Genomic DNA, 225835 nt, shown 5'->3' with positions numbered 1-225835 from the left:
ACCTCCACGGACGCACCGGATCTACCTCACCCGCCCCGGCATCACGCCTGACCAGCGCAAACCCAGCCACCACACTCGGTTTCGAGAAGCCCTCTCAGCCACGCAGACGACTAGGCCCCAAAGGGGCGCGGGGAACTGCGCGAAAAGCCCCCACCACCCCGCACCCGCCAAGATTCCTCAGCCACGCAGACGAGTAGGCGAACGGCCCCACGACCCCGCACCCGCCAGGCTTCTTCAGCCACGCAGACGACTAGGCCCCAAAGGGGCGCGGGGAACTGCGCGAAAAGCCCCCACCACCCCGCACCCGCCAAGCCACCTCAGCCACGCAGACGAGTAGGCGATCGGCCCCACGACCCCGCACCCGCCAAGATTCCTCAGCCACGCAGACGAGTGGGCGAACGGCCCCACCACCCCGCACCCGCCAAGCCTCCTCAGCCACGCAGACGAATAGGCGCCCCGCTACCGATCCCTACCGCACGCATACGCCAACGCCGAAATCAACTCCTCCGCATCCGGCAACCACCGATTCGCCACAGTAGGCCGGCAGGCCCACTGCACGGCCCCCAGCGACCCGAACCGCGTAGGCGGCGCAGCCACATACGCCCCTTCGCCCAGCACGACGAGATCCAGGGACTCCACCGACCACCCCACCCCGCGGACCAGTTCCGGCAGCTTCAGGGCCGCGCCCGGCAGGACGAAGAAGTTCATCCGCCGGTCCGGGGTGAGCGTCACCGGCCCGAGCGCCAGCCCCATCCGTTCCATCCGGGCCAGCGCCAGGAACCCGGCCGACTCCGGGACGGACAGCGCGTCGAAGGTACGGCCGGTCGGCAGCAGGATCGAAGCCCTCGGCTGCTTCTGCCACATCCGGCGGACGACGGACGCGCTCCCGGTCGCCTGCGCCTCCCAGTCCGCGCGCCCCGGGTGTGCGCCGGGGGCGGCGCACACGGGGTTGCCGCAGGAGCAGCGCTGTTCCCAGCCGGCGGCCTCAAGCCAGGTGCCGGGGACCACGTCCCAGTGCCGCTCCTCGGCGTAGCGAATGGCGGTTTCCAGCAGCGATGCCCCGCGCTGCGTCGGAATCTTGGCGGCTTCGGCGCCAGCGATCGTCTCTTCCACGCCCCACTCAACTCCCGCGCCCACCTCGGGTTACGGCCAGTGCGATGACAGGACCGCGCGCGGGGGAGGAGCATCGATTCCTCAACTGGGGCGCATGGGTGCATCTGTGGGGGCGCGCGGGAGGAAGCAGGGCGTGACCGGGGTAGCCACCCCTGGGGCCGGTACCAGCCTTTACTCCGGCAATCCGTGCATGTCCCGCATTTTCGGTATGAGGCGGGGCATCGATCTTCACAGCTGGATCTTTCGCTCCAGGGGTTCGCAGGGGGTATGCCATGGCCGCAAGGCCTCTCGTCGCGCGGCAGCCGAACGAACGGTTGCAGGCGCTCATCCAGGAGGCGGGGTGCTCGAACGCCGGGCTGGCCCGCCGGGTCAACATGTGCGGCGCCGAGCACGGCCTCGACCTGCGCTACGACAAGACGTCCGTGGCCCGTTGGCTGCGCGGACAGCAGCCGCGCGGACGTGCTCCGGCGATCATCGCGGAGGCGCTGGGCCGCAAGCTGGGCCGTACGGTCACCATCGACGAGATCGGGATGGCCAACGGCAAGAACCTGGCCTCTGGCGTCGGTCTCCAGTTCTCGCCGACGGTGCTGGGGGCGATCGAGCAGGTCTGTGAGCTGTGGCGCAGCGACGTGGGCCGCAGGGACTTCTTGTCCGGTTCGTCGGTGGCCGCGTCCGCGCTGGTCGAGCCGAGCCGCGACTGGCTGATCTCGGCGCCGGACGCGCAGGTGGCGCGCCAGGCGGGGGCGCGCGTGGGGCAGTCGGACGTGGCGGCCGTGCGTGCGATGACCCAGGCGCTCGTGGAGCTCGACCACCAGTACGGCAGCGGGCATGTGCGCCCGGTGGTCGTGCACTACCTCAACAGTGTCGTCTCCGGGCTGCTCGCCGGCTCCTACCGGGAGGCGGTCGGCCGTGATCTGTTCGCCGCGGTGGCCCGACTGACCGAACTGGCCGGATACATGGCCATCGACACCGGCCAACCCGGGCTGGCCCAGCGGTACTACATCCAGTCGCTGCGGCTGGCGCAGGCGGCGGGCGACCGCGGATACGGCGGCTATGTGCTCGCCGCGTCCATGAGTCATCTGGCCGCGCAGCTCGGAAACCCGCGTGAGATCGCGCAGTTGGCGCGGGCGGCCCAGGAGGGGGCGCGGGGCCGCGTCACCCCGCGCGTCGAGGCGATGTTCCATGCGGCCGAGGCGCGCGGGCACGCGCTGCTGGGCGACGTACGGGCGGCGCAGACGGCGTCCGGGCGGGCGATCGCGGCCATGGAGTCGGCCGACGCGGAATCCGGGGACGACCCGGCGTGGATCGGGCACTTCGACGAGGCCTATCTGTCGGACGAGTTGGCGCATTGCCACCGTGACCTCGTGCAGGCCGAGGAGGCCGCGCGGTACGCGGAGCAGTCGCTGGCCGGGCACCCCGCGGGGCGGGCCCGCAGGCGGGCCATCGGCTATGTGCTGCTCGCCACGGCACGGGTGCAGCAGCGGGAGATCGAACAGGCCTGCCACACCGGGCTGAAGGCGGTCGAACTCCTGGAGACGCTCCGGTCCAACCGCGGCGCCGAGTATCTGGAGGACTTCCAGCAGCGTCTTGAGCCGTTCCGGGACGAGCCGGTGGTACGGGAGTTCGGGGCGCGGCTTGACGTCCAGCAGGCCGCGTGAGGCGGTCACCCGCCGTGGCATGAACGACGGCCCGTCGGGTGCCTGAACGTCCGGGAAACGAAGCGTTGACGCGCGGACGTGCCCATAAGCAGCGCGCCGCGAGGTGGTTTTGTTACAGGCGTCACAGGGCAGAAGGTCTTGCCCTGAGCTGCGTGGCACCCGACTCGGGAGACCCGGTAGCGTGAGCCGACGATTCCGAAGGTCCCCCATTCGTAGGAGTCCCGGTGACGCAGAGTGGACAGGGCGAGCCCGCGCGCGAAGGCATCGTGCTGCCCTCCGACGGCGGCGAGCCCCTGCTGCCGGGCATGACGGGCGGATCCGCCCCGCAGCCGGCCGCGAACCAGCCGGCCGCCCCGGTCGGCGGCCCCCCGGCCGGCCGCCCCCCGGTCGGCGGCCAGTCGGCCGCCGCGCCGGCCGGCGGCCAGTCGTGGGACCGGCCCTGGGGTCCCGACCAGCAGCAGACCGCCGCTCCCCAGCCCGGCCAGGGCTGGGCTCCGGCCGGCACGCAGGAATGGGCTGCTCCCGGCGGGCAATCCGCCCCGTGGGCGCCCCAGGAGCCGCCCGCCCCGGGCGCCGGCCCGCTTCCTCCCGAGGGCGCCCCGGCACCGTCGTACGGCGGCCGGTCCCCGCAGGAACCGGCGTACGGCTCCGGCGCGCACGGCGCGCAGCACCAGGCGTACGGCCCCGGCGGCGACGCGACGCAGCAGCCGTACGCGGGCGGTGGCGCCCAGCAGCAGCCGTACGGGGCCCCGCTTCCCTCGGCCGCCGGGGACCACGCGACGCAGTACTTCCCGCCGGCCGCCGCCCCGGCACCCGCGGACGAGGGCGCCACCCAGTTCCTGCCGCCCGTCGCCGCCGGCGGCCCCGGCCCCGCCCCGGCACCCGTGGACGAGGGCGCCACCCAGTACATACCGCCGGTGGCGCCGGGCGCCCTGCCGCCCGAGACGTCGGGCGAGGAGACCCGATTCCTCGGGCGGGCCGACCAGCCGCAGTCCGCGGCCCCCAACCCCGACGCGGAGGCCACGCAGTACATCGCCCCAGTGGCCGCCCCGTACGGCGGCGCTCCGGGCGGGGACCGGCAGCCGCCCGCCGAGTTCGACAACCTCTTCCGCGGCGCCGCGGCCGGTCCGGGACCGGCCCCGGCCACCCAGCAGATGCCGTCCCTCCAGCAGCCGCAGGATCCGTACGCCGGGCAGCCGCAGCCCGCCCACGCCCCGCAGGGCCCGGGCGGCGGACGGCGCGGCGGGCAGGACGGCGGCGGGCGCGCGGGGCGCGGCGGCCGGTCCCGCTCGCGGGTGCCGCTCATCGCCGCCGCCGGCATCGGCATCATCGTCCTCGGGGTCGGCGCGGGCGCGCTGCTCAGCGGCGGGGGCGACGACGACCAGGGCGACCGCAACAAGACCGTCGCCGCCTCGGCCCCCGCCGAGGAGGAGTCGCCGTCGCCGTCCGCCGACCCCGCCGAGCAGCAGGCCGTCGCCTTGGACAAGCTGCTCGCCGACAGCGGCAGCAGCCGCGCCTCGGTGATCAAGGCGGTGTCCGATGTGAAGGCGTGCCAGAACCTGGGCCGGGCCGCCGGGGACCTGCGGGACGCGGCCAAGCAGCGCTCCGAGCTGGTCACCCGCCTGTCGCAACTGGCCGTGGACAAGCTGCCGAACCACGCCGAGCTGACCACCGCGCTCACCAAGGCGTGGCATGCCTCGGCGTCGGCCGACAACCACTACGCGGCCTGGGCGGACCAGACCGCCGGGAAGCACGGCTGCAAGAAGGGGCAGGCCCGCATCACCGGCCAGACCCAGGCGGGCAACCGGGACAGCGGCACCGCGAGCGCGGAGAAGGCCAAGGCGGCACCGCTGTGGAACACGATCGCGAAGACGTACGGCCTCACCCAGCGCCAGCCGACCCAGCTGTGAGCCGGGGCGGCGGGCGCGGCCGGGTCAGCTGAGGTTGGCGTTCAGCAGCGTCTTGGTGACGTCCACGACGCCCCCGTCCTTGGCCGCCGCCAGTTGGCCCCCGCGCACGACCTGGAGGGTCACCTGCGCGTTGACCAGACGGGACAGTCCGACGGAGGCGAGCTTGCCCTGGCCCTGCTGGGGCCAGCTGAGGGTGGGGGTGAGTCCGCCCGTGGCGATCTCGAACCCGGAGTTCAGGGTCCGGCGCACGCTGTCGGCGCTCACCTCGCCGTCGCCGATCTTCTCCAGGACGGCCCGCAGCACGGTGTAGGCGATCCACGTGGTCTGCACCCCGGCGTCCGCGGGGTCGATCCGGTTGTCGCCGAAGGCCTCCTTGTTGATCACTTTCTTCATGGGGTCCCAGCGCTTGTCGGAGGCCACCGGGTACCAGCCCGTGATGTACGAGCCCTCGTACGGCCCGCTCGCACCGCCCGTCGCGTTGATCACGCTCTGGTCGACGCTGCCGAGCACGGTGGCCGTCCGCACCTCCGGGTAGTCCCCGCGGGCGCGCCGGAAGGAGTCCATGAAGGTGTCCGTGCGGCCGCCGATCGCGGGCACCACGCACCCCTTCTGTGACGGGTCCGCGGTCGCCGCCTTGAGCGCCTGCTCGGACTGGCCGCCGTACTCGGTGGCGTCCTCGGGCGCGAGCTGGTCCTTCGCCGCGTCGTGACCGCCCGAGGCCAGTCCGGAGTCGATCAGTTCGGGCAGCTGGTCGCCGGCGATGCTGTCGGGGCGGATCAGGGCGACGGGGCCGCAGCTGTCGGCGAGCGCCCTGCCGAGGCCGGCCATCAGGGTGGGCTGGCCGCCGTTGACCGGGTAGGACAGGGCGCTGGTGAACTCCTCGTTCGTCACGCCGTAGCCGCCCAGATACGGGATGCCCGCGCCCTCCAGCGGCGCGAAGTAGGAGTCGCCGAACTGGCTGTAGGAGCCGACGACCGCGATCACGTTCTCGTCCACCGCCCGCCGGGCGCACTTCGCCGCGCCCACCGCATTGTTGTGGTCGTTGCAGGTCAGGACCTTGAGCTTACGGCCGCCTATGCCGCCCTGGGAGTTGATCCAGCGGGCGTAGGCCGCGGCCACGGCGGGCATGCCGGCCTTGTTGGTGGCGCTGGTGTCCTGCGGCGCCCAGGTCATCACCTTGATCGAGTCGTCCTCTGAGCCGCCCGCGGTACCCGGGATGACCCCGCATCCGGCGACGAGCGAGACACCGGCCACGAGCGCGCCCGCGGACAGCGCGGCGGCTTTGACGGGCCGGGAGAGGGCGGGGAGAAGGGTCTTGCGGATGCGTCGCCTGCCGGTCATGTCCACGCACGATTCCGCCACATCGCTAACCGGCGAGTGTCCTTGGGTCAACCAAAGGTGACATAGAGGTGAATTACGGGGGTCGGTCAGGCGCCGCCGTCGGGGAACGTACGATCGGTGACCGTGCAAGGTTCGGAGAACTCTTCCCGTCGCGGCCGTCGCTCCTCCACCATGGGCGGCATGCCACTGAACGACATGCCGTGGTGGCGCTGGCGCAGCAATGTGCGCTCCGCGCTGCACATGCTCTCCGATCCGGTGTTCCAGCGGGACGTCTGGCTGGCCGGCGTCGACGGGTACGGGGACGTGACCGATGCCGTGTACCGGCTGGTGGAGGACACCTGGCTGGACAGCTGGTCCGCCGAGAAGTACGTCGGCACGATCTTCCGGGACTCGCAGGAGGCGGCGCTCGTCGACACCGCCGTGCTGCGGGTGCTGCGGATCATGCACCAGGTCGGCCCGGACGCGCCGGTCGCCGCGTACCTCGAACACCAGGGCTGGCCGGAGGCGGTGCGGGCGGCGCGGGACGCGCACGTCCGGATGTCCATGAGCGACGGCGACGACCCCGAGGTGCCGCCGCGCAGCCTTGAGGTGCTGCGCATCATGACACGGTCCGCGTAGCGGGCCGTGCCTTCCGTGCCGGGGTGGATGTGGGACCCTGTGCTGCATGAACGAGCAGTCCACCCGGGCCGCGGCCCCGTCCGACCAGTACGTCCTGACTCTCTCGTGCCCGGACAAGAAGGGCATCGTGCACGCCGTGTCGAGCTATCTGTTCATGACCGGGTGCAACATCGAGGACAGTCAGCAGTTCGGCGACCACGACACGGGACTGTTCTTCATGCGGGTCCACTTCTCGGCGGAGGCCCCGGTCACCGTGGACAAGCTGCGGGCGAGCTTCGCGGCGATCGGTGACTCGTTCCAGATGGACTGGCAGATCAACCGGGCCGACGAGAAGATGCGCATCGTCCTGATGGTCAGCAGGTTCGGCCACTGCCTCAACGACCTGCTGTTCCGGGCCCGGATCGGCGCGCTGCCGGTGGAGATCGCGGCTGTGGTCTCCAACCACACTGAGTTCACCGAGCTGGTGGAGTCGTATCACATCCCCTTCCACCACATCCCGGTGACCAAGGACACCAAGGAGCAGGCCGAGGAGCGGCTGCTGGAGATCGTCCGCGAGCAGCGGGTCGAGCTGGTCGTCCTGGCCCGCTACATGCAGGTCCTCTCGGACGACCTGTGCAAGCGGCTCAGCGGCCGGATCATCAACATCCACCACTCCTTCCTGCCGAGCTTCAAGGGCGCGAAGCCGTACCACCAGGCGCACGCCCGCGGTGTGAAGCTGATCGGTGCCACGGCCCACTATGTGACGGCCGACCTCGACGAGGGCCCGATCATCGAGCAGGAGGTCGAGCGGGTGGGGCACGACGTCACCCCGGACCAGCTGGTGGCGATCGGCCGGGACGTGGAGTGCCAAGCGCTGGCGCGGGCCGTGAAGTGGCATGCGGAGCGGCGGATTCTGCTTAACGGGCGTCGTACGGTGGTCTTCGCCTAGTAGTTCGGGGCGTCAGGTTGTTGGCGGGTGCGGGGTGGTGGGGGGTTGCTCGCGCAGTTCCCCGCGCCCCTGGCGGGGCTGCATGCGGCTCTAGCCTGCTCTAGTAGTTCGGGAGCCGGTGCCGGTCGAGGGGGCTGAGCTGGTCCGGGCTCAGGGGCGCGGGGAACTGCGCGAACGGCCCCCACGAGCCGCAGCCGCCGACGAACCGCAACCCGCTCCTACGGCCCGCTACATGCGGCTCAAGCCCGCCGTGGCGAACAGGACGTCGCGGATCGCCTCGCGGTCACCGGTCTGGCCGGCCGCGGCCTCCTGCGGTGGCACATGGCCCGCGGCCAGCCGGCAGAACTCCACGCCGTCCAGGGCGACATGGGCCACCTCCAACTCGGCGGAGCCCGCCGCGCCCGGCGAGTCGAGCGGGATCAGCCACTCGCCGCCGCCCGCACCCTCGATCTCCAGCCGGAGGCTGCGGCCCGGGCGGCCGGCCGCGACCAGGTGCGGGGTGCCGCTCATGGCGGCCAGCCCCGCCTGCCGCCGGGCCGCCAGCGCCCCGGGCAGCATCCGGGCGGCCAGGTCGATCATGCGGTGCAGATGGCGCGGCGCGGGCGGTTCGTACGGGTAGTCCACCGCTTCCGCGATGTCCTCCGCGTGCACCCAGCACTCGAAGGCCCGGTCCAGCATGGCGTCACGCAGCGGCAGGGTGAAGTCGCCGTAGGAGATGGGCAGTTTCCCGGCGCCGCCACCGGTGAAGGACACCGTCCGCACCAGGTTGTGGCTCTGCGCCCGCCAGGGCGCCCGCACGGTACGGGTCGGCGGGAAGTGCGAGGCCCGCCAGTACGCCTCGGTGCGCGCGGCCGGACCCGTCACGCCCTGCTCGGCCACGGGGTCCTCCAGGCCGAGCGCCACCGCGACCAGACCGTCCACCGACAGCAGATGCGCGATCACCCCGGCGACGGTGGTACGGCGGCTCGTCGCCGCGTCGCCCTCGAACCACCGCAGCCGCACCGGCGCATGCCATTCGGCGGCCCCGATGTCCTGGAGCAGCGCGTCGAGCCGGGCGGTCTCGGCGTCGTACGGCGTCGCCCACTCGGGCAGCGGGATGCGCGGCGGACGCCGGTCCAGGCAGTTCGTGAGGACCCGGGTGCGCAGCGCCGGATCCAGGTCGAGGCTCTCGGGCCGGTGCAGCAGGCCGACCGCCTCGCGCAGCCGACGCGCCTCGTCGGCGCAGGTGCCGCACTCGCCCAGGTGCTCCTCGACGGCGGCGGTCTCGGCGGCCGAGCAGGCGGCCAGCGCCCACGCGCCGAGCAGTGATCTCAGCACGCCGTGCGGCAGCGTCGGAGCGGGCGGCGCCGCGTCCGGCTCGGGCAGCGGCCGCCCGCCGTCCTCGACGGAGGCACGGGGCATCGGGATGCGCGGCGGGCGCTCCGGTTCGGGACCGTCACCGGGCCGCGGGCCGTCGGGGCCGCCCGCCCCCGGCGGACGTTCGGCACCGCTGCCGGCACCCGGCTCCTCGTGGTCGTCATGCGCATCGAACCGCTCCGCTCCGCTCACCGCGCGCCCCCGTCTTCCGGGGGCGTCCCGGCGTCGTGGGCGGTGGACAGCAGTTGCAGGCCGAGGCGGAGCCGGCGGCGGGCCTCGTCCTCCGTGACGCCGAGATCGGCGGCGGTCTGCCGGTAGTCGCGGCGCTGGACGTAGGCCAGGTCCAGGGCGGCGCGCAGCGGTGCGGGCATGGAGTGGACGATGTAGTCGGCGCGGGCGGCGATCGAGGCGTGGCGCACCTTGCGCTCCAGTTCCTCGGCGCGGGACTCGGCGTCGGCGCCCTGGGTGAGCGCGGCGGTCTCGGTGGCGCGCAGCCGCTGCACGGCGAGCCGGTGGGTCAGCGCGGCCATCCAGGAGCGCAGTGGGCCCTGCCGGGGGTCGTAGGCGTCGGGGTGTTCCCAGACGTGGGCGAAGACCTCGCGGGTCATGCCGTCGGCGGCCTCATCGTCGCCGAGTACGCGATGGGCGAGGCCGTGCACCAGTGAGGCGAAGCGGTCGTACAGTTCGCCGAGGGCCGCGGCCTCGCCGCGCGCGAGCCGCTGCTGCATCGTGCGGTCCCAGCGGGGCGGTGCGCCCTTCTTCGCCATGCGGCCCCCTCCCCTTGCCCCTGTCCAGCGCCTACCCACCGTCTCCTCGAATGTAATCGGCAGGTCCGACGGAGCATGCGCCTTTGCGGCATTGCACGCCCCCGGCGGACCGCAGGTGGTAAAGGACCTTCGCGGACGCGCGTCCACGTCCGATCGAACAGGATCGAAGACGACTGGAACAAGCCTCTTCTTCCGGTTTTTCGTTTCTGCTGGTGTGTTTCAGGGAACGGCCGCTGGGCAGCCGCGCTGCAAGGAAGCGTAGGAGGAACTTCCGTTTCCGGGCGGTTCCGTGTGGTTCCGGATGGTTCCGGGAGGTCCCGGCGAGCGAAAGGCGTGGTGGTGGCGTTCACAGTGACCGAGGACGAGCGCGGCGGCTGGGCCGTGCTGCGGGTGTCGGGCGAACTGGACCTGGTGACCTCGCCGGTGCTGCGCCAGCGGGTGCACGACGCGGTGGCCGAGGGGCACCGTCTGCTCGTGCTGGACCTCTCCGAGGTCTTCTTCTGCGACTCCAGCGGGGTCGGCGTGCTGATAGCCACCCGGCGCCTCATCCGCTCCTGCCGCGGCCGGCTGCGGCTCATCCTGCCCGCCCGGGGCGCCGACGACGGCTCGCACGTCAACCGGGTCCTCGGCGCCCTCGGAGTGCGCCGCCTCTTCGACATCCACCCCACCCTCAAGACAGCCACAGAAGAAGAACCCAACCCCCTCACGGCCTAACCCCGACACAACCCCACACGCCCCCCTCGCCCACCTCGCCATAAGCCTGCAGCGCCCCGTCCCGGTGTGAGGTCGTAGCCACCGGGGCGGTGTGGTGCCGTTGCCTCTGCCGCCTGCGGCAGGTCGCCGGGTGTTTGGGGGTGACACTGTTGTTGCAGAATTCCCCCGGTCTTGGCACAAGCGTCGGCTTACCGCTCCGCGGTCGGCGTCGGCGTCGTACGCTCCGTGCGAGATGCATCCCACGTGACGTAAGGCGGCCCGAGAAGACATGGTCAGCACCGAGTACGAGCGCCGGATCGCAGCCCGGTTCGCCACCTTCGACCAGGACGGCAACGGCTGGATCGACCGGGAGGACTTCAGCGCGGCGGCCAAGGCGCTGCTCGCCGAGTTCGGCACGGCGGCCCGCTCCGACAAGGGGCAGGCGCTGTACGCGGGCGCCGAGGCGTTCTGGCAGGGCATGGCGGGGATAGCGGACCGGGACGGCGACCAGCGCATCACCCGGGAGGAGTTCGTGACCGGCGCGGTCAAGCGCCTGCGGGACAACCCCGAGCGGTTCGCCGAGATCGCCCGCCCCTTCCTGCACGCGGCCCTGGCCGTCGCGGACACCGACGGAGACGGAGCGGCCACGGTCGACGACACCGCGCGCGTGCTACGGATCCTCGGCGTCCCGAAGGGCATCGCAGGGCCGGTGGCCGCGGCGCTGGACACCGACGGCGACGGCCGGGTGGCGGAGGCGGAGATCGTCCCCGCGTTCGCCCGCTACTTCACGGTGCCGGAGTGACGCTCACCGCCCGCCGCCCGAGAAGCGCTCCCGCAGCTCGTACTTGAGTACCTTCCGCAGCGTCTCGCCCCGCGGAAGGGCGTCCACCACCTCCAGCCGCTCCGGCAGCTTGTGCACCGACAGCCCTTCCGCGCGCAGGTACGCCGTCACCGCCTCCAGGGTCAACTCCCCGTCCCCAGGCGGTGGTACGGCCCGCTCGACCACCGCGCACACCCGCTCCCCGCGCTCCGCGTCCGGCAGCCCGATCACCGCCACGTCCCCGACGGCCGGATGCCCGTGCAGCAGGTCCTCGATCTCCTTGGCCGAGATGTTCTCGCCCTTGCGGATGATCACGTCCTTGCGCCGGCCGGTGAGCACCAGGTGCCCGCCGTCGGTGAGGTACCCGAGGTCGCCGGTGCGCAGGAACCCGTCCTCGTCGAACGCCTCCGCGGTCTGCGCCGGGTCCAGATAGCCCCGGCACACGGCCTCCCCGCGCAGCCGCACCTCCCCGTCGACGATCCGTATCTCCATCCCCTCCGGCGGTCGCCCCTCCGTCGTCGCCAGGTTCTCGGCCGTGTCCTGCGGATCCCCCATGGTGATCATCGGCACCTCGGTCATGCCGTAGCCGTGGGTGAGCTGCACGCCCATCTCACGGACCACGGCGTGGTACACCTCCGGCGGCTTCGGCGCCCCGCCGCCGGCGAGCAGCCGCAGCGTCGGGATGATCTTCTCGCCGGGCCGTTTGCGCTGTTCGGCGAGGAACATGGAGTAGAAGGCCGTGGAGCCGCCCGCCACCGTCACCCGGTGCCTGCGGTACCCGGCGAGCGCCGTCGGCAGCGCGAACTGCTCGAACAGCACCGCCGGGAAGCCGTACAGCAGCAGCATCACCGTGTAGTCCGGGCCGGCGATGTGCGCGTACGGGAAGGCCATCGAGCCCACGTCGTCCGGTCGCAGGCGTAGCGCGTGGGCGAGGCAGGAGCCGCCCGCGATCAGCGAGCGGTCCGTGTGCAGCACGCCCTTCGGGGCGGAGGTGGTCCCCGAGGTCCAGTAGATCCAGCGCACCGAGGCGCCCTCGGCGGGCGGGGGCGGCAGCCGCCCGGGATCGCCGTCGGGCAGTGTGTCGTACGCTTCGAAGATCCCCTTCGCGCCCAGCCGCCGCGCCATCGCCGTGTGGTCGTACCCGCGCCAGGTGCCCGGTACGGCGAAGAACTCGGCCCTGGACTCGCGCAGCGCGAAGCCGACCTCCCGGTCCCGGTAGAACGGGATGACCGGCGACTGCACGGCGCCGAGCCGGGCCAGCGCGAAGGACAGCAGGGCCGTCTCGATGCGGGTGGGCAGCTGCCAGGCGACGACCGTGCCGGGCCGTACGCCCATGCCGTGCAGGCCCGCCGCCACCCGCTCGGCGCCCGCGCGCAGACCGTCGAAGGTCAGCGTCCGGTCGTCCTGGAGGAACACCGGGCGGGCGGGGGTGAGCGCGGCGCGGCGGGCGAGGAGCTGCCAGAGCGTGCGGGACGTGCTCAGTTCGTGTGCGGCGGTGTCCATCCCCGCCCCCCTTCGGCTGACGGAGCGTCAGATAGTGCGGAGAGCGTAGGGCCGTGCGCCTTGTCGGTCCAGGGGTGCGGGACTAGTCTCCTGCCCGGAGGACTTCTGACGGTCCATCAGATTCGTGCGGCCGTCAGCACCACGTCAGGCGGAGGGGACCCATGCCCGAACTGCCCCGCATCATCAGCGTCGACGACCATGTGATCGAGCCCGCCCACCTCTTCGAGACCTGGCTGCCGGCGAAGTACCGGGACCGCGGGCCCAAGCCGCTCACCGCCGGGATCGGCGAACTGGCCTACATCGGCGGCAAGTACCGCATCACCATGGACCCGGACGGCCAGCCCACCGACTGGTGGATCTACGAGGACCTGAAGTTCCCCTACAAGCGCAACATCGCCGCCGTCGGCTTCGACCGCGACGAGATGACCCTGGAGGGGATCACCCGGGAGCAGATGCGGCCCGGCTGCTGGGACCCCGTCGAGCGGCTCAAGGACATGGACCTCAACCACGTCGAGGCCAGCCTCTGCTTCCCGACCTTCCCGCGCTTTTGCGGGCAGACCTTCGCCGAGGCCCACGACAAGGAGGTCGCGCTCGCCTGCGTGCGCGCCTACAACGACTGGATGGTGGAGGAGTGGTGCGCGGGCAGCGGCGGCCGGCTCATCCCGCTGTGCCTGATCCCGCTGTGGGACGTGGACCTCGCGGTCGCGGAGATCCGGCGCAACGCCGAGCGCGGGGTGCGGGCGGTGACCTTCTCCGAGATCCCCACCCACCTCGGGCTGCCCTCCATCCACTCCGGCCACTGGGACCCGTTCTTCGCCGCCTGCCAGGAGACCGGGACCGTCGTCAACATGCACATCGGCTCCTCCTCGCAGATGCCGGCCGCCTCGCCGGACGCGCCGCCCGCCGTCCAGGCCTCGCTCAGCTTCAACAACGCGATGGCCTCGATGATGGACTTCCTGTTCAGCGGCGTGCTGGTGAAGTTCCCGCGGCTCAGACTGGCCTATTCCGAGGGCCAGATGGGCTGGGTCCCGTACGCCCTGGAACGCGCCGACGACGTCTGGGAGGAGCACCGCGCCTGGGGCGGCGTCCGCGACCTGATCCCGGAACCGCCGTCGACGTACTACTACCGGCAGATCTTCTGCTGCTTCTTCCGCGACAAGCACGGGGTCGCGTCCCTGGACGCCGTGGGCCGCGACAACGCCACCTTCGAGACCGACTACCCGCACGTCGACTCGACCTTCCCGCACACCAAGGAGGTCGCCCTCGACCATGTGAAGGGCCTCGACGAGGAGACCGTGTACAAGCTGATGCGGGGCAACGCCATCCGCATGCTCGGCCTCGACCTGGACCGCTAGTGGACCTGTCGTACACGCCGGAGGAGGAGGACTTCCGGGCGCGGCTGCGTCAGTGGCTGGCCAAGGCGCTGCCCACCCTGCCGGCCAGGCCGTCCCCGGAGGACTGGCCCGCGCGCCGCGCCTACGACCTCGGCTGGCAGCGGATGCTGTACGACGCCGGGTACGCCGATGTGCACTGGGACGCACCGCCGACGCAGCTGCTGATCTTCCTGGAGGAGACGGAGCGGGCGGGCGCGCCCTATGTGGGGGCGGGCTTCGTCGGGCTGCTGCACGCCGGCCCGACGATCGCCGCGGAGGGGACGGCCGCGCAGCGGGCGCGCTGGCTGCCGCCGATCCTGCGCGGCGAGGAGGTGTGGTGCCAGGGCTTCAGCGAACCGGACGCCGGATCCGACCTCGCCGCGCTGCGCACGCGCGCGTGGCGGGACGGCGACCACTACGTGGTGAGCGGGTCCAAGGTCTGGACGTCGCACGCCGAGGTCGCCGACTGGTGCGAGCTGCTGGTCCGCACCGACCCCGACGCGCCGCGGCACCGGGGCATCACCTGGCTGGCGATGCCCATGGACGCCCCGGGCGTCACCGTACGGCCGCTGCGCACGCTCGCCGGGTCGGCGGAGTTCGCCGAGGTCTTCCTCGACGAGGTGCGGGTGCCGGTGGCCAACCGGGTCGGCGCGGAGAACGACGGCTGGCGCGTGACCATGGTGACGCTCTCCTTCGAGCGGGGCACGGCCTTCGCCGGTGAGGTGGTCGCCTGCCGCCGGGTGCTGGGCGAACTCGCCCGCGAGGCCCGCGCCAACGGCCGCTGGGACGATGCGGCGCTGCGCCGCAGGCTCGGCGTGCTCAACGCGGAGTTCCGGGCCCTGTGGCGGCTGACGCAGTGGAACGTGAGCGAGGCCGAACGGGTCGGCGGGGTGCCAGGGGTCGGCGGTTCGGTCTTCAAACTGAGGTATTCGCACGCCCGTCAGGAGCTGTACGACGCGGCGGCCGACGTCCTCGGCGCGGACTGCCTCGACCTGGACCGGCCGTGGGTCCTCGACCGGCTGTCCTCCCTGTCGTACACCATCGCCGCCGGTACGTCGCAGATCCAGCGGAACATCGTGGCCGAGCGGATCCTCGGCCTGCCGAAGGGGCGGTGAGCGGCCGATGCGCTTTCAACTCACCGGGGAGCAACGCGCGTTGCGGGACGGTGTGCGGCAGCTGCTGGCCCGTCGGCGGGACGCGTGGCAGTTGCGGGCCGCGCTCGGCCCGCCCCGCTTGGACCGGGCGCTGTGGCGGGAGCTGGGCGCGGCGGGCCTGTTCGCGCTGCGGCTGCCCGAGGCGGACGGCGGGGCGGGGGCCGGGCTGCCGGAGGCGGTGCTGGCCTTCGAGGAGGCCGGCCGGGCGCTGCTGCCCGGCCCGCTGGTGGCCACGCATCTCGCGGCCGGCACCGTGCCGGGGGCGGCCACCGGGGAGGCGGTGGTGACGGCCGTGGACGGGGGCCTCGTGGAGTGGCTGACGGCGGCCGACGTGGTGCGCGGGGACGCCTCGGCGGCGGTCCCGGTGCGGTCGGTGGACCCGCTGACCCCGCTGCACCGGGTGCCTTCGGCCGGGGCGGCCGGCGGGGCGGGAGCGATCGGTGAGGTCCGGGCGGTCGCTGGGGCCGTGGCGGTTGGTAAGGCCGGAGCGGTCGGCGGTGCCGGGTTGGTCGGCGCGGCGGCTGGCCCCGTCACGCCGGGCCCCGTCGCGCCTGACCCTGTGGTGCCTGGCTCCGTCGCGCCGGACCCCGTGGCGGTCCTGCTCACCGCGGCCGAACAACTCGGCACGGCCACGCGCGTGTGCGAACTGGCCGTGCAACACGCCCGGACACGTGAGCAGTTCGGACAGCCCGTCGGGGCGTTCCAGGCGGTCAAACACCTGTGCGCGGACATGCTGGTGCGGGCCGAGACGGCGCGCGCAGCGGTGTACGCGGCGGCCGTCACCGGCGACCCGGTGGACATCGCGGCGGCCCGGCTGCTCGCCGACGAGGCGGCCGTGCGCGGCGCCCGGGACTGCCTCCAGGTGCACGGCGGCATGGGCTTCACCTGGGAGTCCGAGGTTCATCTCCAGCTGAAACGGGCATGGCTGCGGGCCCGGCGCGGCGGGGGCGGCACCGACGGAGCGGAACTGCTCGCCGCCGATCTGGCCGGCTGACGGCCGGGGAGAACCCGCCGGGCTGCCGGGTGCCGCGCACCCCTCGCCGATGTCACGGAACGTGGCATTCCCGGATCACGGAGCGTTGATATCGGCTTGTGTCCTCCGCGTGACTCGTCACGGCCCGGAGTCGGCCGTCCCCTCCGGTACCTTGTGTGGGATGCGAGCGGTTCCGAGCACGAGCCATGCCGGTGTTGCCCCTGGGGTGGCTCCGCATCCGGCGGTGCGCGCTGCTGCTCGCGGGGCGATCAGGGCTTTCGTCCCCGCCCGTGCGGCCCCCCGCCGCGAGCGTCGCACAGTATGCCGCACGCGTACTCCTTCGCGCTGGAATATGCCCGAAGCGCTTGTTGGGGTGACTGTACGTCAACCATGCTGTCTCGTAAGGGAGTCACGTTCCGTGACCCTTGCTGTGGTCGTTGTCCTGCCCATGCAGAAAATGGCTACGATCGTGGCCTTCGTCGTGGTGCTCGTCGCGGCCCTCGTCGTGGCGTGCGCGTGGCGTCGGGTCATGTGTCCGCCGGTTCGGATGGTGTGAGCGGTGCAGGTGCTTCAAGTGCAGCTGGAGATCCGACCCGACCCCGCAGAGGTGGGGCGGGCCCGCAGATGGGCCCGTTCGCGGCTCGCCGGGTCCGGGATAGCGGCCGACGAGCAGTTGGCCGAGATCCTGATCCTGCTCGTGTCCGAGCTGGTGACCAACGCCGTGGTGCACACCGGCTGTCCCGCCGTCCTCAGGCTCTCGCTGCCCGGTACGGCGGCGGAGCCGGCCACGGTGCGCCTGGAGGTGGCCGACACCAGCGCTCGGGCGCCGGTGCCGCGGTGCGCCGGCGGCGAGGCGACCGGTGGCCGGGGCCTCGCGCTCGTCGACGGCCTCGCCGACCGCTGGGGCTGGAACCCGGAGGGCGGGGGCAAGCGCATCTGGTGCGAACTCGACCGGTGCGACCGGCCCCAGGGGAGCGCGGCGGCGGCGTACGGGGGCAGCGGGTCCGCGTACGAGGGGCTGGCGTTCGAGGCGGTGTAGCCCGGGAACATGGCGATGCGCCGGTCCGTGCATCCGTGCGCACCCGTATGAAGAAGGCATAACCAATAAATCCTCGTACGGGTGTTGACGCCTCGTGACCGTCTGATCACGCTTGTGGTCTGCGATTCGCCGCGAGGGGACGGCAAGGGCTTGGTGACGGAAGCCCTCGTCGAGTGTGGGTCGGGCCGGAGCCCCGGAAGAAGCCTCAGAGGATGGCCACCGGGGCGACCGGCGTACCCGTGGCGCCTGCGAACGGTTCGGGCATCGCCGACAGCAGGAAGGCGTACCGGCCCGCTTCTCCACAGGCTGTGGACAACTCTTCGAGATTCCAGTTCTGCCCCTGGAGCATCCCCATCTCCACCAGGTCGAGGGCGTGCACGGGCAGCCACAGCCCGTCGATCTCGGGCGGGAAGACCTCGAAGGTGAGCGTGTCGTTCGCGACGGCCGCGACATCGCGCGCGTGGAACCACTCCGGGGTGCGCACCGAAAGACCCGGCGAGGGATGGGCGTAACCGTGCTTGTCGCCCGCCAGATACGCCCGTATCTGCCCCGTCCGCACCAGCACCACGTCACCGGCCCGCACCCGGGTACCGGCCAGTTCCTCGGCCGCGTCGAGATCCTCCGGGGTGACCGCGTGCCCGCCCTCCAGCCGGTCCACGCCACGCGCGCGTGCCACGTCCAGCAGCACGCCGCGCGAGACCAGATGCCGGACCTTGTCGATGCCGCCGAACTCCGCGCCGCCGTGCGCCGACACCGTGTGGGCGGGCCGTCCGTTGTAGAGCTTCCCGGAGTGCGAGACATGGGGCAGCGCGTCCCAGTGCGTGCCGGCCTGCAGGCCCATCGTCACGGCGTCGTCGCTGCATGCGACCGTCCCCGGCCCGAAGACCTCCTGGTTGATCTGCACCATCGCGTGCAGCGGATTGACCCGGCCGGGGATCATCCCGGTCTGCACGCCGTCCTGGCACAGCGGCAGTGCGAGCGGGACGCGGCGCCCGGAGCGGACGGTGGCCGCGGCCTGCCGGACCACCTCGTCGGTGATCAGGTTCAGGGTGCCGATCTCGTCGTCCGCCCCCCAACGGCCCCAGTTGTTCACGCGCTTGGCGATGGCGTGGAACTCGTCGGGCAAGGACATCGTGGCCTCCCGGGGCTTGTCTCCGGCTGTCTGAAGCGCCATAGAATCTAACGGTCCGTCAGAAACCGCGGGAAGGGGCCGGGCGTGGGGAACTTCTTGGCAGGCAAGGCCGTCGCCGTGACGGGCGCCGGGCGGGGCATCGGCCGCGCGGTCGCCCTCGCGGCGGCGGCCGAGGGAGCGCGGGTCGTCGTCAACGACTACGGTGTGGCGACCGACGGCAGCGCGCCGAGCAGCGAGGTCGCCGACACCGTCGTCAAGGAGATCGAGACGGCGGGCGGCGAGGCGGTCGCGGTCGCCGACGACGTCTCCACGATGGCCGGCGGCCGGCGGGTCGTCGAGACGGCCCTGTCGGCGTACGGGCGCCTCGACGGGGTCGTCTGCGTCGCCGGGATCCTGCGGGAACGGATGCTGTTCAACATGTCCGAGCAGGAGTGGGACCCGGTGCTCGCCACCCACCTCAAGGGCACGTTCACCGTGTTCCGCGCCGCCGCCGCGGTCATGCGCGAACAGCGGTCCGGCACGCTGATCGGCTTCACCAGCGGCAACCACCAGGGCTCGGTGTCCCAGGCCAACTACAGCGCCGCGAAGGGCGGGATCATCTCCCTGGTCCGCAGCGCGGCGCTCGGCCTGCACCGGTACGGGGTGACCGCGAACGCCGTGGCACCCGTGGCCCGCACCCGGATGTCGGCCGGGGTGCCGATGGAGCTGACGGAGATCGGCGAACCGGAGGATGTCGCCGCGCTCGTGGTCTACCTGCTCTCCGACCGCGCCCGCGAACTGCCCATCACCGGCCAGGTGTACACGATCGCCGGTCCCAAGATCGCCGTCTGGGCCCAGCCCCGCGAACTGCGAGCCGCCTACACGGAAGGCACCTGGACCCCGGAACGCATCGCCGACTTCCTACCCGGCACGGTGGGCGTCGACCCGATGCCCTTGCTGACCCAACTCACAGCCATGGCAAAGGCTGCCCGCTCAAACTCCCGCCCAAACGCATGACCCCCGACAGGGGCGCGGAAAACTGCGCGACAAGCCACGACGCACCAGCAGACCGAACGCACGAGCCCACGGTCCAGCAGCGCCCCGACAGGGGCGCGGGGAACTGCGCGACCAGCCACAACGCACCCGCAGACGGCAGACGACGCCCGCCCCCACGGCGCGACCACGCCCCAGCCCAACGCACCCGCAGACGACGCCCGCCCCCACGGCGCGACCACGCCCCAGCCCAACGCACCCGCAGACAGCAGACGACGCCCGCCCCCACGGCGCGACCACGCCCCAGCCAACGCACCCGCGCAGGGAGACGCAGCATGGAGTTCGGCTTCACGCCAGAGGACCACGCATTCCGCTCCGAGGCCCGCGCCTGGCTCGCCGCGCACGCCGGCGCCACCCAGGACCGCCGCTCCTGGGAACGCACGCTCGGCAAGGCCGGCTGGATAGGTCTGGGCTGGCCGGAGCCGGGCTACGGCAACCGCACCGCCGGACTGACCCAGCAGGTCGCCTGGGCCGAGGAGTACGCCCGCTCGGGCGCACCCGCACGCTCCGGGCACATCGGCGAGAACCTGCTCGCACCCACCCTCATCGCCCACGGCACCGCTGAGCAGAAGGCCCGCTTCCTGCCGCCCGTCGCGGCCGGCGAGGAGCTGTGGTGCCAGGGCTACAGCGAACCCGGCGCGGGTTCCGACCTGGCCGGCGTACGCACCACCGCCGTACGCGAGCCGCACGGCTACCGCGTCAGCGGCCAGAAGATCTGGACGTCCCTCGCTCACGAGGCCGACTGGTGCTTCGTGCTGGCCCGTACCGACCCGGACTCCCGCCGGCACCACGGGCTCAGTTTTCTGCTCGTGCCCATGGACCAGCCGGGCCGGATCGAGGTCCGCCCGATCCGGCAGCTGACGGGCACGAGCGACTTCAACGAGGTCTTCTTCGACGGGGCGTACGCGCGCGTGGAGCACGTCGTCGGCGGTGAGGGCGCGGGCTGGCGGGTGGCGATGAGCCTGCTCGGTTTTGAACGCGGGGTGTCGACGCTCGCCCAGCAGATCGGCTTCGCGCGGGAACTGGAGCAGGTCGTCCGCACGGCGGTGCGGACCGGCGCGGCAGCGGACCCGGTCCTGCGCGCCGGCCTCGTCCGGCTGTGGGCCGAGCTGCGCACCATGCGCTGGAACGCCCTGCGCACCCTGGGCGGCGCGGACGACCCGGGCGCGCCCAGCGTGGCCAAGCTGCTGTGGGCGGGCTGGCACCAGCGGCTGGGCGAGCTGGCGGTGCGGGTGCGGGGCGCGGCGGCCGCCGCCGGCCCGGCGGACTGGTCCCCGCAGCAGCCGTACGCACTGGACCCGGCGCAGCACCTGTTCCTGTTCTCCCGGGCCGACACCATCTACGGCGGCTCCGACCAGGTTCAGCGCACCATCATCGCCGAGCGTGTGCTCGGTCTGCCGAGGGAGCCGAAGGGAGCCGTGTGATGCGCGGTGTGGTGTTCGACGGTGAGCGGGTACGGGTCGTCGACGATCTTCGGGTGCGGGATCCGGGCCCCGGCGAGGTGCTGGTCGCGGTCGCCGCGGCCGGGCTGTGCCACAGCGATCTGTCGGTGGTGGACGGCACCATACCTTTCCCGGTTCCGGTGGTGCTGGGCCATGAGGGTGCGGGGGTGGTGGAAGCGGTCGGTGTGGGCGTAACACATGTGGCGCCCGGCGACCATGTCGCGTTGTCCACGCTCGCGAACTGCGGTACGTGCGCGGACTGCGACCGCGGCCGGCCGACCATGTGCCGCCGGGCCATCGGCCGCCCGGGCCGGCCGTTCACCCGCGGCGGGGAGCCGCTGTTCCAGTTCGCGTCCAACTCGGCCTTCGCGGAACGCACGGTCGTCAAGGCGGTGCAGGCGGTCCGCATCCCGAAGGACGTCCCGCTGCCGTGCGCCGCGCTGATCGGCTGCGGGGTGCTGACCGGCGTGGGCGCCGTGCTCAACCGGGCCCGGGTGGAGCGCGGGGACAGCGTGCTGGTGATCGGCGCGGGCGGGATCGGTCTGAACGTCATCCAGGGCGCCCGGATCGCGGGCGCCCTGCGGATCGTGGCGGTGGACGCCAACCCGGCGAAGGAGGCGCCGGCCCGGCGGTTCGGCGCGACCGACTTCCTGACCTCAGCGGACGCGGTGCGGAACGTCCTGCCGAACGGCGCGGACCACGCCTTCGAGTGCGTCGGCCGCACCGATCTGATCCGCCGGGCGGTCGACCTGCTGGACCGGCACGGGCAGGCGGTCCTGCTCGGGGTGCCGCCGGCCACGGCCGAGGCGTCCTTCCTGGTCTCCGCCATGTACCTGGACAAGTCGATCCTCGGCTGCCGCTACGGCTCCGCCCGCCCCCAGCGTGACATCGCCCTGTACGCCGAGCTGTACCGCCAAGGACAACTGCTGCTGGACGAGTTGGTGACCGGGACCTACCCGGTCGAGGACTTCGACAAGGCCCGGGCGGACGCGGCGGCGGGACGGCTGGCCCGCGCGGTGCTGACGTTCTGACCGTCCGCGCGGAAGGTGCGCCGGTACGCGGTGGGTGTGACGCCGAGCGCCGTCTGCAGATGCTGGCGCATCGACTGGGCCGTACCGAAGCCCGCGTCCCGGGCCACCTGGTCGACGGAGAGGTCGGTGGACTCCAGCAGGTGCCGGGCGCGTTCGATGCGCTGCTGGGTGAGCCACTGGCCGGGGCTGACGCCGACCTCCTCGCGGAAGCGGCGGGTGAAGGTGCGTACCGACATGGCCTCCTGCTCGGCCAGGTCGCGCAGCTGGATCGGTTCGTCGAGGCGGCCAAGCGCCCAGGCGCGGGCGGCGGTCGTGGTGGCCAGCTGCGGGTCCGGCACCGGCCGGTGGATGTACTGCGCCTGGCCGCCGTCGCGGTGCGGCGGTACGACCATGCGGCGGGCCACGTCGTTGGCGACGGCGGTGCCGTGGTCGCGGCGCACGAGGTGCAGGCACAGGTCGATCCCGGCGGCGACGCCCGCCGAGGTCAGCACGTCGCCGTCGTCGATGAACAGCACGTCGGCGTCCACTTTGATCTTCGGGAACATCCGCTGGAACCGTTCCGCGTCGGCCCAGTGGGTGGTCGCCGGGCGGCCGTCGAGGCGCCCGGCGGCGGCGAGGACGTACACGCCGGTGCAGATGGAGGCGAGCCGGGTGCCGGGGCGGACACGGGCGAGCGCGGCGGCCAGCTCCTCGCCGAGCACGCCCCGCTCGTAGACGGGGCCCAGCTCGTACGAGGCCGGGACGACGACGGTGTCGGCGGTGGCCAGGGCCTCCGGACCGTGCGCCACATGGACGGCGAAGTCGGCGTCGGTCTCCACCGGTCCCGGCGGCCGGACCGAGCAGGTGACGACCTCGTACAGGTGCCGCCCGCGGGCGTCCCTGGGGCGGCCGAAGACCCGGTGCGGGATGCCCAGTTCGAAGGGGAGCAGGCCGTCCAGCGCGAGGACGACGACGCGGTGCGGGCGGAAGTACGGCTCTGCGGTCATGGCCCGATCCTAACGAACGCTGTCCTCCGGGCCACTCGCCGGAGGCGTTGCGGCACCGGAAGCTCTATGACGTGACTCAGACAAGCGATGCCGCAGCGGCCGTCCGGCGGCCGGACGAGTCCCGATCGGCGCGTCCGTGGCGGGGCCGCGGCACACCGGTGCACCGCGCGTGGTTCGTGGCCGCCGTCACGTTCGTCACGATCATCGGCGCGGCGGCCTTCCGCTCGCTGCCCGGCCTGCTCATCGACCCGCTGCACCAGGAGTACGGCTGGTCGCGCGGCACGATCGGCGCGGCGGTCTCCATCAATCTCGCGCTGTACGGGCTGACCGCGCCGTTCGCCGCCGCGCTGATGGACCGCTTCGGCATCCGCAAGGTGGTCGCCGTCGCGCTGACCGTGATCGCGCTGGGCTCGGGCCTGACCGTGTGGATGACGGCGGCCTGGCAACTGCTGCTGTGCTGGGGCCTGCTGGTCGGGCTCGGCTCCGGCTCCATGGCCCTCGCCTTCGCCGCGACCGTCACCAACCGCTGGTTCACCGAGCGCCGCGGACTGGTCACCGGCATCCTCACCGCCGCCTCCGCCTCCGGGCAGCTGATCTTCCTGCCGGTGCTGTCCTGGACCGTCGAGACGTACGACTGGCGTCCGGCCGCCGTGACGGTCGCCCTTGCCGCCCTCGCGGTCGTCCCGTTCGTATGGCTGCTGCTGCGCGACCACCCGGCCGACGTGGGCCTCAAGCCGTACGGCGCACCGGAGTTCGTGCCCAAGCCGGCCCCCGTCACCGGCGCCGCCCGGCGCACCCTCGCCGTGCTGGCCTCCGCCGCCCGCACCGGGCCCTTCTGGCTGCTCGCCGGCACCTTCGCGATCTGCGGCGCCTCCACCAACGGCCTGATCCAGACCCACTTCGTGCCCGCCGCCCACGACCACGGCATGCCCATCACGACGGCGGCGTCGCTGCTCGCGGTCATCGGCGTGTTCGACGTGGTCGGCACGATCGCCTCCGGCTGGTTCACCGACCGCTTCGAGCCGCGCCGCCTGCTCGCCGTGTACTACGCCCTGCGCGGGATCTCCCTGCTCTTCCTGCCCATGCTGCTCGGGCCGAGCATCCACCCGCCGATGATCTTCTTCATCGTCTTCTACGGCCTCGACTGGGTCGCCACCGTGCCGCCCACCCTCGCCCTGTGCCGCGAGCAGTACGGCGCGGACAGCGCCATCGTCTTCGGCTGGGTACTCGCCTCCCACCAGGTCGGCGCGGCCCTCGTCGCCTACCTGGGCGGCGTCTCACGCGATGTCTTCGGCTCCTACGACATGGTCTGGTACGCCTCCGGCACCCTGTGCGCGGCAGCGGCCCTCATGGCCCTGATCATCCGCCGCCACCCACCGACCCCGGCAACGGTCCAGCCCGCCTGGACCGGCGACCCGTCCGGGACAGCCCGCCTGGACCGGCGACTCGGCTAGAGGAAGCGGCCCCGGTGGAACAGCAGGGGTGGGGTGTCCTGGGCGGGGGTGCCCAGGGTGGTCACCCGGCCCACCACGATCAGGTGGTCGCCGCCCGTGTGCACCGCGTGGATCGTGCAGTCGATCCATGCGGCGGCGCCGGTCAGCCGGGGGGAGCCGGTGACCGGTGCCGCGTCGTGGGGGACGTCCGTGAACTTGTCCGCGCCGCTCACCGCGAAGGCGCGGCACAGGTCGCCCTGGTCGGCGGCGAGGACGTTGACGCAGAAGACGCCCGCGCGGGCGATGCGCGGCCAGGTCGTCGACGTACGGCCCACCATGAAGGCGACCAGCGGGGGATCGAGGGAGAGGGAGGAGAAGGACTGGCAGGCGAAGCCGGCCGGGGCGGTCTCGCCCTCGGCGGCCGGTGCAGTGATCACCGTCACGCCGGTCGCGAAGTGCCCGAGCACCCGGCGGAACTCCGTCCGGTCCACCGGCGCCCGCTCGTCCTCGCGGACGCACCGTAGATCGGGGCGCGGCAGCGGCTCGACGGGGCCGGCGGAGCCCGGCACGGACCTGAGGTAACGGACGGCGACGGCCGCCATCCCTGCGTGTCCCATCACACCACCATTGAAGCTGACGCATCGTCAGATAGGAACCCCGGCGGCGGAAAGGTGCGGTTCTGGAAGCCGGCCGTGGGGTTCAGGCGTCGTGACGGTCAGCGGCCCTTGAAGACGGGGTCCCGGCGCTCGCCGAAGGCCGTCAGGCCCTCCTGGGCGTCGTGTGTGGGCATGTTGATTTCCTGGGCCGTCGCCTCGGCGGTGAACGCGGTGGCTCGGTCGGCGTCGAGGGAGGCGTTGACGAGCTGCTTGGTGAGCGCGAGCGCCCGGGTCGGCCCGGCGGCCAGCCGCTCCGCCCACAGACCCGCCGTCTTCGCCAACTCCCCATCCGGCACGACCCGGTTGACGAGCCCCAGCCGCTCCGCGTCCGCCGCGCGCAGGGCGTCGCCGAAGAACATCAGCTCCTTGGCGCGCTGCGGCCCGACCAACCGGGGCAGGAGATAGGCGCCGCCGCCGTCCGGTACCAGGCCGCGGCGCACGAACACCTCGATGAAGCGGGCCGATTCGGCGGCCAGGACCAGATCGCAGGCGAGCGCGAGATGCGCGCCGAGGCCGGCCGCCGTGCCGTTCACCGCGGCCAGCACCGGCTTCTCACAGTCCAGCACGGCCGCGATCAGCTGCTGCGCCCCGAGCCGCAGCATGCGCGCCACGTCACCGGCGACCCGCTCGCCCGCCGTAGCACCGCCCCGCAGGTCCGCCCCCGCGCAGAAGCCGCGCCCGGTCCCGGTGAGCAGCACGGCCCGTACGTCCGGGTCGGCGGACGCCTCCGCCAGCAGCGCGATGACGCGCTCGCGCAGTTCGGGGGTGAGGGCGTTCAGCGCCTCGGGCCGGTCGAGCGTGATGCGCGAGACGCGGTCGCGCACCTCGTGCCGTATCCCCATGCCCATCCCCATCCCCATGCTCGTCCCCGTCACCGCGCCACCGGACGCCCCCGCCTGCGCCTCCCCGGTCACCGGCACACCGCCAGCGCGTCCAGGGCCACCGCGCCCTGCCCCTGGGGCAGCACCATCAGCGGGTTGATGTCCAGCTCGGCCAGTTCGCCGCCGAGTTCCAGGGCCATGCGCTGCACCCGCAGGACGACCTCGACGAGCGCGTCGAGATCGGCCGGCGGCCGCCCCCGCACCCCGTCGAGCAGGGCCCGCCCGCGCAGGTCGCCGAGCATGTCCCGGGCCTGCTCCTCGCCGAACGGCGGCACCCGCACGGCCGTGTCCCGCAACACCTCGACCAGCACCCCGCCGAGCCCCACGGTCACGGTCGGCCCGAACAGGTCGTCGTGGGTGACGCCGACGACCATCTCCACGCCCCGCTCGACCATCTGGCACACCAGGACGCCGTCCAGCGAGACGCCCTCGTACCGCGCGGTGTCGGTCAACTCGCGGTAGGCGTCCCGCACCTGGCTCGCCGACGTCAGCCCGATCCGCACCAGGCCCAGCTCGGTCTTGTGGGCGACCCGCGTCCCGGACGCCTTCATCACCACCGGATAGCCGACCTGCCCGGCCGCCCGCACGGCGCCCGCCGCACTGCTCACCAGCTGCTCGCGCGGCACCCGGATGCCGTAGGCGCGCAGCAGTTGCTTCGCCGCGTGCTCGCTCAGCTGCTGCCCCGGCCGCAGCAGTGCCCGCGCCTTGCGGAAGGAGGGCGAGGGGGAGCGCGGCGCCTCGTCGAAGGGGGAGCGGTAGGCGCGTACGAAGCGGTGGTGGTCGAGGTAGGCGCGGACCGCGGTGAGGCAGTTGCCGACCGTGCGGAAGGTGGCCACCCGGGAGGAGCCGAGCAGGACCTCGCGGTAGGCGGGCTCGGTGCCCACCGGCGACCCCCACACCACGCACACCAGCTTGTCGGTGGTCTCCGCCGCGTCCACCAGGTCCCGTACGAGCCGGTCGCTCAGCGGCGGGAACGGCCCGGTGACCGGGCAGATGAGCACCCCCACCTCGGGGTCGGCGAGGATCGCGTCGATGATCTTCCGGCCGCGCTCGTCGCCGACGGGATGGCCGCCGTTGTCGACCGGGTTGGCCACGCTCAGGTACTCCGGTATCCACCGGTGCAGCTCCGCCTGCCGGCCGGCGGACAGCTCCGGCAGGCGGAGTCCCGCCCCGGCCGCCAGGTCGGCGACGTGCGCGCCCGTGCCGCCGGAGATCGAGTAGACGACGACCCCGTCGGCGCGCGGGGCCCGGGCCCGGGCCAACAGGGCGGCGGTGTCCTGGAGTTCGTCGAGGCCGTCGACCCGGATCACCCCGTACTGCCGCATGGCCGCGTCGACCACGTCGTCCGCTCCGGTCAGCTTGCCGGTGTGGGAGGCGGCGGTGCGGGCCCCTGCCTGCGTGCGACCCACTTTGACCGCGACCACCGGCACCCGGCGCCGGGCGGCCCGGTCCGCGGCCAGCAGGAAGGAACGGCCGTCCTTGAGGCCCTCCACGTAGCAGGCGATGGCGCCGACCTCGGGGCGCCCGGCGAAGTAGGAGATGAAGTCGGCGGTCTCCAGGTCGGCCTCGTTGCCGGTGGGCGCCCAGTGGGAGAGCCGGACGCCCAGTTCCTGGAGGGCGAAGACCGGGCGCCCCTGGTGCCCGGACTGGGTGATGAGCGCGATCGCGGGCCCCTGGAGGTCGTCCCGGAACCGTTCGAAGGCGTTGAGGTTGGTGTTCGGCCCGAGCAGCCGTAGCCCGGAGTCCCGGACGGCGGCGGCGAGTTCGACCTGGGCCGCGGCGCCCGCCGCGCCGGTCTCCGCGAACCCGGAGGCGAAGGCGACCGCGAACCGTGCCTTGGCGTCGGCGAGTTCCGTGATCAGCGGCAGGGGGTCGGCGACCAGCAGCACCGCGAGGTCGACGGGTTCGGGAAGGTCGGCGACGGAGGCGGCGCAGGGGATGCCGAAGACGGCCGGCCGGGTCGGATGCACCGGGTGCACCCGGGCGCCCACCCGTTCCGCCCAGGACAGGAGCTGCCGGGTGATGCCGGTGTTCGGCCGGCCCTCCGTGTCCGAGGCGCCGACCACGGCGACGGACCGGGGCCGGAAGAAACGGTCCAGGTCCGGTACGTCCGCGTTCAGCGGCCGGCCGCTGACGTCGAGGTCGTCCGCGTCGGCCGCCCGGCCGTGGACGGCGGCCCCGGGCCGCTGTTCGCCGCAGGCGATGATCCGGGCCCGGCGGGAGTCGGTGGTGAGGGTGCCGTGGGTCGATCCAAGCATCGTTCCGCCCGCTCCTGTGTGACAGCACAATTAACTGACGCAGTGTCAGATTACTGAACTGACGCGACGTCAGGAACGCCTGTGCAGGCAAAGTCCCCGCCCAAAGTGACCTGGCTGCCGCCGGCTCAACACTCCCAGCGCCGAGTGTGAAGCTGTCCGTGCCCCGCCTCACGCTGCCCGTACCGACCGCGTCACCCGCGCCGTGCCGCGTGCCGCAGGCTCTCCGTCCACCGCCTCAATGGGCCCGTGCCGCTTGTGTCGTGATCGTCTTCGCTATCTTCTCGGCGTCGAGGGCCATTTCGCGGAGCATGCCGCTGATGGGGTTGGTGAAGCCGGTGAAGTACAGGCCGGGGGCGTTTTTCGGGGTGTGGCCGCCGTGTACGACCGGTCTGCCGCGCGCGTCGAGTACGTCGAGATGGCCGACCAGGCCCTCCAGGGCGCGCGCGTACCCGGTGGCGGTGATCACGGCGTCGGGTGACAGCCGGCCGCCGTCGGCGAGGGCCACCTTCCCGTCCTCGAACCCCTCGACGGCGGCCACGATCTCGACCCGGCCGGACCGTACGGCGTCGACGAGGCCCACGTCCTGCACCGGGATCGCCCCCGCGGTGACCCGGCTGTACAGCCCGGTCTCCGGTCGCGGCAGTCCGTACGCGGACAGGTCGGGCACGCTCATCCGGGCCACCGGCCGGGCCAGCCGGTCGACGAGCGCGACGGGCAGGCGCCGTACCAGTACGGCCGAGTACTGGGCGGGCCACCCCGCGGTGGACCGCCGCATGATGTGCGGAGCGGTGCGCACGGACAGCCGCACCCGCGAGGCGCCCCCCTCCACCAGGTCCACGGCGATCTCCGCGCCGGTGTTGCCCACCCCGACGACGAGCACGTCACGCCCGGCGTACGGCTGGGCGTTGCGGTACTCGCCGGCGTGCAGGAACGTGCCGGGGTACGCGTCGCGCCCCGGCCAGTCGGGCACGCGCGGGGTGTGGTTGTACCCGGTGGCGACGACCACCGCGCTGCCGGTCAGCTCCCGGCCGCCGGAGGCGCGCAGCAGCCAGCCCGTCCCGTCGGCCGTCCGCTCGATGCGGGACACCTCGACCCCGGTGACGATCTCCAGTGCGTGGAACTCGGCGTACTTCTCCAGGTACCGCACCATGTCGTCGCGTGCCACCCAGCGGCCGAACCGGCGCGGGATCGGCAGTCCGGGCAGCGCCGACAGGCGGCGGGTGGTGTGCAGTCGGAGCCGGTCGTAGTGGCGCCGCCAGGACGCCCCGACCCGGTCGGCCTTCTCCAGGACGACGGCCCGTACGCCCCGGGCCCGCAGCGCGTGCGCGGCGGCCAGGCCGCCGGGTCCGGCGCCGATCACATAGACGGGGCGGTCGGCGGGTGTGGTGGGGTGCGGCGCGGAGGCGCGGGAGACGGCCATGAGCGCGAGCGTAACCACGCACCTCGTTGATGGGTCTCGGTCAAGACCGGAATTGGTACCGGATTGATCACGCCTGTGGGGGGAGTGGACGGGGTGTGTGACGTGGGGCACTCGGATGTCGGCGAATCCCGTTGCCCGCCCGAGCGGTTGCGCCCGGGTCGCGGCCAAGTCCCGTTGCGGTCCGGGTCGGTTGCGGGCCGGGCCGGTTGTGACGCCGGCCTTGCGTGAGCGCTGGGCGTCCGCTGAACTAGCTGAATCCACTGAACTGACATACCGTCAGATTCGAAGCGGCGGGCGGGGAGGGTCCATGGACACGATCTGGCTCAGCGGTGCCGAGTGGCTGGCGGTGCTGCGCGTCGGGCTCGGGCTGTGGTGGCTGGAGAGCTGGCGGCACAAGGACAGGAAGGCCTGGCTCCGGCGCGGCACGGGCATCACGTGGGCCGCGGACATCGCGGCGAAGCACCGCTGGACCCTGGTCCGCTCCGGCTTCGACACCGTGGTGAAACCCCGGCCGAGGACGATGGCGTACGTCGTCCTGTACGCGGAACTCGCCCTCGGCGTCGGCCTGGTACTGGGCTTTCTGACCCCGCTCGCGCTGGCCGGCGGGGCGCTGCTGAACCTCGTCTACTTCGTCCTCATGATCCACGACTGGGCCGAGCAGGGGCAGAACTCGATGATGGCGCTCATCTCGGTCGTCGGGCTGTTCGGCATGGCGTGGCAGACGTGGTCCCTCGACGCCGCGCTCGGGTGGTTCTGATGCATGCGGAGGGCTTCGACCGGCCGGAGATCGATGCCTTCACCCGGCCGTACTGGGACGCGGCGGCCGACGGCCGGCTCCTGCTGCGCCGCTGCCGGGCCTGCGGCCGGGCGCACCACTACCCGCGGGAGTTCTGCCCGCACTGCTGGAGCGAGGACGTCGGCTGGGAGCGGGCGAGCGGTCGGGCGACGCTCTACACCTGGTCCGTGGTGCACCGCAACGACCTGCCGCCCTTCGGCGAGCGCACGCCGTACGTCGCCGCCGTCGTGGACCTCGCGGAGGGGCCGCGGATGATGACGGAGGTGGTGGACTGCGACGCGGCAGCCCTCCGTGCGGGCGCGGATCTGACGGTGACGTTCCGCGTCGGCGTGCCCGTGTTCCGCCCCACGTAGCCCCTCCGGGGGTGCCGCGGTGTGGTGTCGTCGGTCCTGTGCTGCGCCGTTGTGGCTGGTCGCGCAGTTCCCCGCGCCCCTTTCGGGGCGCTGCCGTGGACGTTGGCTAGGTGGTGGGGGCGGGTTTCAATTGGTGTCATGGCTCCGACGTACGAACAGCACTCAGCCCCCGTCCGCACTCCCGACCCGCTCCCCGTCCCGCCCGACCCGGAGCCGCACGGCCACGGTCTGCGGCTGCGTCTGTGGGACGCGGGGTCGGAGGCCGATGTGGTGGCGTGGCACCGCGGCCGGTCCGATCCCGACTTCCGGCGCTGGAACACCCCGCTGCGCATCGCCGCCGACCTCGACGGCGCACGCGCATCGCTGCGCGCACAGATGCAGAGCGCGGCGGACGGCTCCTGCGTGCCCTTCCTCGTCATGGACGCGGCCACGGGCGCGACGCTCGGCCACGTCGCCGTCAACGCGATCGACCACGCCCTGCGCCTGGCCCGCGTCGGCTACTGGGTGCTGCCCGAGGCGCGCGGACAGCGGGTCGCCACCCGGGCGCTCGCCGTCGCCGCCCGCTGGGCGTTCACGGAACTGGGGATGCACCGCCTGGAACTCGGCCATGCGCTCGGCCACGACGCGTCGTGCCGGATCGCGCAGAACTGCGGCTTCCCGTACGAGGGGACGCTGCGGGACGCGATGTTCGCGGCGGAACGGCACGACGCGTTCCGGGACGTGCACCTGCACGCCCGGCTCGCCACGGACCCGGAGCCCGACCTCGACCCGCCCCGGACCGGGACGGGGGCCGCCGCGCCGCGGACGCCGGGCGCGTCGGCATGATGAGGCATGCCCTGTGACCGCACCTGGTACCTGACCGAAGACCTCGACGACTTCCTCGGCCGGGCCGGGGACTTTCTGCGTTCCCGCCCGACCCTGCACACGGTGCCCCTGACGGTGGCCGACACCCTGCGCACCCGCGGACCGCACGTCTACGGCGCGCGGAACCCGCTGTACGGCGTGCTCGGCGACGAGACCGGCGGGGTGCGGGCGGCCCTGCTGCACACGCCTCCGCACCCGGTGAACCTGACACCGCTCGCCTCCGTGGAGGCCGAGGAACTGGCGGCCCGCCTGCTCGCGCGCGGACATGCCGTACCGGGCGTGTCGGCCGAGCAGGGCACGGCCGCCGCGTTCGCGGCGGCCTGGCACCGCACCGCGGGCGGCCCGAGCGACGGCCTCCGCCAGCGGCAACGGCTGTACCGGCTCGGCGAGTTGACGGCACCCGAGCCGGCACCGCACGGCCGGGCGAGGGTCGCCGGGCCGCCGGACCGGGAGCTGGTGCGGCGCTGGTACGAGGAGTTCACCGCGGCGGTCGGCGGGCCCGCCTCCGCGGCCTTCGCCGCCGACTGGGCCGACAGCCGCATCGCCCACGGCGGCGTCACCGTCTGGGAGATCCCCGACGGCACCCCCGTCGCCATGGCCGCCGTCACCCCGAAGATCGCGGGCCAGATCCGGGTGACCACCGTGTACACCCCGGCCGACCTGCGCGGACGCGGCTACGCGGGGGCGGTCACCGCGACGGTGAGCCAAGCGGCACGGCAGACGGGCGCCCAGGAGGTCCTGCTGTTCACGGACCTCGCCAACCCGACGAGCAACGGCCTGTACCAGAGGATCGGATACCGGCCCGTCGCCGACTTCGCGGTGTACGGGTTCGCCACGGGCGAGTAGCCGGGCGCGGGCCTACGGCCACAGCAGTTCCCGTGCCCAGCGCCCTTCCCGGTGCGTGTACGCGAGGCGTACGTGGCGGCGGTTCGCGTCCCCCTGGAAGAACTCGACCTCCGCCGGGCAAAGCCGGTACAGCGTCCAGGTCGGTACCGGCGCCGTCGGATCCTCCCGGGCCCGCCGCCAGGCGGCCTCCGACGCGCGCCGCAGTTCCTCCGTCGACGGCAGCACCTCGCTCTGGCGGCCGGTGAGCGCCGCGGCCAGCGCCCCCGTCGAACGCGCATGCAGGTCCGCCTGGCCCTGTTCCGGCGGGGCCGGTGCGACCGACCCCCGCACCCGGACCTGACGGCCCAGTACCGGCCAGTAGAAGGCGAGGGCCGCGTACGGCCGTTCGGCCAGCTGGCGGCCCTTGCGGCTGCCGGCGTGCGTGGCGAACGACCAGCCCGCCGGGTCAGCGCCGTGCAGCATCACGATCCGCACGTCCGGCCTGCCGTCCGCGTCCGCCGTCGCCAGCGACATCGTGTGCGGCTCGGGTTGACCCGCCGCGACCGCCTCCGCGAACCACGTGGTGAACAGGGGCAGGGGGGTGTCGGGGGCGGCGGCCGGGTCGAAGGGCGGCAGCTCCGTGACCGCCGGGTCCCACACCCGCAGCGACCGCAACAGCTCGTGAAGATCGGTTCCCATGGGCCCGAGTATGACCCGGCCGTCCCTCCGGTGACGGATCCTCATCTCGGTGAGCCAGGATGCCTGGCCGCTGGACATGGGCCCGGCGAAGACCGACGCCGTACCGGACGACAGCGACCGAGAGGTACGGGCCGGATGAACGGCGTGCCGGCCGCGCGCTGGCGATGTCGCCGAGCACTCCGCGCAGATCGGTGCCGCATCTTGACGGCTCGGCGGTGCACCGTACAACGACGCGGCACCGGAATGGCACGCGCTCGTTTCCGGACGCGTCAGAGGCCTTGTCGCGCAGTGGGTCGAGCGGGACGGCTCATTGTTCGGGCCGCTTCCGAACGCGCCAGGACCGGCCGAATCGCGGATGTTTGAAAGCATCTGCCGTAACAACTCCGGCCATTCGCCCGTCCGGCGTACTGTGGCGCTGGAGGTAGGTGACAGATGACGACTGAGCTTGCGGACAACGTACGGAAGTACCGGCGTCGCACCGGTCTGAGCCAGGAAGAACTAGCCCACGCGGCAGGCGTATCGCCAGGAACCGTGCGGAAGGTCGAGCAGGGCGGTACGGTCCGCATGGAGACGCTGCACGGCCTCGCCCGCGCGCTGAACGTGACCACGGCCGCGCTCATGGCCTCGGACGCCCCGGAACCGTTGGGGCAGGCCGAGGAGTCGAACCGCGTCAACCTGATTCCGCTTCGGGCCGCGCTGACCCCAGCGGTAGGACTCGCCGACCCGGTAGCGGAGACGGCCGAGGAGGAGCCCAACCTACGGGTGTTCCGCCGGACGGTTCGGGACGCGCGGGTCCTCTACTTCTCGGACAGCTACAAGAGCGTTGCTTCGCAGTTGCCGGGACTGTTGCGTGATGCCGGGCAGGCGGTCGCCTACTACGACAGCGGAGAAGAGCACCGGCAGGCCCTGCTGGCCCGAGCTGAGGCCCAGCGCTTGGCAGGCACCTACCTGACGCAGGTGCGGCAGTATGACATCGCTTATACCGCCCTCACAGCAGCGGTGACGGACGCCAAGAACGCTGGGGACATGCTCGCCGCCGCTTCCGGAGTCGGCGGTATGTGCTGGCTGTTGGTGCGGCAGAGCCGGTTCGAGGAAGCTGAACGTATCGCCGCTTCGAGCATGGACGTGGTGGAGCCGGAGATCACCAAGGCCGAGCCCGACCACTACGCGGTATGGGGCGGACTCGCGATGGAAGCCGCCGCGGCAGCCGCCCGCAACAACCGCCCCGAGGAAGCCAAGGAGTACCGCAAGGCCGCGCGCGTGGCGGCAACAGCAGTCGGTACGGCGCACCGTAACGTCTCCCGGCACTGGTCCGTCTTCGGACCGGTTACCGCAGCTGTGAAGGCACTTGAAGACTCCATGCTGATCGGTGACGCCCGTACGGTTGTGCGTAAGGCGGGGGAGGAAGAGGCCCTGTCTCCGAAGGCGTGGAAACGCCTGGGCAGGCCCAGCACCAACGACGGCAACCGATTCACCCTCGACCTGGCGCGCGCATACATGCGCACGGGTGACCTGTCGGCAGCGATGGAAGAGCTGTCGCAGGTCCGAGAAACGGCCCCGGAGTGGCTGAGGCATCAGAGCATGGCCGCCGAGACCATGGAAGAGATCTTGGGGAAGCGGAAGCGCACTCTGACCGCCGAGATGCGCGACATGGCCGCCTACCTCGGCGTTGTCGGCTAGATACCACGCAGCATGGTGATTCGGTGACCGTGCGTCATGAACTACCACGTGTACGTCATGGCGTGACGCTACGTCATACAACTACGGTCGCCGTACCCGGTCCACCGACCCAGGGCCGGGGATGCAGTGATCACGCAGAGGTGCGCCGTGGACCGTGTTCGGCACCGGGAGTTGTACGAGTCGGCATCGGGTGCGTGGAGGCGAGTGCCGATGCCTGAGTTTCCGAGCCTGGGCGCACTGGCCACGACATCAGGCGTGACCGTGCAGGCGCTGGAGCTGCGATTACCTGGCGAGCTGAGCGGTCTGCGGACGCGACGGCCATCCAGGCGCCCGTGCCCGGTGGGGGCCGGGCAGCACGACCCCGTTCGGCGCTCCGCCTGACGGGATTCGTATGAGTCAAGGGAGCAGTCGACGATGACGGAACCGATCGTGTGGAACGGAGACGACGGGGGCAGCGACGAGGACGACCTCCCCGGCCAGCCCTGGACGCCGCCCCCGCCGCCGCCCCCGGACGGCGGCAGCCCTGAAGGTGACGGGAAGCACCGCAAGTGACGCTCACCCCTGAGCAGGAAGGCCGCGCCGGTGACGAGCTGGCGCGGAGCCTCCGCGACATCGGAGCCCTGACGCCCGAATGGGCCCGGACGTTCAGGGCCGTACCGCGAACGCTGTTCCTGCCGGATCTCGTCTGGCCCTACGACATGGCTACCGGCCGTAGCGTCTCCGTCCACCGTGGCGACGCCCCCGAAGCGTGGGAGCGGGCCGTGTACGCGGACGTCCCGATCGTCACCCAGTGGGACGACGGACAGCACACCGGAACCGAGCCCGGTACCGTCGCGACCAGTTCCGCAAGCATGCCGTATGTCGTGGCCTCGATGCTCCGCGACCTGGATGTGCGCGAGGGCATGCGGGTGCTCGAAGTCGGCACCGGTACCGGCTGGAACGCCGCGCTCCTCGCCCACCGTCTGGGCAGCTCCAACGTGGTCAGCGTCGAGATCGACAGCGCCGTCGCGGAGCAGGCCCGCGCCGCCTTGAAGCGCACCGGGCTCAGTCCCGAAGTGGTCCAGGGAGACGGCCGCGACGGCTGGCCGGACGGGGCACCGTATGACCGCGTGATCGTCACGGCCGGTGTGCGGGCGGTCGCGCCGCAGTGGTTGGAGCAGACCCGGAGCGGCGGGGTCATCCTCGCCCCCTGGGGCACTCACTACAGCGACCAGGACGCGCTGGTCCGGCTGACCGTGGACGAGGACGGCCGGGCTTCGGGGCCGTTCCTGCGCATGGTCGAGTTCATGAAGCTACGGGCCCAGCGTCTCGACTGGGACCGCTTCCGCGCGTACGTCCCTGCCTTCCCCGGCGACGCCGACGTGTCCCGTACCCGACTCACGATGGCGGACCTGGGGGGCCGATACAAGCCCGCCCGGTTCGTCGTGGGGCTCTGTGTTCCCGACTGCGCCCACGTCGTCAACGAGAGCGATGAGGGGGCCGGGAAGGCGTGGTTCTTCGACTTGGCGAGCCGGTCATGGGCCGTCGCCGAGTTCCGCAGCGGCGAGCCGGACGCCACCGTCCACCAGTCCGGCCCCCGTCGCCTGTGGGACGAGGTGGAACGAGCGCTGACGTGGTGGACCGAGCAGGGCAGGCCGGCCCTTGACCGGTTCGGCCTCACGGTCGGCCCGGACGGGACCACCCGCGCCTGGCTTGAGCGCCCGGCGGACGTTCTGACGTTCACCTGATCCCGAGAACGGCCCCGGCACCGCGTCGTTCCCTCGTGGCCAACGGCCGGCGCCACTCATACGACGGTCGCCTGCCTGGGTGCGCCAGGGCATCCCGTCATGCCGACAGCGCGGGCACAGACAGCTCCAGCACCTGTGCCCGTTCTGCCGGTGTGGGATCAACTCACTTGAGACCCCGCAAAAAGACACCCCAAGCCTCCGGCGCGACGGCGAACCGCCCCGCGTCGGGGTTCTTGGAGTCACGGACGGCAACGAGCGCCTTGAGGTCGGCGACCTCGACGCAGTCGCCACCGTTGCTGCCGCTGTACGACGACTTGCGCCAAGCAGCCGTGCCGAGCGCGGCGCAGTCGCCGCCGTTGCTGCTGCTGTAGCTGGACTTGCGCCACGTCACGGTGCTGAGTTGCTGGCCGTTCTCCATAGCGTTCCTCCAACACGAGGGGTCGCTCTAGGTCACTTCAGGTCACGCAGAAACGCGGTCCATGCCTCCGATGCGACGGCGAACCTCCCGGCCTCGGGGTTCTTCGAGTCACGGACGGCAACGAGCGCCTTGAGGTCGGCGACCTCGACGCAGTCGCCACCGTTGCTGCTGCTGTAGCTGGACTTACGCCACGTCGCGCCTTTCAGCTGTCGGCTAGTCTCCATAGCAGTCCTCCATCACGTGGGCGATCAGGTCTGCCGAGTCTCGCACCGAGAGCGCGGCAGCCTGCAAATGATCGTAGTAGAGCCAACCGTCGCTGACACCATCCGGATTGGCCGTCATGTGCCCCTGGATGAAGTCCTCCGTGTAGACGATGTCCGGGTGGTCGTTGAAGCGCAAGAGGTTGAAGGCGCCTGGCAGTCCCGGGTGTTCACCGGCTGAGTATGGCAACACCTGAACCTTGACCCGGCGTTGAGTGCCGACGCTCAACAGGTGCGTGAGTTGTTCCCGCATCACCTCCCGTCCACCCATCGGCCGGTACAGCACTGCCTCGTCCAGTACCACCCACAGCAACGGTGGCTGCTCCTTCTGTAGGAGACGCTGCCGCTCCAGTCGAGCGGCGACCAACTCGTCGAGGTGCCCTGGCTCGGGTGCTCCTAGTACTGCACGGGCGTACTTCTCGGTCTGCAGCAGCCCGTATACGACCTGCGCCTGAAACGTGGAGATGTTCGTCGCCTCGGACTCCATCGCCGCGTACGGCTGAAACCACGTAGGCAACTGGCTCCGCAAGACCAGCCCCACCAACCGCGTGAAGCACCCGTCGGTCATGAGGGCCGCGTCGACCCGTTCGGCGAACTCTCTCGTCGGAACCTTGAGCGTGGTCTCGATCTGGCCGATCAGTGAACCCGTGCAGAAGACGATCCCGCCGAGTTCCTTCTGCGTCAGCCCCGCTTCTTCCCGTTTTCGGCGCAGTTCGTAGCCGAAGTAGTCCAACGGCGATGCGCTCGGGTCGAGTTCGCGGGTGCACCATGTAGCGGAGCGTAACCGAACCATTCCGTTCAGGTGGGGTAAATCACAAAACCGACCGACGCTTGCGACCGTACGTCTGCGGGCCGACATGGACGCGCTGCCCGTACAGGAGGAGACCGGACTCCCGTACGCATCCCAGTCGGACGGCGTCCCGGCAGGGCCTGGCCGTCGCCGAGGTGGTGACCTAGGTCGGGTCCGCACTGAACGGGCGGCGCCTGGTCGTCCTCGACCTCGCCGACGCCACCGACGACCTTGTCGATGTGATCGTCCTGCCCTGACCGCCGCGGGGCCGGGGGAACAGGGCTCAGCGGCCCAGCACCACCGTCCCCGACGAGCAGAACCACCCGCCGGTCCCGGACGCCAGCCCGAGCCGGGGCAACCGGCCGGCCGGGGAGCGCACCTGCCGCTCCCCGGCCTCGCCGCGCAGCTGTCGTACCGCCTCCACCAGCAGGAACAGCCCGCGCATGCCCGGATGCTGGGCCGACAGACCGCCGCCGTCCGTGTTCACCGGCAGCTGCCCGCCCCGCACCAGCAGCCGTCCCTGCTCCACGAACGCCCCGCCCTCCCCCTTCCCGCAGAACCCCAGGTCCTCCAGCGTCACCAGCGTCATATAGGTGAACGCGTCGTAGATCTCCGCGAAGTCGATCTCCTCGGGGCGCACGCCCGCCCGTTCGAAGGCGAGGCGTCCGCTCACCGCCGCCGGCGACACCGTGAAGTCCGGCCACTCGGACAGGGCGGCGTGCGAGACGTGCTCGCCGGTGCCGAGTACCCAGACGGGGGCCGTGCGGCAGTCCCGCGCCACCTCCTCGGACGCGAGGAGCACGGCCGCGCCCCCGTCGGAGCGGATGCAGCAGTGCAGCCGGGTGAACGGGTCGGCGATCATCGGTCCTGACAGGACGTCGTCGACCGTGATCGGGTCGCGGAACATCGCCTGCGGGTTCAGGGCCGCGTTCGCTCGCGCCTGCACCGCAACCTGGGCCAACTGCTCGACGGTCGTACCGTGTTCGATCATATGGCGGCGGGCGGCCATCGCGTACTTGGCGATCAGGGTGTGACCGTAGGGCACCTCGAACTGGAGCGGGCCGCCGCGGCCGAAGGACAGGTTGCCCGTGCGCCGCCCCGCCCTGACGTCCGCGCGGGCCGTCGAGCCGTAGACCAGCAGCACGGCCCGCGCGTGGCCCGCCGCTATCGCGTCGGCCGCGTGCGCGGCCATGACCTCCCAGGTCGAGCCGCCGACCGAGGTGGAGTCGACCCAGGTGGGGCGCAGGCCGAGATACTCCGCGACCTCCGCCGGTGCCAGCGTGCCCAGTCCCGCCGACGCGAAGCCGTCCACGACGCCGCGGTCGAGGCCGGCGTCCGCCAGCGCGCGGCGGGCGGCCTGCGCGTGCAGGGCGTAAGGGGTCGCGTCGTCCACCCGGCCGCAGTCCGAGAGCGCCGCCCCGACCACCGCCGTCCGCGTCCCGCCGCCCGATGACCTGCCGTCCGATGCCATGGCTCTGCCCTCCGGATGAACTGACGGTACATCAGATATGGGGCGGCGTGCGGCAGGTGTCGAGACCCTGGGCATCCGCCCCCGCGCCGCCTAATATGACGGCTCGTCAGATCCGGGGGAAGATGCTGAGGGAAGAGCTGAGGGAAGAGCCATGGACGCAACGCTCACCGCCGAACAGGACGAGATGCGGCGCACCCTGCGCGCCCTGCTCCGCGACCGCTGCGGCCCACACGACCTGCGCGCCGCCCTCGACACCCCGGCGGGACACGACGCCGCCCTGTGGCGCGCCTTCGCCGACCGGCTCGGCCTGCCCGGACTCGCCCTCCCCGAGGCGCACGGCGGTGTCGGCTGCACGGCCACCGAACTCGCCCTCGCCTGCGAGGAGACGGGCCGGGCCCTCGCCCCCTCGCCGCTCCTCGCCACCACCGTGCTGGTCGCACCGCTCGTCCTCGCCCTCGGCACCGACGCCCAGCGCGCCCGCCTGCTGCCCCGCCTCGCCTCCGGGGCGCTGACCGCCGCCCTCGCCGTACCCGGCACCGCGCTCGCCACCGCGCTCGCCCTGACCGGCGACAACGGCGGCGACTGGGCGGGTGGGGGCCGTGCGGGCGGCGTGCAGGCCCGGCGGACGGACGGCGGCTGGCGGCTGTACGGGGAGGTCCGGCAGGTGCTGGACGGCCACAGCGCCGGGCTGCTGCTGGTCGCCGCCCACACCGGGGGGTTCGCCCGCTCGCGGACCCGGCTCTATCTGGTGGCGGGGGACGCGGCCCGGATGACCCGCGGGCGGCAGACGGCGCTCGACGCCACCCGGCCGCAGGGATGGGTGCAACTACGGGACACGGCGGCCGAATTGCTCGGCGAAGGCGGCCAAGGCGAGGACGAGGGGGATGTGCTCGGTGCGCTCGGCGCGGCCGGGGACTCGGCCGCCGCCGTGCTGGCCGCCGAGGCCGTCGGGGCCGCCGACCGGGCGCTGGAGCGGACGGTCGACCACGTCCGGCAACGCGAGCAGTTCGGGCGGCCGATCGGCTCCTTCCAGGCCGTGAAACACCGGCTGGCCGACGTGTACGTGCAGGTCCAGGCGGCCCGCTCGGCGGCCTACTACGCGGCCTGGGCGACCGTCCACGGGGAGCGGGCGGGCGGGCTCGCGCTCGCGCAGGCGCTGGAGGCGCTGCGGTCGGCCGCGGGCGAGGCGATCCAGTTGCACGGCGGGATCGGGTTCACCTGGGAACACGAGGCCCATCTGTACTTCAAGCGGGCGGCGGGCGACGAACTGCTCCTCGGCCCTGCGCACCGCCTGCGCGGCCGGGCGGCCGACGGGGCGGGGCTGTTCTCGCGGACGGGATGACGGTCGGCTCCGCCTGGTGCAGCGGGGGTCTGCGGTGACCCGCGGGTCGGCTGGAGCGGCGTGCGGTGTGCTGCGCCGTCGTTCGTCTGCGGCGCCGTTGTGGCTGAGCGCGCAGTTCCCCGCGCCCCTTCGGGGCGCTGGCCATGCGTCGTCGCTGAAAGCTCCCGCGGGGAGGGCTTGGCGGGCCGTCGTTCGTCTGCGGCGCGGCCCGTCCGACGAGCAGGTTGAGTACCGCCTTACCGGCGGTCATGACTGCGGGAAGTCCACCACGGTCGATGCGGCCCCCGTAGCCCGCCATCGAGGCCAAGCGCGCCTTCTTCCGGGCCTGCGGGCTCATCCGCAGTAAGGGCTCCGGTCTGCAAGATGAGATGACACAGCGGGCTCGGCATGGGCGTCGCCGGGCCGACGCTGGAGAGGCCCCGACGCCGTACGCCGCGAAGCCGGAATCTTCGTATTCCAGCCGCGCTACAGCGGAGATCTCGCATCCCGCTCAGTCTCCGGAGGCCGCTCCGGAGACGCCAACGGTGTAGAAGACGGATCGGCGAGACTTTCCCGGATGACGAGTCGACTGGTCCGCAAGGCACCGTCGATCTGGGCCCGGATCTCTGGAGGGAGGACGCCAGATTGCAGAGCACAGACGCTCAGCAGGCCCAGGCAGCCTTTCGCCTCCGCTTCAGTAGCCAGCTCTCTGGACAGTGAGTGCGACAGGGCATCACGGGCGGCGTATCCGTCATTCGACTCAAGCGCTCGGCGGTGCAGGTCAGCGACCACTCGTCGTGCGGCCGGATCTTCGGGTGAGTCGATCAGGTCCAGTACGACGAGACCGAGCCGGGCGCGGAACGCTGCCAGGCCATCCAGAGCCGGGTAGTCGAGATACGCCGTGACGAGGTCCTGAAGGGGACGCTGCCACGGTCGCCCAGCGATGCGGTGACACAGCACGGTCAGGCTTCCCGCAACTATGGCTTCCTCCGGCTCTCCCGGCTTTGTCCCCATCAGCACATGATCGGCGTGGGTGGCGTCACCGTTTGCGAGAGCAGCGAGGACGGCGACTTGGCGGCCGTCAAGCATTCGTTGGGCGAGGCCACGGTGTTGCTGAATGTGATTGAGGGCATCGTCCCAGCGGCCGGCGCTCGTGAGCGCGCGTGTTCCGTCGGCGAGGAGGACCGCCCACAGCCAGGTGCGCACCTTCTTGTGGTCGGCTTCCGTCGCCACGAGGTTCGCGGGGATGGAAATACTCTCGATCCGCGCGGGCTTGTCGTGGGTGATGCTGTCGAACAGGGTCAGGAGGAGTTGGCGCCCCGTTTCCGGATGCCCGGCACGGAGCTGGAGGCGTGCCAGGTTGACAGCCGGTTCGAGTGCGCGCACGGCCGCCTCGGGGGACAAGGGCGTGGCGCACAGGTAGGCGGCAGCGTGTTGTGTGCACATGATGCGGGCGACATCGGGGAGTCCAGTGTCCGAGGCGATCAGCGCGGCCTGATTGAAGACCATGGAGGCCACGCTTAGGTCATTCTGCTTCTGAGCGGTGTCGGCGAGGTCGGCCAACGCCTGGACTCGCTGAGGCAGGGGGAGGCAGGCAGGGCGGGGACGAGCGACGAGCGGGAACCGCTGCGCGACGCTGTCACGGAGTTTCCACACGGTCCGCATTGCTCCTCTCTGTGGCGGGGTCCGGGCCGAAGACCACGATCCTCGCGGCTGCCGCGAGGGTGGCCTGTGCGCCGTAGGGAAGGCCGAGTCGGTTCCAGGCGAAGACCACATGATGAGCAAGGACATCCCTTAGCCCGCGGTGGAGCTGGCCGTTCTCGTTGAGACGGGCCAGGTCGCGCCCTGCATCGGTGTAGGCCGAAACCCATCCGGTGGCCGCTGCCAAAGGACCGCCGGGCTCCATCGCGTACTTGGGGTCCACGGAGAGCAAGCGGCGAACGGCGGTGTGCAACTTGTCGTTGCTGTTCTGCTCGGAGCCAGGTGGCAGAGCGCGGTGAGCGGCGACGCGTGCCCAGACGTCGCCCTGCTCGCACCAATCCAGCCCGGCGGCGCGCATCATGAGGCTGAACAGCATCAGGGAGGTTTCGCGTCTGTGCCGGGCGGCGTCACCGCGGAGGAAGTCCAGAAGGTTGCGGCTGTCGCGGTGGAAGAAGCGGTGTGCGGAGTCCATGGACTGAGCGCCGCCGAAGGCGTGCACCTCGGGCTCGTAGATGATCTCCGTCCACCCTGTGAGCCGGGCAGCTGAGATCAGCTCATCGAGACGCTGGTCTACGGGGTTCTCCGCGCCGGTGACAGGTATGTAGCGAATGCGCCAGCAGGGAATCTTGCGGATGATGAACCACGTGGTGATGGCGCCGACGGCCTCTGCGGTACGGAGAAGTGGGGCAAGCTCGGTAACGGCGGTGGTCTCGGCGTGCTCCCAGTCCGGGAACGCCACGTTGACCTGGCGCCAGGCAGGTTGGGTCATGAAGCGGTCCTCCGTGGTGTTCAGGCCAAGGCGAGGAAGGTGTCCCAGTGCGGGCGGGCGCGTGGTTCGAGCCGAGGGTGTGCAGGGCGAGTGCCGCGCCAGCGGTTCCGTCGAGGAGTTCCGGGTCGTGACCGTCTTGTTCGAGTGCCGTGATCAGCCGCTCGGCGAGGTGCGGTAGCTCTGCGGCGATCTCGGGGTTGTCGGTCTCGGCTGCCATTCGCCACGCCGCGTGCAGAAGTCCGGCCATGCCGTGGCACAGCCCGATCTCGGGGAGCAAAGCGTTCTGGTGCCGGTCGCGCAGGGCGTCGAGGATCGCGTTCTCTGCCAGCCGCACGCGGGTCGGGTCTCCGAGGGCGAGACCAGCCAGCTGCTGGGCCCGGGCGGTGCCACTGGCTCCGTAGCACCAGGAGGGCCGGGGGCGGAGTTCGGCGTGAACGTGTTGGTCGGCCGCTTGCTCCGCGGTGATCTGGCCCGGCCACCAGGGCTGGGTGTCGTTGCCCTGTCGCCAGCGGTCGGTCCATGCACAGATGCGTTCGATGGCATCGGCAAGGCCGGGCAGGGTCACCCTGTAGATCAAGGCCTGCGAGAGTACGGACAAGACAGCGCCGATGCCGTGGGCAAGCCCGAAGTTGCCATGTCCGCCGGGATAGTCAGGGTGGAGCGACCCGGTGGGGGCGACGTTCATCCACCAGGGAGGCAGTCCGGCCGGGTCGGGCAGGGGTTCGGTCAGCCGCACGAAGTAGGCCAGGATCTCGCGGGTGATCTCGTGGTGAGGGTGGCGGCTGAGGTGGTAGGCCCCGAGACCGGAGAGGCCCTGGATGAGGTCGAACTCCTCCATCGGTGGGCGCTCAGCACGGTCGATGCGCTGGTGGGCGGTGGCGAGCCGGGTTCTGGTGACAGCGAGGGTGGCCGCGTCCAGACGCTCCAGGAGCCGCAAGTATCGGGTTGAAGCGCTCGCCGCGCGGTGCGTGATGAACGCGATTGCGGGAGCACCGAAGTACAGGTTCGCGTTGGCCGCAGCGCTGATGTCGCCGTCCACAGCCGCAGCCAGCCATGCGTGCGCGATCTCCCAGGAACCGCGGCCGGCACGAGCCCGCTCGATGTGCAGAAGGGTGATGCCTGAAGCGCCTCCAGCGAGCGACTGGGGCCAGGCCCGGCCACCGCCGGGTCGGCCGTTCGGCCACGCGGTGGCCGGGTCAGCCAAGGCAGCGGCCACCTTGTCGGCGGCCGACAGCACGGCGGGAGCAGGGGCTGTCGTGGTCACGGTGTTCTCCTTGCTCGTACCGTCCAACTCAGGGCTGCGGCCCTGGCCAGGTGCAGGTGCGCGCGCTCCTCCGGAAGGCCGGGGCCCTGCCTCCGGACGTGGTGCAGGTGCAGAAGGTCGGGCAGCAGATCGCAGGGGTTCGTGTCCGTCTCCGCGAGTGCGCGGGCGTAGTTGGTCAGCGCCGTCCACCGCGCGGCCCACGCCGTGACGATTCGTTGGTCCAAACCGGCGGGGTGCGTGTGGACGAGGTCGACGGCCTGTCGGTAGACCGCGCGGGGAGGGGAGGTCGAGTTGGTTCGGGTGTGCTCGATGAACCAGTGCATCGCCGCGGCGCGGTCGCCCAGCAGGCCGGCGGCGATGTCCACCATGCTGGCAGCGGTCACCGCACGGGCGTCCGGCGTGTTCATCGCTCCTGCGGCGGCGAGTTGGGCCAGCGTGGCGGTGGAGTCGGCGGCGAAGTACGCCTCTGCCGCATCGATCGCTGCGAGGCCGCCGAACCGCGCGGTCTCTGGATGGTAGGTCTCCACGCTGGCGTGGGTGATCAGCCCACGGCGGCGAAGCTGCTCGGTCCACTCGCCGATGCGCTCGAAGGTCACACCGAGGGTTCTCGGTGCGCAGGTCAGGCGAAGGCGAAGGTGGTCGTCGGGGTCGGGATAGCGGACGAACCAGCAACGGGAGTCGCCCAGGTCGCTGAGCAGGGGCGGCAGGTGGCGGGTCAGGAGGGGGTCTTGCCGGTCTCGGCGTCCGTGGAGCTGGAGATAGAGACGGTTACCACTGCCGGGTAGGTGCCCGTGCTCGCGGGCCACGACATGCGGTGTTGTCGTACGCACGGGTGCGCGGTTCTGCTCTGTCATCAGGGGAATCACGACTTCGTGGGCACGGTCGCCGATCCATCCCAGCGCCTTGGGCCCTGGGGCAGGGTTCAGGGTCGCCCTGCCGTTGCGGTCGAGGTGGGAACGGAGCAGGGCCCGGTGGGAGGGCTCGGCCAAGTCCAGAGCAATGCGCTGGTCGGCCTCGCTCAGGTACACGTGCCGGGCAAGGTGCACGTCGCTGCACCACCGGGTCAGGACTTCGTCCCACTCCGGCCACGATGCCGACGCGTCGGGCAGGTCGTCCCGGTCGAGGAGCCAGCGAGCCGGGGACAGGATCGTGCGGCCATAGCGCAGCGCGGGCAGGAACGGAAGGTTCGAGGCAGCCGTGCCCCACAGGAACCCGGTGCAGGGCACGGCGAGCGCGACCGGTGCCTCGGCCAGAAACCGCGTGAGCGGATGGGAGTGCAGCCCGAGGTTCACGGCGTTGAGCAGCAGCGTGTGCACCGGGCGGCGACGAGAGAGCGAGACGAGGTGGAGCTGTTCGGCGTCGGCGGTGACGGCCAGGTCCGTCACCGGCATCAAGCGGGTATCCGGGCTCTGGTACTCGCCCAGTGAGATCACCAGATCGGTCGCCTGCGCGGCGCGTGCGACGTTTTCTGCACGGATGGATAGAGGGGTAGCACTGATCTGGGCCACGAGCGCGTTGCGGTGCACTCCCGGAAGCCCGGAGTACACGCCGGTCATGCGACGCCGGTCATCGTCGGACAGCAGGTCGAGAAAGCGGCCGGTGGTGGACCCGGCCGAACGCGCCACGCCGACGACATGCAGGGTGAACTCGCCTCGCTGGAGCGCGGCGGCGTCAACGGCCTCGATGCGTACGGTCACCTCGGTGCTGGGCTGGACCGGGTGGCCGGTTTCGGTGGTGGCCAGGTCTTCCAGCGTGGCGTCGTCGAGCACGACCTCAGTACGGCCTTGGACTGCGGCGGCGTGGGCGAGCTTGATGAGGCGGCTGTCCCGATCGGGCAGGGGGGAGAGCGCCGGCGCGGTGGTGGCGCCGAGGTAGCCGGGCGGGTACCCCAGCGCGTCAATGGTGTCCAGGACGGGGACGATCGCCCGGGGCCCGTACCGGTCGAGGAACCGGGCGTGCCATTCGGTCCAGCCGGTCAGTGCGGAGCGGGGCGCGAGTCGGGTGAGGGCTCTCGCTGCCGTGGCCGTCTCGTGGGCCACCACGTCCGGGATGGTCAGGTCCCAGTCCAGGCGAAGGTCGATCACGGGCCGGCGAGTATCGTCCAGCTCGCTCTTCTCGGCAGCGGACAGGTGATGTGCGTGGTCGTTGAGGCCAGTGAGCGGGTCGGACGTCGTCATCGCGGGGCGCAGACTGGTGAGCAGAACCCGTTGCTGGACCAAGCCCGCGAGGAGCGTGTCTATCGCCGCGGGCGGGGCGTCGGGGAAGTCGACGGCGAGCTTCGCCGCGAGGTCACTCCACGGGATCGGGCTCCGTGCGCCGTTCAGGGCTCCGCGCACGGGCGCCGTCATGCGTATCCGTACGTGCTCGGGGCCGACATCGCGTTTCCCGCTGGGCCGATGCTCGATCACCACGTGATCGTCGTGTTCGACGGCGAGGTTGGAAGTGAGTAATTTCAGGTGGGGTTGTAGTGCGGGGTGATGCTCGAAACGGTCGGCCAGGATCGCGGCGTGTGCGGCGTCTGCTCTGGTCGTGGGGCGGTGCGCGCGGCCGATGCGCACCACGGGCGTGGCCCCTGTTCGCGCGGCTGCAACCCCGGCGAACAGACCGAACGGCGTGGCTCGTCTCCGGGCGCGCAGCAGGTAGCGCAGAACGGCGAGTACGGTACGGCGCACGGTGGCATCCGGCAGCGGGCGGCCGGCGCAGACCTGTTCGACTCGGCCCGCAAGGTCGGGACTGGCAGCCATGATGGCAGCGGCGAACTCGGAGCTGGACCAGATCTGTTGTAGCCACGTTCGCCACGATGCTGCGTTCGCCGCGGCGCTCACGAGGTCGGGCCAGTCGATCTGCTGGTCAGGGTGGCCCGCAGCGCCCCGGATCAGCGCTGCATCGGCATGGCGGTACATGTGCCTCTCCTGTGGCCGTACCGTGTCCGGTCGCGCCCTGGGCCGGGCGCGACCGGACACCGCGAACAAAGCGGTCGATCCCGCTACGGGCAGCTCACGCACGCCGTGGCGCACGTGGAGTTGCAGCCGTCGCTCGTCAGGCGGATCAGCTGGTCTGCTGCGGGGCCGCCTTCGACGATGGTGATGTCGAGGTCCCAGTCCGCCGACTCACCGGACGGCGTCAGGGCGGCGTCCTGCTGCACGGGCGTCGGCGGACTTTCCATCTGGACGGTCATGTATGCCTCCTTGGGGCAGGTGAGGGATGGTGCAAGGTCCCGGAGCCCGAGGGCCCCGGCGTCTTAGGTCCAGGTCGCCGTGACGATGCCGTGGCGGCGCAGCACGGCGTCCTCCGGCAAGGGGGTGGGGGCGGGGCCCGGCAGGTAGCGGAACGTCGCGGCTCCCCGTCGGCGGTGGTTCTGCGCCCAGCGGCGGAGCAGGTCCGCGTACTGGTCGGCGAGTGCTTCGGCCTGCGAGCCGTGGGCGATCACGCCGCTCTCGAAGCCGCCGGTGTCGGCGTTCTCGCGGCGTGTGCGGTAGGCGATGCTGTCCCGGCTCACCAGGGCGGGCACACCCTTGAGGGCAGATGCTTCAACAAGCCCGCTGTCAACGACGACCTGAGCGGCGTGGAGACGGGCCGGGCTCTGGAGCTTGAGCGTGAGGAAGAGATCCAGCTCGTCGGGCAGGTCGTACGCAGCACCAGACCAACGCTCCAGCCGGGGCACGCCGAGGGCCGCGTTGAGCGCTTGGGGCTCCAGGGACACTCGTACGTCGTCGGTCTGCAGAGCGACGCCCTCTCGCAGCATCACCTTGCGCTCGTCGGCCGCACCCTCGCCCTGCATGGAAACAAAGCGCGCCAAGCCGTAGGAGCGGCTGATCAGGCCGTCTTCGTCGCGGTCGAAGGCGATGCTGCGGGTCGTGCCGCACACAGTCAGTGGGACGACGAGCCGGCCCTTCTCCGTGAGTCCACTGATCCACGACGGAGGGATGTCCCATGCCGCCACGGTCACGATGATCCGGTCATACGGAGCGCCGTCGGGTACGCCGTGCTCACCGTCGTCGAGGACCGTCTTCACCTGGGAGTACCCGGCGTAGTCGAGGCACTGGCGGGCTCGGTCGATGACGTCGCGGTCGATGTCGACGGTGGTGACCTCGCCCTCGCTGCCCACCAGCTCCTGAAGATAGGCGGCGTTGACCCCGCCGGACCCGATCTCCAGGACCTTCATACCGGGCTCGACTTCGGCCTGCTCCAGCATGACGGCCTGGAGATGGGCCGCGGACATGACGCTGATGTCCATACCGTGCTTGTCCTTCTTGACCGGCACGGTGCGGTGCAGGCTGTACGCCAGCTCCGGGGACGCATCCGGCGCAAACTTGTGCCGGGGAACAGAGGCGAAGGCGGCGGCGACGGGCTCGGTCTTGACCCCGCTCTCGTCGCGGAGCGCGCGGACCATCTCCGCTCGTAGCGCGTCCGGATCGCGAACAGTCGAGTCATCAATAGCAGTCATCCGATTACCTACTTCTGTTGGGAGGGTTGGTGCTTGCGACGGCCCAACTCGGCTTGCAGTCGGCGAAGACGCTAGCCAGGACGCCACCTCAGTGAGGCGACTACGCGCCGTCGTGGGTGGCAGCGCTCGGAGTCCGGCTGATGGGCCGGCCCGGCACAGCAGCTGGGCGGCGATGGCCGCATCCACGGCGACCATTACGACCTCCTGGCAGGAGCGTTGAAGATGCACCAGGTCATCTCGCCGTCGTCGCTCACGCCCCAGTCGCGCGCCAGGACGGCGACGAGGAACAGCCCGCGGCCGGACGTGTCGTCGGGCTGAGCGTTGGTGAGCGCCGGCTCGGGGTTGCCGTCGGAGACCTCTACCCGCACATCGTCGTCGGCGTAGAGGATCTTGAGGCCGGCGTCTCCTCGGCCGTACCGGATCGCGTTGGTGACGAGTTCGGAGACGGCGAGCACCACGTTCTCCACGGTCGGCTCGGATACGTGCCACAGGCGAAGGTGCGCTGCCGTGATTCGGCGCATGCGGCCGACTTGCGCCTTGTCCGGCGTGAAGGCCACCGCGAAGCCCCGGCTGGTCTGCTGCCTCAAGTCTGAAGCGACCGTGACGACGGTTCCGGCGGGGGTCATCGGCAGTCTCCCAGGTGGCGTACGCGAGGGGGGCACTTGTGCGGGTTACTGGCGTCTGCGTGGGCAGGTTGAGCCGTAGCGGCGCCGTGTGAAGGCCGCCCGCGGGATGAGGGGGACCGGCCGACACGCGAAGCGCGCTTGCTCAACTGCTCTCGGTGGCGAACAAGTTGGAGTATGGCCGCCGGATCGCTCCCCATGTAACGCTCACAACGGAAGTGTCCGCATGGACCTTTCGGGCTCCGGTCAGTGCGTAACCCGGAACCCGTTCCGCCGTGTAACGTCCCTTGCGGTCGCGAAGCGCCAGCAAGGACATTGGCCGCACTCGTCCAAGGGGAGCGCCAGCATGACGAACGAGTCGATACCGGCCGAGCAGAATGGCGAGGTCGAGGGAGGGCCGACAGCACGGCGGCGTCAACTGGGCTTTCGCCTTCTCGCACTCAGAAAGGAGTGCGGGCTGTCAGCCGAAGCTGCTGGACAACGGGCCGGTGTGTCGAAGGCAACGGTCAGCCGCTACGAGCAGGCCAAAGGGAACGTTCGCTGGAACCAGGTCAAGCAGCTCTGCGAGGTCTATGCAGCCTCCGCGGAGGAGACGGCCGAGCTGATCGACCTGGCGAAGAACAGCAAGGTCACGGAGGGATGGTGGGTTCCGTACGCCGGAAAGATCTCGGACCCGATGCGGATGCTGCTCCCGCTTGAGAATGAGGCGCAGTCCATCTGGCACGTCTCTATGGGCGTCGTTCCGGGGCTCTTGCAGACCAGGCGATACGCCACGGCGATCAAGGCAACGCCGGGGAACGCCCTGGAGCCTGAGAGGGTGACCGAGTTCCTGGATATGAGGATGCAGCGACAGCAGATCCTCGAACGCGAGTCTCCTCCGGCGTACCACGTCGTTCTGGACGAGAGTGTGCTTCGGCGCAAGGTCGGCGGTCCCGACGTCATGGCAGAGCAGCTTGATTTGCTACTGGACCGTCGTCAGGAGCAGAACATCACCATTCAGGTACTGCCGTTCGCGGCCGGTGCCTACAGCGCTGCGCTGACCAGTTTCATCGTCTACGGCGGACCGGACCCCTCACTGGACGTCATCTTCATAGAGAACGCGGTGGGTTCCTTGTTCCTGGAGGCAGAGGACGCGCGCGAGGCGTACGGGCACGCTCGCGCCTTCCTGCGCGACGAAGCGCTGGACCCTGATTCCTCGGCGGAGTTGATCGCCGAGGCCCGAAAGAGGCACCTGCAAGATCAGAAGTAGCGAGGAAATCATCCGTGGCCGAACAGACCCAGGAACCGCAGTGGTTCAAGAGCAGTTACAGCGGCACTCCCGACAATGAATGCGTAGAGGTAGCCGAGATGCCCGAGGGACCGTGGGTCCGAGATTCCAAGAGGCCCGACGGCCCGCACGCAGTTTTCTCGCGCGCCGCGTGGGCCACCTTCACCGAGAACATCCGCTCCCCGAAGGCACCCACGCGCGATTGACGTAGCGATCATGTTGCACGGCCCGGCCCGTCATGGACGCCGGGCCGTCGTGTCAGGTCCCGAGAGGCCGTTCGGTCAGCTCTCCCGCGACCACGTGGAAACCGGTGGCGTCGGGCGGACCAGCCTCGGGAAAGTCTGTGCAGCAGATTCTCGATGCGGACAATCGGAAGACGCGAGTGTTGTCCGCATAAGGGTGCCGAAGGGGAAGACATGCCACAGAAGCCCAAGCCCCTGGACGAGACGAAGTCGATGCGCGCCTGGTGGGGCAAGGAACTCCGCAACTGGCGGGAAGCGCGAGGTATGTCGAGCCGTGAGTTAGGCGCGAGGGTGCACCTCAGCGCCACATCGATCGAACGCATCGAGAAGGACGAGCGCCCGTGCAACGCCAACCTGGTCAACCAGCTCGACGATGCTGTGCAGGCCGGCGGAGCACTGCGACGGCTCTGGCGCCTCGTCGAAGAGGAAGCGGACAAGCGGACCGCTGATGCGGACAAGACCCCTGGCGGACCGACTCTTGACGGCATCGGGACACCGGCCACGGGCATGCTTGGACTTATCCCGCCCGTGATTTCGGATCGGAGTCTGTCACCAGTGGAGCGCCGTGCCTTCTTCACCCTCGGCGGCATAGCCGCCCTTGCCCCCGGAGCGTTCATCGACCTACTCCCTGGATCGGGACCAACCGCGCTCCCCAAGATCGTTCGCCCCGAGGACATCGAGCAAGTCGGGACGGCCGCCGACACTCTGGCCGGATGGGACAACCTCTACGGCGGTGGGGGGATCGCGCGCAGTTCCTCTGCCGGGCTGTTCATCTGGGCCAAGGGGCTGCTTGCCACGAAGTACCCCCCGCAGTTGGAGTCAGACCTATATACCGCCGTCGGGCGCCTTTCCATGGTGATGGGAGCGAGCGCATTCGACGCGTACGAGCACCATGACGCCACCGAGCTGTTGAGGTTCGGGTGCAGAGCAGGCGAACAACTGGCACCTGCGGGCCGCGGTCCTCAACTGGCGAGCCCGGCATGAGATCTGGTGCGAAAGGCCCGATGAGGGCCTGACCCACGCGGAGAACGGCCTTGTGCGAGCGGACCGTCTTACGCATCGGGAGCAGGCCATGCTTCACAACGCCAGGGCCCGGGCCTGGGCGAAGATGCAGAGGCCGAAGGAGGCGCTGGCTGCCATCAGGCAGTCGGACGCGGTCTTCGACCGTGCTCGCGATGGGGAGGACGTCCCGTGGATGGCCTATTACGACGAGGCTCAGCACCATGGGGATACCGGACATGCGGCGTTCGACGTCGCGCTCATGCCAGGGCAGTCCCCCTCCTTGGCCATTTCTCGTCTGAAGACCGCGATCGAAGGCCACACGGACGACTACGTACGCTCGCGTGCGCTATCGGGCACCAAGCTGGCGACGCTGACCATGGCCACCGGGGACCCGCAACAAGCGGTGGTCATCGCCAACCGCGCCCTGGACGAGGTAGGGAGGCTCCGTTCCAAACGAGCCGCAACAGACATGGAGGATTTGTCCAAAGCGTCCGCGCGGTATGCCCGGAGACCGGAGGTAGCTGAGCTGAGGGGCCGGATCACCACTACGGTCCTCGCATGACCACGACGCGCGCCGAGGAGTCCTTCGCCGTCCTTCAGGAAGTGACAGCCGCTGCCGGGCTGTCGGCCGAGGGGGCTGAACCCATCCGGCTCGCCGAGAACGACTTGTGGCGGCTTCCAGCCGGAGTCGTCGTGCGCATCGCACGAGCGGGGCAAGACGAAGCGGCAGCCCGAGAAGTGGCCGTGGCGCGCTGGCTGGCTGAGAACAACGTCCCGGCCGTGCGCCCGATACAGCGGGATCAACCTGTGCATGTCGGCGGCCGAGCCGCCACCTTCTGGGAGATCCTGCTTCCCCACCGGCACGGCACCGAAGCTGACCTTGCACCGCTTCTGCGCCAGATGCATCGACTGCCCAAGCCGACTTTCCCCATTGGTCGGCTACAGCCGTTCGTTCGTATTGCCGAACGCCTCGCTGCCGCGCGCTCAGCGAACGATGATGACCGGAAGTGGCTCCTCGATCGGCTCGACGAACTCAAACAACAGTGGGGCAACCTTCCAGCCGGGCTTCCGCACTGCGTGATCCACGGCGACGCCTGGGGCGGCAACTGCGCTGTGACCGCCGAAGGGGCGCTGCTCTTGGATTTCGAGCGCACTTCAATCGGACCACCCGAGTGGGATCTGACCTCCACCGCGGTCGCCTTCGACACCTTCGGCACACTGTCCGCAGCCGAGTACGCGGCCTACTGCGAGCAGTACGGCCACGACGTCAGGGAGTGGGCGGGGTACGCGACGCTCCGCGGCATCCGGGAATTACGCCTCGTGACATTCGCTCTTCAGATCGCGGACCACAATGACGGCGCCCTTGAGCAGGCCCGCTATCGCATCGAGTGCGTGCGTGGCCTACGCGGGCCACGGCCTTGGCGATGGGAAGCTGTGGGGTGAGCCGGTCCCCTGCGCCCTCAGGGAACGCGACGAGCCGTGCTCAGGGCCGTCGCCGATGTCGTCGTAACCGTGCTCGGTGGTACGGGACCGCTCGCTGGCCGCGCAGGGGCGTGCACAGCACGGCGGGCGGCGGCCCACCCTGTGGACCGCCGCCCGCAATGCAAGACAGGACTTGGGGTGCCCGGGATAAAGGAACCGTTGGAAAGTTTGGCTATTTCGTCGGTTTTCTGCCGGTTACGCCCAGGTGAACCAACAGCGCGACATTCGGCTTGAGTTCGGCCTGCTTCACGCCCCAGGACTGGAAGCCCTTCTGGTGCGAGGCCACCGCGGCGAGCATCGCGACCAGCGAACCCGCGACGGCCGCGGGATTGACGTCCTTGTCGACCCGGCCCTTCGCCTGGAGTTCGGCGATGGACTCGGAGAGGGAGTTGTTCACCGAGTTCAGGATCTTCATACGGATCTTGTAGAACCGTTTGTCCCCCTCGGCGGCGCCGAGGTCCACGACCCGCAGGATCGCGTCGTTCTTGCGCCAGAAATCCAGGAACCCTTCCACGAGTTCCTGCGCGGTCTGCCAGCCGGCCTTGCCGGTCCAGGTCCGTCCCGCCAGCAGTTCGGTCAAACCGGCACCCTCGGCGGCCATTTGCTCGGCGATCTCCAGGACGGCACCTTCGACGTCCGGGAAGTACTGGTAGAAGGTCGCGGGCGAAGTCCCTGCCTTCCGGGCGACATCGATGACCTTGACGTCCCGGTAGGGGGAGGAGCTGAGCATCTCGCTGAGGCAGTCGAGCAGCTTCTGCCGGGTCGCCTGCCCACGCCGGCCGGCCACGCGGCCGTCGACGGTACGCACTTGTCCTGTCATGCCGTCAGCTTACCGAGGGGTGATGAGAGCGCGATTCGGCCGACTGCAAATGGGGTGCACAGGGGTACGAAGGATGGTGTGCCTGGTCTGCGGGGTGCGCGCGACCCGGTTACTTTGGCGACATGGCCGAAAACAGGGCATCGGTGTACGGAGAGGGCGTCCCGTGCTGGGTGGACGCGCAGCTTCCCGACGTGGCGGCGGGCCGGCGGTTCTACGGTGAGCTGTTCGGATGGACCTTCGACGAGGAGGTGCCCGCGTCCGCGTCCGCCGTGTGGGCGCGCAAGGACGGCTCACCTGTGGCGGGGCTCACATACAAGACGGACGGCCGGATGCCCACCGTCTGGACGGTGTACTTCGCGACACCCGACGCCCGGGCGCTGTGCGGGCGCATCAGCGCGGCCGGCGGGCAGATCGTCACGGCCCCGGTAGCCGTCGACGGCCTGGGTACGGCCGCCCTGGCCGCCGACCCGGAGGGCGCCGTCTTCGGCCTGTGGCAGGCCGGCGGCCACCCGGGGTTCGGGCGCCGGCACGAGGTCGGCACCTTCGGCTGGGCCGAGCTGTACTCCCGGGACACCGAGGCCGCCAACGCCTTCTACGGGGGTCTCTTCCACGACGCCCTGTTCGGCGCCGACGCCGAGCCGGACTTCGGCCGCGCCCCCGTCTCGGACGTCTTCCCGGCCGAGATGCCGCCGCACTTCCTCGTCCATTTCCTGGTCGCCGACTGCGAGCGGGCGCTGGGCACGGTACAACGGCTGGGTGGGCGGGTGCAGGCGCCGGTCTTCGACGCGTCGTATGGACGTGTGGCCGTTGTCACGGACAATCAGGGGGCGTCCTTCGCGCTGCTGGAGCGCTGATGCGTCAGCGCTGCCACGGCACCGGCATATCGGTGGAATGTCTTACTTGTCATGAGACACCCCCAATGTCGCCGGGTTCGCAACCTGTGCCCGCGACAGGAAGAATCGGGGTGCGTGCCGCCACGGCGGTGCGGTGGTGAGACGCTGCACTGGGTCGCGTACATATGGAGGTGGCGCGGCTCGTACGGGGAGGTGGCAGGCAAGTGGTGGATCAGCTGACGCAGCACGACCCACGGCGGATCGGGCCGTTCGAGGTGCTGGGGCGGCTGGGTGCCGGCGGCATGGGGCTGGTCTACCTCGCGCGCTCGGCGTCCGGGCGCCGCGTGGCGATCAAGACGGTCCGCACGGAACTCGCCGAGGACCAGCTCTTCCGGGTCCGTTTCACCCGAGAGGTGGAGGCGGCGCGGGCGGTCTCCGGCTTCTACACCGCCGCGGTCGTCGACGCCGACCCGCGGGCCGCGGTGCCGTGGCTGGCCACGGCGTACGTCCCCGCGCCGTCCCTCGAAGAGATAGTGAACGAGTGCGGGCCGCTGCCGGCCCAGGCGGTGCGCTGGCTCGCCGCGGGCGTCGCCGAGGCGCTGCAGTCCATCCACGGCGCCGGGCTCGTCCACCGCGACCTCAAGCCCTCCAACGTGCTCGTCGTCGAGGACGGCCCCCGCGTCATCGACTTCGGCATCGCCTCCGGTGTTTCGAACACCCGTCTGACCATGACGAACGTCGCCGTCGGCACGCCCGCCTACATGTCACCCGAGCAGGCCAAGGACTCCCGCAGCGTCACGGGCGCCAGCGATGTCTTCTCCCTCGGTTCGATGCTCGTCTTCGCCGCCACCGGGCACCCGCCCTTCCACGGCGCCAACCCCGTCGAGACCGTCTTCATGCTGCTGCGCGAGGGCCCCGACCTGGAGGGACTTCCGGACGAACTGCGCCCGCTGATCGAGGCCTGCATGCAGATGGAGGCCACCGGCCGCCCCAACCCGGCCGACCTCCAGGCCCAGCTCGCCCCGCACCTGTTCGGCTCGGGCTCCGACGACAGCGGTACCGCCTCGGCCTGGCTGCCCGAGAAGGCCGTCGCCCTCATCGAGACCCGCCGCGGCGGGCGCCCCGCGGTCCAGCCCCCGCCCATCGGCCCGCGCAGCGGCGGCCGGCCCGCCGTACCCACGGTGCCGCCCCCGCCCGCGCACGACCCGGTGATCCCCGCGCCCCCCGCCCCGGTCCCGGTCGGCGCCCCCGACGCCGGGCCGGTACGGCTGGCCGGCGCCCAGGTGCCCATCGGGCCCGGCCCGCGCGTCGCCGACGCCCGCGCCGCCGCGGTCAAGGCGCCGCCGCCGGAGGCCGGACTGGTCGCCAACTGGTCCCGGCCCCGCCCCGGGGTCAACGGCGCCGACCCCGCCGTACCGGCGGCCCCGCCCGCGCCCCCGGAGACCGCGGCGGGCTGGCGCCCCTGGCGTTTCCGCATGTCCAACGACGTCTGGGGCACCCCGTCCGTGGCCGGCGACCTCGTCTACGTCACCTCCTTCGAGGTGCACGCACTCGACGTGGCCACCGGCCGGCGCCGCTTCAAGACCCGGGACGTGGCCTGGTCGATGGCGGTCGCGGACGGCCGTATCCACGCCTCCGACGGCCCCACCCTGTTCGCCCTGGACGCCCGCGAGGGCACCGACCTGTGGCGGCTGTCCACGGACGCCTGGGTGTACTCCCTGAAGGCCGACCGGGGCACCGTCGTCACCGGCACCCGCGGCGGCGGCGCCCAGGGCTGGGAGGCGGCCGGCGGGCAGAAGCTGTGGGAGATCGCCGGCTGCCAGACCGACTTCGAGTCCCCCGAGTCCGGGCCCGCCGTCCACGACGGGACCGTGTTCGTCTGGCAGGACGCCCGGCTGCGCGCCCTGGAGGCGCGCACCGGCGAGGAGCGCTGGGCGTACCCGATCGGCGACGCCGCCTCCTGCGGCATGGTGCCGGTGCGGCTGACCCACGCCCCCGACGGCTGTGTGTACGTCTCCGCGGGCTCCCGTGTCCTCGCCATCGACGTGGCGAGCGGCATGGTGCGCTGGCACTTCGAGGCCCCTGCGGTCTTTCTGTGCCCGCCGGCCTTCGTGCCCGGCCCCGCCGTCGCCGGCGGCGGCATCTACCTGGCCGACTACCTGGGCACGGTCTACGCCCTCGACGCCGCCGACGGCCGCGACCGCTGGCGCATCGCCACGGAGGCCCGGTCCTCGATCGAGCCGGTGCTGGTCGCCGCGGGCCACGTCCATGTCGGCAGCGGCAAGGGTCTGTACACCCTGGACGCCGTCACCGGCACCCCCAAATGGCGCTTCCAGGCGGGCGGCGACATCGTCGGCTCCCCGGCGGTCGCCGAGGGCCGGATCCACTTCGGCTCCACCGACCACCTGCTGTACACGCTCAAGGCCGACGACGGCCGGCTGCGCTGGAAGCTGGCCACCGGCGGGGAGATCACCGGGTCCCCGGTGGTGACGGACGGGGTGGTGTACGCGTGCAGCAAGGACCGCTGCGTGTACGCGCTGGACGCGGAGAAGGGCACGGGCACTGCGCGTTGAGCGTTCAGCGGGGTTAGGTGGCTGTTCGGCCGCGGCTGCGCTGTGGCTGGTCGCGCAGTTCCCCGCGCCCCTTACGGGGCGCGCCCCTTCGGGGCATGGGTTGGCTGCTCCACGGTCGCCGTTTGGTGACATGGTCGTGACAGGGCGTCGTTAGGGTGGCGGCATGCAGTCACGGGGGCGCACACTCACGTTCGCAGCGGTATCGGTGCTGGTCATCCTTTCGCTGACCGGATTCTCCACGGGACGTCACGGCCGCGGTCACCACGACAGCGACAGCGACGGCGGGGGCGGTTGCAGCAGTTCCAGCCAGGACCACGACACGTCGTCGTCCTCGTCCGGCGGCTCCGGCTCGTACCGGGACACCTACGACGACGATGACACCTACGACAGCGACGACACCTACGGCAGCGACGACACCTACGGCAGCGGCGGCACCGGCACGGGTACGACCGCGCCGGCGTCGGCGGACGCGACGGTGAGGCTGCTGAGCTGCGCGTCGAAGAAGGCGCCGTACGCGACCGTGGAGGTCGAGAACCCCCATGGCACACCCGGGACGTTCGCCGTCACCGTCGCCTTCGAGGACGCGCGCGGCAAACGGATCGCCTCCGAGGTCGAGGAGGTCGACGTGTCCGCGCACGACACGGCCACGGTGAACGTGTACGTCGCCGGCTCCGCCCTCGCGGCCCGGGTCGGCCACTGCGACCCGGACCCGACCGCCCCGGCCGTGTGACCCGGCCGCCCGCCGCGGGGCCGTGTCTCACCGGGTACGGAACTCCCCGGAGCGGCGGGCGGCGAACAGCTCCGCCTGGCGGTGCGCGGGCAGGTTGCCGAGCGAGACGAGGTGCGGGGCCTGGGCGAACCCCTGGGCCAGCGCACCCTCCCGGGCGGCCCACAGTGCCCGCACCGTCCCCTGCACCGCCTCGGCCGGATACCCGGCCATGACCGCGGCGCAGGCCCGCGCGGCGGCCAACGCCCCGCCGGGCTCGGTGAGTTCGGAGACCAGGCCGATCTCGTGGGCCCGCCGCGCGGAGATCCGCTCGGCGCCGCCCATGAGCATCATCCGGGCAACCTCCCCGAACGGCATCCGCTGGGCCATCAGCACCGACTCATAGGCGCTGACCATGCCGTAGGCGGTGTGCGGGTCGAAGAAAACGGCGCTCGGGTCGGCGATGACGAAGTCGGCCTCCCCGAGCAGGTAGAACGCGCCCCCGCAGGCCATCCCGCGCACCGCCGCGACGACCGGCTTCCACAGGTCGTTCGTCTTCGGGCCGATCCCGAGCAGCGGATCGTCCTGCATGTACGGCGACGAGGGCTGCGGCACCACGGCGTCCCGGTCGATCCCGGTGCTGAAGGCCCGCTCACCGGCCCCGGTCAGGACGAGTGCCCGTACGGTGTCGTCGAACCGCAACGCCCGCCAGGCAGCGGCGAGTTCGCCGGCCATGGCGAGGTCGATGGCGTTCAGCCGGGCCGGCCGGTCCAGGGTGACGACGGCGACGCCGGTGTCCGGGTCGGCGCTGACGCGGACCGCGGTCATGGGCGCTCCAGGGTCCACTGGGGCAGACAGGTGCCGTCGTCCAGGGTGCTGAAGACCACCTGCACCCGGGCCCCGATCCGGATCCGCTTTGCCGGTACGGAGTCGAGCGGCGCCCCCGGCCCGGCGACCAGGTTCCCGACGAGCCGGATGCGGGGCGCGTCGTCGAGTTCGACCACGATCACGTTGTACGGCGCCTGCGCGGCATAGTCGGGCAGCAGCGGCGGATGGGGCAGCACGTACGACCACACGCGCCCGCGCCCCGAGGCCGCCCGCCACTCGTGGGCGAAGGACTGGCAGTGCGGGCAGCAGGGGCGGGGCGGGAACCGGGGTTCGCCGCAGTCGGCGCAGGTCTGGACGCGGAGTTCGCCCCGGGCGGCGTACTCCCAGAAGGGGGCGCCGTCGGCGTCGGTGACGGGGGTCAGCACAGCGGTGTCAACTCCTGTTCGTCAGAAGGAGGGCGGAGGTGGGCACGCCCTCGCCGGCCGTGACCAGGCAGGCGGCGGCCCCCGGGACCTGGGCGGTGCTGGTCCCGCGCAGTTGTCTGACGCCTTCGGTGATCAGGTTGAAGCCGTGCACGTACGCCTCCGACAGCCCGCCGCCCCCGGTGTTGACGGGCAGCCGCCCGCCGGTCTCCAGCGCACCGCCCTCGGTGAACGCGCCGCCCTCGCCCCGCCCGCAGAAGCCGTACCCCTCAAGGGAGAGCGGGATGAGCGCGGTGAACGCGTCGTAGATCTGGGCGACGTCGATGTCGTCCGGGGTGAGGTCGGCGTGCTTCCACAGGTGCCGGGCGGCGGTCCAGGCCGGGCCGGTGAGGGGGTCGTCGGTCCAGTAGTTGACCATGCCGTGGTGCTGGGCGGGCAGACCCTGGGCGGCGGAGTGGACGTAGACGGGGGCGCGCCGGCAGTCCCGGGCGCGGTCCCGGGAGACGACGATGCAGGCCAGCGCCCCGTCGGTCTCCAGGCAGTTGTCGAAGAGGCAGAGCGGTTCGCTGATCCACCGGGAGGTCATGTACATCTCGCGGGTCAGCGGCCGTTCGTACATCACGGCCGCCGGATTCTGGTTGGCGCGGTTGCGGCAGGCGAGGGCGACGTTGAAGAGGTGGTCGCGGGTCGCGCCGTACTCGTGCATGTAGCGGCGGGCGAGCAGGGCGATCTCGTCCACCGGGCGCAGCAGCCCGTAGGGGCGGGTCCACTGGGCGGGCGTGGGGAGTTGGGCCGTGGTGTCGGTCCAGGGGCGGGGGCCGCTGCCGCGTTTGCGGGACCGCCAGGCGACCCCGACCGTGGCCTGTCCGGCGGCGATGGCGGCGGCGAGATGGGCGACGGTGGCGCAGGAACCGCCGCCGCCGTACCCGGCCTTGCTGAAGAAGGTGAGGTCGCCGAGCCCGACGGCCTTGGCCAGTTCCACCTCGTCGGTCTCCTCCATGGTGTAGGAGGCGAGGGCGTCGACCTCGCCGGGGGCGATCCCGGCGTCGTCGAGGGCGGCGAGTACGGCCCGGCAGGCGAGGGTCTTCTCGTCCTCCGAAAGATGCCTGGCGAACGGCGTCTGCCCGATGCCGACGATCGCGGTGGCGTCCTTCAGACCGTTTCCCGTCATGGTGCCCGCCCCTTCGCCCGGTGGCCGCCCGGCCGCCCGAGGGCCGGCCCGGCGCTGTGCTGACAGTCCGTCAGGCTACCGCTAATCTGACGGACAGTCAGCTATGCGTCGGGAGGCTCGGGGAGGCCGGTTGTGGGCGGTGACATGCAGTGGGGCAGCATTCCGGACCTGGTGCGAGCGGCGGCCGAGCGGTACGCGGACACCGAGGCCGTGGTCGACGGCCGCAGCCGCGTCTCGTACGCGGAACTCGGCGCCCGCGTCGACCGTGCGGCGGCGGCCTGCGTCGCCGCCGGCACCGGCATCGGCGACCGGGTGGCGATCTGGGCGCCCAACTCCCTCGACTGGATCGTGGCGGCGCTCGGCGCGGTGTCCGCCGGTGCGGTCCTCGTCCCGCTCAACACGCGCTTCAAGGGCGCCGAGGCGGCGGACGTGCTGCGCCGCAGCGGGGCCCGGCTGCTGTTCGTGACCGGCACCTTCCTCGGCACCTCGTACGTGGCGTCGCTGCGCCGGGCGGCGGCCGCAGGCGAGGGGACGGCGGGGCCGCTGCCCGGACTGCCCGAGCTGGAACAGGTGGTGGTCCTCGCCGACGACGCCCCGGCCGACTTCCGCACCTGGCGGGACTTCCTGGCGAGCGGCGAGGGCGTGGGCCGGGCCGAACTGACCGCGCGTGCCGGGCGCCTGGACGGCGGGTCCCTGTCCGACATCGTCTTCACCTCGGGAACCACGGGCCGCCCCAAGGGCGCGATGATCACCCACGCGCAGACACTGCGCGCCTACGACATCTGGGCCGACCTGGCCGGCCTGCGCGCCCGCGACCGCTACCTCATCGTCAACCCCTTCTTCCACACCTTCGGCTACAAGGCGGGCGTGATCGCCTGTCTCACGCGGGGCGCGACGATGATCCCGCAGCCCGTGTTCGATGTGGAGACGGCGCTGGCGAACATCGCCGCGGAACGGGTCACCGTCCTGCCCGGCCCGCCGACCCTCCTGCAGTCGCTGCTCGACCACCCGGCCCGGACCGGCCACGACCTGTCGGCGCTGCGTCTCGTGGTGACGGGCGCGGCGGTCGTCCCGCTGCGACTGGTGGAGCGGCTGCGCGGCGAACTCGGCGTGGAGACGGTGCTGACAGCGTACGGGCTGTCGGAGGCGAGCGGCATGGCGACGATGTGCCGGCGCGGCGACGCGCCGACGGTGATCGCGTCGACGTCGGGCCGGGCGATCCCCGGTACCCGGGTCCGGGTCGTGGACCCGGCGGGCACGCCGGTGCCCACCGGCACCCCCGGCGAGGTGCTGGTCCAGGGCTTCCACGTGATGCGCGGCTACTACCGGGACGCGGCGGCGACGGCCGAGGCGATGACGTCGGACGGCTGGCTGCGCACCGGCGACGTGGGCGTCCTCGACGCCGCCGGCAATCTGCGCATCACCGACCGGCTGAAGGACATGTTCATCGTCGGCGGCTTCAACGCCTACCCGGCCGAGATCGAGCAACTCCTCGCCCTGCACCCGGACGTGGCCGACGCGGCGGTGATCGGCGTCCCCGACCCGCGGCTCGGCGAGGTCGGCAAGGCATTCGTGGTCCGCCGCCCGGGCGCCCATCTCACCGCCGACGACCTGATCGCCTGGTCCCGCCGGGAAATGGCCAACTACAAGGTCCCGAGAACGGTCCAGTTCCTGGGAGCCCTGCCACGCAACGCGAGCGGCAAGCTGCTGAAGGCCGAACTCCGCGGACGCTGAGGGCCCGCACGGCCGCCCGCCGCCGGACACGCCTCGCCCGCCCGCCCCCGGACACGCCTCGGCCGCGGCGGCTCCCCCTCCGCGCCGCCGCGGCCGGTCCCCGTCAGAGGAAGGTCTACTTGTCGTCCAGGTCCAGCGCGGGCGGCGCCGGCATGGCGTTGTTCAGCGTGCTGATCGTCTCGTCCTTGACGGGCTCGCTGGGCATGGCGTTGTTGAGTGTGGTGATCGTCTCGTCGTCGGCGGGCGGCGTGGGCATCGCGTTGTTCTTCTTCGAGACGGTCGCGTCCTGCTTCTGGTCGCTCATGGGCCTGAATCCCTCTGTTCGGTGACGAGTGAGGAACGCCCGTCCGGAAGCTCCCCCGAGGGCTGCCGGACGGGCGCTCGGAGCCGCAGATTAACCGGTCGGGCTCCAGGTCAGACCATCTGCCCCCCGACGCGACGGTCTGACAGGAACGAGGATGCCGGGTGGCGATAAACGAACGCTGAACGCCGCTACCCGCCGGGGAAAGCACCTCGGTTCACGCCGCGGAGGCGGGTGCGAGGAGCGGGCGCACGGTGTCGGCCTCCGGTGCGCCGCACTGTTCGTAGAGGTTGAGCGCCTCACGCCAACAGGCCCTGGCCCGGTCCACCTGCCCCAGCTCGCCCAGTGCCTGTCCCAGGAGTGTCAGGACGTTGCCGCGCATCCGGTCGCCGCCGATGCAGCCCAGAGCGAGTGCCTGTTCGGCGTGCTGGGCCGCCTGCGCGAGGCGGCGCCTGGCGAGATGCACCTGTGCGATACGGAAGTTGGTCACGCCCTCCCACAGCCGCTGCCGGTGGTCGTTGAAGATGCGCAGGGCCTCCGCGAACTCGTCGAGCGCCTCGGTATGACGACCGGCCTGGTTCAGGGCGAACCCGAGCGCGAAACGACTGTTGGCGAGGCGCACCGACCGGCCGATCTCACTGTGTGCCGCGAGCCCGCGCCGCGCGATCTCCACCGCCTCGGCGGTATCGCCCATCCCCAGGTAGGCACGGGACAGGTTGCCCAGGACGGTGGCTTCGAACGGCCGGTTCCCCGCCGCCCGCAGACCTTCGAGCGCCTGGTCGAAGAAGACCTTGCCCTCGGCGAACCGGCTTTGGTGCAGACAGATGAGCCCCCGGTTGTTGGCCACCCAGCTGACGGCCGTCGCGTCCTGCACGGCCTCGGCGAGTTCCATGGCGACGCGGGCTTCGTCCTCCGACTGCTCGATACGGCCGGAGACCAGGAGCACATCGCTGAGCACCGTACGGGCCCTGCCCTCGGCCCGTTCGTCGCCCATGGACCGGGTGGCCTCACAGGTGGCCCGCGCCGTCATCTCGTACTGGTACGAGCTGGCCCCCGACTCGGTCAGGTCCTTGGCCACCCACAGCAGATCGACCGCCCGGCGCAGCCTCCCGGTTCCCGCCGCCTGCCGTACGCAGGCCAGCAGCGGCCCCGCCTCCGTGTACAACCAGTCGAGGGCCGCCGCCCCGTCGGCGAAGCTCAGCCCGGGATAGCGCGTGGATTCCAGGTCGTCGACCAGGCGGTCCCGGGGCTGCTCGATGGCGTACACCTGCGCGGTCGACGCCAGGTAGAAGTCCAGCAGCCGGGACATCGCCTCGTCCCGCTCGCTCGGTGGGTGTTCGTCGCGTTCCGCACAGGCGCGGGCGTACAGGCGGACCAGGTCGTGGAAGCGGTAGCGGCCGGGGGCCGCGGACTCCAGGAGGGACGTGTCCACCAGGGACTCCAGCAGGTCCTCGGTGTCGTCCTGGGGCAGGTCCAGCACGGCCGCCGCCGCCGCGAGCGAGATGTCCGGGCCGTCCGCGAGGCCCAGCAGGCGGAACGCCCGTGCCTGGGCCGGTTCCAGCTGGCCGTAGCCGAGTTCGAACGTCGCCTTCACCGCGAGGTCGCCGGCCTGGAGTTCGTCGAGCCGGCGGCGTTCGTCCGCCAGTTTCGCCGCGAGGACGGACACCGTCCAGGTGCGCCGGGAGGCCAGCCGGGACGCGGCGATACGGATCGCCAGGGGCAGGAAGCCGCAGGCCGCCACGACGTCCAGCGCGGCCTTGCGCTCGGCGGCGACCCGCTCCGCCCCGACGATCTTCGTGAACAGGGCCAGCGCCTCGTCCGGGGACATCACGTCCAGGTCGACCAGATGCGCACCGGCCAGGTCCACCATCCGCACACGGGAGGTGACCAGCGCGGCGCAGCCCTCCGTGCCGGGCAGCAGCGGCCGTACCTGGGCCGCGTCACGGGCGTTGTCCAGGAGCACCAGGACCCGTCGGCCGTCCAGCAGCGACCGGTACAGCGCGGCCCGGTCCGCCAGCGAGTCGGGGATGGCCGTGTCCGGCGTGCCGAGCGCCCTGAGGAACGAGCCGAGGACGGTCTCCGGCTCGGCGGCCCGCGGCCCGGCGCCCTGGAGGTCGACGTACAGCTGCCCGTCGGGGAAGGCGGCCCTGGCCCGGTGGGCCACGTGCACGGCCAGGGTGGTCTTGCCGACGCCGCCGATCCCGGCGAGCGCGGAGACGGCCATCACCCGGCCCTCGGCCTCGAAGGCGGAGGAGAGGATCTGGCTCAGTTCGGTGACGAAGGCGGCACGGCCGGTGAAGTCGGGCACGGTGGCCGGGAGTTGGGCGGGACGCAGGGCGACCGGCGCGGGCTCGGCCAGGGGCGCCGAGGGTTCGGCGAGGGCCGGGTCCGCCTGGAGGATGCGCTGCTGGAGGTCGCGCAGGCCGGGGCGCGGGTCGACGCCGAGTTCCTCGGCGAGCAGCCGCCGGGTGTCGGCGTACACGGCAAGGGCCTCCGCCTGCCGGCCGCTGCGGTAGAGGGCCAGCATCAGCAGTTCGCGCAGGCGTTCACGCAGCGGGTGCGCCGCCGTGAGCGCCGTCAGTTCCGACACCGCCTCCGCGTGGCAGCCCTGTTCCAGGTCCATGTCGAGGCGGGATTCGAGGAGTTGCAGCCGCCACTCCTCCAGCCGTACCCGCTGCGCGTCGGCGTACGGGCCGGGCACGCCCGCCAGTGGCTCGCCGTCCCACCGGGCGAGCGCCCGGTTCAGCACATCCCGGGCGTGGCACAGGTCGCCGGAGGCGCGGGCCTTGTCCGCCTCGGCCGCGAGGTCCTGGGCCACCGCCAGGTCCAGGGCGCCCTCGCCGAGGCCGCGCACCGCGTAGCCGCCCGACTCGCTGACCAGGACGCCGGGGCCGAGCGCCTTGCGCAGGCGCGAGGCGTACGTCCGTACGGCGGCGAGGGCCTGAAGGGGCGGCTCGGTGCCCCAGATCGCGTCGATCAGTTCCGGTGCGGTCGCCGTCCTGCCGCCGCGCAGCAGCAGGGCGGCGAGCAGGGCGCGCTGCTGCGGGGAGCCGGTGGCGAGCGGCTCCCCGTCGTGCCAGGCGCGCACCGGACCGAGCACGCTGAAGCGCAGCGCCGCCGGCTCCTGGGCCGAGGAGCCGGGATGCCGCTGCTCCGGTACTCGCGGTCCACCGTCCATGCGTTCGTCCCCCTAGGCATCCCGAACAACTACGTCAGTTTGCCTTGTACAGGGCGGATGCGTCAGCCGTGGGAGACGGCGATCACAGGTGGGCGCGCGGGAGTCCACAACCTCCTCACGTCCTCTTCGCACGGTTCCGCTCTCCTCGCGGGCCCGGCCTCATTCACCCGGAGCTGACGGTTCGTCAGATCGGCGCTACGGTGAGCGCCATGGAGACCCGACCCGCAGCCCCCTTCCCGGAGATCATCTCCGTCGACGACCACACCGTTGAGCCGGCGAACGTCTGGCAGGACCGGCTCCCCAGGAAGTACCGCGACACCGGCCCCCGGATCGTGCGCGCGCCGCTGAAGGAGATGTCGTTCCTCGGCGGCCGGTTCAAGCCCGTCATGGGTGCGCCGGGCGACGACGGCCCGGTGGGCGACTGGTGGGTGTACGAGGACCTGCACCGGCCGCTGACCCGCCTGGACACCGCGGTCGGCTACAGCAGGGACGACATCAGGCTGGAGGTGATCACATACGAGCAGATGCGCGCCGGGTCGTACGACGTGCCGCGGCGGCTCGACGACATGGACGTCAACCATGTGCAGTCCGCGCTCTGCTTCCCCACCTTCCCCCGCTTCTGCGGCCAGACCTTCACCGAGGCCGCCGACCGCGACCTCGCGCTGCTGTGCGTGCGCGCCTACAACGACTGGATGGTGGAGGAGTGGTGCGGGCCCGCCGCCCGGGGGCGGCTGGTCCCGCTCACCCTCATCCCGCTGTGGGACGCCCGCCTGGCCGCCGAGGAGGTCCGACGCAACGCGGCCCGCGGCGTGCGGGCCGTCGCCTTCTCGGAGATACCCCCGCACCTGGGGCTGCCGTCGGTGCACGCCGATGCCTGGGACCCGTTCCTGGCCGCCTGCGACGAGACCGGCACGGTGGTGGCCATGCACATCGGCTCCAGCAGCCGTATGCCGTCCACGTCCGCCGACGCCCCGCCCGCCGTGGGCTCCGCGATCACCTTCGCCAACTGCTGCTTCTCGATGGTGGACTGGCTGATGAGCGGCAAGTTCGAGCGGTTCCCGAACCTGAGGGTGATGTACGCGGAGGGGCAGATCGGCTGGATCCCGTACATCCTGGAGCGCGCCGACGTGGTGTGGCAGGAGAACCGCGGCTGGGGCGGGGTCGCGGAGAAGGTCCACCGGCCGCCGTCCGAGCTGTTCGCCGGGCACGTCTACGGCTGCTTCTTCGACGACGCGTTCGGGCTGCGCAACCTGGACGCGATCGGCGTCGGCAACGTCCTGTACGAGACGGACTACCCGCACTCCGACTCCACCTGGCCGAAGTCCCGCGAGGTCGGCGAGGCCCAGATGGGCCATCTGGCGGCCGATGTCGTCGAGCGGATCGTGCGGGGCAACGCCATCGAACTGCTGGGGCTGACCGCGGACGGCCGCTGGGCGGGCCCGCGATGAGCGTCGCGTACGGCATCCAGTTGCCCGTCCAGTCGCAGAGCACCCTGTACGCGGAGCGCTGGGAGGCCGGCGCGGGCCCCGGCGACCTGGTCGAGATCGCCCGCGCCGCGGACCGCGCAGGATTCGCCTACATCGCCTGCTGCGACCATGTCGCCATACCGCGCCGGCTGGCCCCGGCGATGGGCACCGTCTGGTACGACCCGGTGGCCACGCTCGCCCACCTGGCCGCCGTCACCACCCGCACCCGGCTGCTCAGCCATGTGGCGATCGTGGGTCTGCGCCACCCCCTGCTGACCGCGAAGCAGTATGCGACCCTCGACCACCTCTCCGGCGGGCGGCTGATCCTCGGCGTCGGCGCCGGGCATGTGGCGGAGGAGTTCGCGGTGCTGGGGGCGGACTTCCGGCGCCGCGGGGCCGTGCTGGACGAGTGCGTGGACGCCCTGCGGGCCGCGCTCGGCCCGCAGGAGTTCCCCGTGCACCACGGCAAGGTGTACGACTTCGAGGGGCTGGGGCAGCGGCCCCGGCCCGCCCAGGAGCGGGTGCCCGTGTGGATCGGCGGGTCCTCGCCGGCCGCCCTGCGCCGGGCCGCCCTCAAGGGCGACGGCTGGCTGCCGCAGGGCGATCCGCGTGACCGGCTGCCCGGCCTGATCGCCGGGCTGCGGCGGACCCGCGCCGAGGCGGGCATCGAGGCGCCCCTGACCGTGGGCGCCCTCACCGAGCCGCTGTACGTCGGCCGGCCCGCCTGGGACGTCGGCCGCCGGACCCTCAGCGGCCCCCCGGACGCCCTCGCCGAGTCGCTGCGGGCCTACCGGGCGATGGGCGTGGACCAGATCCAGGTGCGGTTCCGCTGCCGCGGCCGCACCGAACTGACCGATCAGATGGCCGCGTTCGGCGCCGACGTGGCCCCCGACCTCTAGGAGTGGGCATGGGCAGACTGGACGGACGCGTCGTGCTCGTCACCGGCGCGGCACGCGGGCAGGGCGAGCAGGAGGCCCGGCTCTTCAGGGCGGAGGGGGCCCAGGTCGTCGTCGCCGACGTCCTCGACGACCAGGGACGGGCGCTGGCCGAGGAGCTGGGCGCGCTGTACGTGCACCTCGACGTGGGGGAGGAGGAGGGCTGGCGGGCCGCGGTGGCCGCCGCCAAGGAGGCGTACGGGCATATCGACGGGCTGGTCAACAACGCCGGCATCCTGCGCTTCAACGCCCTGGTGGACACGCCGCTGGAGGAGTTCATGCAGGTGGTCCGGGTCAACCAGGTCGGCTGCTTCCTCGGCATCAGGACGGTCGCGCCCGTGATGGAGGACGGGGGCACCATCGTGAACACCGCGTCCTACACGGCGGTGACCGGGATGGCGGCGGTGGGCACGTACGCCGCCACCAAGCACGCGATCCTCGGGCTCACCCGGGTGGCCGCGCTGGAGCTGGCGCACCGGCGGATCCGGGTCAACGCCGTGTGCCCCGGGGCGATCGACACGGCGATGTCCAACCCGGCGCAGCTGGATCCGGCGGCCGACGCGGAGGAGACGAGCCGGGCGCTGGACGAGCTGTACCGCAAGCTGGTGCCGCTGGGGCGGATCGGGCGGCCGCAGGAGGTGGCCCGGCTGGCGCTGTTCCTCAGCTGCGCCGACTCCTCCTATGTCACCGGGCAGCCGTTCGTGATCGACGGCGGGTGGCTCGCGGGAGTCTCGGTCATCTAACTGGATCTGACGGGCCGTCAGCTCTTGACGGTCCATGCGCCCGGTGCCACAGTCGGGCGACAAGCCTGATCTGACGCAGCGTCAGATAAGCGGGACGACAGGGGACGGTGAACCTCCTTGGAATTCGGGCTCTTTGTACAGGGATACGTGGGCAAACGCGCCGAGACCGATCCGCTCGCCGAGCACAAGGCGCTGATGGAGGAGACCGAGTACGTCATCCAGGCGGACCAGTCCGGCTTCAAGTACGCCTGGGCGTCCGAACACCACTTCCTGGAGGAGTACTCGCACCTTTCCGCCAGCGACGTCTTCCTCGGCTACCTCGCCCACGCCACCGAACGCATCCACCTCGGCTCGGGCATCTTCAACCCGCTCGCCCAGGTCAACCACCCGGTCAAGGTGGCCGAGAAGGTCGCCATGCTCGACCACCTCACCGGCAACCGCTTCGAGTTCGGCAGCGGCCGGGGCGCCGGCAGCCACGAGATCCTCGGCTTCCTGCCCGGCATCACCGACATGAACCACACCAAGGAGATCTGGGAGGAGACCATCGCCGAGTTCCCGAAGATGTGGCTCCAGGACGAGTACGAGGGCTTCCAGGGCAAGCACTGGTCGCTGCCGCCCAGGAAGGTGCTCCCCAAGCCGTACGGGACGTCACACCCGGCGATGTGGTACGCGGCCGGGTCCCCGCCCTCGTACGCCATGGCCGCGAAGAAGGGCCTCGGCGTCCTCGGCTTCAGCGTGCAGAAGGTCTCCGACATGGAGTGGGTGCTGGAGCAGTACAAGACGGCGATCGTGAACGCCGAACCGGTCGGCGACTTCGTCAACGACAACGTGATGGTGACGACGACCGCGATCTGCGCGCCCACCCACGCGGAGGCGATCGAGATCGCCGTGAACGGGGGGCTGCACTATCTGCCCTCGCTGGTCTTCCGCTACCACGACACGTTCCCGCGGCCCGACGGCTTCCCGGTGTGGCCCGAGACGCTGCCCGAGTACACCGCCGAGTTCATCGAAATCCTCATCCAGGAGGAACTGCTCATCTGCGGTGATCCGGACGAGGTGCGCACCCAGTGCAAGCGGTGGGAGCAGGCGGGGGCCGACCAGTTGAGCTTCGGGCTGCCGGTTGGAGTGCCGAAGGAGCAGACGCTGCAGACGATCCGGCTGATCGGTGAGCATGTGATTCCGCGGATCGACACGGATCCTGTGCATCGGACCTCCCGGTTCCGGGCGGCGGGGTGAGCGTCGTCGCGGGGTGCGGTGACTTGGCGGTTTCGGCTGCCACGTGAGCGTCGTCGCGGGGTGCGGGTTGTGGGTGGTTGCTCGCGCCGTTCCCCGCGCCCCTTGCGGGGCGCGCTTATCGGGCCGTGGTTCGAGGAGGTGAGCCCTGTGTGTCGGACGTCGCGGTTCCGGGCGGCGTGATCGCTGCCGCGGGGTGCGGGTGCGTGTGGCTGGTCGCGCAGTTCCCCGCGCCCCTTCGGGGCGCGCCGGTGCGCCGGGAAAGAAGGAGGGAGCCCCATGCTTGATCATCTCGTGAAAGGTGCGACCGTCGTCGACGGGACCGGGGCGGCTGTGTACAGCGCCGACGTCGGGATACGGGACGGGCGTATCGCCGTCGTCGGTGCCGTCGGTGCCGTCAGGGAGGAGGCCCGCAGCAGTGAGGACGCCGCCGGGCTCGTTCTCGCGCCCGGGTTCGTCGACCCGCACACGCACTACGACGCCCAGCTCTTCTGGGACCCGTACGCGACGCCCTCGCTGAACCACGGGGTGACCACGGTGGCCGCCGGCAACTGCGGTTTCACGCTGGCCCCGCTGAACCCGGACCGGCCCGACGACGCCGACTACACCCGCCGCATGCTGGCCAGGGTCGAAGGCATGTCCCTGGTGGCCCTGGAGGAGGGCGCGCCCTGGAGCTGGCACACCTTCGGCGACTACCTGGACGCCCTGGAGGGCCGCATCGCGGTCAACGCGGGCTTCATGGCCGGCCACTGCGCGCTGCGCCGCCATGTGATGGGCCCGGACGCGGTGGGCGGACAGCCGACCGACGACCAACTCGCCCGCATGGTCCGCCTGTTCCACGAGGCCATGGACGCGGGCGCCTGGGGCTTGTCCACCACCCAGTCCGGCACCCACTCCGACGGCGACGGACAACCGGTGGCGTCCCGGCACGCCAGGCCCGCCGAACTGCTGGCCCTGGCCCGCGCCGTCGGCGAGCACGAGGGCACCCAGATCGAGGCGATCGTCGCCGGCTGCCTCGACCGGTTCAGCGACCCGGAGATCGACCTGCTGGTGGAGCTGAGCGCGACCGCCGGACGACCCCTGAACTGGAACGTCCTGACCGTGGACGCCGCCGTGCCCGACCGGGTGCCGCGCCAGCTCTCGGCGAGCGAACGGGCCCGTGAGGCGGGCGGCCGGGTGTTGGCGCTGACCATGCCGATCCTCACGCCGATGAACATGTCCCTGGGCAGCTTCTGCGCCCTGAACCTGATCCCCGGCTGGGGCGAGATCCTGGGCCTGCCGGTGCCCGAACGCATCGCCCGGCTGCGCGACCCGGCCGTGCGGGCCGGCATGCTGCGGCGCGCGGAGTCCAAGGAGGCGGGCGTCTTCCGGCGGCTGACGGACTTCGGGCGGTACGTCATCGGCGACACCTACAGCGCACGCAACCGCGGGCTGACCGGCCGGGTGGTCCGGGACCTGGCCCGGGAGCGCGGGCAGGAGCCGTTCGAGTGCCTGGTGGAGATCTGCGCGGCCGACGATCTGCGCACGGTCCTGTGGCCCATGCCCACCGACAACGACCCGGCCTCCTGGGCGCTGCGGGCGGACACCTGGCGGCATCCGGACGTGCTGCTCGGCGGCTCGGACGCGGGCGCCCACCTGGACCGCATGTGCGGTGCCCCGTACACTACCCGCTTCCTCGGCGACTGCCTGCGCGGACGCCGGCTGGTCGGTCTTGAGGCGGCCGTGAAGATGCTGACGGACGTCCCGGCGCGGCTGTTCGGGCTGCGCGAGCGCGGGCGGATACGCGAGGGCTGGCATGCCGACCTGGTCCTGTTCGACCCGGAGCGGATCGACGCGGGCCAGGCCACCTTGGTGCATGACCTGCCGGGTGACAGCCCACGGCTGGACTCCCGGGCGATCGGCGTCCGGGCGGTGTGGGTGGGCGGCGTCGAGGTGATCCGCGACGACGTGGTGAGCGGCGCCGTGCCCGGCCGGGTGCTGCGCTCGGGCCGGGACACCGAGACGGTGGCCACCAAGTGAGCGGCCCGCCCGAGCGGCAGCGGCTGTTCGTCGGCGGCGACTGGGTGGAACCGGCCGCCGGCCACTACCCGGTACTCGACCCGGCGACGGAACGGACCGTGGGCCTCGCCCCGGAGGCGACGCCGGACCAGGCGCTCGCGGCCTGCGCCGCGGCCCGCGAGGCGTTCGGCCCGTGGTCGCGGACGCCGCCGCAGGAACGGGCGGCCGTGCTCGCGCGGGCCGCCGACATCATCCGGGGCCGGCTGGTCCCGTACGCCGACCTGGCCCGCGCGGAGACCGGCGCGACGACCGCCACGGCACGCGGGATGCAGGTGGCGGTGGCGGCGGCCCGGTTCCGCCGCTACGCCCGCCTGGAAGAGACCGAGTGGGCGATTACGCCGCAGATCAGCGAGGCGGGCCCGATGGCGCCGGCCGGCGTGCTCGGCGCGCTCGCGGTGCGCCAGCCGGTCGGCGTCGTCGCCTGCGTCACCTCCTACAACAACCCGTGGGCGAACCCGGCGGGGAAAGTCGCCCCGGCGCTCGCGATGGGCAATACGGTGGTGGTGAAACCGGCCCCGCAGGACCCGCTGTCCGTGTACCGGATGGCGGGCGCGCTGGCGGAGGCGGGCGCGCCGCCCGGCGTGGTGAACGTCGTCTCGGGGCGTTCGGCGGCGGTGGGCGAGGCCGTCGTGGAGTCGCCCGACGTCGACATGGTGAGCTTCACCGGGTCCACGGCCGTCGGGCAGCGGATCGCCGAGGCGTGCGGGCGCGCGATGAAACGGCAGCTGATGGAGCTGGGCGGCAAGGGCGCGGCCCTCGTCTTCGACGACGCGGACCTCGCCTCGGCGGTCGCCGGGATCGGCACCACGTTCTCCTTCTACAGCGGGCAGATCTGCACCGCGCCGACCCGGGTGCTGGCGCAGCGCGGGGTGTACGAGCGGCTGGTCGCCGGGCTCGCGGCGTACGCGGCCCGGCTGAAGGTGGGGGACCCCGGGGAGCCGGACACGGTGGTGGGGCCGGTGATCTCGGCCGCGCACCGGGACCGGGTGGAGTCGTACGTCGAACTGGCCCGCAAGGAGGGCGCGACGGTGGTGGCGGGCGGCGAACGGCCGCCCCTGGAACGCGGGTTCTATGTGGCGCCCACGCTGCTGGCCGACTGCACGAACGCCATGCGGGCGGCCCGGGAGGAGATCTTCGGCCCGGTGGTGGCGGTGATCCCGTTCGACGACGAGGAAGAAGGCGTCCGCCTCGCCAACGACAGCGACTACGGCCTCATCGACTATGTGTGGTCCGGGGACGTGGCGCGGGCGTTCCGGGTGGCCCGGCGGCTGCGGGCCGGCGGGGTCGGCATCAACACCGTCGGCCGCAACATGGAGGCGCCGTTCGGCGGGTTCAAGAAGAGCGGGGTGGGCCGGGACGTCGGCTCCTACGCCCTGCACGCCTACAGCGAGGTCCAGTCCCTGGTGTGGCCGGGCTGAACGGTCAGGCCGAGCGCCGGGGCTGGGCGGTCGGGCTGGGCGGTCGGGCTGAGCAGTCGGGCTGAGCAGTCGGGCCGAGCGGCGGGGCTGGGCGGTCGGGCTGGGTGGCCGGGTGGCTGGGCTGGGCGGGCCGGGTGGCCGGGTGGCTGGGCTGGGCGGCGGGGCTGAGCAGTCGGGCTGGGCGGTCGGGTTGCCGGGCCGAGTGGCTGGGCGGCGGGGCTGGGCGGCCGGGCTGAGCGCCGGGGCTGGGCGGTCGGGTTGCCGGGCCGAGTGGCCGGGTGGCCGGGGGCGTCTCGGTCAGTTCGTCAGGTCCACCCGCACCGTCAACAGGTCCGTGCCGAACGCCCGCACCGCTGCGCTGTTCAGCCGGGGCAGGCCGCGCAGGCGGGCCACGGCGTCGTCGTCCGGGAGGAGGTGCGCGGTGCCGGTGTGCCAGCGGCCCCTGATGCGGACCCGCACCCGGGGATCGGCCTGGATGTTCCGTACATAGTGGGACTTCAGGCCGAACTCCGAGACCAGCCAGAACGAGTCGCCGACGCGCCGCCCGCCCACCGGGGTGCGCCGGGGCAGTCCGGAGGTGCGGCCCGTCGTCTCCAGCACGGTCTGCAACGGAAGCCGCCGCGAGAGCGGATTGGCCAGATGACGCTGCAACCGGGTCACGATGCGGTGCTTCGTCTCGGAGTGTGCGGACATCCGGGTCTCCTGGGGTCGGCGGGACGGGTTACACCTCGGACGGTACGCCCTCGCGCGCCCGTGCGAAGGTACGTCCATGAGCATCGAGGCCGAGATCATCCGTACCCGTCGGCTGGAGCTGCGTCCGCTGCGCGTCGAGGACGCCGAGGAGATGGCCGCCGTGCTGTCCGATCCCGCCCTGCACACCTTCATCGGCGGCACCCCGGCCGGCCCGCAGGACCTGCGCTCGCGCTACCGGCGGTTGACGGCGGGCTCCCCCGACCCCGCCGTCACCTGGCTGAACTGGGTGGTCCTGCTGCGCGCCGAGGACCGGCTCACCGGCACCGTCCAGGCGACGATCGCCACCGCCGACGGGGGACCGGTCGCCGAGGTGGCCTGGGTGGTGGGCACGCCGTGGCAGGGGCGGGGCATCGCCACCGAGGCGGCCAGGGGACTCGTCGGCTGGCTCGGCCTGCGGCCGGTGCGCAGGATCGTCGCGCATGTGCACCCCGTGCACCACGCGTCCGCCGCCGTCGCCGCCGCTGCCGGTCTGGAGCCGACCGACGAGCGGCAGGACGGCGAGGTGCGCTGGGCCCGCGGCGTCAGCGGTGGCCCAGGAAGATCGGGTTGGTGAAGCTCGCCGGCGCGCCGGGTACCGGGCCCGCCGCCGCCTCGTGGCGCAGCTCCGCCCGCACATACGCCGCGTACGACGGGGTCGTCCGCCACTCGACGCTCCCCGAACCGCTCACCGGCAGCGGGTCACTGGTCAGCAGGACGCCTTCGTCCGTCACAAAGCGGACCGTGCAGCGCGGGGCGCCCGAGACCTCCAGGCGGACCGTGACCGGCGTGTCCGCGTCGACGTCGAGGCGTTCGCCGATGCCCGCCTGCCTGCCCCGTTCGCCCGTGGCCGTGAATGCCATCGTGACGTTCTTCGACTCGGCGACGTAGCAGCGGCCCGCGCGGATGCCGTCCAGGACGGCCGGGCGGGTCAGGTCGTCGGCGAGGACGACCGTCTGCGGCAGACCGACCACGTCCGGGGCGCGGTGCGCGTCGCTGTTGCCCATCGCCGGCAGCCACCGCCGGTTCTCCCGCACCGACGCCACCAACTGCGCGTCCCATGCGGCCAGGGCGACCTCGTCGTCGGGCGTGTAGGGGCCGTTCCACACCTCCACCGCGTCGGCCTCGCCGAAGCCGAACTTCCAGCCGCAGCCGATGCAGGTGGCGTGCGGGTGGGCGGGCACGACCAGGCCGCCGGACGCGCGGATCTGCCGGGCGAACCGGCCGAAGCGGTTGTCCCCGGCCCGGTAACGCCAGTCGACGAAGGTGCCGGGATCGGTGCCGAGGGCCACCAGATGGCCGTTGCGCGTCGTGACCTCCTCGCCCAGCATGATCAGCAGGTCGTCGCCGGCCTGCTTCGCCCAGTGCCGGTGCGCCGAGTGCGTGTTGTGTTCCGAGGTGTTGATGAAATCCAGGCCCGCGGCCCGGGCCAGCGCGGCGATCTCGGCCGGGGTGCGGCGGCCGTCGGAGTGCCAGGAGTGCAGATGGCAGTCGCCGCGGTACCAGGCACGGCCGCGCCCCGTCGCCCGCTCCGGCGGATACACCGGCCGCGCGGTCCGGCCCGGCTCGCCGTAGGTCAGCGTGATGGTGAGTTCGTACGCCAGGCCCTGCGGCGCGACCGTGTACGGGCCGAGCGCGATGTGCCAGGTGCCCGCGCCCACCGGGCCCGGGAGATAGCCCGGGGTCGCGTCGTCGGCGCGGACGAAGAACTCCGTGCGGGCACCGCCCGACCAGCCCCTGAAGCCCCGGCCGCCCAGTTCGGTGCCGTGCTGGTCGAAGAGGCCGAGGTCGAGCGCGTTGCCCTGTGCGCCGGCCGGCACGGGCGGTCTCTCATAGGTGGCGGAGACCTTGATCTCCCGTACTCCGGCGGGGACTTCGACGGGTACGTAGACGAAGTCGGGGGAGCCGGGCGGCAGGGTGCCGCGCACGGTCCTGGTCTCTTCCTGCTGTCCGTCGGCCGCGGCGAAGCTCACGCTTCCCAACGTAGGCGCCGCCGCCGCTCCGGTCACGCACAGGGCCCGCCACCCCGGACCGGGTCCGCCGCAGTGGTGGTCCCTCACCCCCGGCCGACCGGTGGAATGCCGACCAGTCGGTATGGACACCTGGCGGGCGGGCGGGTACAGATGGGGGATGCGCATCGCCGTCACGATCTTCCTCACCGACGAGACCATCGCGCCCGTCCGGCTCGCCCGGGAACTGGAGCAGCGCGGCTTCGCCGGGCTGTACCTGCCCGAGCACACCCACATCCCGGTCGAGCGGACCACCCCGTACCCCGCCGGCGGTGAACTGCCGCGCGAGTACGGCCGTACCCTCGACCCCTTCGTCGCGCTCGGGCAGGCCGCGGCGGTGACCGGGCGGCTGGGCCTCGGTACCGGCGTCACCCTCGTCGCCCAGCACGACCCGATCGCCCTCGCCAAGCAGATCGCGACCCTGGACCATCTCTCCGGCGGGCGCCTCACCCTCGGCGTCGGCTTCGGCTGGAACGTGGAGGAGGGCGCCGACCACGGCGTGCGGTGGCCCACCCGACGGGAGCTGACGCGCGACCGGATGCGGCTCATGCAGGCCCTGTGGTCCGACGAACCCACCGCCTATGAAGGGGAGTTCGGCGGCGTCCGGGCCAGCCACGCGCACCCCAAGCCCCACCAGCGGCCGCGCGGCCCGGTGACCGGCCCGCGCACCCTGGTCGGCGGGGCCGCCGGACCCAAGCTGTTCGCACACATCGCGGAGTACGCCGACGGCTGGCTGCCGATCGGCGGGCGCGGACTGGCCGAGTCGCTGCCCGTGCTGCGCTCGGTGTGGGCCGACGCGGGACGCGACCCGGCCGCCCTCCAGGTGGTGCCGTACGCCGTCCTGCCCACGCCCGGCAAGCTGGCCCACTACGCGGAACTCGGTATCGAGGAGATCGTGGTGCAACTCCCGTCCGCGGACGAGCCGGAGGTGCTGCGGGCGCTCGACGCGTACGGCGCGCTGGTGGCGGCCCCGCACCACTGACCCCGTACGTGTCTCTTCTCTGCCGAGGGCTTGGCACACCCCTCTATCGCGATATAACGTTAGTCTTCAGCTGTGTAGCCGCCCGCATCGGCGAAGCCCTGCGAAGCCCTTCAAGGACCTTCAACAAGACCCGGGGGAAGCATGTCGGCAGAGACCTCGCCCGAACTACGGGCCTCGCATGCGGACCGGGACCGGGCGGTCGACGTGCTGCGCATCGCGGCGGGCGACGGCCGGCTGACCGCGGCCGAACTGGACGAGCGCCTGGAGGCAGCCCTGTCGGCGCGCACGGTCAGCGAACTGACCGTCCTCACCGCCGACCTGCCGCCCGTGTCGTCCGCCGGTGGCGCGGTGGTGGAGGGGGTCAAGGACGTACTCCGGATCGAACAGAGGTTCAGTACGGTCAAACGGTCAGGGCGCTGGGTGCTGCCGCGACGGCTGGAGCTTGCGGCGGAGTGGTGCGAGATGACGCTCGACTTCACCGAGGCGGTGATCACGCAGGACACCCTGCGGATCGACTTGGACATGTGCGGCAAGACGCTGACGCTGATCACCGGGCCGGGCATCGTGGTCGATGCCGACGCCCTGACCCTGGAGTTCAGCAAGCTCAAGGTCCGCCGCCCCCCGGCCCCCGATACCCCGGTCACCCTACGAGTGGAACTGACCGGCAAAAAGACCTACGGCCGCATCATCGCCCGCCCCCCAAGAACAACCGCCCGCCTCCGAAAACCCCGCCCCACAACCACACCCTGACCGCGACCTCCCCGACGGCAGCCGCTGCACAGGCCCGTCATACCGTCACGTTCCCCAAGTGCCACCCACCGGCTTCCCTCCTCGACCAGCATCGCGGCCCTCGCAGCTAGCGTTACCCGTCAACCGCCCTGGACTCCCGAGGTAGCGTCCGCTTGCTTCTCCGCGTCGGAGAACAGGAGGGTCGGCTCGGCAAGGATGTCGCGGCCGGCCTCGCTCTTGTAGATCTCGTCGACGCTGCCGAACCGGGCCTCCGAGTAGTCCAGTTCCAGAAGCGCGGCGGCCTGCCGGACCGATGCCTCGTCGGGCCCCTCGATCTCCAGGAACGTGGGAAGGTCGGGCCAGGTGTCGAAGTCGAAGACGACCTCTCCCAGGCGCCATTCCTCACGGTAGTTCTCCTGGTACCGGACCTCGGTGAGGCCGACGCGGCGCAGGATGTCGGCCATGGCGTGCAGGTCGGCGACCTCGGTCTCGATCTCCTTGGTGCCGTCGATCGTCGTGGCGTCGGTGACCTGTTTGAGCGTGAGGGTCGAACGGGCGCCCTCATCGCGCAGACGGAGCCACGCCCCGCCGTCGAGAGAATCGTTCTCGAAGATCTTGCGGGTGAGGAGGGTGCGGGGGAGTGCCTGGACGGCGCCGAGGGAGGTCAGCTTGGCCTGGAGGTCGGCGGTGTCCACTGTCAGGAACTTCGCCTCGTACTCGTGCTTCATAGGTCCTTCTCTCAGAAACGGTCCGTGAGGGTGTGCGAACGGGCCGCCAGGAGCAGGCCCATGCGATGGGTGTGGTCGTGTGGTCGGCCGACGTGGGCCCGTTCGGCGAACTCGTTCGTGCGCAGGGTGAGCAGGACGTTCCAGTCTCCGAGGAAGCGACGGTGCAGGCGCTCGGGAGACGTGTAATGCTCCACCGAGTGGTGGCGCTTTTCGATGGGCATCATGAACTCCGCGCCGAACACACCGCCGGGGCGGACCAGGCGCTGCATGCGGTCGACGAATTCGGCGAGCGGGTGGTGGTGGTTGGCACTGTAGTGCCACGAGCAACTTGTCCAGACCGCGTCGCATTGCATGTCCAGAGGTTCGCCCTCAAGGAAGTCACCTTCGATCACCTCAACGCGGGCATGCAGTCCTTCGAGTTTCAGCCGGTCTATCAGGCCCATCGCGTGTGCGTCACTGTCACCCGGGAGACGGACCTCGCCTCCGTGCAGGGCGAGCGCGTCGCGTTCGATGGCAACCACGCGGTAGCCAGCGGTAGCCAGAGGCAGGACGAACTTGCCGTCGCTCGCGCCGATGACCGCGACGGTGGCGTCAGGGGCGACGCGTTCCCGCAGTGCGGCGAGGTACTGCGGGAAGAAGGTGAGGGTGTGCTCCCACAGGCTCTGCGTCTGCATGGGGTCGCGCTCCTTGTGTATCGGTGGCGGTGATCACGCGGAGGACTTCTTCAGGGCTGAGCCCTGTGGTGTCTATGCGGTGCGTCGGGAATGATGCGTAGGCGTCCGTCACTTGGTCTGTGACGGTTTCGAGCAGCGAGTCCCACCGCGATGTCGGCTTGTTCCGGGCGGTGATGCGGCGTCGGCGTTCGTTGTCGGCGCAGACGAGTTGGTAGGTGACAGGCGTGGGCAGCCAGTCCGGCAAAGTGACGCCGAGCTGGGCGCCCAGAGCGCGGTGGCTGGCAAGGCACCGGGCGAAGTAGCTCTCCACGACGACCGGGACACCGCCTTCGAGGTGGCGTTGGATCTGTTCGGCCGCCGTGAACAGCGCGGCGAGGTAGAGGCACATACGCGCATCGGCATTGGTCCGCTTGTCCACCTCCTGCCTGAGAGGCTGGTACAGGGCCGGCACGGTGGGGACGAGGACGGCCTGGCGGACAGCGGCCAGCATCGGTGCGATGGTCGACTTGCCGGTGCCCCGTAACCCTTCCAGGCTCTCGAAGCGCGGGAGGTCAGACACGTGCATACACCACATCTGGCACCGAAACGGTGAGTTCGTCCGTGGCCGAGGGCCGGTGGACGATGCAACCTGAGGTCTTCTCGTACCAGAACGCGTGGGAGTCCTTGCCCACGGCCTTGCAGGACATGGTCAGCGCCCCACGCGGGTCTGCCTCGATCCGGTCGATCTCGTGAGGCCCGCCAGAGGGCGCGCAGACCTCCGGGGTGCCGTGCTCGGAGAGGTCCTCATCGACGATCACCTCAAGAGGCAGTTTCACCGAATGGAGCTCTTCGCGGAGCCGGCCATAGGCGGCCAGGTCGGTGACCAGCAGCTCGGGGTGGTCGGCTGCGTTGCCGACGGGCCGCAGGTGGTGCAGCTTCAGCTGCTTGACCCCGAGTTGCGCCAGGATGCGGGCGAGGGAGACTACCTCGCCGATGTTTCGTGAGGTCACGGTCATGGTCGCGCCTGCCGCGACACCGAGGTCCTGCGCCAAGCTGAGCGCGTTGAGGGCACTCTGGTAGCTGCCGAGCCTTCGGATGCCGTCGTTGGTCGAGCCGACACCTTCCAGAGAGACCCTGAGCAGGTCCAGGTGCGGAGCGATCTCGGCCAGGCGGCGTTCGATCCGGTATCCGTTGGTGCAGATTTCGACGCGCTGACCCAGTTCCTCCTTGGCGTGACGGACGACCTGCGGGAGTTCCCGGTGGACGAACGGCTCCCCGCCGAGCAGGGTGACGGCCTGCGTGGCGTACTGGTCTCGCATCAGGGCGAGAAGGCTGATGGCCTCGTCGGCGGTGAAGGCATCCGCGTACTGGAGCCGTTCGCCGTGGAAACAGTGCAAGCACGCGAAATTGCAGCGGTACAGCAGCTGCAGGTACAGCATCCGGATCTTCCTGATCCCGGTGACTTCGCCGATCACATGGGCTCCTTCGACTGACTGTCTGAGGGAACCCCGATGGTGGCCGTCTGTCCGGGGACCTCGTCACCGCGTTCGGGGACGGTCCGAGGACGTCCTGGGACGTCTCCCGTGACCTGCGAACGACTCCAGGACACTGAGAACGCGCTTCGTGTCCGACAGGTCGGGCAGGATCTCGGGGGCGCCGGCGGCCGCCAGTTCCCCAGGACTGTGGATGCCGGATGCGACCGCGATGATGCCGGCACCCGTGGCCAGGGCGGCTTCCACGTCACGGGGGGTGTCCCCCACCAGGACGGCAGGCACGTCGGCCGCAACGCCACGGAGCCGCTGTATACGCTCGCGGGCGACCGCGACAAGCTCGGGACGCAGCTCGGCGTCCGCTCCGTAGGCGCCCACCGACAGATCCAACAGAGAGTCGAGACCGAAAGCAGACAGCTTCACACGAGCATTGGCGGCGATGTTGCCGGTCAGGACAGAGGAAACCCAACCTCTCATCACGGAAGCAGCCTTCAGCACCTCGTGGACCCCAGGCAACGCCGTGCCGCGCAAGCGCAGCTCGTCCAGGCGCTCACGCCCCGCTCGGGCGAGGGCGGTCTCGATATCGGACCATTCGGGCACGAGCAGCCCGTCGCGCAGGAACATGTCTCGCATGATCAGTCGATCCGTACGCCCCTCCGTATGTGCCGGCGCCGTCGGCTCGCGTTGCGACAGCGCCGTGAAGGCATCGGCGTAGATCTCCTTGCTCACCCCAGCGTTCTCGATGAGGGTGTGGTCGATGTCCCACAGGACGATGAGCTCCATGGCGCCAGCGTAGGCAGTCGGCAGCTCTGCTCTTCCGCCACGACGTCCCGTAACCTCCTTGCGTGACCGCGCGGCGCAACGCTTCCATGGCTGCTGTGAACGACCGACTGCATTCTGTGCTGGCGCAGCGCGGCGTCTCGCCCGAATCGCTCGCGGAAGTCTGCGAGGTGGATCCCAAAACAGTGAGCCGGTGGCTGGGCGGGCGGGTTCCCCACGCACGGCATCGCTTCCGGGTCGCGCGCCACCTGCGCGTGGAAGAGACATTCCTCTGGCCGGCGCCGCCTCGACGATCCGGCCGGTCGCGTGACGGGCTGGGAACCGAACTGGCCGGCACCTACCAGAACCGGGCCAGCGTGCCACGGGATGTCTGGCTCTCGCTGCTTCGAGAGGCACAGCGCGAGATCGGCGTCCTTGTCTTCTCCGGCACGTTCTTCGCCCAGTCCAACCCGCATGTCGCCAAGATGCTCTCCGAACGCGCCGCCGAGGGCGTCCGGGTGCGCCTCTGCTTCGGCGACCCGGACGGTCAGGCAGTGGCCATCCGAGGTCGCGAGGAGGGAATCGGCGACACCCTGGCCGCCAAGATCCGGGCATCGATGACGTACTACCGCCTGCTGCTGGGCGAGGCCGGGTGCGCGGTTCGGCTCCACGACACCACGCTCTACACGTCCATGTTCCGCTACGACGACAACTTATTGGTCAATCCGCACATCTGGGGACAACCGGCCAGTGCCAACCCCCTGCTCCACCTCAAGAGAACAGATGGAACTGGGTGGTTCGACAACTACGCTCAGAGCTTCGACTCCGTCTGGGCCGCCGCGCGACCCTGGACACCCGATCAGGAGAGGACCGCCGACCGTGGGCAGGACTGAGTACTACAACGACCCGGCCGCCCCGAAGGCGAACACCCTCATCCCGGCCAGCAACCTGCTCGTCGTCGACGAGACCGGCGCAATTCTCCTCCAGCGCCGTCGTGACACCGGCCAGTGGGCGCTCCCCGGCGGGGCCCAGGACATCGGCGAGACCGCGGCCGAGTGCGCGGTACGCGAGTGCCTGGAGGAGACCGGCATCATCGCGGAGATCACCGGCTTCCTCGGCGTCTACACCAACCCGAACCACATCGTCGCCTACACCGACGGCGAGATCCGCCAGCAGTACGAGAACACCTACATCGGCCGACCCGTCGGCGGAGCACCCACGATCAACGACGAGGCCGACGGAGTCCGCTTCGTCCAGCCGACCGACCTGGACCAGTACGACATCCACCAGAGCATGCGCCAGCAGATCGGCGACTACCTCGCCGGCACCTACCCCTACCTCGGCTGAGCCACCAGGGCAGCCTCAATCCTCTCGACCGAGGAGAAGATCTCCGGCGCCGCCCGTCGGATGAACCGCCCGACCACACTGTCCGGGCCGTAGCGACCGACGACTTCCGCGATGCGCTCCCGTGCGGTGGTCCGGTTGCCGTCGGGCGTCGTTGTCACGTCGCAGTACACGAGTGCGTCCACCAGCAACGGATCTTCCAGCAGCGGGAACTCCGTTACCAGCTCCTCACCCAGCTCGCGCTCCTCGGCTTCCAGCAGCGCGAAGGTGTGGTTGGCGACCAGGCGGGTCAGCCGTTCGTCCGCAGCGTGCTCGTCCCTGAGGAAGCGGGCGCCGTCGAGGGGGTGGAAACCGGTCATCGCCAAGCGGGGCGCGTAGCCGACGTCGTGCAGGACGGCAGCGGAGATCAGCAGGTCGGCGTCCTCGCGCAGAAGCCGCCCAATCTCGGCCGCCCGGGCGGCGACTCCCTGGCTGTGCGCCCATCGCCGAGGAAGCGCGTCAGCGAGCTCGGCCTGTGCGATGGACTGTGCCCAGTGGTACATCGCCTGGTTCATGGACGGCTTCATGCCCTTCCGGAGCATCTATCAGTCCTCGTACCGTGCGCCTTGTGTGCAGTGCTTGACGACGTTCTTGCCGAGCAGGCCTGTGCGGTGGTGCTGTCTCTGAAACAGGCAAGGACGCCGACGAGGTCGGCGCGTGGGCGCGGACCGTCCGATCGTCGTCGCTCGACGGGCGGCGGGGCGCGGGGATCTGCGCGGGCGGCCACGACGGGCCCGCGCCCGGCAACGGCACCGCACCTGCCGAGCTGTCCCCCGTCTCCGCTGAACCGACAGTGGCGGGGACCGCCCCGAAGGGGCGCGGGGAACTGCGCGACCAGCCACGACGGTGCCGCCCCCGGCAATGGTCCCGGACCTGCCGAGCTGTCCCCCGCCCCCCGTTGGACCGCCAGTGGCTCGGCCGACCTAAGGGACGCGGGGAACTGCGCGATCGGCCACGACGGCGCCGCACCCGGCAACGGCCCCGGACCTGCCGAGCTGTCTCCCGTGCCCCCTGTTGGACCGCCAGTGGCGTGGGCGCGGGGAACTGCGCGATCGGCCACGACGGCGCCGCACCCGGCAACGGCCCCGGACCTGCCGAGCTGTCTCCCGTGCCCCCTGTTGGACCGACAGTGGCTCGGCCGACCTAAGGGGCGCGGGGAACTTCGCGACCCGCCACCACGGTGCCGCGCCCGGCAATGGCACCGCACCCCCGACCCCGCTGAACCGGCGGCGCTCGAACGTATGCTCAAGGAATGACGACTTCCGCGACCTCCGGAACCGGCCCGACCGAGAACTCCATGCGTCGCGCCCTCAAACGCGCCCGGGACGGCGTCGCCCTCGACGTCTCCGAGGCGGCGGTGCTGCTCCAGGCGCGCGGTGAGGCCCTTGACGACCTCGCCGCGTCCGCCGCCCGGGTGCGGGACGCGGGCCTGGAGGCGGCGGGCAGGCCCGGCGTCATCACGTACTCGAAGAGCGTCTTCATCCCCCTCACCCGGCTGTGCCGGGACAAGTGCCACTACTGCACCTTCGTCACCGTCCCCGGCAAGCTGCGCCGCGCCGGGCACGGGATGTTCATGTCCCCGGACGAGGTCCTGGACATCGCCCGCAAGGGCGCGGCGCTCGGCTGCAAGGAAGCCCTGATCACCCTCGGCGACAAGCCCGAGGACCGCTGGCCCGAGGCGCGTGAATGGCTGGACGCGCACGGCTACGACGACACCATCGCCTACGTCCGTGCCGTCTCCATCCGCATCCTGGAGGAGACGGGTCTGCTTCCGCACCTCAACCCGGGCGTCATGACCTGGACGGACTTCCAGCGCCTCAAGCCGGTCGCCCCCTCCATGGGCATGATGCTGGAGACCACCGCGACCCGTCTGTGGTCGGAGCCGGGCGGCCCGCACCACGGCTCCCCGGACAAGGAACCGGCCGTACGGCTGCGGGTCCTTCAGGACGCGGGCCGCTCCTCCGTCCCGTTCACCTCCGGGCTGCTGATCGGTATCGGCGAGACCTACGAGGAGCGCGCGGAGTCCCTTTTCGCGCTGCGCAAGGTGGCACGCGCCTACCACGGCATCCAGGAGCTGATCATCCAGAACTTCCGCGCCAAGCCGGACACGGCGATGCGCGGCATGCCGGACGCGGAACTGGACGAGCTGGTCGCCGCCGTGGCGGTCGCCCGGCACATCATGGGTCCGAGCGCCTGTCTGCAGGCCCCGCCGAACCTGGTCGACGCCGAGTACGAGCGGCTGATCGGCGCGGGCATCGACGACTGGGGCGGCGTCTCCCCGCTCACCATCGACCACGTCAACCCGGAACGCCCCTGGCCGCAGATCGAGGAGCTGACCGCGAAGTCCGCGGCGGCCGGCTTCGAACTGCAAGAACGCCTGTGTGTCTACCCGGAGTTCGTGCGGCGCGGCGAGCCCTGGCTGGACCCGCGGCTGCGTCCGCACGTGGCCGCGCTGGCCGACCCGGAGACCGGCCTGGCGCGTCCGGACGCCCGGCCTGCGGGGCTGCCCTGGCAGGAGCCGGAGGAGGCGTTCGCCGCCACCGGCCGTACCGATCTGCACCGCACCATCGACACCGAGGGCCGCACCGCCGACCGGCGCGACGACTTCGACGAGGTGTACGGCGACTGGTCCGCCCTGCGGGAGGCGGCGGCCCCCGGGATGGCACCGGAGCGGATCGACACGGATGTGCGCGCGGCCCTGGCGACCGCGGCCGACGACCCGACCCGGCTGACCGACTTGGAGGCGCTGGCCCTGCTGCACGCCGACGGCGAGGCGCTGGACGCGCTCACCCGGATCGCCGACGAGGTGCGCCGCGCGGCGGTCGGCGACGATGTCACCTACATCGTCACCCGCAACATCAACTTCACCAACGTCTGCTACACCGGCTGCCGCTTCTGCGCGTTCGCGCAACGCCGCACGGACGCCGACGCGTACACCCTCTCCCTGGAGCAGGTCGCGGACCGCGCCCAGCAGGCGTGGGACGTCGGCGCGGTGGAGGTGTGCATGCAGGGCGGCATCCACCCGGACCTGCCCGGTACCGCGTACTTCGACATCGCGAGGGCGGTCAAGGAACGCGTCCCGGGGATGCATGTGCACGCCTTCTCACCGATGGAGGTGGTCAACGGCGCCACCCGCACCGGCCTGTCGATCCGCGAGTGGCTGACGGCGGCGAAGGAGGCCGGGCTCGACTCCGTCCCGGGTACGGCGGCGGAGATCCTGGACGACGAGGTGCGCTGGGTGCTCACCAAGGGCAAGCTGCCCACGGCGACCTGGATCGAGGTGATCACGACCGCGCACGAGCTGGGCATCCGGTCGAGTTCGACGATGATGTACGGCCATGTGGACCAGCCCCGCCACTGGCTCGGCCATCTGCGTACGCTCGCCCGTATCCAGCGCGAGACGGGCGGTTTCACGGAGTTCGTGACGCTGCCGTTCATCCACACCAACGCGCCGGTGTATCTGGCGGGCATCGCCCGGCCGGGCCCGACGCTGCGGGACAACCGGGCGGTGACCGCGATGGCCCGGCTGCTGCTGCACCCGTACATCCCGAACATCCAGACCAGCTGGGTGAAGCTGGGCACCGAGGGTGCGGCGGAGATGCTGCGCTCCGGCGCGAACGACCTGGGCGGCACGCTCATGGAGGAGACGATCTCCCGTATGGCGGGCTCCTCGTACGGCTCGTACAAGTCGGTGCGCGACCTGGTCGCGGTGGCCGAGGCGGCGGGCCGCCCGGCCCGGCCCCGTACGACGTTGTACGGGGAGGTGCCCGAGGAGCGGCAGCGGGCGGCGGCGGCCTCGGACGGGCATCTTCCGGAGCTGCTGCCGGTGCTGGACTGACACCCTCGGGAGGCCGCCGGACGGCACGGTCACAGTACGATGATCCGACCCCCGTTCGACGGGGACCCGTAGCGGAGGAGATGCGTGCCCGTGCCAGCCCGACTGCCCTCGTGGGCCTGGGTCACCGGTCTGACGGTGGGGGCGACCGTGGCCGTCGTCGTCCTCGCCGTCCAGGCCGACAAGGGGCCGCACCCCACGGCCGCGGCGGCCCGGCCCAGCGCATCGGCGTCCGCGAGCGCGCACCCGGCACCCGAGCCGACCCGGACTGCGGCCCCCGCGGTGCCGGACGGCTCCGGCACCGGCCGCCGCATCGTCTACTCGCTCGGCCAGAAGCGGGTCTGGCTGGTCGACGCGGCGGAGAAGGCGACCAGGACCTTCACCGTGTGGCCGGGGACGGTCGGCCCCGATCCCGGCACCTACACGATCTCCAACACCCGCCCGGCCACGACCGGTTCGGACGGCGTACCGATCGAGCACGTCCTCTACTTCGCCGGCAAGTCGGGTCTGTCGATCGCCTTCTCCAACGCGGTCGACGGCTCGTCCCCGCCGCCCGCCGCGGGCCAGCAGACCAGCGGCATCCGGATGCCCAAGGCGGACGGCGCCGCCCTGTGGACGTTCGGCACGGAGCCGGACACCAAGGTGACGGTGGTCAGCTAGCCGACGGCCGCTGCGGCAACTGGACGATCAGCAGGACGACGCCGCTGAGCAGGAACGCCCGGGTCGCCGCCGCCAGTCCGTTCCACGTCTTCGACTGCCACATGGCGAACCACTCGCCGCCGATCGCGATGAACCCGGCGCCGAAGAGCAGCATCACCATCAGCAGCCCGTACGTGGACAACCGCCGGGCCCGCCCGTGGTCGCGGCGCACCCACAGCCACGTCCCGGCGACGAGGACGAGGGCCGCGACCCACTCCCAGACGATGATCGCGACGTAGGCGGCGTCCTGGAGCGCGGTGCTCGTGACGGCCCGGCCCATCAGGTCCTCGTCCCGGAACGTCGTGTCCATGGCCAGAACATGCCGTACGAACTGCTGATTGGTGCCGAAGTCCGTGACGTTCCCGATGGCGACGAGCGTCATATAGAGGGCGACGGTCGCGGTGAGCACTCCTGCGGCCAGGGCGAGCCCACGGGGTTCGGTGGCGGCACCGGCGTCGGCGGTGCGCGTGGTGGAGGTGGTGACCATGACCGGTTCCTTCCCTGCCGACTCCACCGCGTCCCGTACGCATTGAGCCAGAGTGACTCCTCGCCGGCCTCGTTTCCCAGGCGTTCACGAAGCTCTCATGCGTCAAGGCTTGGTGACGGCTTTACCCGCGACCTACCTTCACGGGGCACAGTCGGTCCGACACAAGCGAGGCCTGAATGCTCCTCCGGCATGCAATCGCCGCCCTGGCAGTGGTGCCCGCGCTCGCTGTCCCGGCGACCGCCCAGGCGGCCACCGCTCAGCAGGGTGCCCAGCACGTTCTTCCCCAGAAGACCCACTTCGATCTGCAGGCCCACCGCGGCGGCATCGGCATGACCACCGAGGAGTCCCTGGAGGGCTTCGGCAAGGCCCTGCGCCTCGGGGTGAGCACCCTGGAGCTGGACACGCACGTCACCAAGGACCAGAAGGTCGTGGTCAACCACGACCGGCAGATCAGCGCCCAGAAGTGCAAGGACACCGGCCCGGTGACGCCGGGCGACCCGATGTACCCGTACGTCGGCAAGTACATCAAGGACCTGACGCTGGCCCAGATCAAGACGATGGACTGCGGCTACCAGCAACTGCCCGGCTTCCCCGAGCAGGAGCAGATCAAGGGCTTTCGCATGGTGGAGCTGAAGGACGTCCTCAACCTGGTCAAGCGCTACAGGGCCAAGCAGGTCAAGCTCAACATCGAGACCAAGGTCGAGGCGGGCGCGCCCGAGCAGACGGCGCCGCGCGAGCTGTTCGTACGGCGCGTCTACGAGGAGATCCACCGCTCGGGCATCGAGAGGCAGGTCACCATCCAGTCCTTCGACTGGGGGGCCCTGAAGGCGATGCACAGGCTCGCGCCGTCCTACCCGCTGGTGGCGCTGACCAACTACGACTTCCTCCAGGTCGGCAAGCCCGGCGCGTCCCCGTGGCTCGGTGGCATCGACGCCGACGACTACGACGGCGACTTCGTCAAGGCGGCCGCCGCCGTCCCGGGCGTCAAGGCGCTCTCGCCCGTCTACGGCATGCCGCAGAACGGAACCGTCGCGGACCCGGACTTCAGGTTCTACGTCACCGAGAAGATGGTCGAGGACGCCCACGAGCGCGGCCTGAAGGTCATCCCGTGGACCTGTGACGACAACCCCACCATCGAGGCGCTGATGGACATGGGGATCGACGGCATCATCACCGACTACCCCGACCACGTCCGGGACATCATGGCCGAGCGCGGCATGCGCCTGCCCAAGGCCTACCCCGCGCCCCGCGGCCACTGACGGCGCCCCCTTCCGCGCCGGTGGTGTCGGCGGCCCCGCCGACACCACCGCCCCGCCGGGACTTGCACGCCACCGACACCGACACCGCGATCGGCCACCGTCTCGCCCAGCGCCCCGAGTTGTCGCTCTCCGTCATTTCTGTCACATCCCGCATACTGATCCGCCTCATGAACGGACCGTTCCCGGTCGAATACAGTGCTGTGCTGTCGTGCGTACGGACACTGCCCGGAGGAGGTCTTGGTGGGTGCGACAGCCGGTGCGGTCTGGGGCCGTGCCGAACAGCAGGACTTCCGCAGCCGGGTGCGGGGCACGCTCCTCGGGGCGGCCGTCGGCGACGCGCTGGGGGGCCCGGCGGACGGGCTCACGCTGGAGGAGATCCGCTCCTCGTTCGGCGCCGAGGGCTTGGTGGACCTGGCCGTCGGCTTCGGCAGACGCGGCGCGGTCACCCACCACACCCAGCTGACCCTGTTCACCGTGGACGGGCTGATCCGCGCCCAGGTCCGCCGCGACACCGGCGCCTGGCATCCGCCGACCGATCTGCACCGGGCGTATCTGCGCTGGGCGGCCACCCAGCGGGACTGGGGCCCGGACGAGCGCCGTGCGGAGGACGGCTGGCTGGCCCGGGAGGAGTGGCTGTACGCCCGGCGGGACCCGTCGCGGGCGCTGCTGATCGGCTTCGGCGACGCGCACATGGGCACGCTGGACAAGCCCAAGAACCCGGGTGAGCTGGGCCCGGAGGCGGTGGCCAGGTCGGCGCCGTTCGGGCTGCTGGTCGGCTGGGAGCCGCAACTGGTGGTGCAGCTGGCCGTGGAGTGTGCGGCGCAGACCCACGGGCATCCCACGGCGTATCTGGCGGCGGGCGCGTACGCGGTGATCGTGCACGCGCTGGCCCGCGGCGAGAGCCTGGACGGCGCCGTCCAGCGGGCGCTGGCCCTGCTCGCCGCCCGGCCCGGCCATCAGCCGGTCTCGGACGCCCTCCAGCACGCGCTCGGCGCGGTGCGGCAGGGCATGCCCAGCCCGGCGCGGGTGGAGGAGCTGGCGGGCGACGGCACGGCGGACGGGCTGCTGGCCGCCGCCGTGTACTGCGCGCTGGTGGGCGAGGACGTACGGCACGGGCTGTGCCTGGCCGTCAACCAGGCGGGGCCCTCCGGCGCGGCGGGCGCGCTCACCGGCGGACTGCTCGGCGCCCTGCACGGCGAAACGGCCCTCCCGCCGGCCTGGCTGGCCGAACTGGAGGGCCGCCCCACGATCCTGGAACTGGCCGACGACTTCGCGATGGAGATGACCCAGGGGCCCGCGCTGCACGGGCCCGCCGGGTCCTCGCCGGGGTGGCTGGTCCGGTATCCGAGGGCCTGACCGTCACTCCTTCGCGGGCGTGCCCACCACGTTGTCGCCCGCCTGCGCGGGGGCGGGCACGGCGCGGGCCGCGCTGTCGTCGTCCGTGTTGATCCGCTCGATGATCGCGAGCCGTTCCGGGGTGTCCTCCGGCTTGAGGTAGCCGATGAGGATGTACAGCACCAGGGAGACGGCCAGCGGCACGGACACCTGGTACTGGAGCGGGACGCCGCCGTCGACGTTCCAGTTGATCGGGTAGTTGACCAGCCAGAAGGCCAGCAGTCCTGCAGCCCAGCTGACGAGCGCGGCCGTCGGACCTGACCTGCGGAACGTGCGCAGCAGCCCCAGCATCATCGGGATGGCGATCGGTCCCATCAGACCGGCGACCCACTTGATGACGACGGTGATGATGTCCTTGAACGTGGGCGAGTTGACCTGCGTGGCCACCGCCATGGACAGACCGAGGAAGACGACGGTGGTGATGCGCGCCGCGATCAGGCCCGACCGCTCGCCCCAGTCCCGCGCCCGGGCGGACAGCACCGGTGCCACGTCCCGGGTGAACACGGCGGCGATGGCGTTGGCGTCGGAGGAGCACATGGCCATGGTGTGGGAGAAGAAGCCGACGATGACAAGACCCAGCATGCCGTGCGGCAGGAGCTGTTCGGTCATCAGGGCGTAGGAGTCGGAGCCGTCCGGCTTCTGCGCCTGGACCAGCAGCGGCGACATCCACATCGGGAAGAACAGGACGACCGGCCACACCAGCCAGAGCACCGCGGACAGCCGGGCCGAACGCGACGCCTCGTGCGGGCCTGCGGTCGCCATGTAGCGCTGGGCCTGGTTCAGCATGCCGCCGTTGTACTCGAAGAGCTTGATGAACAGGAAGGCGAGCAGGAAGACGGTGCCGTAGGGGCCGACCAGCGGCTTGCCGTGGCCGTGCAGCGCGGGCTCGTCCCAGGCGCCGAGGAACCCGATGTTCCTGTCGTCGAGTTCGACCACCACCGCGACGAACATGGCGAGACCGGCCAGCAACTGGATGACGAACTGGCCGAGTTCGGTCAGTGCGTCCGCCCACAGGCCGCCGATGGTGCAGTAGATCGCCGTGATCACACCGGTGATGAGGATGCCCTGGTTGAGGGAGACGCCGGTGAAGACGGACAGCAGTGTGGCGATGGCGGCCCACTTGGCGCCCACGTCCACGATCTTCAGCAGCATGCCGGACCAGGCGAGGGCCTGCTGGGTGGGGAGGTTGTAGCGGTTCTTCAGGTATTCCAGCGGCGAGGCCACATGCAGCCGTGAGCGCAGCCGGTTGATCCGCGGCGCGAACAGCTTCGAGCCGATGGCGATGCCCAGCGCGATGGGGAAGGACCAGGTGACGAAGGAGGTGACGCCGTAGGTGTAGGCGATTCCGGCGTACCCGGTGAACATGACCGCGCTGTAGCCGGACATGTGGTGCGAGATGCCGGAGAGCCACCAGGGCATCTTGCCGCCCGCCGTGAAGAAGTCGCTCACGTCGTCCACGCGCTTGTGCGACCACACGCCGATCGCGACCATCACGCCGAAGTAGGCGATGAGCACGGCCCAGTCGAGACCGTTCATGTGCCCCCCTTCCAGGGTCCGCCTTGTGGACTCCGCTCAGCCGGCCGGCACTTCGCATGAACGGAGCGGGGACGGGGAAGGCCGCGAAGTGCCCGCTCATCGTGGGCGAGTTGAAGAGGGCACGACAAGCTGATGGAGGGTCAAGTGCAGGTAAAAAGGTTCGTCTTACTGACCTTGATTCACATACTTGAACGCCCTCGCGAGGTCGGCGAAAGGGCTCAGCGCATCAGCTCACCGGCGTTGACCAGCAGGGACTGCCCCGTGATGGCACGCGCCCGGTCCGAGGCCAGGAACACCGCCGCGTCCGCCACGTCCCCGTCCGTCGCCAGCTCGGGGAGCGCCATCCGCTCCGTCAGCCGGCCCAGCACCTCCGCCTCCGGTACCTGCTCGGTCTGCGCGGTGAACCGCACGTAGGCCTGCACCGGCGGGCCCCACATCCAGCCCGGCAGCACGGTGTTCACCCGGATCCGGTACGGCCCGAGCTCGCGCGCCAGCGAATACATCGCGCTGGTCAACGCCCCCTTCGAAGCGGCGTACGCGGCCTGCTTCACCTGTGAGGGCGCCGCCAGGGCCGACTGGGTCCCGACGAACACCACCGAACCGCCGCCCGCCTTCAGCGAGGGCAGGCAGGCCCGGGTCATCCGCAGCGTGCCCAGCAGGTTCACGTCGAGCACCGACCGCCAGGTCGCGAGGTCCGCGTCCTCCAGCCCGCCGAAGTAGGAGTCCCACGCGGCCACATGCACCACGGCGTCGATCCGTCCGAACCGCTCCCGCGCCAGCCCCGCCAGCGCCGCGCACTGCTCCTCGTCGGTGATGTCGGCCGCCCGGTACGCCGTGTGCGCGCCCGCCGGATCGATCTCCGCCGCGCTCTTGGCGAGGTTCGCCTCGGTGCGCGCCCCGAGCACCGCGTTGCCCCCGTCCCGTACGACGGCCGCGGCGACCTGGTGGCCGAGCCCGGCTCCCACCCCCGACACGACGACGGTCTTGCCCGCGAGCAGTGACATGGTGGACCTCCTGGCTGTCCCGGCCCTGGCGCTTTATCTGACGGAGCGTCAGAGTATGGGCGTCCGCAGAAGTTAGGAAGAGCACGGACCACGGAGGGGAACGGCATGAGTGAGGAAACCCGCAGCGAGCTGTACGCCGAACTGGCCGCCGTCGGCCCCTACGGGGTCCGCCCCGGGCACGCCCTGATCACCATGGTCGAGCCGCACCCCGGCCACGAGTACGCGTACAACAGGTGGTACGAGGACGACCACTACTACGCCGGGGCGATGGCCATGCCCTGGATGTACGCGGGCCGCCGCTGGGTGGCCACCCGGGACCTGCAACTCCTGCGCTACCCCGAGAAATCGGCCGTGGCCCGGCCGGTCACCGCCGGCTGCTACCTCTCCACGTACTGGATCACCGACGGCCGCTACGACGACCACATGCGCTGGACGGTCGCCATCAACCGGCGCCTGAACCGCGACGCCCGCGTCTACCAGGACCGCACCCATGTCTTCACGGCCTTCCAGGACCACGAGGCGACCGTCTACCGGGACGGCGCCGCCGGCCCCCGCGACCAGCACGCCCTCGACCACCCCTATGCCGGCCTGGTGCTGGAGGTCGTCGACGCCGAACCGGCCGGCGGCCGCGCCGCCCTGCTGGAGTGGCTGCGCGCCCGTCACCTGCCGAGGCGGCTGGCGGGCTCCCCGGCCGCCCTGGTGACCGTGTTCCGGCCGACGCCGCTGCCCGGCGACCGCATGACCTATGTGAAACAGGTCGAGGGCACCGACACCCGCCTCACCCTGCTCTGGTTCCTGGAGAGCGACCCGCGTCAGTGCTGGGAACGGCACTTCACCGGACTCGACGAACAGGTACGGGAGTCGGGCCTCGGCCGGGTGGAGCTGGTGGCGCCGTTCATCCCGACGATCCCCGGCACGGACCGCTACGTGGCCGAACTGCGGGCCACCGGACCGTCCGACGCCTGACCGGCGCGGTCACTGCTTCAGCTCGTCCGGGCACGGCGTGCCCCGCGGCAGCTGGTACGGCGCCGCCAGACGGTATGTCCCGGCCCGCGGAGCCAGCAGCATCGTCCACTTGTCGCCCTTGGCGTCCTCCGCCGTCTCCATCAGACAGCCGTTGACGTTCTCGTACGTCTTCGGCACCCCGTCCGCGCGATGCTTGGAGGACTGCGTCTCCTGCGGCGGCTTCAGGCTCTTGCCGTCGGCGTCCACGATGCTCAGCCACGGCGAGTACGGGATGCGGATCAGGACCCGGCCCGCCCTGCGCACCTCGATGGTCAGCTCGCCCTGCTCCGCCCGGTCGACGACCGCGTTCGGCTCGGCGAGCGGCGCCGGGTCCGTCACCCGGAACAACTGCCAGTTGGCGTCGCCCCAAACCTGCTTCAGATACGGCAGCCCGCGCTGGACCAGCTCCCGCTCCCGCTCGCCGCCGTCACCGTCCGGCTCGTCCTTGGGCAGCACCACGAAGTGGACGGCCCAGCGCTGCAACCACTCGTGGTAGTTCGCCGAGTTGAGCGTGTCGTCGTAGAAGAGGGGGTTGCGCTCCATGTCGGCCTGCCGGTTCCAGCCGCGCGCCAGATTGACGTACGGGGCGAGCGCGGACGCCTCCCGATGAGAGCGCGCCGGGACCACCTCGACCCGCCCCTTCTCGGCGCCCACCTGCTGCAACTCATTGACCAGCGGGGCCAGCTCACGCGCCCAGGAGGCCGTCGGCGTCGTGTGCACGATGTCGTCGACCGACTTGAAGCCGATCCAGCCGGCGAACCCCAGGAACGACAGCACGATCGCGTACCACTTGCGCGACCGCGGCACCGCGAAGGGCAGCGCCGCGACCAGCGCCACCCCCGCGAACAGCATCGCCAGCCGGGAGATGTTCGACCCGATCTGCGAACTGACCAACCAGACCAGCAGCACCGCGAGGCTGTACACCGCGGCCGTCAGCCGGACCGTCGTCCACTGCTTCGGCACCAGGAACAGACAGAGCAGGCCGTACACCAGCGGCAGCACCGTCGAGCCGAAACCCATCGGCTGGGTGCCCGAGAACGGGAACAGCCAGGCCGCGACGGCGACGACCGCGGCCGGCGCGAGCCCCAGCGCCCAGGCGCCCGGGCGGCGCTTCTGCAGGAACAACGCCACCGCGACCAGGCCCACGAACAGGCCCGCGACCGGCGAGGCCATGGTGGCCAGCGCGGCCAGCGGCGCCGTGACCAGGGCCTTCGCCCACCGCTTGTGGCGCCAGCGGTAGGGCCAGCAGAAGACGGCCGCGACCGCGCCCAGCGCGAACAGCGTGCCGAGACCGAAGGTCACCCGGCCCGACAACGCGTTGCACAGCAGCGCGAAGACCCCGGCCAGCGCCGCCCACAGCGGATTGCGCACCGACCGGCTGCGGATCAGGATCATGGTCAGCAGCCCCGCCGACACCGTCCCGGCGACCATCATGGTCGTACGGACACCGAGGACCGACATCAGATACGGCGACACCACGCTGTACGACACCGGGTGCATCCCGCCGTACCAGGCGAGGTTGTACGCCGAGTCGGGGTGCCGGCCGACGAACTCGGCCCACGCGTCCTGGGCCGCGAGGTCCCCGCCGCTGTTGGCGAACGTGAAGAACCAGATGATGTGCAGCACACCGGCGAGCGCGGTGACGGAGAGGGCCGGGTGCCGCAACAGCCGCTGCCGCAGGGGTTCGGCGACGCCGAGCAGCCCGGCCCGGCGGAGCGCACCGCCGTCCGCGTAGCCGACCGGGTGGTCGTCCGTACCGCCGTCCGTACCGCCGTCCGCGTGGTCGGCGTGGTCGGCGGGGCTGTCCGTGTGGTCGGCGTGGTCGGCGTGGCCGTCAAGGTCGGTCGTGGGCAGGCGTATTCGCGGGCCGGATCCCGGGCCCGGATCGGCGTCGTCGGCGCGTGTCGGCTCCGCAGTGGCCACCTGAAGGCACTCCCCGTGTCCCGTCTTTTGTTCTCGGCCGGGTTCCCCGGTGTTTCCGGCCGCTTACCGGCCAGTTCGCGGCCCTGTCCCTTGACCGGCGACCTGTGCCCGATTCGTGACGCTAGCACGCACCCCGTCGACGGGCCCCCGGGTGGGGGCCGTCGACGGGGTGCGGGGACGGACCGGGTGCGGCGGATCAGCCGAGCCGGGTCAGCTTGTCCGTGAAACCGGGTTCCGCGAGGTCCTTCTGCAAGGCGACCGGCACCTTGACCGCGCCGTTCGAACCGTCGCCCACGGTGAGGGTGCCCACCTTCGTGCCCGCCTTCGCGGAATGCGGCACATCGTCGGCGGCGAACGACAGCCCGACCTTCAGGCCCGCCCAGCCGACCGCCGTGACGTCCTTGGTGATCACGACCGGCGTACGGCCGCCGAGCCCGTCGTCGACGTACCCGACGACATCGCCCTTCTTCAGGATCGTCGCCGGCTTCAGCGCGCCCTGCGCGGCCCGGATCAGCTTGTCGCCCGCGTCGAGGGCGCCGCTGATGATCGTGTTGTCCGCACCGCCGGGGCCCTGGCCGACCACGGCGCCGACGATGGTCCGCGTCTCCCCGCCGACCTCCCGGGTCGCCGCGAAGACCAGATTGCCGCCGGCCGCGGTGGTGGTGCCGGTCTTGATGCCGATGACGTCGTTGTAGCCGACCAGGCGGTTCCAGTTGCTGTGCTTGGTGCCCTTGTAGTCGGTGTACTCCATCATCCGGGCGACCTCACGGAAGGAGGCGTTCTGCATCGCGGCCTTCGCCAGCTTCACCTGGTCCACGGCCGTGCTGACCGTCGTCTTCTCCAGGCCCGACGGGTCCGTGTACGTCGTGTGGGTCATCCCCAGGTCCTTGGCGGCGGCGTTCATCTTCGCCACGAACGCCTTCTCCGAACCGGCGTCCCAGCGGGCGAGCAGCCGCGCCACATTGTTCGCGGACGCGATCAGCACCCCTTCGAGCGCCTCCCGTTCGGTGATGGTGTCGCCCGCGCGGACCTCCACGGTGGACTCGCCGTCCGCGGTCGCCTGGTCCTGGGCCGTCTGGTCCACGGGGATCTTCGGGCCCTCGCCGCCCTTGAGCGGATGGTCGCGCAGGATCAGGTACGCGGTCATGACCTTGGCGACACTGGCGATCGGCACGGGCTTCTGCTCGCCGGACGAGCCGAACGAGCCGATGCCCTGCACTTCGAGCGCGCCCTGACCGCCGGACGGCCACGGGATCGACGCCTTGCCGCCGTCGAAGGTGTAGCTCTCCTCGGCGGTCAGGTCGAGGCTCGGCGTGGGCAGCGGGCGCAGCGCCTGCACGACCGCAAAGACGACGGCCAGCAGGACGACCAGCGGGGTCCAGATCTTGACCCGGCGCACGATCGTACGGACCGGGGTCTGCGGGGGCGGCGGCGTGTTCGTCAGCTCGGCCAGCAGGTCCAGCGGCGGCTTGGGCGGGAGCGGCTGCTGAGTGGTGCGCTCGGGGCCGAGCCGGGGGACGCGGGCGGTGGCGTCGGCGGGGGCCGCCGGTGGCCTGCGGGTGGCCGGGTCGTCGAGCGGCTTGAGCGCGACGAACCTGCTGGTCCGCTCGGCGTCGGTCTCGGACGTGCCGGGCTTCCCGGCGCCGCCCAGCTTGAGCATGGTCGTCGGCTGGTCGACCGGCGCGTCCGCGGGCACCCGCACGGCCTTGAAAACAGCGGTCGGCTGGTCCACCCCCTGCGCCCCGGCTCCGTGGCCGCCACCGGCATCGTCACTCCGGCGCCCACCCGGTCCTCCGGCGTCCCGAGAACCACCGACGCCCGCATCACCCTCGGCGTCCGCGTCGGCTTGGGCACCGGCACCCGAGGCAGACCCATGACCGGCCTCGGCGTCGGTCTTCGCCCCGTCACCTGCCGAGTCCGAGGCGGCGTCTGCGGCCACGGCATCGTGGGCCCGCGCGGCGGAGTCGGCACCCGCCTTGGCGCCGGACGCCCGAGGAGCATCAACGCCCGTGGCGTCCTCGGTCCCTGCCTCGGTTTCGTCGTCCGTCCGGGTGCCGGAAACCGAGTGGGTGGCTATGACGGCGGCCTCGGCCTCCGCCGTAGCGGCGCCACCTGCCTCCGCACCCGTCCCCACACCGCCCCCCGCCTCGCGACCCGCCCCGGCCTTGGGGCCCGCGTCCGTCTGGGGGTCTGCCGCCGTCTTGGGGCCTGCGTCCGCGTCGTGGCCTGCCCCGGCTTTGGGGCCCGCGTCCGTCTGGGGGTCTGCCGCTGTAGTGGGGTCTGCCGCCGTCTTGGGGTCCGTGTCCGCGTCGTGGCCTGCCCCGGCTTTGGGGTTTGCGTCCGTCTGGGGGTCTGCCGCTGTAGTGGGGTCTGCCCCCGTCTTGGGGCCCGCGTCCGCGTCGTGGCCCGCTCCGGCTTTGGGGTTTGCGTCCGTCTGGGAGCCTGCCGCCGTAGTGGAGCCTGCCGCCGTCTTGGGGCCCGAGTCCGCCTCGCGGCTGGCGCCCGCCTTGGGGTCCGTGTCCGCCTCGCGGCTCGCGTCCGCCTTGGGGTCCGCCGCCTTGGAGCCCGTGTCCCCGGCGGGGGCCGTGTTCGTGTCGGCGGCTGCGTCCGTCTGCTGGGCAGCCGCCGCTTCGGGGGCCGTCTCGGGATCCGGGGTGTGGACGGCGTCCTCGGGGCCGGTTCCGGAAGCGGAGGGCGCCTTGGAGCCGGCGGAGCCCTCCGGTCGAGGCTCAGCGGCCCCGGGAAGCGGCTTGGAGGGCGCTCCAGCGGTCTCCGCGCCGTCGGAGTCCCCGGAGTCGCCCGAGCGCACCCACGCCGCCACAGCAGCCGCCAGGCGCGCTCCCGTCCCGTCGGTCTCCGGGCCGACGCCGTCCTGCACCGAGGCCTGCGTCCCGCCCGTGTCCCCGGCCTCCGCCGCACGGTTGGCGCGCGCAGCGGCCTCGGCCGTGTTCCCGGCCCCCGCCCGGCTCTTGGTCTCGGCCGTGTTCCCGGCCCCAACTCGCCCCTTGGTCCCGTCCGTCTCCGCGCTCCCAGTCTGGGCCCCCGCCCGGCGGCTCTCGGTCTCGCCCGTGTCCCCGGCCTCCGCCGCACGGTTGGCGCGCGCAGCGGCCTCGGCCTTGGTCCCGTCCGTCTCCGCGCTCCCAGTCCGGGCCCCCGCCCGGCGGCTCTCGGCTTCGTCCGTGTTCCCGGCCCCCGCCCGGCTCTTGGTCTCGGCCGTGTTCCCGGCCCCGGCCCGGCTCTTGGTCTCGGCCGTGTTCCCGGCCCCGGCCCGGCTCTCGGTCCCGGCCGTCTCCACGCTCCTGCTCCCGGCCCCGGCTCGGCCCTCGGTCCCGGCCGTCTCCGCGCTCCCACTGCGGGCCCCGGTCCGGTGGCTCTCGGTCCCGTCCGTGTTTCCGGTTCCCGGCCGGGGGCCGGCGTGGGTCGGCTTCCCGGTCTCCGTCGTGTGGTCGGCGTCGGTCGACGCCTCCCGTGTCGAGAGCACCTTGGTCGCCGTGTCCGCGCCGCCCCCGTGGGACTCGGACGCGCGGGCCACCGCGAGCCGCGGATCCCGCGTGTCGGGAACCGCACCCGCGCTCCCCGACGTCGGTTCTCCCGACGACTCGCGCTGCTTCGACCTGTCGGGGGACTCGCCCGCCACCGATGCCTCCTCCATGCGCCGCACGTCCTGGGTGCGGCCGCCGAACCGACCGTTGTTGACCGCTGGCCCCGCCCGGACCGCGTCTCCCACCGCTGTCCGAACCATGTACCAGTGTCCTGTGTATGGGCCAAACCCATGGGGTAGACGAGAACGACATACCTACCGGTTCCCTCACGAACCGGTCACGCACCCTCGACAGACCAATGTGAGAGGGGTCACCCTGTCATTCATCCACGCGGGGAGGCATGGATGGGCAGGAGCCGCAGAACACTTCCGGAGGAGCTTCTGCTGCTGGCATTGGACCCGACCACGGGTACCACTGCGCAGCCGCAGTCGCTCGACCTCGGTCTGGCCGGAGCACAGCTAGTGGAGCTGGCGCTGGCCGGACGGATAGCCCCAGACGGGGATCGTATCGCCGTGGTGGTGCCACGGCCGACAGGAGATCCGACTCTGGACAGTGCGTTGGAGTTGCTGCGCAGGCGCGGCGCTCCGGTGCGTGCCGTCCACTGGATCGGCGGGCCGCGTCTAGGGCTTCGCCAGACCTACCTCTCGCATCTGGAGCGGTGCGGCATGGTCGCCGCCGTGCCGGGCCAGATGTGCGGGGTGCTGCCGACCACTCGCTATCAGGCGACGGACACCGCCATCAGCCGGGAGATCCGTGCGCGGTTGGACTCCGCGATCCGCACCGGCGTACCGCCGGACCCGCGGACCGCGGCGCTCGCCGCCCTGGCGCACGCGGTCGGCCTCGGCAAGCACCTGTATCCGGGCAACGAGGGACGCTCGTCCCGCTCCCGGCTGCGGGACCTGATCAGGCACGACCCGATGGGCGGCCTCGTGGCGCACGCCGTGATGGACGTCCAGAACGGTGCGGTGGCCCAGCCGCGCCGCGGCCCCGCCGCGGCCGGTCGGCAGCAGGCCGGGCCCGGTGCCCGGCCCGCGGTGGAACCCGCGCGCGGGGTTCCGATGCAGCCGCGCCACGGTTCGATGGCGCGCGCCGTGGTCCACTGAGCCGCAGTTTCCACGGCACCGCGCGCCACCCGGCCGCACGGAGCACCACCGTATGCCGCACCGTCAGTCCCCAGACCCGGTTCGGGAGCCGCTGGTCCGAGCGGGACGGTGAGACCCCGGTCTCGCCGTCCCGCTCGGCCGTCTGTGCCTGAACTGACGCGTACGCGCCGCATATCCACCGTTTGCCAGCGGTAATAAGCACCTTGGTGGCAGTCTGCTCAACAGCAGATACGCAAAGTGCCAGGTACAGGCAGTCAGCCGGAGGTGCACGTCCCGTGGCGTCCAATGTCAATCCCACCGTCAGACGACGCCGGTTGGGCCAGGAGTTGCGCAGGCTCCGCGAGCTCAAGGGCATGACGGCGGAGGAGGTGGCGGAGCGACTGCTGGTGTCGCAGTCGAAGATCAGCCGCTTGGAGAACGGGCGGCGCAGCATCAGCCAGCGGGACGTCCGTGACCTGTGCGGGGTGTACGAGGTCGAGGACCAGCGGATCGTCGACTCGCTGATGGAGATGGCCCGGGACTCGCGACAGCAGGGCTGGTGGCACGCGTTCGGGGACATCCCGTACAGCGTCTACATCGGTCTGGAGACCGACGCGGAGTCGCTGCGGGTGTACGAACCCCAGCTCGTCACGGGCCTGTTGCAGACCCGCGCGTACGCGGAGGCCCTGGTGCAGGGGGCGTTGCCGGAGACGTCGACCGAGGACATCGACAAGCGGGTCCAGGTGCGGATGCGGCGACAGGAACGTATCAGCGCCGAACACAACCCGCTGCGGCTGTGGGTGGTGCTGGACGAGGCCGCGCTGCGCCGGCTCGTCGGCAGCGAACTGGTGATGCGCGAGCAGCTGGAGCATCTGATCGAGATGTCCCATCTGCCCCATGTCACCGTGCAGGTGCTGCCGTTCGAGTGCGGGGCGCATCCCGGGCTCAACGGGCAGTACGCGATCCTGGAGTTCGCGGACGCGGCCGACTCCAGCGTGGTGTACCTGGAGGGGGTCACCAGCGACCTGTACCTGGAGAAGGCGCACGACGTTCAGAAGTACGCGGTGATGTACGAACATCTGCGGGCACAGTCCCTGAATGTGGAGCAATCCCGGCAATTCATCGCGGAGGCGGCGAAGAGTTACGCCCGTTGAGCCTCCCGCCGAGCGGGGCGCCGCATCGTACAGGGGCCCATCGCTGCGGCGGAAGACTCCACTGGAATATGCCATCCAGTCGAGTGAAGGACTCCTCCGCGAGGGGAGGGTGGCGAGTAGCGTCGATCACGCCAATCGGAAGACCGTTGGCGCGAATCGCACGACAGAAACTCGCAACAGGAGTGGACATGGCACTGCTTCAGGGCGCCACGGCGACGTGGACGAAGTCCTCCTATTCCGCAGGGAACGGGGCGTGCGTCGAGGTCAAGTCGCCCGCACCCGAGGGACTCGCCGTACGCGACTCCAAGATTTCCGAAGGACCGGTCCTGGCCTTCCCCGCCGACGCGTGGAACGCCTTCGTGGCGTCGGTCAAGGCGTAGGCAGACCTTTCTGGCCCCGCCGGATTCCGCCGACGACCGCACCATCCACAACCGCACCATCCACAACTGCACCCTTTACAACTGCACAAGCTCGACCCAGAGCCCTCTCGACCAGTTCGCCGTCCTTGCCGAGGGGGCTCGCCCCTTTTCCGGGTCATCCGGTCCGCGCACGGCGCCGACCGCCCGGCGTCACCGGTGTCACCGGTGTCAGCGCACCGGGAACGCCACGTCGCACACCGCGTCCCCGGGTCCCGCCGCGTCCCAGTCCGCGAAGTACACCTCACGGCACGGCCCCGCCGGCTCCAGCCGCCGCGCCGTCAGCCACTCCTCCACCGCCTCGAAGGCGGCGAGGATCTGCGGGTGGGCCACCTGTGCCTTGGTGATCCGGGTGAACGCCAGCCGGGCCGCGGGCTCCACCCGCACCCGTGTCTCCCAGGACCGCCCGCGTCGCGCGGCCCACTCCCGCGCCGCGGCCTCGTCGGCCACCGGCACGCAGGACTCCGCGGGTCCGTCGCTCTCCGTGGACACCTCCGCGTGGTACACGACGAACGGCGGCCCGACGACGCCCCCGCACTCCCGTGCCGCCGCCTCCAGCCGCCCCAGCGACGCCCCGATCCACGCGGGCAACTCGTCCGCCAGCGTGTGCCGGGTCTCGGTGAGCACCACCTGTTCGGGCACCTCCACCGTCCCGACCTCGAACGTCCGGTACATCTCGGAACTCCTCCCCGACAGCCGTCCACGGAGGTACTCGGCGAGCGTCCGCTGCCCGGCCAACCGCGACTCGACGTCCGCCCAGTACGCGGCGAGCCGGTCGGCGGCCTCGGCCCCGTCCGCCTCGACCACCTCGGCGACCCGCGCGAGCGGCATGTCCAACTGCCGCAACATGGCCACGAGACGGGCCCGTTCGACCTGGTCGGCGCGGTAGTAGCGGTAGCCGCTCGCCTCGTCGACGTACGCCGGGGACAGCAGCCCCAGACGGTCGTACAGCCGCAGGGCCTTGGCCGACAGCCGGGACCTGGCGGCGAACACGCCGATGGTGAGCAGCCCTTCGTCCACCACAGCAGCCTCTCCTTCGGCCCGGCTCACCCGTCCTCCGTCACCGGGCGGTCCTTCCGCCCGGTGACAAGGACGCTCAGCCCTGCCCCAGGGGCAAGGTCAACCGCGTGGGCCGCCGCTCAGCCGAACTGGCCCTCGATGGCCGCCACGACCTCCGCCGACTCCGGCTCGGTCTGCGGCGCGAACCGGGCGACGACCGTGCCGTCCCGCCCGATCAGGAACTTCTCGAAGTTCCAGCGGATGTCGCCGCTGTGCCCCTCGGCGTCGGCGAAGCCGGCAAGACGCTCGTACAGCGCGTGCCGTTCCGCCCCGTTCACCTCCACCTTCTCGGTCAGCGGGAAGGTCACGCCGTACGTCGCGGAGCAGAACTCGGCGATCTCCTCGGCGCTGCCGGGCTCCTGCCCGAGGAACTGGTTGCAGGGCACGCCGAGCACGGTGAAGCCCCGCGCCGCGTACCGCTCCTGGAGCCGTTCGAGCCCCGAGTACTGCGGGGTCAGGCCGCACTTGGAGGCCACGTTCACGATGAGCACGGCCTTGCCCGCGTACTGCGGCAGATCCGCGGGGCCGCCCTGGAGGGCATCGATCTCGACGTCGAGCACGGAGCCGTTCTGGTCGGTAGTCGTCATGACGCGATGCTATGCGGAGCCGCGGACCCGGGGGAGCGGCCGGCCACGATGTCGCCGCAGTCGACCGACGGCGCGTCACGGCCCTGCGGCCTCGACGAGCACCTGGCCGACCGCGGTCCGCGAGTACAGCACCGACCGGCCCGCCCGCCGCCGCTCGACCAGTCCCGCCTCCAGCAGCACCTTCAGATGCCGCCCGACCGACCCGAGCCCCTGCCCGGTCACCGCCATCACCTGCGTCGTGCTCATCGGGGAGCCGAGCAGCACCAGCACCTCGGCCCGAGCCGCCCCGAGCAGCGCGCCCAGGCTCGCGGGCACCGCACGGTCCCGTACGTCCGTCAGCACCCCGGCGCAGGGGTAGATCACGGCGTACCGGTCCCGCTCCGCCCAGGACACCCAGCCCGTCTGCACGGTTACCGGCACGAAGACCAACTCCGCGCCGGAGATCTGCCGGGGCGGGTACTCGTGCCGGTTCACCTGGAGCCGGTTCTCGCCGAGCCAGCGCGTGCGCCCTGGCGCGAGCGCGTCCAGCGCCGCCGCCCAGCCGCCCCGGCTCACCTGCGCGGTCCGCGCGACCACATCCGCCTCCAGGACGCGCCGACGCCGGTCCCAGTACGGCCGTACGGTCCTTGTCCAGACGTACTCCAGGAGCGTGGCCGCCCGCTCGGGCAGGTCGTCGCGGTGCAGTGCGGCGGGGACCGGGCCGGCCAGGGACACCCGCAGATCGGCCCGCGCCGCCTCGGGGCGGGCCGCCCGCACCCGCGCCACGCCCTCCGCGAAGGTCTCGCCGTCGCGCGGCGGGGGAGTGAGGAAGTCGGCGTTCCAGCCCTCGACCTCCCGGTCGCCCGGCCGCGCCGGCTCCGGCCGCAGGGACCGCTGCCGGCCGAGGCCGGCCCGCACCAGCAGCGCGGTGACCGGGTCGGCCGCGAGCCGCGCCCGGTACGCGGGCAGATGCGTGCGCAGCCACTCCGCCTCGCCGGGATGCGTCCCCCTTCCCGCGTGCAGCAGTTTCAGGGCGGCGAAGGTCTCGGCGAGCGGGGAGAGCACGAACCGGCTGCCGGCGAGCGTGTCGGCGTTGATCTGCCACCAGCCCACGGCGGTCTCCTCCCGTACGACGTTTCGCGCCAGTGCGAAACAATAACGGCCGCCGCCGACCGCCCCGAGACTCCGCCCATGCCCCACACCAACCCACCCCCAAGCGCCGACTCCGCCGCCCACCCGACCCCGGCCCCTGCGCCTTTCGACGATGCGGCAGCCGACCGCCCACCCGCCGCAAGCACCGGCTCCGCCGTCCACCCGTCTCCGGAGCCTCCACCCGGGGGTCGGCCGGTCCAGGAGCGCCCGTCGCCCGACCGCGCACCCGCCGCAAGCACCGGCTCCGCCGTCCACCCGTCTCCGGAGCCTCCACCCGGGGGCCAGCCGATCCAGGAGCGCCCGTCCCCTGACCGCGCATCCGCGGCAGGCGCTGGCTCCGCCGTCCCCCCGTTTCCGGAGCCTCCACCCGGGGGTCGGTCGGTCCAGGAGCGCCCGTCGCCCGACCGCGCACCCGCCGCAAGCACCGGCTCCGCCGTCCACCCGTCTCCGGAGCCTCCACCCGGGGGTCGGTCGGCCCGGGAGGGTGTGTCCACCGGCCGTCCCTCGTGTGACCGGGCGCCTGTGGAGCGTTCGCTCGGGGGCCGGCCGGGGTACCGGAGCCTCTTCCGTACCCCGGAGTTCGCCCCGCTCTTTGTCGCCACCGCCGCGCACACCGCCGCCCAGACCGTCAGCGGTCTCGCCCTCGGGACGCTCGTGTACCGGGCGACCAACTCGCCGCTGCTGTCCGCCCTGAGCATGTTCGGCCCGTCGCTCGCCCAGGTGCTGGGCGCCACCCTCCTCCTGTCCGGCTCCGACCGGCTGCGCGCACGGGCCGCGCTGACGGGCATCTCCCTGTCCTTCGCGGCCGGCACGGCGGTCCTCGCACTGCCCGGCCTGCCGATCGCCGCGCTCTTCGGCGTCGTCCTCGCCCTCGGCCTCGTCGCCTCCCTCGGCGGCGGCGTGCGCTGGGGACTGCTGAACGAGATCCTGACCAAGGACGGCTATCTGCTGGGGCGTTCGGTGTTCAACATGATGTCCGGCATCATGCAGATCACCGGGTACGCGGCGGGCGGCGTCCTGGTCGCCGTCCTCTCCCCGCGCGCCTCGCTGCTGCTGGCGACCGTCCTCTATCTGACGGCGGCCCTCGTCCTGCGCCTGGGTCTGACCGCGCGCCCGCCCCGCGCGGCCGGCCGCCCCTCGGTCACGGCGACCTGGCGCACCAACGCCGTCCTGTGGTCGGCCCGCCCGCGCCGCCTGACCTACCTGGGCCTGTGGATCCCCAACGGTCTGATCGTCGGCTGCGAGTCCCTCTACGTGTCGTACGCCCCGGACGCCGCGGGCACCCTGTTCGCCTGCGCGGCGCTGGGCATGCTCGCCGGTGATGTGACCGTCGGCCGGCTGCTGCCGGGGCCGGTCAGGACCCGGCTTGCGACACCGCTGCTCGTGCTGCTTGCCGCGCCGTACGCGGTGTTCGCGCTGCGCCCCGCGGTCCCGCTCGCCGCGGTCTGTGTCACCCTCGCCTCCGTCGGCTTCGGCGCGAGCCTGGTCCAGCAGGAGCGGCTGATGGCCCTGACCCCGGACGAACTCAGCGGCCACGCCCTGGGGTTGCACTCGGCGGGCATGCTGACGATGCAGGGCGTGGGCGCCGCGCTGGCCGGCTCGGTGGCCCAACTGACCTCGCCGGCCACCGGGATGACGGCGATGGCGGTGGCTTCGCTCGCGGTCACACTGGCCCTGGCCACGGCCGGGCGCCGCGCCGCCGGAGCCCACGGCGGCCGGGCGTCCCGTACCGCCGCCGACTGACCTTCACCGTCGCGACCGCCACGCACGTGCACGCCCGGACCCCAGGACGCAGCAGAATCAGCCCGGTTCCCCCGATCTGGCGAAACGTTTCTGCATGCCCGCGCACGCCCCGGACCCGACGGCGATCATGGCTCGGGCCGGGCACAGTCCGGCCGTACGGAGCGGGCGCAGGCGCTGCGCCCCGCTCCCCGACGCACCCTTAAAGAGAGGTCACGAGTCATGCGCGCAGAGGCCACCCAGCGAGTCGCCCTCGTCTTCTCCCTGCTGGACGCGAACGGCAACGGAGTCCTGGAGGCCGAGGACTTCACGCTCATGGGCGACCGGGTCGTCGCCGCGGCACCCCGTTCCGGCCAGGCGGCCAAGGACGCCATGCGGGCGGCCTTCGAACGGTACTGGACCACGCTGCTCACCGAGCTGGACGCCAACGGAGACGGCCTGATCAGCTTCGAGGAATACACCGCCTGTGTGCTCTCGCCCGAGCGCTTCGACGCCACGGTCACCGGGTTCGCCCAGGCCCTCGCCGCCCTCGGCGACCCGGACGACGACGGGCTGATCGAACGCCCGGACTTCATGGCCCTGATGACGGCGATCGGCTTCGAACGCGGCAACATCAAGGCCCTCTTCGACGCCTTCGGCCCCACGGCCGGCGACCGGATCCCCGTGCCGACCTGGGTCGAGGGCATCAGGGACTACTACGCCCCGGACAAGGCGGGCATCCCCGGTGACCACTTGGTCGCCGGGGTGGGGGCGGGCACCGGGTCCGCGGCCTGACGCGGCGGCCGGGGTTCGTCATGAGCAGCGCGGAACACATCGTCGGCCTGGCCGTCGGCCGGGGCACGGGCGCGGAGATCGCGGCGGTCTTCGAACGGGTCCTGGACGGGTTCGCCCGGGTCTACGGCAGCGACATCGCGGTGGTGCGCTCGCCGCGCACCTACCACTCGTACCTCTCCCTGCGGGCCCAGTCCGCCGCACGGGACGCCGACGGCATCGAAAAGACCCGCCGGCTGACCCAGGAGGACGCCGACCACTACGAACAGTTCGTCCGCGCACGGGCCGCGGCGGGCAACCGGGTGATCTTCCGTACGGCGATCAACGCCCAGACCCTGTACCTGGTGCGGCAGCGGCTCCGGGCCGTGAAGGTGGACACGCTCGACGCGGGCGGGGCCAGGATGCTGCTGGTCCGGGACCAGGCGCAGGGCTTCTACACCGGTGACAACGAGCACCGGCCCGGACACATCCGGCGGGTCACGGAGTTCAGCCGGGAGATCACCGGCAAGGTCCTGGAGTACGCGCTGCGCCGGGCCTGGCGTGAATGGCCGCACGAAGGGCCGGACCGGATCGTGATGGCGTACAAGTTCCATCTGCTGGACGGTGCGCTGGACGACTGGGCGGCCGAGTTCGCCGACCGCCACGGCGTCGACGTACGGGTCTTCCAGCCGGACACGGTCAACCGGAACCTGATCGCGCACGGCCCGGCCGACCGCACGGTGCTGGTCGCGGGCAACGAGTGGGCCGACATCATGCACGTCGTCCTGCTCGACCGGTTCGGCGCCGGACGCCAGGAGGATCACTGCACCCGCAATGTGCATCTCCACCCCGATGCGCACGGGCTGGTCGAGTACCAGACGGTGCACGGTTCGGCGGACGACCTGGAGGGACGCGACCTGGTCAACCCGGTGGCCACCGTCCGGGCCGCCGCCGCGATCGCCGAGCGGCACGCGCACTGCCCCGGCGCCGGGGCCGCGGCGGAGCGGGCCCTCGCCCGCGTCCGCCGGGACGGCATCCTCACCCCCGACCTCGGCGGGCACCACGGCACGACGGACGTGGTGAACGCCTTCCTCGACGCGCTGGAGTCGGGCGCGCAGGCGAGGGCGGGACAGCCCGTCACCGCCTCACGGCCCACCGGATCATGACGCCGGCGGCGCACCGGGGCACGGCGCTGGTCGTCGTCGACGTGCAGAACGACTTCTGCACCGGCCCGCTCGCGGCCTCCCGTTACCCCGGTGACCCGGCGGCACTGCGGAGTGTCGTCGCCCACACCGTGCGCGCGGTCGCGGCGGCCCGGGACCACGGCACCGAGGTGGTGTTCGTCCGCTTCACCGGTGACCCGGACCACCAGGGAGCCGCCTGGCGGCGCCGGGACGAGCGGCGCGGACGGCCGCCCAAGTGCCTGGAGGGCAGTTGGGGCGCCGAGTTCGCCGCGCCGCTCGAACCGGCGCCCGGCGAGCGGGTGTTCACCAAACGGGCCTGCTTCGACGCCTTCCTCTGCGCCGGCTTCGAGGAACACCTCGCGGGCCGTGGCACCGGACACCTGGCCTTCGCCGGGCTGTTCACCGACGTCTGCGTGGACAGCACGGCCCGTACCGCGTTCCAGAAGGGCTTCCACATCACGGTCCTCGGCGACTGCACCACCGCCCTGCACACCCCCGACGAGCAGATCCTGGGCTTCATGCGGCGCCTCTACGGCGCCCGCATCACCCCGTACGAGCACACCGCCGTATGGACCCGGCACCCCGAAGAGGAGGAGGCATGTCCACAACCGTCCACGAATCCAACGGCGTTGAGCAAGGCGTCGGCCTGACCGCGCTGCTGGTGGCCGCCGCCCGGGCCATCGAGACACACCGGCCCGACGCGCTGGCCCGGGACGAGTACGCCGAGCACTTCGTCCGCGCCGCCCCGGCCTGCGCGGACTGGCCGGTGCGCCCCGACGAAGTACCGGACGGTGACGCCGACCCCCTGTGGGGCAGGCTCGGCCGCTACTTCGGCCTGCGGACCAGGGTGTTCGACGACCATCTCCAGGACCGCGCCGAGACGGGCACCCGCCAGTTTGTCCTGCTCGGCGCCGGCCTCGACACGCGTGCGTACCGGCTGCCGTGGCCGAGCGGCAGCACCGTCTTCGAGATCGACCAGGAGCCCGTACTCGCCTTCAAACAGCACACCCTGGGCTCCCTGGAGGCCGCACCCCGCGCCCGGCGCGTGACGATCGCCGCGGACCTACGACGGGACGAGTGGCCGCACGCCTTGCTCGAAGCGGGCTTCGACCCCGCCCGCCCGACGGCCTGGCTGGCCGAGGGCCTGCTCCTCTACCTCCCGGCGGCCGCCGAACGCCGGCTGATCGCGGCCGTCACCACCCTCAGCGCCCCCGGAAGCTCCCTCGTCTACGAGGTGAAAGAGGGCATCGAGTCGGCCGCGGTCCGCAACTCCGCCACGTACACGGCGGCCCGCGAACGCATCGGCGTCGACCTCCTCGCCCTGTTCGACCCGGACCCCCGCCCGGACTCGGCGACCACCCTCACCCAGCACGGCTGGCACACCACAACCCACACCCCCTTCGACCACACCCACCGCTTCGCCACCAACCTCCACCCAGAACCCCACGACGCCCTGTCCACCAACCGCTGGATCACCACCACCCACCAACCACCCCCGGACACGGCGACGTCCGGCCAGTGAACCGGCCCCCGGTCTCCGTCCGCGCCGGCTCCTCGATGTCCGGCGCGGCCCGCACGACCTGTGCGGTGTCGTGGGTGGCGGTCCACAACACCACATCGGCACCGACGCCCTCGGCGCGCCAGGCACAGCGGAGCACGGCGGCGTGCTGACAGAGTCCGCCGAAGCGTCCATCGCCAGTATTTGGCAGCCGGTCCACTCACGGACCCGCAGGGGGTGCTGCCTGGTGCCGGTAGTCACTGGGAGAGACGCCGTAAGCACGCCGGAAGGCGCGGGTGAAGTCGGCGGCGCGGGGGAAGCCCGAGCGGGCGGCGATGGCGTGTATGGGGGTGACACGCAACGTGGGGTCGGCGAGGGCGCGGCGTGCCAGGATCGTGTCCTCGCCGTGGCTGGTGGTCGCCCGTACGAGGTGGGGCGGTGAGGTGTCGTGGAGAACCAGGCTCGGGGTCGGACTGCTGGATCAGCTTCCGCGTTCGCCGCAGTGTCATCGGTGAGTGTTCCATCGTCCACAGCTGTACGGCTCCCAGCGCCAGGATGCCGTGGAAGATCTTCCGGGCGAGGGCGTGGCGGCCCTCCTGGAGGTTGGCCTGCGCCTTGATCTGGCGGCGGTGACCGGGTTCATCGGCAGACGAAGGATTGCAGGGACTGGCGGAACGTCAAGGATGGGGCCACCGCACCACCCCGAGGCTTCACCTCACTCCCGGAGTCCCGCGGTGGCCACCAGCGCTGAAGGGAAGCTCAGCGACTGTCCAGTTGGTTACAGTCCGACCGGGTTGACGTAGGTGGCCGGGTGGGTGGCGCCGTCCTGCTTGAGGATCTGGCCGCCGAACGGCCACTTCAGGGTGAAGTGCTTCGTCTCGTTCGGCGGGGTGACCAGGAACTTCGCCGGAACGAACTTCTCCTTCTGCGGCGTGGACCTGGCCACCGGGAGCAGGGTGATGCTGAAGTCCACCGTGTCCCCCTGCTCCAGGGTCATCTTCACGGGCTTCTTGGAGGAGCGCGCCAGCGACCAGGTGCCGTCGGTCTTCTGAGCACCGACCATGTCGACGCCGGCGAAGCCGGACAGGGTGCAGGTGCGCTTGCTCTGGTTGGTGAACCAGATGTACGCCTGGGTCTGCTTGGTGGTCTGCCCCATCTCCGGCTTCGCGTCATCCCCCGTGGCGAAGCCGGCCTTCAGGTCGGCGGTGTGGCAGCGGGTCGGCTCGGCCTTGGCGGCGGCCGAGGCCGGGACGGCGGTAGCGGCAGTGCCGGCGACGACGGCGGCCGCAAGGGCCACGGCGGTCAGCTTGCTGTTCATGAAGTTCGGGTTCCCCTCGCATACGAATCGGCGCGCGAGGTCAGTGCGCGCCTACGCACCTGAAGATGTGCAATGCCCGCAAAAGGTTCGGTGCGCCGGGGAACCTTTTCCGACAGCCGGGCTCCCGACCGTGGCCGCGTACGAGAACTCATGCGGTGCAGGCCGTTGCAGCGTCGCGGGGAGGACACCGCAGCGGCCCGCGACCCCGCTCAGCGTCCCGGTCCGGCGAAGCGGGACCGATGGCAGCGTGCGACGTTCGTACGGTGTGTGAGTCCGGAGTGCCGTTGTCCGTGCGGGTCCCACGCAGTGCCCGGCACCCCGGGACGGCCGTGTGCGTGTCCATCCGGGCGCGGGCCTGCCGACACGACAGCCGGACCAGACCAGTGTCCGGGCAGGCGTCGCACGGGCTCACGACCTTCCCCGGCCCTGGACGGCGACCGTCTCGTACCGCATCCGTCTTCGAGCGGGCGGGGCCTCCGAGCCAGGCCGGGGCGTCCGCTTCACCCAGGCCGACACCGCAGAGCCGTCGTACCCGCCTCGGCACACCGGCCCAGCCACGACAGCACCGCCGCCCGGCGGGCGTTCCATGCGCTGACCGCCGATTCGCCCACGAGTCAGGGAAGACGTCGGCCGCCGTTCGGACGGTCAACGCCCTTCCCAGCGGGCAACCGCACGACTGCGGGCCCCAGAGGCGTTCGAGGCGGATCCCGGCGCCTGGCGGAGCCGGCTCCTCAGGGTCCTGGCGGGACCCGGGCGGAGACGGACGAGCAGATCCGCGCGGCGGCAAGCACAGCACTGCCCGGCGGCAAGCACAGCACTGCGCGGCGACCCGCACACCACTGCGCGGCGGCAAGCACAGCACCGCGCGGCGGCAAGCACAGCACTGCCCGGCGGCCTGCACAGCACCGCGAGGCGGCAAGCACAGCACTGCCCGGCGGCCTGCACAGCACCGCGAGGCGGCAAGCACACCACTGCGCGGCGGCCCGCACAGCACTGCCCGGCGGCGACCACAGCACCGCGCGGCGGCCCGCACAGCACTGCCCGGCGGCGACCACAGCACCGCGCGGCGGCGACCACAGCACCGTGCGGCGGCCCGCACAGCACTGCCCGGCGGCGACCACAGCACCGCGCGGCGGCAAGCACACCACTGCGCGGCGGCCTGCACAGCACCGCGCGGCGGCAAGCACAGCACCGCGCGGCGGCAACCACAGCACTGCCCGGCGGCCTGCACAGCACTGCGCGGCGACCCGCACACCACTGCGCGGCGGCAAGCACAGCACCGCGCGGCGGCAAGCACACCACTGCGCGGCGGCCTGCACAGCACCGCGCGGCGGCAAGCACACCACTGCGCGGCGGCCTGCACAGCACCGCGCGGCGGCAAGCACACCACTGCGCGGCGACCCGCACAGCACTGCCCGGCGGCGACCACAGCACCGCGAGGCGGCAAGCACAGCACTGCCCCGCGGCCGGCCAGCGCAGCGCTACGCGCCGACCGGAACCTACGGCATCACCTCGACCACCCGCCCGCTCCGGAAGAAGCGACAGGGCGACGTCCTCGGCCGCGACCTACCCCGCGACCTACCCGAGGACGGACGCCGAGGCGCCCCGTCCGGCCGCCGCCCGGAATCCCCCCGGCCCGAACCCGCGCGCGGCCGACCGGCGGGACCGCCGGGACGCCCCGTTGGGGAGAATGGGGGCGGTTCGGCAACGGCGAGGTGGGAGACGGGTATGGCGGGCGACGGCGGTCCGGTGACACTGCGGGGGATCGCGGAACGGCTCGGACTGCACGTCTCGACGGTTTCCCGGGTCCTCAACGGCCCCTCCGGGGAGCAGGGCCGCGCGGCGTCCGGCGAGACGGCGCGACGGATCCGGGAGCTGGCCGACGAACTCGGCTACCGGCCCAACCCGCACGCCACCAGCCTGCGCACCCGGCGCAGCAACCTGGTCGGGGTGCTCTTCCCGCGGCTGTCGGAGATCGTGGTGGCCACCATCTACGAGGGTGTGGAGGAGGAGGCGACCCTGCGGGGGCTCTCCACCTTCGTCACCAACACCCACGACGATCCCGCGATCCAGCGCGAGCGGATCGGAATGGTCCTGGGCCGCCGGGTGGACGGCCTCATCATCGGCGACGCGCACCTGGACGGGGCCGCGCTGGCCGACCCGGCCCTGGACGGCACGCCCTTCGTGCTCGTCAACCGCCGCACCGACACCGGCCACCCGGCGGTCACCTGCGACGACCAGCTGGGCGGGCGCCGCGTGGCCGAGCATTTCCTGGCCCTGGGCCACCACCGGGTGGCCGTCGTCGCCGGTGAACCCTTCGCCAGCACTGGCACCGACCGCACCACCGGCTTCACCGACCGCTACCGCGAGGCCGGTCTGCCGCTGTCCGCCCACTGGGTGCGGCACTGCCGTTTCGACACGGCCGGCGGACACCGCGCCGCCGTCGAGTTGCTGAGCGGGTCCGACCGGCCGACGGCGATCTTCGCGGTGAACGACCTCGCGGCGATCGGCACCATGGGCGCCGCCCGCGACCTGGGCCTGCGCCTGGGCGAAGACCTCGCGCTGGCCGGGTTCAACGACACTCCGCTCGCCGCCGAACTGCCCGTACCGCTCACCAGCGTCCGCTCTCCCATGGCCGAGCAGGGCAGACGCGCCGTACGGCTGCTGCTGCGCCGTATCGCGGGCGAGCCCGTCGCCTCTGAGGTGCTCAGGCCCGAGCTGGTGGTGCGGGCCTCGTCGGGCCCGCCGATCGGGCCGAGTCTGCGGTGAGCGCGAGAGCGTAGAGCCGCCCGATCACCCGTCAGTTCCGTTCTGTACGAGGTCAGCGGGCGCCGCTGCCCAAACGATTGGCGCAAACGATTGGGTAGAGCATACTGAGCACAGGACACACGTCCGGCTACGGCAATGGGGGTGGGCTTGGTGGGGTGGTTCGGCAAGCTGCGCGGGGCGGCATCAGGTCCTCGCGCGGATTGGGCCGCAGCGCTGCGGGAGGACAGCAGGGAAGCAGAGTTGACGGGGCGTCAGGGCAATGCGGGGGAGGCCGCCGAACGCTACGCGGATCTGGTCGCGCTAGCGGAACGCTTCCTGGGACCGCAAGATGCCAACACACTTGCGCTCCGGCATCAACTGGCCCACTGGACAGGCGAGTCCGGACAACCGGAAGCCGCAGTGCACCTGTTCGGCCGGCTGATGGCCGACCGGGAGCGGATCCAGGGACCACGCCATCGGGACACCGAACTGGCCCGGCATCAACTGGCCCACTGGCACGGCCGGTCGGGCCGGCCCGAGGAAGCCGTCCGCCGATACGAAGCCATGCGCCGGTCCGCCGAGGCGGAGAACCGCACCGAGACGGCGCTCACCCTGCTGTGCGAGGTGGGCTACTGGCAGCAGAAGAGCGGCGACAACGCGGCGGCGCTGCGCGCGTTCTCCCAGATGTTGCAGACCGCCCAACAGGAACTCGGCCCCGGCCACCAGCTCGTCAAGATCGCCCGCCAGCGCTACGCCGAGGTCGCCGGCGGCCTCCCGTTCGGCAACGAGGGCGGCCAGGACGGGCTGCAGGACCTCCTCGCGACGGCCGCCGCGGTCGAAGCCGAAGGAGACTTCCAGCGCGCGGGCCGGATGTACGGGCAGATAGCCGCGCGCTCCGAGGAACTCTACGGCGCGGACAGCTCCCAAACTCTCTCCGCGCGCGTCCAGCAGGCGAAGGCGGCGGTGGCGGCGGAGGACTACGCGACGGCCGTCGACTCCTTCGCAAAAGTGCTCGCCTGCATGGAACTACGGGGCCAGGGGCCGGGCTCGCCGGAATACGACATCCTCCGCGCACAGCGTGACGAACTCGCCCGGATGGCCCGCCGCCCGGCGCTCCGCATCCATGAACAGACCGCGACGCTGTTGGGGGAGACCGTGCAGGCCGCGCCGGAGACGGCATGCGCCGTGCTGGCACGCGAGGCCGGCCCGTCCGGAGCGCCCCGCCTCGCGGTTGTGAACAACGGCGCGGACGACGTGACTTGGCGGGTATGGAACGCGGAGCAGTGGGCGGCCGTGCTGCGGGGCCTTGCCCGGCAGGGGTATGAGGCGACCGCCCTCTGCTTCGCCCGCGGCGACCTGCGGCCGACCCCCGAAGAGGCCTCCGTGTGCGAGCGGTTGGGGCTGCCCGGCGTCTACGTCTCCCGCCTGAGCGACGAGAACGTACAGATCGAGGCGTACGTCTTCCAGAAGGGCGAACCGGTGACGGCACGGGTCGCCGTGGTGAAGGACGAGCAGCCCGCGACCGGTGAACAGGACGCGCGGAAGCGGAGGTCCGCGGGCGCAGCTGATGGCAGGATCGCGGTGCACCCGCAGGCTGCGGCCATCGGGAGCTGGCGGGAGATGGAGCGGGCACGGCCCACCGCCGGGGTGAACCAGCCACCCGCCTTCGGCACGTACGAGGTGCTGGAGTGCGTCGGTGAGGGCGGCTTCGGACGTGTCTACCTGTGCCAGGATCCCGACGGGCTGATGGTCGCGGTCAAGACGCTGCACGCACACCTCGCGGCGGCTCCCCCGATCAAGCAGGGCTTCGCCCACGAGGTGCGGGCGGCCCAGCGGGTCGACGGGCGGTTCACCGTGCCGGTGATCGTCGCGGACACCGACGGTGCGACGCCGTGGATGGCGGTGCCGTACGTGGCCGCCCCCTCCTTGCAGGAACTCGTCGAGCGCTGCGGACGGCTGGAAGCCGACCTGGTACGCACGCTGGGGGCGGGCATCGCCGTCGCCCTGAGCGCCATCCACGCCGAGGGCATCGTGCACCTCGACCTCAAGCCGGCCAACGTCCTGCTGACCGAGGACGGCCCGCGTGTCATCGACTTCGGCATCGCCCAGATCGAACAGCTCACCGAGCCGCGGCGCGGCTTCGCCGGCACCTATGCGTACGCCTCCCCCGAGCAACTGCGCGAGCAGCCCACGTTCACACCGGCCAGCGATGTGTTCTCCCTCGGTACCGTCCTCGCCCGCCTCGCGCTGGGGCGCAGCCCCTGGGGCCAGGACACACCGTCGGTGGTCGCCGCCATCCGGGCCGGTAGACCCGATCTCGCCGGGCTGCCCCGAGACCTCGTGAAGGTGATCCGGTCCTGCCTGCGCCCCGATCCGGAGCGGCGGCCGACGGCCGGTGAGGTGGCCGAGGCACTGGTTCCCGGAGCCGGTGAGGGCGGCATCGAACCGCCGCCGCTGTCGGAGCAGGCGCGGACCCTCGTCGCACAGCACGCCACCGTGCCCGCCACCCGCCACTACCAGACGCTCGCCTACACCCGAGCCCATGCCTCGGAAGACACCACATGGGCCGCACCGCAGCCCTCCGACACCGTCGGCACCACGCACCCCACTGCCGGCCCGGGGACGCTTGACGGGGCGTCCGAACGCACACGCACTACCGAGACCGCAGCCACCACGCAGGCGCGCGACGGTGCCGCTTCCGGCACGGGGTCGCTGGGCGGGGCGTCCGAGCGCACTGCCGAGGCCGCAGCCACCACGCACGGGCACGATGATGCCGCTTCCGGCACGGGGTCGTTGGACGGGGCGGCCGAGGAACTGGGGGCCCGAGTCCTTCGCTGGGAGCGCGGACAGGAGGGGATGTCCATGGCGGAGACGCGCCGCGGCTGCGGCACCTTCCTCAGCGAGGCTCAAGCGCGGCTGGGCGCACGCCACCCACTGACCCTGCGTCTGCGGGTCTCACACGCCATGCTCGGCTGCGACCAGCCCGGCGGAGTACGCAACGCCGAACAGGTGCTGAACGACGCCGCCGTCCACCTCGGCGAAACCCACCCCACCGTACGGGACGCCCGCACGTTGCTGGCGGTACTGAAGTCATCAGGGGTGGGCTGACTCCCGCGCTTCCGGTGGGGCTGTGGTCGGTGTGGAGACCCCCACGGCGGATCTCCGGGCGGGGGAGGCCCCGCAACTGCCAGCAGGCGTTGCGGCGGCGGCACGGCCTCTCCTTCTCTGCTCCGTCGGCCGGTTGGCTGCGCCCTGGAGTACCTTCTCCCTCTGGCAGGCATCCGCCCCACTTGCAGTCGATAAAGACCTTTTTATCCTCATTGGCTGGCTTCAGCCGAATCAGTTGACCCGCCCTATGTGGTAAAAAGCTCCGCTAGCATGATCGTCCAAAATGTTGACGCTCATGGGCGCTCAGCCGGGTGGGGATCGAGGTCAATATGTACTTCTCGATAGATTCAGTTGTCGATCGACTTGTCAGAAAGGGATTTTTGTTCGACCGTGCAGCTGTCGAACTGGACAAAACCATCCAGGGTGCGGATGATGACGAGTTCTCTTCGCTACTGGTGAGGGCCGGGTGCATCCCGGAACGATACAGCCACGACTCTACCGAGGAAAAGCTCTATGCCAAGGCAATGGATTCGATCGTTGCCGAGTCCCTTCGTCGGCTTGGGTATGAAGCCGAAGTGTCGCAAGAAAGGTCCAACTCGGCGGACGTAGTGGCAGAGGGGGGATCACCCGCGCACTCTCTAGTGGCGGATGCCAAGGCGTTCAGGCTTTCTCGTACAGCACTCAATCCTAAGGATTACAAGATTGAGGCGCTAAGCAAGTGGCGGAAGGGTGCTGATTATGCAATTTTGGTCGCCCCTATTGCCGGCTACCCAGAAGGAGAAAGTCGCCTCTACGTGGAGGCTGACCGGTATCAAGTGACGCTGCTCTCATACTCGCATCTCGCCCTGATGATTGACTCAGGGTCAGGGCCGTCTCGGCTTGAGAGTATTTGGATGCGTAGCGTCGACCATAAATCAGTCACCCTTAGTGCTCCGCAATATTGGAGCTCACTGGACAGCGCCTTGCGTCAGGCTCTGTCGTGGGATCAGGTGAACTGGTCGGAGGCAAGGAGAAAATACTTCGAAAGCCTTCTGCTCAATGCAGAGGGAGAACTCGCCTATTTCGACCAGGTGAAAAATGACATCGCGGCCATGGATCGCGAAGAGCTGGTCGATATTGCAGTAGGTGCACTCAAAATTGACAGTAAAATGCGGACCATTCGAGCGCGGGTTGCTAAAACCAGGTCTCTTATGAACGAGATGGAAGATCGAGAGCAGTAGCTGGCTGATGCGTTGCCTCCTTCGGTGCAGCACGACCGAAGGAGGCAACGTGGATCAACGTGATGAGAAGCTGAATTCCGGGATGCTCTCATAAATTCGATCGGCAACTTCGCGGCACGCGGAGTTTACCGTGTCTTGCTGGCTCAGCATCTCGTCCGTGAACTGAGTGAGCCGGGCTTCGACCGCGGAGACGAAAGCCAGAGTTGCTGCCACGTCATCTGGCCAGTTGCGCGCAGCCGCACGATCCAGAGCTTCTTTGATCAGCGCGTCAGTACTGGCTGCATCTTGTACCAGTCCCATTGCGCTTGCCGCTTCACGAGGTCTGGCAACCAAAACGAGAGAGGTGTTGATCGCGGCCGACTTCATCGAACGGGGTCGGTGTGTCCGCTCGATTGTCATGGGCCACAATTGGGTGATCTTTAGCCCGGCCTGCACATAAGCCGCGATGAGTGATGACCAACCGCTGATGGAACTGTGAGCGTAGCAAACGGTAATCACGCCGTCTCGCTTGATAACCCGCCGTGCCTCTCGCAGGACTTGCGTCATCCCTGTACTGAAGTATGTCCAGGCTTCGGTGGGACTTCCCTGGCGCCGAGGAGCTGCGGTCAGCTCCCTGGTTGAGTCAGTTCTGGGCTCGCTGAAAATCTCAGGGAAGCTGCCGATCAGCGCCATCCTTTTGAAGGCATAGATGCAGTCGGCAAGGATGCTGTAGTAGAGATTGTCGTAGTACGGCGGGTCCGTGACGATAGCATCGAAGAAGGCGTCTGGGTAGGCCATTGAGCGGGAGTCGCCGCGGGTGATCCTTTCCTCTTGATCCGCCGGCGTGGGGATTTGTTCTACGCCGGCAGCGATTCGCTCAAGTTTTCCGTAGAGATTCGCTGGCCCGCGCAAGAGTGGGTCAATCTCAACGAAGTCCCATAGCATGGGCATCCCTGGACCGGAGAGGCCGCGTCCCACCTGCTCATTTTGTGAAATCCACATACATAGCCGAGAATTCCAGTCAGCGAGCTGATCGATGAGACCGGAAAGGAAAGCGGCGATCGCTTTTGATTGGGATTCGCCATATTTCTCTTCCCAGGTCTTCTGTCGCTCATTTAGAATCCTGCATAGGCGGGTGGTGACGGCAAGTTGCCGCTCCGTGAATAGGGAAGTGATAGTGTCGTGGCCGTACACGGTGGGATTCGTGATGCCCGACCAGGCCGGAATTTCGACGTCAGGAAGCTGAAGGCCGAGTGCAGCACAGTCTTCTTTGATCATCCGCTCTGCAGCGGTATCAGTAATATAATTTTGCGGCTTCGTCGCGGGAAGGAAGTGCTTTCGCTTATCGAGCTTTGCGATTGCCGTGAGTTTGTCGGCCGAAGCCGTTCGGATCAGCTCGGCCGTTTGCTGTCTGTCGTATTCCTGTCCGCAAAACAGGCAACGTAGAGAGTTTCGCCCGCTCCAGGCCGAGTGGTCGGTTACTGCCTCGGAGGTCGCTTCAACGACGTGGACATCGAATGATTTAGTCTCAAAGTCTGGCTGTTGTACGATGGCGCGTTGCCTACCTGCTTTTTTAGAAAGCCAGGGCCGTTTTTGGAGAGGCATTTCGTTACCGCAGCCAGTGCACGTAGCGGAACGGCTCCAGAAGTAGCAGATAATGTTCTCAGCGTCGCGGGCAGGATAAAGCTCACCGGTCTCAGATTTCAGTTGGTCCAAGACATTCCTTCCCTCCAGCATCAGTAGATGTCGGAGCTGTCGGCCAGCGGACCTGCTGAAATCGAGGAGTGCCTTCGCCGTGAAATAAGCGAGCTGGTTGTTCTCCATCCCGTACATCTTGACGCCCAGGCGTGTGCCTGCAAGCGGGAACGTGGCGCCACCCACGAACGGGTCAAGAACCTTTGATTCTTCTGCTGTTTGATCCGGGTCCAGGGAAGCGGAGATCAGGTCTGCTGCCGTAGAGAACGGGCGGCGAGCCCACCAGGTGAAGACAGTGTGGGGAGAAGAGGCGCGTTGGTACCTTTCGGAGGTGCCCGCTTCGGAGATCGATGCGACATCGAGATACTGTTCAATCGGACGCTTCTGGATCTCCGACACTAACTCTCCTTAGAAGATTTTAATCAATGTAGTGTCCCATATTCCCGTGTGCTCTGACGGAGCCCGACGGCATCGTGGTCCACACGACCATACTGAAGTCGCAGTGTTAGCGGGGCCGGTGGTGGCGTCCCCGCGGGGAGAGCACGCCGGCGAGGGCGCGGAGCGGCTTTGGGCTGGAGCTGCCATGGGGCGAGTGATCACGGCTCCATGGTGGCTGCCTGAAGTCCAAGGCCGTGAAGTTACGGGCTGATGGGTCCTGTCAACAGGATGTCGATGCTGATGGTGGCCTGGTAGTCGTGGCGGTCGACGCGCAAGCCTTCGTAGGCGTAGCGGAACAGGGGCGTTTGACTGCACATGGGCTGATGCGTAGTCAGCAGGCCGGCATGAGGTTGTCCAGGACTGCCCGGCCGATGGCGCCGACGAGGTCGATGGTGGTGTCGGCGATGGCGATCCGCTGGGTTCGCGTTCATCGACCAGCACGACGCCGACGGGGTGGGCACGTACGTGTGCGTGGCCCTGGGCGGCATCATGCCGGTGTTCTCGAACGTGGCACCGCCACGGCTGCACCCGGGCCAGCTGCTGTACCTGATGGACACCGACGTGTTCGAGGTCGGACAGCAGGCGGGTACCAAGCGGCAGGTCCGGAGCAGATCCGGCCATCGTCGTCCGACCAGGTGCCGTTCCCGTCATCGCCGCAGACAGGCTCGTTCACCGACTTCACAGCCGCGCAATGGCCACCGATCACCGTCACTGTGCCCCCATCGGGCATGCTGAAGATCACCATCGGTGCCGCGTGCCTGAACACGAACACGTCTACGTCCACGGCCTGGTGCCGGTGGCGTTCCACGGGCGCGCTGACAGAGACCTCCACGGCCGCGAACTCCGTCTCCACGATCGGCAGCCGCGTCTACGCCAGCCGCACCATTCTCCGCAGGGATCTCACCCCCGGCGCGGCCGTGACGCTCACGCCGCAGTACAACATCAGCTCATACGGCGCCGGGGCCACGTCCGTCAGCGCCGGACAGCTGATCGTCGAGCCGAACGCATGACCGCCGACCTGTATACGGCGGACCTGTCCGCGCAGGCAGAGCACACCTACACGTACCTGTTCTGCGACCTGCGCACAGACACGCTCCTCGCTGAACTGCCGCTCGCATCGGTCTCGTACTCGTTCGAGCTGAACGGCATCGGCCGGCGACCTGGTCACCCGCGTCCGGAACATCGACAAGCGGACGGCCGAGCTGGCCGCCGCCCTCAAGAAGGGAGCCTGACCATGAAGGACACCTCCAAGCGCACCGCGCGTACCGTCTTGCAGACCACCGTGGGTGTCGCCGTGGCGCTGCCCGGGATCGTCGACGCCTCCGGTATCCCGGCCTCCCTGCCGTGGGTGGCGGGCGCCCTGGCGGTCGCCGGCGGTCTCGCCCGGGTGATGGCGCTGCCGTCTGTGCAGCTGCTGCTGCCGTCGTGGCTGCGCACCGACGAGGCGGTACCGAAGGGGGAGGGATGACCGTTCCGGCCGCCGATGTGGCGGTCGAACTGGAGCGGCTGCGCGGCACGGTCACGACTGGGTTCGCGGAGGTCAAGGGTTCGCTGGCGGTGCTGGTCGAGCGGACGGCCCGCACGGATGAGGCGGTGAAGCAGCTGCGCGCGGACACGGACGAGGCGGTCAAGCAGCTCCGCGAGGAGACCGAGACCGCGCTGAAGAAGCGGGACGAGGTCGCCGGTGCCCTGCGCGCTGACATCGAGGCGTTGAAGCAGGGGCGTTGGCCACTCGGCCAGATCGGCGCCCTGGTCGGGGTGGCTGGTGTGGCGACTGGCGCCGCCGCCCTGTTCCTCCGCTGACACCCTGTACACACCATCGCGGCCCCGCTCCTGCTTCAGCAGGGGCGGGGCCGCTTTCGTGCGTTCAGGGGCGGTCATGCCTCCGGCGGGCGGTCGTAGGCGGCGAGCGTCGCCTTCGCCGTTGACGCGTCCTGGAAGACCAGTTCCCACGGTCCGGTGTTCACGTCGAACTCCTTGCCGAAGCCCACCCACTTACCGGTCATCCGACGCCCGGTCGGCTCGACGAGCAGTTGGATCGCGCCGTGGTAGCGGGCGCCGCGGTAATAGCCCTCGCTCGCGGTCTGCTCGGTCCACGTGCCGGTGGCCACGTGCCCGTCGATCTCCAGGTCCATCGTCAGCGGCGAGTTGGGGTTCGTTGAGCCGTTCGGCAGGGAGCGGGCGGTGAGCCGACTGCCGTGTTGCAGGAGCACGACGTAGTGCAAGCCGGTGAACGCGGCGTCCCGGCCGGAGCTGAAGTATTCGTACCGCGACAGCCACACCCCGGAGTAGTTGCGGTGGGCGGCCTGGGGTTCGGGTTGCGGTGTCGTGCTCACCGTGGGGGCGACGGTCCCCGGGGCGGGCTCCATATCGTGGCCCCCGTGGCCGTCCTCGGAGATGCGGGCCATGGGCACGGGGATGGTGAAGCCCAGTGCCTCTATGGGCAGGCCAGTGACGGCCTCCAGGGCGCGGGCGTAGATGGGGCGGGGCGACGTGGTGATGCCGGATTCCCAGCGCTGTACGAGGCGCTTGTTGGCATCGTTGGGCTGTCCGGCGCGGGTGCCGGCGTCGCGGATGGCTCGGGCGAAGTCGTCCTGTGACATGAGCAGGCCCATGCGGGCTGCTCGCAGTGCGCTGTTCGGTGTGGCCATAGGGTTCACGGTAGACCTCTCACGCTCCGAATGACACCGAAATGACACCCCGGGTGTCGTCGGTTTGACGCCTGCACTGACGCCGCGCAACTCACTGTGACCGGAGCACCTTAAATCCGTGACCGACACAGGCAGCGAGACCACGCCCCCCGGCATCACCGTCAGCGTCTACCGGATCAATCCCGAGACGCTGCAGCGCACGCCCGTGCACACGCGGACCCTCGCGCCCCTCGACGCGCCCGTCTTCAACCTGGAGTTCCCGCCGTGCGAGTGCCCGCGCTGCCGCACCGCAGGAGCGTCACGGTGAGCCCGATGTGGGACGACCGCGAGGAACGCGACTCCGGTACCTGCTGCGCCTGCGGCATGCACACCGACGACGGCATAGTCCGCTGGCTGCCCCGCAGCAGCGGTCCCGACGTCCGCCTGATCGTTCACGCCAGGAGCGAGGACTGCACGCCCCGCGAATCCACCCCGCCTCTCAGGCTGGCCCGCCACCACGCCAGCCCTTGAAGACCCCTCCCGCCACGGCGCGGGAGGCCCGGCGCTCTCGATCGAGGGCGCTCGTCCACAACTGGAGGACAACGTGACCGTAGCGTTAGAACGTCCCGCCGCGACCCGCACCCGGGACCCGCAGGAACTCCTCAACGCGGTCGCCCCGCACATCGCCGAGTTGACCGTCAACATCTTCGACAGCGGCATGAGCATCTGGGACCGCGAGGTCGCACTGCTCCTGCGCGACCACACCATGGTCCGCGACATGGCCGAACGGATCCTCGGCAACGCCGTCATGTACGTCATGGGCTCCATCGAGAACCCTGACGTGCACCTCGGCGTCGGCAAGCTCGTCGACATCGGCGTCCACCAGCTCATCCTCGACACACCCGTCTGGTGGGGCATCTGCCGCCTGTACAACGGCGGCCGGTTCAAGCACCACGCCCCGTTCATCGAGCGCCGCAGCGACGGCCTGTGCCTGCGCACCGGCGACTTCCTGAAGAGCCAGGGCTGGGCGATCGACGAGGAACTGTGGGCCATCGACGGCGCGGACTGCTCCCCGTGCGACGACAAGGTCCACGACAGCCACTGACCCCGTTACAGTCGCCCCCGCCCTCACAGCTCCCCGAGGGCAGGGGTTCCCGCATCCTGACGACCGAAGGAACACGCTGTGCCCGTACCGCACGACATCGCCGCCGAGACCGAACTGTGGGACGCCTACGCCGAGTCGGCGTTCAAGGACGACGCCGAGCCGTCGTTCTGCTGGACCCAGTACGCCGGCCACGGCCCCGGCCCGGAACTCCTGGGCGCCCCGGAGTCCGTGCTGGAAGTCGGCTGCGGCACCGGGCGTGCCCTCGCCCACCTCGCGCAGCAGGGCGTGAAGGCGACCGGCGTGGACCTGGCGCCGCGCATGGTGCAGCGCGCGGGCGAGAAGTGGGCGCCGCTCGGTGTGCGGATCGAGCAGGGGGAGATCCTGAACTGGCTCGCCACCCACGAGGGCTGCTACGACGCGGTGTACTCCATCTTCGGTGCGGCCTGGTTCACCGACCCGTCCCGTCTGTTTCCCCTCGTCCGCGAGCACCTGGCGCCGGGGGGCGTCTTCGTCTTCTCCCAGCCGCCGGCGATCCCGGGCGCCTACGGCCCCCAGGGCATGTACAAGGGCGGCTTCGCCGGGAAGGCGATGTTCACGTACCGGTACAGCTACCGGCCCGCCATGTGGGAACGGCTTCTACTCAGGGCCGGATTCGCCACCGCCGAGGCCACCGAGGTGGATGCCCCGAAACCCGGGCACATCGGCACCCTCATCGTCCGGGCCCGCGCCTGACCCCTCGACGGCCCCGGCCGGACGCCGATCCGGCCGGGGCCGGAGAACGATGAGCGACACCACCACGCCGGTGGAGGAGTAGAGCCTCCGGCGTCGGCGAGGGCGAACCGCCGGCGCTGGAGATGAACGGGCCGCCCCCGTCCCCCGCGGGGGCGGTCCCATGCCTTCTCGACGTGCCGGGTGTGTGAGCTGTGCTCGGCCGCATGCGGATGATGGCCGGCGTACCTGTGTCCGCCGGCGGTCATCCTCTGCTCTGACTCGGTCAGAGCAAGCCGCCTCACCCCCTGGCCGGGGTGGGGCGGTCTACGTTTGTACGGGCGACCCCCGGCCGCGTACGTCGGCGGGGGTCGTCGCCTGCGGGCCGGGCCTCCCCGCCCAGGATCCGCAGGAGGCGACGAGCCTGTGTCTGGCGCGCACGAGGGGAGTCGCGCCGTCCTCGTCTGGCTTGGCAGCGTAGAACGCCGCTCGTTGTGATCAAGTCCTCCGGAACGGGTGGCGATCAAACCATGTTCGCCGGGGATGTGGACTCCATGTGGACTCTGATCATGAAGCGGGCCCCCTGTTCGAATAGAACAGAGGGCCCGCTACGCAGGCTGTGCCCCCGGCAGGATTCGAACCTGCGACACCCGCTTTAGGAGTTCGATCAGGTGGCAGCGAGCCCCTGGGAGGGCAGGAAGCTCGATGCCGTGCACGAACGCCAAAGTCTGCGGCTGTCCGGCCTCGTTGATGTCAGCCGTGGATGTCAGTGGGGGTAGTGGAGCCCAGCTGAGCCGACCTGGTGATCAGTCGCTTGCGGCTCTGGCTGGCCGTGCCGCCTTCACCGCAATTCCCCGCTGCTGATTGACCGAGAGGCACCGGCGATGCGCCCCGTTCAGGTGACGTGCGCTCCCTCTGTGCGCTGGGTGCGACCTTGCGTGATTCGCCAGGGGGACAGCACGGTTTGGGCGGACGCTGCTCGGCGCTGTGCTCAAGCACCACCAGGGAGGGGCGGTACGTCGTGGGTTCAGCCAGTCGATGGGCAAGTGAGACGTTCGGAGAATCCGCCGGTGAGCTGGTGGACATCATCCCTGCCTGCCTCGTCCGGGCTCACGAGCGGGCCCGCACCGGACATGAAGGCGTCCATACCCAGACGCTCGAAGCCTATGGCCACGGCCTTTACGCCGTGCAGTACGAAGAACTGGCCGCCGGCCTCGCTGGTCTCGGGGACGCAGTGCGCCTTCAGGGACGAACGATGATGCTCATCCAAGGGTGCCTGATCTACCCCCTCCGCTACGCGAAGAAGGACGTGCCTGTTACGGCTGCACGCCTCCGGCGGGCCACAGGCTTTCGAGCAGACTTGATCCGCCGCCACGGCCCGCCGCCCATGCAGGAGCCGTTTGACCTGGACTGGGGAGACCTCGACGACTCCGAAGTACATCCCGACCTGGAGCTGCTTCCCGAAGACGTGCGACTCGTCCTCGTCGCCTACGCCTGCTCTATGGGGGACGGCGTCATGCGCATCGAATGGGGCTCCGCAGAGTTGCGCCGAGAAGACCGGTACTTGGTCTGGCACCGGCACGAGCCACTGCTTCCAAAGGCGTGAGGGCGAAACCTCAGCTTGGGAAGCTCGGGTTTCTTGGGGGTGGTCGGTGGGCTGACCTGCGGCGGGACGGTGCTGGGGTCGTGGTCGCATCCGTGACCGGTCCCCGCTGTTCCCCGTGGTTCCCCGCAGGATCTGGCACGCGAATGGCACGGTCTGCTCGTTGGAGAATCCGGGGCGGAAGTTTGGTCTCGGAGGTCTGAGCCTCAGCCGACGAAAGTCAGCCACGATGGCGGGTGCGCCGACCGATCAGGCGCGCGTGTGCCTCGCTGTACCTCAACTGGCATCAGCCACGCTATCTGGCTTGTCACCGATCGCCGCAAGCGGTGATGGTCAGTCCGTGACGGCGGTGCGGACGTTAGATGCTGTCATTGCCGAGGGCGCGGCGAGCGCGGGCTATGAATTCTTCTCTCCTTCGTTTTGCATTGTTGAAGACTTGCTGAACCCGTGCAGAAGCAAGCTGCTCAATGGACGTAGATGTGGCAGCAGCCCTCAGCATCATGTCTTCGGCCCCCAGCGTGGTGAGCACTTCTTCGAGGGACGTTCTGTACTCTTCGGCTGCGTGAGCAGCGCTTATTTCCCCTTCGAGTTGAACGACCGTTACATTTTTCTTTACAGCTCCCATCGCCTCGTTAGCGGTATCCGCCTTGGTTAGTAGTGCGTCGACGTCCTCCACCTTGTAGTAGCTGAGGTCGTATAGAGCGTGCATAGCCACGTCGGTCTGTTCTATGAATTCGCTGTAAGCGGTGCGGCTGATCTCGCGGTGACGTACTCGATGCTGTTCTTGCAGTTCACGAATTTGACTGAGGTTGGTTCTGTCCGCTTGATCTCGGGCGGTTTTCCTCGCCATCACGCCTGCGGCAAGAGCGCCAACCAGAGTCCCCAAGATGGCGCCGCTTGCGCCAACTACCGCAACGTACGTCTCAGTCATGCGGCAATCCTGCCGAACTTCTGGCTACCCGACACGGATCTCCCTGAGGTTGGGGTCATGATCTTCGAGGCTCCCGCCAAAGTCGTCCCGTGAAGCCGCGGAGTCGATCGCTCCGCCGCGATGTACCCCTTCTCTCACGGCAAGCGGCTGACCCTGCGTGCGGCCCGGCCCGCGGCCGGGCTGGAGCGGGGCGGAGACAGGAGCGCAGGCCCGGCCGGGGGCCGGGCTGCGCGCGGGGAGCGGAGCGAGCCGCCTTGAACCAGTAGAGAAAGTTGTAACTCAGTCGGTCGCCATGGGCGTGAAGTCGTGGGCGCAGACTGGTAGTTCGATGCCCTGTCGGTGAGCGAGTGGCGCGAAGAGTACTGGTCGGATGGTCCAGGTGATGCGGATGGTGTTCTGGGTGACTGACACGGTGCAGGGTTCGGAGCGCAGCAGGGCGCGTCTGGTCTGGATGCGGCCGTTGTAGAGCCAGTTCCAGGCTTCCTGGGAGGCGTCGGGGTCGAGTGCCGGAGAGATCGTGCGGAGTGCGACCGCGACCCATCTGTCTGCCTGGGGTGCCGAGTAGGCGTCGAAGGATGCCCGAAGTGCCGGCGGTCTCTCCTCGGTGAGGTCTTTGGTCCAGCACTCGCACCAGTAGCCGTGTACGGGGCCCTTCATGATGCCGCTCCTCGGGGGTAGGCCGCGAGAACGTAGCGGGTGGTGTCGTCGTAGAGGGTGAGTTGGTAGGCGGTTCCTGTGGACAGGTAGGCGAGGGCTCGTTCGTGTTCTGGTTCGTCGGTGAGCCAGTGGCGGCCTGGTTGTGCGTATGCGGTGTCGAGTTGGTCAGTGATGTGGCTCGTGCGCTCCCGGAGCCAGCGCAACGCCAGGCGCGGGCTTGCAGTGGCGTGTGATCCCAGCAGGATGAAGTGGACCCCGTGCAGGGGGTAGGCGGCGGCCCGGCATTGGTATGAGACGTCGTGCCCGCCTGCCTGCAGGTCCTCTGCCACGATTGACGTCAGCATGGGTGTCCTCCTGGGCCGGGCTGTGTGAAGAGTTCCGCGGTGACGGTGTGGCCGCTGTCGCTGTTGTGGACCACGACCCGGTGGGCGATGACGCTGACCATGCCCAGGCCCCGGCCGTGCTCGGCGCTCTCGGTCTGGTCCTCGGCCTTCGGGGCGGTCGCGGTGCCTCCCTCGTCGGTCACCGAGAGAGCGATCACCCGTGGGGAGACGGCAAGGGCCAAGTGGAAGCGGCCGGATTCCAAGCCGCTGGCCGTGTGGAGGATGGCGTTCGCGCTCAGCTCGCTCACGATCAGTTCGGCGTCCTCGGCTAAAGGCGATCCGCGCAGGATGTCGCGGGTCCAGCGGCGGGCCCGGCTGACCTCTTCCGGGAATCCTGGGCAAGTGAGCCCCCAGACCCGGGCTGTACTCGTATACTCGTGCATACAAGTTCCTTCGTGCTGGTAGGCCGCCATGTGCAGCGGGTTCGGGTTAGACGAGTTTCACGCCGTCGTGGGCGCGGATGGCCGGCGGGGTCGCCTGGTCGAGTGCGTCCAGGACGCGGATCGCGTATGCCTCGTCGGCAAGCTCGGTGACCTCTTCGCGGGTGGCCCAGCGCAGTGCGCGGGTCTCGTCACCGGTGGTGGGTATGCCGTCGGCGACCTGGCAGCGGAAGACCAGCGAGACGATCAGGCCCGTCATGTTCTTGTAGACGCCGGTCAGGGTCGCGGGAAGCGTGATCTTGATGCCGGTTTCTTCGAGGACTTCGCGCTGGAGGGCTTCGGGGATGGTCTCCTCGCGTTCGAGGACGCCGCCCGGGGGCTCCCAGTGGTCGTTGTCGCGGCGCTGGATCAACAGGGCCCGGCCCTGGTCGTCGACGACGACCCCGGCGACGCTCACGGAGTGCGGGCGTTCTGTACTCACGTTCCTCGGCCTTCTCGGATGGCTAGGCTCTCCACCGTAGCAACAACACTCGCCCACTCGTCTAGATACCTAAAGGAGTACTCACCGTGAGCCCTCTTTCCTCCGGCCTCCTCGGCGCTCTCGACCCCACGAGCGATCGTGCGGTCTTTAGGCAGATCGCCGACCAGCTGCGTGAGGCCATCGACCGCGGGCGGTTCAAGGAGGGCGAGAAGCTGCCTTCCGAGGCTGACCTTGTCGAGCACTACGGGGTGTCCCGGATGACGGTCCGCAACTCCTTCTCCGTCCTCCAAGGTGAGGGCCTGGTCCACGCCGAGCACGGCAAGGGCGTGTTCGTACGGCCACGCCCCCCGGTGCGACGGCTTGCCTCGGACCGGTTCGCCCGGCGGCACAGGGAGCAAGGGAAGTCCGCGTTCATCGTGGAGGCCGATGCGGCCGGCGGTCACCCGCAGGTCGACAGTCTTGAGGTCAAGGAGGAGAAGGCGAGCCAGGACGTTTCCGCGCGGCTGGGGTCCGTGCGGCGGGTGCTGGCCCGTCGGCGCCGGTATCTGCTGGACGGGCGGCCGGTCGAGTTCGCCACGTCGTATCTGCCTCTGGATATCGCGCGGGGGACCCCGATCGCCGAGCCCAATCCCGGACCCGGTGGTATCTACGCCCGTCTTGAGGAGCTGGGTCACCGCCTCGACCACTTCGAGGAAGAGATCAAGGCCCGGATGCCCTCGCCTGCTGAGGTCAAGACGCTCCGGCTAGCCTCCGGCGTGCCGGTCATTCACCTCATCCGAACCGCTTACGACACCGAGGGGCGGGCCGTGGAGGTCTGCGACACAGTGATGGCGGCGGACGCGTACGTGTTGTCGTACCAGCTTCCGGCGACCTGATCGTCCTGGTTTGCGGTGGTGCGCGGGGACGTCTTTCCGAACTCGTACACGCCGACACGCATACTCGTATAGACGAGTGGGCAAGTCGTGTGGCAAGGTGGTCCACGCGAACCCGGCGATCGGGTTCACGGGACGACTCTTGTATAGACGAGTAGATAGGACAAGTTCCTTGCGTACCATCCGTGTTGAGACCTCCGCCGCGACGATCCTGTTGACCGAGGCACCCGAGCCGAAGGTTCGCGACCGTCAGACCGGCGAGATCGCCAAGGACGCGAACAGCGGTGAGGCGCTGATGACGATCGGCGTCGTCTACATCGAAGACGGTGAATCGTCGCTGATCAAGGTCACCATCCCGGAAGGCGGGATCTCGGAGGGGCTGACCCTCGGGGCGCCGGTCTCGCTGCCGGGGCTGGTGGCCCGGCCGTGGGAGTCCGTGTTCAACGGGCAGCAGCGGCATGGGATCGCCTACCGGGCTGCCGCCGTGACTCCGGCCGCGTTCCCGGCCGTCTCGGGGGCCGCTGCCTGATGACCGACTTGACGACACTTCTGGAGGTAGGTGGTCCCCTCGCCGCGCTCGGCGGCGGGGCTGCCTACGCCCGGGCCCAGCATCCGGGCGTCTACTGGTCCACCATCGGCTTGCCGATATCCACGGTCCGGCTGCTCAGTTCGTACGGCTCGGTCATGGAGGCGTGCGGGCTGGCCGTGGCGCCGTCCCGGCTGCGGGCGTGGGCGGTCAAGGTCACCACCCGGCGTGAGGTCCGTCCCGTTCCGCCCCGCCGGGGGATCATCTGTCCCACGTCGACCGGCCTGCGGCTTCGTCTGCGGCTCGCTCCGGGCCAGGAACCGGCAGATGTCGCCGCTTCGGCGGAGCGACTGCGGCACGCCTGGGGCGTTCACGCCGTCTATGTCACGACGGTCAAGCCGGGCGTGGTCGAACTGCGGCTCGTCGGTTTCGACGTCCTGCGCAAGGTCCGGATGCCACGCAAGGCCGAAGCCGGGTTTCTCAAGGTGTCGGTGGCGCTGCGGGAAGACGCCACTCCCTTCGTGCGCGACTACCGGACCGTCCCGCACCAACTGACCCTCGGGGCAACGCTGTCGGGCAAGTCCATGTACCTACGGCACCTGACCGCAGGACTCGCCCGGCAGCCGGTCGCCCTGGTCGGCATCGACTGCAAGCGGGGCGTGGAGCTGGCACCGTTCGCCGCCCGGCTGTCGGCCCTGGCCACCGACCTCGAACAGGCGGCGGACCTGCTGCCCGTGCTCGTGAAGGAAATGGAGGACCGATACGACCTGATCAAGGCCCGGCAGGGCATCGCACTGGACACCCCGGAAGAAGAGATCACCTCCGACATCTGGGGCCTGCCTGAGACGGAACGCCCGGTACCGATCGTGCTGTTCGTTGATGAGGTGGCCGAACTGTTCCTCGTGGCAACCAGGAAGGAGGAGGAACGGCGGGACGAGATGGTCACCCAGCTCATCCGCCTCGCCCAGCTCGGCCGCGCCGCCGGCATCTACCTGGAGGTCTGCGGACAGCGCTTCGGCGCCGAACTGGGCAAGGGCGCCACCATGCTCCGGGCCCAGCTGACCGGGCGTGTCTGCCATCGCGTGAACGATGAGGCGTCGGCCAAGATGGCGCTGGGTGACATCGCCCCCGAAGCGGTCATGGCTGCCTGCGCCATCGCTCCCGAGCGGCCCGGCCTGGCCGTGGCGGGCGACACCTCCGGCGGCTGGTCCCGCATCCGCACGCCGTACCTCTCCCTTGGCGACGCCGCCGAGATCTGCCGGGCCTCGGCCCACCTGGTGCCCGGCCTTCCCGCCCTGAAGCCGTTCCAGCCCGACGTGCCCGTACATCCGGTCGATACACCGGCTCCGGTCGTCAAGCTGCGACCGGTGACCGACTGACCTCTGCCTCTCCCCATCCCGGTCGGCGTGACCGCCTCACGCCAAGTCCCTACTTCTCCCATGCCTGAAATCCGAGAGGAACGCTCGTGACCGCCTCCATGGCCTTCTACGCGGACGGCAACACCACCATCCGTCTCAGCCAGTACGGCACGACCCGCACCCCGATCCTCACCCTGGACGGTGAGGACCACTCCCTGACCGTCTCGGCCTTCGCCAGGGTGCCCATCGCCGATCACCTGACCTTCGCCCGTGATCTGACCGCCGCCTGCGCCGACTACGTCAAGGCCCTGGAGACCTACGCCGCCGCCCAGGCCGACAGTGAGAAGGAACGGAACGAGGAGTCGTGAAACGGTTGCCTGCCCGCCTGGACGCCGTAGTCGTTCAAGCCCTGATCGCCGGAGCCCTGTCCTTCGCCCACCTGCACGACATCGCCTCGGCGGCCGGACAGACCGGCTGGAAGGCATGGGCCTACCCGATCAGCGTCGACCTGCTCCTGGTCGCCGTCTGGCGACGGCTCCGCACCAACGGCCGCTCCGGGCTTGCCTGGTGCTGGTTCCTGATCGCCCTCGTGGCCTCGCTCGGTGCGAACGTCGCCACCGCCGGACTCCTCGACATGACCCACGTGCCGGCATGGCTGCGCATCCTCGTCGCGGGCTGGCCAGCGATCGCCTTCCTCGGCGGAACCCTCCTCGCCCATTCCGCACCGGCGTCGACAGAGGAACCCGGCCTCCACGCCCAGGCGGACGCTCCCGATCCCTCGCCGGAACCGCCCACCCAACCAGTCATCGAGACATCCCCCGAACGTCCGGCGCAATCCGCGGTGCCCGTCCCGGCCGCCCTGGTCGAACACGCGCGCAAGGTCGCCGCCGACCACCACACCCGCACCGGAACACCCATCGACACCCCAACCCTCCGTGCCCGCCTCGGCGTCCCGGCGCCCATGGCCGATGCCATCGCCGCCCGCCTCTGAGAGGAGAACCGCATGCCCGCGAACCGCCGCTTCCGCCACGTCACCCGCATCGGCCCCGTCCAGGTCGGCACCGCCTACGACAACCGGGGCCACGAGAAGCACACCGCCGCCTGCACGGCCCCGCGCTGCGGCTTCTCCGCCGACTACGACAGCCGCGCCGCCGCCGAACTCGCCGCCCGCACCCACCGCTGCCCCGTCCGCTGGAAGGACCCCGAACCCGTGACCGTCAGCCTGCCGCTCGTCTTCGTCCTCGGCCTCTTCGCGTGGGGAGCGGTCAAGTTCCTCGGCGTCCGCATCTGGGCCGTCGTCCTGATCGCCCTCTTCGGCTTCTGGCTCTCGCACACCTTCCTGGCCCCGGCCATCGAATCCGGTACGCGCTCCGGCGTGGACATCGTCAACGGATCACATGACTAGACGAGTAGGTAAGGAGGCTTCGCCGTGTTCCTGCCCAAGTACCCCGCCAACCCCACCCCGCCGTCGGCGCACATCCACACCACGGCCGACCCGGCTCCCGTGCAGCGCACGGCTCCGCAGATCTCCGTCAGCACCGGAACGGTCGCGGCCGTCCTCGTCGGCGGTGTCGTCCTGACCGCGCTCTTGGCCGCCGTCGCCATCACGGCCATCTCGGTGACGGTCGCCGCCGTCGTCCTGCGCTCGCTGCCCCGCGACCAGCACCGCCGTTGACACCCCAGCTCCACCAGACCCCCGGGACGGCCTGACACCGCCAAGCATCCGCCGCCCCGGGGGCCCTGCCCCTCCTGACCGAAGCCAGAAGGAGAACTCCCATCTTCACCCGCGACACCTCGCCCCCGCTTCAGGAACTCGGCAAACTGGCCGCCCTCGGCACCATGCCCGCTCTCCTGCGCCAGCTCTCCGGCCTCGGCGGCTGCACGCACCCGATCCGCCTCGACGGCCACCGCACCGAGTACGACGTGAACACCGCGACCGGCGAGATCGGCAGCGTCCTCCACCACCTCGACTCCACCCGCCTCCCGGCCGGTCACCTCCTGGTCCGCTGCAACAACCGCCGCACGACCCGGTGCGCGGCCTGCGCGGAGGTCTACCGCCGCGACACCTTCCACCTGATCACCTCCGGCCTGCGCGGCGGCAAGGGCGTCCCTGAACGCGTCGCCGCTCATCCCCGCGTCTTCGCCACGTTCACGGCCCCTGGCTTCGGCCCGGTCCACAACCGCCCCACCGGTCAGGCTCGCACGGTCCGTGCCTGCCGCTGTGGCACCCTCCACGACCAAGAGGACCCCGCGCTCGGTACACCGCTCGACCTCGATACGTACGACTACGAGACGGCTGTGTTGTGGAACGCCCACGCGGGACCGCTCTGGCGCCGCTTCTCCACCTACCTCCGCCGCGAGGTCGCCAAGCGCGCCGGCCTCACCCAACGGGCCTTCCGTGAGCACGCGCGGGTGTCCTTCGCCAAGGTCGCCGAATACCAGAAGCGTGGCGCCGTCCACTTCCACGCGGTCATCCGCATCGACGGGCCGGAAGGCGGCGACACCCCGCCGCCCGCCTGGGCCACCCCCGATCTGCTCACCGACGCCATTCGCGCCGCTGCCACCGCCGTCCGCGTGGACGGACCGGAGATCGACGGCCGCGCCCACACCTTCACCTTCGGCCGCCAGCTCGACGTCCGCACGATCCGCTCCGCCCACTTCAACGACGCCAAGGAGCTGACCGAGCGTGCCGTAGCCGCGTACATCGCCAAGTACGCCACCAAGGGCGCCGAGACTGCGACGGGCGCCCTCGACCGCCCCCTGAAGTTCGCCGCCGAACTCGCCCAGCTCGACATCAGCGACCACGCCCGTCGCCTCATCCGAACGGCCTGGACACTCGGCGCCCGCAAGGATCTCGAACACCTCCGTCTACGCGCCTGGGCCCACATGCTCGGGTTCCGCGGCCACTTCTCCACCAAGTCCCGCCGCTACTCCACCACCCTCGGGGCCCTCCGCGACGCCCGAGCCGAATGGCGCGCATCCCAAGCCGCAGAGGCCATCAACGGCCATACCACCTCCGGAAATCCGGATGTGGTCACAACCCTCGTCCTCGACCACTGGATCTACGCCGGAACCGGCCTCACCGACACCGAAGCCTGGCTCGCCGACTCCATCGCACCCGCGCCCGGAACAGAGGGGGAACCCACTCATGCCCGATGACGAGCTGCTGACGGTGCCCGACGTGATGGCTCGGCTCAAGCTCGGTCGCTCGACGGTCTACGACCTCATCCGTTCTCGCCGTCTGTCGTCCCTCACCATCGGCCGATGCCGCCGCATTCCGGCCCGAGCCGTCCGCGACTACATCACCAACGAATTGGAGGCGGCGGCCTGATGGCCCAGCAACGCAAGCGCAACCCGAATGGCGCCGGCACCATCACCAAGCGCAAGGACGGTCGCTTCCAATGCGCGGTCTACGTGCTCCAGCCGGACGGCACCCGCGCCCGCAAGTTCGCCTATGGCAAGACCTGGGCGGAGTGCGACACCAAGCGCCGTGAACTCCTCGACAAGGTGGACCAGGGCGTGCCCGTGCCCACAAAGTCGGCCAAGCTCTCCGAGTGGCTGCCGTACTGGCTGGACAACGTCATCAAGCCCCGACGGAAGCTCAGCACCTTCGACAAGTACGAGGCACACGTCCGGCTCTACCTGGTGCCCCTCCTCGGTGCCAAGCGCCTCGAATCCCTCGGGGTCGCCGACGTCCGCCGCTTCCTCGTCCGCCTGGAGAAGGAGACCACCGCCGCAACCGCCAAGGAATCGCACCGAGTTCTGCGCTCGGCTCTGTCCTCCGCCTGTCGCGAGGAACTCATCACGCGCAACGTCGCCAAGCTCGTCGAGCCGCCCCGCACGGACACGCCCGAGCTGCACCCCTGGACCCTGGACGAGACGCTCGACTTCCTCGCCGCCTCCCGTAAAGACCCGCTCTACGCGGCCTTCGTCCTCGCCATCGCCATGGGCCTCCGCCGGGGAGAGATCGTCGGTCTCCGCTGGTCGGACCTCGACCTCGACAACCGCGTGCTCTACGTCCGCCACCAGGTCCAGCGCCGCCGTGGCGTCCTCTACGACGACGATCCGAAGAGCCGCCGTCGCCGTGCCGTCCCGTTGCCCGCCCTCTGCATCGCGCCCCTGCGCTGGCACCGCATGCGGCAGGCTGCTGCTCGCACCAAAGCGGAGAAGAGGTGGCAGGACTCGGACTACGTCTTCGCCACCCGCACCGGCCGCCCCGTCGAGCCGCGCAACCTCTATCGCTCCTTCACCCGCGTCGCCGAGTCCGCCGGCCTCCGCGTCATCCGCCTGCACGACGCCCGCCATGGCACCGCCACCCTGCTCACGGCGGCCGGGGTCGCGCCCCGCGTCGTGATGGAGATCCTCGGGCACTCCCAGATCAGCATCACCATGAACGTGTACACGCACGTCGTGCAGGACACTCAGCGCGAGGCCATGAGCCACATGGACCGGCTACTCCGAAAGCGGCGTCCCGGTCGTGCGTGACCGCCTGCGTTGATGTCAAAAGTTGATGTCAAAGGCCCCGGACCATGATCGGTCCGGGGCCTTTTGCCTGGTGCCCCCGGCAGGATTCGAACCTGCGACACCCGCTTTAGGAGAGCGGTGCTCTATCCCCTGAGCTACGAAGGCGGGGGTCTGTCGGGAGACGGCTGAGGGGTGGTCCAAGATGGGTGGGCCGTACTCAGTTGGGATCCCGGCAGAGCTGTGGTGATGCGGTCGATGATGACTGCGCCACCGCAGTCAGTGTAGCGGGTGGCCTGGTGGCGGTAGGCGACTTGCGGGGGGTCGGAGCGACGGCCGGCTGTGTGTGGTCGTCGAGTCGGCGTCGTCGTTGTGGGGTGCGTCGCGTTGGTGCCGGGGTCGTCGGGCGGCTTTCCCGGCTCATCAGTCTGATGTGTCCGCCCAGCCCGGCGGCATCGCCGCGTCGGCAGGGGGTGACCCGAGCGACGCGTCTCGGCAGACTGGTCGGGTGACCTTCCGGTTGATGCCCGGCACCGGGCTCGTGCTCCCGGCGAACGCAGGCGTCCTGCGATTCGGCATGACCGAGCGTGCGGCGCAGTGGACCGCGTCGACCCTGGCGGAGATCCGCGCCGGCGGGTGGATATGCGGAGCGCACTGGACCTTCTTCTTCGTCCACCACGGCGTTCTGGTCACCGCCTGTGCCTGCACGGCTTGTGCCGAGCAGACCATGGGGCACCTGATCGTCGAGCGGACCGAGCGGGTCCCGGACCGGGCCGCCGACGTACCGGTCGCCTTCGGCGACGTCGACCTCTTCGGTTACCCGATCCATGAACTGACCGAGGTCCTCGCCCCGTCGGACCGCAAGCTCCTGCTGTCCGCAGACATCAACCCTCACAGCACGCACTACCTGACCGCCGTACGCCTCGACGCGTGTGAAGGCGACCGCCGCTAGCGGTCGGCGTCGGCCGCCAGGTCACCACCGACCCCGGCACGCGCGGCAGAAATCCGGCGCGGCCGCATCGTCCGGTGACGGGCCTCAACCGGTGCGGCGCCAGGGCAGACGTTGCCTGATGCGGCACCGGCCAGAGGGGCCCGGCCCGCCGCCGGTGTTTGTTTCTCCGTTCCACCGTGTCCCGTTCGGGCGTTCCAGGGGCAGTGGGTTTTCCCTGGTCAGGGTGTGTTTCGGCGTTCCAGCGTGCCGAACTGGCCGTCGTGCGTGGCGGCTGGGACGGATCACCCCGCACGCTCCAGTCATCCGAGCACCACCCACCCGAACAGCGAAGGGGCACCGCACCATGTCCGGTATCCGCAACTCCCGTACCCGTCTCATCGGCGCCGCCGCCACCGTCGTACTCGCCGCGCTCTCCCTGACCGCGTGCAACGACGGTACGGGCGTCCACGACGAGGGCGCCTCGACCGGCGCCTCCGCCACCGCCTCGTCCTCCGCCGACGCCTCCAAGCCCAACGCGCCCACCGCTGATGCGCCCACCGCTGACGCGCCCGGCGCCGACGCGGCCTCCGGCGGGCAGCAGCCCGCGGGGACCGGTACCGCCGGCTCGAAGCCGGCCGGGAACGGCGTCGCCGCGAAGGATCCGGCCTCCGCCGGCCGGCCGGGCACCTGCGAGGGCTCGAACACCAAGACCGTCGCGGCCCCGCTCAACCGGCCCGTGAACCACATGCTGCTCACCGTCACCAACACCGGCAGCAAGCCCTGCTTCCTCTACACCTACCCGGCGGTGCGCTTCGGTGAGGCCCAGGCGGTGCCGCCGGTCATCGAGGACTCCCAGCCGCAGGCCGTCGTCACGCTCGATCCGGGTCAGTCCGGCTACGCCTCCGTGAACCTGTCCGCCGCCGACGGCAGCGCCTCCAACGGCCGCACCGAGAACTCCCTGACCGTCTACTTCCACGGCCGCTCCGGCAACGAGAGCGTCGGCACGGGCGCCCACCCGTCGCTGCCCGCGAAGGGCGTCTACGTCGACGACTCGCTCAAGGTCACCTACTGGCAGCAGTCGATGGACGACGCCCTCAGCTGGTGATCCCGTGCGGACGCGGTGAGCGACAGCACCGTGGTCAGCGCGGCTGGTCAGCGTGCGTAGGGTCCGGACGGCGGGCGGGGGTCTACCTCGTCCGCCGTCCGGGCATGCGCCCGGTGGGAAGCGGGAGGCGATGTACGGCGGCTGCGGCTGGGGCTGCGGCCTGTGCACACGCCGTGATCGGCAGCGCCGGACTGTCTACGGTGATCCGCCGTGGCAGCGACCACGGATGCGTGCGCGCGGTCCTCGCACGGAAGCCCCCAACCGCACCCCCCGTCCCCTGAGCCCCCATACCCCGAGCCCCCATCTTCCGAGCCCCATCTTCCGAGCCCTCACACCCCGAGCCCCCGTCCCCCTAGCCCCCATCCCCTGAGCCCCGATCCCCCGAGCCCCCTACGCCCGATCCACCCGTACCTTGTAATCCCCGTTGGGCTCCTCGGCCGTCACCTCGACGGTGATCTTTCGGCGGGGGTCCTTGAAGGTTTCACCCGGGCCGAAGGGGGCGTCGGAGAGTTCGGCGTGGACGTTGGGGCTGCGGGTGCAGCCGCCGCTCTCGCGGTGGGCGTCGTACACCGTGATGGGGCCGCGGCCCGTGTCCACGCTCGCGTCGACCTTGTAGATGAGGATGCCGGGATGGCATACGGCCTCGTCGTTGCCGCCGGGGGTGCGCAGTTCGAGGGCGTAGCCGGTGTGCGCGGTGAGCGGGACGAAGACGAGTTTGTGGCCGCCGGGCCGGGACATCGGGCTCAGCGTGAACTCCTTGGTGCCCGGGGTGGCCGCGCAGCTGACCTGGTCGACGTCCAGCCAGCCCAGCTTCCACTTGTGCCAGCCGAGCAGGTCGTTGTTGGCGCCCCAGTCCTCGCTCATGATGTCCCAGTGGCCGACCGCGCCGCCGCCGTCCTGGGTGTACAGGTCGGGCAGGCCGAAGACGTGGCCGTTCTCGTGGGGGAGCACGCGGTAGCCGGTGCGGGCGTAGGAGCCGGAGCCGTCGTCCTGGCGGGAGTAGACGAAGGACGCGTTGGCGATCGGTACGCCGTCGGCCACGGGGGCCTCGCCGTTGCCGGCGAAGGTCACGGACAGCACGGTGTCCAGGGCGGAGGGCCCGGCATCTGGGCTGACCAGCACGTTCAGGAGGTCGTAGTCCCGGAAGTCCACGGTCGGGTCGGCGGCGGACACGATGTCCTGGACCAGTTGGCGGTAGCCCGGGTCGAAGGGGGCGCCGCGTTCTATGCCGTAGTCGTGGAACGTCTTGGGCATCCGCAGCCAGGTCGGGATGGGGGTCTCGGCGCGGTAGTCGAGATGGCCGTAGGACGCGGTGTGGAACCACTCCTGGGTCTGCGGGAAGAACTCGTGGAAGCGGTCGAGGGCGTCGCCCTCGCCGGGCGCGTCAGGGAAGTCGACCATCAAGGTCAGTGCGCGCACGGTGCCGGTGGAGCGGGCGTAGCCGCCGGCGGTGGGGACGCCCTCCGTCATCTGGACCTCGCGGGCGCCGTTGATGAGGCAGGGGGCGAGGGCTGCGGTGCGGGCCAGGCCGGGGACGGAACCGGCGCCGGCGGTGGTGGTGCCCGGTATGAGACGTCCGGTTCCGGCGGAGGTGCTGACCGCCAGGGTCAGGGCGGTCACGGACGCGAGAGCGGCCACGCGCCGCGGGCGTATCCGACGGGCGATCGGCTGCGGCTGCGACTGCATGCAGGGGCCTTTCGCTCCACGGCAGCCGCCGGTCTCCGGCTGCACCCTTGCGATCACCCTGAGTCGTCAGGGCGCCGGGCGCGCGCTGGGGGAGCCCGAACGTGGGTTTCTCGGGCCGAACGGGTGTGAGCTAGGTCACAGGGAATCTTTCTACGGGTGGGAAATAACCGGGGATCCTCTCCCCGTTTAGACCTGTGTCCGAGCGAAAACGGGGAGTCCTTCCCCGGATTCTCTGAACCAGCCCAGCAAACCGACCGAAGCCAAGCACCGACCGAAGCCAGGCAAACCGACCGAGGAGTACGCCGTGCAGACCGCGACCGTCGTGCAGCGCAAGGCGACCAGGCCCCGCGCCGACGCCCTGCGCAACCGCGAGCGGATCATCGGCGCCGCCCGGGAGATGTTCGTGGAACACGGCCCGGATGTGCCGTTCGACGACATCGCCCGCCGGGCCGGCGTCGGCAATGCCACGGTGTACCGCAACTTCCCCGACCGCGACTCGCTCGTACGCGAGGTCGTCTGCTCCGTGATGAACCGCACTGCGCAGGCGGCCGAGGAGGCGCTCGCGGAGACCGGGGACGCCTTCGAGGCGCTGGAGCGTTTCGTGCACGTCGCCGCGGACGAGCGGATCAGCGCGCTGTGCCCGATGGTCTGCAGCACCTTCGACCAGAACCACCCCGATCTGATGGCCGCGCGGGAGCGCACCGAGGACCTCATCGGCGAGGTCATGGACCGGGCCAGGGCTGCGGGCCAGCTCCGGCCGGACGTCGGCGTCGGCGACGTCATGGTCGCGGTGGCCCAGCTGTCCCGGCCGCCGGCCGGCCTCGGCTGCCTCAGCCTGGACCCCTTCGTCCACCGGCACCTTCAGCTGTTCCTGGACGGGTTGCGGGCCCCGGCCCGCTCCGCCCTGCCGGGCACGGCGGCGACCATGGAGGACCTGCGCCAGACCTGACGCTCAGTTCCGGGCCGTAGAGCGGCCTTCTCGCAGCACGTCAGTCACGTCCGTCTGCACGTACCACGACCCATTCCACGTTCCGCGTCGGTCACGTTCGTGTTCCGCGTCGGCCACGGGGTTGCGCCCGCGGCCGTCGGCGGCGACGTGCCGTCCGTTTTCGATCACCTGTTCCGTCACGACGTCCCGGCCTTCCCTTTTTGAAGGTCAAGAAGTCCCGAAGTCCCGAAATGGGTACCCCCATGTCTGAAACAGCCGTCAAGGCTCCCGGCGTCCCCGACGCCAACCGCTGGAAAGCGCTCGTGTTCATCGCGCTCGCCCAGCTGATGGTGGTCCTCGATGCCACCATCGTGAACATCGCCCTGCCCTCCGCCCAGCAGGACCTGGGCATCTCCGACGGCAACCGGCAGTGGGTCGTCACGGCCTACGCCCTCGCGTTCGGCGGTCTGCTCCTGTTCGGCGGCCGGGTCGCCGACCTGTGGGGCCGCAAGCGCGCCTTCGTCATAGGTCTGGTCGGTTTCGCCGCGGCCTCCGCGCTCGGCGGCGCGGCGACCACCGGCGCGATGATGTTCGGCGCCCGCGCCCTCCAGGGTGTCTTCGGCGCCCTGCTCGCGCCCGCCGCGCTGTCCCTGCTCGCCGTGATGTTCACGGACGCCCGGGAGCGCGCCAAGGCGTTCGGCATCTACGGTGCGATCGCCGGTGGCGGCGGCGCCGTCGGCTTCATCCTCGGCGGTGTGCTCACCGAGTACCTGGACTGGCGCTGGACGTTCTTCGTCAACATCCCGTTCGCGGTCATCGCCGCGGCCGGCGCCTACTTCGTCATCCGTGAGCCGGAGGGCAGCCGCAACCGCTCCCCGCTCGACATCCCCGGCGTCATCCTGTCCACCCTGGGCCTGGTCTCGCTGGTCTACGGCTTCACCCGCGCCGAGTCCGACGGCTGGGGCGACTCGGTGACGATCGGACTGTTCGTCGCGTCGGCGGTGCTGCTGCTGGCCTTCGTGGTCACCGAGGCCCGGGTCAAGGCGCCGCTGCTGCCGCTGCGCGTGATCACCGACCGCAACCGCGGCGGCGTCTACCTCTCGCTGGGTCTCGCGATCATCGCGATGTTCGGCACCTTCCTGTTCCTCACCTACTACCTCCAGGTCGTCAAGGGCTACTCGCCGATCCAGAGCGGCTTCGCCTTCCTGCCGATGGTCGTGGGCATGATCACCGGTTCGACGCAGATCGGTACCCGGCTGATGACCCGGGTCGCGCCCCGGCTGCTGATGGGTCCGGGCTTCCTGGTCGCCGCTGCGGGCATGTTCCTGCTGGCCCAGCTGGAGATCGGCTCCACCTACGCCTCGACGGTGCTGCCCGCGATGGTGCTGCTCGGCCTCGGCATGGGTACGGCGTTCATGCCCGCCATGTCGCTGGCCACACAGGGCGTCCAGCCGCGGGACGCGGGTGTCGCCTCCGCGATGGTCAACACCTCGCAGCAGGTGGGCGGCGCGATCGGCACGGCCCTGCTGAACACGATCGCCGCCTCCGCGACGACCTCGTACATCAAGGACCACATCGCGACCGCGACCACGGGGCAGCAGCGGCAGCTGGTCCAGCTCCGGGGCATGGTGGAGGGCTACACCAGCGCCATCTGGTTCGCCGTCGGCATCCTGGTGGCCGCCGCGGCCATCGCCCTGACCCTCGTCAACGCCGGCCGTCCCGGCGGCGGCACGGCGGCTGCGGGTGAGGACGTCGAGGACGACGTGACGGTGCCGGTGGTCGCCCACTGAACCGCCCGGGTACCCGCTCGGCCTGCGCCGTACGGGCGTGGAAGTCGTGCGGGCGTGGAAGGGGACGCCGCGCTCGTACGACGTCCGGGACCTGCCCGGTGCTCCGGGTGAGGTTCCGGGACCTGCCCCGGCTCCCTGCGGGAGCGGCTCAGCGGAGCCAGGGCAGGTCCGCACCCGCCTCGTTCGGCTGAAGGCCCTCGGCGACGATCTCCATGATCTCGCCGAGGGCTTTCTGCTGCTCGGGGGTCAGCCGCTCGAACAGCGCCTGGCGCACGGCCGCCACATGGCCCGGCGCGGTGCGCCGCAGCACCTCGTGGCCCTCCTCGGTCAGCACCGCGAACTGGCCGCGCTTGTCGGCGGGGCAGTCCTCGCGGCGCACCCAGCCGTTCTTCTCCAGGCGGGCGACGGCGTGCGAGAGCCGGGAGCGGGTGATCTTCGCCTGCATGGCCAGCTCGGTCATCCGCAGCCGGCGGCGCGGGGCCTCGGCGAGCTGGACGAGCAGTCCGTAGTAGATGTGGGGCATGCCCGCGTCACGCTGGAGCTGGCGGTCGAGGTGGTCCTCCAGCAGGGTGGTGGCGTGCAGGTACGAGCGCCACACGCGCTGTTCCTCGTCGGTGAGCCAGCGGTGCTGCGGGGTGGAGCCGGGTGCCGTGTCCATGAGGTCCACTGTACGAGGCATCTCCTTGAAGATTGAACAAGTCGGGCGTACCGTCTTCCATGAGAGCTTGAGATTTAAAGCAACTGGACGCGGGTCGCCCTGCCGCCCGGTCCACCGGAGGGAGCCGCCGTCATGTCAGCCGCCGCGCAGGAACGCATGCCCGCCCTCTATCTGAGCCACGGCGCCCCGCCGCTCGCCGACGACCCCGTCTGGCCCGGCCAGCTCGCCGCCTGGTCCGCCGACCTGCCGCGGCCCAAGGCCATCCTCATGGTCTCCGCCCACTGGGAGGAGGCGCCGCTCGCCCTCGGCGCCGTCAGGACCGTCCCCCTCGTCTACGACTTCTGGGGCTTCCCCGAGCACTACTACCAGGTCGGCTACGCGGCGCCCGGCGCCCCGGATCTGGCCGAATCCGTGCGCAAACTGCTGCGCGCGCCCGGCACCCCGGTCCAGGACATCCCGGACCGCGGCCTCGACCACGGCGCGTACGTCCCCCTCGTCGAGATGTTCCCCGCGGCCGACATCCCCGTCCTGCAGATCTCCATGCCGACCCTCGACCCGGTGCGCCTGATGGAGATCGGCCGCAGGCTGGCGCCGCTGCGCGACGAGGGCGTGCTGATCGTCGGCTCCGGCTTCTTCACCCACAACCTGGCCGCCCTGCGCCATGCGGGCGGCGGGGTGCCCGCCTGGTCCTCCGAGTTCGACGACTGGGGCCGCCGGGCCCTCGAAGCCCGCGACTGGGACGCCCTGCTCGACTTCCTCGACAAGGCACCGGCCGGCCGCTACGCGCATCCGCGCACCGAGCACTTCGCCCCGCTGTTCGTGACCATGGGCGCGGCGGACGACGGCGCCGGTCCGGCCGTGCCGAAGTCGGTGATCGACGGATTCTGGCTGGGAATGGCGAAGCGCTCCGTGCAGTTCGGCTGACCGCCGGGGTGGGCCTTTGGGGGGTGTGCCGAGGCGGGGGCGGTGCTGGGCGGGTGAGTGTCGTGGTGCGGGTCCTCGGGCGGGTGGGCGCCGTTCCCGGGCTTACAGTTCCTTCTCGTACCAGGCGACGTCCCAGTAGCGGCCGAACTTGCGGCCCACTTCGCGATACGTGCCGACGTACCGGAAGCCGAAGCGTTCGTGCAGCCGCGTCGACGCCGTGTTCGGCTGGGCGATGCCCGCGTAGGCGCGGTGCAGGTCCTGCCCGGCCAGGGCCGCGAAGAGAGCCTTGTAGAGCAGCGTGCCGATGCCGCGGCGACCGGCGCGCGGGGCGACGTACACCGTGGTCTCCACCGACGTGCCGTACGCGGGCTTCGCACGGTAAGGACTCGATGTGGCGTAGCCCAGAATTTCCTGAGAGTCCGCGTCCACGGCAACCATCAGCCGGTACGGTCCGTCTTCCGGATGGGAGAGCAGCCAAGGACGGCGCTCTTCCGCGGTGAGGATCGCGGTATCGAAGGTGATCGAGGTCTCGCGTACGTAGTGGTTGTAGAGGTCCGTGAGCGCTTCGAGGTCGCCCTCGGCCCCCGCCCTGACCTGCACATCCGTACGTTCCGACGGCATCGGTCCTCCTCATGCGGCGGCACAGGGTACTGCATGATCAGAAAAACTGGGGGGCGGGTTGGGAATTCTGTCCGGATTCCAGTCGTTGTTTCCTTCGGATGCAGGGCACTCAACGAGAGTCCGAGGAGTTCTCTGAGTGCTGAGCTTCCAGCAGAACCACCCGCCAGCCCTCTCCCGAGCCCGGCTCCGGCCGGACCGGGGGACCCCGATTCGAAAGGGAGCACGCATGGCAACCCGTGCCGTCGCCCGTCGTCAGTCCGCCCATGGGGGTACCTCCCAGGCTTCTGGGGGAGAGACGGCCAACTCGGCAAGCAGCGTTCGTGCCCGTGGCGGCGAGATCGCGGACCGCGACCTCGTCGGCATGTACCTCGACGAGATCGCGCGCACGCCACTGCTCGACGCCGCCAAGGAAGTCGAGCTGTCCCAGACCATCGAGGCGGGTGTGTTCGCACGGCAGGTCCTCGACGGCGAGGAGGAGTCCCGCACGGACGCCACCCGTGAGGAACTTCAGGCCCTGGTCGACGGGGGAGAGCGGGCCAAGGATGTCTTCATCCGGTCCAACCTCCGCCTGGTCGTGGCCGTCGCCCGGCGCTACCCGCGCAGCGGCCTGCCGCTGCTGGACCTGATCCAGGAGGGCAACGCCGGCCTGGTGCGCGCGGTCGAGAAGTTCGACTACCGCAAGGGCTTCAAGTTCTCCACATACGCGACGTGGTGGATCCGCCAGGCGATCACCCGCTCGATCGCCGACCAGTCCCGCACCATCCGCCTGCCCGTCCACCTGGTCGAGGAACTGGGCCGCATCCGACGGGTGCAGCGCGAGTTCAACCGGGAGAACGGCCGCGACCCCGAGCCCGCGGAGATCGCCGCCGAGCTGGGTTCCACGGCGGAGCGCGTCACCGACGTGCTCGACTGGGCCCGCGACCCGGTCTCCCTGAACATGTCGGTGGACGACGAGGGCGAGACCCAGTTCGGCGATCTGCTGGAGGACACCTCGGCGGTCTCGCCCGAGCAGTCCGTCCTCACGCTGCTGCGCAGCGAGGGTCTCGACGAGCTGATCGGCCGCCTCGACGAGCGCACGGCCTCCATCATCAAGATGCGCTACGGCATCGAGGACGGCCGGGAGCGCACGCTGACCGAGGTCGGCAAGGAGCACGGCCTGACGCGTGAGCGCATCCGCCAGATCGAGAAGCACGCGCTGCTGGAGCTGAAGAAGCTGGCCCGCCAGACCGGTTTCGACGCGGCCGCGTGAGCGGCGGGAGCCGGATGTGCGGGGCGCGCGCGGCTCCCTCGCCGCAGGCACCGTGCGACCGTCGCCTCCCGCGTGCGCCGGGTGGCGGAAGACCGCGCAAACATGGCTGTGTACCGTCGCTTCAACTCCCCGGACCCCGGGAACAAACCCTCCGGGCCCAGGAGTTGGGGATCGGGGGCCCGGGTCGCACCCCGTGGCCGCCCACCGTCCCCCGAGCCAGGTCCCGACGCACTCCCCCCGGCGCCGGGACCTTCCCAGAGCCGGGCTTCGGCGCCTATCCCCCCCGGGCGCCGGAGCCCGGTTTTTTCTTGTCCGGCCACCGCGGCGGCGCCGTTGTTGCTGGTCGCGCGGTTCCCCGCGCCCCTTCGGCGCGCTGCTGTTCCTGTCGGCTGCCGCCCGCGGGCCGTCGCGTCGTTCTCGCCGCGCCACCGGGCGCGGCGGACCGGTGGGGCACCCCGTACCTGAACCACGGGGTGGCCCACCGAATGGCAGATTCTGCCACATGGGCATAGCCTGCCGACGTGAGCATGGCCAGTCCCCCCGATCCCGGCCCCGACCAGGCGTTTTCCGGCCTGCCGGGAGCTTCCTCCGGCTCATTGACCGAGCGGCGCAAGGCGGAGACCCGCAGGGAGATCGCCCGCGCGGCGGCCCGGCTCTTCGCCGGCCAGGGCCTGCGGGCCACCCGCGCCGAGGACATCGCCCAGGCCGCCGGCATCGCTCCGCGCACCTTCTACCGGTACTTCGCCACCAAGGAGGAGGCCGTCGCCCCGCTCTACGCGGCGGGCGCCCAGCGCTGGGCGGAAGCCGTCCGCACCGCTCCGGCCGACCTCCCGCTGCCCGCGGCCCTCGAACACGCCACCCGGTACGTCCTGACTCCGGGCAGCGGGGTCTCCGCCGCCTCCTGGGAGTGGGTCCGCACCCTCGTCCGCCTCACCCACACCAGCCCCGCGCTGCGCCGGGTGTGGGCCGAGGTGTGCCAGTCGGCGGAGCAGACACTGGCGGACGTCCTCGCGGCCCGACTACGCCCGCGGGCCACCGCCGCGGGCCGCGCCGCGGGGCCTGGTGCCGGGCCCGGTGCTGGATCTGATGTCGGACCCGGTGCCGGATCTGATGCGGGACGCGCCGCGGGACCTGATGCGGGACCCGCCGTGGGACTCGGTGCCGGGCCCGGTGCGGGATCCGATGTCGGACCCCGTGCTGGATCTGATGCGGGACTCGGTGCTGGACCTGATGCGGGACCCGCCGTGGGACTCGGTGCCGGGCCCGGTGCGGGATCCGATGTCGGACCCCGTGCTGGATCTGATGCGGGACTTGCCGTGGGGCTCGGTGCGGGACCCGATGTCGGACCCGGCGCTGGACCTGATGTCGGACCCGGTGCTGGATCTGATGCCGGACCCGCGGCGGGGGCCGACGCTGGGCTCGATGCCGGACCGGGCGCTGGACCTGATGCCGGGCCCGACGTCCCCGGTGGCGCCGTGGTCTCCCAGGAACTGCGGTTCGGTGCGGCGGTGGCGAGCGCGGCGGTGCGGGTGGCCGTCGAGTCGTGGGCCGCGGGCTCGGCGGCGGCCACGGGAGAGGAGGGCCCCGCGGCGCTCGCCCTGCGCAACCTGGGCGCACTGCACGGCTTCCCGTGGCCGAGTTCCTGAGCCGGGCGAGCGGGCGGGCAGGACGGGTGCCCGGCCGGGGTGGGTGCGGGGGTCTGAACAGATTCCGGGCTGCCGAGCGTTGGGGGACCGTCTTCGGTCAGCCCGCGGCACGCGTCAGCCGAGCCGCCAACTCCCGTACGCACTCGACGAGTTCCGGCGGCTCCCGGACGGTGAACTCATGCCCGACGAGGGCCAGCCGCAGCGCCAGCCAGTCCAGGGGCTCGCCACTGGTGCCGCGTACGACACAGCCCCGTCCGCCGGCGGGCTCCGGCGTGCCGAGCCAGGCGGGCAGGCGCGGCGCGACGACGTCCGCCGGCGCGGCGAAGGCCACCACGAACCCGTACGTCTCCTGCCGCCGGTGGATCGACCGCCGCAGATACTCCGCCGCACCGCCCGTCGGCAGCTCCCGCGGAGCGAACCGCGTCCCGGTCCCGAACGGCTCACCGACCCGGTCGACCCGGAACGTGCGCCAGTCGTCCCGGTCGAGGTCGTAGGCGACGAGGTACCACCGCCGCCCGGTCGACACCAGCCGGTACGGTTCCGCCAGCCGCCGGGACTGCGAACCGTCCCCGGCCCGGTAGGCGAACCGCAGCCGCTCCCGCCCGGCCACCGCCGACGCCATCACGGTCAGCGTCTCCGGCGCGATGCTCGCCCCGTCCCCGCTGGTCAGCGGGGTCGTCGCGGCCTGCAGGGTGGAGACCCGGTGGCGCAGCCGGGACGGCAGCACCTGTTCCAGCTTGGCCAGCGCCCGCACCGACGCCTCGTCCACGCCGGCCACCGCGTGCCCGGCCCCGGCCCGCAGCCCGACCGCGATCGCCACCGCCTCCTCGTCGTCGAGCACCAGCGGCGGCATCGCCTTGCCCGCCACCAGCCGGTACCCGCCGTCCGCGCCCATGGTCGCCTGCACCGGATAGCCCAGCTCCCGCAGCCGGTCGATGTCCCGGCGGACCGTGCGACGGGACACCCCGAGCCGTTCGGCCAGCTCGGCGCCGGGCCACTCGCGGGGCGTCTGGAGGAGGGAGAGCAACTGAAGGAGCCGGGCCGGGGTGTCCGTCGTCATGAGTCCTCCGCGGTCGTGAGCGCCGTCGGTGCGCCGCCGTCATGTCCGCGAGCATGCCGCAGAAGTAGGACACGATCTGACCTACTCACCCCCTAGCTTCCTCCACATGACCTCCACCGAGACCCACCCCGCACCAAGCACAGCACCGACCGCCACACCCGCTTCCGCCCGGCCCGCCGCGGGCGACCGCCGTCGCTGGTACGCGCTGGCGATCGTGATGACCGCGGCCTTCATGGACCTGGTCGACGTCACGATCGTCAACATCGCGATCCCGTCCATCCAGCGGGACGCCGGCGCCTCCTTCAGTCAGATCCAGTGGATAACCGCCGGTTACGCCCTCGCCTTCGCGGCCGGTCTGATCACCGGTGGACGCCTCGGTGACATCCACGGCCGCAGGCGGCTCTTCCTCGTCGGCATCGGCGGCTTCACGCTCGCGTCCGCGCTGTGCGGCTTCGCCGTGAACCCGGAGATGCTGGTCGCCTCCCGCATCCTCCAGGGCGCGATGGCGGCGCTGATGGTGCCGCAGGTCCTGTCGATCGTGCACGCCACCTTCCCGGCGCACGAACGCGGCAAGGTCTTCGGGCTGTTCGGCGCGATCGTCGGGCTCGGCGCCGTGTCCGGCCCGCTGCTCGGCGCGCTGCTGACCGAGTGGAACCTGTTCGGCCTGGAGTGGCGGCCCATCTTCCTGATCAACCTGCCGGTGGGTGTCGTGGCCTTCCTGCTGGGGCGGCGGTTCATCACGGAGTCACGCGCCCCGCGGGCCCTCAAACTGGACCTGGTCGGCGTCACGCTGGTCACCCTGGGCCTGCTGATGCTGCTCTACCCGCTCACCCGCGGGCGCGAGCTGGGCTGGCCGCTGTGGGGTCATGCGTCGATGGCCGGCGCGCTCGTCGTCTTCGCGGCGCTGGTGGCCTACGAACGGCGCAAGGGCGCCCGGGACGGCTCGCCGCTGGTCGAACTGTCGCTGTTCCGGGTGAAGAGCTTTGCGGCGGGCATCGCGGTGCAGACCGTGTTCGGGATCGCGCTCGGCGTCTTCTTCCTGGTGTGGACGCTGTACATGCAGACGGGCCTGGGCTGGAGCCCGCTGCGGGCCGGGCTGACCGGCGTGCCCTTCTCGATCGCCGTCTCCACCGCGGCCGGCCTCTCGGTGCAGAAGCTGGTCCCGCGCTTCGGCCGCGGGGTGCTTCAGGCGGGCGCGCTGGTGATGGGGCTCGGCGTACTGATCTACCTCGCGGAGTCGCAGCGGTACGGCCTCGCTATCGCCCCCTGGCAGATGGCGCTGCCGCTGGTGGTCATGGGCGTCGGCATGGGTCTGATCGTCGCCCCGCTGACGGATGCCGTCCTGTCCGAGGTGCCGCGTGAGCACGCCGGTTCGGCCTCCGGTCTGATCAACACCGTCCAGCAGATGGGCAACGCGCTCGGCCTCGGGCTGGTGTCGGTGGTGTTCTTCGGGGTGATCGACGACGGACTGGCCCCCGCCCAGGTGGGTCCGGCCTTCGTGAACGCCTTCCAGTACGCGCTCGGCTGGGTGGCCGCCGTCCTGGGCGTCATCTTCCTGCTGATGTTCGCGCTGCCGCGGCGGCCGGCGCAGCACGTGGAGGGGGCCGAGGCGGATCTCCCGGCGGCGAGGGAGCCGGAACCGACACGATGAACGCCGCCCAGGGTGTCCCTCTCCGAACAGCCCCCACGCCCGAGGCACCAGCTCCTTCACACACCCCAAACACCCCGGGCCCGGCCCCCACGTCCGGTGCGTGCGCCGGGTCCGGGGCGTGCGCCACGTCTGGTGTACCTGCCGGGTCCGGGTGCCAGCCTGCCGAGCCCGGGGCGTGCGCCGAGTATGTCCGGAGCGTCCGCTGAGCCGGTGTGCCTGCCGTGGTCTGGTGAGCCCGCCGACTCCGGGGGCGCGTCGAGTACGGGCCCGGTCATCATGTCCGGTGCACCTACCGGCTCCGGCAGTGAGACGGACGAGGGTGCGGACCCACTCCCAGGAGGCGGCGGAGACCCCGCTGCCCGGAGTCAGGACGTAACCCGGGTGGCGGGAGGTCGGCCGGAGCGGTGCGGACGACTTCCGCCCAGCGCTGGCCGCCCGCCGCGTAGAGCGGGGCGACGGCATCCTCCTTGCCCGCCAAGTCTGGGGCGGGCGGGTCCGATGCCTGTCGAGTCCGGGCGTGCGCCACGTCCGCAGCGCCTGTCGAGTCCGGGGCGTGCGCCGGGTCTGGGGCCTGTGCCGAGTCTGGGGCCTGTGCCAATGCCGGCGCGCCCACCGAGTCCGGAGCGTGCGCCGGGTCCGGGCTCGGCCGCCAGGTCCGGTGCACCCGCCAAGCCCAGGGCGCCCCCGAGTCCTGGGCCTGCGCCGAGTCCGGAGCGCCTGCTGGGTCTGGGGCGTGCGCCGAGTGTCCCCGGGGTCGAATGTTCAGGCGGAAGTCCGTTCGTGCCCATTTGAGGTCTGGACGTGTTTACTTCTCGGAAATTCGGACGTAGCCTTTCCGTGAAACCACACGTTCGGGCATGGTTCGGAGGTAAGCGGGCATGTACGCACCGGAGCGGCAGCAGGAGATCCTGCGGCTCGCCCGTGAGGGCGGCCGGGTCGACGTGGTGTCGCTGGCCGAGGAGTTCCAGGTCACCGCGGAGACGATCCGCCGCGACCTGAAGGCCCTCGACCGGGCCGGCCTGCTCCGCCGGGTGCACGGCGGCGCCATCCCGGCCGGGCGCCTCGACTTCGAGCCGGACCTCACCGAGCGCGAGTCCACGGCCGCCGACGAGAAGGACCGCATCGCCAAGGCGGCCCTCGCCGAACTGCCGGCCGAGGGCACGCTGATCCTCGACGCCGGCACCACGGTGGCCCGGCTCGCCGCGGCCATCCCACTGGAGGCACAGCTCACGGTCGTCACGCACAGCCTCCCGATCGCGGCGCGCCTCGCCGATCACCCGGGCATCCAGCTCCATCTGGTCGGCGGGCGGGTCCGGCACCGTACCCGGGCCGCCGTGGACGCCTGGGCGCTGCGCGCCTACGGCGAGATCCGCGCCGACCTGCTGTTCGTCGCCGCCAACGGGTTCTCTCCCGAGTACGGTCTGACCACCCCCGACCTCGCGGAGGCGGCGGTCAAGCGCGCGGCGGTCGCCGCGGCCCGTCGCGTGGTCCTGCTCGCCGACTCCGCCAAGCACGGCCAGGAGCACTTCGCCCGGTTCGGCGACCTGGGCGACGTGGACCTGCTGATCACCGACAGCGGGCTGAGCCCCGAAGACGCCGCCGCCATCGAACGCGGCGGCACGGAGGTAGTGCGCGCATGATCCTCACCGTCACCCCCAACCCGTCCCTCGACCGCACCTACGAGGTCCCCGCGCTGGAGCGCGGCGAGGTCATCCGCGCCACCGGCGAGCGCATGGACCCCGGCGGCAAGGGCGTGAACGTCTCGCGTGCCGTGGCCGCCGCCGGACGCCGCACGGTCGCCGTGCTGCCCCTGGGCGGGGCGCCGGGCGCGCTCGTCGCCGAACTGCTGGACGCGCAGGGCATCGAGGTCGCCCCGGTCCCGGTCGCCGGGGCCACCCGTTCGAACATCGCCCTCGCGGAGGCCGACGGGGTGCTCACGAAGATCAACGCACCCGGTCCCGAGCTGTCCGCGGCCGAGCAGGAACTGCTGCTGGAGACGGTGCGCGGGCAGTCACGGCACGCGGACTGGATCGCCTGCTGCGGCAGCCTGCCGCGCGGACTCGCACCCGCCTGGTACGCCGACCTGGTCGCGCGGGCGCACGCCGTCGGTGCACGCATCGCGCTGGACACCTCCGGTCCGGCCCTGCTGGCGGCGCTACGCGAGCGTCCGGACGTCGTGAAGCCGAACGCCGAGGAACTGGCGGAGGCCGTGGGACGCCCCCTGGCGACGGTCGGCGACGCGGTGAAGGCGGCCGAGGAACTGCGCGAGCGGGGCGCGCGGGCCGTGCTCGCGAGCCTCGGCGCCGACGGGCAACTGCTCGTGGACGGTACGGGCGCCTGGTTCGGCAGCGCCCGCGTGGATGTCGTACGCAGTAATGTCGGCGCCGGTGACGCGTCCCTGGCCGGCTTCCTGATCGCGGGCGGCACCGGCCCCGACGCGCTGGCCTCCGCCGTCGCGCACGGCGCGGCGGCCGTCCAGCTGCCCGGCAGCGTGATGCCGACACCGGCCGACCTGGACCCGGCGGCGGTGACGGTCACGGAACGGCCCCCGACGGACCGCGAACTCACGGAGCCGGTGTCATGAGCGGCCGTACGACCCCTGCGCCGGCCTGTGCCCGCGAACCCGACCGGAGCCTGCGCGGTGCCTCGTCACTGGCCGGCACCCCCCTCACCGCCCCCCACACCACCCCCGTCACCACACCTCCCGTCCACCCGACTCCCCGGGCGATACGCGAGCGAAGGAGCCCGCGATGAGCGACATGATCACCGCGGACCTGGTCGATCTCGACCTGTCCGCCGACACCAAGGAAGCGGCGGCGCGCGCCCTCGCCGAGCGCATGGTGGCCCTGGGCCGGGTGACCGACCTGGAGGGCTTCCTCGCCGACGTGGCCGCCCGTGAGGCGCAGATGCCGACCGGCCTGGACGGCGGCATCGGCATCCCGCACTGCCGCAGCGAGTACGTCACCGAGCCGACGCTGGCCTTCGGGCGCAGCGCCGCCGGGATCGACTTCGGTGCGGCGGACGGTCCGGCCGACCTGATCTTCCTGATCGCGGCCCCGGCCGGTGCCGACGACGCCCATCTCACGATCCTGTCGTCACTGGCCCGACACCTGATGAACGCCGAGTTCACGTCCGCGCTGCGGTCGGTGGCCGACCCGCGGACGGCGGCGGCGCTGATCCGCGGTGACGAGCCGCCGACGACCGAGCCGCCGACGACCGAGCCGACGCCGGCCGCGGAGGACTCCGAGGGGGCCACCGAGGCCGCTCGCGGCGCCGCAGCCGGTGGCGCGCACGGCTCCGAGGACACCGCTGTGGCGCCGGCGGCGGCCTCCGCCGGCGCGACAGCGGGCAGTGCGGGCAGTGCGGGCAGTGCGGTTGACCAGGAGGTTCCCGCGTCGGACGCGCCGGGTCAGGCCGCCGCGGACGGGGCTTTCGGCACGGCGGAGCGGCCGTTCCGCATCGTCGCCGTCACCTCCTGCCCGACCGGTATCGCCCACACCTACATGGCCGCCGAGTCGCTGGAGAACGCGGGTCGTGAGGCGGGCGTCGAGGTCGTCGTCGAGCCACAGGGCTCGGCCGGTTTCACCCGGCTCGACCCGGCCGTGATCGCGGCGGCCGACGCCGTGATCTTCGCGCACGATGTGCCCGTCCGTGACAAGGAGCGCTTCGCCGGCAAGCCGACCGTCGACGTCGGCGTGAAGGCGGGCATCAACCGCCCCGGCGAGCTGATCGCCGAGGTCCGCGACAAGGCCGAACGCGGCGAAGTGACGGCCGCCGCCAAGCCGGGCGGCACCCCGGTCGAGCGCTCCGGCGACTCCACCGAGGGCTACGCCACCAGGCTCCGCAAGTGGCTGATGTCCGGCGTCAGTTACATGGTCCCCTTCGTCGCCGCGGGCGGCCTGCTCATCGCCCTCGGCTTCGCGATCGGCGGCTACAAGATCAACAAGGCGCCGTCGGTCATGGACCACTTCGTGTGGACCCAGGCCGACAGCTGGGGCGCGCTGCTGTTCCAGATCGGCGGTGTGGCCTTCGGCTTCCTGGTCCCGGTGCTGGCCGGCTACATCGCCTACGGCATGGCGGACCGTCCCGGTCTCGTACCCGGCTTCGTCGGCGGCTCGATCTCGCTGACCATCAACGCCGGCTTCCTCGGCGGTCTGGCGGCCGGTCTGATCGCCGGTGGGGTGGTGCTGGCGATCCAGAAGGTCCGGATCCCGACGGCGTTGCGCGGCATCATGCCGGTGGTGGTGATCCCGCTGATCTCCTCGGCGATCGTCGGGTTCCTGATGTTCGTCGTGATCGGCAAGCCCATCGCCTCGGCGCAGAAGGGCATGACGGACTGGCTCAACGGCCTCAGCGGCGCCAACGCCGTCCTGCTGGGCGGCCTGCTCGGCCTGATGATGTGCTTCGACCTGGGCGGCCCGGTCAACAAGGTCGCCTACACCTTCGCCACGGCCGGCATCGCGGTCGCGAGCCCCAGCGACTCCGCGATGAAGATCATGGCCGCGGTGATGGCGGCCGGCATGGTGCCGCCACTGGCGATGGCCTTGGCCACGACCGTGCGCGGCAGGCTCTTCACCCAGACCGAGCGCGAGAACGGCAAGGCCGCCTGGGTGCTGGGCGCCTCCTTCATCTCGGAGGGCGCGATCCCGTTCGCGGCGGCGGACCCGCTGCGCGTCATCCCGTCCTCGATGGTCGGCGGCGCGGTCACCGGCGCCCTGTCGATGGCCTTCGGCGCCACCCTGCGCGCCCCGCACGGGGGCATCTTCGTGGTCCCGCTGATCGGCAACCCGCTGCTCTACCTGGTCGCCATCGCGGCCGGCGTGTGCGTCACGACGGCGCTGGTCGTCCTCCTCAAGGGCATGCGCAGGCCGGCCCCGGCGGGCACCGCGGAATCGGCGGCGAACCCGTCCACGGCAGCGGCGCAGACGAAGCAGACGGTGGCGGCGTAGGCGCCGACGCGCCTGTCCGTTTGGGGTGTTGTGAGTGATTCACGGCACCTGCGAGATAACTCACGGTCCGGACCTTGAGGTCCGGACCGTGGTGTCTACTGGGCCGTATGCCTGAAGACGTCTCGATCCTCGCGATGCTGGGCCTGACCCTGCTGGTCCTGGCGGCGGTCGCCTGGACGGCCGTGCTGGTGCTCCTGCTGCGCCGGGCCCGCTCCGGGGGCGCCGCCGAGCGTTCGGGCCGGGACCTGTCCGGGCTTCCGCGCCAGCGTCAGGCGGCCCCCCATCTGGAGGCCGTCGAACTCACCCCGGCGGAACAGGACGCGTTCGCCGGCCTGGTACGGCGGCTCGGCCGACGCTGACGAGCGCCGCGCGGCGCACCGGCCCGTCGGCCCGCAGGGCCCGGACGTCCTCAGGCCCGGCGGGCCGCCCGGCGCTCCATGGCGGCGCGGGCCGCGTCCTCCGTGGCGTACACCTCGCACATATGGCGTCCGTCGGGTGTCGCCGTGTGCTCGACCTCCCACAGGGACAGTTCACTGCCGTCGCGCAGCAGGAACGCGTGCTCGTACAGCGCGTAGCCGAGCCTCGCCCGGCCGGTCCGCTCCGGGCGGCCGAAGGCCTGGGAGATCTGGTGCGCGAACGCCGTCGTGAGCAGCGCGGCCGTCTCCCGGTCCGGCCGGTCCGCGTTCTCCGCGCGGCGCAGCAGCCGGCGCGCGTGGTCCGCGGAGCCGTCCGGGACGTACGCATGCCGCGGCGCGGGGACCGGCGGCAACTGGACCAGCACCGGCAGTTCAAAGTCCGGGTCGTCCGACGGCAGCGGCAGCCGGGCGGTGGCGGCGTGCAGTTCCTCTTCGTCCGCGTACACCTCGTGCTGGGGCTCGTTGCCGGGCGCGGTGTTGTGCACCAGCTCCCAGAGCGTGACCGCGGAGCCGTCCGTGAGCAGCCAGGTGTGCCGGTACGTCTCCCGGTGCAGGCCGGCGCTGTGGTGGGCGGAGTGCAGCGAACTGTCGTGCGCCAGCGCGCAGTCGAGTCGCTGTATCGCCTCGTCGGGCACTTCGAAGGAGTTCAGGGCGCGGCCGAGGAGCCGCGCGAGGTGCTCCTCCGGAGACTCGGGCGACTCGGCGGCATCGCACGCTGCCGTCTCGTACGGAACGCTCAAGGCTTCTCCCGGCGTTGCTGCATGTCACCTTGTGGGTGCATACCGTAGCCCCTCGGTCGGACATCATGTCCGGGAACCGAGAAAACGTACGCCGCGAAAACGCGGGGGTCGCCGGGAAAGTTCCCGTCCGACCCGATGCCCCGTCAAAAACCGCCGGTCAGGCGGCACTTCCCCGCTCGGGCGGCGCTGCCCGCGATCCGCCGGCTCGACGGCAGGCCCCAGCCGCTGAGCCCGTCATCGAGGCGAACGGTACGCTCCGCCAGGCTCCCTCGTGCCGCCCCGCCTCGCGCCCCATCGCACCACCCCGCGCCGCGCCCCATCGCACCACCCCGCGCCGCGCCGCATCGCACCACCCCACCCCGCGCCGCACCACCTCACCCCGCGCCGCGCCGCCTCGCCTCGCGCCGCACCACCTCGCGCCGCACCACCCCACCCCGCGCCGCGCCGCACCACCCCGCGCCGCACCACCCCACCTCGCGCCCTGTGGCCGCCCCCCGCCGGGGTGCCTACCGGGTGCCGTACAACTCCTCGTACGACGGCCATGTTCCGCCCGGTCCGGTCACCGGCTCCGCGGCCCGCAGGGCCTTCACGATCGCGCGCGTCACCACGTCGGCACCGGCCGCGAGGATCTCGTTGAGCGCGAGCGGGTTCCCGGCGTCGAGCGGACGTTCCCCCGTGGCCAGCGCGAAGACCGTGTCGCCGTCGTTGAGCAGATGCACCGGCCGCACGGCACGCGCGATGCCGTCGTGGGCGGTGCCGGCCACCTTCTGCGCCTGCGCCTTCGAGAGGTCCGCGTCGGTGGCGACCACGGCCAGCGTGGTGTTGAGCGGCGGCGTCTGGTTCCGCGCGGCGGCCTCGGACAGGCGCCGCCCGGCGGCCTCGTGGACGTGCGCCTCCGGATATCTCACCCGTCCCTGGAACAACTCCCCGTAGAGCACGCCCGTCCGCGGATCCAGCGCCGAGCCCGCGGCGTTGGCCACCACCAGCGCGGCCACCGTGATCCCCGAGCCGAGGACCGTGCTCGCGGTGCCGACCCCGCCTTTGAGCTGTCCCACCACGGCGCCCGTACCCGCGCCCACGCACCCCTCGGGGACCGGCGCGCCAGGGGCGCTCGCCGAGGCGGCCTCGACCGCGGCGCGCCCCGTGGCAGCGTCCGGGCGCGCCCGGAAGTCGCCGCCCCGCCCGAGGTCGAAGACACAGGCGGCGGGCACCACCGGCACGACGTGCGCGGGGTCCGCCCCGACCCGCACCCCGCGCCCGCGCTCCTCCAGCCAGGCCATCACACCGGACGCCGCGTCGAGGCCGTACGCGCTGCCGCCGGTGAGCACGACCGCCTCGACCGTGCGCACCACGTTGCGCGGGTCCAGGGCGTCGGTCTCCTTGGTGCCGGGCCCGCCGCCCCGCACGTCAACGGCGGCCACGGCACCGCCCTCCGGGGCGAGGACGACAGTGGTCCCGGTGAGCACTCCATCGCCGGTGCGGGTCGCGTGACCCACCCGGAGCCCGGCGACGTCCGTCAATGCGTCAACTGTCATGCCGGCCAGTCTCCTCCCGGAGCCGAGCCCAGGGACACCGAGGTTCCGGACGGGCCCGCCTGGGGTGGTGGGACGGTGCGGCTACGGGCGGCAGGGCAGGGCGGGCAGGGCGTGCCGGGCCGGGTGGCGCCTGAGGGGTGGCCGAGGGGCGTGCCCGGTGCGTGCTGGGCTGGTCGGCGGATGCGGCTGGGCGGCCGACGGGCGTGGCCTGGACGGGTGCTGGGACGGGTGCGGTCGGAGTGGCCGGTGTTCGGGGCAGGGGCGGCCGGGCCGGGGCGCCTGGTCCGCGGGGTCGGACGGCGGATGCAGCCCGTGGCGTCGAGCGGCGGACGTATCCCGTGGCGTGAGGCGGCGTATGTCGCCCGTGGCGTCAGGCAGCGGGCGTACCTCGCGGGGTCAGGCCGAAGAGGTGGGCCGTCTTGCCTTCCTTCCGGGTCCGTGTGGTGTGGTGCGGGCCGCCAGGGCGATTTCTGTTGTCACCGCCAGGGCGGCCACGATGCCCGCCGCGAGCACCGCCCAGGCGCCCAGGAAGGTGCAGCAGATCACCAGCAACGCCGTGACCGGCAGCACCAGTTGCTGGGCGATGCCCGCCTTGAAGTGGCGCGCGTGCAGGGCCCATACCGTCAGCAGGTAGAGCGCCGTGGGCAGGGTGACGGCCGCCGAGGCGGACAGGGTCGACAGGTGCGCCTTGCCCACCGCCTCCTCGACCGCCACTTCGAGTCCGGCGCCGATCGCGGCCGCCGAGGCGAGGACCAGATAGTGGCCGTAGCCCCACAGGAACGCCTCTCTGCTGGAGCGCAGATGCCCGTGGATGGGCACCGCGAAGTAGATCCACCAGGCCGAGAAGACGATCAGCAGGCCGCCGGCCGCGATCGGCAGGAGCGTGCTGAGGGCGCCGTGCTCGGCCCCGGCGGACTTCACGGCGGCCGTGGCCGCGGCGATCGTCTCGCCGAGGACGATGATCGTGAACAGCCCGTACCGCTCGGCGATGTGGTGGGGATGCCAGGCGGTGTTGTGGTGCCGCTCCGCGTACAGCGGCACGCACAGTTCCACGATCACCATCACCAGGAACACCCAGGCGCGCGCGGGCGTCGGCAGCACCACCAGGCCGACCCAGCCGACCTGGCAGAGCAGCACGCCGCCGGCGTATCTGAGGGCCGTGGTCCGCTCGGCGCCCTCCGCGGTGCTCGCGGCCCGCAGCCATTGCGCGACCATCGCCAGCCGCATGATCACATAGCCGAGCCAGACCGCGAGGTACTCATGATGCTCGAACGCCCGCGAGATCCCCGAGGCCAGGACCAGGACACCGGCGATCTGGACGAGGGTCACGACGCGGTAGAGCGCATCGTCGTTGTCGTACGCCGAGGCGAACCAGGAGAAGTTCATCCAGGCCCACCAGATGGAGAAGAACAGCATCGCGTAGTTCAGGATGCCGTTGCCCGCGTGGCCCTCCGCCACCGAGTGCACCAGCTCGACGCCCGCCTGCGCGACGGCCACGACGAAACACAGGTCGAAGAAGAGTTCGAGTGGTGTGGCGACGCGGTGCGGCTCACCACGTCCGCGGGCGGTGAGCCGGCGCAGTGGACGGGGTGTGTGCGGCACACCCGCGGACGCGGGCGGCGGAGCGGAACTGGGCGTCATGCCTCTCAGCACAGCAGAAAACCTCACCGAAATCTTGTGGGCCGGTTCACATACGGGCACGGGGCCGGAGGCCGCAGGGCCGGGGCCGTACCCTTGGGGCATGAGTACCGCCCCCGCCTCCGAGCCGCGCGACCCCAAGGCCGCGCTCGTCTTCGACGACCCGCTCGCCCAGCAGTCCTCGGACGACACGGACCGCGGCTGGGGCGAGTCCGGCGACGGTGACGGCGCCGCCGACCTGAAGCGCTTCCTCGACGAGAAGCCTCCGCACCACCTGTGATGCGGACCCCGCGGGGCCGTTATCGCCGGTCGTGGTCCGAGGAGCGCTGCGCGAGCAGCGCGTCGCGGATCTCCTTGAGCACCTCCAGCTCGGTCACCTCGATGACCTCCCGTGTGCCCTCCCTGGCCTTCCTGCGGGCCTCCACCCGGGCCAGGTACCTCGCCATGGGCAGCACCATCAGGAAGTAGACCACCGCGGCGGTGATCACGAAGCTCAGCGTGGCGCCGAGGACCGAGCCCCACATCAGCTGGATGCCGTCGGTGCCCGTGCAGGACGAGCTGAGGCACGAACTGTAGTGGTCGAGGTTCTGTGTGCCGATCGCCCCGACCAGCGGGTTGATGATGCCCTTCACCACCGAGTTGACGATGTTCGTGAAGGCGGCGCCGATGACCACCGCGACCGCCAGGTCGACGACGTTGCCGCGCATCAGGAAGGCCTTGAAGCCCTGCACGATGCTCGGTTCCTTCTTCTCGCTCACCTCGGGGACTCTCCTCGTGCGCGCAGGGGGTGGAACAAAGCGCTCCGCAACCTACGGCACGATACGGCCATCGTGCTGAATTTCTTCCATCGGACGAGGGACTTGACGGCGTGTCGTCAAGACAATGTGCGCGCTGGTTCAGCACAGCGTCACCGCCAGCCGTGCCGTCGCGCTCGCCCCCACGAGGCGGGCCGCCGTGTCACGCGGCACGGAGAGCACGACGAGCGCCCCGCTCTCCGCGGCGCCGTCCACGGGCTCCGGCAGTCTTGTCACCCGCGCCCCGCGCGCGAGCACGCGGGCCTCGCCGCCTGTGGCGGGATCCTGTGCGGCGACGACGTCGACCCGGTCACCGGGCCGCAGCAGCCGGACGGTGGCGGCGTCGGCGATCCGTACCGGCGCGGTCACCACCTCGATCACGTCGGGCCGTCGTACGGGCTCGACCGCGGGGTGACCGCGGGCCTGCTCGGCGCGGTGCGGATCCGTTGTGGCGCGCGGCCCGGCCGCCACGAGCGCGGCGGCGGTGACCGCGAGACCGGCCGCGACGGCGCGCCTGCGGTGCCTGACCAGCCGTTGCAGTCCGTACCGCCCGCCGCGCACCCGCACCGGCGGGAACTGAGGGACCTCGCAGGTGGCCGGCGCGTCGGTGCCCAGCGGGCGCGGGACGGGAAGCGGAGGCGGCAAGGGCGACACGGGAAAGGGTGCGGAGGACGGCAGGGGGGAGGGCGGGGGAGCGGGGGCAGAGGAGTGAGGCGAGGGAGGGGAGGGAGTGGAGGGAGGGGAGGGAGCGGACGGCTGGGAGAAGTGCGGGGGAGGGAGGGACATGAGGACCACCACCTGCGGCGCGGAATCGGCTTGCGATGCCACGATGACGCTTCGCGCCGCCGCTCGCCGGAGCCGGTGGATGACGGCCGACCTGTGGACAACTCGCCCACCCGAACGAGAAGTTCCGGTTACCGCGACTCCACCCCACACGCCTGCCGCAGCACGCCCCCGCGACCACCTACGGCAGCTCGAACCCGGGATCCATACCACCCAGCGCGCCGGTGCACAGGCAGTCCCGTGCCGTGGTGTCCGGCAGTGCCGCCACGGCGTCGAACAGCACCCCCCTCAGCCGGTCCACATTGGCCGCGAACACCCGCAGCACCTCGTCGTGCGAGACGCCCTCGCCGGTCTCCGCGCCCGCGTCGAGGTCGGTCACCAGCGTCAACGACGTGTAGCACAGCTCCAGTTCGCGGGCGAGCGCCGCCTCGGGGTGGCCGGTCATGCCCACCACGGACCAGCCCTGCGCCTGGTGCCACAGCGACTCGGCGCGGGTGGAGAACCGCGGGCCCTCCACCACGACCAGCGTGCCGCCGTCCACCGGCTCCCAGTCCCGGCCGCGGGCGGCCTTCAGCGCGGCGGCCCGCCCGGTGGGGCAGTAGGGGTCGGCCAGGGAGACGTGCACCACGTTCGGCACGGTGCCGTCGGGCAGCGGCAGCCCGTCGAAGTACGTCTGCGCCCGTGACTTCGTGCGGTCCACGAACTGGTCCGGGACGAGCAGGGTGCCGGGCCCGTACTCGGGCCGCAGGCCGCCCACCGCGCACGGACCGAGGACCTGGCGCACGCCCACCGACCGCAGGGCCCAGAGGTTGGCCCGGTAGTTGATGCGGTGGGGCGGCAGATGGTGGCCGCGGCCGTGCCGGGGCAGGAAGGCGACGCTCCGGCCGGCGATCTCGCCGAGGAAGAGGGAGTCGCTGGGCGCGCCGTAGGGGGTGTCCACCTGGATCTCGGTCACGTCGTCGAGGAACGAGTAGAAGCCCGAGCCGCCTATTACGCCGATCTCTGCGTTCGCCATGACGAGCACACTAGCTGGCGGTGAAAACGCCGGGGAAGCGGTGCCGACCAGGGACGCCGAAGACCCCACCGTCGGTGACGGCGGGGTCTCGTGGGAGGGGATCTCAGGCGGCGGAGCTGCCGGTGGAGCTCGACGCGGACGTGGACGACGAAGAGGACGCCGACGAAGACGACGACTTCGAGGAAGACGACGACTTGGTGTCGGACGACGAGGAGTCCGAGGAGCCCGACGCCGCGGGCTTGGCGGCCGGGCTGCTGCCCGAAGAGGAGCCGCGGCTGTCGTTCCGGTAGAAGCCGGAGCCCTTGAAGACAATGCCGACCGCGGAGAACACCTTTTTCAGGCGGCCACCGCAGGCGGGGCACTCGGTCAGGGCGTCGTCGGTGAACTTCTGCACCGCCTCAAGGCCCTCGCCGCACTCGGTGCACTGATACTGATAGGTGGGCACTGTCTTCCTCCTGGCACTCTCAGTCGTTGAGTGCTAACGACGGTCCATAGTGACGTATTCCTGTCGATCAGTCCACCGCGACCGGCGAGCGGTGACCGACGACACGCGCGACGGTACGGTGCCGGGGCGGCGGAACCAGCCGGGAACGCAGTGCCAGCAGGGTCATCAGGGCCAGCAGGGTGCCGCCCAGCGGCACCAGGAATCCGGCGCCGTCCCACAGGCGGTCCTCCAGCTGACCTGCGACGGTGACCGCGGCCGCCTGGCCGAGCGCGACCGCGCCGGTCAGCCAGGTAAAGGCCTCGGTGCGGGCGCCGGCCGCGACCAGGTCATCCACCAGGGTGTAGCCGGTGATCAGGGCGGGCGCGATGCACATGCCGACCAGCAGGCCGAGCCCGGCGAGCAGGAGCGCCGAGTGGGCGGTCCACAGGGCGGACGCGGTCAGGGCGAGGGCCGTGTAGCCGATCACGAGGCGGCGCTGCGGGGCGGCCTTCCAGGCGATGGCGCCGCATACGACGCCGGAGAGCATGTTGCCCGCCGCGAAGGTGCCGTACAGGACGCCGTTCAGCGCGGGTTCGCCGATCGACTCGCTGAACGCGGCGAGCGAGACCTGCAGGCCGCCGAAGACCGTGCCGATGCCCAGGAAGGTCACGATCAGTACGCGCACACCGGGGACGCGCAGCGCGGACGCCTGCCGCACGCGCGCGTGGCCGCTCTCGGACACCGGCGGCTGGGTGCCGCGGCGCGCGGCGAACAGCAGACCGCCGAGCAGCGTGAGCGCGGCCTCCGTGACGAGGCCCGCGGCCGGGTCGACCGTCGTGCACAGCGCCGTGGCCAGCAGCGGGCCGACGACGAAGGTCAGTTCGTCCGTGACGGACTCGAAGGCCGCGGCGGTGGCCATCAGCGGGGATCCCTGGAGCTTCACGCCCCAGCGGGCGCGCACCATGGGGCCGATCTGCGGCACCGAGGCGCCGGTCGGCACGGCCGCCGCGAACAGGACCCACAGAGGTGCGTGCGCCAGGGCGAGCGCCGTCAGGGACAGGCCCGACAGCGCGTGCACGAGGACGCCGGGGATCAGCACGGCGCGCTGGCCGTAGCGGTCGGCGAGGCGCCCGCTGTAGGGGGCGAACAGCGCCATGGAGACGCCGGTGACGGCCGCTGCGGCGCCCGCGACGCCGTACGAGCCGGTGGTGTGCCGTACGAGCAGCACGATGGAGAGGGTGAGCATCGCGAACGGCTGGCGCGCCGCGAAGCCGGGGAGCAGGAATGTCCAGGCGCCGCGCGTGCGCAGCAGTTGTCCGTATCCCGGGCGGGACGGTGTCGCCGGGTTCTCCGACGGCTCGGTGGTGACCGTGGATGCCACGGCCCGTGCCTTTCTGCCGCCTGGTAGCGCGACCCTTGCCGGGCCGTTCACCTCCGGAGCGCGATCCTTCGGTTCACGCGCCTCGCGGGGCGCCGAGAGCTGTCCTCTTGCGCGGAACTGCGGTAGATGCCGGCGCCCCCACCTCCGGGCGTCCGGCCGCCATACGGTCGCGCCAGCTCTGCGTCAGACAGAGTTGGTTCGATCAGGGGTGCCTTCACCATACAGGGGCCGAGGGGGCGCACACCTGTGAAAGAGGGCACTACAAGGCGCGTTCGCCTGGGATTGAGGGAGGTGTGAACCATACGAAACACGTCCTTAACGCACCCTCAACCCCAGGGGAGGCACCTTGACGCGTCCTCAGCCCCCATTGGTGCACCTCGGCACCCTCAAGCCCCCTTGACGCACCTCGGCACCCTCAGCGCACCTCAGCCCCCTTGGTGCGCGCTCAGCGTCCCGCTCCGGCGCCGTCCGTGCCCAGCCACCCGGCCAGCTTGCCGCCCTGGGCGACCGCGCGCAGCCGGCGTTCCGCGGCGTCGCGGACGGGGTCGATGGTGACCACGAGCAGTTCGTCCCCGTGCCGCAGCACGGTCGTCGGCATCGGTACGAACGACTTCCCGTCGCGCACGACCAGGGTGACCCCGGCGCCGGCCGGCAGGCGCAGCTCGCCCACCTCGACGCCGTGCATCCGGGAACCCTCGGGGATCTCGAAGGACAGCAGATGCCCGCGCAGCCGCTCCAGGGGCGCCGATTCGATGCCGAGGTCGGCCGCCTCCGTTCCGTCGCCGAGCTTCAGTATGCGCGCGAGCCAGGGCAGCGTCGGCCCCTGGACCAGGGTGAAGACGACGACCAGGACGAAGACGAGGTTGAAGATGCGGCGGCTGCCCGCGACGCCGTTCACCATGGGGATCGTCGCCAGGATGATGGGCACGGCGCCGCGCAGCCCGGCCCAGGACATCAGGACCTGTTCCCGCCACGGCACCCGGAACGGCGCCAGGCTGAGCACCACGCTCAGCGGACGCGCAACCATGGTCAGCGCGAGGCCGATGACCAGGGCCGGCAGGAAGTCGTCGCCCAGGTCGTGCGGTGTGACCAGCAGTCCGAGCAGGACGAACATGCCGATCTGGGCGATCCAGCCGAGCCCTTCGGCGAAGCCGCGCGTGGCGGGCCAGTGGGGCAGCTTGGCGTTGCCGAGCACCATCGAGGCCAGATAGACCGCGAGGAAGCCGCTGCCGTGTGCCAGGGCGCCGGCCGCGTAGGCGGTGACCGCGATCGCCATCACGGCGATCGGGTAGAGGCCCGAGGCGGGCAGCGCCACGTGCCTGAGGCCCCAGGCGCCGAGCCAGCCCACCGCGAGCCCTATGGCCGCGCCGATGGCCAACTCCAGCAGTATCTCGCCCAGCAGCATGTACCAGTGCTCGATCGGTCCCGCGGTGGAGAAGGCGATGACCAGGATGACCACCGGGGCGTCGTTGAAGCCCGACTCCGCCTCCAGCGTGCCCGTCACGCGCGCGGGGAGCGGGATTCTGCGCAGCACCGAGAAGACCGCCGCCGCGTCCGTCGAGGACACCACCGCCCCGATGATGAGGGCCTGCCGCCATTCCAGCCCGACCAGGAAGTGCGCGGCCGACGCCGTCACCCCGACGCTCACCGCGACGCCGCACAGGGCCAGCGTGGAGGCCGCGCTCAGCGAGGGTCTGATCTCCTTCCACTTGGTGCCTAGACCGCCCTCGGCCAGGATCACGACCAGGGCCGCGTACCCGATGACCTGGGTCAGCTCGGTATCGCTGAAGTGGATCTTGGCGATGCCGTCCTGGCCCATGAGGATGCCGATCCCCAGGTAGACGAGCAGGCTCGGCAGCCCGCTGCGCGAGGAGATCCGGACCGCCGCCACGGCGATGAGCAGGACGAGGGAGCAGACGAGCAGGAGCTGGTTGAGGTGGTCGACAGTCAGCAGCGCATCCCTTCACCGGCTCGCGCGCGAGGGGCGCGACGCTCATGTACACGATCGAGGCTGCGGTACACCGCACCCAACTACTTCATTACCTTACCTAACTCTTGACGCTTTCTTGACGCTGGGCGAGGCAAGATCGAACATCCGTCCGCGCTGGTTCCCGACTCCGGGTCAAGTGCCACACGGCCCTGCGCCTATGGTTGCTCCAGCGCTCATTCAAAGTCACAGCCCGACCTGCCGCTCGCGTTAGGACAGCAAGGACAGCGATGCCCCCCAACATCACCGCCACAGCGGACACCACCGCCACAGCGGCTGCCCGGCCCGGCAAGTCCGGCAGGAAGAAGGGGCGCAGAGCCCGACTGATCGTGCTGGTGCTCGTCCTGGCCATCGTCGGCAGCGTCGCCTACGGGGCGTACTGGTCGATCAGCACCGTGCGTGCGTCCTTCCCGCAGACCACGGGGTCGATCACGCTCGACGGTCTGTCCGGACCGGTCGATGTGAAGCGCGACGGCTACGGCATCCCGCAGGTCTACGCCTCTTCCGACGAGGACCTGTTCATGGCGCAGGGCTACGTCCAGGCGCAGGACCGGTTCTACGAGATGGACGTGCGCCGCCACATGACGTCCGGGCGGCTGTCCGAGATGTTCGGCAAGGGGCAGGTCAAGAACGACGAATTCCTGCGCACCCTGGGCTGGGACCGGGTGGCCGAGAAGGAGTACGACACCAAGCTGTCGGACTCCACGAAGAAGTACCTCCAGGCGTACGCCAAGGGTGTCAACGCCTACCTGGAGGGCAGGGACGGCAAGGACATCTCCCTGGAGTACGCGGCCCTCGGGTTCACCAACGACTACAAGCCCGAGAAGTGGACTCCGGTCGACTCCGTCTCCTGGCTCAAGGCGATGGCCTGGGACCTGCGCGGCAACATGCAGGACGAGATCGACCGCGCCCTGATGACCAGCCGCCTCGGACCCCAGCAGATCAAGGACCTCTACCCGGAGTACCCCTACGGCCGCAACAAGACGATCGTCCAGGAAGGCCAGTACGACGAGCTGACCCAGGCGTTCCAGCAGGGCGGCGGCAGCAGCGGCACACAGGGGGACTCCACGGGCACGGGTACGGCCGGCTCCACGGGCACGAACGGTTCTTCGACCGGTACCGGTACCTCCACGGCCGGATCGGGCCTCACGAGCCAGCTGGCGGGCCTCTACGACGTCCTGGACGACCTGCCCACGGCCGTCGGCGTGAACGGCCAGGGCATCGGCTCCAACTCCTGGGTCGTGTCCGGCAAGTACACGATCACCGGCAAGCCGCTGCTCGCCAACGACCCGCATCTGTCGGCCTCGCTGCCGTCGGTCTGGTACCAGATGGGCCTGCACTGCCGCACCGTCTCCGCCAAGTGCCAGTACGACGTGACCGGTTACACCTTCGCCGGCATGCCCGGCGTGATCATCGGCCACAACGGCGACATCGCCTGGGGCATGACCAACTCCGGCGTCGACGTCACCGACCTCTACCTGGAGAAGCTGACCGGCAGCGGCTACCTGTACGACGGCAAGGTCAAGCCCTTCACCACCCGCGAGGAGACCATCAAGGTCGCCGGCGGCAAGTCCAAGAAGATCGTCGTCCGCGAGACCAACAACGGGCCGCTGCTCTCGGACCGCGACGACGAACTGGTCAAGGTCGGCAAGAAGGCCACCGTCGACACCGCCGCCCCCGACCGCGGCGACGGCTACGGCATCGCCCTGAAGTGGACCGCCCTGGAGGCGGGCACCTCCATGGACGCCGTCTTCGCCATGGACCGGGCCGCGAACTGGGACGACTTCCGGGCCGCCGCCGCGCTGTTCGACGTCCCCTCGCAGAACCTGATCTACGCCGACACCCAGGGCCACATCGGCTACACGCTGCCCGGGAAGATCCCCACGCGCGCGGAGGGCGTCGACGGCTCCGTCCCGGCGCCGGGCTGGGACTCCAAGTACGCCTGGACCGGATACATCGAGCAGGACGAACTGCCCTACGAGTTCGAGCCCGCGCGCGGCTACATCGTCACCGCCAACCAGGCCGTCGTCGACCAGGACAAGTACCACTACACGCTCACCTCCGACTGGGGCTACGGGACCCGCAGCCAGCGGATCACCGACCTGATCGAGTCCAAGATCAAGGGCGGCGGCAAGATCTCGACCGACGACATGCGCCAGATGCAGCTCGACAACAGCAGTGAGATCGCCAAGCTGCTCGTGCCCAAGCTGCTGAAGATCCACGTGAAGGACAAGGACGTCCGCGAGGCGCAGCAACTGCTGGAGGGCTGGGACTACACCCAGGACGCCGATTCCGCTGCGGCGGCCTACTTCAACTCGGTCTGGCGCAACATCATCAAGCTCGCCTTCGGCAACAAGCTGCCCAAGGAGCTGCGCGTCAAGGGCCAGTGCCTGTGGGTCGACAAGATCGACAGCACCGGTCCGGTGGACGACGACACCAAGGTGCGCGAGTGCGGCGAGCGGGACGCCGACCAGGCGCAGCCGGACGGCGGCGACCGCTGGTTCGAGGTGGTGCGCACCCTCATGGACAAGCCGGACAGCGACTGGTGGACGACGCCGGCCTCCAGGACGGGCAACCGGCCCGAGGCGGGCAACCGCGACGAGCTGTTCCGCCGCGCCATGATCGACGCGCGCTGGGAGCTGACCTCCAAGCTCGGCAAGGACATCGACACCTGGAGCTGGGGCCGGCTGCACCGGCTGTTCCTGAAGAACCAGACCCTGGGCACCGAGGGCCCCGGCGCCCTCCAGTACGTCCTCAACCGCGGCCCCTGGAAGCTCAGCGGCGGCGAGGCGACGGTCAACGCGACCGGCTGGAACGCCGCCGGCGGCTACGGGGTGGTGTGGGTGCCGTCCATGCGGATGGTGGTCAACCTCGACGACCTCGACAAGTCGAAGTGGATCAACCTCACGGGCGCGTCGGGCCACGCCTACAGCGCCCACTACACCGACCAGACCGACAAATGGGCCGACGGCGAGCTGCTGCCCTGGTCGTTCTCCGGCGCGGCGGTCGACAAGAGCACGAGCGACACCCTGGTGCTCAAGCCGTGACCCGCTGACAGTCGAGCAAAGGGCCCTCCACGCGCGCGTGGAGGGCCCTTTGCTCTTCGTCCTCCCGGGGGCCGGACCGTGTGCCCTCTCCCTGGCAGCTGCCGTCAGGCGCCCGACAACCGGCGCACCCCCGACGGCGTCACGACGGCGTGCACGGGCCGGTCGTGCGGCTGTGCCGGGAGGCGCTCGACGACCTCCGTGTCGTACAGGAGCACCACGAGGGCGGGGTGCGCGTCCACGCGTTCCAGGCGGGCCAGCACGCGGTCGTACGAGCCTCCGCCGCGGCCCAGGCGCATTCCGTGCGCGTCCACCGCGAGGCCGGGCAGCAGCACCACGTCGGCACGCGTCACGGCGTCCGGGCCCAGCCGGTCACCCACGGGCTCGAACAGCGCCATCCGCCCGTCGTGCTGCACGCGCGCGAGGGAGCCCTCCCCGGCGTACGCGCCCCAGTCCAGGTCGTGGTCCGGCAGCAGCGCGGGCAGCAGGACGCGGACGCCCCGCGCGTGCAGCGCGTCCAGCAGCGCCAGGGTGCCCGGCTCGCTGTCGACGGAGACGTACGCCGCCACCGTGCGCGCCCGGGCCAGCTCGGGCAGTTCCAGCGCGCGCTCGGCCAGCGCGGCGCCGGCCTCCCTGACGTCATCCGCTGTCAACCTGTTCCTCACCGTGAGGAGCTCTCGCCGCAATGTGCGCTTGTCAGGCTCGGCCGGACGTCCTGCGTGATCCACGGTCGTTCTCGCATCCTTCGCAATGTGCTCATATGAGAGCGAGTTAACCGGAGCCACAGTTTCCACACAAAGGCACCGGATAGGGTTGCGGGCATGACTGAGTCGCACCCCAGGATCAGCAAGGCTGTCATTCCCGCGGCAGGCCTCGGCACCCGGTTCCTGCCGGCCACCAAGGCCACTCCCAAGGAGATGCTGCCGGTCGTGGACAAGCCGGCGATCCAGTACGTGGTCGAGGAGGCCGTGTCGGCGGGGCTCGACGACGTCCTCATGATCACGGGACGCAACAAGCGCCCCCTGGAGGACCACTTCGACCGCAACTACGAGCTGGAGTCGGCTCTGGAGAAGAAGGGCGACGCCGAACGGCTCGCCAAGGTCCAGGAGTCCAGCGACCTCGCGACGATGCACTATGTGCGCCAGGGCGACCCCAGGGGCCTCGGCCACGCCGTGCTGTGTGCCGCTCCGCACGTCGGCCACGAGCCCTTCGCGGTGCTCCTCGGCGACGACCTGATCGACCCGCGCGACCCGCTGCTGCGGCGCATGATCGAGGTCCAGGAACGGCACGGCGGCAGCGTGATCGCGCTCATGGAGGTCGCGCCCGAGCAGATCCACCTCTATGGGTGCGCGGCCGTCGAGACCACCGAGGACGGCGATGTCGTCAAGGTCACCGGCCTGGTCGAGAAGCCGGACGCGGCGGACGCGCCGTCGCACTACGCGGTCATCGGCCGCTACGTCCTCGACCCGCACGTCTTCGACATACTGCGGCAGACCGAGCCCGGCCGCGGCGGCGAGATCCAGCTGACCGACGCCCTCCAGCAACTCGCCCAGGACGAGAAGGTCGGCGGCCCCGTGCACGGCGTCGTCTTCACGGGCCGCCGCTACGACACCGGCGACCGTGGCGACTACCTGCGTGCCATTGTCAGACTCGCATGCGAACGTGAAGACCTGGGCCCGGACTTCCGGACCTGGCTTCGCAGTTACGTAGCCGAGGAGATGTAGCGATTTGAGCAGCGCCGCGACCCGCCCCGCCGACCCGGACCACCTGTGGACGGTGGACGAGCACCTGGAGGACGTCCTCACCACCGTCCGACCCCTGGAGCCCATCGAGCTGCAACTCCTCGACGCCCAGGGCTGTGTCCTCGTCGAGGACGTCACGGCGCCGGTCTCGCTGCCGCCGTTCGACAACAGTTCCATGGACGGGTACGCGGTACGGGTCACGGACGTCGCGGGCGCGAGCGAGCAGTTCCCGGCCGTCCTGGAGGTCGTCGGGGACGTCGCGGCCGGCGCGGCCGATCCGGTCCGGGTCGGCCCCGGTCAGGCCGCCCGCATCATGACCGGCGCCCCGCTGCCGCCCGGCGCGGAGGCCGTCGTCCCCGTGGAGTGGACCGACGGTGGCCTCGGCGAGGGCCCGGTGACCGGGATGCGCGCCCGCAGCCTGGCCCCGGAGGGTGCCACCGGGCACGTGCGCGTGCACCGCTCCGCCGAGCCACGCGCGCACGTGCGCGCCGAGGGCAGCGACGTACGGGCCGGTGACCGCGCCCTCGCGGCCGGCACGGTCCTCGGCCCGTCGCAGATCGCGCTGCTGGCCGCCATCGGCCGCGGCACCGTGCGCGTCCGCCCGCGCCCGCGCGTGGTCGTCCTGTCCACCGGCAGCGAACTCGTCCAGCCCGACGAACCGCTCGGCGGCGGCCAGATCTACGACTCCAACAGCTTCGCCCTCACCGCCGCCGCCCGTGATGCCGGCGCCATCGCCTACCGGGTGGGGGCCGTCGCCGACGACGCCGAGACGCTGCGCTCCGCGATCGAGGACCAGTTGGTCCGCGCCGACCTGCTGGTCACCACGGGCGGCGTCAGCGTCGGGGCGTACGACGTCGTCAAAGAGGCGCTGTCGGACGTCGGTGACGCGGACGAGGCGGGCGGCGGCGTCGAGTTCCGCAAGCTGGCCATGCAGCCCGGCAAGCCCCAGGGCTTCGGCACCGTCGGCCCCGACCACACGCCGCTGCTGGCCCTGCCCGGCAACCCCGTGTCGTCGTACGTCTCCTTCGAGGTGTTCGTCCGCCCCGCCATCCGCACCCTCATGGGGCTGACCGACGTCCACCGGCCCCGGATCCGGGCGACCCTCACGGCGGACGCGGCGCTCAGCTCCCCCAAGGGCCGCAGACAGTTCCTCCGGGGCACGTACGCCGACGGCAAGGTGACGCCGGTGGGCGGCGCCGGATCCCATCTGGTCGCGGCCCTGGCGCACGCCGACGCGCTGATCGTCCTCCCCGAGGACGCGGAGTCCGTCGAACCCGGCTCCGAGGTCGAGGTGGTCCGGCTCGGCTGAGCGGACCCGGCACCCCGGCACCCCGGCAGCGCTCGGCCCGGCCGGTCCCGTGACCGTCTCGGTACCGCTCGGCCGGGCGGCCCCGGGACCCGGTCCTGCTCCGGTGCGCGCCCCGAGTTGGCGGTACCGTGTCGCGCACGACACACCCGTGCGCTGCACCGCGACGGGTTCCGACCGGGAGCGCCACACACCATGAGTACGCAGGACCGACTGACGCACATCGACGACGCGGGCGCGGCCCGCATGGTCGACGTATCCGGGAAGGACGTGACCGCGCGCACCGCCCGCGCCAGCGGCCGCGTCCTCGTCTCGCCCCGGGTGATCGAGCTGCTGCGCGGTGAGGGGGTCCCCAAGGGCGACGCCCTGGCCACCGCGCGCATCGCGGGCATCATGGGCGCCAAACGCACCCCGGACCTGATCCCGCTGTGCCATCCGCTGTCGGTGTCCGGTGTGAAACTGGACCTGTCGGTCGCGGACGACGCCGTCGAGATCGTGGCCACCGTGAAGACGACGGACCGCACGGGCGTCGAGATGGAGGCCCTCACCGCGGTGTCGGTGGCCGCCCTCACCGTGATCGACATGGTCAAGGCGGTCGACAAGGGAGCGGTCATCACGGACGTGCGTGTGGAGGAGAAGACGGGCGGCAAGTCGGGCGACTGGAGCAGGCCGTGACCGCCGGGGTCTACCGCGCACTGGTCGTCACGGCCTCCAACCGCGCCGCCGCCGGCGTCTACGAGGACAAGGGCGGCCCGTTGGTCGCCGACGGACTGAAGGGCCTCGGCTTCGCCGTCGAGGGCCCGCAGGTGGTCCCCGACGGGGACCCGGTGGCCGCTGCCCTGCGCGCCGCGGTCGACGCGGGCTACGACGTCGTCGTCACCACCGGGGGCACCGGCATCTCGCCCACCGACCGCACTCCCGAGGCCACCCGCGAGGTCATCGACTACGAGGTGCCGGGCATCGCGGAGGCCGTGCGGGCGTTCGGCCGCGCGAAGGTGCCGACCGCGGCGCTCTCCAGGGGACTGGCCGGAGTGGCGGGCCGGACGCTGATCGTCAACCTGCCCGGGTCCAGCGGCGGGGTGAAGGACGGACTGGCCGTCCTTGAGCCGCTGCTCGTCCACGCCGTCGACCAGATCCGCGGCGGCGACCACCTCCGGCAGGATGCGGCGCCCCCGCCGGCCGGCCACGGTCGTCCCAGACACGGGGGTGCGAGCTGAACAGCCCATCCTGGCCCGTGGTGCTGGCGGACGGCGATGTCGTCCTCCGGCCGATAAGGCTGCGCGACCAGCGGACCTGGCGCGAGGTGAACCGGCGCAACCGGGACTGGCTGCGCCCCTGGGAGGCGACCATTCCGCCGCCCACGCCCAGCGGGCCGATCACCCACCGGCCGACCTACCGCCAGATGGTCCGGCATCTGCGCTCCGAGGCGAACGCGGGCCGGATGCTGCCCTTCGTCATCGAGTACCAGGGGCGTCTGGTCGGGCAGTTGACGGTCGCCGGGATCACCTGGGGGTCCATGTGCTCGGGACACATCGGTTACTGGGTGGACGAGGCGGTGGCCGGCCGCGGAGTGATGCCGACGGCCGTGGCGCTCGTGGTGGACCACTGTTTCCGCACCGTCGGTCTGCACCGCATCGAGGTCTGCATTCGCCCCGAGAACCGGCCCAGCCGCCGGGTCGTGGAGAAACTCGGATTCCGTGAGGAGGGGCTGCGGCCGCGTTATCTGCACATCGACGGCGCCTGGCGCGACCACCTCGTCTTCGCGCTCACGGCGGAAGAGGTGCCAGAAGGGTTGCGCGGTCGCTGGCAGCGGGCAGGGACCCGGCGGAGGACGGACGACGGGAGTGCGCCGAACGGTCCGAGCGCCCCGCGGAATCCACAGAACACTCCAGGGAATCCCGCGTAGTCCGGAAATTGAATGCATGTTCGAAATTGATCGGCGGATGACCGACTCCGGGCATTGAATTGGCGGCAACGGCGGTCCGTTGATCGCATCGGTCGCAAAAAAAGCTGGAAATATCAGCTGGATCGCGCGACACACCGGCCCAATTGGCAGATGGCCTCACGCAAACCCCTCTACGGTGTGAGACGTGAGCAGCAGCGGCCTCATCTACGCAGTCATCGTCGGGGCCTGGGCCGCCTACTTGGTGCCGATGTGGCTCCGTAGGCAGGACGAGCTGAACGAGGCCCGTCCGACGGAACGCTTCAGCACCGCCATCCGGCTGCTGTCCGGACGGGCGGGGATGGAGCGCCGATACGCCAAGGACCTGCGGTCGCGCTCCGCCCACGAGGGGGAGCCCGACACCGACGCACCCGGCGCCGTCACCGACTCGGTGGACGTCCGGGCCTTCGCCATGCCTCCGCTGCGCCGTCAGGCGCGCGCGCAGGCCGAACCGGAGGCGTCCGCCCCCGCGGCCAAGTCGCCGTCCGCACCGGCGGCCAAGTCCCCGGCGGCCAAGTCCCCGGCGGCTAAGTCCCCGGCGGCCAAGTCCCCGGCGGCTAAGTCCTCGGCGGCCAAGTCCCCGGCGTCCGCCTCCGTGGTCGACTCCCCTTCCGCACCGGCGGCCAAGTCCCCTTCGGCGTCGACGCAGCAAGGTGCCCCGGCCGCGCGGCGCGCTCCCTCGGCGCAGGCCGCCGCGGCGCGCGCCCGGCGCTCGAAGGTGCTTGCGCGTCGTCGGCGCACCACGGTGATGCTCTTCCTAGCCTTCACGCTCGGCGCGATCGTCGCCGCCGTCGGCGGGCTCGCCTTCCTGTGGGCGCCCGGCGTGCCCGCCGTCCTGCTCAGCGTGTACATCGCGTATCTGCGCACCCAGGAACGCCGCCGGTTCGCCTACCAGATGGACCGGCGCCGGGCCGAGGCCGCGGCGCAGCGGCTCAGGGAGCGCCAGCCGCGCCGGCGCGCGCCCCTGGACCCGGGCGCCACCGCCGACGAACCGGACGAGGGACCAGAACCGGAGACGGACCCCGGGCTCTCCGCGCTCGCCGCTGACCGGCGCGCCCTCGTCGAGCAGACCGACCACGCCGAATGGGTCGACCAGCAGCGCGAGCGGCAGCGCCGTCCCGGGCACGGCGACAGCTGGGACCCGGTGCCGGTGCCGCTGCCCACGTATGTGACCGCGCCGGTCGCGCCCCGGGCCACGTCCGATGTGGACCTGGCGGCGCCCGACGCCTGGAGTTCCGCGCGCTCCAGCTCCGTGGCCCCCGAGCGGGAGCGTGAGCCCGAGCAGCCCGCGCCCGCGCCCGGCGCGACGGCGGAGGAACCGGCGCAGGCCGGGGAGGACAAGCCGGCGGCGGACGGCCGCACTGACGCGCGCCGGGCCGCCTCCGCCCGCCGGGCGCGCGAGCGCGGACGCACCCCGCTGTTCGACCAGTACGAGGACGGCGACCGGCCGCGCGCGGCCAACGAGTGACGGCGGGCCCGCGGCGGCCCGGAAACCCCTTCCAGGACGGCCCGGAAACACCTTCCAGGACGGCCCGGAAACCCGGCCGCTGACCAGTCGGGGAACGGATTTCCAAGCACCCCGAGGGGGATGCTAAAGTTTCACTCGTTGCAAGGGCCTGTGGCGCAGTCCGGTAGCGCACCTCGTTCGCATCGAGGGGGCCAGGGGTTCAAATCCCCTCAGGTCCACGCAGCATGAAGCCCCAGTCGGCAGTGCCGACTGGGGCTTCAGTGCGTCTAGAGGGGCTTCGCGTAGCAGAGGCTCGACTCGTAGTGGCGGTAGTAGCCGAACTTGGTGCACGGCTCGTAGCCGCTGGAGACGTACAGGGCGATGGCCTCCGGCTGCTTGGTGCCCGTCTCCAGGACCATGCGGATGCGGCCGGCGGCGCGCGCGTCCTCCTCCAGGCCGGCCAGCATGCGGCGGGCCAGGCCGCGACCGCGCATCTGCTCGATGACGAACATGCGCTTGAGTTCGGCGTCGCCGTCCTCGTTGCCCTCGCCGTTCTCGTCCTGGCTGCGCCAGCCGCCGGTGGCCACGGGCCGGTCGTTGTCGTCGTAGGCGATCAGGTACACGCCCCTCGGCGGGGTGAAGTCCGACGCGTCCAGGGCCGTGGCGTCGCCGCCGTCGCCGTAGCGCAGGTGGTACTCGGCCTGGACCTCGTCGTTGAGCTTGACGGCGTCGGGGTGGTCGAAGGGAACGCGTCGTATATTCATGCTGGGCATCGTACTTCTATGCAGAGGGCGGAACGGGACCTCGTCCAGTGTGCCGGTATCGTGCCCTGGTGCTGACAGTGACCTCGGTGAATGTGAACGGGCTGCGGGCCGCAGCGAAGAAGGGCTTCATGGCGTGGCTCGCCGGAACCTCCGCGGATGTGCTCTGTCTGCAAGAGGTGCGGGCCGAGCCGCAGCAACTGCCCGAGGGGGTGCGGCAGCCGGACGGCTGGCACGTCGTGCACGCCCCGGCCGCCGCCAAGGGGCGCGCGGGCGTCTCCCTGTACACCCGGCGCGAACCCGACCGGGTCCAGGTCGGTTTCGGCTCGGCGGAGTTCGACGCGAGCGGGCGGTACGTCGAGGCCGATCTGCCCGGGGTCACCGTCGCCTCCCTCTACCTGCCCTCCGGGGAGGTGGGCACCGAACGGCAGGACGAGAAGGTCCGCTTCATGGACGAGTTCCTCGCCTACCTGAAGGGGTTGCGCGCCCGGGCCGCCGCCGACGGCCGTGAGGTCGTCGTCTGCGGCGACTGGAACATCGCCCACCAGAACGCCGACCTCAGGAACTGGCGCGGCAACACCAAGAACTCGGGGTTCCTGCCGGGGGAACGGGAGTGGCTGGGCAGGGTCCTCGATCCCGCCGGCGGCGGTTACGTCGATGTCGTCCGCTCCCTGCATCCCGACGTCGAGGGCCCGTACTCCTGGTGGTCGTACCGCGGCCGTGCCTTCGACAACGACACCGGATGGCGCATCGACTACCACGTCGCGACGCCGGGTCTCGCGTCCAGGGCCGTCAAGGGCTTCGTGGAGCGGGCGGCCACGCACGCCGAGCGCTGGTCGGACCACGCCCCCGTGACGGTCGTCTACGACCTCTAGCCCGGCCCGCTCCTGCGTCAACGCCGTTTGCGCAGGCGTCTGTCCAGGGCCAGGGAGAACTCCGCTTCCAGGACGCTGCGGGCCAGGGGGCGCAGCCGGTCGACGTCGTCCTCGGGGGCGTGGCGCAGGACCAGTTCGGCGAACATGTCGGCCAGTGCGTCGGCGTGTTCGCGTACGCGCCTGCCCGCGGTCAGCACCTCGGCGAGCGGGATGCCCTCGCGGACCAGGGCGGACGACACGTCCAGCAGGCGGCGGCTGATGTGCACCAGGTCGTCGCCGTCGGTGCCCAGGTAGCCCAGTTCCATGGCGGCGGCCAGGTTCTCCGGGGTGATGTCGCCCTCGAAGCGTGCGGCGAGTTCCTGCGGGGTGAGGCGGACCGGCTCCTCCTCGCTGGGTCCTTCGACGCCGAGCAGGTCGGCGACGTCCCGGCCGTGGTCGAAGGCCTCCGCCAGTTCGGCGATGCCGCTCAGGGTGTGGCCGCGCTCCAGCAGCGCCGAGATGGTGCGCAGCCGGGCCAGATGGTGGTCGTCGTACCAGGCGATGCGGCCCTCGCGGCGGGGCGGCGGGATCAGCTTGCGTTCGCGGTAGAAGCGCAGGGTGCGCACCGTGATGCCGGCCAGTCGGGCCAGCTCCGCCATGCGGTACTCGCGGGGGCCTTCGTGCCGGTCGCCGCCGTGCCCGTCGCCCCGTCCACCGTCTGCTGCCACATGCGCAGCCTAGGCCGTACCGCCGGTAACTTCCTTCTCGCGCCCCCTATCCAGCAGTACGCGGCTGCTCTACCCTCCCATTGCGCCAGCGTTCACTGGCGTAATCCATTGCGATGCCTGGAGGCTGCGGGATGGCCGAGCACGAGCATGTACGGGTGGCGGTGATCGGGACGGGATTCGGCGGGCTGGGCGCCGCCGTGCGGCTGCGCCGCGAGGGGATCACCGACTTCGTCGTCCTGGAACGGGCGGACAGCGTCGGCGGCGCGTGGCGGGACAACGACTACCCCGGGTGCGCCTGCGACGTACCGTCCCACCTGTACTCCTTCTCCTTCGCGCCCAACCCCGAGTGGCCGCGCACCTTCTCCGGACAGGAGTACATCCGCGCCTACCTGGAGCACGTCACCGACATCTTCCGGCTGCGCCCGCACCTGCGCTTCGACTCCGAGGTGAAGAAGGCGACCTGGGACACGCAGGAGCTGCGCTGGCACATCGAGACCAGCGGCGGCCCGCTCTTCGCCGATGTCGTCGTCTCCGCCACCGGGCCGCTGTCCGACCCTCGGATCCCCGCGATCCCGGGCCTCGACTCCTTTCCGGGCAGGGTCTTCCACTCGGCCCGCTGGGACCACGGCTACGACCTGCGCGGCAAGCGCGTCGCCGTGGTCGGCACGGGCGCCTCCGCGATCCAGATCGTGCCGTCCGTCCAGCCGCTCGTCTCCCGGCTCACCCTCTTCCAGCGCACCCCGCCGTGGGTGATGCCGCGCGCCGACCGGGCCATCAGCGGCCTCGAACGCCGGCTGCACCGGCGGCTCCCGTTCACCACCCAGGTACGGCGCGGACTGCTGTGGGGCATCCGGGAGGCGCAGGTGCAGGCCTTCACCAAACACCCCGACGAACTCGGCCTGGTCGAGCGGATCGCCAAGCGCAGCATCGCCCGCGCCGTCAAGGATCCCGCGCTGCGCGCCAAGCTCACCCCCGACTACCGGATCGGCTGCAAGCGGATCCTGCTGTCCAGCTCCTACTACCCGGCCCTCGCCCGGCCGAATGTCGATGTCGTGGCCGGCGGGCTGAGCGAGGTCAGGGGTGCCACGGTGGTCGCCGCCGACGGCAGTGCGGCCGAGATCGACGCGATCGTCTTCGCCACGGGATTCCATGTCACCGACATGCCGATCGCCGAACGGGTCGTCGGGGCCGAGGGCAGGACGCTCGCGGAGTCCTGGAAGGACGGCATGCAGGCGCTGCGCGGGGCCTGCGCGCCCGGCTTCCCCAACTGGCTGACGATCATCGGGCCGAACACCGGTCTCGCGAACTCCTCCATGGTCCTGGTCATCGAGTCCCAGCTGAACTACCTGGCCGACTTCCTGCGGCAGTTGGACGTGCTCGGCGGGCGGGCCGCCCTCGACGCCCGCGCGGGCGCCGTGCGCGCCTGGAACGAGCGGATCCAGGAGCGGTTGAAGCGCACGGTGTGGAACACCGGCGGCTGCACCAGCTGGTACCTGGACGCGAGCGGCCGCAACACCACCGTCTGGCCGGGTACGACGACCGAGTTCCGGCGGGCCACCCGGCGGGTGGACCTCGCCGAGTACGAGGTCCTGCGGGTGCCCGCCCGTGCCGGGGCCCCGGCGGAGGTGGGGGCGTGAGCCGGCTGACACGGCTGACCGCGGGCCCCTACGCGCCGCCCCTGCCCGCCCGGGAGCTGACGATCGTCTCCGCCGACGGCGCGCGGCTGCACGCCGAGGTGCACGGCCCGAAGGACGCGCCGCCGGTCGTCCTCGCCCACGGCTGGACCTGCTCGACCGCCTTCTGGGCGGCGCAGATCCGGGACCTGGCGGCGGACCACCGGGTCATCGCGTACGACCAGCGGGGCCACGGGCGCAGCCCGGCGAACCCCGTCTGCTCGACCCGGGCGCTGGCGGACGACCTGGAGGCGGTGCTCGCCCACACGCTCGCGCCCGGCGAACGGGCCGTGATCGCGGGGCACTCCATGGGCGGCATGACCGTGCTGGCGGCGTCCGCGCGGCCCCGCTTCCGCGCGCACGCCGCCGCCGTACTGCTGTGCAGCACGGGCAGTTCGCGGCTGGTCGCCGAGGCCCGCGTGATACCCATGCGCGCCGGGCGCGGGCGCACCTGGCTCACGGCGCGCATCCTCGGCTCGCGCGCCCCGCTCGGACCGGTCACGCCGATGTCCCGGCGGATCCTCAAGTACGCCACGATGGGCGCCGGTTCCGCCCCGGCCATGGTGGAGGCGTGCGCACGGATCGTGCACGCCTGCCCGCGCGGCGCCCGGCACGCCTGGTCGCTGGTGCTGGAGCGGCTCGATCTCGACGACGGGGTACGGGAGTTGGCGGTGCCTACGGCGGTGGTCGCGGGCAGTGCCGACCGGCTCACCCCGCCGGTGCACGCGCGGGCCGTCGCCGCCGCGCTGCCGCACTGCGTCGGCCTGACCGAACTGCCCGGCCTCGGGCACATGACCCCGGTGGAGGACCCCGACCTGGTCACCGGGCGGATCCGGGAACTCGTCACGACCTACGTCCGGCAGACACAGAACACGACAGGCGCCGGGAGCATGGCAGGCGCCGTAGAGACGGCGAGTGCCGCAGAGACGGTGAGTGCCGTACAGACGGCGGGTGCCGTACCGGCGGCGGGTGCCGTAGAGACGACAGGCGCCGTGGACGGTGCGGGCGCCGAGGACACGCACGCCAAGGAGGACGCATGAGCAGGGGCCTCGAAGGACAGGTCGCGGTCGTCACCGGAGCGGCGCGCGGCGTCGGCGCACTGCTCGCCCGCAAGCTGTCCGCGCGCGGCGCGAAGGTGGCGCTGGTCGGGCTGGAGGCGGACGCGCTCAAGGACGTCGCCGGGCGGCTGCACGGCGCGGGCGGCCACTGGTACGCCGACGTCACCGACCAGGAGGCGATGACCCGTGTCGCCGGCGAGGTCGAGGAGCGGTTCGGGAAGGTCGACATCGTCGTCGCCAATGCGGGCGTCGCCACCGGTGGCCCCTTCGCCGACTCCGACCCGGACGCCTGGCGCCGGGTGATCGAGGTCAATCTGATCGGCTCGGCGGTGACGGCCCGCGCGTTCCTGCCGTTGCTCACCGAGAGCCGCGGGTATCTGCTTCAGATCGCCTCGCTCGCCGCGATCACGCCGGCGCCGATGATGACGGCGTACTGCGCGTCCAAGTCGGGCGTGGAGGCGTACGCGCACAGCCTGCGGGCCGAGGTCGGCCACCGGGGGGTGCGGGTCGGGGTGGCGTATCTGTCCTGGACCGACACGGACATGGTGCGCGGCGCCGACCAGGACGCGATCATGCGGGAGTTGCGGCAGCGGCTGCCGTGGCCGGCCGGCCGGACCTATCCGCCGGGACCCGCGGTGGACCGGATCGTCGCCGGGATCGAACGCCGGTCGAGCCATGTGTACGGGCAGTGGTGGCTGCGCGGGATGCAGGGCGTACGCGGCTGGCTGCCGGGGCTCGTCGGGACGGTGGGGCAGCGCGAGATGCGGCGGTTCGCGCCCCGGCTCCAGGGGATGCGCACGGGACTCGTCGGCGCGGGCGGTCGGGCCGACGAACAGGAACGTGCTACGCACGGTAACTGATCGACATGCGCTCCGTGTCCGGCCGTGTGAATCTGGTCGGGGCCCACTGAGGGCCCCAACACCCCTCACCCTCACGGGAGTGAACCCACATGGGTATCAAGGACCAGTTCCAGGACAAGGCCAAGAACATGCGGGACCAGGCCGAGCAGAACACGCGCGAGAAGGCCGGCCAGCGCGGTCAGCAGAAGTCCGGCAAGCCGCAGTCCGAGCGTGGCCGCCAGAACCCGCGGGACACGCAGGACACCGAGCGTGAGATGCACGACCGCATGGACCAGGACTACGACGCCTGACGCCACGGTCGGCCATCGGCCACAAGGGGCGCCCCGGACGCGGGGCGCCCCTCCGCCTACCCCGCCCCGCCTCGGCCGGGGACTTCTCGCGGCCGACGTGGGGCTCAACTCCGGCCGTGCGGCCTGCTTGTGGCTGGGCGGCAGCTGTCCGGGGTCGGCATGGGGGCTCAACCGCGGGTGAGGGGAGAGTGGTTATGGGCGGGGTGGGAGGGGTGGGCGGGAGCGGTTGGGGATTTCGCTGTGGTCGGGTGGGGTCGCCACGGGCCAGGTGGCCAGCAGGTCCATGGCCAGCCGGATCGCCTCGTCCATCTCGACATGGCGGCCCTCGGCCCAGTCCAGGGGGGTGCGCAGGGCCTCCACGTCCGGGGCGACGCCGTGGTTCTCCACGGACCAGCCGTACGCGTCGAACCAGGCCGCGTTCATCGGCACCGTGATCATCGTGCCGTCGCCCAGCCGGTGCCGCCCGGTGATGCCGACCACGCCGCCCCAGGTGCGCTGCCCGACCACCGGGCCCAGCTTCAGCAGCCGGATGGCGGCCGTGATCATGTCGCCGTCGGAGGAGGTCGCCTCGTCGGCGAGCGCCACGATCGGGCCGCGCGGCGCGTTCGACGCGTACGACACCGGCTGGGCGTCGCGGGTCAGGTCCCAGCCGAGGATCGTCCGGGTCAGTTTCTCGACGACGAGTTCGCTGATGTGCCCGCCCGCGTTGCCGCGCACGTCCACCAGGAGCGCGGGCCGGGACACCTCCATGCGCACATCGCGGTTGAACTGGGCCCAGCCGGAGCCGCCCATGTCGGGGATGTGCAGATAGCCGCACCGGCCGCCGCTCAACTCCCGTACCACGTCGCGGCGTTTGGCCACCCAGTCCTGGTAGCGCAGCGGTCGTTCGTCGATCAGCGGGACGACGGCCACCCGCCGCGACCGGTCACCCGGGCCCGCCACGGGGCCGGCGAGGCCGGTCAGTTCGTCCCCGGCGGGGCAGCGGGCGAAGGTCAGCTCCACGGTCGTGCCGCCGGCACCCGCCAGCAGCGGGTACGGGCCCGCCACCGGGTCCACCGGCCGCCCGTCCACATGCGTGAGCACGGCGCCCTCCCGGATGCCGGTGCCGGCCAGCGGCGAGCGCGCCCGGGAGTCGGAGGAGTCGCCGGGCAGGATCCGCTTGACCGTCCAGTGCCCGTCCCGGCAGACGAAGTTGGCGCCGAGCAGGCCCTGGTAGCGCTGGTAGTGGGGCGGGCCCTCGTTGCGGCGGGCCGGGGTGACATAGGCGTGGGAGGTGCCCAGCTCGCCCAGCACCTCGCGCAGCAGGTCCGCGAAGTCGTCCGGGGAGGCGACGCGTTCGACCAGCGGCCGGTACTGGTCGAGGACCGCGTCCCAGTCGATGCCGCACATCCCCGGGTCCCAGAAGTAGGCCCGGATGAGCCGGCCCGCCTCCTCGAAGGACTGGCGCCACTCGGCGGGCGGGTCGACCTCGTGCAGGATGCGGCGCAGATCGATCCAGACCGTCGTGTCGGCGTCGCCGGGCTCGGTGGACGGGACGGCGCGCAGCTCGCCCTCGTCGACCACGACCAGCCGGGTGCCGTCGCCGCTGACCGTGAACCAGTCCAGGTGACCGACGAGTTCGGACCGCTTCGCCTTGGTGATGTTGAAGTGCTCCAGGGTCGGGCGCCCGCTGATGTCGGCCGGGTTGACGAAGGTCTCGCCCAGCGCGCCCGAGATCGGCCAGCGCAGCCAGACCAGGCCGCCGCCCGTCACCGGGTGCAGCGCCGAGTACTTGGACGCGGTCACCGGGAACGGGGTGACCCGGCTCTCCAGTCCCTCGACCTCGACGGTCACCGCGGTGCCGTCGCCGGGCCCGTCCTCGGCGGGGTCCAGGCCGCCGGCCGCCGGGCGTCCCTCCGGGTCCAGCGCGAACGGGGAGGGGGTGGCGGACGACAGCGGCACCAGGTAGGGGCGGCAGCCGAGCGGGAAGGACAGGTCACCGGTGTGCACGTCGTACACCGGGTCGAAGCCGCGCCAGGACAGGAACGCCAGGTAGCGGCCGTCCCGGGTGAACACCGGGCTCTCGTCTTCGAAGCGGCCGTCGGTGACGTCGACGATCAGCCGGTCCGCGTGGCCGGTTCCGGGGACGCGGGCCATCTTGATCTGCCGCAGTGAGCGTCCGATGCCCGGGTGCGACCAGGTCAGCCAGGTCCCGTCCGGGGCGAACGCCAGGTCCTTCACCGGGCCATTGAGGGACCGGATCAGCTCGATGACCCCACCTCCCCCGCCCCCCACCCACGACCCGCCCCCGGCGCCCCCAACACCTCCGGCGTCCCCCAATTCACCGGTGTCCCCGGCGACTTCGGTGGTGTCGATGAGGAGCAGGCGTCCGTCGTGCGCGGCGACGGCGAGCCGTTCGCCCGAGGGGTCCGAGACCAGTTCCAGGACCCGGCCCAGCCCTTCGGGGGCCAGCCGGCGCGGTGCCTGGTCGCCGCTGGCCCTCGGCAGTCGGGCGATCTCGATCCGGTCCTCGCCCTCGGCGTCCGTGACGTAGGCGATCTGCCCGGTCGAGCCCAGCATCGCCGGCAGCCGGACCCGGACACCCGGGGTGTCCGCGAGGGTGCGGGCCGGGCCGTCGCGGTGGGTGAGCCAGTACAGGCTGCCGCGCACGACGACGGCGCTGGCCCGTCCCGTCTCGTCGACCGAGACGCCGTCCACGTGCTGCGCGGCCGGCACCTGGTAGCGGCGGCGGCCGGCCCGCGGGCCGGACAGCCGCACGTCGAGCCGGCGCGGCACGGCGTGCGGCGACAGGTCGTCGACGAGCCACAGATCGCCCCCGCACTGGTACACCACCCGCGTCCCGTCACCGGTGGCGTGCCGGGCGTAGAAGGCGTCGTGGTCGGAGTGGCGGCGCAGGTCGGAGCCGTCGTACGCGCACGAGTAGAGGTTGCCGACGCCCTCGTGGTCGGAGAGGAAGGCGATCCGGCCGGCCACGAACATCGGGGAGTCCAGGTGGCCGCCGAGGTCGGCGAGCAGCCGCCGTCCGTGCAGCCACAGCCGGCCCATGGCGCCGCCCCGGTACCGCTTCCAGTCGGCCGGTTCGTGCGGTGGGGTGCCGGTCAGCAGCAGGGTCCTGCGCTCGTCGGCGATGTCGGCGACCTGGATGTCGCTGACCGGGCCCCAGGGGAGTGTGCGGCCCGGGTCGCCGTCGGTGGAGACCTTGTGGGCCCAGGTGAAGTAGGAGAAGGGCTGGCCGTGGGAGGCGACGGCGAGGATGTCGGACGCGCCGTCCGGGCCGGGCGGCGTCCAGCCGCACACCCGGGTGTCGGAGCTGCCCCAGTACGTCAGCTGCCGCCCAGGGCCGCCGTCGACATCGGCCAGGTGGATCTCGGGTACCAGGCTGTGCCAGGTCGTGTAGGCGATCCGGCGGCCGTCGGGGGAGAAGCGCGGGTGGCCGGTCTTGGTGCGGTCGACGGTGAGCCGCCAGGCGCGGCCGGGGGCGTCGAGGGGGGCCAGCCACAGATCGTCCTCGGCCACGAAGCACAGCAGGTCGCCGCTGAGGTGCGGCAGGCGCAGATAGCTCACCTCCCCATGCTTTTCCGCCGCCTGCGCACAGGCAACTTATGTGGAACTGACGGACGTGACCCAGCGCACGTACGAAACCGTTTCGTTTCGATGGTGGGGTGCGCTACATTCGTCTCGTACGAAACCGTGTCGTTCGAAGCAGGAGGCGAGAGACATGACTGGGGCATCCAGGGGCGCGGCGTCAGCCGCTCCGGTGGAGCCGGTGCTCGCACCGGGGCGTCGCAGTCGGATCACTCCCGAGCGTGAGGCCGAGTTGTACGAGGCCGTGCTCGACCTGCTTCGTGAAGTCGGGTACGACGCCCTCACCATGGACGCCGTGGCCGCCCGCACCCGGTCCAGCAAGGCCACCCTCTACCGCCAGTGGGGCGGCAAGGCCGAGCTGGTCGTGAAGGCCATCCGGCACAGCAAGCCGGGCAGCATCGAGGAGATCGACACCGGATCGCTGCGGGGCGATCTGCACGCCCTGGTGGCGGCCGAGGACGACTGCGTGATCGAGCGGAACTCCGCCCTGATGCGCGGCGTCGCCATGGCCATGCACAACAACCCGGACCTGCGCGAGGCGTTCCGCAACCAGCTCGTGGATCCCGAGATGAACGGGTTCCGGAAGGTGCTGCAGCGAGCCGTCGGCCGCGGCGAGGTCCGCGCGGACTGTCCGGCGCTGGACTTCCTGGTGCACATGATGGTCGGCGGCTTCGTCACCCGGGCGCTGCTCGAAGACCAGCCACCGACCCAGGCATTCCTCAGGTCGTACATCGACGCCGTGGTCCTCCCCGCCCTCGGCGTGTCCACCGACTGACCACCTCGCACCTCCCCAGCCCCACCTGACGCCACCGCTCACGTCGTCGGGCCGATCAGCCCTGCCCCACGGGTCGATCACCCCTGCCCTGAAACACCCCACGACTGACCGGGAGTACGCCCTCGTGGCCACGTTCCTCTACAAACTGGGCCGGCTCGCCTTCAGGCGACGGCACTTCGTCGCCCTGATCTGGGTGGCGCTGCTGACCCTGGCGGGCGTCGGCGCGGCCAGCGCGCCCGCGGCCGGCAACACCTCCTTCTCCATCCCCGGCACGGAGGCGCAGAAGGCCTTCGACCTGCTGGAACAGCGCTTCCCCGGCATGAGCGCCGACGGCGCGACCGCCCGCGTCGTCTTCAAGGCGCCGAACGGCGAGAAGATGACGGACAAGGACAACAAGGCGACCGTCGAGAAGACGGTGAAGGAGCTGGGAGACGGCTCCGAGGTCGCCTCCGTCGCCGACCCGTACACCGGCAAGGCGGTCAGCAAGGACGGCACGATCGCCTACGCGTCCGTGAAGTACAAGGTCTCCGGCATGGAGCTGGAGGACTCCTCGCGCGACGCCCTCAACCGGGCCGCCGAGGACGCGCGGGACGCCGGGCTGACCGTCGAGATCGGCGGTGACGCGCTCAGCGCGACACCGGAGACCGGATCCAGCGAGGTCATCGGCATCGCGGTCGCCGCGGTCGTCCTCGTCATCACCTTCGGCTCCCTGCTGGCGGCCGGGCTTCCGCTGCTGACCGCGCTCATCGGCGTGGGCATCGGCGTCTCCACCATCACCGCGCTGGCCAGCGTCCTCGACCTGGGCTCGACCACCTCCATCCTTGCGATGATGATCGGCCTCGCCGTCGGTATCGACTACGCGCTGTTCATCGTCTCCCGCTACCGCGCCGAACTCGCCGAGGGCCGCGAGCGTGAGGAGGCCGTCGGCCGGGCCGTCGGCACCGCGGGCTCGGCGGTGGTCTTCGCGGGCCTCACCGTGGTGATCGCCCTGGTCGGCCTGTCCGTGGTCAACATCCCGATGCTGACGAAGATGGGCATCGCGGCCGCCGGCACCGTCGCCGTCGCGGTCCTGATCGCCCTCACCATGATCCCGGCGCTGCTCGGCTACGCGGGCCGCAGGGTCAAGCCGGCCGGTGAGAAGAGCAAGCTGCTCGGCGGCCGGCGCAAGGCCGAGCAGCCGCACAAGGCCGACCGGCCGAACCTGGGCACCCGCTGGGCGAGCTTCGTCGTGCGCCGCCCGGTCGCCGTCCTGCTGCTGGGCATCGTCGGCCTCGGCGCCGCGGCCGTCCCGGCCGGTTCCCTGGAGCTGGGCCTGCCCGACGACGGCTCCCAGCCGACGTCCACCACCCAGCGCCGCGCCTACGACCTGCTCTCCGAGGGCTTCGGACCCGGCTTCAACGGCCCGCTGATGGTCGTCGTCGACGCCCGCGACAGCGACCGCCCGAAGGCCGCCTTCACCGAGGTCGGCGACCGGATCAAGGGCCTTGAGAACGTCGTCACGGTGACCCCGCCCGCGCCCAACAAGGCCGGTGACACCGCGACCATCACCGTGATCCCGGACTCCAAGCCGTCCTCCACCAGCACCGAGGACCTGGTGCACGCGATCCGGGACACCGGCGCCGACATCACCCGGAGCACCGACGCCACGGTGCTGGTCACCGGTTCGACGGCGATGAACATCGACGTCTCGCAGAAGCTGAACGACGCGCTGCTGCCCTATCTGGCCCTCGTCGTCGGCCTCGCGTTCCTGCTGCTGATTGTGGTCTTCCGCTCCGTCCTCGTGCCGCTGAAGGCGGCCCTCGGCTTCCTGCTGAGCGTGCTGGCCGCCCTGGGCGCCGTCGTCGCCGTCTTCCAGTGGGGCTGGCTGTCCGGCCTGATGGGCGTCGAGGAGACCGGTCCGGTCATGTCGATGATGCCGATCTTCATGGTCGGTGTGGTCTTCGGCCTCGCCATGGACTACGAGGTGTTCCTGGTGACCCGGATGCGGGAGGCGTACGTCCACGGGGAGAAGCCGAGCCAGGCCGTGGTGACCGGCTTCCGGCACGGCGCCCGGGTCGTCTCGGCCGCGGCCGTGATCATGATCGCGGTCTTCGCCGGCTTCATCGGCTCCAGCGAGTCGATGGTGAAGATGATCGGCTTCGGTCTCGCGGTCGCCGTGCTCTTCGACGCCTTCATCGTGCGCATGGCGATCGTGCCGGCGGTGCTCGCCCTGCTCGGCAGGCGGGCCTGGTGGCTGCCCGGCTGGCTGGACCGCCTCCTGCCCAACGTGGACGTCGAGGGCGAGGGCCTGCGCGCCCGGGACGAGGACCGGCCCCGGGACGAGGACCGGGAGCTGGTGCGCGCCTGACGCGCACCGCCTGACACAGGAACCGGCCGGTGAGGGACCGTGGGGACGGGGCTGCCCTCACCGGCCTCCTTGTGTCACGGGCGCCCCCCGAACGTCACGGGCGACACCCGAACCACGCGGGAGGCAGCCCCGAATGCGTTCGCCCGCCGCCGCCCCTCCCGCTACGGTGCACCCATGCCCCCACTGACGCCGACAGCCGCCGCCGACGCCGAGGGCTCCGGAGCCCACCCCCGGTTCGCCGCCGCCCTGGCCGAGCTGGGCCTCAATGACCTGCACTCGCGCATCCGGCGCTTCCCGGACGCGACCCGCACCGCGGCCGAGGCCGCCGCCGCGATCGGCTGCGAGCTGAGCCAGATCTGCAAGTCGCTGATCTTCGCTGTGGACCGGGTGCCCGTGCTGGTGCTCATGGACGGCGCGTCCCGGGTGGACGTCGAGCGGGTCCGGGCGGAGCTGGGCGCCGAAACCGTCACCCGGGCCAAGGCCGAGGTCGTACGGGAGACCACCGGGTACACCATCGGCGGCGTGCCGCCCTTCGGGCACCGGACCCGGACCCGGGTGCTCGCCGATCGCTCGCTGCTCGGCCACGACCTCGTGTGGGCCGCCGCAGGCACCCCGCACACCGTGTTCCCGATGGCCCCGAAGACGCTGATCGCGCATGCCGGCGGCACCCTGGTGGACGTGCGCGAGCGCACCTCCTGACCGCCGCGGCGGCGCCGGACCGTAGGGACGGCGAGCGTCAGTCCGGCGGCTCGTCGGGCACCCAGCGCAGCACGTCGCCCGGCTGGCAGCCGAGGGTGCGGCAGATCGCGTCGAGCGTCGTGAACCGCACCGCCTTCGCGCGTCCGTTCTTCAGTACGGCGATGTTGGCGGGCGTGATCCCGACGGCGGCGGCGAACTCGCCCACCGACAGCTTGCGCCTGGCGAGCTGCACGTCGAGGTCCACGATGATGGCCATCAGATCACCTCGGCGATCTCGGTCTGCAGGTCCGTCGCCCTGCGCAGCAGGCTCCGCATGATCACGACGAGCATGGCGAACGCCGTTCCGACGCCGACGCACGCCGTGGCGGCGCCCAGGGCGCCGATCACCTCCATGCCGTCGTCCGGGGAGGGGACGGAGGCCAGCGCCAGATGTCCGGTGACCCCGGCCGCCAGCAGCGTCGCCACGACCGAGGCACCGATGATGACGTCGACCCAGCGGAAGGCCGGCGGGGTGAAGATCGCACCGCGCCGGACCATGGCGAGCAGGCGCCACACGGCGACCAGCGCGACCTGGACGCAGGCGACGCCGGCGATCGCCACCGTCACATAGGGGGCTGCGAACGGGGCGTACGGCGGGAACCGGTCGACCTCGTCGGCCGCCGTCGTCGGGATGACCACGATCTGGGCGAAGAGGCCGCCTAAGATCGCCGCGGCGATACCGGCCCGGAGGACGTCTATGAAGAGACGATGCATATGTCGATTGTCGATCGGTATCGATCGACGATCAATCGGCTCCTGTGTGGGTCGCACCGGAGCGGGAATCCGCCAGCAGGACATTCCAGAACAGGAGCACGTATGACCGACAAGCTCACCGTGAGCGTCCTGGGCACGGGCATCATGGGCGCCGCGATGGCCCGCAACATCGCCCGCGCCGGACACGCCGTCCGCGCCTGGAACCGCACCCGGGACAAGGCCCAGCCGCTGGCCTCCGAGGGGGTGCACATCGCCGACGACCCGGCCGAGGCGGTGCACGGGGCCGACGTCGTGCTGACCATGCTGTACGACGGCGACACGGTCCTGGAGGTCATGCGCGAGGCGGCACCCGCGCTGCGCTCCGGCGCCGTCTGGGCGCAGTCGACCACGGCCGGCCTCGACTCCGTCGCCGAACTCGCCGCGTTCGCCCGCGAGCACGGCCTCGTCTTCTACGACGCCCCCGTCCTTGGCACCCGGCAGCCCGCCGAGTCCGGGCAGCTCACCGTGCTGGCCGCCGGCCCCGAGGAGCACCGCGCGACGGTCGCGCCCGTCTTCGACGCGATCGGCGTACGGACCATGTGGACCGGCGACGACGGGGCCGAGGCCGGCGCGACCCGGCTCAAGCTCGTCGCCAACAGCTGGGTCCTCGCGGTCACCGCGGCCGGCGGGGAGGTCGTCGCCCTCGCCCAGGCGCTCGGCGTCGACCCGCACAGTTTCTTCGACCTGATCGCCGAGGGACCGCTCGACATGGGGTACCTGCGGGCCAAGGCCGGGATGATCCTCGACGGGCAGCTGACGCCGGCGCAGTTCGCGGTGACCACGGCCGAGAAGGACGCGCGGCTGATCGTCCGGGCGGGGGAGCGTGGTCATGTACGCCTGGACGTCGCCGCCGCCACCGCCGAACGCCTCGCACGGGCCGCCGCGCAGGGGCACGGCGACGAGGACATGGCCGCCGCGTACTTCGCGAGCTTCGAGGGCGAGCCGAAGACGCGGTCCTGACGCGGTCCGGCGTGACGTCGCGGCGGGGCGGGCGCACCCTGGAATCAATGGTTCCGGAGGTGGTCCTCATGATGCACAACGCAGTGGGATGGCACGTCGAGATGGAGTTCCAGGAGGACGAACAGCACACGCGGGCGGCCGCCCTGGTGCGCCTGCCCGACGGCACGGAGGTGCGGGCGCACGGCCAGGCGAGCCGGCACCGCACCGACACCAATCAGCCGCGGGTCGGCGAGGAAATAGCGGGCGCCCGCGCCCTCAACGAACTGGCGATGCAACTACTGACCAAGGCCCACAACGAAATAGACACAGCCTCCGGCCACACGTCCCACCCCATCAACGTCTGAACAGCAACGCCCCGTAAGGGGCGCGGGGCTGTGTTGATTTGCGGCTCCGCCGCGTGGGCGCGCCCGGCTACGACGGTGCCGCGGACGAGGGCTGGCAGGTGCCCCGTAAGGGGCGCGGGGAACTGCGCGACGGGCCGCGACGGTGCCGCGGACGAGGGCTGTCAGGGCCCCGCAGGGGGGCGCGGGGCTGTGTTGATTTGCGGCTCCGCCGCGTGGGCGCGCCCGGCTACGACGGTGCCGCGGACGAGGGCTGGCAGGTGCCCCGCAAGGGGCGCGGGGAACTGCGCGACAAGCCACGACGGCGCCGCAGCCGAGGGCCGGCAGTGCGGCCCCGAAGGGGCGCGAGGAACTGCGCGCCCGGCCACGACGGCGCCGCGGACGAGGGCCGGCAGGTGCCCCGCAAGGGGCGCGGGGAACTGCGCGACAAGCCACGACGGCGCCGCAGACGAAGGCCGTCAGGGCCCCGCAGGGCCCCGCAGGGAAACTAGCCGAGCCCCGCTGACGGAGCTGCCAACTCCCCGGCGAGAGCCGCAAGCGCTCGGATCAGTGCCTGCGCGCGTGGGTCCGCCGTCACGCTCTGCCGGAAGCCGTTCGTCACATAGCCGAAGGCGATGCCCGACTCCGGGTCGGCGAAGCCGAGGGCGCCACCGCGGCCGGGGTGCCCGAAGGAGGCGGGGGACAGCAGCGGCGAGGCCGTGCCGTGCAGCATGTAGCCGAGTCCGAAGCGAGTGCCAACGACCAGCACGCGGTCGGGCCCTACGGACCGTTCGCCGCGGGCCAGTTCCATGGTGCGCGGGGTGAACAGCCGCCGGCCGCCGTCCACCTCGCCGATCAGCGCCGCGTAGAACCGGGCCAGGCCGTCCGCGGTGGCGATGCCGTTGGAGGCGGGCAGGGCGGCGGCGCGGTAGCCGGGGTCGTTCTCGTCGGGCAGCGGAGTGATCGCGGCGAAGGCGCGGCGGGTCAGGGAGCCCGGGTCGGCGTACGCCTCGGCGACGGACCGCTTGGGCCGGGTCCGCAGCCCGCCCGCCGCTTCGGGGGCTTCGACGGGTCCGACCCGGCCCACGCGCGCGGCCTGCGCGTCCGGCAGCCCGAGCCACAGGTCCGCGCCGGTCGGCCCGGCGATCTCGTCGGCGAGCCAGTCGCCGATGGGCCGGCCGGTGATCCGCCGTGCCAGCTCCCCGGTGAGCCAGCTGTATGTCTGCGCGTGGTAGCCGTGGTCCGTGCCCGGTTCCCACACGGGTGCCTGTGCCGCGACGGCCGCCGCGCCCATCTCGGGGTCGGCCGCCTGTGCGGGGGTGAGCGGGCGGTCCAGCACCGGGACGCCGGCGCGGTGCGCGAGCAGGTGCCACACCAGCGTGCGCTCCTTGCCCGCGGCCTTGAACTCCGGCCAGTACGCGCCCACCGGCGCCTCCAGGTCCAGCTCTCCGCGCTGGTGCAGCAGGAGCAGGACGGCCGCGGCGACGCCCTTCGTGGCCGAGCGCACGATCTGTGCGGTGCCGTGTTCCCAGGGAGGCGTCCCGGTCGGCCCGGTCGTCCCGGTCGCCCCGGTCGTCCCGTTCAGGTCCTTGGTGCCGCCCCACAGGTCGACGACCCGGTGCCCGTCCCGGTACACGGCGACCGCCGCGCCCCGCTCGCCCAGGTGCTCGAAGTTGCGCAGGAACGCCTCCCTGACCGGTTCGAAGCCCTCGGCCACTGTGCCGTTCACGTCCACGCCCGCACATCCCTTCGGCTCACCTTCGGCTGTGGGTGCAACACCCGCGGTCGGCCTGCGATTCCGGGGTCACCGCCCGGCCGTCGTCACCGAACGGGGGTCGAAGCCGAAGGGCAGCTCCAGGCGGTGGGCGCGCATCAGCGCGTCGTCGGAGAGGAGGTCGCCGGTCGGACCGTCCGCGGCGATCACGCCGTCGCTCAGGATCAGGGAGCGCGGGCACAGCTCCAGCGCGTACGGCAGGTCGTGGGTGACCATCAGGACGGTGACGTCCAGCGCGCGCAGGATGTCGGCGAGTTCCCTGCGGGAGGCCGGGTCGAGGTTGGAGGAGGGCTCGTCGAGGACCAGGATCTCCGGCTCCATCGCCAGCACGGTGGCGACGGCGACCCGGCGCCGCTGGCCGAACGAGAGATGGTGCGGGGGCCGGTCGGCGAAGTCCTGCATGCCCACCCGTTCCAGGGACGTGCGCACCCGCTCCTGGAGCGCGGCGCCCTTCAGTCCGGCCGCCGCGGGGCCGAATGCCACGTCTTCCCGCACGGTCGGCATGAACAGCTGGTCGTCGGGGTCCTGGAAGACGATGCCGACCTTCTGCCGGATCTCGGCCATGTGCTCGCTGCCGACCGGGAGTCCGGCCACGGTCACCGTCCCGGCCCCGCCGCTCAGGATGCCGTTGAGGTGCAGCACGAGGGTGGTCTTGCCGGCGCCGTTCGGGCCGAGCAGCGCGACCCGTTCGCCGCGGCCGATGCCGAAGTCCACGCCGAACAGGGCCTGGTGGCCGTCGGGGTAGGCGAAGGCGAGGCCGGAGACCTCCAGGGACGCGGGGATCGAGTCAGTGGTCACAGGGTCCATCCCAGCAGACAGACGACGAGCGCGGCGAACGGGAGGGTGAGGGCGTACGACCACTGGGCCCGGGACGCGGTCACCTCGTCGATGATCGGCATCGAACCGGCGTAGCCGCGGCTCACCATGGCCAGGTGGACGCGTTCGCCGCGTTCGTAGGAGCGGATGAACAGCGCGCCGGCGGACTTGGCGAGCACGCCCCAGTGGCGCACGCCCCGCGCCTCGAAGCCGCGTGAGGCGCGGGCGATCCGCATGCGGCGCATCTCGTCGGTGATGACGTCGCCGTAGCGGATCATGAACGATGCGATCTGGACCAGCAGGGGCGGCAGCTTCAGCCGCTGGAGCCCGAGCAGCAGTTCGCGCAGTTCGGTGGTGGCGGCCAGCAGCACCGAGGTGGCGACGCCCAGGGTGCCCTTGGCGAGCACGTTCCAGGCGCCCCACAGGCCGTGCACGCTCAGCGACAGACCGAGGACGTCCACCCGCTCGCCCTCCGCCACGAACGGCATGAGCACCGCGAACGCGACGAACGGCACCTCGATCAGCAGGCGTTTGAGCAGGAAACCGGCCGGGATCCGGGCGCGGTGGGCCACCGTCGCGAGCAGCACGGCGTACAGCCCGAACGCCCACATGGCCTCGCGCGGGGTGGAGACCACGACGACGACGAAGGCGAAGGCGGCGGCGAGCTTGGTGTGCGGCGGCAGCGCGTGCACGGGCGAGTGCCCGTGCCGGTACAGCCGATGGGTGTGCCCGGCGCCCATGTCAGACGTCCGTGCCCGCGGGGGAGACGTCCCGGCTGCGGCGCCTGCGCACCGTCCAGAAGACCGCGCTGCCCGCGACGGCGGTGACGCCGACGCCGATCACACCGGCGAGGCCGCCGGAGAGCCGGGCGTCGGAGATGTCCTTGACGCCGTAGTCGGCGAGCGGTGAGTCGGACGACGTGTGCTCCTCGGTCTTCTTGTCGATGCCGTGGTCGTGGGCGATCTTCTCCAGGCCGTCGGGGTTGGCGGAGGCGTAGAAGCTGACGAACCCGGCGAGCACGAGCGAGGCGACGAGACCGCTGATCCACAGGGTGCGGCGTGAGGTCCGGGCGGCGGCCGGGACCGGGGCGGCCGGGGCGTCGACCAGTTCGCCGTTCACCCGCAGCTTCAGCTTCTGCCCCAGGCCCCGGGCCCCGTGCACGAGGTCCGGCCGTACGGCGATGACGGCGCTGACCGTGAGCGCGGTGATCACGGCCTCGCCGATCCCGATCAGCACATGGACGCCGATCATCGCGGTGGCGACCTTGCCGAGGGCCACGTCGGTGGTGCCGCCGATCGCGTAGATCAGGGTGAAGGCGCAGGCGGCGGCCGGCACCGACACCAGCGCGGCGACGAAGGAGGCGACGGTGACCGAGCGCCGGCCGTCCGGCAGCACCGCGAGCAGGCCCCGGAAGACGGCGTACGACACCACGGTGGTCACGAGCGCCATGTCGGTGATGTTCACGCCGAGCGCGGTCAGACCGCCGTCGGCGAACAGGATGCCCTGCATCAGCAGGACGACGGAGACGCAGAGCACTCCTGTGTAGGGGCCGACGAGTATCGCGGCGAGTGCGCCACCGAGCAGATGGCCGCTGGTCCCGGCGGCGACCGGGAAGTTCAGCATCTGCACCGCGAAGATGAACGCGGCCACGAGCCCGGCCAGCGGCGCGGTCCTTTCTCCCCCAAGCTCACGGTGCGCGCCGCGCAGGCTCACGGCGATGGCGCCTGCGGCGACCACGCCGGTGACGGCGGAGGTGGGCGCGTCGATGAATCCGTCAGGTACATGCACACGCCGATTCTAGGCGCTTGTTGCGAACGTCTTGCAAGAGCGAGATTGTCGTTTATTGCACAGGTGAGATCGACTCGCTCCCAATGAGCGCATTCTTGGAAATATGCGACATTGGGGAGGAGGTGGGTACATGTGAATACACAGGATTTCTATCGGTAACGCCTGGTTAGGGGCTCTCTGATGTCCGTAGTCGAGCAGTACGCACGAGCCCACATCGTCACGGACGAGGACATCCGCGAGGACGCCCCCGCCGTCCCTGTCATCCTGCGCTACGACCCCGAGGCGGATCCGCGGTCGGTGCGTGTCGGCCTGCCCGAACCGCTGCCCGGACCCCATGAGTGGACGTTCGCACGCGCGCTGCTCGAACAGGGGCTGCGGGCGCCCGCCGAGAGCGGAGACGTCCGGGTGTGGCCCTGCGGCCGCGTCCAGGCCGTCGTGGAGTTCCACTCCGCGCACGGGGTCTCCGTGGTGCAGTTCGAGTCGAAGGCCCTGCTCCGGTTCCTGCGACGCACCTACATGGCCACCGAACCAGTGCCGCACAGAGCACTCAGCACAGAGCACAGAACGCTGAGCACAGAACGCTGAGCGCTGGGCATCGCGCCCCGGGTTCGTCCTCGACGCCGCCTCAGCCGCCCGCCCGCAGCAGCGCCGCCACGATCGGCCCCGCCGTGTCACCGCCGTGCCCGCCCGCCTGGACCACGCCCGCGGCGGCCAGGTCCCCGCGGTACGCCGTGAACCAGCCGTTCGGCTTCTTCTGCCCGTCGACCTCCGCCGATCCCGTCTTCGCACCGTAGTCGGGGCCGAGACCGGACATCGCCTGCGCCGCCGTGCCGTACGCCGCGGTGTACTGCATCAGCTCGCGCAGCTGGGACAGGGTGCCCGCGGACATCGTGCGGGACGTGGTGGCCAGCTTGCGGTGGTCGACCGACGGGGAGACCAGGTACGGCTGGCGGAAGACGCCCGCCTTCACCGTCGCGGCCACGGACGCCATGTTGAGCGGGTTCATGCGCACCCCGCCCTGGCCGATCAGCGAGGCCGCCATCTGCGCCGCCGACTGCACCGGCACCGAGCCGTCGAAGGTCGGCACGCCGATCGCCCAGTCGTTCCTGGACAGGCCGAACACCTGCTGGGCCTGCTGCGTCAGGTCGTCGTTGTCCAGCTTGCCCGCCTGGCTGATGAAGGCCGTGTTGCAGGAGCGCGCGAAGCTCGCCTTGAAGGTGCCGCCCTTGATCTCGAAGTCGTCGTCGTTGTGGAACTTCCAGCCGCCGTACGTGAACGTCTTGGGGCAGGGGTGGGACTTGTCCGCGGCGGCCAGGCCCTTCTCGATGAGCAGCGACGATGTGATGACCTTCATCGTGGAGCCGGGGGCCAGCGAGCCCTGGAGGGCCGTGTTGAAGCCGCGGCTGGTGTTGGCCACCGCGAGAACCTCACCGGTCGAGGGCCGCAGCACCACGACCGAGGCGCGCTGCGACGCGGCGACCTGCCGCTCGGCCGCGGCCTGCAGGCTCGCGCTCAGCGTCGTCCGTACCGTGCCCGGCGTGCCCTTGCTCAGCTCCAGCAGCGTCTTGTCGGACAGCTTCGCCTTCTTCGACTCCTTGCCGCGGACCACTCGCAGTTCGACGCCCGCCTTGCCGCCCGCCACCTTGCCGTACTTCTCGCGCAGCCCGTCCAGCACCGTGCCGAGGGACGGGTACGCCGCCGTGGTCAGCTTCCCGCCGTTGCGGTCCAGCGCCGTCACCGGCGGTGTGCCGGACTCGCCGGTGACCAGCGTGTCGCCGTCCTTCAGATCGGGGTGCAGCACGGCGGCGTGCCAGCCGACCACCGGCTCGCCGTCGGACGCGGCGCGCACCACCGTGAGCGCGCTGTCGTACGCCAGCGGCTTGCTCACGCCCTTGTAGGACACCGTGGCCCGCACGGAGAACGGGACCTCGGCACCGGTGCCGGTGCCGGGGGTGACCTGGACGTCCTTGAGGTGGGCGTCCTTGGTGTAGCCGGTGAGCAGCGCGGTGGCGGCGCTCGCGTCGTCCGTGGCGGTGGCGGCCCGCGCGACATCGCCCTGCTGCCACGCCGTCAGGAAGGCCGTGGCGGCGGTCCGCACCTCGGCCGCGGTCAACGGGCCGGTCTTCACCGCCTTGCCGTCCGCCGTCGCCGACGTCGACTGCGTCCGGTCCTCGGCCGCCGCGCCGCCGTCGTAGAGCGCGTAGACGGCGACCCCGGCGCCGATGACGACGACGGCGCACATCCCGCCGAGCACGGCGGGTCTGGTCTTCCGTCGCTCGGCGACGCGCCTTCTCTTGCCCACTGCCTCAGTTCCTCCGCGATTTCCCCAGGGTCCCCGTCACCCTCGTTGCCCCCATGCTCCTCAACGACGGCCACCACCCTAGAGTCCCGTCCTGTACGGGTGACTTCAGCCACCTGTCCGCAGCACGGCTGCGACAATCGGTCCGGCCGCGTCGCTGCCGTGGCCGGCGTCCTGGGCCATCGCCGCCGCCGCGATGTCGCCCCGGTACCCGGTGAACCAGCTGTTGGACCTGGTCTGTCCGTCGACCTCCGCGGAACCGGTCTTCGCGCCGATGTCGCCGCCGAGACCGGCCATCACGCCGGCCGCGGTGCCGCTGGTCGCGGTGCGGTGCATCATCGAGCGCAACTGCTGCACCGTGCCCGCGGGCAGCCCCCGCGCGCGGGCCGGTTCGCGGCCGTCGAGGCCGAGCGGCACGATCACCGGCTGCCTGAAGGTGCCCGTCATCGCGGTCGCCGTCACCGACGCCATGTTCAGCGGGCTCAGCTGGACCTGGCCCTGTCCGATGAGGGCGGCCGCCATGTCCGGGCCGCCGGTGGCCGGCACCGAGCCGTCGAAGGACGGGACACCGGTCTGCCAGTCGTCCCGGCCGAGGCCGAAGCGGTCCTCGGCCTCCTGGGTGAGCGCGTCGGTCTTCAGATCGTCGGTGTACTTGATGAACGCCGTGTTGCAGGAGCGGGCGAAGCTCTCGGAGAGCGTCGCGTTCTGGTTCGGGGCCAGGCTGTCCAGGTTGTGGAAGGTCTGGCCCTCCCACATCGCGTCCGGCGTGCAGGGCGCGGGACCGTCGGCCGTGGTGATCCCGTTGTCGATGAGCGTGGCGGCGCTGATGATCTTCATGGTGGAGCCGGGGGCCAGCTTGCCGAGGAAGGCCGCGTTGAAGCCGTCCTCGCGGTGGTTGGCGACCGCCAGCACCTCTCCCGTGCTCGGCCGCACCGCCACCACCGAGGACTCCGGGTACTTCCGCACCGCTGTCTCGGCCGCGGCCTGTGCGTTCGCGCTCAGCGTCGTCCGCAGCCGGCCCGCCCGGCCCTCGGCGAGGGTGAGCAGCGGGGTGTCGGCGGCGCCGTCGGCCTCGTGCCGGATCGCCAGCTCCACCCCGGGTCTGCCGCCCGCCTTCGCGCCGTACTTGTCGCGCAGCTCGTCCAGGATGGGGCCCAGGGACGGGTAGGCGTCCTTCGTCAGCACCTTTCCGTTGCGGTCCACCGCCTCGACCGGCGGGCTCGCGGACTCCCCGGTCACCAGCGTGTCGCCGGGCCGCAGTTCGGGGTGCACGACGGAGGGCCGCCAGTCGACCAGCGCGCGGTGCGTGGTCCGGCCGCGCACGATCGTCATCTCGCTCTTGTAGGCGAGCGGTTCGGACTTACCGTCGTACGACACCGTCGCCCTGACCGTGAAGGGCACGGTGGGGCCGGTCGCCGTGCCGGGCGTGATCCGCACGTGCGTGATGTGCGCGTCCTGCGCGTACGCCGTCAGCAGCGGCTCGGCGCCGGTCGAGTTGTCCGTGTACGAGGCCGCCGTCGCCGCCTCGCCCTTCTCCCAGGCGGCGAAGAACTTCCGCGTGGTCTCCCGTACTTCGGCGCCGGTGGGCGGCCCGGTCCGCACGGCCGCGGGACCGCCGCCCGTCCCCCCGCCGCCCTGCACGGCGGACACGATGTTGTACGTCCCGTACCCGGCCCCCGCCGCCAGCACGGCGAACGCACCGCCCACGATGGCGGCCTTGGCCCCCCTGCGCATACTGCCGATCCCCTCCCCGTGCCCCCCATGACCGTCTCCCGAACTGTAGGCGGCACCGCGGTGCGGAGGTGAGGGATGTTGTCGGATGGTGTCCGAACGGAGATCGGTCCCGTATCGCCGAGAGCGGCTGAGCGCTCGCCCCTCTCAGACCCAGGTGTCCAGCCACATCCTCGATCTCCAGTTGTCGATGGGGATCGCGGTGCCGGTGTACAGGGGCCAGAAGTAGATGAAGTTCCAGGCGATCAGGAGGACCAGGACGCCCGCGCCCGTGGCGCCGATCACCCGGCGGGTGTCGGTGGAGCCCGGCGGGCCGACGAGCGCGCCGATCAGCATCGCCACCGCCAGGCACAGGAACGGCACGAAGACGATGGCGTAGAAGAAGAAGATCGTGCGCTCCTGGTACATGAACCAGGGCAGATAGCCGGCGGCGATGCCGCAGGCGATGGCGCCCGCGCGCCAGTCGCGGCGGAACAGCCAGCGCCACAGGACGTACAGGATCGCGAAGCAGGCCGCCCACCACAGCAGCGGCGTGCCGAGCGCCAGGACCTCACGGGCGCACTTCTGGCCCGCGTCGGCCGGGCAGCCGTCCGCGCCGGGGGAGGGGGACTCGTAGAAGTACGAGACCGGGCGGCCCAGCACCAGCCAGCTCCAGGGGTTGGACTGGTAGGTGTGCGGGGACGACAGGCCGACGTGGAACTCGTACACCTCGTGCTCGTAGTGCCACAGGCTGCGCAGCCAGTCCGGCAGGAACGTCCAGTGGCCGCCCTTGCCGTCGGTCGCCGCCCAGTTGCGGAAGTAGCCGCCCGAGCCGTCGGCGGGAGACAGGATCCAGCCGGTCCAGGAGGCCAGGTACACCGCGATCGCCACCGGGACCGTGGCCAGGAACGTGATGCCCGTGTCGTACTTGAGCACCGCCGCATACGGGTGCCGCGCCCCGGCCACCTTGCGGGCGCCGACGTCCCACAGCAGCGCCAGCACACAGAACGCGGCGAGGATGTAGAGGCCGTTCCACTTGGTGCCGAAGGCCAGCCCGAGCATCAGGCCCGCCGCCCAGCGCCAGGGGCGCCAGCCCAGACGGAACGTGTCGGCGGTGTGCGCGTCCGGGCGGATCCGGCCGTCGGCGTCGGCGGGCAGCGCGGCGGCGAGCCGCGCCCGCGACCGGTCCCGGTCCACGACGAGACAGCCGAAGGCCGCGAGCACGAAGAACATCAGCACGCCGTCGAGCAGCGAGGTGCGGCTCATCACGAAGTGCAGGCCGTCCACCGCCATCAGCGCGCCCGCCAGACAGCCGAGGAAGGTCGAGCGGAAGATCCGGCGGCCGATGCGGCACAGCAGCAGCACGCTGAGCGTCCCCAGCAGGGCCGTCATGAACCGCCAGCCGAACGGGTCGAACCCGAAGATCAGCTCGCCCAGACCGATGACGTACTTGCCCACCGGCGGATGCACCACGTACGCCGCGTCCGTGGGGATGGTCAGATGCCCGCCCGACTGCAGGACCAGGTCGTTGGCGTTCTTGTCCCAGTTGACCTCGAAGCCGCGGTGGACGAGCGCCCAGGCGTCCTTCGCGTAGTACGTCTCGTCGAATATCACCGCCTTCGGGCCGCCCAGGTTCCAGAACCGCATCGCGCCCGCCATCAGCGTCACCAGCAACGGGCCGAGCCAGCCCGACCAGCGGGTGATCCGCTCGGCCAGGGCCGGTGGCACGCCCAGGACGAGCCAGAGGCGCGGACTGGGCTCGGCGTACGGCGGCACCAGGCGGTCGCGGACTTCGCCGGCCGTGGCCGGGCCCGCCGGATAGCCGAAGCGGCGCAGCCGCTGGAGCCACGACGGCCGCTGGTCGTGCGGGGCCTGGTCCTGCCGGGTGTCCGTGGAGGACGCGGTACTGGTCACCGCGCCATCGTAGGGAACCCTTCTGTGTGAGTCCCGCGCATGGGCGCTACGGGTCCGGATGCGCCCCCATCCGTCCGCCCCTGGGAGGATGGGGGCGTGACTGGAACCCTTGTCTTGGCGGGCACTCCCATCGGCGACGTCGCGGACGCGCCGCCGCGGCTCGCGGCGGAACTGGCGGCCGCGGACGTCGTGGCCGCCGAGGACACCCGGCGGCTGCGCCGGCTGACGCAGGCGCTCGGCGTCACCACGAAGGGACGCGTGGTCTCCTACTTCGAGGGCAACGAGTCGGCCAGGACGCCCGAACTGATCGCCGAACTGTCGGGCGGCGCCCGGGTGCTGCTGGTGACGGACGCCGGGATGCCGTCGGTCTCCGACCCCGGGTACCGGCTGGTCGCCGCCGCCGTCGAGCAGGACATCCGGGTCACCGCGGTCCCCGGGCCGTCCGCCGTGCTCACCGCCCTCGCCCTGTCCGGGCTGCCCGTCGACCGGTTCTGCTTCGAGGGTTTCCTGCCGCGCAAGGCGGGCGAGCGGCTGTCCCGGCTGCGGGAGGTCGCCGGGGAGCGGCGCACGCTGGTGTACTTCGAGGCGCCGCACCGCCTGGACGACACGCTCGCCGCGATGGCCGAGGTGTTCGGCGGGCAGCGGCGGGCCGCCGTCTGCCGGGAGCTGACCAAGACGTACGAGGAGGTGCGCCGCGGCCCGCTCGCCGAGCTGGCCCGGTGGGCGGCGGACGGGGTACGGGGCGAGATCACCGTCGTCGTCCAGGGCGCCCCCGAGCCCGGTCCCGAGGACCTCGACGCCGATGAACTCGTGCGCCGGGTCCGGGTCCGCGAGGAGGCGGGGGAGCGGCGCAAGGAGGCGATCGCCGCGGTGGCGGTCGAGGCGGGGGTGGCCAAGCGGGTGGTGTTCGATGCGGTCGTCTCCGCGAAGCGCTCCGCTGGGTAGGGCCGGGGTGCGGGGTGCGTTGTGGGGGTGGGGGCGGCGTTGCGGGGTGCGGGTTGTGTGGGGGTGGTTGCGCAGTTCCCCGCGCCCCTAGGGGGCGCCGTGGGGGTTGGGGTGGGTTGTGGGGTGCGGGTTTGTGTGGGGCTGGGCGCGCCGTTCCCCGCGCCCCTTGCGGGGCGGGTTGTTCGCCATGTGGGGGTAAAGGGACGGTGGGCAAGGCAAAGGGCTGGGCTGGGTGTTGGGGTGGTGGGGCAAGGGACGGCCAAATCGGGTCCAACACTCGACAGGGCCGGTGCATTCGGGTCGGCGGAGGCGTCCACTGGTGGAAGGGTCCGGCGGACAAGAGGAGCAGCTGGCATGAGCGAGATCGCAGGGCAGACCGGCCTCCGCGGGGCGGCGACAGCCGTCGTTCACGAGTCGTATTCCTTCGCCTGCATGCGCTGCGGGCACGGCTGGGAGCAGTCGTACGAGATAGAGCACCACACGGACGCCGACGGTGCCGAGTTCGTCATGTACGTGACGGACGGGCGGGTCGTCCCGTCGCCGCTGAGCCGGCCCGTGTGCCAGAACTGCGACGGCCGCGTGCTGCGGATCATGCGGGCGGGGCAGGTCTCGTCGGTGCTCGGCGCGGCGCACGGCAACCGGCACCGCACGCCCCCGGCCGGACCGGTCGAGGCACCGGAGGTGCCGGCGGCGCGGACGGCCGAGCGGGAGCCGGAGCCCCCGCACCACCACTGGCACCTGTCCGATCTCCTCCATCCGTTCCAGCGCAAGGCGGGCTGACCGGCGCAGGGCTGACCGGCACAGGGCCCGCGCAGGGCGGGCCGGCCGCGGCGGCATGCCTCTTTCGTAGGATCGGGGCATGCCTTCGAACGCCGACAAGAACGCGGCGCCGCCGCTCCCGGAACCCCTCCGGGTGCCGGTCGCCGACTCCCACACCCATCTCGACATGCAGTCCGGCACGGTCGAGGAGGGCCTTGCCAGGGCCGCGTCGGTGGGGGTGACGACGGTCGTCCAGGTCGGCTGCGACATCAAGGGCTCCCAGTGGGCCGCGGAGACCGCCGCGGCGTACGACGCTGTGCACGCGACCGTCGCCCTGCACCCCAACGAGGCCCCGCGCATCGTGCACGGCGACCCTGGGGGCACCTCCCAGCCCTCCGGGGCTGGGGGAGGGTCGTCCCGGCATGGCGCCCGGGAGGCGGGCGGCGACGCCGCCCTGGACGAGGCGCTCGCCGAGATCGACCGGCTGGCCGGGCTGCCGCAGGTGAAGGGCGTCGGCGAGACCGGGCTCGACTACTTCCGCACCGGCCCCGAGGGCGTGGCGGCCCAGGAGCGGTCCTTCCGTGCCCATATCGAGATCGCCAAGCGGCACGGCAAGGCCCTGGTCATCCACGACCGTGACGCGCACGCCGACGTGCTGCGCGTCCTCAAGGAGGAGGGCGCCCCCGAGCGCACCGTCTTCCACTGCTACTCGGGCGACGCCGCGATGGCCGACGTGTGCGCACGCGAGGGCTACTTCATGTCCTTCGCCGGGAACGTCACCTTCAAGAACGCCCACCAGCTGCGTGACGCGCTCGCCGTCGCCCCGTTGGAGCTGGTCCTGGTGGAGACGGACGCCCCGTTCCTCACTCCGGCGCCGTACCGCGGACGGCCCAACGCGCCCTACCTGGTTCCGGTGACGGTGCGGGCGATGGCCGCCGTGCGCGGCATCGACGAGGACACCCTGGCGGCGGCCCTGGGTGCGAACACGGCACGCGCCTTCGCCTACTGACCGACGCGTGACCTCTCCTCGCTGTCGGTAGTTGTGTCGTTTTGGAGAGTGACGGGCGCTCCGCTAGGTTCTGGGGGCCTTTTGGACCCCTTCTGGCCCTCTGGAGCGTGTCGGTGTGAGCAATCCGCAGTACGAGACGTACGGGACGCATGGGACGTACGGGTACGGGACGCATGGGATGTACGGGTCCTACGGGACGTACCCCCAAGGCCCCGGCCCGGCCCCGGCCCCGGCGGCGGGGTACGGCACGTGGGAGACGCCCGTCACCGGCGGGGCGCACCGGCCCGCCCACCAACAGCCGCTGCTGCCCCGACAGGCGCCGAGCGGGACCGGGCCGGACCTGCGCGAGCCCGTTGTACGCCCCCGCTCGGACCGGCGCGCCGCGCACCGGCGCCGGGCGCGCTACGCCCGGCGCTCGGAGCCCGCGATGCGCCGACTGGTGCCGCAGGCCCTGGTCGTCGCCTTCCTGGCGGGCGGCACCAGCGCGTTCGTCGCCAAGGACAAGGCGATCGAGCTGAGCGTCGACGGCAAATCGCGCACCCTGCACACCTTCGCCGACGATGTGACCGAACTGCTCGCCGAGGAAGGCGTGCCGGTGGGGGCGCACGATGTGGTCACGCCCGCCCGCGGTTCGGCGCTCAGCAGCGGCGACGAGATCGCGGTGCGCTACGGGCGCCCCCTGCGGCTCACGATCGACGGCCAGCGGCGCCAGGCGTGGACGACGGCGCGTACCGTCGAGGAGGCGCTCGGACAGCTCGGGGTGCGCGCGGAGGGCGCCTATCTGTCGGCCGCCCGCTCCCAGCCCATCGGCCGCGCCGGGCTCACCCTCGACGTGCGCACCGAACGCGCGGTGACGGTCATCGCGGACGGCCGCGCCCACACCGTCCGCACCAACGCGGCGACCGTCCGCGAGACGGTCGAGCAGGCCGGGATCACCCTGCGCGGCCAGGACACCACGTCCGTGCCGTCCGGCAGCTTCCCGCGGGACGGACAGACGGTGACCGTGCTGCGGGTGACCGGCGCCAAGGAGGTCCGCGAGGAGCCGATCCCGTTCCAGGTGCGCCGGACCAACGACCCCGCGCTGTTCCGGGGCATCGAGGTGGTCGACCGTGCCGGACAGCCGGGCGTGCGGCGCGTGACCTATCTCCTGCGGACCGTCAACGGGGTCCGGCAGAAGCCCCGCCGGGAAAAGTCCCGGGTGGTCCGCGAGCCGCTCACCCAGCTCGTCCGGGTGGGCATCAAGCCGCCGCCGCCCTCCGTCGCGGGCGCCGAGGGACTGAACTGGCGGGCCCTCGCGGCCTGCGAGTCCAGCGGGCGGCCCACCGCGGTGGACCCCTCGGGCACCTACGGCGGCCTCTACCAGTTCGACACGCACACCTGGCGCAGCCTGGGCGGCAAGGGTCGCCCGCAGGACGCCTCGTCGGCGGAGCAGACGTACCGAGCCAAGAAGCTGTACGTGCGCCGGGGCACAAGCCCCTGGCCGCACTGCGGGTCACGCCTGTACGGGTGAGCGCCGGCGGCCCCGCCGGGGCGCGGCCCCGCCGGGGCGCCGGGTCGCCGGGGCGAGGGGCCGCGGGGCCGAGGGGCCACGGGGCCGCCCGACCGGCCGGTGGGCGAGGGGGCCGGTCGCGGCCCCTTACCCTTGTGCCGTGAGCAGCCCCACCCCCGACGCCCTCCTCGGCCCCGCCGACATCCGTGAGCTGGCGGCAGCGCTGGGCGTGCGCCCGACCAAGCAGCGCGGCCAGAACTTCGTGATCGACGCGAACACCGTCCGCCGTATCGTCCGCACCGCCGGGGTCCGCCCCGACGACGTGGTCGTCGAGGTCGGCCCGGGTCTCGGCTCCCTCACCCTGGCCCTGCTGGAGGCCGCCGACCGGGTCACCGCCGTCGAGATCGACGACGTGCTGGCCGCCGCGCTGCCCGCCACGATCGCCGCGCGGATGCCGGAGCGCGCCGACCGGTTCGCGCTGGTCCACTCCGACGCCCTGGACGTCGCCGCGCTGCCCGGCCCCACCCCGACGGCGCTGGTCGCGAACCTGCCGTACAACGTGGCCGTGCCCGTGCTGCTGCACATGCTCGACACCTTCCCCGGGATCGAGCGGACCCTGGTGATGGTGCAGTCGGAGGTCGCGGACCGGCTCGCCGCCGCGCCCGGCTCGAAGGTGTACGGCGTCCCCTCCGTCAAGGCGAACTGGTACGCCGAGGTGAAACGGGCCGGGGCCATCGGGCGCACCGTCTTCTGGCCCGCGCCGAACGTGGACAGCGGGCTGGTCTCCCTGGTCCGGCGGGCCGAACCGGTCAAGACCACGGCGTCGAGGCGGGAGGTGTTCGCGGTCGTCGACGCGGCGTTCGCGCAGCGCCGCAAGACCCTGCGGGCGGCACTCGCCGGATGGGCCGGTTCCGCGGCGGCCGCCGAGGCGGCCCTGGTCGCCGCCGGGGTCTCGCCGCAGGCCCGCGGGGAGTCGCTGACCGTGGAGGAGTTCGCGCGGATCGCGGAGCACAAGGAGAGCAAGTGAGCGTCACGGTACGCGTACCGGCCAAGGTCAACGTCCAGCTCGCCGTGGGCGCCGCCAGGCCCGACGGCTTCCACGACCTGGCCAACGTCTTCCTCGCGGTCGGCCTGTACGACGAGGTCACCGTGACCCCGGCGGACGAACTGCGGGTCACCTGCGCAGGCCCGGACGCCGGTCAGGTCCCGCTCGACGGCACCAACCTCGCGGCGCGCGCCGCTCTCGCGCTCGCCGGGCGCCACGGCATCGAGCCCGCCGTGCACATCCACATCGCCAAGGACATCCCGGTGGCCGGTGGCATGGCGGGCGGCAGCGCGGACGGGGCGGGCGCGCTGCTGGCCTGCGACACGCTGTGGGGGACGGCCTCCTCGCAGGCCGAACTCCTCGACATCTGCGCGGAGTTGGGCAGCGATGTGCCGTTCAGTCTGCTTGGCGGGGCGGCCCTTGGCACCGGGCGCGGCGAGCAACTGACGGCGCTCGATGTCGGCGGCGCCTTCCACTGGGTGTTCGCGATGGCCGACCGGGGCCTGTCCACGCCGGCCGTCTTCCGCGAGTTCGACCGGCTCGCCGAGGGCCGTGCCATCCCCGAGCCGGTGGCCTGCCCTGATCTCCTGGACGCGCTCGCGAAGGGGGACCCGGACCTGCTGGCGGCCGGCGTCTCCAACGATCTCCAGCCCGCGGCTCTGTCCCTCTTCCCGGAACTGGCGGACACCTTGGCGGTGGGCCGCGCGGCAGGCGCCCTCACGGCGCTGGTCTCCGGTTCGGGCCCGACCACCGCGTTCCTGGTCCGTGACTCCGGGTCGGCGGAGAGGGTGGCGCGAGCACTGCGGGTATCGGGGACGTGCCGCACGGTGCGTACGGCGGTGGGGCCGGTGCCGGGGGCGACGGTGCTCTGAGGGGCCTCAGAGCTTGTCGATGGCGGTCAGGTCGATGTCGATGGGGTAGGGCTTGTCGACCTTGATGCGGTCGCGGTGCATGCCCATGTGCACATACGCCTTGGTGAGCGGGTCGAGTTCGTAGACGTGGACGACGGGCCTGCCGCTCGCCCCGCTCGCCTCGACGCGCCAGAAGTTCGGGATCCCGGCGGTGGCGTACTTCTGCGGCTTGGTCGTGCGGTCACGGGACTCGGAATCGGGCGAGACGACTTCGACGGCCAGGAGTACGTCCTTGGCTCGGTAGCTCGTCTGTTCCGGCCCGGTGATCGCATCAGCCCGGATCACGCTCACGTCCGGTTCGGGGCCGTTGCGCTTGTCGAGGACCACGGTCATCTCCCGGCTGACCCTGAACTCGGCGGGCAGACCACTGCTGCGCAGGCCGAAGACGAGCAAGTCGACCATGTTGCCGTGGAAGCGGCGCTGCGGACTCACGAAAACCAGAGTCCCGTCGATCAGCTCGGTGTGCGGCGGGAGATCAGGCAGCGTGAACAGGTCGTCCACGGTGTAGCCGTCCTGCGGCGGCACCGGCCACTGCACGTGGTGCTCGACGGACATGGTTCCTCCCATGGACGGGATCCTGCTGCCTGCCCTCCACGGTAACCGCCGAATCCCGATCACGTCATCACAAAGAGTGACTGACCCCGCGCGCCCCGCCCCCGCCGCCGCAGGCCCTACGCTTGAAGGCTGATCGATCCCCGCGCACAGGAGTGAAATGGCCGTCAACCTGGTCAATGTCGAGAACGTCAGCAAGGTGTACGGCACCCGTGCGCTGCTGGACGGCGTCTCGCTCGGCGTGTCCGAAGGGGACCGGATCGGGGTCGTCGGACGCAACGGCGACGGCAAGACCACCCTCATCCGGATGCTCGCCAAGCTGGAGGAGGCCGACACCGGGCGCATCACGCACTCCGGCGGGCTGCGGCTCGGCGTGCTCACGCAGCACGACTCGCTCGACCCGGCGGCCACCGTGCGGCACGAGGTCATCGGGGACATGGCCGACCACGAGTGGGCGGGCAACGCCAAGGTCAGGGACGTGCTGACCGGCCTGTTCGGCGGGCTCGACCTGCCGGGCTTCCCGGCGGGCCTGGACACCGTCATCGGCCCGCTCTCCGGTGGCGAGCGGCGCCGTATCGCGCTCGCCAAGCTGCTCATCGAGCAGCAGGACCTGCTCGTCCTCGACGAGCCCACCAACCACCTCGACGTGGAGGGCATCGCCTGGCTGGCCGGGCATCTGCGGGAGCGGCGTTCGGCGCTGGTGTGCGTGACCCACGACCGCTGGTTCCTGGACCAGGTGTGCACCCGGATGTGGGATGTGCAGCGCGGCGCGGTCTACGAGTACGAGGGCGGCTACTCCGACTACGTCTTCGCCCGCGCCGAGCGCGAGCGCATCGCCGCCACCGAGGAGGTCAAGCGGCAGAACCTGATCCGCAAGGAGCTGGCCTGGCTGCGGCGCGGCGCACCCGCCCGGACTTCCAAGCCGCGGTTCAGGGTCGAGGCCGCCAACGAGCTGATCAAGGATGTGCCGCCGCCCCGGGACAGCAGTGAGCTGATGAGGTTCGCCTCCTCGCGGCTCGGCAAGACCGTCTTCGACCTGGAGGACGTGAGCGTCCAGGCCGGTCCGAAGATGCTGCTCAAGCACGTCACCTGGCAGCTCGGCCCCGGCGACCGCATCGCTCTGGTCGGGGTGAACGGCGCCGGGAAGACCTCGCTGCTGCGGGCCATGGCGGACGCGGCGCGCACCGACGGCGAGGCACAGCCCGTGAGCGGCCGGATCGCCGTCGGCAAGACGGTCAGGCTCGCCTATCTGTCCCAGGAGGTCGCCGAACTCGACCCGGCCTGGCGGGTCCTGGAGGCCGTGCAGCAGGTGCGTGAGCGGGTCGACCTCGGCAAGGGGCGCGAGCTGACCGCGGGGCAGCTGTGCGAGACGTTCGGCTTCACCAAGGAGAAGCAGTGGACGCCGGTGGGCGATCTGTCGGGCGGTGAGCGGCGGCGGCTGCAACTGCTGCGGCTGCTCATGGACGAGCCCAACGTCCTCTTCCTTGACGAGCCCACCAACGACCTCGACATCGAGACCCTGACCCAGCTGGAGGACGTGCTCGACGGCTGGCCCGGCTCGATGATCGTCATCTCCCACGACCGGTTCTTCGTCGAGCGCACCACCGACCGGGTGTACGCGCTGCTCGGTGACGCCACGCTGCGGATGCTGCCGCGCGGCATCGACGAGTACCTGGAGCGGCGCCGGCGCATGGAGGAGGCCCAGGCCGCCTCGGCCGCCGCCGCGCCGAAGCCCGCGTCGCCGGAGCGCAGCGCCGCCGACCAGCGGGCCGCGAAGAAGGAACTCCAGCGGATCGAGCGCCAGTTGGACCGCGTCTCGGAGAAGGAGGCCAAGCTGCACGCGCAGATCGCCGAGCATGCCACCGACTTCGCGAAGGTCGCCGAACTCGACGCCCAGCTGCGCGACTTGGCGGCCGAGCGCGAGGAACTGGAGCTGCGCTGGCTGGAACTGGCGGAGGACGCGTAGCGCTCCGCGGGGTCTGCCGCGATCGGTTGTCTGCGGCTCCGTTGTGGCTGGTCGCGCCCGCGCGGCGGAGCCGCAGATCGATACAGCCCCGCGCCCCTTTGGGGCGCCGAGGTGAAGGGGGCGTGAAGGCGCGTAACGGCGGTATCACGGGCCGGTCCTCCCTTGGGAACAGGGGTGGATCCGGCCAGGGCCGTGTTCGGTTCCGGGTGATAGAAAGGGCCGTCTGAGTACCGTCTGAGAACGACCTTGGGTCCATCGCGAACCTCAGGGCGTGGCTAAAAATCAGTGAACGAGGGGGAAGAGCGCTGATGACTCAGCCGCCCGACCAGCCGCCGCACGGCGGTTTCGGAGCACCGCAAGGACAGCCGCCGCAGGGCGGAGGATTCGGGGCTCCCGAGACCCCGCCCGCGCAGGGAGGTTTCGGCGCCGCCCAGGGCACCCCGGGCACTCCGCCCCCGCCCGCGCAGCCGCCGCAGGCACCGCCCACGCCGCCGCAGCAGCCGGGTCCGTACGGCCCGCCGCAGCAGCCCGGCCCGTACGCCCAGCCGGGTCCCTACGCCCAGCCGGGCCCGTACGGACAGCAGCAGGGCCCGTACGGTCAGCCGCAGCAGCCGGGCCCGTACGGACAGCAGCCCGGCTACGGCTACCCGCAGCAGCCGCAGTACCCCGGCGCGCCCGGCACCCCGCCGCCCGGCGGCTCCGCCAGGAAGAAGACCGCGCTGATCGTCGGCGGGGCGGTGGTGGCGCTGCTCCTGATCGGCGGCACCGTGTACGCGGTCAGCGGTGACGACGGCGGGAAGAAGCCGGTCGCCGAGCGGTCCGACGACGCCAAGCCGTCGGCCTCCGGCTCCGGCGACCCGGTGGACCCCGGTGACGGCAGCGGAAGCGGCGGCTCGGACCCGGAGGATCTCAACGAGGGCCGCCAGGCGGGCGAGTCCCGGGTGCTCTGGTACAAGTCGGCGCCCGACGCGCCCGGTTCCGGCGCCGACGCACCCGGCATGTGGATCACCGGCAAGACGGCGGTGAAGGCCGCGTACAAGCAGGTCTTCGCCTACGACGTCGCCGACGGCAAGCCCTCCTGGGACCCGATCACCTTCCCGCAGAAGATCTGCGCGGTCACCCCGCGGAAGACGGCCGACGACAAGGTCGTCGTGGCGTACATGAGCGGCTCCAGCGACCGCGCCAAGTGCAACCAGCTCCAAATGATCGACCTCGGCACCGGCAAGAAGGGCTGGATCGGCACGGTCGCCGACGGCGCGCTGTTCGACAGCACCATCACCATCGAACTGACCCTCAGCGGCAAGACGCTGATGGTGGGCCGCTCGCAGTCCGGCACGGCGTACGACATGGACAGCGGCCGGAAGCTGTACGACAAGACCAAGTACGGCAACGCCTGCTTCCCGACCGCGTTCGCGGGCGGCACGAGCCGGCTGATCTCCGTGGCCTCCTGCGACGCCACCGGCAGCAACGAGCACGACGAGATCCAGGAACTCGACCCGGCCACCGGCAAGGTCAGGTGGACCCAGCCGGTCAAGAAGGGCTGGAAGGTCGCGCGCGCCTACTCCGTCGACCCGCTCGTGGTCTACATGACCAACGAGGACAAGAAGGCCTGGAACATCTCCACCTTCACCGGCAGCGGCGGCTTCCGCTCGGAGGTCACGGTCGACGAGAAGTTCGCTCCCCGGTGCGGCTGGGCGATCCTCGCGCGTGAGTTGCAGGGCTGCACCGGTGTCGCCGCCGACGCCGACACGCTCTACCTGCCGACCGACGCCGCCAGCGGCGCCAACGAGATCGTCGCGATCAGCCTCGCCGACGGCAAGGAGAAGTGGCGCGTCAAGTCCCCGGCGGACGAGTCGATGGCGCCGCTCAGGGTCGAGGGCGGACAACTCGTCGCGTACGTCCAGCCGTCGTACGACGCGGGCGGTCAGATCGTGTCGATCCCGACCGCGGGCGCCGCCCACAAACCGGTCAAGCTGCTGCAGAACCCGCAGTCCACCGCGACCGTCGAGAACAGCTTCTTCGACGGTGCGGTCGACTGGGTCGACGGCAGGTTCTACATCTCCTCCACCCGGCTCACCGGCAACGACGACTCGAAGGAGAAGCTGATGCTCGCCTTCGGCAAGTGAGCCCGGTCGTCTCCGGCGCGCACCGCGGCGCCGGACCGCACCGCATTCCTTCCGCCGCCCCCTTCGTCGTCGCCGTCTTCGAGCGTTTCTCCGAGGTGTACCCGTCATGACCCAGCCGCCGTCCCCGCCCAACCAGCCGCCCCAGCAGGGCGGTTTCGGCCCGCCCCAGGGCCCGCCGCCGCAGCAGCCCGCGCCGGGCGGCTTCGGCGCGCCCCAGCCGCCCGCGGGGCCGCCGACGCCACCGGCCCCGCAGGGCCCGCCCGCGACCCCGCCGGGCTTCGGCAAGGCCCCTGAGCAGGGCCCCGGCCATCCGCAGCAGCCGCTGCCGGCGCCCCAGACCCCGCCGCCCCCGCCGCCCGGCTACGGCTACCCGCAGGCACCGCAGCCCCCGCAGGGTGCGCCCCAGGCACCCCCCGGCTACGGCTACCCCGGCCAGCAGCCGGGCCCGTACGCCCAGCCCAACGCGTACGGCCCGCAGCCCGGTTACGGCTACCCGGGCCCGCCGGGGATGCCGCAGCAGCCGCAGCCCGGCCCGCCCGGCGGCCCGGCGAAGTCCAAGGCGCCGCTGATCATCATCGTGTCGGCGGTCGTCGCGATCGCGCTGATCGTCGTCGGCGGTCTCGTGTACGCCAAGTCGTCCGGCGACGACTCCTCGAAGAAGGACACGGCGAACTCCAGCGGCGGCACCGGCGGCAAGGACGACAAGGACGACAAGGGCGGCTCCGGCGGTGCCGGCACCGGCGGCAAGGAGAAGGCGCCCGCCGACACCGCCTCCAAGGTCCTCTTCCAGGTTCCGCTGCCCACGACCGACGACACGGTCGTCACCACCGGTTCCTGGCTCACCGACAAGGTGTACGCCAAGAGCGGCATCGCCGAGATCGTCGGTTACGACCCCGTCAAGGGCAGCAAGCTGTGGACGGTCAAGCTGCCCGGCCCGGTGTGCGGGGCCACCGACCACATCACCTCGGACAACAAGACCGCGGTCGTCTTCCAGCCGCGGATGCCGAAGAAGGGCTCCACCGAGGGGTGCAGCCAGCTCGCGCTGATCGACCTGGACGCGGGGACCAAGCTCTGGACGAAGACGGTCAACTCCGGTGACCGCCCGATCAACTTCGATAACGTCACGATCGCCCAGAACACGGTCGCGGTCGGCAGCACCAGCGGGGGCGCCGCCTTCGACCTCTCCGGCAGGGTGCTGTGGCAGCCGAAGCCGGCCGACACCTGCTACGACGCCGGGTACGGCGGCGGCGCCAGACTGGTCGCGGTCCGCAAGTGCGGCAGCTACGACAACCGTCAACTGCACATCCAGACCATCGACCCGAAGTCCGGGAAGGTGATCTCCGAGTACGAGATGACCGCGGGCATCGAGTACGCGGCGATCGTCTCGACCGACCCGCTGGTGGTGGCCGCCGACGTCGGCGACAGCGCCGGTGACGGCAGCGGCATCTCCGACTACTTCTCCATCGACAACAAGACCGGCAAGCTGCGCGCCAGGATCTCGGCGCCGGGCGAGGACTACGCCGGCCGCTGCGACGGCATCTCCCGGATCGAGTACTGCCGGCAGCTCGTCGTCGGCGGCGACAAGCTGTATGTGCCGACCGAGGAGCACGACGGCAGCGGCCAGTACAGCAAGACCAACGAGATCGTCGCGTTCGACCTGGCCACCGGCAAGCAGACCGGCCAGCGCGGGGACGCAGGCGACGGCTACACGATCACCCCGCTGCGCATGGACGGCGCCAACCTGATCGCGTACAAGCGCCCGCCCTACGACAAGGGCGGCCAGATCGTCAGCATCGACGGCAGCTCCTTCAAGGAGACCGAGCTGCTGGAGAACCCGGCCACCAAGGCGGTGCGCGACGCGGAGACCAGCATGCTGCCGGACTACGCGGAGATCCGCTACGCGCAGGGCCGCCTGTACATGTCGGCGGTGTTCGCCCACAAGACCAACAGCACCTACGGCAAGGAGTATCTGGCGGTCGCTTTCGGCACCGGCGGCTGATCGCCGGCCCGCCCGGCCCGACGGCCCCGCCCCCGCGCACCGCACGGGGGCGGGGCCGTGCGTGTACCGCTCACCACCCGCGCATGCCGGGACAGCAAGAGATTCCTCCGATCCGGCGCACTTCTCCTCGCTAGGGGCAGCGCAACGTCGAACAAGCGTGTAGCTTCCGGGGGCAATGAAGGACGAGGCGCCGGGGGGCCCTCTGTCCACGTGGACCGGTGGGCATCCATAGTGGGGGCTCCATGGGGGGACTGGGGGGTTGCTCTGTGGGAGTGCGGCTCATGGTGGTGGACGACCACCGATTGCTCGCCGAGGCGCTGGCCTCGGCGCTGAAGCTGCGCGGGCACCGGGTGCTCGCCGCGGCGGCGCCGTCCGTGGGCGCGGCCGACCTGGTGATCAGCCGCGCGCCCGAGGTGTGCCTGCTGGGTACGGCGGCGCCGGCCGAGCCGGGCACCTTCGACCCGGTGGTGAAGATCAAGCGGGAGCGGCCGCAGGTCGCGGTCGTGGTCCTCGGCCCCGTGCCGTCGCCGCGCGGTATCGCCGCGGCCTTCGCGTCCGGCGCGTCCGGGTACGTGCGGCACGACGAGCGGATCGAGGGGGTCGAGCGGGCGATCATGAAGGCGCGGGCGGGGGAGGCGGCCGTCGCTCCGCAGCTGCTCCAGGGCGCCTTCGGTGAACTGCTCAATCCCGCCGCCCAACCCGACGACGAGGGCCAGCGGCTGCTGGAGATGCTCACCCCGCGCGAGGTGGAGGTACTGGTCCGGGTCGCGGACGGCGAGGACACCCGGCTGATCGCCGCCGGCATGGGCATCGCCCCGTCGACCGCCCGGACGCATGTCCAGCGGGTGCTGATGAAACTGGGCGTGGGCTCCCGCCTGGAGGCAGCGGCCCTGGCAGCCCGCACCGGCCTCCTGGACCGCGCAAACCGCCCCCCACCCCCGGCCCCCCACCCCTGACACGGCCTCCGGCGGCCTCGCGGACGACCAGTGAGGCGCGCGGCACGACGATGCCCACCCACGACACGGACATCCCCGGACCGCCGATCACCACCGGTTGCGAACCGCGCCGCCGACAGCGCGACCGCCGACCACGTCGGCTACCACCACCGCGCGCTACGCGGCACGGGCCTCGGCGGGGAGGCGGCGGTGGCGGTGACGGTCACCGGTTTCGGGCCGTGTTCGGTGGCGGTGGTTGCCGTTCGGCTTCGTCGGCGCCCGTGGGGTCGGCTGTTTGGGTGGGTGGGTGGGGGGCCGCACGTGGATGTGCGGGCCCCGACCGGCGCGCGGCACGCGTACGTGGCGCCGCCAGGGGGTCACTCGGGGTGGGTGGGGTTTCCTTCCGTGTCCGCCGGGGGCGGGGGCGAGGTGGGGCGGAGCCTCAGCCAGGCCAGGAAGAACAGGCCCAGGATCAGCATGCCGAGGCCGGTCCACAGGTTGATGTTGACGCCCTCGGCCTTGTCGATGGCGGCCTGAGAGTCGGTGATGCCGACGATCGTGACGATGACGCCGTAGACGATGAACAGACCGCCGATGATGCGGCGCAGGTCGAAGATGCGTGCGGCGGTCGCGGACTTCTGCTCCAGCTCGGTGACTTCCCGCTGGATGTCGTGCTCGGAGTGTCCGGACTGCCCGGAGTGCTCGGTCATGGTTGGTCAAACTCCCCTTCGGGTGGCCGTCAGAACGAGAACGGGACGTAACAGACGGCGGCCAGCACCACCGCGCCCCAGCCCAGCAGGGCCGGCTTGCGGTACCAGGCGTCGTCGCCGGCGGCGGGGGCCTCGGCCATCCCCGGGGACCTGGTGCCGTAGACCAGCCCCTGCAACTCCTCGGCCGGCTTCGGCTTGGTGAACAGCGACACGGCCACCATGACCACCGCACCGGCGACGAAACCCGCGATCGCGGAGACGAAGTTGGCGCCCTGGTCGGAGGGGATGCTGATGATGTCCTTCTTGTACATCACAAAGTAGTTGACCATCGCGGTCACGGTCCCGGCGAGCAGGCCCCAGAAGCCGGACTTGGCGGACGCCCGCTTCCAGAACATGCCGACGATGAACACGACGAACATCGGCACATTGAAGAAGGAGAACAGCGTCTGGAGGTAGCTCATGATGTTCGAGAACGAGGACGCCAGGAACGCCGTGCCGACGGAGGCGAGGACGCCGATCGCCGTGATCAGCCGGCCGAAGCGGACGTAGTAGGCGTCCTCGCGGTCCTTGACCACGTACTTCGCCCAGATGTCGTTGGTGAACACGGTGTTGAAGGACGACACGTTGGCCGCCATACCGGCCATGAAGGCGGCCAGCAGACCGGTCACCGCGATGCCGAGCACGCCGTTGGGCAGCAGCTCCTGCATCAGATAGGGGATGGCGTCGTTGTACTGCAGCCCCGACGCGGAGGTGCCGATGTTCGGCACGAGCGCGGCGGCCACCAGGCCCGGGATCATCACCAGGAAGACGATGAAGATCTTCGGGTACGCGGCGATCAGCGGGGTGCGCTGCGCGGCGGAGAGGTTCTTCGCGGACAGCGCCCGCTGCACCTCGGCGAAGTTGGTCGTCCAGTAGCCGAAGGACAGCACGAAGCCGAGGCCGAGCACGATGGTCAGCCAGTTGGCGCCGAGCGGGTTGCCGTGCCCGATGCCGGTGCCGCCCCACGCGGTGGTGAAGTTGTCCCCGTGGGCCGCGGTGAGCTTGTCGGTCAGCCCGCCCCAGCCGCCGACCTTCTTCAGGCCGAGGATGGTGATCGGGATGAGGGCCGCCAGGATCACGAAGAACTGAAGGACCTCGTTGTAGATCGCGGAGGACAGGCCGCCGAGCGTGATGTACGCCAGCACGAAGAAGCCGGCGACCACGATGGCCACCCACTGCGGCCAGCCCAGCAGCGCCTCGACGACGATCGCGAGCGCGTAGAGGTTCACACCGGCGATCAGGATCGCGGCGAACGCGAACAGGATCGAACTCAGCAGGTGCGCCCACCGGTCGAAGCGCAGCAGCAGGAACTCGGGGACCGAGCGGACCTTGCTGCCGTAGTAGAAGGGCATCATCACCAGGCCGAGGAAGACCATGGCCGGGATGGCGCCGATCCAGTACCAGTGGACGGTGTAGGCGCCGTACTGGGCGCTGTTGGCCGCCATGCCGAGGATCTCGGTGGCGGCGAGGTTCGCGGAGATGAAGGCGAGACCGGTGATCCAGGCGGGCAGCGAGCGTCCGGAGAGGAAGAAGTCGAGGCTGGTTCTGACCGAGCGCCGGGCGGCGAGACCGATGCCCAGGACGACGACGAAGTAGATCGCCAGGATCGTGTAGTCCAGCCAGTTGGTGGGGAGCCGTAGCTCCGCCGCCAGGTATGTGGGGCTTTGGGTGGGGGTGTACATGCGTACTCGCTTCGTTGCGCGAACTGGTCCGTAGCGGAACCTACGCCTCTGTGTTCAGATATTGAACAGTTCTGATGGTGTTCTTTGTTTGATTGTGATGGTCGGATGGGTCGCCAGATGGGTTGTGGAGTTGTGGTCTGTTATGTTTGATTGTGTTGACTGATTGGGTGCGGGCATAGAGGAGTCCGGCGTGAAGAAGACCTCGACCCGGCTGGCCGACGGTCGTGAGCTGATCTACTACGACCTGCGGGACGACGCGGTGCGCGGCGCGGTGGACCGCCGACCGCTGGACCGGACCGTGACGACCTCCGAGATCCGCCACGACCCGCTGCTCGGCGACGCCGTCGCGGTCGCCTCGCACCGCCAGGGCCGCACCTACCACCCGCCCGCCGACGAGTGCCCGCTGTGCCCCACCCGCGACGGTCGGCTGAGCGAGATCCCCGACTCCTCGTACGACGTCGTCGTCTTCGAGAACCGCTTCCCGTCGCTGGCCCAGGACTCCGGCCGCTGCGAGGTCGTCTGCTTCACCTCGGACCACGACGCCTCCTTCGCGGACCTGAGCGAGGAGCAGGCGCGCCTCGTCCTGGACGCATGGACCGACCGGACCTCGGAGCTGTCCCATCTGCCCTCCGTGGAGCAGGTGTTCTGCTTCGAGAACCGCGGCGAGGAGATCGGCGTGACGCTCGGGCACCCGCACGGTCAGATCTACGCCTACCCCTTCACCACCCCGCGCACCGCGCTGATGCTGCGCTCACTGGCGGCCCACAAGGAGGCCACCGGCGGCGAGAACCTCTTCGACGCCGTCCTGGAGCGTGAACGCGCCGCCGAGCGGGTCGTCCTGGAGGGTGAACACTGGGCGGCCTTCGTGCCGTACGCGGCGCACTGGCCCTACGAGGTCCACCTGTACCCGAAGCGCCGGGTCCCCGATCTGCTCGGTCTGGACGAGCCGTCCCGCACCGAGTTCCCCCATGTTTACCTGGAACTCTTGAAGCGCTTCGACCGGATCTTCGGCGAGGGCGAGCCCCGGACGCCCTACATCGCGGCCTGGCACCAGGCCCCGTTCGGCACGCTGGACGAGTTCGACGGTGTGACGCGCGACGACTTCGCGCTGCACCTGGAGCTTTTCACCATCCGCCGGACATCGGGCAAGCTGAAGTTCCTCGCGGGTTCCGAGTCGGGCATGAGCGTGTTCATCAACGACGTGCCGCCGGAGCGCGCGGCCGAGCGACTGCGAGAGGTAGCGACTTCATGAGCGGCAAGTATCTGGTCACCGGCGGCGCGGGCTATGTGGGCGGCGTGGTCGCCCAGCACCTGCTGGAGGCCGGTCACGAGGTCACCGTCCTCGACAACCTCTCCACCGGCTTCCGCGAGGGCGTTCCCGCCGGGGCCGCCTTCGTCGAGGGGGACATCCGCGACGCCGCCAAGTGGCTCGACTCCTCCTACGACGGCGTCCTGCACTTCGCCGCCTTCTCCCAGGTCGGCGAGTCGGTCGTGCGGCCCGAGAAGTACTGGGACAACAACGTCGGCGGCACCATGGCGCTGCTCGGCGCCATGCGCGAGGCGGGCGTCCGCACACTGGTCTTCTCCTCCACGGCGGCCACCTACGGCGAGCCGGAGCAGATCCCGATCGTGGAGAGCGCGCCGACCAGGCCGACCAACCCCTACGGCGCCACCAAGCTCGCCGTCGACCACATGATCACGGGCGAGGCGGCGGCCCACGGCCTCGGCGCCGTGTCCCTCCGCTACTTCAACGTGGCGGGCGCGTACGGCGCGTACGGCGAGCGGCACGACCCCGAGTCGCACCTGATCCCGCTCGTGCTCCAGGTCGCCCAGGGCAGGCGCGACGCCATCTCGGTGTACGGCGACGACTACCCGACCCCGGACGGCACCTGCATCCGCGACTACATCCACGTCGCCGACCTGGCCGAGGCCCATCTGCTGGCGCTCGGGGCCGCCACCCCGGGCGAGCATCTGATCTGCAACCTCGGCAACGGCAACGGCTTCTCGGTGCGCGAGGTCATCGAGACCGTCCGCCGGGTCACCGGCCACCCCGTCCCGGAGGTCACCGCGCCGCGCCGCGGCGGCGACCCGGCGGTGCTGGTGGCGTCGGCGCAGACGGCGCGCGAGAAACTGGGCTGGAACCCGTCCCGCGCGGACCTCGCGGGGATCGTCGCGGACGCATGGGAGTTCGCGCAGAGCATCGTGGAGGAGCGGTAGTGGGGGCGCAGCAGGTGCGGGACGGCTTCGTCGGGCTGTACGGAGCCGAACCGGAGGGCGTCTGGTCGGCGCCCGGCCGGGTCAATCTGATCGGCGAACACACCGATTACAACGACGGCTTCGTGATGCCGTTCGCGCTGCCGCACACGACCGTCGCGGCCGTCTCGCGCCGCACCGACGGCGTGCTGCGGCTGCACTCGGCGACCATAGAGGGCACCGCAGGCACCGCAGGTACTGCGGGCGGGGCCGTGGAACTCCGGCTCGACGCGCTCGCCCCGGAGTCGGACCGCAACTGGACGGCGTACCCCGCGGGCGTGTTCTGGGCCCTGCGCGAGGCGGGCCACCCGGTGACCGGCGCCGACATCCACCTGGCCTCGACGGTCCCGACGGGCGCCGGCCTGTCGTCGTCGGCGGCCCTGGAGGTCGTGGTGGCGCTCGCCCTGAACGACCTGTACGAACTCGGCCTGCAGCGCTGGCAGTTGGCCCGGCTGTGCCAGCGCGCCGAGAACGTCTACGTCGGCGCGCCCACCGGCATCATGGACCAGACCGCCGCCGCGTGCTGCACCGAGGGCCACGCCCTGTTCCTGGACACCCGCGACCTGTCCCAGCGGCAGATCCCCTTCGACCTGGCCGCCGAGGGCATGCGCCTGCTGGTCGTCGACACCCGGGTCAAACACGCCCACAGCGACGGCGAGTACGGCAAGCGGCGGGCCGGCTGCGAGAAGGGCGCGGCCCTGCTCGGCGTGGACGCGCTGCGGGACGTGCCCTACGACGGGCTGGACGCCGCACTGGCCCGGCTCGGCGACGAGGAGGAGGTGCGCCGGCTGGTCCGCCACGTCGTCACCGAGGACCATCGGGTGGAGCGGGTCGTGTCCCTGCTGGAGTCGGGCGACACCCGCGCCATCGGCCCCATCCTGACCGAGGGCCACGCCTCCCTGCGGGACGACTTCCGCATCTCCGGCCCCGAACTGGACCTTGTGGTGGACACGGCGCTGGAGGCGGGCGCGCTGGGCGCGCGGATGACCGGCGGCGGCTTCGGCGGTTCGGCGATCGTCCTGGCCGAGGTGAGCGACGCCGACGCGATCACCAAGGCGGTCGAGACCGCGTTCGCCACGGCCGGCTTCACGGCCCCGCGCACCTTCGAGGCGGTGCCCGCGGCGGGCGCCGGCCGTCTGGTGTGACCCGCGGTCAGCCCAGTCGCCTCGTCAGGGTGTACTCGGTGATCCCCGGCGGATAGTCGGGGATCACGCCCACCACCTCGTAGCCCTGCTTGCGGTAGAACTCCGGGGCCTGGAAGTCCCAGGTCTCCACACGGGCCGCCCGGCAGCCCCGGTCCTGCCCGGCCAGCCGCTCGGCCTCCGTGAGCAGACGCGCGCCGAGGCCCACCCCGCGGTGCCGGCCGTCGACCCACAGATACGTCACATGCAGCCAGGCCGCCCAGGTGTGGCCGACCAGTCCGCCGGCCAGATCCCCCGCGGCGTCCAGCGCCCAGACATGGAGGGGGACTTCGCGTGCGCCGGGCGTGCCGCGCAGGGCGGCCAGCACGGGAGACGCCGCCGTATTGGTGTCCCGCAGCCGGGAACGGAGCAGATCGCGTCGGGCCTTGTCGACTTCTGCATCAATACGAAACATGCGGCTCACCATAAACGCGTCGGGCGGCCAGTTCTGCAATTCGCCTTCCGCCGACGGCGCCCGGCCGTACCCTGATGAACGGTACCGGTGGGGGCCGGTGCTGATCAGGGGGCGAGACAGGCGGGTACGACGCCCACGGTGGGGGTAGCAGTGACTGCACGGCGGCGGCCGTGCGGCCGGTCCCGCCCACCACAGCGTCGTACCCGCGAGGTCGTCGTTCTCCGGACCTTGGGGTGTCCCCTGCTCTTCGGGAGCTTGGGGAAGGGGGTTTCATGGTTCGTGTCCGAGTCCTGGTCGTGGACGACCACCGCATCTTCGCCGAGTCGCTCGCCGCGGCACTGGCCGCCGAGCCGGACGTGGAGGTCTCCGCGGCCGGCAGCGGTCCGGCGGCGCTGCGCTGCCTGGAGCGGGCGGCCGGCGAGGGCCGCCGCTTCGACGTGCTGCTCGTCGACGCCGACCTGGGCGGTCATGTGCCCGGTGCCCGGCCGGCGGTGCCGGTGCAGGAGAGCAACGAAGAGGGGCTGGTGGACGGGATCTCGCTGGTCGCGGGCGTCCGTTCGGCGCACCCCGGCGTACGGACCGTGGTCCTCGCCGAGCGGGACGACCCGCGCCGCGCCGCCCTCGCGCTCCAGGCCGGTGCCTGCGGCTGGGTCGCCAAGGACTGCTCGCTGTCGCGGCTGCTCAACGTCATCCGGGGCGTCCTGCGCGACGAGACGCATCTGCCGCCCGCGCTGCTCACCGGCGTCCTGCGCGAGCTGACCGCCGCCCGCAGGCACCGCACCGAGAGCGAGCGGCTGGTCGAGTCGCTGACCCCGCGGGAGCGGGAGGTGCTGCGCTGCATGGTCGCCGGGCTCGGCCGCAAGGCGGTCGCCGAGCGGCTGTTCCTGTCCCCGCACACGGTGCGCACGCACATGCAGAACGTCCTCGGCAAGCTGGGCGTCCACTCCACCCTCGCCGCAGTCGCCCTGGCCCGCCGGGCCGGCGTCGGCCCAGCCGACCTGGAACCCACCACCCGGCTCCCCCCAGAACAACCCAACACCGCCTGACCGCGCCTCGAAGGGGCGCGGGGAACTGCGCGACCAGCCACGACGGTGCAGCAGACGACCGACGGTGCAGCACGGCATTTCCAGCGGAGCGCTTGGTGTACCACTCCTACCGGTGGCGTCCGCCCGTACGGAAGGCGGCCGGCTGGGGGTTAGCCGGGGATGTTGTCGAAGGGGGCGGTCAACTGGCGTAGGAGTGCGGCCAGTTCGGTGCGTTGGGCGCGGGAGAGTTCCGCGAGGATCGCCCGCTCCTGCTCCAGCAGGCCCGCCAGCGCCTGGTCCGCGCGGTCCTGGCCCTCCGGGGTGAGTCGGACCAGCACGCCGCGCCGGTCGCTGGGGTCGGGCAGCCGCTCGACCAGGCCCTTCTTGGCCAGCCGGTCGATGCGGTTCGTCATCGTGCCCGAGGTGACCAGGGTCTGGGTGAGCAGTTGCCCGGGGGAGAGCTGATAGGGCGTGCCCGCACGCCTGAGCGCGGTCAGTACGTCGAACTCCCAGGGCTCCAGATGATGCTCGGCGAAGGCCAGCCGGCGCGCCCGGTCCAGGTGCCGGGCCAGCCTGCTCACCCGGCTCAGCACCTCAAGCGGTTCCACGTCGAGGTCCGGGCGCTCCCGGCGCCACGCTGCGACCAGCCGATCGACCTCGTCCTCCATGCCGATCAGTGTAGTGGTTGTGTCGACATGAAGTCTCTTGACGTCAAGTATCTTGACGTCAAGGTGTATCGCGGGGCAGAGTGGCGATCACAACGGTGTACGACTCCGAGGAGCCCGCCATGTCCGCCGCGTCCCCCACCTGGGACCCCGCCCAGTACCTCCGTCACGCCGGCCACCGCGCCCGCCCCTTCACCGACCTGCTGGCCCGCGTCCCCGACCCGCCCGCCGCAGCCCCCCGCATCGCCGACCTCGGCTGCGGCCCCGGCAACGTCACCCTCCTGCTCGCCGACCGCTGGCCCGCCGCGCACATCACCGGGTACGACAACTCCCCGCAGATGCTCGCCGACGCCCAGGCGCACGCCGGTCGCACGCCCGGCGGCGCACGCCTCGACTTCGCCCACGCGGACGCCACCGACTGGGTGCCCGCCGAGACCTACGACCTGATCGTCTCCAACGCCGCCCTGCAATGGGTCCCCGGCCACCTGGACGCCTTCCCGGCCTGGCTGGACGCCCTCGCCCCTGGCGGCACCTTCGCCTTCCAGGTACCGCACAACATCGACGCGCCCCTGCACGCCCTGATGCGCGAACTCGCCGCCGCCCCCCGCTGGAAGGCCCGCCTCGCACACGTCCTGCGCCACGAGGACTCCGTCCACCTCCCCGGCGTCTACCTGGACCGCCTGACCCGCCTCGGCTGCACCGCCGACGTGTGGGAGACGACGTACTTCCACGTCCTGACCGGCGAGGACCCCGTCCTCGACTGGGTCAAGGGCACCGGGCTGCGGCCCGTCCTCACCGCCCTGGCGGACGACCCCGAGGCCCGGACCACGTTCCTCGGCGAGTACCGGGAGCTGCTGCGCAAGGCCTACCCCAGCGCCGAGTACGGCACCGTCCTGCCCTTCAGGCGGCTGTTCGCCGTGGCCACGAAGCAGCCACAAGACTGACCACCGCACCATCCGGGTCGCAGAACCGGCCGCGGGCCCACCGCACCGGCGTGCTCGATGCGACGGGCATCGCGAAAGGCCCGTACCCGCCGTACCGGGCGGCTGCCGGTTCCGGGTCGGTGGCGTGCGACCCGCACCTCGGCGCCGAGGACGGCACCCCCCGGCACGCCAGACCCACCCGTGGCCGTGCGCCACGCACACCAGGGCCCCGCCGGCCCACCTCCCCAGTCCACGGCGCGCCCCCTGCTTGGGACGACAGGCCGCCCACGGCGCGCCCCCTGCTTGGGACGACAGGCCGCCCACGGCGCGCCCCCCGCTCGGGACGGCAGGCCGCCCACGGCGCGCCCTCCTGCCCGGGGCGACGGCTCGCCGCGCCACTGACATGGGGGCTCCGGCCGTCCATGGCTCGCCCCCCGCTCGGGACGGCAGGCCGCCCACGGCGCGCCCTCCTGCCCGGGGCGACGGCTCGCCGCGCCACTGACATGGGGGCTCCGGCCGTCCATG

The 225835-nt window shown here is 71.4% G+C and carries 206 protein-coding genes, 2 tRNA genes and 3 pseudogenes; 125 read left to right on the top strand and 86 right to left on the bottom strand.

Annotated elements, in window-relative coordinates; all coding sequences use genetic code 11:
* Positions 1-459: 459 nt before the first annotated feature.
* A complete protein-coding gene (locus ACFYTE_RS12125) occupies positions 460-1113 on the bottom strand; it encodes a bifunctional DNA primase/polymerase (RefSeq protein WP_388708341.1) in 654 nt (217 codons plus the stop codon).
* A 272-nt stretch (positions 1114-1385) separates the two neighbouring features.
* Here ACFYTE_RS12125 and ACFYTE_RS12120 point away from each other — a divergent pair, with 272 nt between their 5' ends.
* Both ACFYTE_RS12120 and ACFYTE_RS12115 read left to right on the top strand, forming a co-directional pair.
* Complete coding sequence (locus ACFYTE_RS12120) at positions 1386-2771, top strand: transcriptional regulator (RefSeq protein WP_388708338.1); 1386 nt, start codon at positions 1386-1388, stop codon at positions 2769-2771.
* A gap of 224 nt (positions 2772-2995) precedes the next feature.
* Positions 2996-4681 carry a hypothetical protein gene (locus ACFYTE_RS12115; RefSeq protein WP_388708336.1) on the top strand — a complete coding sequence of 562 codons (1686 nt, stop codon included), beginning with the start codon at positions 2996-2998 and terminating at the stop codon, positions 4679-4681.
* Between the two features lie 24 nt (positions 4682-4705).
* On the opposite strand, the gene ACFYTE_RS12110 is transcribed toward ACFYTE_RS12115, so the two are convergent.
* Positions 4706-6022 (bottom strand): ABC transporter substrate-binding protein, encoded by a 1317-nt coding sequence (locus ACFYTE_RS12110; protein ID WP_388708334.1) that lies wholly within the window; start codon positions 6020-6022, stop codon positions 4706-4708.
* Between the two features lie 117 nt (positions 6023-6139).
* Here ACFYTE_RS12110 and ACFYTE_RS12105 point away from each other — a divergent pair, with 117 nt between their 5' ends.
* Positions 6140-6640 (top strand): hypothetical protein, encoded by a 501-nt coding sequence (locus ACFYTE_RS12105; protein ID WP_388708331.1) that lies wholly within the window; start codon positions 6140-6142, stop codon positions 6638-6640.
* Positions 6641-6686: 46 nt separating this feature from the next.
* Positions 6687-7568 carry a formyltetrahydrofolate deformylase gene (gene purU, locus ACFYTE_RS12100; protein ID WP_388708329.1) on the top strand — a complete coding sequence of 294 codons (882 nt, stop codon included), beginning with the start codon at positions 6687-6689 and terminating at the stop codon, positions 7566-7568.
* 228 nt (positions 7569-7796) lie between these two features.
* Here the strand turns inward: purU and ACFYTE_RS12095 are convergent, their stop codons facing one another.
* Positions 7797-9116, bottom strand: coding sequence for a maleylpyruvate isomerase N-terminal domain-containing protein (locus tag ACFYTE_RS12095; protein ID WP_388708326.1), 1320 nt, complete (start codon positions 9114-9116; stop codon positions 7797-7799).
* Positions 9113-9691 (bottom strand): sigma-70 family RNA polymerase sigma factor, encoded by a 579-nt coding sequence (locus ACFYTE_RS12090; protein ID WP_388708323.1) that lies wholly within the window; start codon positions 9689-9691, stop codon positions 9113-9115. Before ACFYTE_RS12090 ends, ACFYTE_RS12095 begins: the two co-directional genes overlap by 4 nt.
* Before the next feature lie 333 nt (positions 9692-10024).
* Between ACFYTE_RS12090 and ACFYTE_RS12085 the strand changes: the two genes are divergently transcribed.
* The gene (locus ACFYTE_RS12085) at positions 10025-10405 is read left to right on the top strand and encodes an STAS domain-containing protein (protein ID WP_388708321.1); all 381 of its coding nucleotides are present in this window, start codon (positions 10025-10027) and stop codon (positions 10403-10405) included.
* Between the two features lie 268 nt (positions 10406-10673).
* Positions 10674-11186, top strand: coding sequence for an EF-hand domain-containing protein (locus ACFYTE_RS12080; RefSeq protein ID WP_388708319.1), 513 nt, complete (start codon positions 10674-10676; stop codon positions 11184-11186).
* Between the two features lie 3 nt (positions 11187-11189).
* On the opposite strand, the gene ACFYTE_RS12075 is transcribed toward ACFYTE_RS12080, so the two are convergent.
* Positions 11190-12707 carry a class I adenylate-forming enzyme family protein gene (locus ACFYTE_RS12075; RefSeq protein WP_388708316.1) on the bottom strand — a complete coding sequence of 506 codons (1518 nt, stop codon included), beginning with the start codon at positions 12705-12707 and terminating at the stop codon, positions 11190-11192.
* Positions 12708-12868: 161 nt separating this feature from the next.
* Between ACFYTE_RS12075 and ACFYTE_RS12070 the strand changes: the two genes are divergently transcribed.
* From ACFYTE_RS12070 to ACFYTE_RS12050, 5 genes are all read left to right on the top strand, one after another.
* Positions 12869-14062 (top strand): amidohydrolase family protein, encoded by a 1194-nt coding sequence (locus ACFYTE_RS12070; protein WP_388708314.1) that lies wholly within the window; start codon positions 12869-12871, stop codon positions 14060-14062.
* Positions 14062-15195 (top strand): acyl-CoA dehydrogenase family protein, encoded by a 1134-nt coding sequence (locus ACFYTE_RS12065; protein WP_388708311.1) that lies wholly within the window; start codon positions 14062-14064, stop codon positions 15193-15195. The genes ACFYTE_RS12070 and ACFYTE_RS12065 overlap by 1 nt, the downstream gene beginning before the upstream one ends.
* Before the next feature lie 7 nt (positions 15196-15202).
* Complete coding sequence (locus ACFYTE_RS12060; RefSeq protein WP_388708308.1) at positions 15203-16228, top strand: acyl-CoA dehydrogenase family protein; 1026 nt, start codon at positions 15203-15205, stop codon at positions 16226-16228.
* A 397-nt stretch (positions 16229-16625) separates the two neighbouring features.
* The gene (locus ACFYTE_RS12055; RefSeq protein WP_351739096.1) at positions 16626-16763 is read left to right on the top strand and encodes a hypothetical protein; all 138 of its coding nucleotides are present in this window, start codon (positions 16626-16628) and stop codon (positions 16761-16763) included.
* Between the two features lie 18 nt (positions 16764-16781).
* Positions 16782-17246, top strand: coding sequence for an ATP-binding protein (locus ACFYTE_RS12050; protein WP_388708390.1), 465 nt, complete (start codon positions 16782-16784; stop codon positions 17244-17246).
* A 205-nt stretch (positions 17247-17451) separates the two neighbouring features.
* Here the strand turns inward: ACFYTE_RS12050 and ACFYTE_RS12045 are convergent, their stop codons facing one another.
* On the bottom strand, positions 17452-18378 hold the full coding sequence (locus tag ACFYTE_RS12045; RefSeq protein ID WP_388708305.1) for a cyclase family protein: 927 nt from the start codon (positions 18376-18378) through the stop codon (positions 17452-17454).
* An 84-nt stretch (positions 18379-18462) separates the two neighbouring features.
* On the opposite strand from ACFYTE_RS12045, the gene ACFYTE_RS12040 reads away from it, so the two are divergent.
* The 3 genes from ACFYTE_RS12040 (at position 18463) to ACFYTE_RS12030 (ending at position 21883) form a co-directional block, all read left to right on the top strand.
* Positions 18463-19374 carry an SDR family oxidoreductase gene (locus ACFYTE_RS12040; protein ID WP_388708302.1) on the top strand — a complete coding sequence of 304 codons (912 nt, stop codon included), beginning with the start codon at positions 18463-18465 and terminating at the stop codon, positions 19372-19374.
* 311 nt (positions 19375-19685) lie between these two features.
* Positions 19686-20834, top strand: coding sequence for an acyl-CoA dehydrogenase family protein (locus ACFYTE_RS12035; protein ID WP_388708300.1), 1149 nt, complete (start codon positions 19686-19688; stop codon positions 20832-20834).
* Positions 20834-21883 carry an alcohol dehydrogenase catalytic domain-containing protein gene (locus tag ACFYTE_RS12030; protein ID WP_388708298.1) on the top strand — a complete coding sequence of 350 codons (1050 nt, stop codon included), beginning with the start codon at positions 20834-20836 and terminating at the stop codon, positions 21881-21883. Before ACFYTE_RS12035 ends, ACFYTE_RS12030 begins: the two co-directional genes overlap by 1 nt.
* Here ACFYTE_RS12030 and ACFYTE_RS12025 read toward each other — a convergent pair.
* On the bottom strand, positions 21805-22869 hold the full coding sequence (locus tag ACFYTE_RS12025) for a GlxA family transcriptional regulator (RefSeq protein WP_388708295.1): 1065 nt from the start codon (positions 22867-22869) through the stop codon (positions 21805-21807). The genes ACFYTE_RS12030 and ACFYTE_RS12025 overlap by 79 nt on opposite strands.
* Positions 22870-22940: 71 nt before the next feature.
* On the opposite strand from ACFYTE_RS12025, the gene ACFYTE_RS12020 reads away from it, so the two are divergent.
* Positions 22941-24323 (top strand): MFS transporter, encoded by a 1383-nt coding sequence (locus ACFYTE_RS12020; protein WP_388708292.1) that lies wholly within the window; start codon positions 22941-22943, stop codon positions 24321-24323.
* Here the strand turns inward: ACFYTE_RS12020 and ACFYTE_RS12015 are convergent.
* From ACFYTE_RS12015 to ACFYTE_RS12000, 4 genes are all read right to left on the bottom strand, one after another.
* Positions 24320-24919, bottom strand: a complete 600-nt coding sequence (locus ACFYTE_RS12015; RefSeq protein WP_388708289.1) for a flavin reductase family protein — start codon at positions 24917-24919, stop codon at positions 24320-24322. The genes ACFYTE_RS12020 and ACFYTE_RS12015 overlap by 4 nt on opposite strands.
* Positions 24920-25017: 98 nt before the next feature.
* The gene (locus ACFYTE_RS12010) at positions 25018-25800 is read right to left on the bottom strand and encodes an enoyl-CoA hydratase/isomerase family protein (RefSeq protein WP_388708287.1); all 783 of its coding nucleotides are present in this window, start codon (positions 25798-25800) and stop codon (positions 25018-25020) included.
* 68 nt (positions 25801-25868) lie between these two features.
* Entirely contained in the window at positions 25869-28097 is a 2229-nt protein-coding gene (locus ACFYTE_RS12005) for an acetate--CoA ligase family protein (protein ID WP_388708285.1), read from the bottom strand.
* A gap of 235 nt (positions 28098-28332) precedes the next feature.
* Entirely contained in the window at positions 28333-29517 is a 1185-nt protein-coding gene (locus ACFYTE_RS12000) for a flavin-containing monooxygenase (protein ID WP_388708283.1), read from the bottom strand.
* Positions 29518-29824: 307 nt separating this feature from the next.
* Between ACFYTE_RS12000 and ACFYTE_RS11995 the strand changes: the two genes are divergently transcribed.
* The 4 genes from ACFYTE_RS11995 to ACFYTE_RS11980 all read left to right on the top strand — a co-directional run bounded on the left by ACFYTE_RS11995 (position 29825) and on the right by ACFYTE_RS11980 (position 32376).
* The gene (locus ACFYTE_RS11995) at positions 29825-30274 is read left to right on the top strand and encodes a DoxX family protein (RefSeq protein ID WP_388708280.1); all 450 of its coding nucleotides are present in this window, start codon (positions 29825-29827) and stop codon (positions 30272-30274) included.
* Complete coding sequence (locus ACFYTE_RS11990) at positions 30274-30666, top strand: Zn-ribbon domain-containing OB-fold protein (RefSeq protein ID WP_388708278.1); 393 nt, start codon at positions 30274-30276, stop codon at positions 30664-30666. The genes ACFYTE_RS11995 and ACFYTE_RS11990 overlap by 1 nt, the downstream gene beginning before the upstream one ends.
* A 138-nt stretch (positions 30667-30804) precedes the next feature.
* A complete protein-coding gene (locus ACFYTE_RS11985) occupies positions 30805-31491 on the top strand; it encodes a GNAT family N-acetyltransferase (protein ID WP_388708276.1) in 687 nt (228 codons plus the stop codon).
* Positions 31492-31497: 6 nt separating this feature from the next.
* Complete coding sequence (locus ACFYTE_RS11980; RefSeq protein WP_388708274.1) at positions 31498-32376, top strand: GNAT family N-acetyltransferase; 879 nt, start codon at positions 31498-31500, stop codon at positions 32374-32376.
* Positions 32377-32388: 12 nt separating this feature from the next.
* On the opposite strand, the gene ACFYTE_RS11975 is transcribed toward ACFYTE_RS11980, so the two are convergent.
* Complete coding sequence (locus ACFYTE_RS11975) at positions 32389-33054, bottom strand: pyridoxal 5'-phosphate synthase (RefSeq protein ID WP_388708271.1); 666 nt, start codon at positions 33052-33054, stop codon at positions 32389-32391.
* Positions 33055-33486: 432 nt separating this feature from the next.
* Here ACFYTE_RS11975 and ACFYTE_RS11970 point away from each other — a divergent pair, with 432 nt between their 5' ends.
* From ACFYTE_RS11970 to ACFYTE_RS11960, 3 genes are all read left to right on the top strand, one after another.
* A complete protein-coding gene (locus tag ACFYTE_RS11970) occupies positions 33487-34734 on the top strand; it encodes a helix-turn-helix domain-containing protein (protein WP_388708269.1) in 1248 nt (415 codons plus the stop codon).
* A 414-nt stretch (positions 34735-35148) separates the two neighbouring features.
* Complete coding sequence (locus ACFYTE_RS11965) at positions 35149-35286, top strand: hypothetical protein (RefSeq protein WP_388708266.1); 138 nt, start codon at positions 35149-35151, stop codon at positions 35284-35286.
* Positions 35283-36461, top strand: a complete 1179-nt coding sequence (locus ACFYTE_RS11960) for a methyltransferase domain-containing protein (protein ID WP_388708263.1) — start codon at positions 35283-35285, stop codon at positions 36459-36461. Before ACFYTE_RS11965 ends, ACFYTE_RS11960 begins: the two co-directional genes overlap by 4 nt.
* Positions 36462-36624: 163 nt before the next feature.
* Here ACFYTE_RS11960 and ACFYTE_RS11955 read toward each other — a convergent pair whose 3' ends face one another.
* The 4 genes from ACFYTE_RS11955 to ACFYTE_RS11940 form a co-directional block, all read right to left on the bottom strand.
* Positions 36625-36879 (bottom strand): DUF397 domain-containing protein, encoded by a 255-nt coding sequence (locus ACFYTE_RS11955; RefSeq protein ID WP_388708261.1) that lies wholly within the window; start codon positions 36877-36879, stop codon positions 36625-36627.
* 32 nt (positions 36880-36911) lie between these two features.
* Positions 36912-37103: a DUF397 domain-containing protein gene (locus ACFYTE_RS11950; RefSeq protein WP_388708258.1), complete on the bottom strand. Its 192-nt coding sequence runs from the start codon at positions 37101-37103 to the stop codon at positions 36912-36914.
* Entirely contained in the window at positions 37093-37932 is an 840-nt protein-coding gene (locus ACFYTE_RS11945; RefSeq protein ID WP_388708255.1) for a Scr1 family TA system antitoxin-like transcriptional regulator, read from the bottom strand. Before ACFYTE_RS11945 ends, ACFYTE_RS11950 begins: the two co-directional genes overlap by 11 nt.
* Positions 37933-38212: 280 nt before the next feature.
* On the bottom strand, positions 38213-39400 hold the full coding sequence (locus tag ACFYTE_RS11940; RefSeq protein WP_388708252.1) for an acetyl-CoA acetyltransferase: 1188 nt from the start codon (positions 39398-39400) through the stop codon (positions 38213-38215).
* Between the two features lie 151 nt (positions 39401-39551).
* Here ACFYTE_RS11940 and ACFYTE_RS11935 point away from each other — a divergent pair, with 151 nt between their 5' ends.
* Positions 39552-40742: an acyl-CoA dehydrogenase family protein gene (locus ACFYTE_RS11935; RefSeq protein ID WP_388708249.1), complete on the top strand. Its 1191-nt coding sequence runs from the start codon at positions 39552-39554 to the stop codon at positions 40740-40742.
* Between the two features lie 465 nt (positions 40743-41207).
* Here ACFYTE_RS11935 and ACFYTE_RS11930 read toward each other — a convergent pair whose 3' ends face one another.
* The 7 genes and pseudogenes from ACFYTE_RS11930 to ACFYTE_RS11900 all read right to left on the bottom strand — a co-directional run bounded on the left by ACFYTE_RS11930 (position 41208) and on the right by ACFYTE_RS11900 (position 49528).
* On the bottom strand, positions 41208-42284 hold the full coding sequence (locus tag ACFYTE_RS11930) for a hypothetical protein (RefSeq protein ID WP_388708247.1): 1077 nt from the start codon (positions 42282-42284) through the stop codon (positions 41208-41210).
* Between the two features lie 76 nt (positions 42285-42360).
* Complete coding sequence (locus tag ACFYTE_RS11925) at positions 42361-43191, bottom strand: thiopeptide-type bacteriocin biosynthesis protein (RefSeq protein WP_388708246.1); 831 nt, start codon at positions 43189-43191, stop codon at positions 42361-42363.
* A gap of 127 nt (positions 43192-43318) precedes the next feature.
* Positions 43319-44407: pseudogene (locus tag ACFYTE_RS11920) on the bottom strand (lanthionine synthetase C family protein); the annotation flags it as partial.
* A gap of 44 nt (positions 44408-44451) precedes the next feature.
* Positions 44452-47199: a lantibiotic dehydratase gene (locus ACFYTE_RS11915; RefSeq protein WP_388708245.1), complete on the bottom strand. Its 2748-nt coding sequence runs from the start codon at positions 47197-47199 to the stop codon at positions 44452-44454.
* Between the two features lie 242 nt (positions 47200-47441).
* Positions 47442-47633, bottom strand: coding sequence for an FxLD family lanthipeptide (locus tag ACFYTE_RS11910; RefSeq protein WP_388708242.1), 192 nt, complete (start codon positions 47631-47633; stop codon positions 47442-47444).
* Positions 47634-47696: 63 nt separating this feature from the next.
* Positions 47697-48902 (bottom strand): methyltransferase, FxLD system, encoded by a 1206-nt coding sequence (fxlM, locus tag ACFYTE_RS11905; protein WP_388708240.1) that lies wholly within the window; start codon positions 48900-48902, stop codon positions 47697-47699.
* Positions 48903-49096: 194 nt separating this feature from the next.
* The gene (locus ACFYTE_RS11900) at positions 49097-49528 is read right to left on the bottom strand and encodes an ATP-binding protein (protein WP_388708238.1); all 432 of its coding nucleotides are present in this window, start codon (positions 49526-49528) and stop codon (positions 49097-49099) included.
* A gap of 343 nt (positions 49529-49871) precedes the next feature.
* Here ACFYTE_RS11900 and ACFYTE_RS11895 point away from each other — a divergent pair, with 343 nt between their 5' ends.
* The 5 genes from ACFYTE_RS11895 (at position 49872) to ACFYTE_RS11875 (ending at position 53479) form a co-directional block, all read left to right on the top strand.
* Positions 49872-50774, top strand: a complete 903-nt coding sequence (locus ACFYTE_RS11895; RefSeq protein ID WP_388708236.1) for a helix-turn-helix domain-containing protein — start codon at positions 49872-49874, stop codon at positions 50772-50774.
* A gap of 14 nt (positions 50775-50788) precedes the next feature.
* Positions 50789-50998, top strand: a complete 210-nt coding sequence (locus ACFYTE_RS11890; protein WP_388708233.1) for a DUF397 domain-containing protein — start codon at positions 50789-50791, stop codon at positions 50996-50998.
* Positions 50999-51208: 210 nt separating this feature from the next.
* Positions 51209-52018 (top strand): helix-turn-helix domain-containing protein, encoded by an 810-nt coding sequence (locus ACFYTE_RS11885; protein WP_388708230.1) that lies wholly within the window; start codon positions 51209-51211, stop codon positions 52016-52018.
* 88 nt (positions 52019-52106) lie between these two features.
* Complete coding sequence (locus tag ACFYTE_RS11880) at positions 52107-52598, top strand: hypothetical protein (RefSeq protein ID WP_388708228.1); 492 nt, start codon at positions 52107-52109, stop codon at positions 52596-52598.
* A complete protein-coding gene (locus ACFYTE_RS11875) occupies positions 52595-53479 on the top strand; it encodes a phosphotransferase family protein (protein WP_388708226.1) in 885 nt (294 codons plus the stop codon). The genes ACFYTE_RS11880 and ACFYTE_RS11875 overlap by 4 nt, the downstream gene beginning before the upstream one ends.
* A 211-nt stretch (positions 53480-53690) precedes the next feature.
* Here the strand turns inward: ACFYTE_RS11875 and ACFYTE_RS11870 are convergent, their stop codons facing one another.
* Positions 53691-54338, bottom strand: a complete 648-nt coding sequence (locus ACFYTE_RS11870; RefSeq protein WP_388708224.1) for a TetR family transcriptional regulator — start codon at positions 54336-54338, stop codon at positions 53691-53693.
* Positions 54339-54460: 122 nt separating this feature from the next.
* On the opposite strand from ACFYTE_RS11870, the gene ACFYTE_RS11865 reads away from it, so the two are divergent.
* From ACFYTE_RS11865 to ACFYTE_RS11855, 3 genes are all read left to right on the top strand, one after another.
* Entirely contained in the window at positions 54461-55192 is a 732-nt protein-coding gene (locus ACFYTE_RS11865) for a VOC family protein (RefSeq protein WP_388708222.1), read from the top strand.
* 203 nt (positions 55193-55395) lie between these two features.
* Positions 55396-57744, top strand: a complete 2349-nt coding sequence (locus ACFYTE_RS11860; protein ID WP_388708220.1) for a PQQ-binding-like beta-propeller repeat protein — start codon at positions 55396-55398, stop codon at positions 57742-57744.
* Between the two features lie 163 nt (positions 57745-57907).
* Entirely contained in the window at positions 57908-58474 is a 567-nt protein-coding gene (locus ACFYTE_RS11855) for a hypothetical protein (protein ID WP_388708217.1), read from the top strand.
* 27 nt (positions 58475-58501) lie between these two features.
* Here the strand turns inward: ACFYTE_RS11855 and ACFYTE_RS11850 are convergent, their stop codons facing one another.
* From ACFYTE_RS11850 to ACFYTE_RS11840, 3 genes are read right to left on the bottom strand one after another with little or no spacing between them, the layout of a single operon-like run.
* Positions 58502-59278, bottom strand: a complete 777-nt coding sequence (locus tag ACFYTE_RS11850) for an enoyl-CoA hydratase/isomerase family protein (RefSeq protein ID WP_388708215.1) — start codon at positions 59276-59278, stop codon at positions 58502-58504.
* A complete protein-coding gene (locus ACFYTE_RS11845) occupies positions 59275-59703 on the bottom strand; it encodes a Zn-ribbon domain-containing OB-fold protein (protein WP_388708212.1) in 429 nt (142 codons plus the stop codon). Before ACFYTE_RS11845 ends, ACFYTE_RS11850 begins: the two co-directional genes overlap by 4 nt.
* Before the next feature lie 7 nt (positions 59704-59710).
* Positions 59711-60871, bottom strand: a complete 1161-nt coding sequence (locus ACFYTE_RS11840) for a lipid-transfer protein (protein ID WP_388708210.1) — start codon at positions 60869-60871, stop codon at positions 59711-59713.
* Positions 60872-61015: 144 nt separating this feature from the next.
* Between ACFYTE_RS11840 and ACFYTE_RS11835 the strand changes: the two genes are divergently transcribed.
* Complete coding sequence (locus ACFYTE_RS11835; protein WP_388708388.1) at positions 61016-62605, top strand: FadD3 family acyl-CoA ligase; 1590 nt, start codon at positions 61016-61018, stop codon at positions 62603-62605.
* 115 nt (positions 62606-62720) lie between these two features.
* Here ACFYTE_RS11835 and ACFYTE_RS11830 read toward each other — a convergent pair whose 3' ends face one another.
* Together ACFYTE_RS11830 and ACFYTE_RS11825 are read right to left on the bottom strand one after the other, a co-directional pair.
* The gene (locus ACFYTE_RS11830) at positions 62721-62909 is read right to left on the bottom strand and encodes a hypothetical protein (RefSeq protein ID WP_388708207.1); all 189 of its coding nucleotides are present in this window, start codon (positions 62907-62909) and stop codon (positions 62721-62723) included.
* A gap of 214 nt (positions 62910-63123) precedes the next feature.
* On the bottom strand, positions 63124-66084 hold the full coding sequence (locus ACFYTE_RS11825; protein WP_388708205.1) for a BTAD domain-containing putative transcriptional regulator: 2961 nt from the start codon (positions 66082-66084) through the stop codon (positions 63124-63126).
* A gap of 200 nt (positions 66085-66284) precedes the next feature.
* On the opposite strand from ACFYTE_RS11825, the gene ACFYTE_RS11820 reads away from it, so the two are divergent.
* The 6 genes from ACFYTE_RS11820 to ACFYTE_RS11795 all read left to right on the top strand — a co-directional run bounded on the left by ACFYTE_RS11820 (position 66285) and on the right by ACFYTE_RS11795 (position 73937).
* The gene (locus ACFYTE_RS11820) at positions 66285-67532 is read left to right on the top strand and encodes an amidohydrolase family protein (protein ID WP_388708203.1); all 1248 of its coding nucleotides are present in this window, start codon (positions 66285-66287) and stop codon (positions 67530-67532) included.
* A complete protein-coding gene (locus ACFYTE_RS11815; protein WP_388708201.1) occupies positions 67529-68449 on the top strand; it encodes an LLM class F420-dependent oxidoreductase in 921 nt (306 codons plus the stop codon). Before ACFYTE_RS11820 ends, ACFYTE_RS11815 begins: the two co-directional genes overlap by 4 nt.
* 8 nt (positions 68450-68457) lie before the next feature.
* Complete coding sequence (locus ACFYTE_RS11810; RefSeq protein ID WP_388708199.1) at positions 68458-69228, top strand: SDR family NAD(P)-dependent oxidoreductase; 771 nt, start codon at positions 68458-68460, stop codon at positions 69226-69228.
* 117 nt (positions 69229-69345) lie between these two features.
* Positions 69346-70464, top strand: coding sequence for an LLM class flavin-dependent oxidoreductase (locus tag ACFYTE_RS11805; protein ID WP_388708196.1), 1119 nt, complete (start codon positions 69346-69348; stop codon positions 70462-70464).
* Between the two features lie 276 nt (positions 70465-70740).
* Positions 70741-72480: an amidohydrolase family protein gene (locus ACFYTE_RS11800; protein ID WP_388708195.1), complete on the top strand. Its 1740-nt coding sequence runs from the start codon at positions 70741-70743 to the stop codon at positions 72478-72480.
* Complete coding sequence (locus tag ACFYTE_RS11795) at positions 72477-73937, top strand: aldehyde dehydrogenase family protein (protein ID WP_388708192.1); 1461 nt, start codon at positions 72477-72479, stop codon at positions 73935-73937. Before ACFYTE_RS11800 ends, ACFYTE_RS11795 begins: the two co-directional genes overlap by 4 nt.
* Before the next feature lie 297 nt (positions 73938-74234).
* Here the strand turns inward: ACFYTE_RS11795 and ACFYTE_RS11790 are convergent, their stop codons facing one another.
* Positions 74235-74630, bottom strand: a complete 396-nt coding sequence (locus ACFYTE_RS11790) for a nitroreductase/quinone reductase family protein (protein ID WP_388708190.1) — start codon at positions 74628-74630, stop codon at positions 74235-74237.
* A gap of 76 nt (positions 74631-74706) precedes the next feature.
* Here ACFYTE_RS11790 and ACFYTE_RS11785 point away from each other — a divergent pair, with 76 nt between their 5' ends.
* Positions 74707-75243 carry a GNAT family N-acetyltransferase gene (locus ACFYTE_RS11785; RefSeq protein WP_388708188.1) on the top strand — a complete coding sequence of 179 codons (537 nt, stop codon included), beginning with the start codon at positions 74707-74709 and terminating at the stop codon, positions 75241-75243.
* Here ACFYTE_RS11785 and ACFYTE_RS11780 read toward each other — a convergent pair.
* Positions 75212-76804, bottom strand: a complete 1593-nt coding sequence (locus ACFYTE_RS11780; RefSeq protein WP_388708385.1) for a CehA/McbA family metallohydrolase — start codon at positions 76802-76804, stop codon at positions 75212-75214. The two genes, ACFYTE_RS11785 and ACFYTE_RS11780, sit on opposite strands and share 32 nt — an antisense overlap.
* On the opposite strand from ACFYTE_RS11780, the gene ACFYTE_RS11775 reads away from it, so the two are divergent.
* Both ACFYTE_RS11775 and ACFYTE_RS11770 read left to right on the top strand, forming a co-directional pair.
* Entirely contained in the window at positions 76797-77657 is an 861-nt protein-coding gene (locus ACFYTE_RS11775; protein WP_388708185.1) for an LLM class F420-dependent oxidoreductase, read from the top strand. The two genes, ACFYTE_RS11780 and ACFYTE_RS11775, sit on opposite strands and share 8 nt — an antisense overlap.
* A gap of 141 nt (positions 77658-77798) precedes the next feature.
* Complete coding sequence (locus ACFYTE_RS11770; RefSeq protein WP_388708183.1) at positions 77799-78407, top strand: DUF1707 domain-containing protein; 609 nt, start codon at positions 77799-77801, stop codon at positions 78405-78407.
* Positions 78408-78526: 119 nt separating this feature from the next.
* Here the strand turns inward: ACFYTE_RS11770 and ACFYTE_RS11765 are convergent, their stop codons facing one another.
* The 5 genes from ACFYTE_RS11765 to ACFYTE_RS11745 form a co-directional block, all read right to left on the bottom strand.
* On the bottom strand, positions 78527-79114 hold the full coding sequence (locus tag ACFYTE_RS11765; RefSeq protein WP_388708180.1) for a class IV adenylate cyclase: 588 nt from the start codon (positions 79112-79114) through the stop codon (positions 78527-78529).
* An 11-nt stretch (positions 79115-79125) separates the two neighbouring features.
* On the bottom strand, positions 79126-79788 hold the full coding sequence (locus ACFYTE_RS11760; RefSeq protein ID WP_388708177.1) for a class I SAM-dependent methyltransferase: 663 nt from the start codon (positions 79786-79788) through the stop codon (positions 79126-79128).
* Positions 79706-80353 (bottom strand): hypothetical protein, encoded by a 648-nt coding sequence (locus tag ACFYTE_RS11755; RefSeq protein ID WP_388708174.1) that lies wholly within the window; start codon positions 80351-80353, stop codon positions 79706-79708. Before ACFYTE_RS11755 ends, ACFYTE_RS11760 begins: the two co-directional genes overlap by 83 nt.
* The gene (locus ACFYTE_RS11750) at positions 80340-81242 is read right to left on the bottom strand and encodes a radical SAM protein (RefSeq protein ID WP_388708172.1); all 903 of its coding nucleotides are present in this window, start codon (positions 81240-81242) and stop codon (positions 80340-80342) included. The genes ACFYTE_RS11755 and ACFYTE_RS11750 overlap by 14 nt, the downstream gene beginning before the upstream one ends.
* A 63-nt stretch (positions 81243-81305) precedes the next feature.
* The gene (locus ACFYTE_RS11745; RefSeq protein WP_388708171.1) at positions 81306-82040 is read right to left on the bottom strand and encodes an HAD family hydrolase; all 735 of its coding nucleotides are present in this window, start codon (positions 82038-82040) and stop codon (positions 81306-81308) included.
* A 95-nt stretch (positions 82041-82135) separates the two neighbouring features.
* On the opposite strand from ACFYTE_RS11745, the gene ACFYTE_RS11740 reads away from it, so the two are divergent.
* Positions 82136-82909 carry an XRE family transcriptional regulator gene (locus tag ACFYTE_RS11740; protein ID WP_388708382.1) on the top strand — a complete coding sequence of 258 codons (774 nt, stop codon included), beginning with the start codon at positions 82136-82138 and terminating at the stop codon, positions 82907-82909.
* The gene (locus ACFYTE_RS11735; RefSeq protein ID WP_388708168.1) at positions 82896-83363 is read left to right on the top strand and encodes an NUDIX hydrolase; all 468 of its coding nucleotides are present in this window, start codon (positions 82896-82898) and stop codon (positions 83361-83363) included. Before ACFYTE_RS11740 ends, ACFYTE_RS11735 begins: the two co-directional genes overlap by 14 nt.
* Here ACFYTE_RS11735 and ACFYTE_RS11730 read toward each other — a convergent pair.
* Positions 83351-83941, bottom strand: a complete 591-nt coding sequence (locus ACFYTE_RS11730; protein WP_388708166.1) for an HD domain-containing protein — start codon at positions 83939-83941, stop codon at positions 83351-83353. The genes ACFYTE_RS11735 and ACFYTE_RS11730 overlap by 13 nt on opposite strands.
* A gap of 710 nt (positions 83942-84651) precedes the next feature.
* On the opposite strand from ACFYTE_RS11730, the gene ACFYTE_RS11725 reads away from it, so the two are divergent.
* Positions 84652-87237, top strand: a complete 2586-nt coding sequence (locus tag ACFYTE_RS11725) for a bifunctional FO biosynthesis protein CofGH (RefSeq protein ID WP_388708163.1) — start codon at positions 84652-84654, stop codon at positions 87235-87237.
* Positions 87238-87327: 90 nt separating this feature from the next.
* A complete protein-coding gene (locus ACFYTE_RS11720; protein ID WP_388708161.1) occupies positions 87328-87894 on the top strand; it encodes a hypothetical protein in 567 nt (188 codons plus the stop codon).
* Here ACFYTE_RS11720 and ACFYTE_RS11715 read toward each other — a convergent pair.
* A complete protein-coding gene (locus tag ACFYTE_RS11715) occupies positions 87887-88420 on the bottom strand; it encodes a DUF2165 domain-containing protein (protein WP_388708158.1) in 534 nt (177 codons plus the stop codon). The genes ACFYTE_RS11720 and ACFYTE_RS11715 overlap by 8 nt on opposite strands.
* A gap of 176 nt (positions 88421-88596) precedes the next feature.
* On the opposite strand from ACFYTE_RS11715, the gene ACFYTE_RS11710 reads away from it, so the two are divergent.
* Both ACFYTE_RS11710 and ACFYTE_RS11705 read left to right on the top strand, forming a co-directional pair.
* Entirely contained in the window at positions 88597-89679 is a 1083-nt protein-coding gene (locus ACFYTE_RS11710; protein WP_388708156.1) for a glycerophosphodiester phosphodiesterase family protein, read from the top strand.
* 240 nt (positions 89680-89919) lie between these two features.
* Complete coding sequence (locus tag ACFYTE_RS11705; protein ID WP_388708153.1) at positions 89920-91035, top strand: ADP-ribosylglycohydrolase family protein; 1116 nt, start codon at positions 89920-89922, stop codon at positions 91033-91035.
* A gap of 3 nt (positions 91036-91038) precedes the next feature.
* Here ACFYTE_RS11705 and ACFYTE_RS11700 read toward each other — a convergent pair whose 3' ends face one another.
* Both ACFYTE_RS11700 and ACFYTE_RS11695 read right to left on the bottom strand, forming a co-directional pair.
* Entirely contained in the window at positions 91039-92610 is a 1572-nt protein-coding gene (locus ACFYTE_RS11700) for a sodium:solute symporter family protein (RefSeq protein ID WP_388708151.1), read from the bottom strand.
* A gap of 218 nt (positions 92611-92828) precedes the next feature.
* The gene (locus tag ACFYTE_RS11695; protein WP_388708149.1) at positions 92829-93614 is read right to left on the bottom strand and encodes an SDR family oxidoreductase; all 786 of its coding nucleotides are present in this window, start codon (positions 93612-93614) and stop codon (positions 92829-92831) included.
* A 105-nt stretch (positions 93615-93719) separates the two neighbouring features.
* On the opposite strand from ACFYTE_RS11695, the gene ACFYTE_RS11690 reads away from it, so the two are divergent.
* Positions 93720-94580 (top strand): hypothetical protein, encoded by an 861-nt coding sequence (locus ACFYTE_RS11690; RefSeq protein WP_388708148.1) that lies wholly within the window; start codon positions 93720-93722, stop codon positions 94578-94580.
* A 9-nt stretch (positions 94581-94589) separates the two neighbouring features.
* Here the strand turns inward: ACFYTE_RS11690 and ACFYTE_RS11685 are convergent, their stop codons facing one another.
* Together ACFYTE_RS11685 and ACFYTE_RS11680 are read right to left on the bottom strand one after the other, a co-directional pair.
* Positions 94590-96542, bottom strand: a complete 1953-nt coding sequence (locus tag ACFYTE_RS11685; RefSeq protein WP_388708146.1) for an MFS transporter — start codon at positions 96540-96542, stop codon at positions 94590-94592.
* 196 nt (positions 96543-96738) lie between these two features.
* Entirely contained in the window at positions 96739-99351 is a 2613-nt protein-coding gene (locus ACFYTE_RS11680) for a D-alanyl-D-alanine carboxypeptidase (protein ID WP_388708381.1), read from the bottom strand.
* Positions 99352-100428: 1077 nt separating this feature from the next.
* Between ACFYTE_RS11680 and ACFYTE_RS11675 the strand changes: the two genes are divergently transcribed.
* The 3 genes from ACFYTE_RS11675 (at position 100429) to ACFYTE_RS11665 (ending at position 102700) form a co-directional block, all read left to right on the top strand.
* Positions 100429-101187 (top strand): GPP34 family phosphoprotein, encoded by a 759-nt coding sequence (locus tag ACFYTE_RS11675; RefSeq protein WP_388708144.1) that lies wholly within the window; start codon positions 100429-100431, stop codon positions 101185-101187.
* Between the two features lie 275 nt (positions 101188-101462).
* The gene (locus tag ACFYTE_RS11670; RefSeq protein WP_388708141.1) at positions 101463-102320 is read left to right on the top strand and encodes a helix-turn-helix domain-containing protein; all 858 of its coding nucleotides are present in this window, start codon (positions 101463-101465) and stop codon (positions 102318-102320) included.
* A gap of 188 nt (positions 102321-102508) precedes the next feature.
* Positions 102509-102700 carry a DUF397 domain-containing protein gene (locus ACFYTE_RS11665; RefSeq protein WP_388708138.1) on the top strand — a complete coding sequence of 64 codons (192 nt, stop codon included), beginning with the start codon at positions 102509-102511 and terminating at the stop codon, positions 102698-102700.
* A 207-nt stretch (positions 102701-102907) separates the two neighbouring features.
* Here the strand turns inward: ACFYTE_RS11665 and ACFYTE_RS11660 are convergent, their stop codons facing one another.
* The 3 genes from ACFYTE_RS11660 to ACFYTE_RS11650 all read right to left on the bottom strand — a co-directional run bounded on the left by ACFYTE_RS11660 (position 102908) and on the right by ACFYTE_RS11650 (position 105474).
* On the bottom strand, positions 102908-103756 hold the full coding sequence (locus tag ACFYTE_RS11660; RefSeq protein WP_388708378.1) for a MerR family transcriptional regulator: 849 nt from the start codon (positions 103754-103756) through the stop codon (positions 102908-102910).
* A gap of 119 nt (positions 103757-103875) precedes the next feature.
* Entirely contained in the window at positions 103876-104382 is a 507-nt protein-coding gene (locus ACFYTE_RS11655) for a glutathione peroxidase (protein ID WP_388708136.1), read from the bottom strand.
* 75 nt (positions 104383-104457) lie between these two features.
* Positions 104458-105474, bottom strand: a complete 1017-nt coding sequence (locus tag ACFYTE_RS11650) for an ArsR/SmtB family transcription factor (RefSeq protein ID WP_388708133.1) — start codon at positions 105472-105474, stop codon at positions 104458-104460.
* Between the two features lie 561 nt (positions 105475-106035).
* Between ACFYTE_RS11650 and ACFYTE_RS11645 the strand changes: the two genes are divergently transcribed.
* The 5 genes from ACFYTE_RS11645 (at position 106036) to ACFYTE_RS11625 (ending at position 110709) form a co-directional block, all read left to right on the top strand.
* Positions 106036-107256 carry an MFS transporter gene (locus ACFYTE_RS11645; RefSeq protein ID WP_388708131.1) on the top strand — a complete coding sequence of 407 codons (1221 nt, stop codon included), beginning with the start codon at positions 106036-106038 and terminating at the stop codon, positions 107254-107256.
* 219 nt (positions 107257-107475) lie between these two features.
* The gene (locus ACFYTE_RS11640; protein WP_388708129.1) at positions 107476-108027 is read left to right on the top strand and encodes an EF-hand domain-containing protein; all 552 of its coding nucleotides are present in this window, start codon (positions 107476-107478) and stop codon (positions 108025-108027) included.
* Positions 108028-108047: 20 nt separating this feature from the next.
* Positions 108048-109169, top strand: a complete 1122-nt coding sequence (locus ACFYTE_RS11635) for an isocitrate/isopropylmalate family dehydrogenase (RefSeq protein WP_388708126.1) — start codon at positions 108048-108050, stop codon at positions 109167-109169.
* Complete coding sequence (locus ACFYTE_RS11630; protein WP_388708123.1) at positions 109166-109837, top strand: cysteine hydrolase family protein; 672 nt, start codon at positions 109166-109168, stop codon at positions 109835-109837. Before ACFYTE_RS11635 ends, ACFYTE_RS11630 begins: the two co-directional genes overlap by 4 nt.
* Positions 109786-110709, top strand: a complete 924-nt coding sequence (locus ACFYTE_RS11625; protein WP_388708121.1) for a class I SAM-dependent methyltransferase — start codon at positions 109786-109788, stop codon at positions 110707-110709. Before ACFYTE_RS11630 ends, ACFYTE_RS11625 begins: the two co-directional genes overlap by 52 nt.
* Positions 110710-110905: 196 nt before the next feature.
* Here the strand turns inward: ACFYTE_RS11625 and ACFYTE_RS11620 are convergent, their stop codons facing one another.
* On the bottom strand, positions 110906-111046 hold the full coding sequence (locus tag ACFYTE_RS11620) for a helix-turn-helix domain-containing protein (RefSeq protein WP_388708119.1): 141 nt from the start codon (positions 111044-111046) through the stop codon (positions 110906-110908).
* 417 nt (positions 111047-111463) lie between these two features.
* A complete protein-coding gene (locus tag ACFYTE_RS11615) occupies positions 111464-112003 on the bottom strand; it encodes a DUF4232 domain-containing protein (protein WP_388708117.1) in 540 nt (179 codons plus the stop codon).
* A gap of 1728 nt (positions 112004-113731) precedes the next feature.
* Between ACFYTE_RS11615 and ACFYTE_RS11610 the strand changes: the two genes are divergently transcribed.
* From ACFYTE_RS11610 to ACFYTE_RS11600, 3 genes are all read left to right on the top strand, one after another.
* Complete coding sequence (locus tag ACFYTE_RS11610) at positions 113732-114772, top strand: LacI family DNA-binding transcriptional regulator (protein ID WP_388708114.1); 1041 nt, start codon at positions 113732-113734, stop codon at positions 114770-114772.
* Positions 114773-115012: 240 nt separating this feature from the next.
* Positions 115013-117859 carry a protein kinase gene (locus ACFYTE_RS11605; protein ID WP_388708112.1) on the top strand — a complete coding sequence of 949 codons (2847 nt, stop codon included), beginning with the start codon at positions 115013-115015 and terminating at the stop codon, positions 117857-117859.
* 311 nt (positions 117860-118170) lie between these two features.
* Positions 118171-119079 carry a HindIII family type II restriction endonuclease gene (locus ACFYTE_RS11600; RefSeq protein WP_388708109.1) on the top strand — a complete coding sequence of 303 codons (909 nt, stop codon included), beginning with the start codon at positions 118171-118173 and terminating at the stop codon, positions 119077-119079.
* 54 nt (positions 119080-119133) lie between these two features.
* Here ACFYTE_RS11600 and ACFYTE_RS11595 read toward each other — a convergent pair whose 3' ends face one another.
* Positions 119134-121152 carry a DUF1156 domain-containing protein gene (locus tag ACFYTE_RS11595; RefSeq protein ID WP_388708106.1) on the bottom strand — a complete coding sequence of 673 codons (2019 nt, stop codon included), beginning with the start codon at positions 121150-121152 and terminating at the stop codon, positions 119134-119136.
* 767 nt (positions 121153-121919) lie between these two features.
* Here ACFYTE_RS11595 and ACFYTE_RS11590 point away from each other — a divergent pair.
* The 3 genes from ACFYTE_RS11590 to ACFYTE_RS11580 all read left to right on the top strand — a co-directional run bounded on the left by ACFYTE_RS11590 (position 121920) and on the right by ACFYTE_RS11580 (position 122994).
* Positions 121920-122201, top strand: a complete 282-nt coding sequence (locus ACFYTE_RS11590; RefSeq protein ID WP_388708104.1) for a hypothetical protein — start codon at positions 121920-121922, stop codon at positions 122199-122201.
* Positions 122202-122425: 224 nt separating this feature from the next.
* A complete protein-coding gene (locus ACFYTE_RS11585) occupies positions 122426-122659 on the top strand; it encodes a hypothetical protein (protein ID WP_388708376.1) in 234 nt (77 codons plus the stop codon).
* Positions 122656-122994, top strand: coding sequence for a hypothetical protein (locus tag ACFYTE_RS11580; protein ID WP_388708101.1), 339 nt, complete (start codon positions 122656-122658; stop codon positions 122992-122994). The genes ACFYTE_RS11585 and ACFYTE_RS11580 overlap by 4 nt, the downstream gene beginning before the upstream one ends.
* 74 nt (positions 122995-123068) lie before the next feature.
* Here ACFYTE_RS11580 and ACFYTE_RS11575 read toward each other — a convergent pair whose 3' ends face one another.
* Entirely contained in the window at positions 123069-123842 is a 774-nt protein-coding gene (locus tag ACFYTE_RS11575; RefSeq protein ID WP_388708100.1) for an XRE family transcriptional regulator, read from the bottom strand.
* A 118-nt stretch (positions 123843-123960) separates the two neighbouring features.
* Here ACFYTE_RS11575 and ACFYTE_RS11570 point away from each other — a divergent pair, with 118 nt between their 5' ends.
* The 5 genes from ACFYTE_RS11570 (at position 123961) to ACFYTE_RS11550 (ending at position 127240) form a co-directional block, all read left to right on the top strand.
* A complete protein-coding gene (locus ACFYTE_RS11570; protein WP_388708098.1) occupies positions 123961-124149 on the top strand; it encodes a hypothetical protein in 189 nt (62 codons plus the stop codon).
* Positions 124146-124352, top strand: a complete 207-nt coding sequence (locus tag ACFYTE_RS11565) for a hypothetical protein (protein WP_388708096.1) — start codon at positions 124146-124148, stop codon at positions 124350-124352. Before ACFYTE_RS11570 ends, ACFYTE_RS11565 begins: the two co-directional genes overlap by 4 nt.
* Before the next feature lie 73 nt (positions 124353-124425).
* The gene (locus ACFYTE_RS11560; protein ID WP_388708094.1) at positions 124426-124926 is read left to right on the top strand and encodes a hypothetical protein; all 501 of its coding nucleotides are present in this window, start codon (positions 124426-124428) and stop codon (positions 124924-124926) included.
* A 78-nt stretch (positions 124927-125004) separates the two neighbouring features.
* Positions 125005-125658, top strand: a complete 654-nt coding sequence (locus ACFYTE_RS11555; RefSeq protein WP_388708091.1) for a class I SAM-dependent methyltransferase — start codon at positions 125005-125007, stop codon at positions 125656-125658.
* Between the two features lie 997 nt (positions 125659-126655).
* On the top strand, positions 126656-127240 hold the full coding sequence (locus tag ACFYTE_RS11550) for a hypothetical protein (protein ID WP_388708089.1): 585 nt from the start codon (positions 126656-126658) through the stop codon (positions 127238-127240).
* Positions 127241-127595: 355 nt separating this feature from the next.
* Here the strand turns inward: ACFYTE_RS11550 and ACFYTE_RS11545 are convergent, their stop codons facing one another.
* The 5 genes from ACFYTE_RS11545 to ACFYTE_RS11525 form a co-directional block, all read right to left on the bottom strand.
* On the bottom strand, positions 127596-128168 hold the full coding sequence (locus tag ACFYTE_RS11545) for a hypothetical protein (protein WP_388708086.1): 573 nt from the start codon (positions 128166-128168) through the stop codon (positions 127596-127598).
* Between the two features lie 279 nt (positions 128169-128447).
* Positions 128448-128825 (bottom strand): hypothetical protein, encoded by a 378-nt coding sequence (locus tag ACFYTE_RS11540; RefSeq protein WP_388708083.1) that lies wholly within the window; start codon positions 128823-128825, stop codon positions 128448-128450.
* Positions 128822-129169, bottom strand: a complete 348-nt coding sequence (locus tag ACFYTE_RS11535) for a hypothetical protein (RefSeq protein ID WP_388708081.1) — start codon at positions 129167-129169, stop codon at positions 128822-128824. The genes ACFYTE_RS11540 and ACFYTE_RS11535 overlap by 4 nt, the downstream gene beginning before the upstream one ends.
* On the bottom strand, positions 129163-129591 hold the full coding sequence (locus ACFYTE_RS11530; RefSeq protein ID WP_388708078.1) for an ATP-binding protein: 429 nt from the start codon (positions 129589-129591) through the stop codon (positions 129163-129165). The genes ACFYTE_RS11535 and ACFYTE_RS11530 overlap by 7 nt, the downstream gene beginning before the upstream one ends.
* A gap of 46 nt (positions 129592-129637) precedes the next feature.
* Positions 129638-130045, bottom strand: a complete 408-nt coding sequence (locus ACFYTE_RS11525) for an NUDIX hydrolase (RefSeq protein ID WP_388708374.1) — start codon at positions 130043-130045, stop codon at positions 129638-129640.
* A gap of 110 nt (positions 130046-130155) precedes the next feature.
* On the opposite strand from ACFYTE_RS11525, the gene ACFYTE_RS11520 reads away from it, so the two are divergent.
* The 11 genes and pseudogenes from ACFYTE_RS11520 (at position 130156) to ACFYTE_RS11470 (ending at position 137310) form a co-directional block, all read left to right on the top strand.
* Positions 130156-130944 (top strand): GntR family transcriptional regulator, encoded by a 789-nt coding sequence (locus tag ACFYTE_RS11520; protein WP_388708076.1) that lies wholly within the window; start codon positions 130156-130158, stop codon positions 130942-130944.
* 169 nt (positions 130945-131113) lie between these two features.
* Positions 131114-131470 (top strand): hypothetical protein, encoded by a 357-nt coding sequence (locus ACFYTE_RS11515; protein WP_388708073.1) that lies wholly within the window; start codon positions 131114-131116, stop codon positions 131468-131470.
* Entirely contained in the window at positions 131470-132846 is a 1377-nt protein-coding gene (locus ACFYTE_RS11510; protein ID WP_388708070.1) for an FtsK/SpoIIIE domain-containing protein, read from the top strand. The genes ACFYTE_RS11515 and ACFYTE_RS11510 overlap by 1 nt, the downstream gene beginning before the upstream one ends.
* An 86-nt stretch (positions 132847-132932) precedes the next feature.
* Positions 132933-133193, top strand: a complete 261-nt coding sequence (locus tag ACFYTE_RS11505) for a hypothetical protein (protein WP_388708068.1) — start codon at positions 132933-132935, stop codon at positions 133191-133193.
* Positions 133190-133816, top strand: coding sequence for a DUF2637 domain-containing protein (locus ACFYTE_RS11500; RefSeq protein ID WP_388708065.1), 627 nt, complete (start codon positions 133190-133192; stop codon positions 133814-133816). The genes ACFYTE_RS11505 and ACFYTE_RS11500 overlap by 4 nt, the downstream gene beginning before the upstream one ends.
* 12 nt (positions 133817-133828) lie before the next feature.
* A pseudogene (locus tag ACFYTE_RS11495) lies at positions 133829-134017 on the top strand (mobile element transfer protein); the annotation flags it as partial.
* Positions 134018-134035: 18 nt separating this feature from the next.
* On the top strand, positions 134036-134230 hold the full coding sequence (locus ACFYTE_RS11490; RefSeq protein WP_388708372.1) for a hypothetical protein: 195 nt from the start codon (positions 134036-134038) through the stop codon (positions 134228-134230).
* A gap of 24 nt (positions 134231-134254) precedes the next feature.
* Positions 134255-134500, top strand: a complete 246-nt coding sequence (locus ACFYTE_RS11485) for a SpdD protein (protein ID WP_388708062.1) — start codon at positions 134255-134257, stop codon at positions 134498-134500.
* A 164-nt stretch (positions 134501-134664) separates the two neighbouring features.
* Positions 134665-135984 (top strand): replication initiator, encoded by a 1320-nt coding sequence (locus ACFYTE_RS11480; protein WP_388708059.1) that lies wholly within the window; start codon positions 134665-134667, stop codon positions 135982-135984.
* Positions 135974-136156, top strand: a complete 183-nt coding sequence (locus ACFYTE_RS11475; protein WP_388708058.1) for a helix-turn-helix domain-containing protein — start codon at positions 135974-135976, stop codon at positions 136154-136156. Before ACFYTE_RS11480 ends, ACFYTE_RS11475 begins: the two co-directional genes overlap by 11 nt.
* Positions 136156-137310 (top strand): tyrosine-type recombinase/integrase, encoded by a 1155-nt coding sequence (locus tag ACFYTE_RS11470; RefSeq protein WP_388708055.1) that lies wholly within the window; start codon positions 136156-136158, stop codon positions 137308-137310. Before ACFYTE_RS11475 ends, ACFYTE_RS11470 begins: the two co-directional genes overlap by 1 nt.
* A gap of 68 nt (positions 137311-137378) precedes the next feature.
* On the opposite strand, the gene ACFYTE_RS11465 is transcribed toward ACFYTE_RS11470, so the two are convergent.
* Positions 137379-137454 (bottom strand) — tRNA-Arg (locus ACFYTE_RS11465).
* 340 nt (positions 137455-137794) lie between these two features.
* Here ACFYTE_RS11465 and ACFYTE_RS11460 point away from each other — a divergent pair.
* Both ACFYTE_RS11460 and ACFYTE_RS11455 read left to right on the top strand, forming a co-directional pair.
* Positions 137795-138238 carry a hypothetical protein gene (locus ACFYTE_RS11460; protein WP_388708053.1) on the top strand — a complete coding sequence of 148 codons (444 nt, stop codon included), beginning with the start codon at positions 137795-137797 and terminating at the stop codon, positions 138236-138238.
* Positions 138239-138581: 343 nt separating this feature from the next.
* Complete coding sequence (locus ACFYTE_RS11455) at positions 138582-139322, top strand: DUF4232 domain-containing protein (RefSeq protein ID WP_388708050.1); 741 nt, start codon at positions 138582-138584, stop codon at positions 139320-139322.
* A gap of 390 nt (positions 139323-139712) precedes the next feature.
* Here ACFYTE_RS11455 and ACFYTE_RS11450 read toward each other — a convergent pair whose 3' ends face one another.
* Positions 139713-141008 carry a M6 family metalloprotease domain-containing protein gene (locus tag ACFYTE_RS11450; protein ID WP_388708047.1) on the bottom strand — a complete coding sequence of 432 codons (1296 nt, stop codon included), beginning with the start codon at positions 141006-141008 and terminating at the stop codon, positions 139713-139715.
* 304 nt (positions 141009-141312) lie between these two features.
* Here ACFYTE_RS11450 and ACFYTE_RS11445 point away from each other — a divergent pair, with 304 nt between their 5' ends.
* Positions 141313-141957, top strand: coding sequence for a TetR/AcrR family transcriptional regulator (locus ACFYTE_RS11445; RefSeq protein WP_388708044.1), 645 nt, complete (start codon positions 141313-141315; stop codon positions 141955-141957).
* 242 nt (positions 141958-142199) lie between these two features.
* Positions 142200-143726 (top strand): MFS transporter, encoded by a 1527-nt coding sequence (locus tag ACFYTE_RS11440; protein WP_388708041.1) that lies wholly within the window; start codon positions 142200-142202, stop codon positions 143724-143726.
* Positions 143727-143874: 148 nt separating this feature from the next.
* On the opposite strand, the gene ACFYTE_RS11435 is transcribed toward ACFYTE_RS11440, so the two are convergent.
* Positions 143875-144384, bottom strand: coding sequence for a MarR family winged helix-turn-helix transcriptional regulator (locus tag ACFYTE_RS11435; RefSeq protein ID WP_388708038.1), 510 nt, complete (start codon positions 144382-144384; stop codon positions 143875-143877).
* A gap of 132 nt (positions 144385-144516) precedes the next feature.
* Here ACFYTE_RS11435 and ACFYTE_RS11430 point away from each other — a divergent pair, with 132 nt between their 5' ends.
* A complete protein-coding gene (locus ACFYTE_RS11430) occupies positions 144517-145308 on the top strand; it encodes a dioxygenase (RefSeq protein WP_388708035.1) in 792 nt (263 codons plus the stop codon).
* 102 nt (positions 145309-145410) lie between these two features.
* On the opposite strand, the gene ACFYTE_RS11425 is transcribed toward ACFYTE_RS11430, so the two are convergent.
* Positions 145411-145929: a GNAT family N-acetyltransferase gene (locus ACFYTE_RS11425; protein ID WP_388708032.1), complete on the bottom strand. Its 519-nt coding sequence runs from the start codon at positions 145927-145929 to the stop codon at positions 145411-145413.
* A 226-nt stretch (positions 145930-146155) separates the two neighbouring features.
* Here ACFYTE_RS11425 and ACFYTE_RS11420 point away from each other — a divergent pair, with 226 nt between their 5' ends.
* Both ACFYTE_RS11420 and ACFYTE_RS11415 read left to right on the top strand, forming a co-directional pair.
* Positions 146156-147178 carry an RNA polymerase sigma factor RpoD/SigA gene (locus tag ACFYTE_RS11420; protein ID WP_388708029.1) on the top strand — a complete coding sequence of 341 codons (1023 nt, stop codon included), beginning with the start codon at positions 146156-146158 and terminating at the stop codon, positions 147176-147178.
* Positions 147179-147699: 521 nt separating this feature from the next.
* Positions 147700-148204: pseudogene (locus tag ACFYTE_RS11415) on the top strand (TetR family transcriptional regulator); the annotation flags it as partial.
* A 717-nt stretch (positions 148205-148921) separates the two neighbouring features.
* Here ACFYTE_RS11415 and ACFYTE_RS11410 read toward each other — a convergent pair.
* Positions 148922-149884, bottom strand: a complete 963-nt coding sequence (locus ACFYTE_RS11410) for a helix-turn-helix transcriptional regulator (protein WP_388708026.1) — start codon at positions 149882-149884, stop codon at positions 148922-148924.
* A gap of 106 nt (positions 149885-149990) precedes the next feature.
* Between ACFYTE_RS11410 and ACFYTE_RS11405 the strand changes: the two genes are divergently transcribed.
* The 5 genes from ACFYTE_RS11405 (at position 149991) to ACFYTE_RS11385 (ending at position 156843) form a co-directional block, all read left to right on the top strand.
* Positions 149991-151535, top strand: coding sequence for an MFS transporter (locus ACFYTE_RS11405; RefSeq protein ID WP_388708023.1), 1545 nt, complete (start codon positions 149991-149993; stop codon positions 151533-151535).
* A gap of 878 nt (positions 151536-152413) precedes the next feature.
* Positions 152414-153175, top strand: coding sequence for a DeoR/GlpR family DNA-binding transcription regulator (locus ACFYTE_RS11400; RefSeq protein WP_388708021.1), 762 nt, complete (start codon positions 152414-152416; stop codon positions 153173-153175).
* Positions 153172-154119: a 1-phosphofructokinase gene (pfkB, locus tag ACFYTE_RS11395; protein WP_388708018.1), complete on the top strand. Its 948-nt coding sequence runs from the start codon at positions 153172-153174 to the stop codon at positions 154117-154119. The genes ACFYTE_RS11400 and pfkB overlap by 4 nt, the downstream gene beginning before the upstream one ends.
* 166 nt (positions 154120-154285) lie before the next feature.
* The gene (locus tag ACFYTE_RS11390; RefSeq protein WP_388708015.1) at positions 154286-156484 is read left to right on the top strand and encodes a fructose-specific PTS transporter subunit EIIC; all 2199 of its coding nucleotides are present in this window, start codon (positions 154286-154288) and stop codon (positions 156482-156484) included.
* Between the two features lie 107 nt (positions 156485-156591).
* On the top strand, positions 156592-156843 hold the full coding sequence (locus ACFYTE_RS11385) for a hypothetical protein (RefSeq protein WP_388708013.1): 252 nt from the start codon (positions 156592-156594) through the stop codon (positions 156841-156843).
* Between the two features lie 50 nt (positions 156844-156893).
* Here ACFYTE_RS11385 and ACFYTE_RS11380 read toward each other — a convergent pair whose 3' ends face one another.
* The 3 genes from ACFYTE_RS11380 to ACFYTE_RS11370 all read right to left on the bottom strand — a co-directional run bounded on the left by ACFYTE_RS11380 (position 156894) and on the right by ACFYTE_RS11370 (position 160816).
* Positions 156894-157640, bottom strand: coding sequence for a DUF6227 family protein (locus ACFYTE_RS11380; protein WP_388708010.1), 747 nt, complete (start codon positions 157638-157640; stop codon positions 156894-156896).
* Positions 157641-158146: 506 nt separating this feature from the next.
* Entirely contained in the window at positions 158147-159175 is a 1029-nt protein-coding gene (locus ACFYTE_RS11375) for a P1 family peptidase (RefSeq protein ID WP_388708007.1), read from the bottom strand.
* 396 nt (positions 159176-159571) lie between these two features.
* Entirely contained in the window at positions 159572-160816 is a 1245-nt protein-coding gene (locus tag ACFYTE_RS11370) for a low temperature requirement protein A (RefSeq protein ID WP_388708004.1), read from the bottom strand.
* A 100-nt stretch (positions 160817-160916) separates the two neighbouring features.
* On the opposite strand from ACFYTE_RS11370, the gene ACFYTE_RS11365 reads away from it, so the two are divergent.
* Positions 160917-161093, top strand: a complete 177-nt coding sequence (locus ACFYTE_RS11365; RefSeq protein ID WP_388708001.1) for a hypothetical protein — start codon at positions 160917-160919, stop codon at positions 161091-161093.
* A gap of 19 nt (positions 161094-161112) precedes the next feature.
* Here the strand turns inward: ACFYTE_RS11365 and mscL are convergent, their stop codons facing one another.
* From mscL to ACFYTE_RS11335, 6 genes are all read right to left on the bottom strand, one after another.
* Positions 161113-161571, bottom strand: coding sequence for a large conductance mechanosensitive channel protein MscL (gene mscL, locus ACFYTE_RS11360; protein WP_388707999.1), 459 nt, complete (start codon positions 161569-161571; stop codon positions 161113-161115).
* A gap of 138 nt (positions 161572-161709) precedes the next feature.
* Positions 161710-162252, bottom strand: coding sequence for a hypothetical protein (locus ACFYTE_RS11355; protein WP_388707997.1), 543 nt, complete (start codon positions 162250-162252; stop codon positions 161710-161712).
* A gap of 319 nt (positions 162253-162571) precedes the next feature.
* Positions 162572-163405, bottom strand: coding sequence for an S-methyl-5'-thioadenosine phosphorylase (locus ACFYTE_RS11350; protein WP_388707994.1), 834 nt, complete (start codon positions 163403-163405; stop codon positions 162572-162574).
* A gap of 103 nt (positions 163406-163508) precedes the next feature.
* On the bottom strand, positions 163509-163850 hold the full coding sequence (locus ACFYTE_RS11345) for an FmdB family zinc ribbon protein (protein ID WP_388707991.1): 342 nt from the start codon (positions 163848-163850) through the stop codon (positions 163509-163511).
* Between the two features lie 67 nt (positions 163851-163917).
* Positions 163918-165210, bottom strand: a complete 1293-nt coding sequence (locus ACFYTE_RS11340; RefSeq protein ID WP_388707989.1) for an MFS transporter — start codon at positions 165208-165210, stop codon at positions 163918-163920.
* Positions 165211-165655: 445 nt separating this feature from the next.
* Entirely contained in the window at positions 165656-167164 is a 1509-nt protein-coding gene (locus ACFYTE_RS11335; RefSeq protein ID WP_388708370.1) for a potassium/proton antiporter, read from the bottom strand.
* A gap of 263 nt (positions 167165-167427) precedes the next feature.
* On the opposite strand from ACFYTE_RS11335, the gene ACFYTE_RS11330 reads away from it, so the two are divergent.
* Positions 167428-170244 carry a penicillin acylase family protein gene (locus tag ACFYTE_RS11330; protein ID WP_388707986.1) on the top strand — a complete coding sequence of 939 codons (2817 nt, stop codon included), beginning with the start codon at positions 167428-167430 and terminating at the stop codon, positions 170242-170244.
* Positions 170245-170348: 104 nt separating this feature from the next.
* On the opposite strand, the gene ACFYTE_RS11325 is transcribed toward ACFYTE_RS11330, so the two are convergent.
* On the bottom strand, positions 170349-170969 hold the full coding sequence (locus ACFYTE_RS11325; protein ID WP_388707984.1) for a 5-formyltetrahydrofolate cyclo-ligase: 621 nt from the start codon (positions 170967-170969) through the stop codon (positions 170349-170351).
* Between the two features lie 93 nt (positions 170970-171062).
* On the opposite strand from ACFYTE_RS11325, the gene galU reads away from it, so the two are divergent.
* The 7 genes from galU to ACFYTE_RS11290 all read left to right on the top strand — a co-directional run bounded on the left by galU (position 171063) and on the right by ACFYTE_RS11290 (position 176917).
* A complete protein-coding gene (gene galU / locus ACFYTE_RS11320; protein ID WP_388707981.1) occupies positions 171063-171965 on the top strand; it encodes a UTP--glucose-1-phosphate uridylyltransferase GalU in 903 nt (300 codons plus the stop codon).
* A gap of 4 nt (positions 171966-171969) precedes the next feature.
* On the top strand, positions 171970-173292 hold the full coding sequence (glp, locus tag ACFYTE_RS11315) for a gephyrin-like molybdotransferase Glp (RefSeq protein WP_388707979.1): 1323 nt from the start codon (positions 171970-171972) through the stop codon (positions 173290-173292).
* A 192-nt stretch (positions 173293-173484) separates the two neighbouring features.
* Positions 173485-173964, top strand: a complete 480-nt coding sequence (gene moaC / locus ACFYTE_RS11310; protein ID WP_388707976.1) for a cyclic pyranopterin monophosphate synthase MoaC — start codon at positions 173485-173487, stop codon at positions 173962-173964.
* Positions 173961-174506 carry a molybdenum cofactor biosynthesis protein B gene (locus tag ACFYTE_RS11305; protein WP_388707973.1) on the top strand — a complete coding sequence of 182 codons (546 nt, stop codon included), beginning with the start codon at positions 173961-173963 and terminating at the stop codon, positions 174504-174506. Before moaC ends, ACFYTE_RS11305 begins: the two co-directional genes overlap by 4 nt.
* Before the next feature lie 20 nt (positions 174507-174526).
* Positions 174527-175195: a GNAT family N-acetyltransferase gene (locus tag ACFYTE_RS11300; protein ID WP_388708368.1), complete on the top strand. Its 669-nt coding sequence runs from the start codon at positions 174527-174529 to the stop codon at positions 175193-175195.
* A gap of 184 nt (positions 175196-175379) precedes the next feature.
* A complete protein-coding gene (gene glpR / locus ACFYTE_RS11295) occupies positions 175380-176699 on the top strand; it encodes a gephyrin-like molybdotransferase receptor GlpR (protein WP_388707970.1) in 1320 nt (439 codons plus the stop codon).
* 144 nt (positions 176700-176843) lie between these two features.
* Positions 176844-176917, top strand: a tRNA-Ala gene (locus ACFYTE_RS11290).
* 48 nt (positions 176918-176965) lie between these two features.
* On the opposite strand, the gene ACFYTE_RS11285 is transcribed toward ACFYTE_RS11290, so the two are convergent.
* On the bottom strand, positions 176966-177442 hold the full coding sequence (locus tag ACFYTE_RS11285; protein ID WP_388707967.1) for a GNAT family N-acetyltransferase: 477 nt from the start codon (positions 177440-177442) through the stop codon (positions 176966-176968).
* Positions 177443-177510: 68 nt separating this feature from the next.
* On the opposite strand from ACFYTE_RS11285, the gene ACFYTE_RS11280 reads away from it, so the two are divergent.
* The gene (locus ACFYTE_RS11280) at positions 177511-178314 is read left to right on the top strand and encodes an exodeoxyribonuclease III (protein WP_388707964.1); all 804 of its coding nucleotides are present in this window, start codon (positions 177511-177513) and stop codon (positions 178312-178314) included.
* Between the two features lie 17 nt (positions 178315-178331).
* On the opposite strand, the gene ACFYTE_RS11275 is transcribed toward ACFYTE_RS11280, so the two are convergent.
* Positions 178332-178952 carry a MerR family transcriptional regulator gene (locus tag ACFYTE_RS11275; protein WP_388708365.1) on the bottom strand — a complete coding sequence of 207 codons (621 nt, stop codon included), beginning with the start codon at positions 178950-178952 and terminating at the stop codon, positions 178332-178334.
* 200 nt (positions 178953-179152) lie between these two features.
* On the opposite strand from ACFYTE_RS11275, the gene ACFYTE_RS11270 reads away from it, so the two are divergent.
* From ACFYTE_RS11270 to ACFYTE_RS11255, 4 genes are all read left to right on the top strand, one after another.
* Positions 179153-180658, top strand: coding sequence for a flavin-containing monooxygenase (locus ACFYTE_RS11270; protein WP_388707961.1), 1506 nt, complete (start codon positions 179153-179155; stop codon positions 180656-180658).
* Positions 180655-181734 carry an alpha/beta fold hydrolase gene (locus tag ACFYTE_RS11265; protein ID WP_388707958.1) on the top strand — a complete coding sequence of 360 codons (1080 nt, stop codon included), beginning with the start codon at positions 180655-180657 and terminating at the stop codon, positions 181732-181734. The genes ACFYTE_RS11270 and ACFYTE_RS11265 overlap by 4 nt, the downstream gene beginning before the upstream one ends.
* Complete coding sequence (locus ACFYTE_RS11260; protein ID WP_388707955.1) at positions 181731-182612, top strand: SDR family oxidoreductase; 882 nt, start codon at positions 181731-181733, stop codon at positions 182610-182612. Before ACFYTE_RS11265 ends, ACFYTE_RS11260 begins: the two co-directional genes overlap by 4 nt.
* 89 nt (positions 182613-182701) lie before the next feature.
* Complete coding sequence (locus ACFYTE_RS11255) at positions 182702-182902, top strand: hypothetical protein (protein ID WP_388707952.1); 201 nt, start codon at positions 182702-182704, stop codon at positions 182900-182902.
* A gap of 192 nt (positions 182903-183094) precedes the next feature.
* Here ACFYTE_RS11255 and ACFYTE_RS11250 read toward each other — a convergent pair whose 3' ends face one another.
* Positions 183095-186466 carry a S41 family peptidase gene (locus ACFYTE_RS11250; RefSeq protein WP_388707949.1) on the bottom strand — a complete coding sequence of 1124 codons (3372 nt, stop codon included), beginning with the start codon at positions 186464-186466 and terminating at the stop codon, positions 183095-183097.
* Positions 186467-186620: 154 nt separating this feature from the next.
* On the opposite strand from ACFYTE_RS11250, the gene ACFYTE_RS11245 reads away from it, so the two are divergent.
* The 3 genes from ACFYTE_RS11245 to ACFYTE_RS11235 all read left to right on the top strand — a co-directional run bounded on the left by ACFYTE_RS11245 (position 186621) and on the right by ACFYTE_RS11235 (position 190308).
* Positions 186621-187262: a TetR/AcrR family transcriptional regulator gene (locus tag ACFYTE_RS11245; protein WP_388707946.1), complete on the top strand. Its 642-nt coding sequence runs from the start codon at positions 186621-186623 to the stop codon at positions 187260-187262.
* A gap of 124 nt (positions 187263-187386) precedes the next feature.
* Complete coding sequence (locus ACFYTE_RS11240) at positions 187387-189609, top strand: MMPL family transporter (protein ID WP_388707943.1); 2223 nt, start codon at positions 187387-187389, stop codon at positions 189607-189609.
* 174 nt (positions 189610-189783) lie between these two features.
* The gene (locus tag ACFYTE_RS11235) at positions 189784-190308 is read left to right on the top strand and encodes a YbaK/EbsC family protein (RefSeq protein WP_388707941.1); all 525 of its coding nucleotides are present in this window, start codon (positions 189784-189786) and stop codon (positions 190306-190308) included.
* A gap of 37 nt (positions 190309-190345) precedes the next feature.
* Here ACFYTE_RS11235 and ACFYTE_RS11230 read toward each other — a convergent pair whose 3' ends face one another.
* Together ACFYTE_RS11230 and ACFYTE_RS11225 are read right to left on the bottom strand one after the other, a co-directional pair.
* A complete protein-coding gene (locus tag ACFYTE_RS11230; protein WP_388707938.1) occupies positions 190346-190564 on the bottom strand; it encodes a helix-turn-helix domain-containing protein in 219 nt (72 codons plus the stop codon).
* A complete protein-coding gene (locus ACFYTE_RS11225) occupies positions 190564-191061 on the bottom strand; it encodes a DUF2975 domain-containing protein (protein ID WP_388707935.1) in 498 nt (165 codons plus the stop codon). Before ACFYTE_RS11225 ends, ACFYTE_RS11230 begins: the two co-directional genes overlap by 1 nt.
* Positions 191062-191163: 102 nt before the next feature.
* On the opposite strand from ACFYTE_RS11225, the gene ACFYTE_RS11220 reads away from it, so the two are divergent.
* Together ACFYTE_RS11220 and ACFYTE_RS11215 are read left to right on the top strand one after the other, a co-directional pair.
* A complete protein-coding gene (locus tag ACFYTE_RS11220) occupies positions 191164-192060 on the top strand; it encodes an NAD(P)-dependent oxidoreductase (RefSeq protein WP_388707932.1) in 897 nt (298 codons plus the stop codon).
* A 68-nt stretch (positions 192061-192128) separates the two neighbouring features.
* Positions 192129-192404: a DUF1876 domain-containing protein gene (locus ACFYTE_RS11215; protein ID WP_388707928.1), complete on the top strand. Its 276-nt coding sequence runs from the start codon at positions 192129-192131 to the stop codon at positions 192402-192404.
* A 484-nt stretch (positions 192405-192888) separates the two neighbouring features.
* Here the strand turns inward: ACFYTE_RS11215 and ACFYTE_RS11210 are convergent, their stop codons facing one another.
* The 4 genes from ACFYTE_RS11210 to ACFYTE_RS11195 all read right to left on the bottom strand — a co-directional run bounded on the left by ACFYTE_RS11210 (position 192889) and on the right by ACFYTE_RS11195 (position 196758).
* Positions 192889-194115, bottom strand: coding sequence for a serine hydrolase domain-containing protein (locus ACFYTE_RS11210; protein ID WP_388707925.1), 1227 nt, complete (start codon positions 194113-194115; stop codon positions 192889-192891).
* Positions 194116-194184: 69 nt separating this feature from the next.
* A complete protein-coding gene (locus ACFYTE_RS11205; RefSeq protein ID WP_388707922.1) occupies positions 194185-194961 on the bottom strand; it encodes an energy-coupling factor ABC transporter ATP-binding protein in 777 nt (258 codons plus the stop codon).
* Positions 194949-195710 carry a cobalt ECF transporter T component CbiQ gene (gene cbiQ / locus ACFYTE_RS11200; RefSeq protein WP_388707919.1) on the bottom strand — a complete coding sequence of 254 codons (762 nt, stop codon included), beginning with the start codon at positions 195708-195710 and terminating at the stop codon, positions 194949-194951. The genes ACFYTE_RS11205 and cbiQ overlap by 13 nt, the downstream gene beginning before the upstream one ends.
* A 1-nt stretch (position 195711) precedes the next feature.
* Entirely contained in the window at positions 195712-196758 is a 1047-nt protein-coding gene (locus ACFYTE_RS11195) for an energy-coupling factor ABC transporter permease (RefSeq protein ID WP_388707916.1), read from the bottom strand.
* Positions 196759-196938: 180 nt separating this feature from the next.
* Here ACFYTE_RS11195 and ACFYTE_RS11190 point away from each other — a divergent pair, with 180 nt between their 5' ends.
* Entirely contained in the window at positions 196939-197343 is a 405-nt protein-coding gene (locus ACFYTE_RS11190) for an SsgA family sporulation/cell division regulator (protein WP_388707914.1), read from the top strand.
* Positions 197344-197383: 40 nt separating this feature from the next.
* Here ACFYTE_RS11190 and ACFYTE_RS11185 read toward each other — a convergent pair whose 3' ends face one another.
* From ACFYTE_RS11185 to ACFYTE_RS11175, 3 genes are all read right to left on the bottom strand, one after another.
* Positions 197384-199060, bottom strand: a complete 1677-nt coding sequence (locus tag ACFYTE_RS11185) for a penicillin-binding transpeptidase domain-containing protein (protein ID WP_388707911.1) — start codon at positions 199058-199060, stop codon at positions 197384-197386.
* Between the two features lie 105 nt (positions 199061-199165).
* The gene (locus tag ACFYTE_RS11180; protein WP_388707908.1) at positions 199166-200791 is read right to left on the bottom strand and encodes a penicillin-binding transpeptidase domain-containing protein; all 1626 of its coding nucleotides are present in this window, start codon (positions 200789-200791) and stop codon (positions 199166-199168) included.
* A gap of 144 nt (positions 200792-200935) precedes the next feature.
* Positions 200936-202681, bottom strand: coding sequence for a dolichyl-phosphate-mannose--protein mannosyltransferase (locus ACFYTE_RS11175; protein WP_388707905.1), 1746 nt, complete (start codon positions 202679-202681; stop codon positions 200936-200938).
* Positions 202682-202777: 96 nt separating this feature from the next.
* On the opposite strand from ACFYTE_RS11175, the gene rsmI reads away from it, so the two are divergent.
* From rsmI to ACFYTE_RS11145, 6 genes are all read left to right on the top strand, one after another.
* Positions 202778-203626 (top strand): 16S rRNA (cytidine(1402)-2'-O)-methyltransferase, encoded by an 849-nt coding sequence (gene rsmI, locus ACFYTE_RS11170; protein WP_388707903.1) that lies wholly within the window; start codon positions 202778-202780, stop codon positions 203624-203626.
* A gap of 354 nt (positions 203627-203980) precedes the next feature.
* Positions 203981-204406, top strand: coding sequence for a hypothetical protein (locus ACFYTE_RS11165; RefSeq protein WP_388707900.1), 426 nt, complete (start codon positions 203981-203983; stop codon positions 204404-204406).
* Positions 204407-204485: 79 nt separating this feature from the next.
* Complete coding sequence (locus ACFYTE_RS11160) at positions 204486-205394, top strand: TatD family hydrolase (RefSeq protein WP_388707897.1); 909 nt, start codon at positions 204486-204488, stop codon at positions 205392-205394.
* A gap of 115 nt (positions 205395-205509) precedes the next feature.
* A complete protein-coding gene (locus ACFYTE_RS11155) occupies positions 205510-206904 on the top strand; it encodes a ubiquitin-like domain-containing protein (RefSeq protein WP_388707894.1) in 1395 nt (464 codons plus the stop codon).
* 139 nt (positions 206905-207043) lie between these two features.
* Complete coding sequence (gene rsmA, locus ACFYTE_RS11150) at positions 207044-207910, top strand: 16S rRNA (adenine(1518)-N(6)/adenine(1519)-N(6))-dimethyltransferase RsmA (RefSeq protein ID WP_388707891.1); 867 nt, start codon at positions 207044-207046, stop codon at positions 207908-207910.
* On the top strand, positions 207907-208800 hold the full coding sequence (locus ACFYTE_RS11145; RefSeq protein WP_388707888.1) for a 4-(cytidine 5'-diphospho)-2-C-methyl-D-erythritol kinase: 894 nt from the start codon (positions 207907-207909) through the stop codon (positions 208798-208800). The genes rsmA and ACFYTE_RS11145 overlap by 4 nt, the downstream gene beginning before the upstream one ends.
* A 6-nt stretch (positions 208801-208806) precedes the next feature.
* Here the strand turns inward: ACFYTE_RS11145 and ACFYTE_RS11140 are convergent, their stop codons facing one another.
* Positions 208807-209406 carry a Uma2 family endonuclease gene (locus ACFYTE_RS11140; protein WP_388707885.1) on the bottom strand — a complete coding sequence of 200 codons (600 nt, stop codon included), beginning with the start codon at positions 209404-209406 and terminating at the stop codon, positions 208807-208809.
* 145 nt (positions 209407-209551) lie between these two features.
* Between ACFYTE_RS11140 and ACFYTE_RS11135 the strand changes: the two genes are divergently transcribed.
* From ACFYTE_RS11135 to ACFYTE_RS11120, 4 genes are all read left to right on the top strand, one after another.
* On the top strand, positions 209552-211357 hold the full coding sequence (locus ACFYTE_RS11135; RefSeq protein WP_388707882.1) for an ABC-F family ATP-binding cassette domain-containing protein: 1806 nt from the start codon (positions 209552-209554) through the stop codon (positions 211355-211357).
* 308 nt (positions 211358-211665) lie between these two features.
* Positions 211666-213483, top strand: coding sequence for a PQQ-binding-like beta-propeller repeat protein (locus ACFYTE_RS11130; RefSeq protein ID WP_388707880.1), 1818 nt, complete (start codon positions 211666-211668; stop codon positions 213481-213483).
* A gap of 106 nt (positions 213484-213589) precedes the next feature.
* On the top strand, positions 213590-215482 hold the full coding sequence (locus ACFYTE_RS11125; protein WP_388707877.1) for a PQQ-binding-like beta-propeller repeat protein: 1893 nt from the start codon (positions 213590-213592) through the stop codon (positions 215480-215482).
* Positions 215483-215748: 266 nt separating this feature from the next.
* The gene (locus ACFYTE_RS11120) at positions 215749-216438 is read left to right on the top strand and encodes a LuxR C-terminal-related transcriptional regulator (protein ID WP_388707875.1); all 690 of its coding nucleotides are present in this window, start codon (positions 215749-215751) and stop codon (positions 216436-216438) included.
* Positions 216439-216794: 356 nt separating this feature from the next.
* Here ACFYTE_RS11120 and ACFYTE_RS11115 read toward each other — a convergent pair whose 3' ends face one another.
* A complete protein-coding gene (locus ACFYTE_RS11115; RefSeq protein WP_388707873.1) occupies positions 216795-217127 on the bottom strand; it encodes a hypothetical protein in 333 nt (110 codons plus the stop codon).
* 29 nt (positions 217128-217156) lie between these two features.
* A complete protein-coding gene (locus tag ACFYTE_RS11110; RefSeq protein WP_388707870.1) occupies positions 217157-218848 on the bottom strand; it encodes a sodium:solute symporter family protein in 1692 nt (563 codons plus the stop codon).
* 190 nt (positions 218849-219038) lie between these two features.
* Here ACFYTE_RS11110 and galT point away from each other — a divergent pair, with 190 nt between their 5' ends.
* The 3 genes from galT to galK are packed head-to-tail and all read left to right on the top strand — an operon-like array spanning position 219039 to position 222246.
* Complete coding sequence (gene galT, locus ACFYTE_RS11105; RefSeq protein ID WP_388707868.1) at positions 219039-220100, top strand: galactose-1-phosphate uridylyltransferase; 1062 nt, start codon at positions 219039-219041, stop codon at positions 220098-220100.
* On the top strand, positions 220097-221065 hold the full coding sequence (gene galE, locus ACFYTE_RS11100; RefSeq protein WP_388707865.1) for a UDP-glucose 4-epimerase GalE: 969 nt from the start codon (positions 220097-220099) through the stop codon (positions 221063-221065). The genes galT and galE overlap by 4 nt, the downstream gene beginning before the upstream one ends.
* Positions 221065-222246: a galactokinase gene (gene galK, locus ACFYTE_RS11095; protein ID WP_388707862.1), complete on the top strand. Its 1182-nt coding sequence runs from the start codon at positions 221065-221067 to the stop codon at positions 222244-222246. Before galE ends, galK begins: the two co-directional genes overlap by 1 nt.
* Before the next feature lie 7 nt (positions 222247-222253).
* Here the strand turns inward: galK and ACFYTE_RS11090 are convergent, their stop codons facing one another.
* The gene (locus ACFYTE_RS11090) at positions 222254-222709 is read right to left on the bottom strand and encodes a GNAT family N-acetyltransferase (RefSeq protein ID WP_388707859.1); all 456 of its coding nucleotides are present in this window, start codon (positions 222707-222709) and stop codon (positions 222254-222256) included.
* Between the two features lie 260 nt (positions 222710-222969).
* Between ACFYTE_RS11090 and ACFYTE_RS11085 the strand changes: the two genes are divergently transcribed.
* Positions 222970-223743, top strand: a complete 774-nt coding sequence (locus ACFYTE_RS11085; RefSeq protein WP_388707856.1) for a LuxR C-terminal-related transcriptional regulator — start codon at positions 222970-222972, stop codon at positions 223741-223743.
* 149 nt (positions 223744-223892) lie between these two features.
* Here the strand turns inward: ACFYTE_RS11085 and tamR are convergent, their stop codons facing one another.
* Positions 223893-224390: a MarR family transcriptional regulator TamR gene (tamR, locus tag ACFYTE_RS11080; protein WP_388707853.1), complete on the bottom strand. Its 498-nt coding sequence runs from the start codon at positions 224388-224390 to the stop codon at positions 223893-223895.
* A gap of 119 nt (positions 224391-224509) precedes the next feature.
* Between tamR and ACFYTE_RS11075 the strand changes: the two genes are divergently transcribed.
* Complete coding sequence (locus ACFYTE_RS11075) at positions 224510-225331, top strand: trans-aconitate 2-methyltransferase (protein ID WP_388708363.1); 822 nt, start codon at positions 224510-224512, stop codon at positions 225329-225331.
* The last annotated feature ends 504 nt before the right edge of the window (positions 225332-225835 follow it).

Origin of the sequence: Streptomyces sp. NPDC004629 (assembly GCF_042873595.1) — a bacterium.
Lineage (GTDB): Bacteria > Actinomycetota > Actinomycetes > Streptomycetales > Streptomycetaceae > Streptomyces.
This window is presented reverse-complemented; position numbering and strand designations above follow the sequence as displayed.

Excerpts from the sequence above, each read along its gene's own strand:
- ACFYTE_RS11375 (WP_388708007.1), bottom strand. The coding sequence starts at position 159,175 with ATGACAGTTGACGCATTGACGGACGTCGCCGGGCTCCGGGTGGGTCAC.
- ACFYTE_RS11475 (WP_388708058.1), top strand. The coding sequence starts at position 135,974 with ATGCCCGATGACGAGCTGCTGACGGTGCCCGACGTGATGGCTCGGCTC.
- pfkB (WP_388708018.1), top strand. The coding sequence starts at position 153,172 with ATGATCCTCACCGTCACCCCCAACCCGTCCCTCGACCGCACCTACGAG.
- ACFYTE_RS11230 (WP_388707938.1), bottom strand. The coding sequence starts at position 190,564 with ATGGCCATCATCGTGGACCTCGACGTGCAGCTCGCCAGGCGCAAGCTG.
- ACFYTE_RS11925 (WP_388708246.1), bottom strand. The coding sequence starts at position 43,191 with ATGACCCAACCTGCCTGGCGCCAGGTCAACGTGGCGTTCCCGGACTGG.
- ACFYTE_RS11800 (WP_388708195.1), top strand. The coding sequence starts at position 70,741 with ATGCTTGATCATCTCGTGAAAGGTGCGACCGTCGTCGACGGGACCGGG.
- ACFYTE_RS11755 (WP_388708174.1), bottom strand. The coding sequence starts at position 80,353 with ATGCACGTGTCTGACCTCCCGCGCTTCGAGAGCCTGGAAGGGTTACGG.
- ACFYTE_RS12005 (WP_388708285.1), bottom strand. The coding sequence starts at position 28,097 with ATGCTTGGATCGACCCACGGCACCCTCACCACCGACTCCCGCCGGGCC.
- ACFYTE_RS11990 (WP_388708278.1), top strand. The coding sequence starts at position 30,274 with ATGCATGCGGAGGGCTTCGACCGGCCGGAGATCGATGCCTTCACCCGG.
- ACFYTE_RS11935 (WP_388708249.1), top strand. The coding sequence starts at position 39,552 with ATGGACGCAACGCTCACCGCCGAACAGGACGAGATGCGGCGCACCCTG.
- ACFYTE_RS11770 (WP_388708183.1), top strand. The coding sequence starts at position 77,799 with ATGTCGGCAGAGACCTCGCCCGAACTACGGGCCTCGCATGCGGACCGG.
- ACFYTE_RS11865 (WP_388708222.1), top strand. The coding sequence starts at position 54,461 with ATGGCCGAAAACAGGGCATCGGTGTACGGAGAGGGCGTCCCGTGCTGG.
- ACFYTE_RS11715 (WP_388708158.1), bottom strand. The coding sequence starts at position 88,420 with ATGGTCACCACCTCCACCACGCGCACCGCCGACGCCGGTGCCGCCACC.
- ACFYTE_RS11970 (WP_388708269.1), top strand. The coding sequence starts at position 33,487 with ATGACGACTGAGCTTGCGGACAACGTACGGAAGTACCGGCGTCGCACC.
- ACFYTE_RS11875 (WP_388708226.1), top strand. The coding sequence starts at position 52,595 with ATGACCACGACGCGCGCCGAGGAGTCCTTCGCCGTCCTTCAGGAAGTG.
- ACFYTE_RS11855 (WP_388708217.1), top strand. The coding sequence starts at position 57,908 with ATGCAGTCACGGGGGCGCACACTCACGTTCGCAGCGGTATCGGTGCTG.
- ACFYTE_RS11895 (WP_388708236.1), top strand. The coding sequence starts at position 49,872 with ATGACGAACGAGTCGATACCGGCCGAGCAGAATGGCGAGGTCGAGGGA.
- ACFYTE_RS11585 (WP_388708376.1), top strand. The coding sequence starts at position 122,426 with ATGAAGGACACCTCCAAGCGCACCGCGCGTACCGTCTTGCAGACCACC.
- ACFYTE_RS11765 (WP_388708180.1), bottom strand. The coding sequence starts at position 79,114 with ATGAAGCACGAGTACGAGGCGAAGTTCCTGACAGTGGACACCGCCGAC.
- ACFYTE_RS12090 (WP_388708323.1), bottom strand. The coding sequence starts at position 9,691 with ATGGCGAAGAAGGGCGCACCGCCCCGCTGGGACCGCACGATGCAGCAG.
- ACFYTE_RS11575 (WP_388708100.1), bottom strand. The coding sequence starts at position 123,842 with ATGGCCACACCGAACAGCGCACTGCGAGCAGCCCGCATGGGCCTGCTC.
- ACFYTE_RS11365 (WP_388708001.1), top strand. The coding sequence starts at position 160,917 with ATGAGTACCGCCCCCGCCTCCGAGCCGCGCGACCCCAAGGCCGCGCTC.
- ACFYTE_RS11455 (WP_388708050.1), top strand. The coding sequence starts at position 138,582 with ATGTCCGGTATCCGCAACTCCCGTACCCGTCTCATCGGCGCCGCCGCC.
- ACFYTE_RS11635 (WP_388708126.1), top strand. The coding sequence starts at position 108,048 with ATGAGCAGCGCGGAACACATCGTCGGCCTGGCCGTCGGCCGGGGCACG.
- galE (WP_388707865.1), top strand. The coding sequence starts at position 220,097 with ATGAGCGGCAAGTATCTGGTCACCGGCGGCGCGGGCTATGTGGGCGGC.
- ACFYTE_RS11215 (WP_388707928.1), top strand. The coding sequence starts at position 192,129 with ATGATGCACAACGCAGTGGGATGGCACGTCGAGATGGAGTTCCAGGAG.
- ACFYTE_RS11420 (WP_388708029.1), top strand. The coding sequence starts at position 146,156 with ATGGCAACCCGTGCCGTCGCCCGTCGTCAGTCCGCCCATGGGGGTACC.
- ACFYTE_RS12035 (WP_388708300.1), top strand. The coding sequence starts at position 19,686 with ATGGAGTTCGGCTTCACGCCAGAGGACCACGCATTCCGCTCCGAGGCC.
- ACFYTE_RS11835 (WP_388708388.1), top strand. The coding sequence starts at position 61,016 with ATGCAGTGGGGCAGCATTCCGGACCTGGTGCGAGCGGCGGCCGAGCGG.
- ACFYTE_RS11830 (WP_388708207.1), bottom strand. The coding sequence starts at position 62,909 with ATGAGCGACCAGAAGCAGGACGCGACCGTCTCGAAGAAGAACAACGCG.
- ACFYTE_RS11245 (WP_388707946.1), top strand. The coding sequence starts at position 186,621 with ATGACTGGGGCATCCAGGGGCGCGGCGTCAGCCGCTCCGGTGGAGCCG.
- ACFYTE_RS11775 (WP_388708185.1), top strand. The coding sequence starts at position 76,797 with ATGCGCATCGCCGTCACGATCTTCCTCACCGACGAGACCATCGCGCCC.
- ACFYTE_RS11085 (WP_388707856.1), top strand. The coding sequence starts at position 222,970 with ATGGTTCGTGTCCGAGTCCTGGTCGTGGACGACCACCGCATCTTCGCC.
- ACFYTE_RS11665 (WP_388708138.1), top strand. The coding sequence starts at position 102,509 with ATGGCACTGCTTCAGGGCGCCACGGCGACGTGGACGAAGTCCTCCTAT.
- ACFYTE_RS11630 (WP_388708123.1), top strand. The coding sequence starts at position 109,166 with ATGACGCCGGCGGCGCACCGGGGCACGGCGCTGGTCGTCGTCGACGTG.
- ACFYTE_RS11790 (WP_388708190.1), bottom strand. The coding sequence starts at position 74,630 with ATGTCCGCACACTCCGAGACGAAGCACCGCATCGTGACCCGGTTGCAG.
- ACFYTE_RS11225 (WP_388707935.1), bottom strand. The coding sequence starts at position 191,061 with ATGCATCGTCTCTTCATAGACGTCCTCCGGGCCGGTATCGCCGCGGCG.
- ACFYTE_RS11695 (WP_388708149.1), bottom strand. The coding sequence starts at position 93,614 with ATGTCACTGCTCGCGGGCAAGACCGTCGTCGTGTCGGGGGTGGGAGCC.
- ACFYTE_RS11955 (WP_388708261.1), bottom strand. The coding sequence starts at position 36,879 with ATGGAGAACGGCCAGCAACTCAGCACCGTGACGTGGCGCAAGTCCAGC.
- ACFYTE_RS12120 (WP_388708338.1), top strand. The coding sequence starts at position 1,386 with ATGGCCGCAAGGCCTCTCGTCGCGCGGCAGCCGAACGAACGGTTGCAG.
- ACFYTE_RS11675 (WP_388708144.1), top strand. The coding sequence starts at position 100,429 with ATGGGCAGGAGCCGCAGAACACTTCCGGAGGAGCTTCTGCTGCTGGCA.
- ACFYTE_RS11075 (WP_388708363.1), top strand. The coding sequence starts at position 224,510 with ATGTCCGCCGCGTCCCCCACCTGGGACCCCGCCCAGTACCTCCGTCAC.
- ACFYTE_RS11815 (WP_388708201.1), top strand. The coding sequence starts at position 67,529 with ATGAGCGTCGCGTACGGCATCCAGTTGCCCGTCCAGTCGCAGAGCACC.
- ACFYTE_RS11580 (WP_388708101.1), top strand. The coding sequence starts at position 122,656 with ATGACCGTTCCGGCCGCCGATGTGGCGGTCGAACTGGAGCGGCTGCGC.
- ACFYTE_RS11260 (WP_388707955.1), top strand. The coding sequence starts at position 181,731 with ATGAGCAGGGGCCTCGAAGGACAGGTCGCGGTCGTCACCGGAGCGGCG.
- ACFYTE_RS11980 (WP_388708274.1), top strand. The coding sequence starts at position 31,498 with ATGCCCTGTGACCGCACCTGGTACCTGACCGAAGACCTCGACGACTTC.
- ACFYTE_RS11220 (WP_388707932.1), top strand. The coding sequence starts at position 191,164 with ATGACCGACAAGCTCACCGTGAGCGTCCTGGGCACGGGCATCATGGGC.
- ACFYTE_RS11480 (WP_388708059.1), top strand. The coding sequence starts at position 134,665 with ATGCCCGCTCTCCTGCGCCAGCTCTCCGGCCTCGGCGGCTGCACGCAC.
- ACFYTE_RS11945 (WP_388708255.1), bottom strand. The coding sequence starts at position 37,932 with ATGGTTCGGTTACGCTCCGCTACATGGTGCACCCGCGAACTCGACCCG.
- ACFYTE_RS11745 (WP_388708171.1), bottom strand. The coding sequence starts at position 82,040 with ATGGAGCTCATCGTCCTGTGGGACATCGACCACACCCTCATCGAGAAC.
- ACFYTE_RS11110 (WP_388707870.1), bottom strand. The coding sequence starts at position 218,848 with ATGTACACCCCCACCCAAAGCCCCACATACCTGGCGGCGGAGCTACGG.
- ACFYTE_RS11125 (WP_388707877.1), top strand. The coding sequence starts at position 213,590 with ATGACCCAGCCGCCGTCCCCGCCCAACCAGCCGCCCCAGCAGGGCGGT.
- ACFYTE_RS11425 (WP_388708032.1), bottom strand. The coding sequence starts at position 145,929 with ATGCCGTCGGAACGTACGGATGTGCAGGTCAGGGCGGGGGCCGAGGGC.
- ACFYTE_RS11115 (WP_388707873.1), bottom strand. The coding sequence starts at position 217,127 with ATGACCGAGCACTCCGGGCAGTCCGGACACTCCGAGCACGACATCCAG.
- ACFYTE_RS11090 (WP_388707859.1), bottom strand. The coding sequence starts at position 222,709 with ATGGTGAGCCGCATGTTTCGTATTGATGCAGAAGTCGACAAGGCCCGA.
- ACFYTE_RS11700 (WP_388708151.1), bottom strand. The coding sequence starts at position 92,610 with ATGAACGGTCTCGACTGGGCCGTGCTCATCGCCTACTTCGGCGTGATG.
- ACFYTE_RS11450 (WP_388708047.1), bottom strand. The coding sequence starts at position 141,008 with ATGCAGTCGCAGCCGCAGCCGATCGCCCGTCGGATACGCCCGCGGCGC.
- ACFYTE_RS11725 (WP_388708163.1), top strand. The coding sequence starts at position 84,652 with ATGACGACTTCCGCGACCTCCGGAACCGGCCCGACCGAGAACTCCATG.
- ACFYTE_RS12025 (WP_388708295.1), bottom strand. The coding sequence starts at position 22,869 with ATGACCGCAGAGCCGTACTTCCGCCCGCACCGCGTCGTCGTCCTCGCG.
- ACFYTE_RS11165 (WP_388707900.1), top strand. The coding sequence starts at position 203,981 with ATGAGCGAGATCGCAGGGCAGACCGGCCTCCGCGGGGCGGCGACAGCC.
- ACFYTE_RS12070 (WP_388708314.1), top strand. The coding sequence starts at position 12,869 with ATGCCCGAACTGCCCCGCATCATCAGCGTCGACGACCATGTGATCGAG.
- ACFYTE_RS11950 (WP_388708258.1), bottom strand. The coding sequence starts at position 37,103 with ATGGAGACTAGCCGACAGCTGAAAGGCGCGACGTGGCGTAAGTCCAGC.
- ACFYTE_RS11870 (WP_388708224.1), bottom strand. The coding sequence starts at position 54,338 with ATGACAGGACAAGTGCGTACCGTCGACGGCCGCGTGGCCGGCCGGCGT.
- ACFYTE_RS11135 (WP_388707882.1), top strand. The coding sequence starts at position 209,552 with ATGGCCGTCAACCTGGTCAATGTCGAGAACGTCAGCAAGGTGTACGGC.
- ACFYTE_RS11965 (WP_388708266.1), top strand. The coding sequence starts at position 35,149 with ATGACGGAACCGATCGTGTGGAACGGAGACGACGGGGGCAGCGACGAG.
- ACFYTE_RS11780 (WP_388708385.1), bottom strand. The coding sequence starts at position 76,804 with ATGCGCATCCCCCATCTGTACCCGCCCGCCCGCCAGGTGTCCATACCG.
- ACFYTE_RS11710 (WP_388708156.1), top strand. The coding sequence starts at position 88,597 with ATGCTCCTCCGGCATGCAATCGCCGCCCTGGCAGTGGTGCCCGCGCTC.
- ACFYTE_RS11760 (WP_388708177.1), bottom strand. The coding sequence starts at position 79,788 with ATGCAGACGCAGAGCCTGTGGGAGCACACCCTCACCTTCTTCCCGCAG.
- ACFYTE_RS12075 (WP_388708316.1), bottom strand. The coding sequence starts at position 12,707 with ATGGACACCGCCGCACACGAACTGAGCACGTCCCGCACGCTCTGGCAG.
- ACFYTE_RS11995 (WP_388708280.1), top strand. The coding sequence starts at position 29,825 with ATGGACACGATCTGGCTCAGCGGTGCCGAGTGGCTGGCGGTGCTGCGC.
- ACFYTE_RS11910 (WP_388708242.1), bottom strand. The coding sequence starts at position 47,633 with ATGACCGTCCAGATGGAAAGTCCGCCGACGCCCGTGCAGCAGGACGCC.
- ACFYTE_RS11275 (WP_388708365.1), bottom strand. The coding sequence starts at position 178,952 with ATGGCGGAGCTGGCCCGACTGGCCGGCATCACGGTGCGCACCCTGCGC.
- ACFYTE_RS11985 (WP_388708276.1), top strand. The coding sequence starts at position 30,805 with ATGGCTCCGACGTACGAACAGCACTCAGCCCCCGTCCGCACTCCCGAC.
- ACFYTE_RS11730 (WP_388708166.1), bottom strand. The coding sequence starts at position 83,941 with ATGCTCCGGAAGGGCATGAAGCCGTCCATGAACCAGGCGATGTACCAC.
- ACFYTE_RS11850 (WP_388708215.1), bottom strand. The coding sequence starts at position 59,278 with ATGACCGCGGTCCGCGTCAGCGCCGACCCGGACACCGGCGTCGCCGTC.
- ACFYTE_RS11390 (WP_388708015.1), top strand. The coding sequence starts at position 154,286 with ATGAGCGACATGATCACCGCGGACCTGGTCGATCTCGACCTGTCCGCC.
- ACFYTE_RS11400 (WP_388708021.1), top strand. The coding sequence starts at position 152,414 with ATGTACGCACCGGAGCGGCAGCAGGAGATCCTGCGGCTCGCCCGTGAG.
- ACFYTE_RS11915 (WP_388708245.1), bottom strand. The coding sequence starts at position 47,199 with ATGGCTGCCAGTCCCGACCTTGCGGGCCGAGTCGAACAGGTCTGCGCC.
- ACFYTE_RS11545 (WP_388708086.1), bottom strand. The coding sequence starts at position 128,168 with ATGACTGAGACGTACGTTGCGGTAGTTGGCGCAAGCGGCGCCATCTTG.
- ACFYTE_RS11940 (WP_388708252.1), bottom strand. The coding sequence starts at position 39,400 with ATGGCATCGGACGGCAGGTCATCGGGCGGCGGGACGCGGACGGCGGTG.
- ACFYTE_RS11610 (WP_388708114.1), top strand. The coding sequence starts at position 113,732 with ATGGCGGGCGACGGCGGTCCGGTGACACTGCGGGGGATCGCGGAACGG.
- ACFYTE_RS11590 (WP_388708104.1), top strand. The coding sequence starts at position 121,920 with ATGCTGAAGATCACCATCGGTGCCGCGTGCCTGAACACGAACACGTCT.
- ACFYTE_RS11430 (WP_388708035.1), top strand. The coding sequence starts at position 144,517 with ATGTCAGCCGCCGCGCAGGAACGCATGCCCGCCCTCTATCTGAGCCAC.
- ACFYTE_RS11900 (WP_388708238.1), bottom strand. The coding sequence starts at position 49,528 with ATGACCCCCGCCGGAACCGTCGTCACGGTCGCTTCAGACTTGAGGCAG.
- ACFYTE_RS11180 (WP_388707908.1), bottom strand. The coding sequence starts at position 200,791 with ATGCGCAGGGGGGCCAAGGCCGCCATCGTGGGCGGTGCGTTCGCCGTG.
- ACFYTE_RS11270 (WP_388707961.1), top strand. The coding sequence starts at position 179,153 with ATGGCCGAGCACGAGCATGTACGGGTGGCGGTGATCGGGACGGGATTC.
- ACFYTE_RS11235 (WP_388707941.1), top strand. The coding sequence starts at position 189,784 with ATGCCCCCACTGACGCCGACAGCCGCCGCCGACGCCGAGGGCTCCGGA.
- fxlM (WP_388708240.1), bottom strand. The coding sequence starts at position 48,902 with ATGACTGCTATTGATGACTCGACTGTTCGCGATCCGGACGCGCTACGA.
- ACFYTE_RS11640 (WP_388708129.1), top strand. The coding sequence starts at position 107,476 with ATGCGCGCAGAGGCCACCCAGCGAGTCGCCCTCGTCTTCTCCCTGCTG.
- ACFYTE_RS11540 (WP_388708083.1), bottom strand. The coding sequence starts at position 128,825 with ATGAAGGGCCCCGTACACGGCTACTGGTGCGAGTGCTGGACCAAAGAC.
- ACFYTE_RS11535 (WP_388708081.1), bottom strand. The coding sequence starts at position 129,169 with ATGCTGACGTCAATCGTGGCAGAGGACCTGCAGGCAGGCGGGCACGAC.
- ACFYTE_RS11810 (WP_388708199.1), top strand. The coding sequence starts at position 68,458 with ATGGGCAGACTGGACGGACGCGTCGTGCTCGTCACCGGCGCGGCACGC.
- ACFYTE_RS11885 (WP_388708230.1), top strand. The coding sequence starts at position 51,209 with ATGCCACAGAAGCCCAAGCCCCTGGACGAGACGAAGTCGATGCGCGCC.
- ACFYTE_RS11205 (WP_388707922.1), bottom strand. The coding sequence starts at position 194,961 with ATGGACCCTGTGACCACTGACTCGATCCCCGCGTCCCTGGAGGTCTCC.
- ACFYTE_RS11625 (WP_388708121.1), top strand. The coding sequence starts at position 109,786 with ATGTCCACAACCGTCCACGAATCCAACGGCGTTGAGCAAGGCGTCGGC.
- ACFYTE_RS12060 (WP_388708308.1), top strand. The coding sequence starts at position 15,203 with ATGCGCTTTCAACTCACCGGGGAGCAACGCGCGTTGCGGGACGGTGTG.
- ACFYTE_RS11410 (WP_388708026.1), bottom strand. The coding sequence starts at position 149,884 with ATGACGACGGACACCCCGGCCCGGCTCCTTCAGTTGCTCTCCCTCCTC.
- ACFYTE_RS11440 (WP_388708041.1), top strand. The coding sequence starts at position 142,200 with ATGTCTGAAACAGCCGTCAAGGCTCCCGGCGTCCCCGACGCCAACCGC.
- ACFYTE_RS11255 (WP_388707952.1), top strand. The coding sequence starts at position 182,702 with ATGGGTATCAAGGACCAGTTCCAGGACAAGGCCAAGAACATGCGGGAC.
- ACFYTE_RS11140 (WP_388707885.1), bottom strand. The coding sequence starts at position 209,406 with ATGGGAGGAACCATGTCCGTCGAGCACCACGTGCAGTGGCCGGTGCCG.
- ACFYTE_RS11370 (WP_388708004.1), bottom strand. The coding sequence starts at position 160,816 with ATGACGCCCAGTTCCGCTCCGCCGCCCGCGTCCGCGGGTGTGCCGCAC.
- ACFYTE_RS12000 (WP_388708283.1), bottom strand. The coding sequence starts at position 29,517 with ATGGCCGTCTCCCGCGCCTCCGCGCCGCACCCCACCACACCCGCCGAC.
- ACFYTE_RS11825 (WP_388708205.1), bottom strand. The coding sequence starts at position 66,084 with ATGGACGGTGGACCGCGAGTACCGGAGCAGCGGCATCCCGGCTCCTCG.
- ACFYTE_RS12110 (WP_388708334.1), bottom strand. The coding sequence starts at position 6,022 with ATGACCGGCAGGCGACGCATCCGCAAGACCCTTCTCCCCGCCCTCTCC.
- ACFYTE_RS11190 (WP_388707914.1), top strand. The coding sequence starts at position 196,939 with ATGTCCGTAGTCGAGCAGTACGCACGAGCCCACATCGTCACGGACGAG.
- ACFYTE_RS11130 (WP_388707880.1), top strand. The coding sequence starts at position 211,666 with ATGACTCAGCCGCCCGACCAGCCGCCGCACGGCGGTTTCGGAGCACCG.
- cbiQ (WP_388707919.1), bottom strand. The coding sequence starts at position 195,710 with ATGGGCGCCGGGCACACCCATCGGCTGTACCGGCACGGGCACTCGCCC.
- ACFYTE_RS11785 (WP_388708188.1), top strand. The coding sequence starts at position 74,707 with ATGAGCATCGAGGCCGAGATCATCCGTACCCGTCGGCTGGAGCTGCGT.
- ACFYTE_RS11880 (WP_388708228.1), top strand. The coding sequence starts at position 52,107 with ATGCTTCACAACGCCAGGGCCCGGGCCTGGGCGAAGATGCAGAGGCCG.
- ACFYTE_RS11405 (WP_388708023.1), top strand. The coding sequence starts at position 149,991 with ATGACCTCCACCGAGACCCACCCCGCACCAAGCACAGCACCGACCGCC.
- ACFYTE_RS11385 (WP_388708013.1), top strand. The coding sequence starts at position 156,592 with ATGCCTGAAGACGTCTCGATCCTCGCGATGCTGGGCCTGACCCTGCTG.
- ACFYTE_RS11615 (WP_388708117.1), bottom strand. The coding sequence starts at position 112,003 with ATGAACAGCAAGCTGACCGCCGTGGCCCTTGCGGCCGCCGTCGTCGCC.
- galU (WP_388707981.1), top strand. The coding sequence starts at position 171,063 with ATGACTGAGTCGCACCCCAGGATCAGCAAGGCTGTCATTCCCGCGGCA.
- ACFYTE_RS11350 (WP_388707994.1), bottom strand. The coding sequence starts at position 163,405 with ATGGCGAACGCAGAGATCGGCGTAATAGGCGGCTCGGGCTTCTACTCG.
- ACFYTE_RS11330 (WP_388707986.1), top strand. The coding sequence starts at position 167,428 with ATGCCCCCCAACATCACCGCCACAGCGGACACCACCGCCACAGCGGCT.
- moaC (WP_388707976.1), top strand. The coding sequence starts at position 173,485 with ATGAGTACGCAGGACCGACTGACGCACATCGACGACGCGGGCGCGGCC.
- ACFYTE_RS11975 (WP_388708271.1), bottom strand. The coding sequence starts at position 33,054 with ATGGGAACCGATCTTCACGAGCTGTTGCGGTCGCTGCGGGTGTGGGAC.
- ACFYTE_RS11690 (WP_388708148.1), top strand. The coding sequence starts at position 93,720 with ATGAGTGAGGAAACCCGCAGCGAGCTGTACGCCGAACTGGCCGCCGTC.
- tamR (WP_388707853.1), bottom strand. The coding sequence starts at position 224,390 with ATGGAGGACGAGGTCGATCGGCTGGTCGCAGCGTGGCGCCGGGAGCGC.
- ACFYTE_RS12080 (WP_388708319.1), top strand. The coding sequence starts at position 10,674 with ATGGTCAGCACCGAGTACGAGCGCCGGATCGCAGCCCGGTTCGCCACC.
- ACFYTE_RS11470 (WP_388708055.1), top strand. The coding sequence starts at position 136,156 with ATGGCCCAGCAACGCAAGCGCAACCCGAATGGCGCCGGCACCATCACC.
- ACFYTE_RS11435 (WP_388708038.1), bottom strand. The coding sequence starts at position 144,384 with ATGGACACGGCACCCGGCTCCACCCCGCAGCACCGCTGGCTCACCGAC.
- purU (WP_388708329.1), top strand. The coding sequence starts at position 6,687 with ATGAACGAGCAGTCCACCCGGGCCGCGGCCCCGTCCGACCAGTACGTC.
- ACFYTE_RS11160 (WP_388707897.1), top strand. The coding sequence starts at position 204,486 with ATGCCTTCGAACGCCGACAAGAACGCGGCGCCGCCGCTCCCGGAACCC.
- ACFYTE_RS12045 (WP_388708305.1), bottom strand. The coding sequence starts at position 18,378 with ATGTCCTTGCCCGACGAGTTCCACGCCATCGCCAAGCGCGTGAACAAC.
- ACFYTE_RS11510 (WP_388708070.1), top strand. The coding sequence starts at position 131,470 with ATGACCGACTTGACGACACTTCTGGAGGTAGGTGGTCCCCTCGCCGCG.
- ACFYTE_RS11285 (WP_388707967.1), bottom strand. The coding sequence starts at position 177,442 with ATGAATATACGACGCGTTCCCTTCGACCACCCCGACGCCGTCAAGCTC.
- ACFYTE_RS12030 (WP_388708298.1), top strand. The coding sequence starts at position 20,834 with ATGCGCGGTGTGGTGTTCGACGGTGAGCGGGTACGGGTCGTCGACGAT.
- ACFYTE_RS12010 (WP_388708287.1), bottom strand. The coding sequence starts at position 25,800 with ATGGGGATACGGCACGAGGTGCGCGACCGCGTCTCGCGCATCACGCTC.
- ACFYTE_RS11530 (WP_388708078.1), bottom strand. The coding sequence starts at position 129,591 with ATGCACGAGTATACGAGTACAGCCCGGGTCTGGGGGCTCACTTGCCCA.
- ACFYTE_RS12015 (WP_388708289.1), bottom strand. The coding sequence starts at position 24,919 with ATGGGACACGCAGGGATGGCGGCCGTCGCCGTCCGTTACCTCAGGTCC.
- ACFYTE_RS11655 (WP_388708136.1), bottom strand. The coding sequence starts at position 104,382 with ATGACGACTACCGACCAGAACGGCTCCGTGCTCGACGTCGAGATCGAT.
- ACFYTE_RS11840 (WP_388708210.1), bottom strand. The coding sequence starts at position 60,871 with ATGACGGGAAACGGTCTGAAGGACGCCACCGCGATCGTCGGCATCGGG.